We start from the raw sequence: 230,686 nt of genomic DNA, 5'->3' as shown, positions 1-230,686 counted from the left end.
GGGTTTGCCCTGGCAGTCCCCATCGCGTACAAGTCGCGGCATGTCGACGGAGCCCGAGGTGTCCTTGCCTCTCGTATCCACCGAGCCGCACGGGCCGGGACTTCAGGGGCCTGCAGCGCGGGCGAGGCAGCCGGTCGGGGGGCTGATGGAGGACGGGGAGGAGCTGCCGCCCGGGGAGCGGGCGTCGACGCTGTTCCTGGTGGTGGTCGCGGGCCTGTCGTGCGCGGCGGATCTCCTGTCGAAGGGGTGGGCGCAGGCGCGGCTCGCGGGTGGGGTGGATGGCCGGCGCCCGGTGGGCAAGAGCATCACGGTCATCGACGGCTATCTGGACCTCATCTTCGCGCAGAACCCGGGCGGCGCGTGGAGCTTCGCGAGGGAGCTGCCGGAGGGGCTGCGGCGGCCTTTCTTCCTGTTCATCTCGGCGGCGGCGATCGTGTTCATCGTCTCGATCTACCGGCGGGTGCACCGGGATCAGACCTCGATGAAGTGGGGGTTGCCGCTCGCGCTCGGGGGGGCCATCGGCAACCTGGTCGATCGGATCCGGTTCGGGTGGGTGGTCGACTTCATCGATGTGTACTTCCGACGCGGCGCGCAGGAGCATCACTGGCCGACGTTCAACATCGCCGACGTGGCGATCGTGGTTGGGGTGGCGCTGATGGGGGTGAACATGATCACCTCGTCGCGCCGTGCGCGTGCGGGGGAGCCTGCGGCGGAGGGGGAAGCGGAGCAGGCCGGGGAGCCTGCGGCGGGGGTGGTGGAGCCGCATGTGGGGCTGGCGGAGGTGCCCGCGGTGGGGGAGGGCAGTCGGGTCTCCCAGCCGGTCGGGGCGGGCGTCACCGCGGGGCGAGGGGCGCCCGGGGAGCCGCACTCCGCAGCCTGACCCTGCTCCGGGTGCGGGGGCTGCGGGCGTGCCTGGCGCCGCCGTCGAGTTTGTCGTACTGAACGAGCCCCTCATGTCCGACGACGCGCCGCCGCGAGAATCCGAGAAGGTCGACCAGGTCGCGAGCCGCTCTGCACGGCTGCACCCGGGGTATCCGTTCCTGGTCATCGTCTCCGTGCTCACCCTCGCGGCCGATCTTGGCTCGAAGGCGTGGGCCAAGGACCGGCTCGGGCCGCCCAGGCCCTACGCCGAGCGCAAGCTCGAGGTGATCAAGAACCACCTCAACCTGATCTACGCCGAGAATCCGGGCGGTGCTTTCGGGCTCTTCCAGGACGAGAACGAGTCGCTGCGCAGGCCCCTGTTCGTGCTGATCTCGGTCCTGGCGGTGGTGGTCATCGTCTGGCTGTACCGGAAGACGCACCCCTGGCAGTGGACGCTGAAGTGGGGGCTGCCGCTGGTGCTCGGGGGAGCGCTCGGCAACCTGGTGGACCGCATCCGCTACGGGGTGGTGGTCGACTTCATCCAGGTGCACGTCACGAAGTCGTACACGTGGCCGACGTTCAACGTGGCGGACATTGCCATCGTGGTCGGCGTCGGGCTGATGTTCGTCGACATGTTCATCTCGTGGAAGCATGGCGACGCGACGAAGAAGGCCGTGGCCGAGGAGCCCCGCCGCGACGCGCCGGCTGCGGTGACCGAGGCTGCAGGAGAGCGGAAGCCCACGGCGGACGAGGGCTGAGATGCGCCCCGAGCTGTTCCGACTCGACACCATCCAGTGGGGGGAGGTCGGCTTTCCGGCCTACTTCCTGCTGCTCGTCGCGGGCTTCCTGTTTGCCACGGGGATCGGGGCGATGTGGGCGCGCCGGATCGGCAAGGATCCGGACGTGGTGGTTGATCTGGGGCTGGCCTGCATCCTCGCGGGGGTGATCGGGGGGCGGCTCCTCCACGTGATCGCGGATGGTTACTTCTGGGATTACGTGCACCTCTGCACGGACCCGATGCTCGTCGACTGGAGGATCGAGCAGGCGCAGTGCGGGACGGATCGGTTCCCGGGCGTCTGGGATGAGCTGAAGGGGGTGTGTCACCCGAAGAACCGGGACTGCTTCGCGTGGGCGAAGTTCTGGGCGGGCGGGCTGGCGTACTACGGCGGGTTCTTCGGCGCGTCGGCGGCGGCGTGGTGGCTGCTCAAGCGGGACAGGTTCCCGTTCTGGAAAGCGGCGGACATGGCGGGCTTCGCCATCCCGCTCGGCCTGGGTTTCGGGCGGATGGGGTGCTTGCTGGCGGGGTGCTGCTTCGGGCTGCGCACGGACGGGCCGTTTGGCCTGGCGTTCCCGCCGGGGAGTCCGGCGAGCGAGGCGCAGTGGAAGCTACAGGAGCTGGCGGCCGCGCGGATGCCGTCGCATCCGGTGCATCCCACGCAGATCTACGAGTCGGCGGTGTCGTTCGCGATTGCGGCGGTGTGCTTGCTCTGGGTGCACGGGCGGAAGCGGTACGACGGGCAGGTGTTCGTGGCGTTCCTGGCGCTCTACGCGATCGGGCGGTTCGTGCTGGAGTTCCTGCGCGCCGATGATCGGGGTGGGCTCCTGGGGCTGTCGACGTCGCAGCTCATCGGGGTGGTGCTGGTGGGGGTGGCGCTGCTGATCCACCGGCAGCGCGCCGCGAAGGCTGCGAAGGCCGTGCCCGCGGCGGTCTGAGTTTCCCAGGTTCGCCCCAAGTCCTCGGCGCGACGCTCGCAGGAGACTTCCCAGGTTCGTGTCGGGTCCTCCGCTCGACGCTCGCGCGAAGCACCGGGGGTAGCGACCATCGGGAGCGTAGGGGCCGACAGGCCCCTGATTTGCCGTACGCAGTGCACCGGGGGTAGCGACCATCGGGAGCGTAGGGGCCGACAGGCCCCTGATTTGCCGTACGCAGTACCTAGGAGGCGGTGGCTTTGGCTTTGTCGCGCTCGCGGGAGGCGCGGTATTCGGCTTTCTGTTCCTCGGTGGGCTTCTTGCCGAAGAGGTACACGAGGCCGATGGAGAGCAGGTAGAGGAGGCACATCGGGCCGGCCATCACGAGCTGACTGATGACCTCGGGCGGGGTCAGGATTGCGGCGACGATGAAGGCGACGAGCACGAACCAGCGGCCGAAGCGCAGGAGGTGCAGGTAGTTCACCACGCCGGCGATGGAGAGGAAGAGGAGCAGGAGGGGCAGCTCGAAGACGAGGCCGAAGCCGAGCAGGATGAAGCCGATGTACTCCACGTAGTCGCCCATCATCACCGTGGGGGTGATGACGATGCCGCCCTCGCCGACCTGACCGGAGAGGCCGAGGAAGAAGCTGAGGGAGAGGGGGACTGCGGTGTAGTAGGCGAAGGCGGCGCCGCCGACGAAGAGGAATGTCGACGCGGCGACGAAGGGGATGACGAACTTCTTCTCGCGTGCGTACAGCCCGGGCGCGATGAAGGACCAGAGCTGGTAGAAGAGGTAGGGCGAGACGACCAGCGCGCCGCCGATCATCGACAGCTTGAAGTAGACGGAGAAGGGGACTGCGGGGGCGCCGAAGTGCAGCGTGCCCTCGCCAGGGAGACCTTGCTCCTTCCAGGCCACCCGGAAGGGGGTGGAGAGGATGTGCATCAGCTCCTGGTGGTAGTTCCACGTCACCATCGTGGCGACGAAGAAGGCGATGAGGCTGCGTACGAGACGGGAGCGGAGCTCGTCCATGTGCTCCCAGAAGCTCATGGGCTTGTCGGCCTCGGCGTCTTCGCTGTCTTCCTCGTCCTCCTTGCTGGCCGCGGGGGGTGGCTTCTTGGCCGGGGTGGGGACTGTGGCGGCCCTGGGGGCGGTGCCCGGTGCGGGGGTGACCTTCGGGGTGGTGGAGGAAGCGGTGGCGCCGGTGGGCTTGGTCGGGGTCGGCACGGTGCGGTCCTCGCTCACGTCGATGCCCCCTCACCTGTGGCGGGGGCAGGCGTGGTGGTGGTCGCGGCGGTGTCTTTGCCGGTGTCTTTGCCGGTGTCTTTCGCGGTCTCGTTGCCGGGGGTGGATGCGGCCTCGCTGCCGGCGGGCGGGGCGGCGTCGGGGGGAGGGGACCCGGCCGGCGCGAGGGCGGTTGGAGCGGCGCTCGTGACGGGGACGGCGGCGGGCGCGTCTGCGTAGGTCTCGCCTGCGTAGGTCTCGCCTGCGTAGGGCTGCGCGTCGTCGGGGTAGGCCCCGTAGCTGTCGCAGCCGAGGGCCGGGTACTCGCGCTCGCGCAGCGGGGTAGGCCCGTCGTCGTCGTCGTCGTCGTCGTCGGGGATGGGCTGGGCTGCGCGCGCTGGCAGCTTGGGGGCGGCGGAGGCCACGGCGCCGGCGGTGGCGGAGCCGCTCACCGGGGTGACCAGGGTCTCGATCACGTTCACCCGCGAGAGTGACCGCAGCTCGCGGATCTCTCGCTCCAGGCCCTCCTGACGGATGAGGTCATCGATACCGCTCTGGGCGCGGAGGTCGGTGCTCATCCGGCGGAGCTTGGAGACCCAGTGGCCGAGCGTCCGCATCATCTCGGGGAGCTTGCGGGGGCCCACCACGACGACGCCCACGATGACGAGCACCAAGATCTCGCCGAAGCTGAAGCCGAGCACGGGCGCAAGCTAGCGCGGTGAGATGCCGGGATCCACCGTGACCCTCGCCCCCCGGGGCGAGGCCGCCCCCCGCCGGGGCAGGTCGGTGCGGGCGAGCTGCCCGCACGCGGCGCCCACGTCGCCGCCGCCGGAGTAGCGGACGATCGACCCGACGCCGGCTGCGAAGAGCACGTTCCGGAAGGCCTCCATGCGGTCGGAGCGCTGCAGGGCGTCGTCGCCGATGGAGTTGAAGGGGATGAGGCTGATGCGCGGGGGGACCCCGTGGGTCCTGGCGAAGTCGCGGGCCAGGGTGGCGAGGTGACCGGCGTCCTCGTCGGTGTCGTTCTGGCCGAGGAGCAGGGTGTAGGCCCACATGGGCGCGTAGCCGGTGGTGCGGGCGTGCTCGCCGGCGGCAGCGAGCACCTCGGCGAGGGGGTGGGCGCTGTCGATGGGCATCAGCGCGCGGCGGGCGCCGGGCCTCACCGAGCCGAGGGAGACGCCGAGCCGCACGCCGGGGGCCTCTTCTGCGAGGCGGCGGATGCCGGTGGGGAGGCCGGCGGTGCACACGGTGATGTTGCGCCGGTCGATGGCCTGGGCGCTGGGCTCGGAGAGCACCCGGATGGCGCGGAGGACGCGGTCGGCGTTGGCGAGGGGCTCGCCCATGCCCTGGAAGACGATCCCGTGCACGCGGGCGCCGGGGTGCTCCGCCTCGAGGTCGCGGCGGACGAGCCGCACCTGCTCCACGATCTCCCAGGCTTCGAGGTTTCTGGTGAGGCCCATGCGGCCTGTGGCGCAGAAGGCGCAGGCCAGGGCGCAGCCGGCCTGGGAGCTCACGCACACCGCGTAGCGGCCTGCTTTTTCGAGGGGGATGCGGACGCTCTCGATGATGGCGCCGTCGTGCAGGCGGAAGGCGTACTTCACGAACGGGTCGACGGCGCTCGGGCGGCGCTCGACGACCTCGAGGGTGGGCACGTGGCAGCGGGCGCGTGCGGCGTCGAGGGCGGCGCGGCGGATGGTTGCCGGGGCGCGGGTGGGGAGCTCGCCGCGGCGGTGGGCGAGGGACACGATGCGGCGCGCGTCGGCGAGCTCGATGCTGCAGGTGGCTGCGAGTTCGTCGGGCAGCAGGCCTTGCAAGGCGAGGGGCGGGTTCGGTGACGCTTCGATCATGGAGCGCAGAGGGGGATGCCGTGCCAGGACGCCGCTCCCCGCCCCTGATCCAGGGTACGCAGCACGGGGGTAGCGACCATCGGGAGCATAGGGGCCGAAGGCCCCTGAGACAGGGTACGCAGTACCATCGGGAGCGTAGGGGCCGAAGGCCCCTGAGACAGGGTACGCAGTACCAGTACTTGATTCTTGGGGCGCCTCCCAGGACCTTGATGCGGCGTTCGGGACCGGTCTAGGGTCGAGGCAGATGAGGGGAGCGGGGTGAGGGGCACGGCGAGGAGGGGCGGCCTGGTTGCTGCAACGCTCGGAGGGCTGCTGCTCGCGGCTCCGGCGGAGGCGCTGGCGTCGCCGCAGGACGTGCTCGGCTATGGGGCCCGCACCCAGGCCATGGGGGCCACAGGGGCGGCGGTGGCGGAGGGGTACGAGGCTGTTTACGGCAACCCGGCCCTGCTCTCGGCGACCCATGTCCGTCGCCTCACTGTGGGGATGACGGCGGCGACCTTCGACGTGCGCGCCGAGCCTGCGGATGGTGCAGCGGGCGCCACGGGGTTGCCCGACAGTGGCCGCTTGCCTTACGGACCGCTCCGAGGGGGCGTCATTGGTGCCACCTTGCCGGTTCCCTTCGGAGGGTTCCTCACCGACAGGATCACCCTCGGGCTTGGGTTCTTCACGCCGTTCGACGTGGTGGTGCGTGGCCGCATCCTCGACTCCGAGATACCGCAGTACCTGCTTGCGGATCGCGTGCAGTCGGTGGCGGTGCAGGTTGGCGTGGGCGTGGACCTGGGCCGCGGCATCCGGCTTGGTGGCGGGTTCGCGGCGCTCGCGGCGCTGAGCGGCTCGGTGCAGGTGGCGACGGATGCCACGGGGCGCGTGGGGACCGTGGTGGAGAACTCGCTCGTGGCGAGCTACGCGCCCATCGTGGGGGCGAGCTACGACCTCGGCCCGTGGCGGTTCGGCGCGACCTTCCGGGGAGCGCTGGAGGGGCGGTTCAACGTGGTCATCTCCGTCCGCGATCTCGGATCGATCACCGTACCGCCGCTCAGCATCTCGGGGCTCGCGCAGTACGATCCCCTCCAGGTGGCGCTGGAGGTGGCGCGCACGCTCGGCCCCTGGCGGCTGGCGCTGGGCGCGACCTTCAAGCACTGGTCGGCTTACCCGGGGCCGCATGAGGCCACCGTCCGCTGTCCCGTGCTCGACCCCGACACTGGGCTACCGTTCTCCGACCCGTGCGACCCGCTGGTGCCGGAGGATCCCGGCTACAGCGACACCGTGGTTTTGCGCGCGGGGGCGGAGCGCGCCATCCCCCTGCACCCGCGCGTGACGGCCAGGGTGCGCGGGGGCGCGTTCTTCGAGCCGTCACCTGCGCCGGAGCAGACCGGGGAGGCGAACCTCTTCGACAACCACCGGCTGGCGGTGACGCTCGGATACGGCCTCTCGGCGGGGCCGGTGGACCTCGACCTCTTCGGGCAAGCGCACGTGCTCCTCCCGCGCACGCACGACAAGGAAGCGGGGGTGCCCGCCACCAATCCTGGCGCGGCCGGGGTGAGTACGGGTGGGGTGATCGTGGCGGGCGGTCTGACCGCGGGGGTGTCGTTCTGATGCTCCGCGCGGCGCAGCTCGTCTCGATCGCTGCGGCGCTGGCCGCCGCGCTGATCGTGGAGCGCGGGCTGGCGCATGCGCCGGGCGCGTACGGGATTGGCTCGCGCGGGGCGGCCATGGCCAGCGCGGTCGCGGCGGACGCCACGGACTTCTCGGCGGGCTACTACAACCCTGCCGGCCTCGTGGGCGCGACGGGGCTCTCGCTCTCCCTCGGCTACGCGTACACCTCGAACGACCTGCGCATGAATGGCGCTCCGAGCGGCACGCGGGACGTGCATGGACTGGCCGGGGGGCTCGTGGCGCCGGGCGCGGTCGCGGGGATCCCGTTCGCGTTCGGGCTGTCCACCTTCATCCCGGACGAGGGGCTCTCCCGCATCAAGGCGCTCCGGCAGGAGACGCCGCGCTGGGAGCTCTACGACGACCGCCTCTCCATCCTGTTCCTGGCGGCGAACCTGGCGGTCCGTCCGTTCCCGTGGCTCGAGGTGGGCGGCGGCCTCGCGTTCCTCGCCTCCACGCGCGGAGGGTTCCAGGTGACGGGGCGCGCCAGCGTGCTGTCACCCTACGAATCGAAGCTCGAGCACGAGGTCGACGCCGATCTCACCACCATTCGTTACCCGCAGCTCGGGTTGCGTGTGAAGGCGGGGGATCTCGGGTTCGTGGGGCTCACTTACCGCGGCGAGGCGCAGCTCCCCCTGTCGATCGACGCGAACCTCGATGGCGTGATCGACTTCGCCGGGGTGGAGGTACCGCTCGCCTACGCGCTGGAGTCGCGCACCATCGATGGGTTCCTGCCGCAGCAGGTGGTCCTCGGCCTGAGTTTTCAACGCATCGAGCGGCTCAAGATCAACGTGGACCTGACCTGGGTGAACTGGTCGGCTTACGAGAGCCCGGTGGCGCGGACGAGGGCGCACCTCGCGGTGGAGACGCCGCCGGGGCTCGACATCGACCTGCCCGAAGATCCCCGCCCGACCGTGGCGATCCCGCTCGAGTTCCGGGACCGCTTCGTGCCACGGGTGGGCGTCGAGTATGTGTGGCCGGTGGCGGGGCCGATGCGCCAGATCTCCGGCGAGGCGACGCCGCGCCGCGCGCTGGAAGTGCCGCTGCGTGCCGGGTACGTGTACGAGCGCTCGCCGATTCCGCCGCAGACCGGCGCCACCAACTACGTGGACGTCGACCGGCACACGATGTCCCTCGGCGCAGGCCTGTGGTGGAACCGCCCGGGGGCCGTGCTGCAAGGAGCGCTGCGCCTCGACGTGCACGGCCAGCTCTCCGTGCTGCCCGAGCAGGTGACCGAGAAAGCGAACCCCGCCGACTTCATCGGCGATTTCCGGGCGGGGGGCACCATGATCAGCGCGGGTGGGACGCTGACTGCCGCATTTTGAATCCCACGGGCACCTCGCCTGCGAGAGAACACGCGCGGGCGTGCTGGTCGTGTGATTGCAGAGCTCACGACCGCCTTTCCAGGATTCACGTGGAAGCCATCCGTTGCGCCTGGCTGTGGGGCTTCGGCCGATTGCGGCTGGCGTGCCGCCCCTGATGCCCGGAAATGTGCCCCTGTCGGGTTCCTCGCTGCAGGGGCGGTCGCCCTGCAGGCGACCCGGAGCATTCCGTTGTGGTTGCGCGTGGGAGGTCGCGGGGTACGCTTGCCTCGGTGGGTGTGGAACGTCAGAACACCCCGCGAAGTGACCGAGGTGACGCGCGTAAGCAGGGGCCACACAGCCCGCACCTTCTCGGACGACGAGGCGATGGAACGATGGAACGAGCAGGGAACAGGCGGCGGTGAACGATTGCGGTTCGGAGCGATTGAGGAAGAAAGTGATCGTGAGCCTCGGTTTGCCGGTGACAATTTTTCGGACGCATGACTAATCTGCACCATGCCCTCCCCCGCGCACACCTCGAGCCGGTCTCCACGAGTCCGACGCGGGGGCAGCCCAGCCGGGGATACGAGGCAGGGTCGCCACGCCTGGTGTTTCTGAAAGGGATTCGGCGATGAGGCATAGCGCAGCTCAGCACTCGGATCGTCCGGCGCGTGGCACCAGTGGCGCGAGCCGGCCGACGACGTCACGAGGCGCCAATGGGGGTCTGCTGATCCTCACCATCGACGACAGCAAACAGGCAGGGGTGTTCAGCTCTGCGGCCACCGAGGATCGCTCCCAGAGCGTCCGCCGGGTAGGGCCGCGGCGCCCTCTGCCGCGCTGAACGGCACGGGAGGCGGCGAGGCGGCGAGGCGGTGGGCATCGAGCCGCGCATGCCAGGCGCTGCGTAGACCGTCGTAACAGTGCATCTCCAGAGCCAGGTTCCCGGGAGGGAGCCCTGGTCGCAGGTCCAACACCTGTCCTGGCGATGTCCGTCAATTTGCCACTTTGTTCACCCGGTCCGCCCTTTCATGGCACCACCGGGGGCGTGAAACCCCATCGGAACACACGGGGCGCCCTGGTGTGGGCGCTGGTCGTCGTCGGCTGTGGCGGCGCGGCGCTCGGCTGCGATGACCTGAAGAAAGCCTCTCAGGACATCGCCCGCGAGGAGCCCGCGGCGCTGAGCCGGGGCGCCGACAACCGCCCTGGCGAGGGACCTGCGCAGGCTCCCGCCAGGCCCACGGCAGAGGCCAGCGCGCGGCCCGAGGCGCCCAGCGATCCGGCGGCCCCGGAGATCGACGACGGCGCGGCGGCCGAGGGGGAGGCCGCGGATGCGAACCCCTCGGGAAAGCGCCGGGCGGTTGCGAAGACCCCGCAGCGGCGGCGGCGCTCGGCGTCGGCCGAGAAGGGGGACGCTTCGGGCGGAGCCGAGGCTTCCGCGGAGCAGGCGGATGTCGCGGCGGCCTCGTACAAGGTCTCGCGCCTCCAGGTGGCGCGCGGCGTGTCGGGGCGCGAGCCGGTGGGCGTGGCCCGCACCTTCGCGGCGAGCGAGATCGAGCAGCTCCACGTGTTCGTGGAGCTGACCAACGAGGCGCGGGCCGCGGGCGAGATCTTCGTGAGCTTCGTGTCCCCTTCGGGGAGCACGTCGCAGCGCATCAAGCTCAACATCGGCGCGGAGCGGCGGTGGCGGACCTGGGCGACGACCCGGCGGGTGAAGGCGCCTGGCGCCTGGCAAGTGACGATCTCGGATGCTGGCGGCGCCGTGCTGGGGCGTTCATCCTTCACGGTGACGAGGTGAGGTGAGATGGGGAGGACCACGAACGAGCACACGGTGAGGTCAGGCGCCGGCGCGAGGCGGCTACGGCTGTCTCTGGCCGTGCTGGCAGGCATCCTGGCGGCGGGTTGCTCCCGTTCCCTGGAGCCAGGCGTGCGCCAGGCCTCCGCGGCTCCCGTGACCGGCGCCGCAGCGGTGCGGTCCCGGGTGTCGCCGACGCCGGTGCTGCCGCACGTGGCTCCCGTGGGGCCCGCGGCGGCCGCGGCATCGAACGACGATCCCGCGCTGGTCACGGCGTTGCCGTTGCCGTTGCCATCGCCATCCACGCCCTTCGCGCTACCCGCGCCACCGGCGCCATCCGCGGAGCCGGTGAGCCTGCCGGGAGGCGCGCTGCCGGAGGAGGCGCTCTCGATGCGCTTCACCCTGCTGCCAGGGGTGACGCTGCCGCCTGGCGTGAAGGAGAAGGTTACCCGCATCGCGGACGGCTACTTCCGTCGCACCGGGAAGCCCCTGGTCGTCACCAGCGGCGTGCGCGACGCGGTGTCGCAGGCAGACGCGATGTACGACCTGTTCCGGCTCGGGGCCGATGTCGACACGCTGTACCGCAACAAGGGGGCGCTGCGGGAGATCCAGCGCGCGTACAATGCGGGGAGGGCAGCCTCGCGGCCCGAGGGGGTGGTGGTGGCCGCCATGGGCGAGGTGATCCGCCGGCAGGTGGAGAGCGGGGTGTACATCTCGGCGCACCTCCGGTCGGGGGCGGTGGACGTGCGCAACCGGGACATGAGCCTGTCCGAGAAGCGGGCGTTGCTCGACGCGGTGCTGGAGGTGGGGGGAGTGACGGCGCTGGAGGAGACGCGGCCGCCGCACTACCACCTGCAGGTGGACTGACACGCGGAGCACGGGCGAGGGGACGCGCAGGAGGCGTGGTCCGTCCGTCGGTGTGAGCGCTGGGATCAGGGGAGCGCCGGGATCAGGGGAGCGCTGGGATCAGGGGAGCGCCGGGATCAGGGGAGGACTTGCGCGTGCATGATGGCGCCGGTCCCGCGGCTCACCCAGTAGACGCCGGTCGCGTCGACGGCGATGCCGCGCGGTTCTTGCTGGCCCAGCTCGATGATCTGGAGCGCGCTGCCGTCCTTGCACACCCGCGAGACGGTGCCCTCCAGGCTGTCGGTGAAGTACACGGCGTGCTCGTCGAGCGCGATCCCCCGCACGCCCATGGCCGGCGCGAGCTGCGTGGGCGGCTCGTCCGGCGGCGCGCTCTTGAGCTTCCGGTAGAGGCCTTGCGCGGTCGACCAGTACACCGCGCTGTCGTCCACGGCGAGCCAGATCTCCTTCAGGACGCTCGCGTCCAGTGGCGCCGCGCTGAACGTGGTGACCGACTGGTTCGCCTTGTCGTAGACCATGATGGACCCAGCGTTCATGATCTCGTTCACATCGCTCCAGTACACGCTGGCGCCGTCCACCGCGACGCTGAAGGGCTCTGCCGCATCGGTCGGGTCGTCGTGGAAGATCTGGGACGACCCACCGCTCTTGTTGCTGCGCCGTAGCTGGTGCGAGGTCGGGCGGGTCCAGTAGAGCTGCGGATCGTCCAGGGCGAGGTTCTCCGCGCGTCCGCAGCCCGTCCAGATCTGCGCGGCGATCGTGGTGCCGTCCTTGAGGACGCGCATCACCCTGTCGCGCTCCGGGACGGGCGTGCCGCTGCAGGACGGAGTCTGCTCGCTGTCCGCCCAGTAGACGTGCAGATCGTCGAGGACGATGGTGGCAGCCGGCTTCTTCGGAAATGTCTCGGCGAGGGTGCTGACCGCTCCCGTCATCCGATCGAACCTGCGGATCCTCGGCAGTTCGACATCGAACCCCTCGTTCACCCAGTAGACCGCGGCGTCGTCCGTGGCGATGGCGAGAGGCCGCTGCTCGGAGGTGTTCGGCAGCGACGTCACCGCGAAGACCTCCGTGTGGCACGGCGGCACGCTGCCTCCCCCGCCTCCCGCGCCATTCCCGCCGGCGCCCTCTCCGCCCGTCCCCGCGCCGCCCTGACCGCCCCCACCTCCGCCAGCCCCGCCGGGCCCTGCCCCGCCCGTGGCGGTGCCCGTCGGCTCCACGGCGGGTGGCTCCTCCAGGCCGGCGATCAACGCGCATCCCCACGCGCCCATCGCAGGCAGGGCCAGCGTCAGCGCAGCCGGAAGGGCGCGCCTCACCAGAGACCCCCCACGGTGACCTGCGTCCCGCCCGGGCCGATCTCCGGCGTCACCCACAGCCGCCCCTTGCGCGCCGCTGGTGCCGTGGGGCGCGAGAGCAGGAGCAGCGCGAGCCCCGCGCCCAGCCCGGCCACGCCCGCGCCGAAGGCCACGGTCGACACCACCCCCGTGATCTTGCCGCTGTCATAGGCCTCCTGCCGCTCGGCGCCACACGCCACGTCGCCAGGGTTGCAGGCCTTGCTTGCCTCGCTTGCGTGCCCGAACGTCACGAGCCCGAACGCCGCGCCCAGCCCGAGCCCGACCACGCCCACCCCTCCAGCCACGAAGCCCAGCGTGCGCAGCGTACCCGCGCGCTCGTCTCCGCTGCCCTCGGAGCCGCCGGAGCCGCCGGAGCCCTGAGCGCCCCCTCCTTGTCCCGCGCCCCCGCGCCCCCGCGCGTCGCCCTTTCCAGACGCATCGCCGCGCCCCGCCACCCCTGTACCCGCGCCGGATGCGCCGCCCCGAGACGTCGCGCCCCCCGCGCGCCCCGCTTGCCCCTGCGGGCCCGATGCCGTGGGTCCTCGCGCAGTCTCGGAGGGCACTGGCAGCGCTACCGCGGGCTCATCCTCGAGCGCGGGCACGACCACCACCTTCGTGGCGGGTCCTGGCGCGATCATCACCCGCTCCGACCAGGTCTTCTTCCCGGGCGCCACCCCCTCCAGGGTGTGCTCGCCGGGGTCCACGGGCATCCCGGTTCCCACCGCGGCGACGGCGCTCAACGTCGCGCCATCCAGGCGCAGCACCATCCCTGGCAACGTCGCCGTCACCGTGATCTGGAGCCGCGACAGCTCCGCTTCCAGCTCCGCCGCGCGCTTCCGCCCGTAAACCGCGCGGTCGGGCTTGCCGGCAGCCTCGGAGAGCGCAGCGGCCTCCTTGAACTCCACCCAGGCGCTCGCGGTGCGGCCCTCCTTGGCGTGACACACGGCGAGGTTCAGCAGCGTGCCCGCCGACGGATCGAGCCGGTGGCTCTCCGCGAACTTCGGGCACGCCTCGGCGATCTCCCCCGCATCCATCCGCTTGCGACCGTCCAGGAACAGGGCCTCGGCCAGTGCCTTGTCGGCGGGGCTGGGCGCCCTGACCGCGGGTTGCTGCGCCATGGCGCCGGAGGTCGACGCGGTCGCCAGCGAGAGCACGAGGATCGCCACGATCGTCGGACGCCTGCGCGGCAGGCTCACTTGCGCTCCTTCAGGAAGTCCTCCTCGTCCTCCGGCGCGCTGACAGGAGCTTTCCCGGTGGAAGGCCGCGCCGTGGGCGCGCCCTCCGCCTGTCGCGTGGGACCGGGCGTGGTGGGGGCCTGCCCCGAGGTGGCCCTGGGCTTCGACGAGGTGGCCACTGCGGCGCTCGTCGCGCTCGCCGCGCTCGTCGCGCCCGAGAGCGCAGCCGGGGCGCCAGGAGCTGGCTGGGCAGAGGTCACAGGCCTGTTCACCGCACCATCCGCCGTGGGCGAGGCACTTGCTGCGGGCGTACCGCTCCCGGCGGACGCACCGCTCGCTGCGGACGCACCGCTCGCTGCGGGCGCACCGCTCCCGGCGGTCGTGGCCTGCACCGCTGCCGGTACGCCGTCCGGTGCGGCCTGGGTCGCGGCGGGTCGCGCGTGCTCCGTGTACCGCGCGGGCTCGGCTCCCTTCGCCGTGTCCTCGTCGAGGCCAGGGAACGACCTGTGCTCGCTCTCCTCGACGACCTCCAGGCTCCGGGCGTGCCTGCCGCCGAGCCACACCCCGAGCGCAACGGCCGCCGCGAGCGCGCCCGCCGCCCCGAGCACCGCCAGCACCCGTCGACGCGACCGGTGACTCAGCACCGTCCCTGACCACGCCGCGCTCTGGATCGGGTCCGACTCCTCCGCCTTGGCCTCGGCCATGCGGAGCAGCGTCTGCCCCGCGGGGCTCGCCGCCGCGAGCAAGCTCTCGATGCGCTCCACGGACAGGTGGGCGCGCTCCGGGCCGAAGGGCGCGAGGGCGCGCCCGAGCTGCGCCACGCTGGCGTAACGCGCGGCGAGATCACGGGTGAGGCAGCGCTCTATGGCGCGCTCCACGCCCACGGGCACGTCGGTGCGCTTCGCCCGCACCCTGGGCACCGGCTCGTGGAGGATGCTCGCCATCACCGCGCCCACGGTCTCGCCGAGGAACGGCTGCTCCCCGGTGAGCAGCGCGTAGAGCACGACGCCGATCGACCACACGTCGCTGCGACCGTCGACAGAGCGCGGCCGCGTCATCTGCTCGGGCGACATGTACCCCGGAGAGCCCATCACCTGGCGGGTGTGGGTCAAGACCTGCCCGTCGGAGGGCGCGTCGAGCCCCTGACCGCGCGAGATGCCGAAGTCCAGCACCTTGATGTGGCGCGAGCCATCGGGGCGCATGGCGAGGAACAGGTTCGAGGGCTTGAGGTCGCGGTGGATCACTCCGGCGGCGTGCGCCTCGGCCACTGCCTCCAGGATCTGCAAGGCATAGCCCACCACGTCGCGCACCGGCAGCGGCCCCTCGCTCTCCAGGATCTGCTGCAGGTCCTTCCCGGCGAGGTACTCCATCGCCATGAACGGGATGCCCTTGTCGGTGGTCCCGACGTCGAACACCCGGCAGATGTGCTCCCCCGAGAGCCGGGCCGCCGTGCGCGCTTCGCGGAGAAAGCGCGTCACGGCCTCGGTGTTGCTGAGCGATTCCTGCTTGAGGAGCTTGATGGCCACCGGCTGGCCCAGATCTTCGTGGCGGGCTGCGAGTACGACGCCCATGCCTCCCGTCGCGACGAGCCGCTCGACGCGGTATTTGCCGGCGACGAGGTCGCCAGGCTGAGCCAACGAAGTGAGCGGCACCGACACAGGGATGCTCGAGAGACTACCCGAACAGGGGCACTTTTCCAGAGCACGACGCGGTGTACGGGCACCTGAGCATGGAGCCGAGCGCCCCGCGGCCTGCAGGGCGGACCGAGCTGCCTGCTCGCGCAGCGCGCAGCGTCACGCAGCGTCACGTGAACAGGGCGCGGAGAGCGTGGCGGAGACCGCCGGTACGAGCAGTGGGCAAGGTGGCGCCGGTGGTGGGCAGGAGGGGCCCTGGTAGGACTGCGCGCGTCGGCGTGGTCGCGCCCTTCACCGCGCTGCTGGAGTTCGCCCCCGCGTGCTGCTCTCCCCATCTCTGCCATCCGGGTGGCCGTCTGCGCTCCTGCCCGAACCGCTCCCCTTCCGTGGGAACATCCCGTGCCGCCCCTCGGCGCGGAGCGTGTCGAGCGCCGCCTGCATCACGCCCACCACCCGCTCGAAGGCCTCCTCCACCATGCCGGGCGCGTCGGCGGCCTCGGGCGGCAAGTCGAAGCGGATCGGCCGCAGGATGCGGGTATGCACCTTCACGGGAGGCGGCAGGTGCGGGAGCGGCACCCCGAGGATGAGGCCCCACGGGAGCGCGAGGCCGATGGGCGCCACGTTCGAGCGCACCAGATCTGGCAGCCGCAGCCGCTCGGCGATGCGGCGGCCGTCGGTGGCGATGTAGAGCGACTGGTGCGCCCCCACGCTCACCACCGGCACGATGGGCACCTGCTCGCGGAGCGCGAGGCGCAGGAAGCCGCGGCGTCGGCCGAACCGGATGCTGTACTGCTCCCGGGTGGGCTTGCAGGCGTCCACGTCTCCGCCCGGGAACACCAGCACCGCGGCCCCCCTCGCGAGCGCATGGCGCGCGTTCTCCGGGTTCGCCGCGATGGCCCCGCCCGCGTTCAGCCACGCGCCCGCGTACGGGAAGTGGAAGGGCACATCGTGCATCAGCCCGTAGGCGGGCCGCACCGTGCCGTAGCGCCGCCAGAACGCCACCATGTGGCAGAACATGTCGGGCGTGCCGGTCATCGCGTTGTGGTTGGCGACGGCCAGGAACGGGCCCGCCGGGATCTCCGCCTCGATCTCGGTTTCGCAGCGGAAGTAGTCGTCGTAGAGCAGCCCGAGGAGCGGCAGCACGCGCGCGATGAAGCGCGGATCCCGGGCGTCGAGATCGTCGGGCCGAGGGAACTCACCCCGCTTCGCCGCGAGCGCGGCGAGCGCGTCGCGGACCGCGTCGAGGCGCGGGCGGGGCTCTCTCGGGATGGTCAGCACCGTGGTGCCGGGACTACCCCGCGCCCGGGCCGGGGGGAAGCCGTTTACCGCTGCGCTGAGCGACGGGACTCCCTACGACTCCGCCTGGTGCGCGCGCGCGGCAGCCACCCCCCTGGTCTCGCTCACCTTCAGGCTCAGCGCCCACGCCGCGAGGAAGAAGCCACCGCACACCAGGATGGCCCGCTCCAGCCCGAGCGCGTTCTGGAGGAGGCCGAGCGAGAGCAGGCCCACGATCGACGCCAGCTTCCCGCACACGCCCCACAGCCCGAACAGCTCCCCGGCCCGCGCAGCCGGCGCGAACACCGCCACCACCGTGCGCCCCGCCGACTGCGTCGCCCCCAGGCACAGGCCGGCCAGCGTCCCGACGAGGAGGTACACGTCCTCCGCTGCCCACGCCCACCCGAGTGCGCTGCCCAGCGTCGCGGCGAGCGTCTTCGTCTGGTGGATCCCGAGGACGGCGATCCCCCAGATGAGCAGGGTCAGGCGGTAGGTCTTGAGGTTGCCCCAGCGGTCCTGCAAGAGGCCGAACAGCGCCGCGCCTCCGGCTGCGGAGAGGTTGGTGAGCACGAACATCAGGAGCTGCGTGCGCGGCTGCCAGCGCACCACCTGATCGCCGTAGATGAACGCGAAGCTGATCACGATGGACAGGCCGGCCGTCGCGAAGAACAGGCCCGCGAAGAACCAGAGCAGGTCCTTGAAGTCGCCGAGCTCCCGCGCCGTGCGCCGGAGGCGCGCCACCCCGACCTGAGCGAGGCGCTCTCCCGGGGGCAGTGCCTGCGGCGTGCCTCGCTCCTTCAGGAAGGCGAAGGTCGGCAGCGCCGCGAGGAAGAAGAACAGCGCGGTCATCGGACCCACCCAGCGGAGCCGCTCCAGGTTCGAGGCCTCCTGCGGACCCACCGTGAAGACCACCAGCGCCGTGCTCACCAGCCCCCCCACGTAACCGAGCGCCCAGGCGTACCCCGAGATGCGCCCGAGCGCCTCCTTTGGCCCGAGATCGGGCAGGAAGGCGGCGGCGAAGGACTCGCCCACCGCGAAGCCGTAGTTGCTGGCGACGAGCATGGTCATCGCCAGGCCGACCCGCCCCGGCGTGGCCCAGTAGAGCGCCCCCGTGCTGAGCACGGTGAGCACGCAGCTCGCGAAGAGGAACCGCTTCTTCGAGGCGCGGACATCCATGAGCGTCCCGAGCAGCGGCGCGGTGAGGACCACGAGCCCGTAGCTCACGCTGAGCGCCACGCTCCAGAGCAGGTTGCCCTGCCGGTAATCGGGCGCGTCGCCGACGATGATCTTCGGGAAAATCACGCTGAAGACGACGGTGATGATCACCGTCGTGTAGCTGGAGTTGGCGAAGTCGAACATCGCCCAGCCGAAGATCTCGCGCGTCGGCGCGCGGGCGCCTGCGTCTGCGTCTGCGCCCGTGCCTGGGGAAGAGCCGAGGGCGACGCCGGGGTCAGGTGGGCAAGCTGGCGCGGGCGAGGCGGGATCGGGTGGGGGTGAAGCCATCGTTCAGGACCCTCATACATGCGGTCGGGGATACTGTCCGCTTCCCGAGGCGACAGGCGTCAGGCCCGAAGCGGCAGAACGCTCTGGAGACCGCGGGTGGATCGCGGCGTGGGGGGGCCCGACGAGCTTTGCTCGGCGGGGGGCGGGGGCGTGAGCCCCTGCCACGGGAATCAAATCGCGTCCCGGCAGCAGCGGAAGCCCGTCTCGTAGAACCTGAAGGCGCTCGCGTGGGCCGGGTTCGTGGACGCACAGCGCGGCTTCGCGCCCCCGAAGCAGCCCGACCAGTAGCAGCCCTTGAGCACGTGGGGGTAGCTGTTCACGTGGGGCTTGGTACGCACCACCCACTCCTCCACGTTGCCGGTCATGTCGAAGACGCCGTGCGCGCTCACGCAGCCCCCGTGGGCGCCGCTCGGCGTACCCTGGTAGAGCCGCTCGGTCTCGGACTCGGCCTCCGGAGAAGGCCACGTGGCGAGCACCGCCTCGTTCGGCGCGACCCAGGTCTTCGCGTCGTTGCAGGCGTCCACGTCGTGCACCTCCCCGTAGGGGTACACCGTGCCTGCCTGCGTCTCGCTGGAACCGTCGCACGCCTGATCCCACTCGTGCTCCGTGCACAGCCGCTTCCCCCGCTCCTCGCACCAGACCTCGGCGCTGAGGGCGCTCTCCATCACCAGCGGCATCGCGCCCGCCACGTTGGGCGCCTCGTACCTGTCGACGCAGAAGCCCTCCACGTGCGCCATGTCGTCCGGGCAGGGAGGGAAGTCGAAGGGAAAGTGCGTGTTCCACGTGCCGTCCGTGCTGGCGCCACCCGCGCCACCCGCGCCACCCGCGCCACCCGCGGCGCCCTCACCCCCGACGCCGCCCCCACCCCCGCGGCCTCCCGGACCTCCTTCCCCGCCCCCGGACGACGCGGGGCCATGGGCCGTCGAGGCCCCGCTCCCGCCCTCGCCCTGTGGCCCTTCCTCGGACGTGCTCGTGCACGCCATGCAGCCCACCGAGACAGCCATCCAGGCTGCTCCGAGCCCTCGCAGCGCCCTGCTCTGGTTCATGTCATCTGCCCGTGATCGTGTGGGTTTTCTGAGCCAGCGCCGGCCAGTGCGGCGTGGTCGTGGAGGTGTCGATCGCCAGCAGGGCGCGGCGGCGACGTCCTGCGACGCCGATCCCCTCCGCGGCCCTGGGCGAGTTATAAGCCTCGCATGGAACCGGGGAAGGAAAAGCGCGTGGATACCTCCGAGCAGCTCAGGATCGCCGGCGAAGCGGCGGTGCTCATCGAGGAGATGGGGCTCGGGCTCACGGCCGTGGCCCGCCTGAGCGACGGCGTCGTCGTGCTCGAGTGCTGGGGCACCTCGGGGAAGCGGCCCGGCGTCGTCCGACATGTCCTCGACGAGGATGCGGTGTCGGCCCGCGCCCTCGCCGAGATCTGCGCCATGGGTCTGCGCGACGACGTCTCCGGCAAGAATCTGAGCTGAACGAAGGAGAGCGGGGCCCCGGGTTCCCCCGTGGCGACTCAGAAACTCAGCCTGCAGCCCACCTGCGCGCTCGTCTCCACCCGCGGCGCATCGAAGCGGCTCGCGCGCCCCTCCACCCGCACGGCCACGGCCACCGATCCTGCGAGCGCCCGCTGGGCGAGGCGACCTGCCAGCGTCCCCAGGCCCTGACCGAGGTGTGCGGCCACGACGGACGTGGTGAGCTGCGTGCACGGCACCGCGCCCGTGAGGCTCAGGGTCAGCACCGCGTCCGCGACCTCGCCGCGCACGCTGCCCTTGCCCCGGAGCTGCAAGGCGCCCGCGCTCACCTCGACCTCGTGCAGATCTGCGTCGGGGAGCCGCGCGCCGTCGCCCCCCGAGGGGATGCGCACCTGGGCCTTCACGGAGGTGGTCTTCCCGAACAGGATCCCGTCGAGTTCCCGCGGGTGAGGCGGCACGTAGCCGTCGAGCGCGAGATCGACGCCAAGCGCGAACGGACCCCGCGCCACCGTGGGCAGGCGCAGCTCCGCCGTCCCCCCGACCACCACCCCGGGGGCGCCGAGCGTGAGCCCGAGCGCGGTGGCGAGGGCGTCGAGGGAGGTCCTGGAGAGGCGCACCCGCACGTCTGGCTCCGGCGGACGCCGCAGCGCGATCTCCACCGAGGGCTTCGCCCCTGCGCCCGGGAGCGTCGCGAGCAGCGTGGCGATCACCCCCTCGGCGTCGAGCTTCCCCGTCACCTCGGCCGTCGCCACCTCGCGCTGTGCCACGATCACCCGCGCCTGCTTCAGCGCCACCTCGGCGGCTCCCTGGGTGGGCGCGAGGGTCAGGCTCGCTGCGGCGAGGACTGCCTTTTCCGCCGTCTCCGCAGCGCTCTGCTGCTCCCTGAACCCGAGGCGCACCTCGCGCGCGGCGAGCGGTACTGACGCCACGTCGGCGTACCGCGCGGCGGTCCAGGCCTGGAGCGCGGGGAGCGCCTCGTAGCCGGTGACCAGGAACGTCACGCCTTCTGCCTGCATGTCGCGTGGCGCGAGGCCGTCGAGGCGGATCACCACCCGCTGGATCGTGCCCTCGGTCCCCGTCACGTCCACGAGCGAGAAGCGCGCGCCCCGCAGCGTCACCGCCTCGCGTGTGAAGCTCACCTTGCCCGGATCCAGCAGAATGCCGCGGGCCCGCGCTTGCCGCACCACCTCGGCGCGCACCAGGTCCGGCAGGAAGAGCGCCACGAGTCCTGCGCACGCCGCGACGACGACGACGAGCGCGAGCACGACCCACGGCCAGCGCCTGCGCTGGGAACCTGGCGGGCGCGCTGCGGGCGCCTGACGAGGACCAGGCGACGGGGCAGGGGCGGGGGACAGAGGCAACCCGGGCGACGGGGGCGCAAACTCGGGCACGGTCGGCACGGTCACCGCCATCCTGTACCCCTGCGCGCGGCGCCCGGCGAGCGTGCCGGCACGTGGGCGCTGCTGGCGTGGAAGAAAGGCCCGTGGGGGGGTCCCATGATCCGGGGGTGCGTGAGCCTGCGCGCGCCTGCGACGTGACGACGTGCGCGCGGCGTGACCCGCTTGCGGAGGAGCATTCCGCTGCGCTACCCCTCGGAGACCTCTCCGGGACCTCTCCGGCTCCTCCCGCAGCCGACCAGGGCCGCGCTCCTTCGATGAAGATCGTCATCCTCGCCAGCGGAAGCAGCGGCAACGCGACGCTGTTCGTGTCGGGGGAGACGCGCGTCCTCGTGGACGCAGGCGTCGGCCCCGTGGTGGCGCGCCGGCTCCTCGGGGCGGTGGGGATGCCGCATGCCTGGCCCCCGGACGCGGTGATCATCACCCACGCGCACAGCGATCACGTGGGGAGCGCCGCGGGCTACTCCGGCCGCCTGCGCATCCCGGTGTGGGCCACCGAGGCCACCGCGCGCGCTGCGCGGCTCGGCCACCCGGACCGGGCGCGGCGGTACTCGTCGCGCGAGCCGTTCGCCATTGGCGGCCTCACGTTCTTCCCGAAGCCGGTCCCGCACGACGCCGCGCAGGTGGCGCTCGTCGTCTCGGACGGCACCCGGCGCGCCGCGCTGGTGACTGATCTCGGCGAGGTGACCGCGGGCCTCACCGAGCACCTCGCCGGGTGTGACGTCCTGCTGCTCGAATCGAACCACGACGAGGAGCTGCTGGAGCGCGGCCCTTACCCCCCGTTCCTGAAGCGGCGCATCCTCAGCGCGCGTGGGCACCTGTCCAACCTGCAGACCCACGCCCTCCTGCGCGCCCTCGTGCGCCAGCGGGCCATGGCGCCGGTGGTGGCGCTGATGCACCTGTCCGAGACCAACAACCACCCCGATCTCGCGCTCGACGTCGCGCGCGACGCCCTGGGCCCGCGCCACCAGATCCTGGCCGCGCCCCCGCGCGGACCCGTGGTGATCGACGCGGCAGCGTTGCCGCGCCTGGACCCGGGCGTGCGGCGCGCCCCTCAGAGCGGGCAGAACCCTCTGCAGCTCTCCCTGTTCCCCTCGGACTGAAGCCTGCCGTCCGCGGGCTGAGCGGCGGCTGCGTGCCTTGCCGAGGCGTCGACTCCGGGAGGAGAAGCCGCGGAGCCCGCCCCGTGGCGCCCTGCAGCCTCTGGACTGGCAGCGAGCACCCCCGCCGCGGAGGTCCACGAGGTCGCTCCGGCCGTGGAAGGGGGTCTGTCGGAGGCCGACCGGTCTTGTTCCGGCCCGGGAGCGTCTGGGTCGGAGGCCGACCGGTCTCGTTCCGGACCGGGACAGCGCTGGTGGGCGACCGAACGGCGTTGTTCCAGGCTGACGCAGGCCCGGAGAGGCTGGCGAGGGGGGGATGCCGGCCCGGGAAGCGGGGAGAAGGCGAAGGAGGCCGGGGATCGCGAGGCAGACAGGGCACGTGTGGTCGGCCGGAGGACGCTCTCCCGAGGCGGGAGGGAGGACCCAGGGGCCAGCGAGGGGCCGTTCCCCTTCGTCCCGGGTCCTTGCGCTGGCGTCCCTGCAAGGTCACGGGGGTAGCGACCAACGGGAGCGTAGGGACCGAAGGTCCCTGCATCAGATACCTTCGAGGCGGACTTTCTGGCCGGGCTTGACGCCGTGTTTGCGGGTCCAGCCGGCGTTGAGTTCGAGGACGTAGGTGGAGGGGCAGCCGACCTGGAAGGTCCGGTCGGTCATGGTGGTGGTGTTTTCCTCGATGCCCACGATGGTCCCGTCGGCGTCGATGAAGAGCATGTCGAGCTGGATGCACGTGTTGCGCATCCAGAACGTGTGGTTCTCGCGACCCTCGAAGACGAAGATCATCCCCTGGTTCTCGGGCATGCTCTTCCGGTACATCAGGCCCCGCGTACGGTGCGGATCGGTCTCGGCGACCTCCACGGCCACGTCGGGCGCGGACACCTCGGTGAAGATCACCTTGCCGGTGCGGAGATCGAAGTTCCCCTGGGGATCGTCGGGGCAGCGCGGATCGGGGCCGGGCTTGAGGGCTCGCGCCGGCGTCTCGGGGGTGGGCTTGATGCAGGGCCCGCGGATCGGCTTCTTTGGAGGCGTGGCCGTGGTGCCCACCCAGCTCCCTTGCACCGCGGCCTCCTCCACGCGCCGGCTGCACCCGCTCGCGGCGGCGAGCGCGAGGGTGAGCGAGAGCGTGAGGAGCGCACTCGGGGTGGGGAGGAGAGGGCGGCGGCTCGGCGTCACAGCGCGGGGGGAGCGCATGTCCTCTCCTAGCACGGGTGGTGAGGGGAGCTGTGGCCTTCCGGCCAGCAGCGCGGTCAGCCGCCGGAGGCGCCGACGCGGCCGGAGATGCTGGCGCTGGCGCGCACGCTGATCTGGATGCGCAGCGAGGCGGAGGTCGCGGCCTCGGCGGCGGCGCCGGCGCAGGCGAGTGCGTGGGCGCCTGCCTGACCGACCACCCTGGGCAGCTCCGCGCCGACCTGCACCACCACCTGCGCGTCGTTCAGGAGGCGCCGACCGAGGGCGAGTTCTGCGTGGAGGAGGGCGGGCAGGTTGGCTTGCAGGCTCCTCCCGAGGCGCAGCGCGACGTCGGTGTTTGCCGAGCCGCTCACGTTCACCAGGGCGGGCGTGCAGGTCGCGTACACATCGGCGTGGGCCTTGCAGCTCGCCTGGCACTCCGCGTCGACGCTCGGGGGACGCACCGTCCCCTCGCAGCGGGGGGCTTGCCACGTCCCCTGACAGCCGGCGTGGCAGGTCGCGTCGCAGCCGCCGTCGCAGGAGCCGTTGCACTGACCGACGCAGCGGCCTTGCGCATCGGTGGCGGTGCACTGACCGTGGCAGGTCCCCGTGCAGCGGCCCTCGCACTGACCGGTGCAGCGACCCTGGCAGAAGCCCGAGAGCCGTGCGGGCTCGCACTGGGCGACGATCTGGCCTGGGTCCACCTGCACATCGCAGGCGCCGTTGCAGCGGGCCTCGGCCTGCACGTTGGCCTGACAGCTTGGCGGCGTCACCGCGACCTGGATCTGCATGCCCTGGCGCAGGATGCTGTCCACGGCGGCGGCGACGGGCTCGCAGGCTCCTTTGGCAGCGCCTCCGGCGCCGTCCTGAGGCTGCATCTGTGCGGGAGGGATGCCGATGTCGGTGCCGATGCGCCGGCAGGCCTCGGTGACCTGCGCCTCGATCGCCTCCGAGACGGCGGTCATGTCCTTCGCGGCCTGCACGAAGGTCGCGACCTTGGCGCTGGCGCGGATGTCGCTGGAGAAGGGCGTCGAGAGCACCTCGCCGGGGCCGGCGACCTCGGGGCAGACGGCGGCGCCGAGGTTGCCGAGGTTGCCGAGGTTGCCGAGGCCCACCTCGCTGCAGCCCATGGAGGTGGCGGCGGCGACGAGGACGAGGGCGGCAGCGTGGTGAGGCCAGCGAAGGGTGGTGGGCATGGGGATCGGCGGCTGTGGGAGCGGTGGCGTGGGCGTGGGTTGCGGAGGTGCGTCGTGGGGGTGGAGGGAGGCTCTAAGGAAACCCCGGGGCGCGAGGCTTTGCCAAGGGGCACGGCGTGGCGGCTGGCGAGAGCGGTTCGAGGGGAGTGGGGCCCCGTCGGGATTCACTCCCGACGGGGCGAGGGGACGCGAGTCCCCTCGTGGAGACTCAGAGCGCGTCGAGACAGGGGTTGACGGCGCCGGGGCTCGGCGTTGCGGTGACCACGAAGGACGCGGCGAAGTCCTCGCTCGTCTCGTTGTGGCCGGTGATGCCGTTGCCGCCCTTCGTGGTCTCGCCCGACTCGAGCCGGCAGCGCTCCAGGCTCTCGTCGGTGCCGGCGAGGGGCGCGAGCTTCTGGTTCTCGGCGGGCGTGTCGCCGGAGTAGCCGGGGAGGGTGCTCTTGTCGACGATCTCGGAGGACCCGAGGTCCGCGCCCCAGGCCACGTAGTCGACGTCCCTCACGGGCTCGTCCTCGACGCCGCTCCAGGTGAAGAGCACCACCATCTCACCGTCGTTGGTGAGCAGGCCGGGCATGCTGCCGAGGGCGCCGTTCTCGGGCGCGATCATCGGCGGTGTGGGCGTGCCGGTGCTGCAGGAGACCGGGGCCGAGGTGAGGGCGAGATCGGCGCAGCGCCCGTGCTCGGCCTCGAAGTCGGGGTGGGCGGCGAGCGTGAGCGTGGCGCCCGCGGCGATGCGGGTGCCGGGGGGGAACTGCACCAGGAAATCGAGGCCGGGGCTCCCGGCTGGCGTGAAGGGCGTGCCGGTCGCGATGCGGTGGTAGGTGCCGTTGTCGGAGAGGTAGTGGTCCGTCAGGTCGACCTCGGCGTCGGTCGGGTTCCAGATCTCGACGAACTCCGCCGGGTCGACGCTGAGCATCACCTCGCTGATGAGCAGGTGCTCGGGGGCTCCCGAGGCGCCCCCGCCGGCCCCGCCGGCCCCGCCGACCCCCGTGTCTCCGCCGGAACCGGTCGGATTGTTCCCGTCGTCGTCGCCGCCGCAGGCAGAGAAGGCGGCGCTGGCGAGGGCGGTGAGGAAGACGAGCGCAAGGGAGGTCCGGCGGGCCGTCAGCAGCATGGGATCCAATAAACAGGGTCTCACGGCCGACGGGCAAGCGGAGAGCGGAGGGAGGGCCCGCGGGAAGGAGGGGCAGGTCGCGCGTGCGGTTCCACTGGCCGGGTGGGCGGCGTATGGTCCGGGCGCATGAAGCTCGTTCGTGTCGTCGCCCTCGCCGCAGGGCTCACCGCGGGGGCGGTGGTCGGGCCGGTCCTCGGCGAGACCCGGGTGGTCGATCGGGTGGTGGCCGTGATCGATGACGTCCCCATCTTCGCCTCGTCGCTGCGGGAGCGGGCGGCGCCCCGGCAGAAACGGCTGGAAGCCTCGGTGGAGGATCCCGTGCAGCTCGAGACGGCGCGGGCCGGCATGATACGGGATCTGCTCGATCAGATGATCGACGAAGCGCTGATGGAGCGGGCCGCAGCCAAGGAGAACATCGTGGTCGCCTCCGACGAGCTCGACGCGGCGATGAAGCAGGTGGCTGCGCAGAACAAATGGACGGTGGCGCAGCTCCTCACCCAGCTCGAGAGCGATGGGTTCTCGGAGGCGCTCTACCGCGTCGAGCTGCGGGCGACCCTCCTCGAACAGAAGCTCGTCCGGCTCCGGCTCTCGCGCCAGCAGACGCAGCGGACCTCGGAGATGAGCCCGGAAGACTACGCGCGACAGGCGACGCTCGCGCGGGGGGCGATGCTCGCGGAGCTGCGGGAGACGACGTTCGTGGAGGTGAGGCTGTGAAGCGGACCATGGTGATCGCGCTCGGGCTCTGGCTCGCGGGCTGCGGCGGAGCGGCGCCGCAGGCGACGGGACCGGCGAAGGCGGTCCAGGCTCCGACGAAGGAAACGGCGGCCGCGCGGGCCATCGACCGGCGCACGGCGGCGTGCGGCGGGCTCGATGACGCGGAGGAAGGGGAGCCCGCCGGCAACGGCGAGGGGGGGCAGAAGGCGGCGCCGAAGGTGGAGCCGCAGAGCGCGCGGCGACCGCCGGTGCAGGCAGCGCCGAAGCAGGCAGCGCCGAAGAGCGGAACCACGCAGACCCCGGAGGTGCGGCTGGGGATGCTGTCGGGCATCGGCACTGCGGCGCCCGGAGGGGCGGGGGGTGCTGCGGCCCGGGCGACGGGTGGGCTGCCCCTCGACATCCCCGCCGGCAAGCAGGTGGCGCGGGTGGAGATCACGGGCAGCTCGGCCCCTGGCGCGCAGCAGCTCGTGGAGCGGCTGTCGGTGAAGCCGGGGGTGGTGCTCGACGCGGCGCAGGTGCGGGCGGACCTCGGGCGGCTGTGGGCGCTCGGGCTGTTCAAGGACATGTCGGCCCTGGTGGAGACCTTGCCGGATGGAAAGCTCGCGGTGCGGTACGCGGTGACGGAGCGGCCGTGGCTCGGGCAGCGCTTCGTGGAGGGCGCGCAGGTGGTCCCGGCGGCGGAGGTGCTGGCGCTCGCGGGGTTCGACGCGAAGGGCGGCAGGTTCGAGTCGGCGCAGCTCCACCGGGCCCGGTCTGCGGTGGCGGGGCGCTACCGCGAGGAGGGCTACCGGCTCGCGCAGGTCGACACGTTCGCGCGGCGGGTGGGGGAGGTGATGGACGTGTGCCTGCGGGTGGTCGAGGGGCCGCGGGTGACCATCGATCGGGTCACGTTCACCGGGCAGCAGGTCGTCAGCGAGGCCGAGCTGCGGGGCATGATGAACACCGAAGGCGGCAAGATGAACGCCGTCGGCGGCATCTACAGCGAGCTGCGGGCGGAGCACGATCTCCTGGTGATCAACGCCCACTACTACGACCGGGGGATGATCCAGGCGCGCGTGGGGCCGGTCGCCGTCAAGGTCTCGGAGGACCAGCGCCACGTGTCGCTGGAGATCCCGGTGGAAGAGGGGCCGGTGTTCCGGATCGGGCGGATCGCGATCGTGGGGAGCGCGAAGGACAGGGCTTACGAGCGGGTGCTCCAGGCGCGGCGTGGGCACGTGTTCGTGCGCAGCCAGCTCCTCCAGGACATCGGGCGGGTGCAGGAGGCCATGCAGAAGGAAGGCCGCACGGTGGACGTGGAGCCGGAGACGCTGGTGGACCCGAAGAAGCAGACGGTGGATTTCCTGATGCGGATCGTGGACCGGAAGCCCTGAAGCGCGTCCGGCTGCTGCTTGGGCGTGGCGGGGGAGCGCGGAACCGATACGATGCCGGCCATGCGCCCGCGTGCCCTGCTCCTGCTCGTGGCCTTCTGTGCGCCTGCGTCGACCCTGGGTCTCGCGGCGGGATGCGGTGACACCATCGTCATGAACCCGGACGGGGAAGGCGGGGGAGGCGAGGGGGGAACGGGCAAGCCTGACGCGGGCACCGGGGGGAGCCACGTCGACGGAGGCGCGGACGCGCTGCAGGAGTACGTCGATCCGGGGTGCCCGGATCAGCCTCCGCCGCTCGTCGATTTCCAGTGCGATCCCTACAGCCAGAACAACGGTGACTGCGCGCCGGAGGAGGGGTGCTTCATCTACGTGCAGTACCCGGCGGAGCCCTGCGGGCAGGAGATCTACGGGGCGCTGTGTCAGCTCGAAGGACCGTCCGGGCAGGGGGATCCCTGCTTCGGGAGCTTCGAGTGTCAGGGCGGGTTCGTGTGCGTGGTGACCGGCTCGGGGAACCAGTGCGTGCAGCTCTGTCCGCTCACGGGGAACGACGGGTGCCCGGCGGGCCTGGTGTGCGAGCCGATCGACGTCGATGGGTACGGTGGATGCCTGTGAGCCTGCGGGGTGCGAGGTGGCTGCTGGTCCCGGTGGTGATGGGAGGATCGGCGTGGCTCGGCGGGGGGTGCGGCGCGCGATCGGCGGTGCCCGTGCCGCCTCCCGCCCCCGACTGCTACGTGGACGCGGACTGCGAGGGGGCCGAGGATCTGTGCAACCCCGTGGTGTGTGAGCTGCTGCCGCCGGAGACGCTGCCCGATGGTGGGGTGGTGTCGCGCGGCGGGGTGTGCACCACGCGCGAACCCGTGGACTGCGACGACGGGGACCCCTGCACGGCGGACACGTGCGCGCCGGAGACGGGGCGGTGCAGCTACGGGCCGGCGACGTTCGATCAGGACGGGGATGGGTTTCTGGGGCCGAGGCCGGGGACGCAGCCCGGGGACGTGGATGCGTGCGGGGACGACTGCGACGACACCAACGGGACGGCGTTCCCGGGCGGGGAAGAGGTCTGCGACGGGGTCGACAACGACTGCGACGGCACCGTCGACAACGGGGCGGAGTTCGTGCCGCTGGCTGGCGGAGACGCGGTGCGGGTGTCGGGGGACGTGGCGCCCGCAGGGCCCGGGGGGCTCGCCTTCAGCGGGACCTCGTACGCGGCGATCTACTCGGGGACGCAGCAGGGGTTCTCGGTGTACCGGACGATGCTGGATCCCGAGGGGAGCCCGCTCCCGCCCGGAGAGGGCGCGATCACGGCGGGGAACGGCGATGCGTCGGGTGGGCCGGTGGTGTGGGTGGGGGATCGGTACGGCGTGGCGTGGCAGGACCGCCGCACGGGCGACTACGAGGTGTACTTCTCGCTGCTCGACGCGGACGGGAACAAGGTGGAGGGCGGCGATCGGCAGCTCACGAGCTTCCCGGGCTTCTCCATCAACGTGTCGCTGACGTGGAACGGGGCGGAGTTCATCACGGTGTGGCAGGACGAGCGGGAGGGGTTGTTCAACCTCTACGCGCAGCGGCTCGACGTGGGGGCGAACCTCATCGGGACCGACGTGCCGCTCCTCGACCCGTTCTCGGGGTACAGCAACGAGGGGCCATCGGTCGCCGCGGGGGGACCGGGGATGGCGGTGGCGTGGACGGCGAGCGACGGGTTCTCGACGCGAATCCGGGTGCAGCTCTTCGATCCGGAGCTTCTGCCGATCGGGATCCCGGTGGACCTGACGGATGGGACGAGCCAGGCGGTGTACCCGACGGTGGTGTGGAACCAGGATCGCTTCGTGGTGGCCTGGTACGACAAGACGCGGTTCCCGACGGCGATCTACGCGGCGGTGATCGGCGAAGGGGGCGAGGTCCTGGTGGCGCCGCAGCCGATCACGAACCCGGGCTCGGCGAGGTCCCGGTATCCGTTCCTGCGGCCGCTCGGAGATCGGGTGCTGGTGGTGTACGCGGACGATCGGGATCAGAACGCGGGGTACGAGATCTACTCGACGGTGGTCGGGGCCGATCTGTCACCGCGCTCGCCGGAGCAGCGGATCACGTTCGCGCAGGAGAACAGCATCTCGCCGATCGCCTCGTTCGGTCCGGCAGGGGAGCTCGGGATCCTGTTCCGGGACGATCGGCTGGGCGCGAACCACGTGTTCTTCACCCGCCTCGGGTGCGTGGCGGAGACGCCGTCACCGCCGCCGCCGTGAGGGCGACGCGCGTCTCCGCGTGGAGACTCAGGAGGCGCGGGTAGGGGAGCGGCGGAGGCGGAAGGGGCCGGCCTTGTGGACCTTGCCGGGGAGGGCGCGGCCGATGACCTGCTCGGCGACGTTGCCGGCCTCGATGAGCTTGTCGAGGTCGATGCCGGTGGAGATGCCCATGCTCTGGAGCATGAACACCAGGTCCTCGGTGGCGAGGTTGCCGGCGGCCCCGGGGGCGTAGGGGCAGCCGCCGACGCCGCCGACGGAGGCGTCGAAGTCGCGCACGCCCATCTCGAGCGCGGTGAGCACGTTGGCGAGGGCGGTGCCGCGGGTGTCGTGCATGTGGAGCGCGAAGCGCTCGGGGGGCATGACGTCGAGGAAGCGGCGGACGATCTCGCGGGTCTGCCGGGGGTTGCCCACGCCGATCGTGTCGCCGAGGGAGATCTGGTAGCAGCCCAGATCGAGGAGCTTCTCGGCGATCTTCACGACGCGGGCCGGATCGACGGCGCCCTCGTAGGGGCAGCCCCAGACGGTGGAGACATAGGCGCGCACGAGGAGGCCCGCCTCGCGGGCCGGGGGGACGATCTCCGAGAACACCGCCAGGGTGTCGGCGATGGTCTTGTTGATGTTCGCCTTGTTGTGGGCCTCGCTGGCGCTGAGGAAGACGGCGATCTCGCTCAGGCCCGCGGAGAGGGCGCGCTCGAGACCGCGGGCGTTCGGGCAGAGGGCGCTGAAGGTGATGCCCTCGGGCGCTCGCAGGACGCGCGCAAGCTCCTCGGCGTCGGCGAGCTGGGGGACCCACTTCGGAGAGACGAAGCTTGTGACCTCGATGCGGCGCAGCCCGGCGGCGACGAGCGCGTTGATGAGGCGGCGCTTGCCTTCGAGGCTGATGAGGGTGGACTCGTTCTGGAGCCCGTCGCGCGGGCTCACCTCGTAGACGGAGACCTCGGTCGGGACGCGGGCGAAAAGCTCGTCCCCGGGCGGGTCCACCGTGGCGCTTTCCTGCGTCATGCCCCGAAGCTCAGCGCCGCCAGGGGGCCCTGTCAACGGCCGTTCTGCCTCTCATTCACACGGCAGGGGCTCGCGCCCCCGCCCCCCGTCGAGCAAAGCTCGTCGGGCCCCCCACTCCGCGATCCACTCGCGGCTCCCGGAGCGCTCTGCCGCTTCGGGCCTGACGCCCGTCGCCGCGGGAAGCGGACAATGTCCCCGGCCGCATGTATCAGGGAAGCATGCGCAGGTGCCGGGGTCCGCTCGCGGGCGAGAAGGGAACCGGGTAGTTGCCGGAGAAACAGGCGTGGCAGTAAGTGTCGGGGGCCGGAGCATCGGCCGCGCTGGGGTCAGAAGCGGCAGCGGACGTGGTCGCGCGCGCGCGTGCTTCGACGGTGCGCACGGCGTCGACGAGGCCCTCCAGGGAGAGGTAGCCGAGGCTGTCGGCGGTGAGGTAACGGGCGATCTCGGAGACGTCGTGGGTCGAGGCGATCAGCTCGGCGCGCGTCGGGGTGTCGATGCCGTAGTAGCAAGGCCAGCGGGTGGGAGGGCTGGAGATGCGGACGTGGACCTCGCGGGCGCCGGCGTCCCGGACCATCTTGACGATCTTGCGGCTGGTGGTGCCGCGGACGATGGAGTCGTCGACGATGATCACCCGCTTGCCCTCGATGACGGCGCGGTTGGGGTTGAGCTTGAGGCGGACGCCGAAGTGGCGGATCGACTGCTGTGGCTCGATGAAGGTGCGCCCGACGTAGTGGCTGCGGATGAGGCCCATCTCGAAGGGGAGGCGGGCGCGGTCGGCGAGGCCGATGGCGGCGGGGACGCCGGAGTCGGGGACGGGGACGACCACCGTGTCGCCGTCGCCGGGCGGGAGGGGGGCCTCGTCGGCGAGGCGGCGGCCGAGGGCCTTGCGGACCTCGTAGACGCTCGCGCCTTCCAGGATGGAGTCGGGCCGCGCGAAGTAGACGTACTCGAAGAGGCACATCTTCCGGACGGCGGGAGCGAAGGGGAAGCTCGAGCGCAGGCCGCTCTCGTCGATGACGATCAGCTCTCCGGGCGCGACGTCGCGGACCAGGCGGGCGCCGATGAGGTCGAAGGCGTTGGGCTCGCTGGCGACCACGTGGACCGTGCGGCCCTCGTGCTGGAGGACGCCGAGGCAGAGGGGCCGGAGGCCGAGGGGATCGCGCGCGGCGATGAGCCTGCGCTCGTCGAGGAAGAGGATGGAGTAGGCGCCCTCGACCTGGCGGAGGGCGTCGGCGATGCGCGCTTCCTGGTCCGTGCTCTCGCTGAGGGCGATGAGGTGGACGACGGACTCGGTGTCGCTGGCGGTCTGGAAGATGGAGCCGCGCGCTTCGAGGCGCTCGCGCAGGGACTCGAAGTTGGTGAGGTTGCCGTTGTGGGCGACGGCGAGGGAGCCGCGCGCCCAGTCGACGCCGATGGGCTGGGCGTTCTTGAGGTGAGACCCGCCCGCGGTGGAGTAACGCACGTGGCCGATGGCGCGATCGCCACGGAGCGTGCCGAGGGTCGCGGAGTCGAAGGCGGCCTGCACCCGGCCCATGGCGCGGTGGCTGTAGAGCCGCTCCCCCTCCGTGGAGACGATGCCACACGACTCTTGACCGCGATGCTGGAGCGCATGCAACCCGAGGTAGGTCATGTTGGCCGCCTCTGGGTGCCCGAAGATCCCGAACACGCCGCACATGGGCGGAGGTCTAGTACGAAACCGGCACGCTCCCCACTGGGTTTGAATACGATGGGAGGAACTTTCGTCGGATGCTCATCATGCGCGCACGCCAAGCTCTCCTGATCCTCCCGTTGATCTTCGCCCTGGGCTGCGGGGGGGCGTTCGCGGACGCCATGGCGCGGGGGGATCTGCTAGCGCAGCACGGGCGGTGGGACGAGGCGGCGGCCGAGTACGAGCGCGCAGTCCAGCTCGATCCGGAGGACAAGGAAGCGAGGGAGCGGCTGGGGATCGCGCGGCGCAGCCAGGCGGCGGCGCGGGTCGTTCGCGCGGACGCGCTGCTGAAGAAGGGGGACGCTCGGGGCGCGCTCAAGCTCGCCTACGAGGCGGCGTGGCTCGACGCGCACAACACGGAGGCACGGCGGATCGTGGCGGAGGCAGCCGCGCGGGTGCTCGATCAGGCCGAGCACCTGCTCGCCGCGGATCAGGCGCGAGAGGCGCTGGTGCTGACGGGCGAGGTGCTGAGGGCGCTGCCGGCGGATGCGCGGGCGCGCACGCTCGACACGCAGGCCCGGGAGCACATCGCGGCGGCGGCCTACGCGAGGGCGGAGACGTTCGCGCGCGAGGGGCAGCTCGGCAACGCGCTCCTGGATCTCGCGGTGGCGGCGATGGTGGTGCCTGGCTACCGGGACGTGCCGGCGCGGATGGGGGAGGTGAAGCGGAAGCTGCGGGAGCAGATGATCTTCACGGCCATCGTGCAGCCGTTCACGGGAGACCAGAGCGCGTCCGATCTGGCGACGGGGGTGGACGCCGTGCGGCTCCGGCAGGCGCTGGATCCGTCGCTGCCGCTGGAGGTGGTGGAGCGGGAGCCAGAGGGGGGAGCGCCCGCGCTCGGGGTGCGGGTGAGCGGTGGGCTCGGGCAGTACGCCTACCGGCACGACCAGTCGACGGCGCCGCGGTCCTGTCTCTACGTCTGCGGCTACAGCACGGTGGCGAACCCGGAGTACGGGGCGGCAGAGTCGGATCTGGAGGGGGCGCGCTCACGGGTCTCTCCGGCAGAGTCGGAGGTGGATCACGCGCGGTCCGATGTGTCGCGGTACGAGCGCGAGGTGGACGACGCGCGGCGGGCGGCAGACCGGGCGCGGAGCGAGGTGGATCGGGCGCGGGCCGAGCTGGATCGGTGCCGCGCGAAGCCGGAGCCCGGGCCCACGCCAGGGAGCGATCCGTCGCGGTGCCGCCCGGAGGACGAAAGGCTCCAGAGGGCCGAGGAGCGGCTCCGCTCGGAGCAGGATCGCATCGGCGCGCCCGAGGGGAGGCTGACCGATGCGCGAGGGCGGCTCACGCAGGCGGATGGGCGGCTGTCCACGGCGCGGGAGGCGGTGGAGGCCGCGGCGCGGCGCCTCGACAGGACGCCGCGCACGGTGCAGGTCGCGCGGAACTGCAGCCACAGCTACGTGGTGAACCAGCACGCGGTGCGCGCGGTGGTGACGGTCACGGTGTCGGCGGAGAGCCTGCACGACGGGGCGGTGGTCTTCGACAGGGACGCGCGGCTCTACGAGCAGCGCGAGGAGGACGAGACGTTTCCGTCGCAGCCCGGGCGGTGTGACGAGGTGGCGGAGGGGGATCCGCTGGTGCTGCCAGCAGAGCTGGAGCTGAAGCACGCGCTGCTGACGAAGGCGATCGGGGGCGTGCGCGACAGGATCCTGTTCGCCTACGACCGCTACCGGCAACAGCTCAAGACGAGCGCGGATCGGGAGTATGCGTCAGGGGCCAAGGAGGAAGCGGTGGAGCGGTACGCGCGCTACCTGGTGCTGGGCCGGGTGAACCAGGAGGAGCGGGCGCAGCTCCTGCAACTCCTCGCCACCGAGAAGGGCCTCACGCCCGGCGCGGCCAGCGACGCGCTCTAAAGGACGCGGAGGGGCGATCAACCCTCCGGGATCTTCCAGAGCTTCTCGATGATCTGGAGCTCCATGGTGTCGCCGTGGCAGGTGCCACACTCCATGTCGCTCTTGTCGGCGCGTGAGAGCTTCTGCACGTACTCGGCGTCCATGAAGGCTTCGAGGGCCTTGCGGTCGGCGCGGGCGAGGACGTGCTCGTCGCCGCCGTGACAGCTATCGCAGAAGACGGCGCCGCCGGCCTCGGTGCGCAACGGGGCGACGAAGTGCCGCCACATCTCGCGCGCGACCTTCATGTTGCGGGTTTCGGTCTGGAAGTCGCCCTCTTTGTGGCAGCCGAGGCAGCTCTCCATGCCGAGCGATTTCTGGAGGAGAGGCATCACCTTCTTCTTCTGGGCGAGCGGCATCTTCTCAAGAAGGGGAAGCTTCATCGGGTCGAGGCCGATCTTCTTGAGGCCCTCTTCCATCTGCGTGGGCGAGAGCGGGCGGGAGTGGGCCGGCTCTCCGGGGCGAGGAGGTGTGATCGGGGAGGTCGGCGCTGCCGAGGGAGCCTCGCTCGGGGCCGTGCCGTCGTGCGTTGGGAGGGTGGGGACCGGCTCGGGAGCGGGCATGGTGCCCTGCGCGCCAGGGTCCGCGGGGGGCGGCGTGGCCGGGCCGCACGCGCCGACGAGGGCGCTCACCGAGAGCGCGAGGGTGAGCGCTGCATGCTTGAACGTGGGAGCCATGGTCCTCGGTCCTCCTGAAATGAGCGCGCGATGAGCGCGCAACGAACGCGCAAAGAAAGAGCGAGGGGCGTGGTGCTGGCAGGCTGCTGCGCGGCGTGCCGTCCCCCCGAAGTGAAGTTACTCGAACTTGCCGGTGACGGTCAGGAACGTGAGCTTGTCGGTCGTGGCGCGGAGGCGCTGGGTGAGCATCCGGACGACGCTCCAGAGGACCTCGTAGGCGAGGTCCTTGTGGAGGAAGAGCAGGTCCTCGAAGGTGTCCTTGGAGACGGTGAGCAGGCGGCAGCGTTCGTGGACGCGCGCATCGGCAGAGCGCGGGGCCTCGTCGAGGAGCGCCATCTCGCCGAAGACGGCGCCGGGACCGAGGATGGTGATGGCCTCTTCGCCCATGCCCGGGATGTCACGGCTGATGCGGACCTTGCCGTCGACGATGATGTAGAGCTTGTCCCCGGGATCGCCGTGCTCGAAGATCTTCGTGCCGAGGGCGTGGGACTCCTCGCTGGCCACCCTGGAGATGAGCTCAAGAGCCGTCGGGGTGAGGCCCTTGAACAGGGGGACCATCGAGAGTTGGGCAATCCGCTCGTCTATCTCCACGGGAGGGAGGGAGGATAGCCAAGAGGCGCGGGCCCGGGAAATGAATGGTGAGGGCGCGAGCGTGAGCGGGGCTGAACGGTGGGGAGGCACCCACGTCGCCTGCGGGGCTGAGGGGACTGGGGGGACTGAGGGGACTGAGGGGACTGAGGGGACTGAGCGGGCGACGCTTACCGCGGAGCGTCAGCGCGTGAAGGTGATGTTGATGGGGCCCAGGGTGCCCGTGGTGGGCTTTCCTTCCCGGTCGAGCCCGGACTGGTAGCGTCTGCCGAGGGCGCACAGGCGCGCGGCGCGGCCGAAACCGTGGCCGGGATCGCTCACCACCTTCACCGAGAGGGGAGACCCGTCCGGGCGCACGGTGACCATGACCACGGCCCGGGCTCGATCGATCTGCTCGGCGTCGGCTTCAGGCGGGAAGGGGCAATTCCAGGAACTGCTGCCCACGAGGGAAGGGGCCCGGGACCGATCCGGGCCCGGCGGAGGTGCCGCGGGGCGCGGATCGCCGGTGCCCTTGCCGCCCACGGTGCCGCCCACCTTGGCGTTCGGGTTGCGGGTCGGGGTCTTGGCCGTGCCTTCACCGGCGACCATGCCGTAGCCAGGCCCCTGTCCCTCGCCGGTGGCGATGCCGAAGCTCGTCATGTCGACGATCTCGTTGGGGTCAGGCTCCTGGACCAGGACCTTGGGGGCCGCGGCCGCAGCAGGGGGAGGTTCGTAAGGATCGGCTTCAGGAGGCGGGGGGGCATCCGGAGCGGCCTTGGGGACGGGCGCCGGCTCTGGCTCCGGTTCTGGCTCCGGTTCTGGCTCTGGCGGCTGCTCCTTGGGGGGCGCAGGAGGCTGTTCGATCTCGTAGGTCGCCCAGAGGAAATCGTGCACCTCGTACCGCATGTGCTCGGTGGCGAGCCGGATCTCGCGCAGCAAGCCGGAGAGGATCGCCCTGCCCGAGAGCGCGCCATGGGTGGTCAGCGCCAGGGTGAGGCCGATCGCGGCGCCCACCCGGGTGGCACGGTTGCCCATGGCGAAGACCGCGGCGAGCGGATCACGGCGCTCGTCCTCCTCGCGCCCACCGCGCTCGGCAGCGCTCTCGGGCGAGGTGGCGCGGGCGGTCGAAACGCTCACTTCTTCTCCGCAGGAGCGGGAGCAGGAGCGGGCTGGGGGGCGTTGCCTGCAGGCGCCACCGCCCCGCCCTCGGGCGTGGTGGGGGTGACGCCGAAGGCGATCTTGGAGACACCCGCCTGCTTGAGCAGGTCGAGCGCGCGGATGACGCGGCCATGCTGGACCGTGGTGTCGGCGCGGATCACCGCGCGGAGTTCCGGGTTCTTGGCCTGAGCTTCGCGGGCGATGGGCAGGAGACCTTCCTCGCCGGGGAGCTTCTTCCCGTCGACGAAGATGTCGCCGCTCGCGTGGAGATCGACGCCGAAGACCTGCTGGACCTCCTGCCCCTTCGCCGCCTTGGGGAGATCCATGGGGAGCGACTGGGACACGATGATCTTGGCCGTCACCATGAAGATGATGAGCAGCACCAGGGTGACGTCGACGAGCGGGGTGACGTTGATCCCGCTGATGAGGTCGTCGTCGCTGTTGTTGCTGCTGGCGGCCATCAGCTCTCCTCCTCGGAAGCCGACGCGGGAGGTGCGTCGTTCGCGTTCTTCTTTGCGGTGGTGCTCACCGTGGTGCTCGCGGTGGCGCGCGCCTCGGCGATCTTCCCGGCCTTGCGGGGCTTCTCCACGACCGGGGGCGGAGCCACGCCTTCACCGGGGACCTCGAAGGCGAGATCGCTCTTCAGGTGGGAGAGGAGGATGCGGGTGAGCGCCTCGGTGTTGGCGAGGGTCGCCTTGATCATGCGCTGGAAGAAGTTGTTGAAGGCGACGGCCGGGATGGCGACCGCGAGGCCGACGGCAGTGGCGACGAGCGCTTCCGCGATGCTCGACATGACCGCCTGGGGCGCCGCTGTCTGCGCGACCTGGGTGGCCTGGGCGCCCGCCGTGGTGACGGCATCCTTGCCGAGCGCTTCGAAGGCCATGACGACGCCGATGACGGTGCCGAAGAGGCCGATGAACGGGGCGTTGTTGCCGAGGGTACCGAGGTATGCGAGGCGCCGCTCGAGCTTCATGCGCTGCAGGGCGGTGGCGCCACCCATCGCTTCTTCCGCGGCCTCGGGGCCCTTGTGGGCGACTGCCAGGCCTGCCGAGACGACGGCAGCTTCGGCCGACGGTGACGCCTCCATGCGCTTGCGGGCGGCCTCGATGGAGTCATCGAGCGAGGTGCGAAGGTCCCGGGCGAGGACCGAGAGGTCGTCACGCAGCGACCAGAAAAACCAGGCGCGCTCCAGGATGATGGCGACCGAGATCACGCTGAGGCCGATCATCAGCCACATGACCCAGGCGGCGCCGAAGCCGACCATGATGCGCTGAAGCCACTCGACGAGGTTCATCTTCTTCCTTCGGGCTGTGTCCTGCTGAGGTGGAGCGCCGCGCGGACCGGGCGCTCGGGGCATCGGATAAACGAGTATGCAAGCGAGAGCGGGTTCACCACCGTGCGCCCCTCAGGTAGGAGGGGCTTCTGTCTCGACCTCCTCTTCATTCTCCGTGTTTCCGGCCTCTGTATTCCCGGCTTCCGCGTCCCCGGCACCACCGGCAGCGCGAGGCGGCGCGGCGGCGTCGAGGAGGTGGAAGGCACGGGCGAGGAGGGTCGTCGCGTAGCCCCCCTTCGGTAGCACAAATGTCGCTGCGATGGCGCGCTCGTCGTCGGGGAGCACGCTCGCTTCGAGGCCATCGACCATCATGCGGAGCGGCCTCCGGGTACCCTCGCCGGCGTGTGCGAACGCATCGAGCCGGTGCGGGTCGTCGAGGTCTCGGGAGAGCACCGCGCGCTCGAGATCGAGGACGGCGCCCGCGGGCCAGCGCATCTTGCGGCCAAACATGGGGCCCGTGGCGGAGAGGGCGCCCGACGCCGCGCGGGCCTGGGCGTCGTCGAGCTCCGGGCCTTCGAGGGCGACCAGGAAGAGCCCGCCGCTGTCGTGACGCTTGGCGAGATCACCCGGCAGCACGGCAGTCCAGCTCCCGTCTGCCTCGCGCGCTGCGAGCACCTCGTTGAACCAGCGTGACTGCAACGCGGAGAAGAGGAGCCGCTGCTCGCGCCGATCGCGCGGGCCGCGCGACTTGCCGGAGACCCAGGCGAGGGCGCGCTCGGGGTTGTCTCCATCGCGGCCGAAGCGCTGGGCGCCGAAGGCATTGGGGACGCCGGTGCGGCTTGCCTCGGCGAGGCGTTCGAGGGCCACCGCTGCGCCGCTCTCGGTCACGTCGCGCACCACGACGCGGAAGCGGTTGCCCACGAGGTGGCCAGGCTTGAGCTTGTGGTCGTGACGCGCGACCGAGAGGACCTCGATGCCCGGGAACTCCGCGGCCGCGAGGAGCGGCTCGGGGTCGACGCCGAGGGGGAGCTGGAAGGAGGCCGTCTGGGTGGTGATCGCGTGGCGATCCTTCATGCCGGCATATCCCGCGGCGCGAGGATCGGCGCCGAGGGCGCGGGCCAGGATGCGCACGGCGTCCGGGGTGTTGAGCCGCGTCTTGCGGAACGTGACGAACACGTGCTCGCCGCGACCGCTCGGCGCATAGGCGGGGATCTCGTCGACGATGAAATCCTCGGGAGAGCGCCGGATCACGCCGTGGGGCAGGGTGGGGACAGAGGCGCGTGGGTCGGGGGCAGTCGTCACGGCGCGGAGCGTGACGTAAATCGCTGCGGCGTCCAGCGTGGAAATGGGACCGATGACACCTGCTGGGGTAAGGCGTCCCACGGGCAGGTGGCCGGAGGCGCCAGCGCCTGGAGCCATCCTGGAAAGGGCTCTTCATTGCCAGGAGCACCAAGGATGGGGTATCTGGCCAGGGGGACCCCTCCCGCAGTGTCATGAGGATGCCCTCCCTTCCGCGTCGTCCGCTCCCCTTGATCCTGGCTGCCGTGGCTCTCGTGGCATTCGGCGCGTTCGGCTTCCCCAGCCTGCGGCCAGCGTCTGCCAAGGGGAAGGGGTGCCCGAAGGGCATGGTGCAGGTGCAGGGGCGTTACTGCATTGATGCCTACGAAGCGAGCACCGTGGAGGTGCTCCCGCGCGGCAAGACGCGCACGCACTCGCCGTTCAGCCCCGTGGCGGGGAAGAAGGTGAAGGCGGTGAGCAAGAAGGGGGTGAAGCCCCAGGCGTACATCAGCCGCGATCAGGCGGAGGATGCCTGCCAGAGCGCCGGCAAGCGGCTCTGCTCCGACGAGGAGTGGCTGACGGCCTGCAAGGGCAAGCGCCCCACGAGCTTTCCATACGGGGACGAGCGCAAGAACGGCTACTGCAACGATGGTGGGGTCTCGTCGTTCAACCACTACTACGGCGAGGACGGGGCCGAGGCGCCGCTCGCGTCGTACACGTGGGCCAACATGAACGATGGCCGGTTGAACCAGCTCAAGGGAACGCTGGCGAACACGGGCGCGCACAAGCGGTGCAAGAGCAGCTTCGGCGTCTACGACATGGTGGGGAACCTGCACGAGTGGACGGCCGCGAAGGGCGGCACGTTCCGCGGCGGCTACTACCTCGACACCACCCAGAACGGCGATGGCTGCGCGTACAAGACGACCGCGCACGCGCCGAGCTACCACGACTACTCGACCGGGTTTCGCTGCTGCAAGTAGGGCTCAGTCGGGGTTGACGTCGGTGGGCACGCGCGGCACGCGCGGCACGCGCGCCGCGCGCAGGCCGTCGAGCCACCCCGCGAGGTCTGCCGGCAAGGGGCTCTCGAAGGCGAGGGGATCGCCGGTGCGGGGGTGAGGGAAGCCGAGGCAGGTGGCGTGGAGCGCAAGGCGCGGAGGGTCGAAGGGAGACGGCACGCCGTAGCGGGTGTCGCCGAGCACCGGGTGCCCGAGGTGCTGCATGTGGATGCGGATCTGGTGGGTGCGGCCCGTCTCCAGGCGGCACCGCGCGAGGGTCGCGCCCACCGGGAGGCGCTCGACGATGGAGAGGTGGGTGACCGCGCGCCGACCGCCCACGGGGACGTCGATGGTGCGCGCTTCGGTGGGCGGCGCACCCCGGAGGACGGTGAGGTACTGACGATCGACGGCGTGCACGCGCATGCGCTCGCTGAGATCGCGGTTGGCCGCGGGGGTGCGCGCGAAGACGAGCAGGCCGCTCGTGTCGAGGTCGAGCCGGTGCACCACGAAGATCTCACCGCCGAGGGCGCGGCGGAGGATCTCGGCGAGGTTGTTGCGGTCGCTCTCCGGCGTGGGCGCGGTGACGAGGCCGGCGGGCTTGTCCACGATGACGAGGTCGTCGTCCTGGAAGACGATGCGGTGCGGGGGCAGGGAGGCCTCGTCGCGGGCCCGGGCCGCTTCGCCGACGTCCTTGGTGGCGCGGCGCAGCGCTCCTCCGAGGTGGGCGATGATCTCCTGCCCGGCGCGCATGGTGCGGCCCGCGACCTTGACCCGGGCGCCATCGACGAACACGCCGCCGAGGTCGAGGAGCACGCGCGCCTGCCGTCGCGAGAGGCCAGGGACGTTCGCCGCGAGGACCTGGTCGAGACGGAGACCCTGATCCTCCTTGCGGGCAGTGAACCGGAACCGTGTGGAGTGCGCGGGCTGCGCCATTGCCGGGACTATAGCGCTCTTGCCCCGCATGCCCATCGCGCATGCCTCCCGTTCGGGTTCCGCTTGACGCACAACCCTGCCTCCCCTCCCATGCGCGCGCGAAAGGAGCGCATGATGCAAGCAGATCTGGGGATCGAGGATGTCACGGTGGGACAGGGCGCCGAGGCGAAGGCAGGCCACTCGGTGACCGTGCACTACGTCGGCACGTTGACGAACGGCAGCAAGTTCGACAGCTCCCGTGACCGAGGCAAAGGGTTCTCGTTCAAGCTCGGGGGTGGGCAGGTGATCAAGGGCTGGGACCAGGGCGTCGCCGGGATGCGCGTGGGCGGTACGCGCAAGCTGACGATCCCGCCGGATCTCGGGTACGGCGCGCGCGGGTTTCCTCCGGTGATCCCGCCGAACTCCACGCTGCTGTTCGAGGTCGAGCTCCTCGAGGTCAAGTGAGGCCCCGGGCACTCCAGCTTGCGGGGTGCCCGTAGGTGTTCCTCTCGGGTGAGAACGTGACGTGCGGCGCCCCGGAGACGGGTGAGCGCGGGAGCCCCAGAGGCCCACAGAACCGGGAGAACCCGGATCCCGACAGCCTCAGAGCTTGAGGGGCGCGCCGCACTCGACGCAGAAGTTGTTGCCGATGAACAGCTCGTAGCCGCAGTTGGCGCAGCGCGCGACGCGCACCTCGACGTGCTTGCGGCGCCGGGACGAGTCGTCCGGCGGAGGCGACGACGCGGAGCGGGCGGAGACCGCGACGTAGCGACCTGCAGAGGGCGGGGGGCGATCCGATTGTTGAACGACGCTGGAGGGCGGGGAGCCCCAGGGCGTGCGGCGGGTGTCTTCGCGCTCCTGACCTGGCGTCGGCGGAGCAGAGGGGATGTCCTCGGCGTCGCCCCCGTCGTCGCTCGACAAGGCGTCTTGCTCGTGCTGCGCGTCACCGGGCGTGCCGGGGGTGCGCGGCAGCAACATGCCCAGCTCATCGAGCTGGTACGTCTCCGCGCTGCTCGCAGGGCGCACCGAGGGTTCTTCATCGCTGTCGATCCGGACGATCAGCGCCGAGATGTTGTCGGTGCCGCCGGCCTCGTTCGCCATGGCGATGAGCAGCTCGCAAGCCTCCTGCGGCTCGCGGGTGAACTCGAAGACGTCGAGGATCTGCTCGTCGTTGACCATCCCACTGAGGCCGTCGGAGCAGAGCAGGAACAGGTCTCCTGGCTGGACGGGCTCGGTGCGGATGTCGACCTTGACCGCGTCCTTCATGCCGAGGGCGCGGGTGATGATGTTCTTCGGGAGACGCGCCAGCTCCTCGGGCGTCAGGTCGGGCTTGAGCGCGAGGGCATCGTTGATGAGCGAGTGATCCTTCGTGAGCTGCTCGATGGTGCCGTTGCGGATCCGGTAGCAGCGGCTGTCGCCCACGTGGGCGACGTGGATGTGATCCAGCGCCAGGTGCGCCGCGACCACCGTCGACCCCATGCCCTGGTGCTGGCTGTGGGTGCTGGAGATGACGAAGACATCGTGGTTGGCCTTGCGGATCCCGGCGACCACGCGTCGCGCTTCGGGTGGCAGGTCGACCTCGTCGGGCGCCGGCCCCGGGAGCTCCCCGGTCTGCGTGGCCTCGAAGAAGTTGTCGAGCGACGTGGCAGCGAGAGCGCTGGCCACGTTGCCCGCATTGTGCCCGCCCATCCCGTCGGCAACCACGAACAGGCCGAGCTCCGGCCTCACGAGGACATGATCCTCGTTGTGTTTGCGCTGGCGACCGACGTCGGTCACAGCGGCAGCCGCGGGTCTGGTGCCGCCGCTCGTCCTCATCTCGCCCATTCGTCGCGGATTATAGCGGGCTGAACGGGCCCGCCGCCTAGATTCCTGCGAAGGATCGCCTCGACTCCGCCTGGAGGTCCAGGCCGGTGGCTCCTCCGGCAGGGGCGCTCCGCATCCCTGTCGCCTTCTGGGCGCCATTCCCTGTCCGGGTCGGCGCCTCGAGCCGCTGGCGGATGGGGTCGAGCGCGATCTGGAAGCCGGCCGTGAAATTCCCGTACGTGGAGCGGCCCAGGCCTTCGGGCCGGACCACGTAGGTGCCCACGTCCAGGCCCAGGAAGAGGCCGAAGCCCAGCCAGGGGAGGGGATAGAAATCACCCCCGAGCGCGATGCGGGCGGCGTCGATCCCCTGGAAGACGCCACCGTTGAACGCAAGGCGGCTGGTCTGGGCCTGGCCCTCGAAGGAGGAGCGACGGTAACCGACGGCGTAGCTGATCCAGGGGTCGAAGGCGAGCCCCTGGGTCAGGTGGTAGGCAAGCCCCAAGCCGAGGTCGAGGCTCTGCCCCGAGCAGTCGTTGCACCGGGCGGAGCCCGGCAAGAGGGCATAGTTTCCGGTCGCCTGGAGCACCGCGGAGCGCCCAAGCCCTACGCCCGCATTGACGCCGAAGGCCACACCGGCACCGACGACCACGTTGGCCGGCAGATCGACCGCGAGGTCCGCGAAAGGGACCGCGAGGGAGATCCGTGGCTGGAGCAACACGTGCCCTGCGCGCTGGTCCGGGGCGGGCGGTCTCTTGACGCCTGCCTCCGGGCCTTCCTCGTCATCCGCGGGGGCGGCACCCGTCGCGTCGGTGCTGTCGGGCGGGGGCGGGGTCTGAGCGCGCGCGGTGCTCGACGTGAGCTGCGCTGCCGCCATCACGAGGCCGACCACCGGCAGGGACCACCTGGTTACGCGCGATCGCACAGCAGGCCTGTAGAACAGGCGCGTCGCCAACGCAAACGGGACCCGTGGGGAAGGAAGGGGAAAGAAGATGCCGTTACGGAAGTGAGCTGGTCCTCCCGAACAAAATGGTCCGGCCCTGAAGATGCCGCGCAACTGGCCCCGTGTGCCTGCCGATAACCCAGGTAGGCACCATGAACGATTCCCTCCCCTCCCTTTCTCTCTCTTCCTCCTCTCGCCTTCCTCTCCCTGGGCCGTCCCTCCGCGAGCGCGCTGGCGCTGCCGGCATGGTGGAGCGCGGTGCGGAACCCCATCTGCCGCTGGGAGGTCGGACCGTCAGCGGTTCCACCGGGGCGCGCGCTGTGAGCGTGGCGTGGTCGAGCCGCGATCCGACCCTGGATCTCGGGGCCGACGGGGCTCCGCTTGCGGCCATCTGGCTGCGCGTCGAGAGTGGCGAGACCGAAGCGATTCCCGCTGCGCGCACGCCGCTCGCTCCCGGCGAGGAGATCGTCCTTGGTAGCAGCAAGGTCGCGCCGATGCGGGTGATCGATCCGGCGATCAGCGGCCGGCATTGCAGGGTGGTGCACCGCGGTGACTCCATCGAGGTCCTGGATCTCGGTTCCAGGAACGGAGTGCGGGTGGGCGGGGTGCGTGTGCAGCAAGCGCGCCTCCATCCGGGAGGCGCCTTCGAGATCGGGCATACGCTGGTGCGGGTCGACGCGGCGCGCATGAACCCCGTGGGCGACGACGCGCCGCCCCTCAAGCAGCTCGTCGGGCGTTCGCGCGTCATGTGTCAGCTCGCGGCATCGGTCCGCAAGGTCGCGCCGCTCCGGCTGCCGGTGCTGCTGCGGGGGGAGTCGGGGACCGGCAAGGATCTGATCGCCCAGGCCGTCCACGAGGAGAGCGATCGCAGGAGGGGGCCGTTCGTGGCGCTGAACTGCGCGACGATCTCGCGCGAGCTGGCGGAGTCGGAGCTGTTCGGGCACAAGCGCGGCGCTTTCACGGGCGCGCTCCGCGATCGGCGCGGGGCCTTCCAGGCAGCCGACGGAGGAACGCTGTTCCTGGACGAGATCGCCACGATGTCGCCGGAGCTCCAGGCGAAGATGCTGCGCGTCGTCGAGGAGGGGGTGGTGCGCCCGCTGGGCACGGACGTGGCGAGCAAGGTGGATGTCCGCCTGGTCGTCGCCACCTGCGAGCCCCTCGAAGCGCTCGTGAGCGAGCGGCTGTTCCGCGCCGACCTCTACGAGCGACTCGCCGTGTGCCGGTTGCTCGTGCCGCCGCTCAGGGAAAGGGATGACGACATCCCGCTGCTCGCCCGCCACCTGCTCGAGCACTCCGAGATCGGAGCTTGCACGCTCTCGCCAGGCGCCCTCGCGGCACTGCGCGCCCACCGCTGGTCGGGCAACGTCCGCGAGCTGCGCAACGTGCTCGTCCAGGCTGCCCTCCTCGCGGATGGCGGCAGCGTGCTACCGGAGCACATCTCTGCCGTCCTCGTGGAGCGCGCGCCACCTTTCAAGCGGCGGGTCACTCCCGCAGATGCGCTGAAGGTCTTCGAGGAGGTCGGCGGGAACATCAGCGCGGCCGCGCGTCGCGCGGAGATGCCACGCACCACGATGCGTGACCTCCTCCGCGCGGCTGGCGCGCTGTGATGGCGGTGGGTTGCGGCGGTTGTTTGCCGCTCCGTCAGAAGGTGCCAGCGATGCCGAGGCCGGCCTGACCGGGGGCGATCAGCGGAGCGATGGAGGTGACCCGAGGTGCGATCGAGGCCGATTCAGGCACCTTCTTCGGATACCAGTCGAGCATGGCGTACGTCGCCGTCCCGATGGCGCCGATGCCGAACACGACCCAGCCGGTCACCGCCAGCGCGAACTGGGTGTCGTAAGTATCCAGATCATCACGCAACGCATTGCAGGCCGTCTCGTAACCGGGGAGGTCGCGGGAGGGGGCGTCGCGAGGTCCGCAGTAGCCGCTGCCCCTCCCCTGGGTGGACTCGGGGTGGTCCTTCGCAAACTTGTCGATGTCGCTGGCCACATCCGCGGCGCGGCTACTGGAACCCGCCGCGAGGATCGAGAACACGGTCCCGGTGATGAGACCGACACCCGCGACGCCGGTGCCTGCCCAGGCGATGGGCTTGCGCTTGTACCAGCTCAGGATGGGCTCGCGCTTGCCGGTGGGGACATCGCCCGAGGCGAGGTCGCCGGAGGTGGAGAGGGTGAACCCGTTGTCACCGGCGGCAGGTGCAGACGATGTCGCAGGCGCGGTTGCAGGTCCTCCGGAGGGGGCGCCAGTCGCGGGGCCGGAGGGCTGGGGCGCAGGCACGGGGGCTGCCTGGGGTGCGCCGGACACACCGAGCACCAGGTTGGCGGCTGCCGCCGCTGCCGGCCGCGCGTCCACCTGCGTCGAGGTAGATTTCCCGCCGTACGACGCGGCCACCGTGTGCTTGCCGGGCTTGACGAAGAGCGGATCGAGGAGAGGCGCCTTGCCCGTCACCACGCCGTCGACGCTCACCTCGGCGCCCTCCGCGTCGACGATGACGACGATGAAGCCTGCCTTTTTCTTCGCGTCCGCAATGCCCTTCTCGGCGGCAGCCTTCTGCTCGGGCGTCGCAGCCTTGTGCTCCCGCAGGAACTGCTGGAAGTGGTTCCCCGCGTCGGGATGGTAGCCAGCCCGGATCTCGCTCTGGCCGAGGTTGAGCAGGACCGCAGGGTGGCGCTTCAAGGCGTAAGCCTGCAGGAACGCGCTGCGGGCATCTTCGAAACGGCCTGCGTCATAGGCCTTCACCCCGTCGTCGTAGCGCTGTCGCGCCACCTCGGTCACGGCGTCGGCTTGCTGAGCAAAGCTCTCTTTCTCGGCGAAGGGGAGCGACCCCTGCCCCATGCCCGTGAGCGCGGCGGGAAAGACGAAGGAAAACAAGAGTACGGAGACGCCAGCGCGTAGCTTCATGGATCCTCACTCGAAACAGCGGTGGTCGCCCGGAGCGCACACCGAAACGCATGCCCTGTCGCGTTCCCGCCTCGGGGAGCGCAGCCCTTCAGAAAGGAGCGTCGCGGATGATCCCGCTGCCGCTCTTGGTGCTCCCGGCCCCTGGGGACGGCCCCTTCGGAGTCGGGGTGGTCGGCTTCCTCGCCGACACGGGTGTGGATGTCGAGGGTTGCTTGGCCGTCGTGGTCGGCTTCGCGGGAGTCGCCACGGGCGTGGCTTCCTTCGGCTGCGCAGTCGCGCGCGTGGCCGTGGAAGGCGGCTCCGGGGCCTTGGTAGCGGCCTCCGCGGACCCTGTGGGAGGCGCTGGTTCGACAGGGAGGCTCGTCACTGTCTCGGGAGGGGAGGGAGGCGGAGAGGGAGGCGTGACCGTGAGGGCGACCGGCGGCGGTTGTTCTGCCGCTGCTGCCTGCACCGTGGGGGCGATGGTCACTGGCGTGGTGGACGGGGCGACAGGGCCTGGAGCTTCGGTCGTCTCGTTCGCCGCTCCCCCGAGCAGCGCGCGCCCTCCCAGGAACACCCCGGCCAGGGCTGCTGCCACGAGGACGATCTTGAGCACGGTGCCAGCTCCACCACCGGTGACCGGGAGCTCCACGGATTCTTCGTCCGGAGCGCTGGTCGGCGAGAGGGCAGCGACGGGGGCAGGGGACGCCGTCGCCGTCTTGGCCGAGCGTGATGCATGCGCTGCGGTGAGGGGCGAACGTGCACCCTCGTCGGAGAAGGCCGAAGCTGCGGTTTCTTTCCGAGGAGCCTGGGCGGGCGCGGTGAAGGCTTCGTCAGCCTGGGGAGCAGCTTCGGCGGGGGCTGCCTCCGGGGGAGCTGGCGAAGGGCTGACGCTGTCCTCCGTCGGGGAACCTGGTCCGCTTGGATCGCCCGCAGGGTCGCCGGTCCTGAGAGCGCTCTCCGCGTCCAGGGCGACGTCGACACGAGCCTGGTCGTCCTCGCGCTCCTCGCGCTCCTCGCGCTCCTCGCGCTCCTCGCGCTCCTCGCGCTCCTCGGCGGGAGACGCAGGGGCCGCGGCTGCCGCCGGAAGGGCATCCTGAGGCGCACGCGCCGCCGAGGGGACTTCGTCGAGTTCCCAGGACGGCACGATGAGCGCGGCGAACCGCTCTGCATCCTCGACGGACAGGGCGCTCCCTCTCGCAGCAGCTACTCCACTCTGTCCGGCCATTGCCGGGGCGCACCTTACCACCCGGCAGCCTGGCGCTGCAATGCTGCCAGGTCGATGCTCAGCGCTCGAACTCGCGCCGTAGCTCGTCATGCCAGCTATCGGCGACCTGACTTACGGTCACCACGAGGTCCTCGAACTCCTCGTAGTCCAGCGCGGAGAGGCGTCGCAGGCTGCGGACCACCACCTCGTCCCGCGTACGATCGATGGCAAATGCGGCGTCGGAGGTCTGCACGAAGCTCGCCTCCAGGAGCCGGCGGTAAAGGCGCTCCACCCCGACGGGAGGGACGGGGATCACGGGGGCGAAGAGCATCAGCACCCCGCGATCTTCGAGCACGTTGACGCCCACCGTGGTGGTGCCCTGGTGGAGCTGTGCGTACCCGCTCTCGTCGAGCGCCACGGGCTCCTGATGCGTCTGCCGCACATAGCGGGCGAGATACGCGTTGACCATGGTCACGGCGTCGGCGAACTTCTCTCCGGACAACCGGTCGGCATAGATGGGCTCAGATATGGCTGCTGACGTGGGAGCTGACGTGGGTGCTGACGTGGGTGCTGACGTGGGTGCTGACGTGGGGTTGGACACGTGAAGCCTCCGGCGGGTCTTGGCGTCGTAGCGCCGGCGTATCGTAACGCCCTGTGCGCCTCGGCGGTGGTGGTTTTTGCGGCGCTCGGGTGCGGCGGGGGCGAGGCTCCGCCCGGGCCCACGGCGCCGACCGCAGAGGAACGTGCCCGCCTCTTGCTCGCGCCCGAGGCCCCGCTCCCGTCGCGCGCCGAGACCGTTGCGCTTGCGGATGCCGTCGCCATCGCCTCCTCGCACGCCGGAGCCACGGCCCGCGGCGCGGAGCTGGCGGAGCTGGCGGCTGCGCTTCGGGTGCGGCTCTACCGCCTCGATCGTGTCGAGAGCGATGGCCGCGAGGCCCTCGAACTCCACGGCGCCGCAGCCGCCGCGTTCCGTACCAGCGGCGACGCCGAGGCCGCGTGCGAAGCAGAGCGTCAGAGGGCGCTGTTCGCCGGGGACCTCGCCGGCGATGCAGCCGTCACCTACCGGGAGCTCTACCTGGTCTCCCGTCGTCACGCGGCGCATGAAGGACGGCGTGGCGCCTCGCCCTCCGCCTCCGCGGCCGCCGCAGAATCGCCGCGTCCAGCCCGCTCTGCTTGCCTCGACGTCGTCGAGAAGACGCTCGCACGCGCGGTGGCGTACCGTCCCTCGGGTGAGTACCTGCGCGCTCTCGAGCAAGAGGGCCACCGTGCCGAGCAGTCCGTGCTCGGCAGCGCCCCGGCGTCATCCCCGGTGCTGTCCTCCGCGGCCCCATCCGCCTCGGTAGCAGCCAGCGCCGCGAGCCCGGTGTCGATCTCCACGGCCGACCCGGGCGCCGATCTGGTGCTCGCGCCGCGGGTCGCCGACAAGCCGGCGGGTCCCATCAAGATTGCGGCCATCGAGCGGCATGGATCGGAGATGGGAGCGCGCGTCATCATCCAGCTCACCGGGCCGACGACCTTCAAGGTCGGCTCGCTGCCAGCGGACGAAGCCTCGGGCAAGGATGCGCGCGTCTTTCTCGACATCGCGGGCGCGACAGCGCGAGGCATTGCTCGAGAAACGCAGGTCGGCGGCGCGCTCCGTCGCATCCGTGTCGGCGCACAGGCGGAGGGGACCCGCGTGGTGCTGGATCTCGCCGCCTCGCTCTACAGGCGCATCTACTACCTTCCGGATCCGTTTCGCATCGTCGTGGATGTGAGCACCAGGACCCCCACGGGTGAGGGGAAATCCAGCCAGGAGCCTGGCCCGCGCGCGGTGCGCCGCGTCGCCATCGATCCAGGGCACGGAGGCGCAGATGCAGGCGCGGTCGGGCCGACCGGGCTCAAAGAGAAAGACATCACCCTGGACATCGCTCACCGCGTGGCGCCGATCCTCGCGCGTGACCTCAAGATCGAGACGCTCCTCACGCGCGACAACGACGTGTACGTGCCGCTCGACATGAGGGCGGCCCGGGCCAATGCCTTTCACGCCGATCTGTTCGTCTCCATCCACTGCAATGCCAGCGAGGATGGCCTCGCCCGTGGTGTCCAGACCTTCTCCATCGACGCTGCACGCGAGGCCGATCGATCCGCCGCGCGCGTCGCAGCCCGAGAGAATGCGTCAGCCCGCGGCGTCGCGAGCGATCCTGCGCTCGTCGCCGAGGTCTCGGCCATCCTCTCCGGTCTGAACGTGGGCAATCTGGCGGACCGATCGCACCACTTCGCGGGCCTCCTCCAGCGCTCTGCCCTCTCGTCCCTCACGCCTCGCTACCCGGACATCCGGGATCAGGGCGTCAAGTCGGCAGGCTTTTACGTGCTCGTCGGCGCCGACATGCCGGCGGTCCTCTTCGAGACCGCATTCATCTCCAACCCCGAGGACGAGGCGAGGCTCGCGACGGCCGACTTCCGTCAGAAGATGGCGGACGCCGTGGTCAACGCCATCCGCGCCTTCCGCGAGGGCAAGTAAGCCCCTCATTTACGGCCGTTCGAGCCCCATCAGCCGCTCGAGAGAGTCGCGCAGCTCGCCCATCTCGCCTTTCTTGATGAAGTCGTACGCGCCCGCATCGGTCGCGTTCTTCCTCATGTCCTCGGCGTCCGAGTAGACGATGCAGCGGATGTGGGAGGTGGCTTCGAGCGAGCGCATGCGCTCCAGACAGCGGATCCCGTCGAGCCCGGGCATTTTCACGTCGAGGATCATCGCGTCGGGCTGCAACGAGCCGACCGCGACGAGCGCATCGAAGGGGTCCTGGAAGGTGGTCAGATCGAAGCGCTTCGAGAGCACCTTGCGCAGAGACGCGAGCACTGCCGGATCCTCGTCGACCACCACCACCTTGGGCTTGCCCTGGCGGAGCACCTCCGGGATCGGGTAGCCGTACTTCCGCAGGAAATCGAGCACGTCCAGCCTCCGGAAGCGGAGGTGTCGCCCGGGGGTCCGGAAGTGCCGGATCTCTCCCTTGTCGGCCCAGTTGTGGATGGTCTTCAGATCCACCTGGCAGAAGCGAGCCACGTCGCTCGCCGTGAACAGCTCGGGGATCTGCTGTGTCGTCGTCTCTTTCGGGTTCGGCTCCATGGCTTCTCTCCACTCCTCGGGTCAGGGGTTGCCGGGTGGGGGCGGGTCTTCACTGATGAACCGTCCCTCGCGCAGGACGTACCGGGTCGGCCCTGCGCTGCGCCGCTCTCGAATTTCGTGCGACGGATCGCCAGGCAAGGCGAGGTAAGACGGCTCTCCCGCGACGAAACGGGGGCAGATGGGCGCGAGGCATTGCTGCGCGGCGAGCGCGAACGCTCCCCGCAGATCGGAGACCTCCGAGAGGTGCTCCAGCGCCCGCGACGTCGGGGGTGCGAGGAAGATCTCGCCACGGGTGGCGCGCTCGAGCACGTCGGCCGGAGCCGCCCAGAAGCTCATGGTGGTCTCGTGGTCGTCGTGTCGTCCGACCTGCCCAGCCGGCAAGGCAAGCAGGAAGAAGCGGGCATCGAACCTGCGCGCCTCGGCCTCGGGCGTGACCCACCGCGAGAAGGGGACGAGCGCGCTCAGATCGAGGCGCAGCCCGCGCCGCCCGAGGCACGCTTCGAGCGGCGTACCCGCCAGGAACTCGCGCTGGATGCCCACCACCTCGGCATCGGGGAGTGGCCCATCCACAGGCAGGATCGCGCCTTCCTCCAGCGCTTCCCGGCACGCCGCCACCCCGAGCGCCCGCGCCGTGGCCCGCTCGCTGGCAAACTCCTCGATGCGCGCCGGCAACGCGGCCGTCCTCACCGCCCAGTGCTCTCCGCCATCACCGGGGTCCACCTTGCCCCCAGGGAACACCACCGCTCCCCCCAGAAAGGCCGAGCGTGCATGCCTCTGCACGCAGAAAACCTCCAGCCGGCCCCCATCTTCACGGAGGACGATGATGGTGGCGGCATCCTTGGGTTCTGCGCCAATTCGAGTCTGATCAAAATCCAGCAATCTAGGAGAAATATCTTCCATGTGAGCTTTCTTCCGTCAAGTTGTCCCGCCTCTCTGCAGATGGTGGCGAACGGGAAACTGCCCGTGTTCGCGACTGGTTCAGGGAAGGCCCTGTTCGTGTTTGCGCACCGCCCTGACCAGTCCCTGATGTGCACATTCACGCCAGGGGCGCGTGGCGCGCGTGGCGCGCGTGGCGTGCGTGTCCACAAACGGCATTCATCGATTTTCACGCCCTGAACCCGGAGAGGTCTTCTACTCTCCGGACATGCTGCTGAGCCGCGTCGACCCATCCGGGGTGTCTGCGGAGGCCTCCCGGGGCTCACAGTGATCGGGGCCACCCTCCCCAGGCAGAGGCGTCAACGACGCGAGAGGACACATGAACAAGGTCCAGCTCAAGAAGTTCAAGACCCTGCTCGAAACGAAGCGTGACGAGATCCTCAAGAAGGCCCAGCAGACGCTGAACGAGGACATGGCGCTCGATGCGAACGACCTCCCCGACGAGATGGACCTCGCGTCGAGCGAGTACCTCCAGTCGTTCACGTTCCGCCTGCGTGGCCGGGAGAAATCGTTCCTCGACAAGATCGACAAGGCGCTCGCCAAGATCGAGGACGGCACGTTCGGCAACTGCGAGGAGTGCGAGGAGGAGATCACGGTCAAGCGCCTGGAGGCGCGTCCGGAGACCACCCTCTGCATCCGCTGCAAAGAGGACCAGGAACGCGTCGAGAAGGATTACGGCTGACCTGAGCGCGCCCTCGGGCTACTTCGCCTTGGCTGCCGGTCGCCCCTTGGCCCCCGGCGCTGCCGACTTCTTCCTCCTGCCCAGCACTTCGCGCAGGTACTGACCGGTATGAGATGCGTCCGTCTGGGCCACGTCCTCGGGTGTGCCCGTGGCGACGATGGTCCCGCCGCGCTCGCCCCCCTCCGGGCCGAGGTCGATCACCCAGTCGCTGCACGCGATCACGTCGAGGTTGTGCTCGATCACGAGCACCGTGTTTCCGGCGTCGCGCAGGCTCGTCAGGCTGGCCGTGAGGACCTCGATGTCGGAGAAATGAAGGCCGGTGGTGGGCTCGTCCAGCACGTAGAGCGTGCGCCCCGTGGCCTTGCGGGCCAGCTCCCTGGCGAGCTTGACGCGCTGAGCCTCGCCACCCGACAGGGTGGTGGCCGGCTGACCGAGGGTGATGTAGCCGAGCCCCACCCGCGAGAGCGCCACCAGGCGCTCGCGGATGCGGGGGATGGCGTCGAGTTGCTCGATCGCCTGCTCCACGGTGAGCGCGAGGGCATCGGCGATGGACATGCCCCTGTAGAGCACCTCCAGCGTCTCGCGGTTGTACCGTCGCCCCCCGCAGGTCTCGCAGGTCACGAAGATGTCGGGGAGGAAGTGCATCTCGATGCGGAGTACGCCGTCTCCCTGACACGCTTCGCAGCGCCCGCCTTTCACGTTGAACGAGAACCGTCCGGCCTTGTAGCCGCGCGTGCGTGATTCGGGCAGGCCGGCGTAGAGCTCGCGCAGCAGGCTGAAGACCCCCGTGTACGTCGCCGGGTTCGAGCGGGGTGTTCGCCCGATGGGCGCCTGATCGATGGAGATCACCTTGTCGATGTGCGTCAGTCCCTCGATGCCGTCGCAGGCGCCCACCGGCGCCGAGCTCCGGTAAAGCTCGTTCTTCGCGGCTGGCAGCAGGGTGTCGACGATGAGGCTCGACTTGCCGGAACCAGACACGCCGGTCACCGTGCAGAACAGCCCGATCGGGATCTCGGCAGTGACATTGCGCAGGTTGTGGGCGCGCGCGCCGGACACCCGGATGAACCGACCGTCGGGGCGCTGACGCTTCGTCGGGATGGGCAGTTGCTTCTTGCCGGACAGGTAAGGTCCGGTGATCGAGGTCGGATCTGCGGAGATCTCGGCCGGCGTTCCCTGGGAGATCACCGTCCCCCCGTGCACGCCCGCGCCGGGGCCCATGTCGATCACGTGGTCCGCTGCGAGGATCGCGTCGCGGTCGTGCTCCACCACGATGATGGTGTTGCCGAGGTCGCACAGGCGCCGGAGCGCCTCGAGGAGACGCGTGTTGTCGCGCGCGTGGAGCCCCACCGACGGCTCGTCGAGCACGTAGAGCACCCCCACCAGCGCCGCGCCGATCTGGGTCGCCAGCCGGATGCGCTGACCCTCGCCGCCGGAGAGCGTCTGCGCCGATCGATCGAGCGTCAGGTAATCCAGACCCACGTCGATGAGGAAGCCGAGGCGCGCGATCACCGCGCGGAGGAGGGGCTCCGCGATCGCCCGCTCGCGCGGCATCAGCACCGCCTCACCGCCGCTGGCGCTCCCCTCGGGCACGAGGTCTTCCAGGAAGGTGCGCAGGTTGCGGAGCGCCAGCGTCCCGACGTCGGCGATGTTCCTGCTGCCGAGCTGCACGGCCAGCGCCTCCGGCCGGAGCCGGCGCCCTTCGCAGGCGTCGCACACGCGGGTGACCACGAAGCGCCCCAGCTCGTCCCCGAGTGAGCCAGCGTCGTCGTCGAAGCCGTCGTCGTCGTCCTCGGAGCCGCCCACCTGCGCCTCGCCGTTCGCGAGGAGCTTCTCGAGCCGCGAGATGATGCCTTCGTAGGCCCCTCGCTTCTTGCCGCGGCCAGTCTGCGCCTCGGAGCCGTGCAAGATGGCCTCGCGCGTCGCCGCTGGCAGCTTGGACCAGGCCACGTCCGGGTCCGCTCCGAGGGCCGTCACCGCGCGCTCCGTCTCCGTGGAAAGCCTCAGCGAGCCGCGTCGCCCCCACGCCACCACCGCGCCTTCTCGCAACGTCCGGCGCGCGTCGGGCACCACCCGGTCCGGATCGATCCTGGTGCGTGCCCCGATCCCGTCGCAGGCCGGGCATGCGCCGTGCGGCCCGTTGAACGAGAACATCCGTGGCTCGATGGGTGGCAGCGAGATGCCGCAGTCGATGCAGGCGAACCGCTCGCTCATCCACAACGGCTCGACCTTCACCCCCTCGCTGGAGATGTCGACGAGGAGCCGGCCATCCCCAAGCTTGAGCGCGAGCTCCACGGAGTCGGTGAGGCGCCCCTTGATCCCCTCCTTGATCACGATGCGATCGATCACCACATCGAGATCGTGCGGCCGGCTCCGATCGAGGACGAGCTCGTCCCCGAGATCCACGATCTCTCCGTCGATGCGCGCCCGCACGAAACCCTCGCGCCGCAGCCGTTCGATGTCGAGCTTCAGCTCACCTTTCCGGGCGCGGGCGATGGGCGCCAGGATGGTGGCGCGCGCGCCCTCGTCGAGGCCGAGGATGCGGTCGACGATCTGCTGTACCGTCTGCGCCTCGATCCGCTTGCCGCAGGCGGGGCAGTGAGGCGTGCCCACCCGCGCGAACAGGAGGCGCATGTAGTCCGAGATCTCGGTTACCGTCCCCACGGTGGAGCGGGGGCTCTTCGCGAGCGCCCGCTGCTCGATCGCGATGGCCGGCGACAGGCCCTCGATGGAGTCGACGTCCGGCTTGGAGAGCTGCTCCAGGAACTGCCGCGCGTATGCCGACAGCGACTCCACGTACCGGCGCTGGCCCTCGGCGTAGATCGTGTCGAACGCGAGCGAGGACTTGCCAGACCCGCTCGGACCGGTGATCACCACCAGCTTGTCCCGCGGGATGGAGACGCTGACATTCTTCAGGTTGTGCTGCCGGGCACCCCGGACAATCAATCGATCCATGCGTGGCTGGAAGAGCTAGCACACGCGGGCTCGCGCGGGTGCTCGTGGGTGCTCGGGACACTGGCGGGTGTTTCTCCCCGCCCGTCGCCCACCCACCTGGGTTATGAGGCACCCTCGGACGGTGGAGCGCGCGCGGACCAGGAGCATCGTCGTGGCATGCGGCGCAGGTATCGCGCTCGGCGCCGCCACGCTGGTGGCCTACGAAGCCGCGCGCCCCAGCATCGTCCCCGCGCGCGCCCGGGCGATGAACGGCGACACCTCTACCCAGCCCCCTCCCGACGCACCTCGCACCGCTGTCGGGCCTTCCTCCGCAGCTCCTTCCGCGTCTTCCTCGACCGAGCAGCTCCCAGCGCCCGCGCCACATCGCTCCCCGGGCCCTCAGGATCGCTTCTCCAGCGATCCCACCCAGGCTGCCGCGTGCCCTCCCGACATGACCCTGGTCGACGGGGAGTTCTGCCCTGCCCTCCCGTACCGCTGCGCCCGGCCAGGCGAGGAGCATGGCTTCGGTTGCGCCGAGTATGCCCGCGGCCAGCGCTGCCTCGAACCCCCCGACCCGCGCCGCTTCTGCATCGATCGATACGAGTGGCCGAACCGCATCGGCGAGCTGCCTCGCGTCTACGTCGACTGGCACGAGGCGCGCGCGCTCTGCGCGGGCGCCGGCAAGCACCTCTGCAGGCGCTCCGAGTGGATCCTCGCCTGCGAAGGCCCGAAGCGCCTGCCTTACCCGTGGGGCTTCGTCCGATCGCCCAGCCCTTGCAACGTCGATCGCGCCTCGATCCCGGCCGACGCCTCCGCGCTCCTCCGCGACAGCACCCGGGACGAGGAGCTCGCGCGCCTCTGGCAGGCCGACCCCCTCGGCGCGCACCCCGACTGCATCAGCAGCTTCGGCGCCTACGACCTGTCCGGCAACGTCGACGAGTGGACGGACAACCTCGCCGACGACCCGGCGACCCTCCACCCCTCCACGCTCAACGGGGGGTACTGGGGGCCCGTGCGCAACACCTGCCGCCTCACCACCACCTCCCACGGACCCGACTTCCGCTTCTACCAGGTCGGCTTCCGCTGCTGCGCCGACCCTCTCGACGGCAGCCGCGCCCGGGCGGCGGCACCCCCGACGACACGGATCCCGAAGCGCCAGCGCATGGCCGACCCACGGTCGTCGCCATGACGACCTCATGGCCGCGGCGACCCGCCGGGGCGCGCCGGGGGCAGGGGAGTGGCGGATAGCGCGTCCCTCGGGGCGTTGAGGTATAGATGCGGGTGTGACTGACGAGACGCCCGCGAACGCCCCCGTCAAGCCAGGCGACCTCCTCGCCGGCAAGTACCGTGTCGATCGCGTCCTCGGGCAAGGGGGCATGGGCGTGGTCGTCGCCGCGACCCACACCCACCTCGGCCAGCGCGTCGCCCTCAAGTTCCTGCTGCCCGACCTCGCAGCCCGACAGGACATCGTCGCCCGCTTCGATCGCGAGGCGCGCGCCGCCGTGCGCATCCAGAGCGAGCACGTGGCCCGCGTGCTCGACACCGGCGTGCTCGAGAGCGGCGCGCCCTACATGGTGATGGAGTTCCTGGAGGGGCAGGATCTGCAGCAGCTCGTCCGCGCCCGCGGCCGCCTGGAGCCCGCCGAGGCAGCCGGATACATCCTCCAGGCGTGCGAGTGCCTCGCCGAGGCCCACGTCGCTGGCATCGTTCACCGCGACATCAAGCCGGCGAACCTCTTCCTCACCCGCCGCGCCGACGGCTCGCCCCTCGTGAAGGTGCTCGACTTTGGCATCTCCAAGGCAAACCTCCTCAGCGGCGAAGGTCCGGCGTCGGCGCCCCTCACGCAGACCGCCGCGATGATGGGCTCTCCCAAGTACATGTCACCCGAGCAGCTCAAATCGTCCCGTGACGTCGACGCGCGCACGGACATCTGGGCCCTCGGTGTCGTGCTGCACGAGCTGCTCACCGGCGAAGCGGCGTTCCTCGCCTCGACGATGGCCGAGCTCTGCATGGCCATCCTCAGCCACCCGCCGCCCCCGCTGCGCTCCCGCCGACCCGACGCGCCCGCAGGCATCGAGGCAGCCATCCTCCGCTGCCTGGAGAAGGAGCCCGCCCGCCGCTACCCCAGCGTGGCCGAGTTTGCCGTGGACCTCGCGGAGTTTGCCCCTCACGAGCGCGTCTCCGCCGAGCGCGTGCTGCGGGTCCTCCAGTCGAACGGCCAGGCCACCCAGGTCGCGCTTCCGCCGCCCGCTGCTGCCGGCGCGCAAGGTGCGACCGCGACGGCCGCCCGCACCGCGACCACCGCCTCCAGTGTCTCCGCTGCCCACGCACCGCCGGCTCCCCAGGCCCAGCTCGCGCAGACGGCGCCCTCCACCCAGCACCCCGGCACCTCGCCGCAATTCAACCAGGGCATCTCTCACCAGGGCATCTCTCACCAGGGCATCTCTCACCCGCATGCCCAGGCGCCCGGGCCGCCCATGGTGTCTTATCCCCCTCCTCCGATGCACGGAGTCCCCCATCACGGGCCCACGCCTCATGGTTCCCCCCCGCAGGGACCAGGCATGCACCCGGGCGGCAGCTACGGGCCCAGCTACGCCCCCCCGCTCCAGCCCGGCTACGGCCAGCAGCTCACCCATCCTCCGGCCCCACCCCCGTACCCCCAGGGCCCGGTGGCTTACGGCCAGCCGCCTCCCCACGGAAGATCGGGCACCCTTCATCCCTCCACCATCGCGCTCATCGTGCTCGTCAGCCTGCTCGTCCTCGGCATCGGGAGCTGCTCCATGTGCGTCTGTCTCGGCGCCGCTGCGGGGGGATGAGGACCACCGGACGTCCGCCCACCGCAGCGCGGCCCCTGGTTTTCTGTTGAAAACGGCGCTCGAACGACCGCTCCGAGCATGCTGACCCGCCTCGTGCGTGGTTTCCGCGGAGCGACCTGGCGCCAATCCCTTCCAACGGCGGTCCTCATGGACTACGTTGTCACGGTCGTTCCACATCGTGGAGCAACGCGGGACCTCTCGGACAGTCCGGTCGGCCCGTCGCACGGGCCTATAGCTCAATCGGTCAGAGCCCCCGGCTCATAACCGGGCTGTTCCTGGTTCGAGTCCAGGTGGGCCTACCCAGCAACAAGGAGACGAAGGAACACGTGAGTATCCGCGACCAGATCCCGCCCCTGGAGGAGCTGTCCGCGATCGACGTCGACCTCCGTCGCATCGAAGAGCAGCTCGGCAAACACCGAGGCCAGCTTGCGGGGATGCGGTCGGAGGTCAAGTCGCTGGAGGACAGGCTCAAGGTCGACCGAGAGTCCCTGAGCGCCATGGACAAGACCCGCAGCGAGCTGCAGATCGAGCTTCGCCAGATGGCGAACCAGATCGAGCGCTCCCGCGAGAAGCTGAACCGCTCCCGCAACGAACGCGAGTCCATGGCGGCCCAGCGCGAGGTCGAGGAGCTCCGCAAGCTCGTGCGCGACCGCGAGGAGGAGCTGGAGCGGCTGACCGGAGCTGCCGACGGAGCCCGCACCTCCATCTCCGACGCCGATGGCAAGCTGACCGACGTGAGCCGCGCCCTGGAAGGCACGGCCCCTGGCGCCACCGAGTCGCTCGCCACGCTCGAAGCCGAGAAGGCCGTGCGCCTCGAAGAGCGGGCCAAGGTCGCGAGCAAGCTGCCCTCCACGCTCTACCGCCGCTACGAGTCGATCCGCACCCGTCGCCCCGTCGCCATCGCGCGCGTCACCAACGGCACCTGCCAGGGCTGCCACATGTCCATCCCGCCGATGATGTTCCAGCAGATGCGCCACATGGATGAGTTCAAGCAGTGCCCGAGCTGCATCCGCATCATCTACTACCACGTGCCTCTGGAGACGGCGTCCTCGGCAGACCCATCGCGCGCCTGAGCTCAGCTTGAAAGCCTGCCCGTCATGTCAGCGGCTCTTCCCTGATGACGGCAGCTACTGCCCCATCGACGGCGAGCGCCTGCTGTCCGTCGCCGAGGCACCCGTCCCCACCGACGCCGACGACCCCCGGGTCGGCAAGGCCTTCTGCGGAGGCCGCTACCAGATCCGGCGCGTCGTCGCCGATGGCGGCACCGGCCGCGTGTACCAGGCCCTCGATCTCAAAGAGAGCCGGAGCGTCGCCCTCAAGATCCTCCACACCGACGTGGTCAGCGACGAGATCGCCCTGCACCGCTTCCGGCGTGAGTTCGAGGTCAGCTCCGCGCTCCTCCACGACCACATCATCAAGGTCTTCGCCTTCGAGCGCACCGAGGACCAGAGCTTCGCCCTGGTGATGGAGTACCTCGAAGGCGAGGAGCTGCGCTCCCTGCTCAAGCGCGAGAAGACCCTCCCTCCCGAGCGGGTCATCCGCATGGTCTCGCAGCTCGCGCTCGGCCTCGCCGCTGCGCACGCGCGCAAGGTCGTGCACCGCGATCTCAAGCCCGACAACGTCTTCCTCGTCGGCACCCGCGAGGGCGACCAGGTGAAGATCCTCGACTTCGGCAGCGTCCGCGACAACAGCGAGGGCGCGAAGAAGCTCACCGCCATCGGTACCACCATCGGCTCGCCCTTCTACATGTCTCCCGAGCAGGCCCAGGCCCTGCCCACCCTGGATCACCGCGCCGACATCTGGTCGATCGGGGCGATCATCTACGAGTGCCTCGCCGGCACCGTCCCCTTCCGCGGCACCACCGGCCCCGCCATCCTCCTCGCGATCCTCACCGACGAGCTGATGCCCCCGAGCGTGGTCCGCAGTTCGGTGCCGCGGATACTCGACCCGGTGATGGCCAGGAGCATGACGAAGGAGCCCGAGGCGCGCACCGCCACCGCCGCGCAGCTCGCCGACGAGTTCGGGCATGCTTACGGCCTCACCGGCGATCACCAGGAGTGGGCGTACGTCGCGCAGGAAGAGCTTGCCGAGCGGATCGCTGCAGGCCTCCCTGGCGCGCTCACCGCGCACGACGAAGCGACAGCGGCCCGAGGCGAACCCCCTGGCAAGCCCGCCGACGCCTCGGACGAGCTGTTCCGTGCTGGCTCGCTCGGTGGTCCGGTCGCCTTCCAGGACGACCTGGTGATGGGGATGCCGAGGCCCATGGCCCGCTGGCTCGTGCCCACCGTCGCGACCGCCGCCGTCCTGGTCGGGGTGGTCATCGCGTTCCTGATCGCCCGGTGACCGTGGAGCGTGGTATCTACGGAGCGTGATTCACGCGCCATCGCTCAGGGCCTCCCTCCCGTCGTCCCCGTCCCGCGCCTCGCGCGCGGCCCTCACCGCGCTCTCGGCGCTCGCCCTCACGGGCGCGCTCGCCGGATGCACGGCGAGCGAGGCAGCCACCCCGCCGCCGGGCTCCGACGTCCAGGCCGCGCCTGCTGCTGCCAAGGGACCCAAGGTCGACAGCGAGACCTACACCATCGAGATGAAGCCCACCGGCAAGTACAAGGCCGGTCAGGAAGGCTCGGTCGAGGTCACCCTGGTGCCCAAGGCGCCCTATCACATCAACGACAAGTACCCGATCAAGTTCAAGCCCACCGAGCCGGCGCCTGACGGCATCAAGTACCCGAAGGCAGTCCTCAAGAAAGAGGACGGCACTGTCGACGACAAAAAGGCCCTCTTCAAGGTCCCCTTCGTCGTCTCCAAGGCCGGTCCGACGAAGGTCTCCGGCACGCTCTACATGAGCGTGTGCAGCGAAGCCAACTGCATCATGGACAAGCAGGAGCTCGAGGCGAGCGTCGACGTCGAGTGACCTCGCGGTGCAGCGGGGCTACACTCTGCCCCCTGTGACCAGCGAATCCTCCGCCAGCCGGGGCGACAAGGCCGGCCCCTCCACCGCCAGCCACGACCCCGATCGCTCCGTAGGCAACGCTGCGGAGCGCACCCGCATCGCGCTCTCGGATCTGGACGCCATCGCCTCCACCATGGAGCGCCGCTTCAACGAGGAGCGGCGCGTCCTGTCGTTCCAGCAGTACCTGGAGCTGTTCGCGTCCGATCCCATCCGCCAGGGCCGCGACGCCGCCCGGTACGTGCGCGACATGTTCGATCACTACGGCACCCGCAAGGTGAAGCGGCCGTGGGGCGAGCTCACCCGCTTCAACCTCTTCGACCTGCCCTGGGAAGCCGAGACTCCCGGCGCGGCGCCCCCTGGTCCCACCAGCGACGAGGGCGAGCCCCGAGCGCCTGCCGAACCTCGCCACGCCGCCACCTACCACGGCCGCGACGCCGCGCTCATCGGCCAGGAGGACATCCAGGCCGAGACCTACCGCGCCCTCTGCAACTTCGTCCGCGAGGGCCGCGCCAACCGCCTGATCCTCATGCACGGCCCCAACGGCTCCGCGAAGAGCACCGTCGCCGCCTGCATCCTCCGCGCTCTCGAGCACTACACGACCCTCGACGAGGGCGCCCTCTACCGCTTCCACTGGGTCTTCCCCAGCAGGAAGACCATGCGCGGCGCCATCGGTTTCGGCGGCGAGGTCAAGGCCAGCGCCGCCGACACGGTGAGCTACGCCCACCTGAGCGACGACCAGATCGACTCCCGTCTCGTCATCGAGCTGCGCGACCACCCCCTCTTCCTCCTGCCCCTCCGCGAGCGCCGCGCCATGATCCTCAAGCTCTACGAGGACGCGAGCGCCGCCGAGCCCCCGCCCGAGTGGCTGATGAGCGGCAAGCTCTCCCACAAGAACCAGCAGGTCTTCGAGGCCCTCCTCGCCGCGAACAACGGCTCCCTCGTCGAGGTTCTCCGCCACGTCCAGGTGGAGCGCTACTTCATCTCCCGCCGCTACCGCCTCGGCGCGGTCACCGTCGGCCCGGCCCTCTCCGTCGACGCTGGCGAGCGCCAGATCACCGCCGACCGCTCCCTGGCCTCGCTCCCCACCTCGCTCCAGGCCACCACCCTCTTCGAGGCCCACGGCGAGCTGGTCGAGGCAGCCGGCGGCGTCCTCGAGTTCAGCGACCTCCTCAAGCGCCCCATCGACGCCTTCCGCTACCTCCAGCTCACCCTGGAGACCGGCGAGGTGAGCCTCTCCCAGCAGACCGTGCAGACCAACGTGGTGATGATCGGCAGCGCCAACGAGATCCACCTCGCCGCCTTCCGCGAGCACCACGAGTTCCCCAGCTTCCGGGGCCGCTTCGAGCTGATCCGCGCCCCCTACCTCCGCTCCTGGACCGACGAGCAGGCCATCTACGACGCCCAGATCGTCCCCTTCGTCACCCGCCACGTCGCCCCCCACGCGACGCGCGTCGCAGCGCAGTTCGCGGTGCTCACCCGCATGCGCCAGCCCGAGTCCAAGCGCTACCCCGACGCCCTGGCCCCCATCATCTCGGCCCTCACCGCCGAGGAGAAGGTGGATCTCTACGCCACTGGCGCGCCCCCCGAGCGCCTCGATCCCGACGCCCAGAAGCTCCTCCGCGCCAGCGTCGAGGCCCTCTACCACGAGAGCGACGCCTCCGGAGACTACGAGGGCCGCCTCGGCATCTCCCCGCGCGAGGTGCGCACCGTCCTGCTCGACGCCGCCCAGAGCCCGGAGCACGCCTGCCTCTCCCCCTTCGCCGTCCTCGCCGAGCTCGACGAGATCTGCAAGCGCCAGTCGGAGTTCGACTGGCTCAAGGAGAAGCAGCTCGCCGGCGGCTACCACGATCACCGCCTCTTCCGCGACATCGCCCGCCGCCGCCTCCTCGACCTCCTCGAAGAAGAGATGCGCGCCGCCAGCGGCCTCGTCGAGGAAGGCCGTTATGCCGAGCTGTTCGACCGCTACATCCACCACGTCACCGTGTGGGTGAAGGGCGAGAAGATCAGGAACCCCCACACCGGCGACTTCGAGCAACCCGATGAGCGCATGATGCGCGAGGTCGAGGGCCTCCTCGGCACCCAGGGCCGGCACGAAGATCACCGCCGCGGCCTCATCTCCTCCATCGCCGCCTGGGCCATCGACCACCCCGGCGAGAAGGTCGTGAACGAGACCGTCTTCCCCCACCTCCTCCGCAAGCTGCGCGACACCGTCTTCCGCGACCGCAGGCAGGGCGTCGCCCTCGTCGTCCGCGACCTCTGCACCTTCCTGCGCGACGGCAAGGAGCAGCGCCCCCGCGACCCTGCCTGGGGCGAGCTGCGCGAGGAGCAGCGCCGGAACGCCCGCGCCGCCCTCGAACGCCTCCGCCAGATGGGCTACTGCGACAACTGCGCCCTCGACGCCGCCACCGCCCTCCTCCGCGCCCGCTACGCCGAGCTCGTCACCTGAGTACTGCGTACCCTGGCTCAGGGGCCTATCGGCCCCTACGCTCCCGGTACTGCGTACCCTGGCTCAGGGGCCTATCGGCCCCTACGCTCCCGGTACTGCGTACCCTGGCTCAGGGGCCTATCGGCCCCTACGCTCCCGATGGTCGCTACCCCCGTTGCTAGCGCAGCTCGCGGCGCCAAGGGGCCGGAACGACTAGGGTAGGCACTCCATGTTGATCGACTCTCACTGCCACCTCGACCCCGCTTACTTCAAGGAAGGCGCTGACGCCGTCCTCGACCGCGCCCGCGAGGCGGGTGTCTCGGCCTTTGTCGTCATCGGCGTCGGCGAGGACCTCGGGCCGGCCCGCTTCGCCGCCGACCTCGCCACGCGCCGCCCCGACGTCAGCGCGGCCGTCGGCGTCCACCCCCACGACGCCTCCCACGTCACCGACGCCATGCTCACCGAGCTCACCGAGCTCGCCGCCCGCCCCGAGGTCGTCGCCGTCGGCGAGATCGGCCTCGACTACCATTACATGCGCTCGCCCCGCGACGTGCAGCACCGCGTCTTCCGCGACCTCATCCAGATCGCCCGCCGCGTGAAGAAGCCCATCGTCATCCACACCCGCGAGGCTCCCGAGGACACCCTCGCCCTCCTCGAACAGGAGGGCGCCTCCGAGGTCGGCGGCATCATCCACTGCTTCAGCGAGGACCGCCCCTTCGCCGAGCGCGCCCTCGCCCTCGACTTCGACCTCTCCTTCTCCGGCATCGTCACCTTCCGCACCGCGAAGGCCATCCAGGAGGTCGCCGCCTGGGCCCCTCCGGACCGCATCCTCGTCGAGACCGACAGCCCCTACCTCGCCCCCATCCCCTTCCGCGGCAAGCGCTGCGAACCTGCCCACGTCGCCCACACTGCCCGCTTCATCGCCGACCTTCGCGGCGAGTCCTTCGAGGCCGTCGCCGCGCGCACCGCCGAGAACACCCGCCGCCGTCTCCACCTCCCTGGCTGATCGATCACGCGCGCACTTCACGCGCTTGACAGACCCGATTCAGGTCGCCATAGTCCGCCCCCGCTTGTGCCTGGGGGCGCTCCGCGCCCCTGCCGCCGAAGTAGCTCAGTTGGCTAGAGCAGGCGTTTCATACGCGCCGGGTCGGGGGTTCGATTCCCTCCTTCGGCACCACCTGTTGGTGCACTGATCCTCGCGACGAGCGAGTCAGCGTTCAGACCTCCGCACCACCATCACGTCGCCTCTGGCGACATGCCTCCCGGTCGAGCGACGCCGCCACGACCGGGGACCGATCCCTCACGTTCCTCTTCCCGGTTTCGTCTCTGGTCCCTGGTCCCTGGTCCCTGGTCCCTGGTCCCTGGTCCCTGGTCCCTGGTCCCTGGCGCGACGCTCGCGCGAGGAAACAGGGGTAGCGACCATCGGGAGCGCAGGGGCCGCAAGGCCCCTGATCCAGGGTACGCAGTACCGCAGTACTCAGGGCCGCACGTTGACGATTGTGCCTTCGCCCTCGGCGCTGTAGGCGGCGTGCCAGCCCTCGGGCACGGCAGGCTCGGCCCAGCCGAAGATCCGCCGCGCGTCCACGGGCAGGAGCGCCACGTTGTGGAACGTCCGCGGCTCACCCACCCCGTCGCTCCAGTACATCCCCGTCAGCGACACCCCCGGATCGAGCTCCATCACCCACGGCGCGTCGGCCACGTCGAAGCTCTCCTGCACCTCGCGCGTATCCACCCCGCGCGTCACGTGCTTGCTCCGCACCCGGAACACCCCCCGCGGCGTCGACGCCGTGGATGCCGGGTCCTGGAGCTGATCGTGGCCCGTCGACACCAGCGTCGCGTACACCGCCTTCTGCCCCTCGTAGGCCGTCAGCGTCTGGTTCGCCACGCTCACGTCCAGCCACCGCGTCGTCCCCCGCGCGAACTCGGGGAACTTGCTCCGCTTCACCACCACCACCAGATCCTGCGCCCGCACCCAGAAGCCCTCGCGGGCCTCCTCGAAGCGCACCCCGTCCACGGTCCGGAACTTCCCCGTCAGCGGCACCGGCGCGTGACGCTCCAGCTCCTCCTCACCCTCCGTCGCCTTCCCCCGCTCCATCTCCCACGTGTGCACGTCGTACCGGTGCACGAACGCCAGCGGCAGCGCCACCTTCTCCAGGTCCACCCCGTGCCACGTCGACCCTGGCGCGGCCTGCAGCCGGTCTGCGGGCACCAGCCGCCCATCCGGCGTCACCCCGAACCGCCGCCCCTCACCCTCGCCCCCCTCGTTCACCTCGAAGCTCCGCGTCACCGCCACCCCGCTCCCCTTGCGCAGCGCCGCCAGCTTCGCGCCCACCTCGCCGCCCACGACCGGCAGCGGCACCAGCGGAGCCCCTGCCTTCCCCCCGCCGAACCCGAAGAACGACCCCTCCGTCCGCTTCCCCTCCTCGCCGATCCCATCGCCCGTCGGCAGCAGCACGGGTGGCCCCGAGGGCACCCCGCGCCCGTCGAGCGGCACATCGTTCGCGGCTGCCCCGAGCAGCGTCCCTGCGCGCTCTCCCGCCTTTCCCAACCAGCGCCCCAGATCGGGCTCCGCCTCCGCCACCGCCGCCGGATCGGGCAGCCCCACGTAGGCGGGCGTCCCCTGCGTCCGCGCCCGCCCGTACCGGTAGGGCAGGGAACGCGACACCTCTGGCGGCGCAGGCAGGAGCGGCGCGAGATCCACCCGCAGCGTCACCCCATCCCCGTTGCACACGAACCCCCGCGGCCGCACCGCGTACCACCCCCCGGCGCACGTCGCCTTCCCGTACGCCTCCACCGACCGCGTCACGAGCGCCCCGACCGACAGCTCCCCGAGCTTCCGCGCCCCTGCTTCGGGCCGCTCCAGCACCGGCACCCCGGGCCGCACCGCCACGAGCTTCGGCCCCTCGGCGGACAGCTCCGGCACCTCCAAGGGTCCCTGCGCTGTTCCCTTCGACAGCCCCACCCCCGCGTCTGCCCCCGTGCATCCCAGCGCCCCGAGCGCCATCACCTGAAGCGCCGTGCATGCCCACGACAGCGGGGACGAGCCTGGCGGAGAGGACCCCGGCGGAGAGGACCCCGGTGGGGATGAACCCATCGGGAGCGCGCCCGAGCACAGCGAACGCGAGCGCGGCCGTCGTGACAGCGACCGCGAGCAGGAGGGACGAGAGCTTCCCGACGTCATCGACCGACGCATGCCCGACCCCGTTCCTCCGGGCCAACTTTCGAGCCCCCTGGCGCTCTCCCCGCGGAGGCGCCAAGAATCGCCCCGTGCCCCTCTCGCTCCCCCCGAACCTGGCCCTCCCTCCGTCCCTCCGCGCCGCCCTCTTCGTCCCGTACCGCCTCGTCTTTTACCCGATGATCGCCGCCCGCCGCGCGGCTGCCGCCCTCAGGCCCGGCGCTGCCTGGCGCACCTGGACCACCCCCCACATCCTCCTCGGCGGCTTCCTCTTCCCGAGCGACGTCGCCGTCCTCCAGGACCTCGGCATCCGCGCCGTCATCAACGTCTCCCACGAGCTGGTCGACCCCGTCACCGCCCTTCGCGCTGCTGGCATCGCCTACCACCATGTCGAGTGCTGGGACATGCGCGCCCCCACCCTCGAGGACTGCGACGCGGGCGTCCGCTTCCTCGCCGCCTGCATCGGCCGTGGCGAGCGCGTCTATGTGCACTGCGCCAGCGGCGTCGGCCGCAGCGTCGTCCTCACCGCCTGCTACCTCGCCATCCATGACGGCATGCCTGTCGACGAGGTCCTCGGACACCTCCAACGCCTTCGTCCCCGCATCAAGCTCCGCCCCTTCCAGCGCGCCTTCATCCACGAGTACGTCGCCTGGCGCCGTACCCGCGACGCTTCCCCGAGCGCTTCTGGTAGCCTTGCCGATTCCGTGCAGGGAAGGACGCGAGAAGAAGCGAGATGAATGTGAAGACAGGGACGAACGCTGGACCGCTCCTCTGGGCCACGGCCCTCGCCTTCGGCTTGCTGGTCGGGTGCGGCGGTGACGACACCAAGCCCTCCGCCACCGGCGGCCCAGACAACACCGGCGGAGCGGGTGGCGCAGGTGGCACGGACGGGGCGGGTGGCACAGGCGGCTCTGGACTGCCTCCCGAGCCTCCCGTCGACCCGACGCCCTGGAGTGGTGCCTACGGCGACCTCGCCGAGAACGACTTCAGCCGCCGGCTGAAGCTCGACGTCGATCCCACCGGCAACGTCGCCCTCATCGGCATGGCCACGGGCATCCTCGACTTCGGCGGTGGACCCTTCGGCAGCGCCACGGCGTCGTCGGGCTTTCTGGCGCGCTTCGACGTCCGGGGGAACCACGTCTGGAGCCGGAGGCTCTCCACCGCGCTTCCCTTCGGCGTCGCCTTCGACCGCGAGGGCAACATGGTCGTGACCGGCAAGCTCACGGGCGAGGAGGATTTCGGGGGAGGACCGCTCGTACCGGCCGACGGCACCGATCTCTTCATCGTCAAGCTCGACCCGGAAGGCGGCCACCTCTGGAGCAAGGCCTTCGGTGCTGGAGGCTCGCAGCAGGGCACGAGCGTGGCGGTCAAGGACACCGGCGACATCGTCATCACCGGCACTGTTGCGGGGACCATCGACCTCGGTGGCGGACCGCTGGAGAGTGGCACCGGCGGCACGCTCATCGCGCAGCTCGATGCCGACGGCAACCACGCCTGGAGCAGGGTGCTTGCCGACACCCCGTATCCCGACGGCATCGCCGTCGACCGCACGGGCGGCATCGTGGTGGCCATCGGGGGCGCCTTCCCTTACCGGATCGTGAAGCTTGACCCTGGCGGTGCCGACGTCTGGAGCCGCGACATCGCGGGCGCCTTCGGCGACACCCTCTCGAACCGCGTCTCGTGCGACGACGACGGCAACGTCCTCGTCACGGGCCACTTCGGGAGCACGCTCCAGATCGGGAGCCTGACCCTGGAGGCGCTCTCGAGCGCGCCTCTCGAACCCGGCACCACCGACTACGACGGCTTCGTGGCGAAGCTCGACGCCTCGGGCACCCCCCTCTGGGCCCGGCGCTTCGGCGACGGTGCTGCTGCGCGCGGCATTGGCGTCGCGGCGGTGGGTGACGAGATCGCCCTCGCGGGCATCTTCGACGTGAGCATGGACCTCGGCGGCGCCGCGATCGTCGGGCGGGACTGCAGCACCGGCTTTGCCTCCCGGCTCGACGCTGCCGGCAACGCCCTCTGGAGCCGGCCCTTCGCCAACGAGGGCGTCTCGTCTTGCTTGAACGTGCAGGACATGGCCATGTCGGGCACCAGCAACCTGGTGATGACCGGCTTCTTCGCCGGGACCGCCGACTTCGGCACCGGCCCCACCTCGCGCGGTGACGCGTGGCCCGGCTGGACCGCCTTCGTGGCGAAGCTACCCCAGTAGCCCTGGTCCTCTCGTCCCTGGTTCGTGGTTCTTCCCTGGTTCCTCGGCCCCGCGTTCGCGCCTCAAAAGGGGGGTAGCGACCAACGGGAGCGTAGGGACCGCAGGTCCCTGCTCCAGGGTACGCAGTACCTAGCGGCGGCGGAGGAGGGAGCGCACGTTGAGCAGGCCCAGCGCGGGGGCGGCCACCACGAACGCGCCTCCGAATGCGCCCAGTACCAGCAGCGCGCCCAGGGGCTTCCCCGTGAGCCCTTCCGGCAGTGCGGCGCGGGCTCCGAGCCCGGCTCCGAGGGACACGGCCGTCAGTGCCAGCACCCGCCCGAGCCGCACGGCCCTGAGACCCAGACCTCCGACCTCGGCCCGCACCCGCCGCCCCAGCAGGATCGCCTCCACCCACCCTGCGATCACGGCCCCGAGCACCACCCCCAGCACCGACAGCCGCTGCATCAGGGCCACCGACAGCACCGTGCTCACCACCACCCGCACCACGGCCAGACGCGCGGGCGTCCGCGTATCTCCCAGCGCGAAGCATGTCGCTCCCAGCACCCGCCCTGAGGCGTTGCCGAGCAGCGCGATCCCGTAGGCGGCCACCAGGGGCGCCACCCGCGCGGTCGCTTCCCGGTCGAAGCTTCCGGTCTGGAACAGCAGCGTGATCAGCTCTGGCCCGAGACCCACCAGTGCCGCCGTGGCTGGCAGCGACAGCACCGTCAGCCGCCCCAGGGACGCCCCGAGCCGCGCCTGGATGGCCGCGTTCCGCCGCGCCCTGTCTGCCTCGGCCGTGTCTGCGGCCATCTCTGGCAATGACGCTGCCGCCTCGCCGGTCCCCAGCAGACTCATCGGAAGCAGGTACACCGTCTGCGCGTACCCGAAGGCCGCGTTCGCGCCGGTCCCCAGGAAGCTCACCAGCAGCGTATCCAGCAGACCCGAGATCTGGATCGCCCCGCGCCCGAGCAGCGCCCCTGGCAACCGCCGCACCGCCTCCCGCACGTTCGGATCACCGAGCCCCAGGCCCCCGGCGCGTGCGTCTGCACCGACAGCATCGGCGCCCGCTTCCACGCTGCTGCCTGCCCCCACCCCTGTCCCTGACCCCGCCCCCACCTCGGCCAGCAAGCGCCGCGCTGCGGGGAGCAGCAGCCCGAGTTGCAGCGCTGCACCCACCAGTGCGCTCCACGCCAGCGCCTCGGCCAGCGCCTCACCGCGCCACCCGAGCCTCCCCCCGAGTGCCCACAGTGCTGCGATCTGGGCTGCGCTCCACACCACGGGTGCTGCGTAGGGCAGGAAGAACCGCCGGTGTGCGTTGAGCACCCCGAGCCCCCATGCCGACAGCACGAGCAGCCCCGTCATCGGAAAGACGACCCGCACGATCTGCGTCGTCCGCGCCAGCCGATCGGCGTCGAACCCTGCGGCCAGCAGTGCCGACAGCCAGGGCGCGAACAGCACCCCGAGCACCGACACCGCGCCCACCCCGAGCGCCAGCAGCCACAGCGAGGACCACGCGAACCGCGCCGCTTCTCGCCCGCGCCCGCCGCCCCGCAGCTTCGCGTAGACCGGGATGAACGACGCGGACAGCGTCCCTTCGCCCAGCAGGTTCTGGGTGATGTTCCCGATCCGGAACGCCGCCGCGATCACGTCTGCGAGCGCCCCCGCGCCGAAGTAATGCGCCATCACCCGCTGGCGCAGCAGCCCTGCGAGCCGCGACAGCAGGATCCCCGCCGTCACCAGCGCGGCCGAGCGCCCACCCGAAGGCGCCTTGACTGCCGGTGCCTCGACTTTTGGTGCCTTCTCCGCAGGCTCCCTCACCACACGGGCTCCCTCACCACCGCACGCGCGGAAGCGGCACGTACAGAAGCCAGGCCCTTGCCGCTCACGCGGCGGCTTTTACCAGATACCGTCCATGTCGGGCGAGCTTTGCGCTCTCACGGCAGCCGCGGTTGGCCCGGAAAGGCTGGCACGTAACTCATCCGTGACACGCCTGCCCCCGGACCTGCGGATCCCTTGCTTCTCCACCCTCCCGAGGGGTGGTATGAAGTCTTTACGGGGGGCTTTTGCCGCATTCATGATGCACACTTGATACAGCCCTGACACCGCGAACGATGACGCAGCACTCCCAACACCTCGGCCCGAGCGCGCCCACCTCCACGAACGACATCCGGCCGCTGCGCCTGTGCATCGTGGACATGAACAACGGCCACGTGAACCAGGCGATGCGCTGCCTGCGCGGCATGGTGGCGACGTTCTTCGAGCGCGTGCGCCTTTACAACCCGCAGCTCGACTGCCAGCTCGTCGAGGTCTCCCCGCGCGACACGAACAACCCCATCCCGCGCGACTGCGACCTCTACATCGGCACCGGCGGCCCCGGCTCTCCCTTCGACGGCGCGGGTGACCCCTGGACCTTCGACCTCGCCCGCTTCTTCGACGAGACCGTCGAGTCCACGATCAAGGGCGGCGTGGACCAGCGCGCCATGTTCGCCATCTGCCACTCGTTCGAGATGGCCGTGCAGCACTTCGCCTTCGCGAAGATGGCCCCGCGTGTCGATCGCAAGTTCGGGATCATGCCCGTGTACATGACCCCCGCCGGACAGACGCACCCCTTGCTCGCACCCTTTGGCGACCGCCTCTTCGCCTTCGAGCACCGCAACTGGGAGGCGGTCGACCTCGATGAGCGCAAGCTTGCCTCCCTCGGCGGATCCCTCCTTGCTCTTGAGAGCCGCGACGGCATCTCCAAGGGCCGCGCCATCCTCGGCGTCGACATCGCCCCCGGCATCGAAGCCGTGCAGTTCCACCCCGAAGCCGATCGCGCCGGCGTGGTGAACTGGATCTCCCGCCCCGAGCAGGCCGCCGCCTTCAAGGCCACCTACGGCGAGGTCACCTACCAGGCCATGCTCCGCACCCTGGACGATCCCCGCCGCGTCGCCCGCACCTACACCCTGCTCATCCCGGGCTGGCTCACGCGCCGCTTCAACCTCCTCGCCCCTCACCGCGACTACGTCGGCCTCCCCCCTGTCCCCGACGTCATCCCCGAGCGCTTCGCCCCCGGCGGCACCGCCATGAGCGCCACCCCGCCCCGCCCGAGCACCCCTCCCTCCGCCAACCTCGCCGCCCCCTCGGGCGCCTAAGCGCACGTCGCATCGTCACCGCCAGCGCGCGTCTTGCATCCTATCCCGTTGCACGCTGCCTTCTCCTTGAGCGTCACACCCTCGACGTGAGCCTCGATCGCCCGGGCCGACCCATCGCGTGCGTCCCTGCGCGTTGACGCACGGCTGCGTCTTTCGACGCGATGCCTCGTCCTCGGCCTGCATCGAAAGAAGGATCCAGGGGCGGGTAGATCCGGAGGACGTCTCACCTCGGCCGCGCCGCTCCTGACGGGGAGAGTCATCGTGAAGGCAGTTCAGGACCAGGTGCGTGAACTGGTGCGCAGCGTCTGGTCAGGCCATCTCGGCCTGAGTGACGACGCCCCGCTCCTCGAAGGTGGCGTCAACGCCGTCGACCTCCGCACCCTCGCCAACCTCGTCGAGGAACAGTTCATCATCGACGTGCACGAGGACGAGATCGACGACACCCACTTCGGGTCCATCGCCCGCCTCGCCGCCTACGTGAACGCCAAGCTCGCCGCGCTGCAGACCTGCCGCATCGGCTCTGCCATGGTCTGGCACCGTGACATCCCGCGCGACATCCCACCGCTGAGCAGCGAGCTCCTGGTCCCCTCGTCGCGGGACCACGATCCCGACTCGACGGGCACCGAGTCCGCCGCCTGACCGCATCGCACCCGGCCAGACGGCGTCCTTCGACCGGCGCCGCGTCAGGTTGACGTCGCCGGCACCGACGAGGAGGTCTCGACCTCCTCCTCGTCCTCCTCTTCATCCTCGCTGGGCACTGTGCTGTCGCGTGCCAGGTCCGGGAAGATGACGTCCTGCTTCGCCTTGTCGCGCGGGAACTCCGCCCGCACGAGGCCCATCAGCCGGTCCACCTGGCGCGCGTGCTCCGCCCGCTGCGCGACCTCCTCGGTGTAGGCATCCACGTACGCCTTCCTCGCCGCCTCGTACGTCGCTGCCGCCTGCTGCAGGCGCGCAAGCTCCGTCTCGATGCGCGGCACCCACTCCGCCCGGAGCGGCACCATCGCGGGCAGCTTGCTCTTCGCGAACCGGTCGAGCAGCTCCTCGGTCGGCGCGATCTGGGCAGCCCCTTTCGGCGCAACGACCTCCGTCAGCCCCTCCGGAAACAGCGCGATCGTCAGCGGTCCCCGCCGCCCCCCATCCGCGTTCTGCGCCGCGTTGTGGGTCATGCGGATGGCCTGATCCACGTGGTAGTTGCCGAAGCGCACCCGCGCGCGCGCCTGCACCATCGGCTTCCGCCGCGCCTGCCGCTCGAGATGCGCCGTCTCCAGCCCGTCGTTGAGCACCTCGAACGCCGTCGCGAGGGGAGTCGTCTCCGGAAAAGCTCGGAGCCCTGTCTGCAGCCCGATGCCGTAATCGGTGCGGACGGGAGAACCAGCGTTGTTTCTGTACCTTCTCATGATCGTGTCCCTCTCCAGGCACCCGGGACTTACCGCGTGCCCTCAGAGGAAATACGCCTGGCGCCCGCACCCTCATCCCGGCCCTCCCGAACTTTTCTTCTCCGTGAGGATGCTTCCCTGATCGAGGTCAGCACCCAGTTCCGTCGAGAGGAGATCTGGCGCCACCGGAGCCAGCATCCCGTTTCCGTCGAGATGAAATCCGGCAATCTCCGGGCGTCCCAGCGTGGTCTTTGTGCCGACGACCGCTCGTCGTGGGTCAGGTCACGGTGGTCTTTGTGCCGACGACCGCTCGTCGCGGGTCAGGTCACGGTGGTCTTTGTGCCGACGGCCGCTCGTCGCGGGTGGGACACGCCTGAACCGAGACCGTAAGTGCACCGAGCTTCGCGGGTGCTGCGCGATGTTCGCAGGCCATGGACGCCCGGTTCACGCCATCTGCACCGGCACGCAGCGTTCGCACCTCGCAGCGCCTCGCAGCGCTTCGTAAATGAATGTCGAGGTACGCTTCTCAAGGGATGCGCGAGGGGGCCCGACCGCGGTAATGTCCGCTGCTTGTATCGAGCTTGTACTCGGCCGCATGGCCCCGCACACCGTGCGAAGGTCATGTGCCGGCTGAAGGAGCGAGGTTCACGATGACGAAGCTGTACATCACGTTGTTGAGGTCTTCTGTCCTGGCAGCCGCGTTGCTCGCCGGTCTCACCGGCTGTGGCAACACGGTCCTCCAGACCGACCCCGTGGATGGCGACGAGAAGGCAGAACCGGATCCTCCCCCCGAGCCCGACGTGGAGCCCGATCCCCCCCCCGAGCCTGACACGCCCCCCCCCTCGGGCGAGACGTCCCCGAGGAGCGCACCCTCCGACGGCGACGAGCCTCCCGCGGCGAGCGCGCCCGGCGTGAACGCGATGGACTGCAGCAAGCAGGCTGACCTGAACCTGCCCGAAGGTGCCCTGGCCTGCTACGGCGTCTGGGATTACGGCGACGCCTTCGGCAACGACATCGACATGTGCGGCGACTACCTCGCGCCCGAGACGGGCTGCGCCGTGGCCACGCCGGCCTGCGCGAGCGGCCTCGCCAAGTCGAGCCGCGTGGTGTCGATCAGCTCCGCGAGCAGCGAAGAGATCGCGACCATCGCCCAGAACCTCGACGTCACCCCCGCCGTGGTGCGCGAGGAGATGGTGGAAGTCTACGTGTACAACTGCACCAGCTTCTGAGCCCGCGCGACGAGAGCCCACCTCACTCCTGGCTGGCGACCACGCGTGCCGGATACACTGCGTGGTCATGACGACCGAGGTCCACGCGACCCGCGCGCCCGCCTCACGCCTCGTGATTGCTGCCCTCGCCGTGGCCGCCTTGCTCGTCGGCACGACGGCTTGCGGCAGCCGGGTGGAGCTCCCGCTCCCCGACGAGGGTGACGGCAGCGGCACCACGGAGCCGTTCCCCGGCGAGACCCCTCCCTCCGACGAGCCGCCGTCTGACGAGCCTGACGAGCCGCCTCCCGACGAGCCTGACGAGCCGCCCTCGACCACCCCTCCGCACACGAACGCGATGCGCTGCAGCACCCGTCCGTCGCTGAACCTGCCTCCCGGGGAGCTTGCCTGTTACGGCGTGTGGGACTTCGGCGACGCCTTCGGCGACGACGAGGACATGTGCGAGACCGGGGGCATGCCGAAGACGGGCTGCACGGTGAGCACGTCGGCGTGTGCGTCTGGCCTGGCGAGGACCCACGAGGTGGTGACCATCGGCGGCGCGACGGAGGAGAGCCTCGCGACCATCGCGGCGAACCTCGACGTGACCGTGGAGGTGCTGCGCGAGGAGATGGTCTACGTCTGGGTGTACGACTGCATGTGAGATGGGTAGCCGCGACGTCAGCCGCTCAGGGGGCGGGACGTCGATTCTGCGCAACTGGGAGTGCGCTGCACCCGATGGAAGGATCGAGGAGCACTTCCCCCACGCGCGGCGCGTGCAGGGCTGGGCCGCGATCTGCGCGGTCTCCGGCGGGGGGGCTCGTTCGCCATGCCCTCGCTCGAGCACAACGCCCTGGTGCAGCTCTTTCGTGACAGGCCGACGCTCGTCCCGCGGCTGCTGGCGGAGCTGCTGGGGATGGAGATTCCGGAGGGGGCGGCGGTGAGCGTGGTGGAGGCGGGGCTGGATCAGCTCCTTCCCATCGAGTATCGGGCCGATCTGGTGGTCGAGGTGCGGGCGCCGGATGGGGCGCTGGTGCTGGCGGTGGTGGTGGAGGTGCAACTCGCGGAGGATGCCGGGAAGAAGTACTCCTGGCCGGTGTACGCGACGGTGCTGCGCGCACGGAAACGCTGTCCGGCGATCGTGCTGGTGGTGACGCCTTACGAGAACGTGGCTTCGTGGGCGGCAATGCCCATTGCACTGGGCGTGACGCATGGGGACGGTATCGTGCGTCCTCGGGTGCTGGGGCCCGCGCAGCTTCCGCGTATTACGGACAGCGCTGTCGCAGCGTGTGCTCCGGAGCTAGGGGTGCTCTCTGCGCTCGCGCATGGCAATGGGCCGGAGGGGCTCGATGTGATCATGGCGGCGCTGATGGGGCTGGAACGACTCGACGAGGAGAGGGCAGGGGTTTACTTTCATGTGGTGTATGGGGCGCTCCGCGGACCGGTGCGCCGTGCGCTGGAGGCGCTGCTCATGAACAGGGTCGATCTATCCCAGATACCGACGCCGCCGTTCCTGCAAGGACTCGTCGAACGCAGACGCGTGGAGTGGCTGCGGGAAGGCAAGACCGAGGGGCTGCGGGAAGGCAAGGCCGAGGGGCTGCGGGAAGGCAAGGCTGAGGGGCTGCGGGAAGGCAAGGCCGAGGGGCTGCGGGAAGGCAGGGCTGAAGGGCTGCGCGAAGCGCTGATGGAGTTCTGCGCGCGGACAGGGGTGACGCTGACGGCTCCGGCACGGGAGCGCATCGCGGCGTGCAGTGATGCGGACATGCTGAAGCGGTGGATCGACAATGCACTGACGGCCCGCACGGCGGAGGATCTGCTGGCGTAGCGGAAGGGGTGAGCGCGGAAGAGGTGAGCGCGGAAGGGGTGAGCGCGGAGGGGGCGAGCGCGGAGGGGGCGAGCGCGGAGGGGGCGAGCGCGGAGGGGGCGAGCGCGTAGAGGGAGACGGAGAAGGGGCGGGAAGGGGCGAGGGGGGAGGGAAGGAAGGGATTTCTTCCTGGTACGGGTGGCGTCTGGCCCGGACATCGCCTACGCCACGTCGGCGCGCGGGCTGACAGGTCTGGCGCAGCCCAGGAGGACCCCTTCCATGAACCAGCAGGCGCACGATTCCCCGGAGCTCGTCAAGAAGGCCATCCACACCATCCAGATGCTCGCGGTCGATGGGGTGGAGAAGGCGAAGTCGGGGCACCCAGGGACGCCGATGGCGCTCGCGGGGATCGCGTTCGAGATCTTCACGAAGCACCTGCGCTACGACCCGCAGGATCCGTCGTGGCCGGGGCGGGACAGGTTCATCCTGTCGTGCGGGCACGCGAGCATGCTGCTCTACGGGATGCTGCACCTCGCGGGGTACGACCTGCCGATGGAGCAGCTCAAGCAGTTCCGTCAGTTCGGGAGCAAGACGCCGGGACACCCGGAGTCGCACCTGACGGCAGGGGTGGAGACGACGACGGGGCCGCTCGGGCAGGGGATCGCCAGCGCGGTCGGGACCGCGGCGAGCATCAAGATGCTCGGGGCGCGCTTCGACGACGTGGCGTCGATCGCTACGGGGCGGGTGTTCGGGATCGCGTCGGACGGGGACATGATGGAGGGGGTGAGCGGGGAGGCGGGGAGCCTCGCGGCGCACCTCGGGCTCGACAACCTGATCTTCTTCTACGACGACAACAAGATCACCATCGATGGGAAGACGGAGCTCGCGTTCTCGGAGGACGTGGGGCGTCGGTACGAGGCGTACGGCTGGCACGTGCAGCACATCGATGGGCATGATCAGGAGCAGATCCGGAAGGCGCTCGATACGGCCGTGTCGGTGACGGGGAAGCCGAAGCTCATCGTGGCGCGGACGCACATCGGCATCGGGTCGCCGAAGCAGGACAGCGAGAAGGCGCACGGGGAGCCGCTCGGCGAGAAGGACGTGGAGGCGACGAAGAAGGCGATCGGCTGGCCGCTGGAGCCGACGTTCTTCGTGCCGGACGAGGTGCGGGAGATCTTCACGCGGCGCGCGGAGGAGGGGAAGGCGGCGCACGCGGCGTGGAAGAAGGAGCTGGAGAAGCTGCAGAAGGCCGGGGGAGAGAAGGCGGAGCTCTACCGGAAGCTCATGGCGCACGAGGTGCCGGAGAACCTGCTGGAGGAGCTGGTGAAGGTGGTGCCCACCAAGGAGGGCGCGACGCGGGCGCACTCGGGGGCGATCGAGCAGCGGGTGGCGGCGCTGGTGCCTTCGCTGGTCGGGGGATCGGCGGACCTGAACCCGTCGACGAAGACGCTGATCGAGGGGTCGCCGGCGATCGGGAAGGGGAAGTTCGAGGGGCGGAACATCCACTTCGGGATCCGCGAGCACGCGATGGGGGCGTTCGTGAACGGCCTCGCGTCGTCGGATGGGTTCATCCCGTTCGGGTCGACGTTCCTGATCTTCAGCGACTACATGCGGCCGGCGATCCGGATCGCGGCGCTGACGCACCTGCGCTCGCTGTTCATCTTCACGCACGACAGCATCTACCTCGGGGAGGATGGGCCGACGCACCAGCCGGTGGAGCACCTGTGGGCGCTGCGGTTGATCCCCAACGTGGACGTGGTGCGGCCGTGCGATGCGCTGGAGTGCGCGGGGGCGTGGGCGTACGCGATGCAGCGGAAGGATGGGCCGACGGTGCTCGCGCTGACGCGGCAGAAGGTGGCGAACATCGCGCGGGCCGAGGGGTTCGACCCCAAGGTGATGCTGCGGGGGGCGTACACCATCGCGGACGCGAGCGATCCGACGCTGGTGATCGTCGCCACGGGGAGCGAGATCGAGGTGGCGGTGGCGGTGAAGAAGATCCTCGACGGCGAGGGGCAGCGGGTGCGGGTGGTGTCGGCGCTGTGCTGGCAGCAGTTCGAGCGCGAGGACGCGAGCTACCGGGACGCGGTGCTGCCGCCGGGGGTGCGGCGGGTGGTCATCGAGGCCGGGGTGACGTACCCGTGGCACGCGGTGGTGGGGGAGAAGGGGCTCGTCGTGGGGCGCGACGATTTCGGGGCGTCGGCGCCGGACAAGGTGCTCCAGAAGGAGTTCGGGTTCTTGCCGGAGACGGTGGCGGCGCGCATCCGGGGATGAGCCGAGCATGACGGTGGACGGCGGAAGCGCCTCGAGATCTGCGGCGCTCCCGGCGTTTTGTCGTTTTCGCTGCCGGGGTGACCGGCGGGCTCCTCGCCGGCCGCCCGGGCCACATCTGACAGGAAATGTGGGTCCGTGAGGGGTCGGCACCCGGTGGCCTTGCGCCGGGGTGGGCAGGCGGCATATCGTCGCGACAGGGCAGGAAAGATCTGGCGGATGCGTGCTTCCGGTCGTGGAGCGCGGACCGCTCGTAGGATGTGCCATTCAAGCGGGGGAGCGACGCGCGGGGAGTTCGAGCCGGATGAGGGGACACCGATGAGTCAAGCGCGCTCGACCGGCCAGGGCAGTCCGCCTCTCGGCGAAGGCGAGGACGCTGGCGGGGTGCAGCCGCATTCCGAGCAGGATGCCGAGGCACGTCGGGCCGCCGTGGCGCCAACGGAGCCTCCTCCTGCGCCGCTGCACATCGATCCGCCGCCGCTGACAGGCGCCGCGACAGAGACCGATCCGATCGCGGTGGCGCAGGTGCGGGAGGCGGTGCTGAGCGCGCGGTCGCCGCATGCGCACGTGATGCTGGTGGTGTACCACCGGCAAGGCACGGAGACCGTGCGGCTGCAGGAAGGGTCCGGGGTCGTGGTGGGGCGTGATCCGTCGGCGGATCTGGTGATCCCGGAGCGGAGCCTGTCACGCCGGCATGCGCGCTTCACCCTGGAGCGGAGCGACGTGCTCGTGGAGGATCTGGGGTCGACGAACGGGACGTTCCTCGCGGGTCAGCAGATCAAGCGCGGGGTGCTGCGGGCCGGCGAGGAGGTGATGCTCGGGGAGATCACCGCGTCGCTGCGGGTGCTGGCGACGACGGAGACGCCGGTGCTGAACCTGGGGGCGATCGACGCGCTCCGCGGCGTGGTGGATGGGTCCCGGCAGGACGAAGGGGATGGGCGTCCGACAGGGCCGACGCCGCTCGCGGTGCCGCCGCCCGACGATGCGGGGATCGTGATGCGGAGCGCAGTGATGCGGCCGATCATGGAGACCGCGATGCGGCTCGCGCGGTCGAGCGCGCCGGTGCTGATCCAGGGGGAGACGGGCTCCGGGAAGGACATGCTGGCGCGGCTGATCCACGAGGCCGGGCCGCGGCACAAGAAGCCGCTGGTGTGCGTGACGTGCAGCGGGGTGCCGGCGCAACTCCTGGAGAGCATCCTGTTCGGGCACGACGCGGACGGGGCGGCGAGCGGGTCCCTCGGCGCGTCGCAGGTGCAGGAGGGGGTGTTCGAGTCCGCGAACGGTGGGACGGTGCTGCTCGACGAGGTGTCGGACCTGCCGCTGACGGCGCAGGCGGGGCTTCTGCACTTCCTGGAGACGCGGCGGGTGGCGCGGCAGGGATCGAGCCACGAGATGGAGGTGGACGTGCGGGTGCTCGCGACGACCCACCGGGATCTCGAGGCGATGTGCGACGCCGGGACATTCCGGGCCGACCTGTACTACCGGCTGAACGTGGTGCCGCTGCGGGTGCCGCCACTGTGCGAGCGGCGGGAGGACATCGGGCCGCTGGCGATGCGGTTCCTGCAGCACGCGGCGGGGGTGAACCACCGGAGCGTGAAGTCGATCGAGCCGGACGCGATGGAGCTTCTGGAAGCGTACCCGTGGCCGGGGAACGTGCGGGAGCTGCGGAACGTGATCGAGCGGGCGGTGCTGATCACGCAAGGGGACGTGATCACGACGATGGATCTGCCGGACCCGGTGCGGACGGGGACGACGATCCGGAGGACGCCGCGGCCAGGGCCCGACAGGTCGGCGACGGAGCCGCTCCTGCCGACGCCGCCGCCGATGATCGGGCTGAAGGCGCAGATGGACCGGCTGGAAGCAGAGCTGATCCTGGATGCGCTGCGGGCGACGAACGGGAACCTGGCGATGGCCGCGCGGCGACTCCGGATGCCCCTGCGAACGCTGCAGGAAAAGATGACGGTGCACGGGCTACGGCGAGCGGATTACCGCAGCGGCGAGTCCCCGCCTTCCCGCTCCGGCTCCGGCAAATAGGTACTGGTACTGCGTACCCTGGAGCAGGGGCCGCGCGGCCCCTGCTTCAAAGATCGTGGAGGGCGGCGAGGGCGGCGTTGCGGCCGCAGGCGCCGTGGACGCCGGCGCCGGGGTGGGCGTAGGAGGAGCCCAGGTAGAGGCCGCGCACGGGGGTGCGGTGGCGGAACCAGGGGAAGACGGGGCGGAAGAAGAGCTGATGGCGGATGTCAGCAGACCCGCCGCCGAGATCGCCGCCGATAAGGTTGGCGTTGATGGCCTGGAGGTCGGGAGGGGACCAGAGCGCGCGCGCGAGGATGTGGCTGCGGAACCCGGGGGCGAGCTGCTCGATGCGCTGCTCGATGCGGTCGGCGAAGGCCTCGCGGGAGGCTTGCCAGCCGCCGGCGAGGGAGGAGGGCACGCGGGAGTAGGCCCAGAGCGTGTGACGACCGGGAGGGGCGCGGGTCGGGTCGGGGACGGATTGCTGGCCGATGACCAGGTAGGGGTTGTCGGGGAGCGCGCCCGAGCGGACCTGGCGCGTGAAGGTGGACAGATCGTCGAGGCTGTCGCCGGCGTGGATGACGGCGGCGCGGGCGGCGTCTTCGTGGCGCCAGGGCACGGCGGCGTCGAGCGCCCAGTCGATCTTGAAGGTGCCGAAGCCGTGGGGAAAGCGACGCATGGCGCGGCGGATGCGGTCGGGGACGTGGGGCTCGGGCAGCAGATCGAGGAACAGGGTGGGGGCGGCGAGATCGGCGATGATGGCGCGGCCGGCGGGGATTTCCTCGCCGGTGGCGAGGCGGACGGCGACGGCGCGGTTCTGGCGGACCAGGATCTCGGTCACCCGGGCGTTGCAGCGGAGGGTGCCGCCTTTCTCTTCGAGGCGGTGGATGAGGGCGCGGGTGATGGAGCCCGCGCCGCCTTCGGGGACGGGGAAGCCGGCGCTGGAGGCGAGGACGGCGAGCATGAAGCCGACGATGGCGCCGCAGGGATCGTCGGGGCCCACGTCAGTGTGGAGGGCGAGGCCGGGGAGCATGCGGCGGGCGGCTTCGGTGCGGAAGGTGCGCGTGGCGAAGCCGCGGCCGCTGGAGAGGGCCACCTGGGCGAGGCGGAGGAGGTTCAGAGGGCCGAAGCGGAGCATGGGGCCGAGGGCCGGCAGGGTGGAGAGCAGGGCGTCGAGCATCCGGTCGCGCGTGCGGGCGTGCCAGGTGGCGATGCGCTGCCAGGGGGCGGCGTCGGGGCCGAGGGAGGCTGCGGTGAGGGCTGCGTCGCGGGAGATGCTGGCGCAGGTGCCGTCGGGGGCGGGGTGGGCGCTGTCGATGGGGGAGTGGCGCCAGACGAGGCCGGCGCCGGGCAGGTCGAGCGGGACGAAGGCTGGGCTGACCTGCCCGAACGGGAAGAAGGCCGCGCCGAGGTCGTGGTGGAAGCCGGGGAGGGTGGTCTCGCGGGTGCGGACGGCGCCGCCAGGGGTGGGCTCGGCTTCGAGGACGAGCACGGAGAGGCCGGCGCGGGCGAGGTTCACGGCGGCGACGAGGCCGTTGGGGCCGGCGCCGAGGACCAGGGCGTCAGGGGTGCGGGTCACGGCAGGCTCGGGGGGAGGGAGCACGGTGCTGGGTTACCACGGGGGCGAGGACGCGACCGGTGAAGGTTGCACGCGCGTGACGGAGGGGCGGCGCTCGACAGGGGGCGGGGGGACTGATAGGTCCGGCGTGGAGAAGGCAAGGAGAGAGCTGTGGCGAAGAACGAAGCCGCGAAGGGGACTGCGAAGACCGCGATCACACCCACCCGCGCGGAGGATTACCCGGAGTGGTACCAGCAGGTCGTGCGTGCGGCAGACATGGCGGAGAACTCGCCGGTGCGCGGATGCATGGTGATCAAGCCGTGGGGCTACGCCATCTGGGAGAACATCCAGCGCGAGCTCGATACGATGTTCAAGGAGACGGGGCACAAGAACGCCTACTTCCCGCTGTTCATCCCGAAGAGCTTCATGGAGAAGGAGGCGGAGCACGTGGAGGGCTTCGCCAAGGAGTGCGCGGTGGTGACGCACCACCGGCTCGTGGCGGGGCCGAACGGGGGGCTCGTGCCCGACCCGGAGGCGAAGCTCGAGGAGCCACTGATCGTGCGGCCGACGTCGGAGACGATCATCGGGGCGGCGTTCGCGCAGTGGGTGCAGAGCTACCGGGACCTGCCGCTGCTCATCAACCAGTGGGCGAACGTGGTGCGGTGGGAGATGCGGACGCGCCTGTTCCTGCGGACGACGGAGTTCCTGTGGCAGGAGGGGCACACGGCGCACGCCACGGAGGCCGAGGCGCGCGAGGAGACGATGAAGATGCTGGGGGTCTACGCGACGTTCGCGCGGGACTTCATGGCCGTGCCGGTCTTCGAGGGGAAGAAGACGGAGAGCGAGCGGTTCCCGGGAGCGGTGGACACGTTCTGCATCGAGGCGATGATGCAGGACCGGAAGGCGCTGCAGGCGGGGACCTCGCATTTCCTCGGGCAGAACTTCGCGAAGGCGAGCGGGATCCGGTTCCAGACGAAGACGGAGACGGAGGAGTTCGCGTGGACGACGTCGTGGGGGGTGTCGACGCGGCTCGTGGGGGCGATGGTCATGAGCCACGCGGACGATGATGGGCTGGTGCTGCCGCCGCGGCTCGCGCCGACGCACGTGATCCTGCTGCCGGTGTACCGGGGAGACGAGACGCGGGCGCAGGTGGATGCGTACATCGATGCGCTGGCCGCGGAGCTGCGGGGGCAGCGGCTGGGGGAGCGGCGGGTCGAGGTGGAGGTGGATCGGCGGGACATCCGCGGTGGGGACAAGCAGTGGGAGTGGGTGAAAAAGGGGGCGCCGCTGCGGGTGGAGATCGGGCCGCGGGACGTGGAAGGGGGGATGGTGATGGTGGCGCGGCGGGATCGGCCGGTGAAGGAGAAGACGAGCCTGCCGCGGGGGGAGTTCGTGGCGAAGGTGGTGGAGATCCTCGAGGAGATGCAGGCAGGGCTGCTGGCGCGGGCGAGCGCGTTCCGGGACGAGCACACGCACGTCGTGGAGGACAAGGCGGCGTTCGAGGCCTTCTTCAAGGCGAAGGGGGACAAGGAGATCCACGGTGGGTTCGCGCTGGCGCACTGGGCCGGGGATGCGCGGGTCGAGGCGGAGCTGAAGGACCGCTACAAGGTGACGGTGCGGTGCATTCCGAGCGGTGGGTTCGCGGGGGCGCCGTGGGCCGATGCGCTGGTCGGGGAAGGGCGCTGCATCTTCACGGGGCAGCCGAGTCCGCAGCGGGTGGTGTTCGCGAAGTCGTACTGAGCGAGGTCTCGGGGGAGCGAGGTGGCCCGGGGGGGAGGGCCAGGTTCGCAGGTTGCGAGGGGGGGAGGTTCCGAGGCGCTCAGGTGCCCTGCTCGAAGGCGGGCAGGACGTGCTCGGTGAGGATGCTGGGGAGGAGGCGGAGCTGCGCGCAGTGGTCCTCGCGCGTGGCGCCAGCGTAGCCGCGCATGTAGAGGCTGCCGCCGTCGTACATGCGGACGAGACGGAGGGGGTCGCCGTCGTTGGGGGTGACGAGGACGGCGCTCGCGCCGAGCTGGCGGAGGAGGAAGGTGGCGGTCTCCTCGGTGGAGGCGTAGCCGACGGTGGGAACGGTGGTGTGGGTAAGGAAGAGGAGGGGGCCGCCGCGGGTGGCGGCCTGGGCGAGCGAGAGGTAGGGGGCGAGCTGGCCGGGGACGAGCGCGTGCTGGCCAGGGGCGTAGCCGGCATAGAGGGAGTCGAGGAGGACGAGGGCGTCGGGGGAGCGGTCTGCGGTGAGGATGGTGGGGATGGCGCCGGAGCCGGCGCTCCACGAGGAGACGGCGATGCGGCGGGGATGGAGGTCGGGGATGCCGGTGCTCTCGGCGACGGCGTGGTCGATGGTGCCGAGGAGGGTCTTCCAGGAGGTTGCGCGGAGGGCGCGGGCGTAGTCGCTGGAGCGGATGCCTGCGTCGACGACGGCGATGACGAGGCCGAGGTCCAGGGGGGCGACCTCGCGGCGGACGGGTTCGGCGCCGTGGAAGTGGACGAGGAGGTTGTAGCCGGTGCCAGGGGGGATGGCTCCGGGAGGGGGGACGAGGACCTTGCCGAGGGGGAGGGGCTGGTAGGTGCCGTAAGCGCCGAAGCCGCGGTCGGCGAAGCTGCAGCTCGGGTCCATCTCGGGATCGGGGGTGGGGATCCGGTCCGGGGTGGCGCCGCTCGGGAGGGGGGAGGGGGCCCCCACGGGGAGGGCTGCGGTGGGGAGCGCAGGGGTGGGAGGGCGCTCGGAGGCGCGGGGGGTGCTGCGACCCGCGAGGGCCATGAGGACCACGGCGCCGCTGGCGAGGAGCACCAGGGTGTCGCGCGCCTGGCGTTTGCGGGCGCTCAGAACCCGGGGTTGGTCACGCTTGGGACCCACTTCGTCGACGGCTTGGTGGCCGTGGTGCTGCTGGGGGTGGCGGATGGCTTGGTGCTGGTAGGCGGCGCGGAGCGGGGGTCCGGGCGGGCGGAGCGCGCGTCGGCGGGAGCGTCGGGGGTGGGCGAGGGGAGCGCGCTGACGTCGAGCGCGGCAGGCTCCACGCTGGCCGAGGTGGTTGGAGCGGCTGCCGTCTGGGCGAGTGCGGGAGGTGCGGGGTCGAGGGTCGGGGCAGCGGGAGGCGCGGCGGGGGCGGTGGCGGTGTTCTTGGTGCTAAGCACGAAGCCGGCGCCGAGCAATCCCGTCAGGGCGATGGCTGCAGCGGCGACGACCACCACGCCGGAGCGGCGGCGCTTGGCGTTGGGGACCTCGACGGGGAGGTGCGTGGGAGAGGTGAGGACGGCAGAGTCGGCGAGCATCTCCAGGCCGGAGCCGCTGGGGCGGGGCGGGGGGAAGTCTCTGCCAACGCCGGAGCGCATCTGCGTGAGCACGAGTTCGCTCACGTTCTCGTGGACGAGGGGGCCTTCGGAGAGCGTCGGGGTGGTCGCGCGCTCGTCGAGGAGGCGAACGGCGTCGCGGAGCTGGGCGCGGCGCTTCTGGCCGCGGTCGCCCATCAGGGTGCGGACGAAGGTGGCGACGTCCTCGTCGGTGGTGGCGCCTTCGCCGATGAGGACCTCCTGCACTGCGCGCTCCATCTCGAGCATGGTGCTGTAGCGCTTGTCAGGGTCTTTCTGGAGGCACTTCAGCAGCACCTGCTCGAGGTTGGCAGGGTAGCGGGGGTTGCGCGCACGGGGGGGGAGCACCGGCTGGGAGATGATCTTCGTCATGGTGGCGAGGTCGGTATCGCCAGCGAAGGGGTGAATGCCGGTGGTGAGCTTGTAGAGGACGATCCCCATCGCGAAGATGTCGGTGCGCCGATCGACGTTGCCCCCCTTGGCCTGTTCGGGAGACATGTACGGGATCTTCCCTTTGAGCTGTCCCGCGGAGGTCTCGCCGCCAGCGCGGTTCGTGGCCTTGGCGACGCCGAAATCCACGAGCTTCACGCGGCCGTCGTAGGTGACGAGGATGTTCTGGGGCGAGACGTCGCGGTGGACGATGCCGAGCGGCTGGTCGTTTTCGTCGGCGAGCTCGTGGGCGGCGTGGAGGCCCATGCAAGCTTGCGCGGCGATGCGGAGGCAGATGCGCGGGGGGATGAGGATGTCGCTCTTTTTGGAGGCGCGGGCGAGGACGGAGAGGGCTTCGCCGTCGATCCACTCCATGACGATGTAGAGGATGTCGTCCTGCTCGCCGAGGTCGAGGATCTCGGCGACGTTGGGGTGGTGGATGCGCGCCGCGAGCGCCGCTTCGTCGAGGAACATCCGCTCGAACATCGCGTCGTCCGAGAGGGCGGGGAGCATCGTCTTGATGGCGACCGTCTTCTGGAAGCCGCGTGAACCTTTCTGCCTGGCTGCCCAGACAGTGGCCATTCCACCCTGCGCAACGGGCAGGAGGAGCTCGTAGCGTCCCAGCTCCTTCCCTGGCGCTAGACTCTGGCTGGTGCTCATCGGGGCTTCGAGGGGGAGGACCCGGCTCGGCGAGAGGTACGCCGTGGCGTCAGGCCTCGCGCAGCAGGATACATCATGCGTCGGGATGACGGCATGAAGAGCTTACATGGGCTGGCCAGATCGACCAACGTTTGAAGGGAGGCGCGAAGGAGGGAGTTGCGGCCGAGCTCGGGCCCGATCAGGCGTCGGGCGGCACGGCACCGAAGAGCTGCTGGTAGATGGTGAGCAGCTTCTGCTTCGTCTCTCCCGTGAAGCCGTTCGTGGGGTATGGCCACCGGAAGCCGTCACCGACCGCCTGGTTGCAGGAGAGGGAGATGAGCAGCTCGACGGGGACCGGGCTGGTCGGCCTCTGCATGGAGATGGCGAGACCCGGAGAGAAGCAGTTCCCCTTGTCGGCCGAGAAGCTGTCCTCGTCGCCGAAGATGTCGAGAATCTGCTCGCGGAGCTCCTCGTCGGCCGCGTCGGTCGTGAGCTGCCGCGAGGTGGCAATGACGTAGGTGTTCTTGAACAGGGGAGGAGGGGTGACGGCAGTCGGGGTGGTCGTCTGCGGCTGGCCAGGGATGAGGCCAGGCGGGATCAGGCCGGGGAGCGCTTGCTGCAAGCCCTGCATGGCCTGCTGGCCCATCTGCTGGAGCTCGGGGGGGATGGTGAGGCCAGGGATGAGCTGGGGAAGGCCCGTGGCCGCGGTCGTGGTCGCGACAGCGGTCGGGGTGTACTGGCCCTGGAGCCGGAGGACCGTGATCGACGCCTCATCCATTTCGTTGAACGGCGCAGTGCGCGACGCGCAGCCGAAGAGGGTGGGGGCGAGCAAAGCGAGCGCTGCAGACTTCCAGAAGTTGGGCTTCATGTTTCTATAGACGAAGCCCTAGCACGCCTATGCACTGGCTGGGAGCGTCTACATCGTGCTGGCGCCGAACTCGTAGAGGCTGCGGATCTGGTCGACCCGCTGCGCGACGTCTTCGCGGGTGATGGTGGCAATGCGCTGGGTGCCCACGGCTTCGACGCAGAAAGAGGCGGTCGCGGTGGCGTGGAGCATGGCGCGGCGAAGAGAGAGGGCCGAGATCTGTTGCTGGTTGGACAGATATCCGAGGAGGCCGCCGGCGAAAGAATCACCCGCTCCGGTCGGATCGATCACGTCTTCGAGGGGGAAGCCCGGAGCAGCAAAGATGCCGTCCTCGTCGAAGAGGAGCGCTCCGTGCTCCCCGCGCTTGATGATGACTCGACGGGGGCCACGGGTGAGGATGTCCCGGGCTGCGCGGCGGATGTTGTAGATGCCGGAGAGCTGGCGGGCTTCCTCGTCGTTCACCACGAGCGTGTCGATCCTGCGCAGCATGGACGCAAGGATCTGGGGTTCGCCGGAGATCCAGAAGTTCATCGTGTCCGCCACGACGAACAGGGGGGCGCGGGTCTGCTCGAGGACATCGAGCTGGAGCGCGGGGTGGTTGTTCCCGAGGAGGACGAAGGGGGTGTCGCGGTACAGCTCGGGAAGCTTGGGGTTGAACGAGGCGAAGACGTTGAGCTGGGTGTCCAGGGTGGTGCGGTGGATCAGGTCGGTGTCGTAGCGCCCTGCCCAGCGGAAGGTCTTGCCAGAGGCCCGCTCCACGCCGTCGACATCGATGCCACGGCCGCGCATCGTTCCCAGCATCTCCTCCGGGAAGTCGTCACCCACGACGGCAACCACCCGCACGGGGGCGAAGACCGAGGCGGCGAAGGCCGAGTACGTGGCAGAGCCTCCGACGACGTTGTGTGCGCTGCCGGTCGGGAGCTCGAGGTCGTCGAAGGCCATCGAGCCGATGATCAGGATGGGAGATGCGCTGGTCACGATGAGACTCCTGCAGGGGTTTTCACAGAGCGGCTGCCAGTCATGCGCGGCGGCCGAGTAGCCACTCGAGGCGGGCGCGCGCGTCGGGTCCGGTCGCGGGGGCCGTGGTGATGATGGCGCGCTTCAAGGCGTGCTGGGCGGGGCTCGTGGACACGTCAGGCAAGGTGTGGGCGAGTGCCCGGGCGATCTCGCGGGCATGGCCGACGGTGCGGTTCAGGACCTCGACGACGGCCTCCATGCTCACCGCTTCCTTGTCGGCGCTCCAGCAATCGTAGTCGGTGACCAGCGCCAGGGTGACGTAGGGCAGCTCGGCTTCGCGCGCGAGCTTCGCTTCGGGCATGTTGGTCATCCCGATGACGTGGGCTCCCCAGCCGCGGTAAATCTGACTCTCGGCGCGGCTGGAAAACTGGGGGCCCTCGATGCACACGTACGTGCCACCCTTGTGCACCTGCACCGAGCTGCTCTGGGCAGCTTGCTGGACGGCATCCGCAAGGATCGGGCACGTGGGATCGGCGAAAGCGACGTGCGCCACGATGCCTTCATCGAAGAAGGTGGAGGTGCGGCGCTTCGTGAGATCGACGAACTGGTCGACGATGACGAGGCTTCCGGGGGCGATCTCCTCGCGCAGCGAGCCCACGGCGCTCACGCTGAGTACGTGCGTAGCCCCCAGCATTTTCAAGGCGCAGATGTTCGCCCGGTAGTTGATGGTCGAGGGGGAGAAGCGGTGGCCACGGCCGTGCCTCGGGATGAACAGGACCGTCGCTTCGCCATCGCGCACCCGACCACGGAGGATGGCGTCGCTCGGGAGACCGTAGGGGGTGGCGACCGAGACTTCCTCGATGTCTTCCAGCCAGCCCATCTCGTAGAGGCCGCTGCCGCCGATGATCGCGAGCGTCTGGGCCTTCATCGCTCCCCCCGTCGTTCGGCGAGCAGGCGCTCGCAGAGACCCGAGCGTCTGGGCCGTCGGCAGCGCTCCGCGAAGACAATGGCGCGGAGCTGTTCGTAGGCCTGGTCGACGTCGTCGTTCACGATCACGTAATCGAAGAAGCCGTAGTGCTCGATCTCGCCGCGGGCGTTCTGGAGGCGGCGGAGAGTCGCCTGTTCATCTTCGGTCCCGCGTCCCCGCAAGCGTCTTTCGAGTTCCGCCATGGAAGGGGGAAGGATGAACACGCACACAGCCTCCGAGAGGGCCGCGCGGATTTGCCGGGCACCCTGGTGATCGATGTCGAACAGGATGCCGCGCGCGCTCCCGCGGGCGATCTCGATCTCGTTCAGGCTCGTCCCGTAGAGGTGGCCGTGGACTCGGGCCCACTCCGCGAAGGCATTGTCGCGGACCATGTGCTCGAAGTGCTGCGTATCCACGAAGTGGTACTCGCGACCATCGACCTCGGTGGGCCTCGGCTTGCGGGTGGTGTGTGACACCGAGAACCGCAACTCCGGGAACTCTTTCCTGAGGCGGGTGCACAAGGTCGTCTTCCCGGCGCCGGAGGGGGACGAGACGATCAAAAGGAGAAAACCGTCGTCTGCACCTTCGCTCGACATGCTGTCCCTCGTCACGCGATCCTGTGCTGAGCCGCAGAGTGGACGGAGTTCACCGGGCTCACTCCACGTTCTGCGCCTGCTCGCGCAGGCGTTCCAGCTCGACCTTCATGGCCACCACCTGCTGGGAGATGACGGCATCCTGGGCCTTTGCGCCCAGAGTATTCGCCTCGCGTACCATCTCCTGCAGGAGGAAGTCGAGCTTCCTCCCGCATGGCTCACCTGGTTCCGCCGTGAGCGCTTGCTCGAACTGGTCGAGGTGGCTCCCGAGCCGGATGACCTCCTCGGTGATGTCGCTCCGCTCGGCAAGCAGGGCCACCTCTGCTTCGAGGCGCTGGGCATCCATGCCGGACGCTCGCTCTTCGAGGAGATGAGTGAGGCGCTCCTGCACGCGCCGCTGAAACTCCTGCTGCGCCCCTTCCCTCCTGGCGACGATGCGCTCCGTCGCAGTGCGCAGGAGGGCCACCCGCTGACGCATGTCGTCTCCGATCTTCTCCCCTTCGCGGCGGCACATGGCGTCCATCTCCCTGATGGCGCCTTCGATGGCATTTCGCGCAGACTCGCGGGCGACCTCGAGGTCGGGCGTGTGCGAGGGCGCGAACAGGTCGGGGACTGCGGCGAGAAGAGAGAGAGGAACCTCAGCTCCAGGAGCGAGCTCATCGCGCAGCTCGCAAAGGGCGCTGTAGGCTGAGCGGGCTCGCTCTCGGTTGAGAATGCCTGTGTCGGCCGCAAGTCCTTCCAGGCGTAGCTGGATCTCCACGCGACCACGACGAAGGCGCTCTCGGGTTACCTGCTCGGCGAACATGGTGAGGTCCGAGATTTCCCGGGGCAGCTTTGCCCGTACGTCGAGGAAGCGCTGGTTCACGGTACGGATCTCGGCGACCATCCTTCCGCTACCGAAAGGCGCGTCTGCCAGCCCGAAGCCGGTCATGCTGCGCACGACCGTCGACCCCGCCGCTCTAGGTTGCCGCCGACGTCGGCGTTTTCGGTAGCTCCACGCGGGCGGAAGTGAGCTGCGTGGAAGCCGCGGCCGGCCCTTGCGTGCGCAGCGTCGATAGATAGGCAACCGTTGGCTGGATCCCGTCTTCCCATCGAACGCGCGGTTCGTACCCGAGGAGTTCCTTGGCGCGAGAGATGTCCGCGAGTGAATGCCGGATGTCACCCGGTCGCTGGGCAAGGTGGTCCACCGCGAGCTCGCGGTGGACCACCCGCGAGATTTCACGCACGAGAGCGTTCAGAGCAATACGCCTGCCGCCAGCGACGTTGATGATCTCGCCCGCAAAGCGACGTGGTGCGGTGGCAGCAAGCAGGTTGGCGAGTACCGCGTTGTCGACGTAGCAGAAGTCACGTGTCTGTTCCCCGTCGCCATAGATGGGGATGGCACGCTCGGAGAGGGCTGCTTCCACGAAGCGCGGGATCGCCGCAGCGTATGCTCCGTCGGGGGTCTGGTTTGGCCCGAACACGTTGAAGTAGCGAAGATTGACGGTCTCCAGACCGTAAATTCCAGCGAACACCTTGAGGTAGTGTTCGCAGGCCAGCTTGGTCACGGCGTAGGGAGACAGCGGCATCGGCGTCATCCCCTCGTGCTTGGGCAGCTCGGGCGTTTCGCCGTAGGCGCTTGAGGAGGCTGCGAAGACCACCCGGCGGACGCCTTGATGGCGTGCGACGTCGAGCACGGTGACCGTGCCGTTGGTGTTGACGGAGTCAGATTCGATGGGCCGTTCGACGCTCCGCGGGACCGAGCCGAGAGCTGCCTCATGGAAAACGACCTCCACGCCTCGCGAAGCTCTCGCGACAGCATCGGCGTCGCGAATGTCACCTTCGATGCGTTCGATGTGAGACTGCTGCGGAATGCCGTCCAGGTGCTCCCAGCGCCCCGTGGAGAGGTTGTCGAGAACGCGGACGCGCTCACCGGCTGCGGTGAGCGCAGCAACGATGTTGCTCCCGATGAAGCCGGCACCGCCGGTGACCAAGTAGCGGGGCTGTGTCGACATGATGAGCTTGAGCCTCCGAGAACTTGACTACTTCTTCTTGAAGAGGGCGTCGAGCTTCGAGCGCGCTGTGTTGATGCGGGCCGAAGCATCCTCTGGCACGCCGTCTTTGAAGGTGAAGAACGTGCAGTAGTTCGCTCGTTCCCGGTCAGGGATGTATTCGGCGATGTGCTCTCGACACTGGTTATGAGCGGACGGATCCCAGTGCTGACAGTTCTTGCAGCAGTGGAGGTCAACGCCGCAGTGCGGACATGTATCTGCCCGCTGGAGCTTCACCTCGAAAACCAGCTCGTTTCGGCACTTGTGGCAGAAGTGCCGCTTCTCCTCGACCTTGGGAATCCAGCTCATCCTCTATACCCTCAACCCGGCGCCGCGCTCCCTGCAGGGACAGACCCAGAAGGCTTCAAGGCGCTCCCGGGCTGCGGCTTCCGGTCTTCATAGCGCCTACCGTGCAGAGATGGGGCGCAACTTCGTAAGCATCGCGCACTCCATCCAGAGCGGCTCAAGGGAGGTCCTTCGACGAGGACGCAAAGCTTGCTGCTCCCGATAGCGCCGGTGACTCTTCAGACTAGCCCTTTTCGACGCTGAATGTCATCCATGACGCGGCGGTACTCGACCTCCCAGGTCCGCGTGCCCTCCTGCACGTGGCGGAGCTTGCTCCGCACTTCGGCGTCGAGGGTGTCATCTATCTCCAGGTACTTGCGGAGGATCGGGCGCATGCGACGGCGAAGATCGTGATCTTCACCAAATACCTCCTCGATGTTGCTGGAGTGCAGGAGCATCTCGATGAGCTGGTCCAGGAGGTGGTCCAGCATGTCCTCGCCGACCTTGATCCCCTTTTGCTCGGCGAGCATGCGCCGGATCCGGCTGAACTCGCCCTGGGGAAGGCCGCGAGACTGGAGAACCTCCTTGGCCTTCTCCGTTGCTTCTCGTTCAGACTGCAGGAAGCTGTTGAAGACTGCCTGGAGATCGAGGGTCGCCTCCTCTCTGGAGTCGCACTCGATGTCCTTGTTGTCCATGAGTGCTTTGATCAGTTCTTCCGAAAGGGGGACTACTTTACCGCTAAAGAGGCGCATCCAACGTCCGTAACTTTTGAAGAGCGGTCGAACCGGCCTGCCTCGGAAGGAACCTTCCTTTCGAGTGCAGCCCGGCTCGTTCGAAAGGTACGAGCCGCGCTCCGGGGATGTCAAATGCAGTTTATGCAAGATCGATGCACGCTGGTGGGCGAAGTAGACCCCTCAAGGGGCTGAGCTAGGCCATCCGTTTGCATCCTTGCCATGGCTATCCGAGGTCCAAGGAACTCCAGAGACGTTCAGGCATTCGGACACAAGAGCCCCGGAGCGATCCCCAAAGTGACCGTTGTCGTGACACCGCAAGCAGGAGCAGCACGTGATGATGATCGGTAAGGACGCGATGGCACGGAGTGTCCGGGTGCAGCCAGGTGCGCTAGCAGCAGATGGAAGTCTCGATCTCGATGCGCGCAAACGCCGGATCATCCGGCGGGGAGCGCTCGGGAATGCAGCCTCGCCAGCATCACAGAATGTACTGGCCGAGGCGGGGACCATCCAGCGCGTTGCCAAGGGGAGGCCGCTGGTCAGCCAGGGAGAAGCCACGACCTCAATTGCCATGATCAGCCTTGGGCGGGTGAGGCTGACGCGTGGGCTGAGCGATGGAAAAACGCTTTCACTGGGCTACCGAGGCGCTGGTGACGTCCTTGGTGAGGCAGCGCTGGGTGGAGTGGCGAACCACCGGGAGAGTGCGATTGCCACGGAGGATGTGGAGTCACTCCTCGTGCCCTTGCAGGTCTTCAAGAACCTCATGGCAAGCGATGCCAATTTTGCCGCGGTGCTGGTGAGCTCGCTCATCGAGCGTCATACCGACACCGAAGAGCGGCTGGCTTCGATGCTCTTCCGCAACGTCGAAGCGCGTCTGTGCGAGTTCCTCCTCAAGGCAGCCATCCGCTGGGGGATCCCCGACCCGCGCGGCGTGCTGATCTCCGCACCGTTCACCCATCAAGAGATGGCGAGCATGATCGGCTCGACGCGGGAGACCGTGACGCTCACGCTTGGCGAGCTGCGCCGCAAGGGCGTCATCGAGATCGATCGGCGCCGGATCGTGGTACTCGACCGAGACGCGCTGAAGAGTCGCGTATAAAGGGGGCCGCTGCGGACTGAACAGGCCGGAGTTCCTCCGGCCGCCCGCGGCCAACCTCTCTTAACTCCCAAGGCTTTTTTGTCGTCGCCGCCCGGCGCGCGCTAACGCTTGGGCTCACGGAGTGGCCGGATTCCGATCTTCAGCCGTCGTTTCACGGCCTGTTTTTGCCGATCCTTGTAGCGAGCATGGCTCGCATCCCCGACCTCGTTCGCGGTCTCGGTGGCTCGGTCGAGAAGCTGGAACTCACAAAGTACGAAGATGAGGGGCCCGAGCGACCATGCCGTCGGAGGGGCCATTTCCAGGATCTCCTGAGGGAGGCGGATGGGCAGATCCACGACGAAGTGGATCACGCGATACTCTTGGTCGCTGAAGCTGTTGTCACCCACTTTGAGGTCGTCGTCGACCTCCGTCTGGAGATGCCCCAGCATGGCTTGAAGCGCTGGCTTGCTCCCGCAGTAGCTCCGAAACTGGAGGATCGTATTGATGCTCTGGTGGGGAACGACGTAGTTGAATGGCAGCAGCCGCTCCGTCAGATAGAGGAGTATTGGCAGCAAGTCGTCGGTAGAACGGGTCACTATCCGGAAACGCAGCTTGTCGTAGATCGCAGAGGCGGTGGTATCCGCCTTCGACAGCAGCTTCGTATACAGAGAGTCTTTGTTCTTCCGGCCCCCGATGAACTCCGTAATCGGAAACCCTGCCGCGAGCATGCCGCCGATGATCCGGTAGACCTTCTCCTCGACCAGGTGAAAGACATCCTGATCGGACATCGGTATCGAGAAGAGCAGCTCACGCCCAGCGACGTGATGGATGATGTGCATCGCCTTTAGGATGGTGCACGCACACAGCTGACGATGACCCTTGCCTGAAGCCAGGAGGAGCAGCTCCTCGACCGACGCTCGGGCAACCGGACTGGGTATGGGGAAGTCGAAATGGCGACGAAGGTACGCTATCGCCTCACCCTTCAGGTTCTCGAGATGTGCCCGATCAGACGGCTCATCCGGCCGGAATTCCTGGGCCAGCAGGAGGGCGCGTGCCTCGGCCTCATTCTGCAAGTCGAGCCGATGCCAGTCGACGATGGAATCCCCGCGCAGCACGAGGTTCACGGCCTCGAGGTCCATCATTGTGAACTCTTCGAGGCGTTTTAGTCGGCCTACGTGCGCGTCCTGCGTCATGGCTTCGCGACAGCCAGTGATGTGGGAAGCAGAAGAAACAACTCGAGCCTATCGAACCACAAGAGCGTCGCTCGCGATCATCACTTCAGGAGGCGGATGGATTCGGAGGAGAAGCGGGGGGCGGGGGAGTGCGGCCGAGGGAGAGTGTTCCCAGAAAGATACCAACCGTCAGTGCCACGACGGCAGCGTGTCCGAGATAAGCGCCGCTGCAGCCAATCGCTGCAAACGGGGTAAGCGCAACCAGATACCAGGGGGTGATCCTCATCTGTCCTCCGTTGTCGCTAGTGACGGCCTTCAAAGGCCGTGTGTCGCTCCCTCAGGATCAGCTTCAAGGCTGTCTCAACGAGGGCGGGTGAGTTCGTGTAGGATAAGATGCCACTCCCCAACGCTTCGGGCCAAGAAGTAGCGGGTCCTGCTGTGCTGCAGCAAGCGAATTCGTTCGCATCCTGCGTTCCAGAGCCGCGACGGTCATGCATCGCCCTCAGGAACCCTGCGATTCCGTACTGTTAGAAGCCGATTCAGAGCGCCAAACGTTGAGGGATGCGTGGCATGGCAGCCTCGATCTGTCTCCTTGACGACACAGAGACCCCTGTCAGGCATCGTCCTCTGAGCCTGAGCCCTCTACAGCTTGCTGAAGTACCTACTGGAGTGTGCAGAGGAGGTGAATCGCCCCCAAACCCGGCGCGGTTCGGAGCAGCAGCGTCAGCGCGTGGGGACCGTGATCCGCTCTGCGTCACCGAGAACGATGGAGCGTCGCGCGCTATCTCGCCCGGATGTCCGGTCGACGATGATCTCCAAGCTGTACGAGCCGTCGGGGAGTCGAACCGGCGTGGAGAGCGATCGCGGCGCTTGCCCTTGCGTGAATCGCCACGAGCCGCCCGCGAGTGGCTCCTGTGAACCTGACTCATCCCCTTCGAACCACGTGAGTTCGACGCCCACGATCGTATCGGGTGTCGCAAGGCGTAGCTCGACTTCATGTTCCCGGGGGGTTTGCCGCAGCAACGGACCCACGATGATGAAGAGACCGAGCACCAGGAGGAGCGGCGCGAGGCGGCGCATCCAGGCACGCAGGGGGCCACTGGACATGGGAGCGACGACCCTGGCTGGCGAAGAGGCGGAAGTCAACGAGCCCGGTCAGCGGGCGCGCGAAGCCCGGACACGCTGAACCAGACCACTCACCACCTGATCCGGCAGGTCGAATGCCGGCATCTGGTTGCGTCCCTTGCGGATGGTCTCGGCGATGTAGGAATCCGTGACGCGATCCTGCCATGCAGGATCAGTCAGATCCGGCGCGCGAACCATCGGCCCCTGCGGGCCGTCACCGCGCCCCTTCGAGCCGTGGCACGTGAAGCAGTTGCGCTGCCATGCGAGGTCTACAAGACCTTGATCCGCTCCGTCACCTGCGGGCCGTGCCGACACCTGCGCGCCTGGCTGTCCAGGCTGATCGTGGTCGGCTGGTGTCCACTCCCGGACGTCACCAGGAGTCCTGTCGCACCCGGCCAAGGCGAACGCGATGGCTGCTCTCCAGAGCAAGGCGAGACGCTTGCCTCTTTTCATATCGATGGCGGGGGAAGGTAGGTGATACGTGAAGCAGCCACGAGATGTGACACGGCACAGAGCTGACCGCCACAAGGGCGCTGCGGGACCGTGAAGCTGGAGCGAGGCCGAGCAGGTTCCCCCCCGCGTCGCCGCCTACTTGCAGGGATCGCCTGCGGACTTGCCGCCGCCATCGACGGGCTTGTTCTCGACCGCCTTGCCGTCGATCGCCGCGATGTGGAACTCGGTCCGGCGATTCAGGGCCTTGCCCTCCTCGGTCTTGTTGTCACCTACCGGCTTGGTCTCACCAAAGCCGACGGGCAACAGGCGCTTGCAATCGTCACCCTTCGCGACGAGCCACTGAGCAACTGCGAGTGCACGCTGCTCCGAGAGGGTCTGGTTCTTGGCATCATCACCGACGTCGTCGGTGTGGCCCTCGACGCGGAGAACACTGACGTCCTTGCGGGACACCAGGAACTCATGGACGATGTTGAGGACTTCCTCGCTCTCCGGCTTGATCTTCGCGGTGCCCGTCTCGAAGTTGATGGGACCCGGCAAGTCGAGCTGGAAGCCCTTCATCTTGAAGGCCATCCGCATCCGACGCCGCGGCTTCTTCTCCTCGGCGGGGGGCGGAGTCGGAGCCGGGGTCGCCGGTGCCGGCTGAGCCTCGGGCTCCTTGGCTCCCGCGTTGAAGGAGGCTTTCGCCGTGCAGCCAGTGCCCGCGGCGACCATCATCACAGCGCACAAAACGGGAGCGACGAGACTACGCATAAAAGTTGTTCTCCTCTGAAGAAGCCAGGGCATGGGCCCCAGTTGAGCATCACTCGCTCAACGTGACTTGGACGTGCCCTCTCGACTGATCTTCACTCCGGGGCTCGCCGTCCTCGAAAACTATTCATCTGACGAGGCATGCGCGCTCCCCCTCGACGTGAAGTTGCCTTGTAGCAATTCCCCGAACAAGCGGAACCAGTAAAAAGCGCGGCCGCACATCGTGGCGTCGGCCTGCCGATCACAAAGCGGTCAGGTCTCGATGCGCGGATCATGAAGCGCCTGTTCGTAGTGACGCTCGACGGGCGCCAGATGGCTCACCCCTTTCGGAGAAGAAGGACCTCCGAATCGGAACATACTTTTGTTGGGGAATGTAAAGATGAGGGACCGCGAGCTTCGCGAGCACTGCACCCCTGCAGTGCTCGACCGTGCCGCCGGGGAAGGAAGCGCGTCTCAGCCGTCCGAGGGAGCTTCCTCGCAGGGATTCTCTGCGGGAGCCGCCGGTTCGGCCACGGGCCCGAGCTTGATGTGCTTGGCGCTGAACCCGATGCCGATCGAAATGCCGTCGCAGGTCTTGCTCGGATCCTGCGTACCGTCCTGGAGGACGTCGGAAGCCTGCCGGATCTGGTTGAAGATCGTCTCTGCAGCCGTGCCCGAGCAGAGGCTCTCCTGAATGGCGCCGATGACCTTCTTCAGCTCGGTGATGAGCTGCTCCGTCGGCAGGACGCCGGCGATGGTTCCATTGGTCGCGCCCGTGTGATCCGCGGAGAGATCCATCGCGATGACGGCGTTCTGGATGGGCAGGTTGATGTTGAAGCCTGCAACCGCGATGCTGAGGTTCAGGGTCGCGTTCTTTCCAGAGACCCAGGTGTTGTCGGCGACGTAGCTGTCCGAGAACACCACCTTGGAGCTCGTGGGATCGGTCGGATCGTTGAGGAACTCCCGGACGAGCGGCCACTCGTCATTGCCGTCCCACGCCGGGGCCGCGCCCAGAGAGGCACCGACAAACAGCCTCGCAGTCAGCGGATTGTACGAGGCGTCAGCGCCCAAACCGTCGAGCTGGAGAATGATGGTGAAGTCGCCTTCGCTGATGGAGTTGGAGACCTCGAGCGAGGCGTTCGGCTCTGCAGCGGTGATGATGTTGAGGACGTTCTTGCCGAACGAGTTGTCGATGCCCTCGTTCCCATCGGTGTAGACCAGGCTGGGTGTGGCAGTCCCGAACGGCTGGCAGAGGTCCGTGGAGCCTGCGTCGGAGATCTTGCCATCCAGGTTGAAGCCATACTCCTTCCAGGCGTCATCCTTCTTGGCCCCGGTGCGGTCCGACTCGCCGAGGAACAGCTTGTCGACGGCGTAGACCTTACCCTCGCCGTCGCCTGCCTTCTCGGGGGGAGCAGCGGGGGGTTGCCGCCCGGTCTCGTCGACCACCGGCGTTTCGACGTCCGTGGAGCCACAACCAGCGAGGGCGAACAGCGCGAGCGAGACGGACCCGGCCAGGGCGAAACGGGAGAGGGACATACGAAACCTCACTTTCACGAGCGCAGGGAGCGTCTGTGCGCTCCGAAGCTGACAAGCCTTTGTGAATCGGCGCGAATGCTAGCGCCTGGGGATGATGCTCTTCAAGGGCGATCCCTGTGGCGCAATGCGCTATGCCCTCTCCACAAGCCCTGTGGAGTGGCCACGCAGCACGCTTCCGGCGCCTCGATGCGTCAGATCTCTCGAACGCACTCCGGTGGAGAGGTTGACGGCGGGTCCTCGGGGCGAGCACCTTCGGACCCCTCCTGTGGCTTCTCCCGAGCAAGAAGGACGACCCAGCCGCCGTGACCGCTGAATTTACCCACTTGCACGTCCACTCTCAGTATTCGCTCCTCGATGGAGCGCTGAAGGTAAAAGACCTCGCCGCTCAGGCCAAGAAGCTGGGGATGCGTGCGGTTGCCTTGACTGATCACGGCAACATGTTCGGCGCCATCCAGCATTACAAGTCCTGCCAGGACAAGGGACTCCTCGCCATCCTCGGCTGCGAGGTGAATGTTGCCCGCGCCTGGTCGGGCCCCCAGGTGGCTCGCAATGGAGCGGACGAGACCCCCATGGACCACCTGGTCCTCCTTGCCGCTTCTGAGGAGGGCTACCGGAACCTGGTCCACATCGTCTCCATGGGCCACGTCGAACCGGCGAGCGGCCTTGGGCCGAGCGTGCGGCTAGAGACCATCGAAAAGCACAAGGCCGGCATCATCGGCCTCAGCGGCTGCATGGGCGGCGTCGTTGCTCAGCGCATCCTCGAACGGGGAGAAGACGAAGGCCGCACCGAGCTCGAACACCTGCAAGCCTGCTTCGAGCCCGGCAGCCTTTACGTGGAGCTTCAGGACCACGGCCTCGTCGAGCAGGGAGTCCTCAACGGCATCCTCGCGCGCGCCGCGGCGGATCTGGGGCTTCCCCTCGTGGCCACCAACGACGTCCATTTCTCCGAGCGCGACGACGGAGAGGGGCACCTCTACCTCTCCTGCATCGCCGCGAACCGCACCTACGCCGAGGCCGTCGAGGCGCATCACGGCAGCTTCGAGATGTTCCTCAAGCCAGCCGAGGAGATGTCGCACCGCTTCCGCGACTATCCCGAGGCCGTGCGCGCCACCCTGGAGATCACCGAGCGCTGCTCTGGCCTCAAGCTGAAGCTCGGCAAGCCCATGCTCCCCCAGTTCCCGCTGCCTGCCGGGTACGACACCGACTCGTACTTCCGTCACGTCGCCAAGGAGGGGCTCGCCAAGCGCATCGTGGAGATCCGCAGGACCGGCAGGTCGATCGACGAGAGCGCCTACCACACCCGCCTCCAGATCGAGCTGGACGTCATCGTGAAGATGGGGTTCCCGGGTTACTTCCTCATCGTCTGGGACTTCATCCGCTACGGCAAGGAGCACAAGATCCCGGTCGGCCCTGGCCGCGGCTCGGGCGCCGGCTCGCTCGTGGCGTACGCCATGGGGATCACCGACCTCGACCCCCTCCCGTACAACCTCCTCTTCGAGCGCTTCCTCAACCCGGAGCGCGTCAGCATGCCCGACTTCGACGTCGACTTCTGCATGGACCGGCGCGACCAGGTCATCAACTACGTCGCCGAGCGGTACGGCAAGACCTCCGTCGGGCAGATCGCCACCTTCCACGAGCTCAAGGCCCGCAGCGTCATCAAGGACGTCGGGCGCGCCATGGGCTTCCCCGCCAACGAAGCCCAGAAGATCGCCAGCCTCGTGCCGCAGAAGGGCCCCGGGGTGATGTACACCATCCCCGAAGCCCTCGAGATCGAGCCCAAGCTCAAGGCGCTCCAGGAGAGCGACCCCACCGTCGCCGAGCTGATCAAGCAAGCCCAGAAGCTCGAAGGTCTCACCCGGCACGCCGGCATGCACGCCGCGGGCGTGGTGATCAGCGAAGGGCCCCTCTGGGACCACGTCCCGTGCTTCAAGAACGGCGAGACGCTGGTCACCCAGTACTACAAGGACGACGTCGAGCTGGCGGGCCTGGTCAAGTTCGACTTCCTCGGCCTGAAGACGCTCACCGTCATCGACATCGCCGTGAACCTCATCCAGACCCGGCCCGAGCAGCAGGCGAAGCCCCCGTCGGAGCGGTTCGACATCAACACCATCTCCCTTGAGGACGGTCCGACGTTCGAGCTGCTCCAATCCGGAGAGACCACCGGCGTCTTCCAGCTCGAATCGAGCGGCATGCAGCAGCTCTTCAAGGACCTGCGGCCCACCCTCTTCGAGGACATCGTGGCCGCAGTCGCCCTCTACCGCCCCGGCCCCCTCGGCACCGGCATGGTCAAGGACTTCGTCGACTGCAAGCACGGCCGCAAGCCCATCGAGAAGATGCACCCCCTCGTCGACGACCTGCTCGTCCCCACCTACGGTGTCATCGTCTACCAGGAGCAGGTCATGCAGATCGCCCAGCAACTCGCCGGCTACACCCTCGGCGGCGCCGATCTGCTCCGGCGCGCCATGGGCAAGAAGAAGCCCGAGGAGATGGCCAAGCAGAAGGCCGTCTTCGTCGAAGGTGCGCTCACGAAGGAGGTCAAGCAAGAGGACGCCGAGCGCATCTTCGGCCTGCTCGAGTACTTCGCCGGATACGGCTTCAACAAGAGCCACTCCGCCGCATACGCCCTGCTCACCTACCAGACGGCGTACATGAAGGCGCACTACCCCGTGGAGTTCCTCTGTGCGCTGATGACCGCCGACCGCGACAAGATCGAGAAGGTCGTGCGGATCATCGCCGAAGGCCGCGCCTGGGGCGTCGAGATCCTCCCCCCGGAGATCAACGAATCGAAGCGAGACTTCACCGTGGTCTACAGCGCCCCCGGAGCCGGCGGTAACGGCAAGGTTCGCAACGCCCGCGGGCGTCCGACGCGCCTCAAGGACCCGCTCCAGCCGAAGATCCGCTTCGGTCTGGGTGCCATCCGCGGCATCGGCGAGTCCGCCATCGAGGCCATCCTTGAAGCGCGCGAGAAAGAGGGAGGCTTCCAGGACCTGTTCGACTTCGCCGAGCGGGTCGACCCCCGGCGCATGAACAAGGGCGTCATGGAGTCCCTTGTCCAGTCGGGGGCCTTCGACACCAGCCTCCAGGCCAAGGGCATCAACCGAGCACGCGCCTTCGCGGCGATCGACCTCGCCCTCGAAAGGGGCAAGACCGCCCTCAGGCAGCGCCACCAGATCGGACTCTTCGACAACATCCAGTCCTACAGGCAGTCGCTCGATGAATTCCCCAAGGTCGAGCCCTGGGACATCGGCGACACCCTGAACCGCGAGAAACAATCGCTGGGCTTCTACGTCTCCGGTCACCCCCTCGACCGCTATGGCATGGCGCTGCCCCGCTTCGACGTCGTCCCCGTCAGCTCCCTCGCCGGACTCGATCCCTGGTCGAAGGTACGCGTCGGTGGCGTCGTCGATGGCTACCGCGAACGCATCTTCAAGGGTGGTGGCGGCAAGCTCGCCTTCTTCACCCTGGAGGACACGGAAGGCCGGGTGGAGGTGAAGGTCCGCGAGAAGCAGATCGAGGCCTTCGCCGACCTCCTGAACAAGGGAGAGCCCGTGCTCATCTCCGGCAAGGTCAGCTTCCCGATGGTCGAGGAGGGCTCCGAAGATGCGGAGGCCGCGCCCCGCGAGCCGACCCTGATGCTCGACGAAGCGCAGCTCCTTTCCGAGGCCATCCTCGCCCAGACCCGCAGCGTCGCCATCACCCTCAAGTCACGCAGCGCCCGGCGCGAGCACATCGACCGCCTTGGCTCCCTGCTCCGCGCGAGCCCCGGCGCGTGCCCCGTACAGCTCGTCATCCAGCTCGACGATGGCGCCGAGGCCACCCTCTCGCTCGGCCGGGACCTCCGCGTCGAGCCCAACGACGTGATGCTGGGCCGCATCGAGAAGCTCTTCGGCGAGCGCGTCGTCGAACTCAGATAACCTGCAGCGCGTCCCCGCCCTCAGCCCCCGGCTTGCTCCGCGGCCCGCACCAGTTGCCCGAGCTTCCCCTCGGCGGCCTCCCGGTCGGCCTGGTGCTTCAGCAGCACCCCCAGCGTGTCCCGCGCGATCTCCGCGTCGATCTCCTGCCGCCCCAGCAGCAAGAGCGCGCGCGCCCAGTCGATGGTCTCACTGATCGCGGGCGCCTTGCGCAGATCCATGGCCCTCAGCGCTGCCGCGAACGCCGCCACCTGGCCCGCCAGGCGCGCTTCGATGCCCGGCAACGCGAGCCGCAGGATCCCGATCTCCCGCGGCGGCGCCGGGTAGTCGAGGAACGCGTGCAGGCACCGCCTCCGCAGTGCCTCCGTCATCTCCCGCGTCGCGTTCGTGGTCAGCAGGATCAGCGGCGGGTGCACCGCGCGGAGCGTCCCGAGTTCCGGGATGCTGACCGACAGCTCGCTGAGCACCTCCAGCAGGAACGCCTCGAACTCCGGGTCAGCGCGATCGACCTCGTCGATCAGGAGCACCACCGGCTCGGGGCTCCGCAGTGCCGCGAGCAAGGGTCGCGGCACGAGAAACCGCTCGCTGAAGAACGTTGCCTCGCTCCCGGCGAGCCGCTCCGCCGCCTCGGCGATCCCGGCCGTCCCCGCGAGTTCCCGGGCGACCGCGTCGCGAAGGAGCTGCGTGTAGAGCATCTGCTTCGCGTAATCCCACTCGTAGAGCGCCCTCGACTCGTCGAGCCCCTCGTAGCACTGGAGCCGGATCAGCCGCCGACCCAGCGCCTCGGCCGCTGCCCGGGCCAGGTCCGTCTTGCCCACGCCAGCAGGCCCCTCCAGCAGGATCGGCCGGTCCATCTTCAAGGCCAGCCACAGGGCGAGCGCGAGCGGAGGGTCTGCCAGGTAGCGCACCTGACGAAGCATCGCTCCCAGCGCCTCGGCCGAGGCCGGCACTGCCCGGAGCCCCGCCTCCTGAGCGCCCTCGGTGCCGCCATCGCCTGGCGAAGGCCCCCTGGACGCGCCCGCACCTCCGGACACAGCGCTCCCGGACGCAGCGCTCCCGGACGCAGCGCCCGCCGCATCCGGCGAGGAATCCCCAGGGATCGAGGCAGCCACGCCGGCACGCTAGCACGAGGCCCGACGTGCGCGCGCGGATGCTGCTATAGCAAGTACCTAGCGATGAGCGCCGAGCTCCAGGACCTGGTACGCATCGACGCGACCGGGACCGCACACCCGGTCGGCAAGAACGCAAGCCGATGGCTCCGTGCCAGGCGAGGTGCCTTCCGGCTGCTGCCAGCCCCCCAGCACGTCGTCTTCATGCGCTTCGTGGGCGAGGACGGCCAGCGCGACGCCGAGGACGGGGCCGTCGTCCGTCTGGCCGGCGAGATCACCAAGCCCGGCGCACTCTGCGACATCATCTCGCTCGTCGGGCAAGCCGGCTGGGAAGGCGAGCTCGTTGCGCTCGACCTCACGAGCAGCCGCTCCCTCTTCTTCAAGGCCGGCACGGTCGTTGGCGCGCGCTCCAGCGTGGAGACCGACCGCATCGGCGAGGTGCTCTACCGCTACGGCGCCCTCGGCCGCGAGCAGATCGACGCCACGCTCGCGGCGCTCGGACCCGACCAGCGCTTCGGCGAGGTCGCCGTCCGCCTCGGATTCCTCGATCGCGCGCGCCTCTACCAGCTCCTCGCCCGGCAGGCCGAGGAGATCGCCCACCATGTCATGCTCGCCGGAGACGGCGTCTTCTACTTCCTGGAACGCTTCGACGAGGAGCAGATCGCCAGCCGCCAGAACCTCACCGTCAGCGGCCTGCTCATGGAAGCGGTGCGGCGCATGGACGAGGCCCGCTACTTCCGCGAGCGCATCCCCTCCAGCATGCATGTCCCCGAGCGGCTCCCCGGGCGCGCTCCACCCACCAACGAACTGCGCAAGATGTGGGACGCCATTGACGGCCACCTCCCCATCGCCGAGCTGGCCCGCGCCACCGGCCAGGGCGAGTTCGACGCGACGCGCGCCGTCTTCCAGCTCATTCAAGCCGGGCTCGTGGCGGTGCACGCCCCCCGCCCGACCGGACCCACCGCCATCGTCACCCTCTTCAACGACGCCGTTCGCGCCATTCTCGCCGAGGTCGACGAGGCCGGGCACGGCGACGAGGTGCGCTGGCAGCTCGCCGCGTTCTCCAGCGGTGCCGGCGTCTACGACGCCCTCTTCCGCAGGGCCGGCCCCTCCGAGGAGGGCACCGTCCTTCCCGAGCCCACCATCGCCAACGCCATCGTCCTCGCCGGCCCCGAGCAGGCCGAGACCATGCTCGCCCAGTGGCTCTACGAGTACGCCTCGTTCGCCATGTTCGTCGCCGAGCCACTCCTCCGCCTCGGCGCCGACGGCCTCACCCAGCGCCGCAGCGAGCTACCCCCCGTGGAGCACAGCGGCGTCCCCAGCATCGGCCGCGACGCGCCCCTCTCCCGCCGCGTCGGCCCCCTCATCGGGCAGCTCGCGCCCAAGTAGCGAGGATCGCCTCGGCCACGCTGTCGATCCGCGGCCCTGCAATCTCCGGCCGCGCGCGCGCTCCCATCCCTCCAGGCCCCTCCCGCAGCGGACACAGCTCGCAGCGGCGCGGATCGAAGACCATCGCCCCCCGCATCCCTGCTGCCCGTGCCGCTTCCACGTCGCTCGGCGTGTCGCCGATCACCCACGTCGCGGCCACCTCCAGATCCAGCGCTTCGGCCAGCTTCGTCAGCATCCCCGGCGCCGGCTTCCGGCATCCGCACACCTGGACCAGGGCCGGATCCCCGCCAGGCCCTCCCTCCGGATGATGCGGGCACACCTCGATCGCCGCGACAGGCACCCCGGCCTCCTGGAGCCGCCTGAGCAGCGCCGCGTGGGTCCTCTCGAGCGCGCTCCACGGGATCTGACCCTTCGCAACGCCGGGCTGATTCGTGGCGATCGCCAGTGTGAACCCTGCCTCTGCGAGGTGCCGCATCCCCTCCACCGCGCCTGGCAGGAACCGGATCTGGTCCGGGTGGAACGCCGTCGTCACCACCCCCAGCTCCGCGTCGCGTACCACGTCGATGATCGTCCCGTCCCGATCGAGGATCACCCCCGGCCGCCCCGACATGTGCCGGCGGCTCAGGACTCGGCCACGAGCTGCCGCAGCCGCTCGCAGATCAGGTGGTGGTATACCTCGTGGAACCCCTCCACGTGCGGCGTCGACGTCGTGCCCTGCGTCGTCCGCGGCACGATCACGCTCGCGTCCGCCATCGTCCGCAGCGCCCCACCGTCGTAGCCCACGAGTGCCACCACCTTCCCACCCGCTCGCTTCGCGCAGTCCGCGGCGGCCACCAGGTTCTGCGACCACGGCCCTGCCTTGGCCGCGCCGGATCCCCCGTGCACGCTCAGGCAGACCAGCACGTCTCCCGCCACCATCCGCCCGTCGAGTTGCTCCAGGAAGATCCGGTTGAACCCCACGTCGTTCGTGAGCGCGCTGATCAGCGCCGCGTTGTCGCACAGCGACGTGCACTTGAAGCGCCGCTTCCCCTCCACCCACGTGAACTTCGAGATGTCGCAGGCCAGGTGGCTCGCGTTGGCCGCCGACCCCCCGTTGCCACACGTGTAGATGGTCCGGTCCTGCCGGTATGCCTCGAAGAGCACCTCGATCACCGCCGCGAGATCCTCGCGGCGCGTGGCCAGCGCGATCTCTGCCGTCTCCCGCAGGTACTGATCGACGAACGCTTCGTTGCGCGACATCGCCGATCTATAGCCGGCCCGAGCGCCCCTTGCCCAGATCCGCGGGCCCTCCTGCCGCGGTCGCTCAGGAGCGGTGCAGGTTCGCCACGATGCGGGCCCCATCGACGTCGAAGCGGAACCGCAGGATCCGCAGCCCCCGGCCCAGCATTGTCTCCACGACCCGGCGCCGGTCGGCCGGCCGCACGTAGAACATGAAGAACCCGCCGCCCCCGGCCCCCATCAGCTTCCCCCCGAGCGCCCCTGCCGTGCGCGCGGCTTCGTAGTGCTCGTCGATCACCGCGTCCGTCATCTTCGACGCCAGCCGCCGCTTCTGCGTCCAGTGGTGGTGCAGGAGCGACCCGTACTCGTCGATGGATCCGCGCACCAGCAGCCGGTAAACCTCGTGGCCGAGCTCCTTGATGCGGTGCATCCGCTCGAGCACCTCCGGCTCAAGCTGGGTGATCCGCTCCCGCTGCTCCCCCAGCACCACCCGCGCTGGCCGCTCGATTCCGCTCCACACGATGAGCAGGTTCGACTCCAGCTCCTCCATCACCTCGTCCCGGATCGGCACCGGCTCCACGTGTACCGACCCGTCCTCCGCGAACGTGAACGCGGTGATGTTCCCGTAGGCCGCGATGTACTGATCCTGCTTGCCCACGGGCTCTCCGAGCCGCCCCATCTCGATCTCGTATGCCTCCCGCGCGAGCTGCTCCGACGACACGAAGTCCCGCTTGTACGTGTGGAGCGCGTTCAGGAGCGCCACTGTGAACGAACTCGACGACCCCAGCCCCGAGTTCGCCGGCAGATCCGCGACGCTGGTCAGCTCGATGGAGTGCTCGATCCCGAGCATCCGCAGCGCCTCCCGGAAGATGGGGTGCTCGATCCGCTCGACGGCGGGCACGATCTCCGTGTTCGAGTACGCGAGCCGGATGTCGCGGTGGAACCGCTTGTTCGCGGTGACGTAGATATACTTGTCGATGGCTGCCGAGACCAGGTAACCGCCGAAGCGGTCCGAGTACGACGGCAGATCCGTGCCGCCACCTCCCAGCGAGAAGCGCACCGGTGCGCGCGAGACGATCATGACGGTTCTCCAGCGCTCCCCGACAGGAGCGCCTCCAGATCGCGCAAGCCTGCCTCCGATCCCACCTCGTGGAACCTCTCCATCACCGGCAGTGCGCGCAGACACCCGCGGGCCGCGAGGTCTGCCTGCACCACCTCCAGCCCCACCACGGCTCCCTCTGGAAGTGCGGCGATCACCTCCCTCCGCAGCGCCATCGCCCCGTAGTCGATGTGGTCCAGTCCGGGATCCACGGGGTCACCCAGCTTCCGCTTCCGGTAACGCGCCACCAGCGCTCCCTGGATCGCGGTGTTCGAGGCATCCAGCCGATCCTGGTTCCGGTACACGGCCATGGTGCCGAGCGCCTCCGGGTGCGCCTCCAGATCCCGCAGTGGCGCCAGGTAGTCGAAGGGCAGGTACGAGTCGCCGTACGTCACCAGGAAGGTGGGGGAAAGGTGGGGAAGGGCCCGGCGCAGCGCGCCCGCAGTCCCCAGGAGGGATGGCCCCTCGTCGGCGTACCTCAGCCGCAGCGACCCCCACCGATCGCCCATGGCCTCCTGGACGGCACTTCCCAGGTGACCGATGCAGATCAGCGCCTCCCCGAACCCTGCCGCCGCGAGCCTGTCGAGGAGCCAGGCGCCGAACGGCCGCCCCGCCACCCCGAGCAGAAATTTTGGGATCGACGCGGTGCGGGGGTGCATCCGGGTGCCGAGCCCCCCGGCGAGGATCGCGGCCTGAGGGGGCAGGGCAGTGGAGGGCACGGGCCGTCCCCTACCATGGGAGAAGCAGCCCGGAAAAATCGTCGCCACAAACTGTACGGCCGTTCAGACGGCCAGTAGGCTCGCAACCATGGAAACCAAGGCGCTCGCTCCTCACGTGCTTCGCGCGCTGTTCGACCTCCAGTCGGAAGGTGCGCTCGTGAACCTGCAGACCCTGACCGACACCCTCCAGGTGCGGCGGGTCGACATCCGTCGCGTCATCACCGCGCTTCACCGTGAGGGCTACGTGGACGCCCTCCACATGAGGCTCACCCTGCGGGGCTACGCCCTGGGCGCCTCCTTCGCGAAGAGCGAACTCCTGCCTCTCCGACGCGCGTCGGGGGCGGCCTCGACAGTCGCGGCATGAGCAAACCCGTCGCGGCAGGAGTAAAGAAAAAGGCGCGTGACCTCGACGCGTGGAAGACGTGCCAGTAACCTGACCGCCTCGCTGCTCCCTGATGACCCCCGCATACGACCAGATCAGGAAGGTGCTGCTCGGCTACCTTTCTACGATGAACGCGGAGGGGCTGCTCACCCGGGCCCTGCGCGAGGCCGAGATCGACCCCGGTCGCTTCACGCTCGACGACCTCGGGGCGATCCTCCCGAGCATCGAGCGACGGGCTCGCCTCTACGTGGAGCCCTCGCGGCTCCCGCGCCTCAAGGCCGATCTCACCGCGCTCGGCGGTGATCGGCTCTCCTTCCACTCGAAGGTGCTGCCCATCCGGCACGAGGCGGACATCAGCACCGCCCGGGTCACGGCCAAGGACGTGTGCGACGGCGCGGGCGCGCGAAGCTTCGTGTCCCACAAGGTCGCGACGGCCATCAGCGAGCTCGCGCGCAACATCGTCCACTACACGCCTGGTGGGAGCATCGAGATGATCCTGCGCCGGGATCCCCCGGAGCGCTTCATCGTGATCGCCACCGACCAGGGCGCGGGCATCTCGAACCTCGCCGAGGTGCTGGCGGGGCGCTACCGGAGCAAGACCGGCCTCGGCCGCGGCTTGCTCGGGGTCAAGCGCCTCGCCGATCGCTTCCACATCGACTCCGGTCCTCAGGGCACCCGCATCGAGATCGAGGTGCACCTGTGAAAGTCTCGGAGTCCCATGTCATCGTCCCCAAGGACGGGGAGCAGCTCTCGGGCGACGCGGTGTTCGTCCGTCACCTCGACAGATCGAGCCTGTTCGCCGTGATTGACGCGCTCGGGCACGGCGATCGCGCGGCCGAGACCTCGGCCGTAGCGCTCGACGCGCTGAAGGAGACCTCGGGCAACCCCGGCGTCGGCGAGCTCATCGATCTTCTTCACACCAGGCTGCGCGGTACTCGGGGCGCCGCGGCCATGGTCTGTGTGTGCAGGGATGGACAGCTCGAAGGCTGCAGCGTCGGCAACGTGGAGCTGCTCAGCCTCGGCACCCGCATCCCCTGGGTCCCCAGCCCCGGCATCCTTGGGGCCTCGCTCCGACGCACCCGCATCTTCGAGGTCAAGCTGGTCCCCGGCGACCGGCTGATCCTCCTCTCCGACGGCGTCTCGCCGCGCATCGAGCCCTCGCTCCTTCGCGGTCAGAACGCACACGACGCATGCCGCACGCTGATGAGCAAGTACCGCCGCCCGCACGACGACGCGACCGTCATGGTCGCCGACATCGAACTGTAGAGACGCCATGGAGCTGAAGCGCCTGCCGATCATCAACCTGTGGGACCGCATCCTGGTCCCGCTCCAGGGGGACGTGACCGACGACCTCGCCGAGCAGCTCAACACCGATGTGCTGCGCGCGATACACGAGAGCGGCGCCAAGGGGCTGGTGATCGATCTCACCGGGGTCTGGATCATGGACAGCCACCTCTGCGCCGTGCTCACCAACCTCGCGGCTGCCGCGAGATTGATGGGCACCCCCACCATCCTCTCCGGCCTGAGCCCCGAGATCGCCATGACCCTCCAGGCCATGGGCGTGGAGCTCGCTGCGGTCCGCACCGCGCTCACCCTGGAGCAGGCACTCACCATGCTTGGCCTCGAGGTGTGGCGCGCCGAGGACAGCGAGGTGGAGGACGAAGGCCACGACGAGCCGCAGGAGGAGGCCCAGGGGGCACGTCCCCGCGCGGCTGCTCCCGCGGGCTTCCCGGGCAGGGCCCTCGGCGGTCAGGGCCGCCAGAGCACCTCTCCGCCGCGCCTCCCGCCGACCTCGGTGCCTGCACGCACGCGCGGCCGCGGCTCCTGATCCCACCCCGCACGTCCCCCCTTCTCGCATGAGCGCGACGGTGAACCCCGACAACCTGTTCGCCCCGCCGCCGCGTGCGCGCGGGATCTACTGCAACCGCACCCTGAACCTCCGCTCGATCAAGGCGATCGGGTACGACATGGACTACACCCTGATCCACTACAGGGTGGAGACCTGGGAGCGGCGGGCCTTCGAGTACCTGCAGCAGCACCTGCTCCGTCAGGGGTGGCCCGTCGGCGAGCTCGCCTTCGATGCGGAGCTGGTCATCCGCGGCCTCATCCTCGACACCCAGCTCGGCAACCTGCTCAAGGTCAACCGCTTCGGCTACGTCAAGCGCGCGTTCCACGGCACCCGCCCCCTCGACTTCGAGGAGCAGCGGCAGATCTACAACCGGATCATCGTCGATCTCGCCGAGCCGCGCTGGGTCTTCCTCAACACCCTGTTCTCGCTCTCCGAGGGCTGCATGTACGCGCACCTCGTGGAGCTGCTCGACGGCAAGAAGCTCCCCGGCGCGCTCCGCTACGCGGACCTCTACCGTCTGATGAAGCTCCAGCTCGACGCTGCGCACATGGAAGGCGCGCTCAAGGACGAGATCGTCTCCGACCCGGACCGCTTCGTCGAGCCCGACCCGGAGACCCCGCTCGCGCTGCTTGACCAGAAGCACGCCGGCAAGCGGCTCCTGCTCATCACCAACTCCGAGTGGAGCTACACCCGCGCAATGATGCGCTACGCCTTCGACCGTTTCCTGCCCGAGGGGGTCACCTGGCGCGATCTCTTCGACGTGGTCATCGTCGCCGCGCGCAAGCCGGACTTCTTCTCCGTGCGCAGCCCCCTCTTCGAGGTGGTCACCGAGGAGGGGCTGCTCCGACCCTCGCAGTCGGGCATCCGGCCCGGGGGCTTCTACTTCGGCGGCTACGCCGGGCTCGTCGAGCACCACCTCGGCCTGAGCGGCGACGAGATCCTCTACGTCGGCGATCACATCTACGGCGACGTGCACGTCTCGAAGAGCCTGCTGCGGTGGCGCACCGCCCTCATCCTGCGCGAGCTGGAGGAGGAGATCCGCGCCATCGACGGCGCACGCCACGACGAGGCCCGCCTCGGCGCGCTGATGGCCGAGAAAGAGCGGCTCGAGCGCGGCTACGCGCGGCTCAAGCTCGACGTGCAGCGGCGGCGCGCGGGCTACGGCACGGTCACCCTCCCCGACGAGGAGCTCACCGCCCGCATGGCCGAGCTGAGGGCCGAGCTGTCCACCCTCGACGCCCGCATCGCCCCCCTCGCGAGGGCCTCCGGGGAGTTCCCGAACCCCCGCTGGGGCCTGCTCATGCGCGCAGGCAACGACAAGAGCCACCTCGCGCGGCAGATCGAGCGCTCCGCCGACATCTACACCTCGCGCGTCTCGAACTTCCTGCTGACCACCCCGAACCTCCTCATCCGCTCGCACCGGGGGACCCTCCCCCACGATCCTGTCACCGAGGACAACGCCCCCGGCCGCCCCGACGAGGCTTCTGGACCCGTGGGAGACGACGCCGCGAGCCCTGCGCGAGAAGCCTGACCGGCGCCGCTACGCCGCCGCGCCAAAGGGCTAGCGCCGGTACGGGTGTACGGACGTTGCTGTCGCGCCGCGCCGAGGGGCCGGAACTTGGACAGAGGGTGCGGCAAGCCTTTTTTGGTCATCCTCCATGTGGATAGAGCGCACCGAAGGCTTGCGGGTAAGTCTGTCCACCTGGACAGAAGGAGCCGATTCAGAGTCGTCCAACTGGACAGAGCGCACCGAAGGCTTGCGGATAGGTCTGGTCCAACTGGACAGAGCGCACCGAAGGCTTGCAGGTACGCCTGTCCACGTGGACGCGCCCTGGTCAGGCCGCCAGCCGCTGGCCCGCGGCGTCCAGGATGGCGAGGCAGCCCTCGAAGGAGTCGCAGAACAGAAGCTCCCGCCGCAGCGCCGACGCCCCCGGCAGCCCGCGCAGGTAGCCGCTCAGATGCCGTCGCGTCACCCGCACGCCCGCGTATTCCCCGCGCGCCTCCACGTTCGCCGTGAGGTGCTGGCGGCACAGGTCGAGCCGCTCCTCGGCCGTGGGCAGCACCGGCAGCTCGCCGCGGGCGATGATCCCCTCGGCCTCGCGGAAGATCCAGGGGTGGTCGATCGCCATCCGGCCCACCATCACGGCCGCGCAGCCCGTTTCTTGCAAGGCACGTGCCGCGTCCTCGCCGGACTTGATGTCACCATTCACGATGACCGGGATGCGCACCACCTCCTGCGCGCGCGCAGCCCAGCTCCAGTCGGCGGCGCCGCTGTGGCCCATCTTCGCCGTCCGGCAGTGGATGGTCAGCGCGGCGACGCCCGCGTCCTCCAGGCGCCGAGCCAGGTCGATGATCGGCATCTCCGATTCGGGGCCGAGTCCGATGCGGGTCTTCACCGTCACGGGCATCGACACCCGCTCGACCACCATCCGGGTCATCGCCACCATCGCCGCTGGATCGCGGAGCCACCCGGCACCGGCGCCCCTGCCGGCGATCTTCGGCACCCAGCAGCCGCAGTTGATGTCGATGAACGAGGGCTGCGCTGCCTCGGCCACCACGGCCGCCTCTGCGAGGCGCTCCGGGTCCGAGCCGTAGATCTGGATGGCCGTGGGCGTGTCGTCGGCCGGCAGCACCATCTTCCGCCGCGCCGTCTTGCACCCGCGCAAGAGGCCCTCGACGTTCACGAACTCCGTGTAACAGAGCTTCGCCCCGAGCGAGCGGCAGAGCCGCCGGAAGACGACGTCGCTCACGTCCTCCATGGGCGCGAGCAGGACGGGGTGAGCGGCGAAGAGGGCGTGAATCTCGGCTGTCGTCAGGGGCACGGCGGACCTAGGGGAAGGAGCGACGCTTCCTACCACAGCGTCGCCCGGGGGCGTCGCAGGTCTTTGGGGCCGCCCCTCTGTGAGGAACCAGCGCCCGGCAAAGAACCAGGCGCTCGGGTCCGCAGAGCTGGCCAGAGGATCGTCAGGTGGTCATCTCGGAGCCCCACTGCTCGCCGTATCCCACCGCCATCTCCGGGTCGTGGTGGAACTCCCGCCGCGCCTCCAGCGCGTAGTCGCCCTCCTGCACGTGGTCGCCTTCGGCCAGGGCCCGCAGCACGTCCATGGGCGTGAGCATCCCGACCAGCGCGCCTTCCTCTGTGATCACCACGGCCCTGTGAATCTTCTCCGCCACCATCAGGCGGACGGCCGACATCACAGGATCTCCGGGCCGCACAGCGTAGACGACCCGGCTCATCACCGTGTCCACGCGCGGCTTGTGATCGACCTCCTCGACGCCGTCGGCGCCGGCCAGGTCGCTCCGCGACACGACGCCCACGATGCGGCCCCGGTCGAGCACCGGCGCGCCGCTGATCCCGCAGTCGCCCAGGGTCTGCACCGCGTCTATGACGGAGGCGTTCGCCGGCAGGGTGTGGACGTCGGTGGTCATGATGTCTCGCACGCGCAGCGTCTTCATGGCGTCCTCCAGGGGCGTGGTGAGGCGTTAAGGGCAGAACCCTAAGGATGACGCGGAGCAAGAAGTGCTCCCACACCTGGAAGGCCCTGCTTTGCCGGTGTGTTTGCCTGCGCGTCGCGCCGGCGCAGGAACGACCGTGCGCGTTGCGCTCAGTCTGCCGTCACATCCATGCTCACTTTGCATGCCGTCAGGCTGGTCCGCCTGCATTCAGCTCGGTTACATAGAGCGCTGTGCTTCGCTGGCTTCGCTCGATCTTTTCCGCCGAGACTGCGCCAGCCGACCGGGGCGCGGCACCTCCTCGACCTGCGGGGAAAAGCGCCGAGGATGGGGCTGTTGGAGAGGAGGGAGAGCCCGATGAAGCGGAGGAACCCCTCCCTTCACCCGATGAGATCACCGTCCTCCCCATCGAGGACTCCATCGACCTGCACACCTTCGCGCCGCGCGACATCCCCTCCGTGGTCGAGGAGTACCTCCATGAAGCGTGGCAGCGCGGCTTCGAGGAAGTCCGCATCATTCACGGCCGGGGCAAGGGCGTGCAGCGGCAGGTCGTGCGCCGCGTCCTTGCCAGACACCCGGCAGTGATCGAGTTTCGCGACGCGCCCTCGACCCGCGGCGGCTGGGGCGCGACGCTGGCCTGGCTCAAACCACGTCCTGCTGGAGACCACCGAGACCACCGTGCTTGATCCCCTCCTGCTTCTCTCCGCCACCCGCCTCGCAGCCCTCGTTCGCGCCGGCGATACCTCGTCCGAGCACATCGTCGACGTACACATCCGTCACATCGAGCGCGTCAACCCGGTGATCAACGCCATGGTCGCGGAGCGCTTCGACACTGCCCGCGCCGAGGCTCGCGCCGCCGATGTCCGCCGCCGCCAGGAGCCGCCCGAGTCGCTCCCGCCGTTCCACGGGGTGCCGTGCTCCATCAAGGAGAGCTTCGCGGTCACCGGCATGCCCAACACGGCAGGCCTCCTCGCCAGGAAGGCGCTGCGGGCGCGCGAGGACGCGATCACCGTCACCCGCCTGCGCAACGCCGGCTTCATCCCCCTCGGGGTCACCAACACGCCCGAGCTGTGCATGTGGATGGAGTCGAACAACCGCGTCTACGGCTGCTCCAACAACCCGTACGATCCGCGCCGCACCGTCGGCGGCAGCTCGGGTGGCGAGGGCGCCATCGTCGGCGCCGGGGGGGCGCCGGTCGGGCTCGGATCCGACATCGCCGGTTCGATCCGCATGCCGGCCTTCTTCAACGGCGTCTTCGGCCACAAACCCACCGGCGGCCTCGTCCCGAGTTCCGGCCAGTTCCCGAGGCCCACCGGGGGCACGCTGCGGTACATCACCACCGGGCCCATCACCCGCCGCGCCGAGGACCTCATGCCTCTGCTCGCGCTCCTGGCGGGTCCGCACCCGGATGATCCCGCCTGCATCTCCTTCCCGCTCGGCGATCCGGGGGCCATCGATCTGCGCGCGCTCACCGTGCACACCGTCGAGAGCGATGGCCTCCACGCGGTGCACCCCGAGCTGCTCGCAGCCCAGCGCCGCGCCGCAGAGGTCCTCGGGAGCCTCGGTGCGACCGTGCGCCCCGCGAACCTCACCCACCTCTCCCGCACCCTGGAGATCTGGAGCGCCATGGTCGCGGCGGGCAACGTGGTGTCCGGGACGCGGGGGCCTTCATTTGCCGAGCTGCTCGGCGAAGGGCGCCGCATCTCCGTGGGGCGCGAGATGGTCCGCCTCGCTCTGGGCCGCTCCCCGCACACGCTCCCCGCGGTCGCCCTCGCCTTCCTCGAAGACGCGAGCAAGCTCTTGCCGGGGAGGATGACCCAGGCCGCGAAGCTCGGTGAGGAGCTGCGCGCCGAGATCGCGGGCCTGCTCGGCGACAGCGGCGTGCTCCTCTACCCGTCGCACCCGGTGCCCGCGCCGCGCCACGGACACTCGCTCTACGCGCCGCTCCGCTGGGCCTACACGGCCATCTTCAACGTGATGGAGCTGCCGGTCACGCAGGTGCCGCTCGGTCTCGGCACCGAGGGGCTGCCGCTCGGCGTGCAGGTCGTCGCGCCTCACGCCCACGATCACCTGTCCATCGCGGTCGCGGGACACCTGGAAGCGGCGCTCGGTGGCTGGATCCCCCCCTCGCTCTCGGGCCCGTGGTATCAGCATCGCCCATGACCCGTGCCCGCACCTACGATCTCGTCGTCTTCGGCGCCACCGGCTTCACCGGCCGCCTCGTGGCCGAGTACCTCGCCCGCCGCGTGAGCACAGAGCCGTTCCACTGGGCCATCGCCGGTCGCAGCGAGGAGAAGCTCGCCCGCGTCCACGCCGAGCTGGGTCTCCCCGCAGACGTGGGCACCCTCGAAGCCGACGTGTCGAGGCCGGAGTCTCTGTCCCGCATGGCGCGCGAGGCCCAGGTGGTGATCACCACTGTCGGTCCCTACGCGCAGTACGGCGAGCCCCTGGTCGCAGCCTGCGTCGCGGAGGGGACGGACTACGTGGACCTCACCGGCGAGCCTGACTTCGTGAGCCTCTGCGTCGAGCGCTACCACGAGGCAGCCCGCGACAAGGGCGTGCGCATCGTCAACTGCTGCGGCTTCGACAGCATCCCCCACGATCTGGGCGCGCTGTTCACGGTCGAGCGGCTCCCCTCCAGCGAGCCCATCCAGCTCGAAGCCTTCGTCCGTGCGAAGGGGATGTTCTCGGGCGGCACCTGGCAGTCCGCTCTCGGCGCCCTGGGCGATCTGCGCGCGCAGCGCTCCCGCAGCAAGCCCCCGAAGGCCGCCTCCGAGCCCGGCGCCCGGAAGGTGAAGGGCATCAAGGCGAAGGTCCGCTACGACCGCGAGCAGCACGCCTGGATCGTGCCGCTGCCCACCGTCGATCCGCTCATCGTGCTGCGCAGCGCACGCGCGCTGCCGGTGTACGGACCCGACTTCAGCTACGGCCACTACGCGCCGGTCCGCTCCACGCTGACGCTGGTAGCGGGGACTGTGGGCCTCGGCGTGCTCACCGCGGCGGCGCAGATCCCCCCTGCGCGCGCGCTCCTGTCGAAGGTGCGCCCCTCCGGCGAGGGGCCCAGCGCGGAGGTGCGCGCTCGGGCGTGGTTCCAGGTGACGTTCCGCGGCAAGGCGGCGACGCGGCAGGTGACGACGCGCGTGAGCGGCGGAGATCCTGGCTACACCGAGACGGCGAAGATGATCTCGGAGGCTGCGCTCTGCCTCGCGCACGACCGTGACCGCCTCCCCGAGGCCACCGGTGTCCTCACCCCCGCCGTCGCCATGGGCAACCTGCTCACCCACCGGCTGCAGGAGGCCGGCATCCGGTTCGAGCACCTCGAAGGCTGATGCACCGGGGCGCCAGGGGCTGGGGCGCCGGGGAGCTGGAGCGCCAGAGCGGCGGGGGCGCGTGCCTTCGCCGCAGGCCTACGTCAATGCGGGTGTGGGGTGGCGGCTGGGCAGGAAGCGCCGGAGCTTGAGGCTGAGGTTCGATGGATCCTGCGTCTTGCGGATGTACCCGGCGGCACCGCACTCCTCGACGAGGCGCGCCAGCTCCGTGTCCGGGCGGTCCGAGAAGAGGACGATGGGGCAGCGGTGAAGCCCGCTCCGCAGGGTGATCTCCACCAGCTTGTCGCCGGTGAGCGCGGGCATGTTCACGTCCATGAGCACCACGTCGGGCTTCTCCTGGACCAGCGTGCGCGTGAACGCGATCGGGCTGTCGATGCCCACGACGTCGTAGTCCTCCTCCTGCAGGATGAACTGCACCACCTCCCGGATGATCTGGCTGTCGTCGACGATGAGGACCTTGGTGCGTCGGCGGTCGCGGTTCATGGTGGTTCTCTCTTCGTACCACACTGACGGCGGCGGTGCTTGTCCTGGGCGGGAAGTGCTCGCTCGTTTCTTCTCCGACGTTTTCGAGTTGGTCGTTCGGTTCCACCGCGTACTGGCATGGCTTCTGCCAGCCCTAGACGCACGTCCCATCCGGCTTCCGTCCAACTCCGTCCACCGGATCGGCAAGGTGCAGCGTGAACACGCACGACGATGCTCACGGAGCTGCAGCCTCTCCTGCAGCACCGCCGCCTTCAGGGCTGCGGGCATTCGCGTCATACACGGGCTACGGAGTGAAGCTCCTGGTGCTCTCGCTCTGCCTGCTGGAGGGTTTGTACCTGATCCTGGGCAATCTCTTCCTGGCCTTCGGGTTGAAGCGGGTGGTGAGCTGGGATCCTGAGACTTTCACCATGGATTACGAGGCCGCGTGGTCGTACTGGCCAGGCCACGCGAAGGTCCGGAAGTTCAAGATCACCGGGCAGGACTCCGTGCTCCAGTGGTCGATGGATATCGAGAAGGCGACCCTTGGCGTGGAGCTCCTCGAGCTGTTCGAGCAGCGCTACCACGCCACGCACGTGGAGGCCGAGGGGACGGTCTTCAGGATGCGGTTCCGGGTGAGCGACGAGACTGCGAATAGCCCCTACGCGCGCGCCCTACCCCCCATTGCGGGCTTCGCCGATCCGCCGCTCGCGTTCGTGGGTCCCGTGCTGGTGCCCACGGATCAGGACTACAACCTGTGGACGGCACATCTGGAGAACATCGACGCGGGGATCGACGAGATCTGGATCGAGACGTTCCGGCTCACGGGCGATCTGCGCGCAAAGAGCGCCTTCTACTTCAAGCCACTGCGGACCTTCAGCCTGCCGCCTTCGCAGGTGGAGATCGTGTTCGGGGAGCTGCAGACCGCCGATCACCAGGTGCTGCACGGGATGGAGGGGTCGCTGTTCGCATCGATCGAGCCCTTCAACGTGGAGACGGGGGGCCTGCCCGAGATGCTTCACGCCATGACGTCGCACGTCACGCTGAACGCACAGGTGCCCGGCATGCGCTTCGTGCAGGACGTGCTGGGGCTCGATACGCCGCAGTTTCGTGACGGCAGTGGCGCCCTGGAGGTGGACACGGGCATCGAGCGTGGGGTGCTGACCCAGGGAAGCCGGGCGCGCTACGCGACGCGGCGCCTCGACGTGGACACGATCGATGCCGGGCTGACGGCGGCGGTGGAGACCACGCTCCGGGTAGATGGAGGCCGCAGTACGATCTCCGCATTCCTCGACGAGGCCTCGCTGCACTGGGCCAAGCCCGCAGGCGTCCCCGTGGCCATGGTGGACGATGCGCGGGTGACCGTGGAGATGCCCGCAGACGTGCTGGCTCCCTGGAAGGTGGAGGTCTACGACGTGGAGCTTCCGTCGGCGCGGGTGTCAGACCTGCGGCGGCTCCTCCCCGAGGCCCCGAAGACCATGAGGCTCACGGGCGGTTCTGCGCTGCTGCGGGGCCACCTCGCGGGCCGCGCAGGTCAGCAGGGTCAAGGCTCCCTCCAGCTCGACGTGTGGAAGGCTTCGGCGGGCATCGCGTCGGTGGCGCTGCAAGCGAGCATCGGGGCCAAGGTGGACGTGACGGCGATCGATCTGGCGTCACAGTCGGCGGTGCTGCGCGGGACCGTGGGGATGGGAAAGGTGTTCGTGCAGCAGGGCGAGGACTCGTTCCGCGACTGGTGGGCACGGGTGCGCTTCGACGGGGTGCGGATGCATGTCGGCCGGAGCGTGGACGTGAGGGGCGATGCGCGGGTGACGATGCAGAGCCTGGATCCGCTGGTGGGCTCGCTGGTGGGTCTGGACGCGATCCCCGGGTGGTCGGAGCCGCTGATCTCGTCGAAGCAGGTGGCGATCGACATGAACGTGAACAAGCAAGGGACGCGGCTCGCGGTGGGGTTCGATGCGGTGGCGGGCTCGCAGCAGGTGACGGGTATGCTGGAGCGGCGGAGGGAGCACACGCGGGGGGCTTTCCTGGTGAGGAGCGGGCCGGTGTCGGCGGGGATTCACCTGGACTCCGATGGGGCGAGCGTGAAGCTCTTGGCAGGGCGGGGGTGGTTGAAGGAGCAGCTCGCGGCGCTGCGGGAGTGGGCGGTGCGAGAGGCGCAGGTTCCGGAGCGCGATGGGAAGGCTGCGCCGGCTGCGGGGAAGGTGGGGCGCGTGGTGAAGGAGACGGAGCAGGCCGGGGAGAAGGCTGCGCGGCTGGTGAAGAAGGCGGAGGCGAAGGTGCACGAGAAGCCGAAGGCGAGGAGGCCGCCTGCGGAGCGTTGAGGGGCTCGGGGGGTGATCCTGCGGGGGGGGCGGAGCGGGAGGGAGGGTGTGCGCGGGAGGGAGGCGGGGCTTGGGTCCTCCCGCCGAAATCGCCCCTCGTAGGAGGCTCGATGCCACGGGGGGAGGGGGAGGCAAGACTGGGAGGGGGTGGATGGCTGAGGGCCGGTGCTCGGTCGGCGGGGCCCCCCCAAGACCCGCTCCCTCCCGCGCACACCCTCCCTCCCGCTCCGCCTCTATGCAGGGGGCTCACCACCTCGCTGGAGGGGGGGGCAGAAGGGTGGGGGAGGGGGAGGACTGCCCGGTGGATGGAGAGGCTGAGGTGGGGGAGGGAAGCGGGGAAAGCGCTCGGGGACGGGGAGTGAGGGGTGGGGAGCAGGACGTCGGCGCAAGGAGCACTTCAAGCTGAATGCGTACGGCGTGAACCCTGCTCACCCTTCATGTGAGATCTCAGGAAGCGTCACCCTTGAAGCTGAACCTCAACGTTCACTCTGCAAGACCTTGAAGTACCACTCCCTCAAGGCGAGGCCTCCTGCCGGCGGCCAAGGCGGTGGTGCGGGGGGTGCGTCAGCGCGAGCGGGCGCCTGGGGGGGCCCCGTGCGCTGGAGCGCCGGCCCCCCGGTCACCATCCGCTCAGGGTCTTGCCTCTCCCTTCCAGTTTACATCGAGATTTCTAACAGGCGCGACTTCGCACGGAAGGACCCAGGCGCCCGCTCGCGCTGACGCACCCCCCGCACCACCGCCCGCGACGCCGTCCCGGGAGGCCGACATGCCGCTCGTGGGCGCGTCGGGACCCCCCGCAGCGCTGTTCTAGCTAGCTAGGAGACTGAAACGCCGCCCCAGGAGGGGCCGGTCAGGCCTCGGGGATCGGGTCGCTTGCGTGACCGTTCGACCCAAGGTGTTCGTCGCCGCCCTCGCCGCCTTCGGCCGGCTCCGATTCGGCAGCAAAGGCCTCGATGGCCACCACCCGCTCGCCTTCGTCCACGTTCATCAGGCGCACGCCCTGTGCGTTCCGGCTCGTCTCGCGGATCTCGCTCACCTTGGTGCGGATCATCTGACCGCGGTCGGTCACGAGGAGCACCTCGTCGGTCGTGCGCACCATGGCCACGCCGACCACGGGGCCGTTGCGCTCGCTGGCGTCGATGAGGATCACGCCCTTGCCGCCGCGGCTCTGCTTGCGGAACTCGTCGATGGCGGTCTGCTTGCCGTAGCCGCGCTCGCACACCGCGAGGACGCGGTCGCGTCCGTCGCCGCTCACGCCCATGCCGATGACCACGTCGCCCTCGTCGAGCTCGATGGCCTTCACGCCCATCGTGGCGCGGCCGGTGGCGCGCACCTGGTCCTCGGAGAACCGGATGCTCATGCCGCTCCTCGTCGCGACCACCAGCTCCTGCGCGCCGTCGGTCAGCGCTGCCACGAGGAGCTGATCGCCTTCCTCGATGCGCACGCCGATGATGCCCTTCTCGCGGTAGTTCTCGTACTCGTTCAGCGCGGTCTTCTTGATCTGACCCTTCACGGTCACGGTGACCACGTAGCGGTCCTCCTCGAAGCGGGGGACGGGGGTCACCGCGGCGACCTTCTCGCCGGGATCCATGCCGACGAAGTTGACGATGGCCCGACCCTTCGCGTTCCTCGCGGCCTGCGGGATCTCGTAGACCTTCTTGACGAAGACCTTGCCGGCGTCGCTGAAGAAGAACACGTGGGAGTGGGTGGAGGCGACGAAGACCTGGCTCACCCAGTCCTCCTCGCGGGCCTCCATGCCCACAGAGCCCTTGCCTCCGCGCTTCTGCGCCCGGTAGACGGACGCCGCGGTCCGCTTCACGTAGCCGGCGCGGGAAACCGTGACGACCATGTCCTCTTCCTGGATCAGGTCTTCCACGTTGATCTCGGCCTCGGCGGCGACGATCTCGGTGCGGCGCTTGTCGTTGAAGCGGGTCTTGATGTCCTCGAGCTCCGTCACGATGACGTTCATCAGCAGGTGCTCGTCGCCGAGGATGGCCCTGAGGCGCTCGATGGTCTGGGCGAGCTCGCCGTACTCCTTGGCGAGCTTTTCGCGCTCCAGGCCGGTGAGGCGGGACAGGCGCATCTCCAGGATGGCCTTGGACTGGCGCTCGGAGAGGAAGTAGTCGCCCGCGGCGTCGGCCTCGGTGCACTCCGGCTCGGGGCGGCCGGCGCGACGCAGGAACTCGCCGAGGCCGCGCAGGGGCAGCTTGCAGAGGCGGGCGCGCGCCTCCTCGGGGTCGGCGGAGGCCCGGATGGTCGCCACCACCCGGTCGATGTCGGTGGTGGCCATCCCGAGGCCCTCCACCAGCTCGCGCTGGGCCTCGGCTTGCCGCAGCTCGTAGCGGCTCCTCCGGGTCACCACCTCGCGCCGGTGCTCGATGAAGTGCTCCAGGGTCTCCTTCAGCGAGAGCACGGCCGGCCTGCCCTGCACGATGGACAGGTTGTTCACGCCGAAGGTCGCCTGGAGGTCCGTGAGCCGGAAGAGCTGGTTCATCACCACCTGCGGGAACACGTCCTTCTTCAGCTCGATGACGATGCGCATCCCCTCGCGGTCGCTCTCGTCGCGCACCTCGCTGATGCCCTCGACGCGCTTCTCCTTCATGCACTCGGCGATCTTGGCGACGAGGCGGGCCTTGTTCACCTGGTAGGGGATCTCGGAGACGATGATCGCCTCCCGGTCGCCCTTCAGCGTCTTCTCGACGGTGTGCCGCGCCCGCATGGTGATGGAGCCGCGGCCGGTGGTGTAGGCTTGGAGGATCCCGCTCTTGCCGTAGATCAGGCCCCCGGTGGGGAAGTCGGGGCCCGGGACGAGGGACATCAGCTCCGCCAGGGTGATCTCGGAGTTCTTGATGATGGCGATGGTGGCGTCGATGATCTCGCCGAGGTTGTGCGGCGGGATGTTCGTGGCCATGCCAACGGCGATGCCGCCCGAGCCGTTCACGAGGAGCTGGGGGAACTTCGCCGGCAGGACCGTCGGCTCGAGCTCGGAGTCGTCGTAGTTCGGCGAGAAGTCGACGGTCTCCTTGTCGATGTCGGCGATCAGCTCGACGGCCATGCGCGCGAGCCGCGACTCGGTGTAGCGCATGGCCGCCGGCGAGTCGCCGTCGATGGAGCCGAAGTTGCCCTGCCCGTCGATGAGCGGGTAGCGCAGGCTGAACGGCTGCGCCATGCGGGCCAGCGCGTCGTACACGGCCATGTCGCCGTGCGGGTGGTACTTGCCGAGCACGTCTCCGACCACGCGGGCGCACTTCTTGTGCGCGCCGCCGGGGCCGATGCGCTGCTCGTGCATCGAGAACAGGATGCGCCGGTGCACCGGCTTCAGGCCGTCGCGCACGTCGGGGATGGCGCGGCCGATGATCACGCTCATCGCGTAATCGAGGTAGCTGGTGCGCAGCTCGTCCTGGATGCTGACCGGGACTCTCTGCTGGATGTTGGAGGTCTCTTCCATAGAACGGCGAATGCTTCGTGCGGGTGACGTCGACTGGGACGGGATTCAGGGGGCTGCCGTGCAGGTCGCGATCGTGGTCGCGCCAGGGATGACCTCGCCCTGGCAGACTGCGATCGCCTCGGCGCTGGAGGCGCCCGGCCTGTACACGGCGCCCTCGTAGGGGCCGGGGGGCAGGGGCGCGAACCGGGCGCTCTCACGGCACGGGACGGCGTTGGAGTCGAATGGATCGACCGTGGGGGTCGTCGCGAGCGAGGTGAGACCCACGATGTAGCTCAAGAAGCCGTCGGCCCCGCAGGTGAGGCCCGAGACCGCGAGGATCTCGTCCGCGGGGAAGCTGAGCGCGCCCCCGGCGCTGAGGGGCGCGCAGGTGGCGAACACCGTGCGTTGGGCCGCGGCGATGGCCTGGCAGCTCGCGCCGTACACGCCCGAGGGGCCCCTGGCCTCGATGCGGAACGGGTAGACCGCGCCCGGGGTGATGTCGTCCTCGAAGCGCACTGGCGTGGCGGTCGCGCAGGCGATGCCGACCACTCCCGGAAGCCCTGGTGCCTCCGGCAGCACGTCGAAGGTGTCGATGTCGCCTGTCCCATCCGCGTCCGTGCAGCGCAGCTCGCCGCGCGTGGCTGCGACATCCAGCTCGATCGCCGTGATGGCCGTGGTGCCCTGATCCGCGAGGAGCTGGCAGCCGCTCATGGTCAGCGACGCCCCATCCTGGGCAGTCCGCTCGTTGCAGGCGAGGCTCCACCGGGCAGAGGCGTCCTCCAGGGTCGGCCACCGCAGGTTGTCCTCTTCGCGGTCGCCCGTGGCGAGCTTCATCCGCCGGTTGCCGGAGCCGTGACCGCCTCTCGGAACCAGGGCGCTGGCGGGCTGCTCGTAGCCGTCGATTTCCGCGGTGTAGAGATGTCCGGGCACGACGAACCGGAACTGCGCTTGCTGCGAGCAGGGCAGGGGGTTCGACGAGGCGAGGACGAAGGGAAGGCTCGGGTCGGTGTGGTCGATCAGCGTCGCCACGTAGCTCTGCATCGCGCCGGGGACCCCGCTGCACGGTATCGCGCCCAGGAAGGCCTGCGGCGACACCACGATGGCAGTCGCCGTCTCGCCGACGCCGAGCTGTTCACTGGTCGTGTCACATCCTCCGAGCACCACCGGCAGGGCGACCAGCCCAGCGGCTCGGGCCAGGGAGGTCAGAGCTCTCGCGCAGACCATTGCGCTCGGGAAGTAGTCGAAGGGCAGTGCCGATGCCACCGGAAACGCCGGCTCCGACGCCCTAAATCGCGCTGGCAAAGTCAGCGGCCGCGCGGCTCAGGAACCAGCGCCAGAACCGCCCGCGCCACCCGCGCCACCCGCATTGCTGGCGCCGCCCGCGCCACCTGCCCCTCCTGCGCCGCCCGCGCTGGTCGTGGTGGCACCGCCACCCGCGCCACCTCCCGAACCGCCAGCGCCACCTGCGCTGCCTCCCGAGCCGTCGGTGCCGCCCGCGCCGCCTCCGCCACCGGCGCCGCTCCCTGGCGTCGCGACGAAGGTGCAGGCCTGGAGGAGCTGCACGGCCTCGGTGATGGCGATGCAGGGAGGTGTCCCGGGATCCGCGCCTTCTGCGAGCGCCACGTCGGCGCACTCACCGAGTGTCGCTGCGCCTCCTTCGGCACACGCGCGCACGGCCCCCACCGCAGCCACGCATGCCTCGACGGCGCTCTCCTGGGGCTCGCCTCCTTCGGCATTCTGGATGCCGCGGAGACACTGGTCCCGGTAAAACTCCTGGCACGTGGCGACCTGCGCTTCGCTGTAGCCACAGGCCGCGGCTGCCTGACAGCGCGCCTCCTCGATCTGGCGGCACGCATCGACCCCCACCGCATCCGTACCGCACCCCGGCACGAGGCTGGCCGCGAGCGCCGGAAAGGCGCCCAGGACCGCGAGGACAGCGAGATCACGACAGCGCCAGCGCACGGCCGGGAGGTACCACGCACCCCTGAGGCCGTCGAATTTTCAGTGGTTTGTCCGTCCGCGCCTCCTGGCGCTACGGTAGGGCTCGATGAGGGGCGTGCACGCAGGCGCGAGTTCGGGCGGGGTTGCGACGGCCACCTCGAGCGCCGCGCCGGGCGGGATCTCGGGCGCGATGATCCTCGCCGCGGGCTTCGGGACGAGGCTCAGGCCCCTCACGGACGAGCGCCCGAAGCCGCTGGTGTGGATCGGCGACCGGCCGCTCCTCGCCCACCTCGTGGAGCGGCTCGCGCGCGCCGGCGTGCAGCGGGTCGTGATGAACACCTTCCACCGGGCCGAGGACTTCGGGGGGGCAGCGCTCTCGGCCCTGGCGCTGCCGGTGACGGTCCTGCGCGAGGTGGAAATCCTCGGCACGGCGGGCGGGGTCGCCAACGCGGCGGAGGCGCTGGGCGCGGGGAACGTGCTGGTGTGGAACGGCGACATCCTCGTCGATCTGGACGTGGCGACGCTCGGCGCGACCCACGCGGCTGCGGTGCGCGACAAGAAGGTCGGGGCCACGCTCGGTGTGGCGCCGCGGGCGCGGGGGACAGGCACGGTGGGCGTGGGCGCGGGTGGGGAGGTGGTGCGGCTCCGCGGAGAACGGTTCGGCGAGGAGGTGGCCGGAGGCGATTTCGTGGGGGTGCAGGTGATCGCGCCGGAGCTGCGGCGGCGCCTGCCCGCGCAGGGATGCCTGGTGGGCGATGGCTACCTGCCGTGGCTGCGCGAGGGCAGGGCGCTCTCGACGTTCGCGGCACCCGCTGCGTGGGACGACGTGGGGACCCTCGGGACCTACCTGCACGCGAACGCGCGGTGGCTGGGCGGGCGGGGGGAGGACGCCTTCGTGGGCGAGGGCGCCGTGGTTGAGGCAGGCGTGTCGGTGATCGGGAGCGTGGTGGGGGCCGGCGCGCGGGTGCGGGGGAGCGGCGTGCTGCGGGGGTGCGTGGTGTGGCCCGGGGCCGAGGTGGTGGTGGAGGGGGAGCTCTCAGGGGCCGTGGTGACTGCCGGAGGGGTGACGGCCCCTGCCGGGGGGCTCAAGGCAACGGAGGGGGCTCCGGCGTGGTGGAGGGGCGCGTCGGGGTGATCGAGCCGAGTTCGGTCAGGGTGCGGGTCACGATGCGGTCGACGGCAGTGGCGAGGGCGTCGCTGATGGCGCCCACGATGGCCTCGGGCTCGTCTTCCTTGTCTTCAGGGATCGGGTGCTCCACGGTGACCGTTTCCCGGAACCGCACCAGGTTGCCGTCGTGGACGAGGAACATGATCTGCACCCGGCCCGCGTGCCTCGGCTTGCGGACCTCCTCCAGGGCGATCATCTCCACCTCGAGGGTGGCGGCGGCGCCCGCGATGACCTGCTGGATCTTGCGGTTCTCGAAGAGGGCCGCCGAGAGGATCCGGCGCAGGGAGTCCTCGGGGAGTTCGGCCCAGCGCAGCTCATCGTGGAAGCCGAGTTCAGCCGGGGAGTCGCGGAAGACGATGCGCTCCTTGAGGTGCTCGGCGGCGCGCACCGCGCGGAGGCGGAGCTTGTAAGCCGGGTCCGCGTCCGGCTTCGGCGCCGCGAGTTCGGCGGGGGTCTCGGGGGGAGCGAGGCGCTCGGGGGTGTAGTAGCGGAACGTGGTGGGGTCGCTCTTCGTGAGCAAGGCGCACGCGGAGGCGTTCAGCGACAGGGCTGCCGCGAAGAGGGCGCCCAGGGCTCTCGGGATCTGCATCACTCTACACCTTTCGACCGGCCCTTGAGGAGCATGTCGGAGTCGCGCTCCAGGGCGTCCATGAACTGACGCAGCGAGTTCGCCGCGTCCTGCACGGCGCGGAGGGTCTGGTTCAGCTCCTCGACCGGCAGGGTCGCGCTGTCGGCGACGGTGCTGATGTTCTCCGTGGTGCGCTTGACGCTCCCCACGATGTCGTCCTTCTCCACGCGGGCGAGGAGGCGGTCGAGGCGCGCGGTCGCGGCGGAGACGTTGGCGATGGTCCTGCCAGCGCCCTCGCCGAGCTTGCCGGTGTTCATGTCCTTGAGGCTCTGGTTCGCAGCGACGAGCAGGGTGTCGACCTTCTCCAGGGTATTGCCGACGCGCTGGGGGACGTGGGTGTCGTCGACCTCGGCCACGATGCCGTTCACCCGCTCCATGAGGGTGACGAGCTGCGAGGTGAGCTGGGGCAGGGTGTTCATCGTCTTGATGAACGAGTCCTCGATGTTCTTCAGGGCGGAGGGGGCCGCGGGGATGTAGTTGGGCGGCGTCCGGAAGGGCAGCGGCGCCTCGGGGTACTGCTCGATCGGGAAGAAGTCGATCTGCAGGAATTTGACCCCGGTGACGCCCGCCGAGGCGAGCTGGACGCGCCGGGCCACCGAGGGATCAGCAGGCGCGTCGGGGGCTGTGTTCTTGCGCAGGCCGAGCTGCTCCAGGAAGTCACGGCCGAGCTCGTACTCGACCGCCACGTGGCGCTGGTCGGAGGCGACGTCGATGTCCGACACGGTGCCGATGGTGACGCCGCGGAACTTGACGGGGGAGCTGATCTCCAGCCCCTGCACCGACTCGTCGAAGTACGTGATGTAGGTGCTCGTCGACGTCTTCATCGACTTCGCCCCCAGGAACACCAGCGTCGCCATGGCGATGGCCACGCCGAGCAGGACGAAGAGACCGATCTTCCAGTGGTTGGTGGACGCGCTCATACCTGGTCCTCATTCGTGCGGTTGAAGAACCGATACACACGGGGGTCGCGGCTCTCGTCGCGCAGCTTCCTCGGGTCGCCCCGGGCGATGATGCTCTTGCTCTCCTTGTCGAGCATGATGCAGGTCTTCACGACCTTGAAGATGCTCTCCAGCTCGTGGGTCACGATGACCACCGTGAGCCCGAGCGCGCCGCTCAGGGTGAGGATCAGCTCGTCGAGTTCGAAGGAGCTGACCGGATCGAGGCCGGCGGAGGGCTCGTCGAGGAAGATGAGGTCCGGCTCGAGGGCCATGGCGCGGGCGATGGCGGCGCGCTTCTTCATGCCCCCGGAGATCTCCGAGGGCATGTGGTTCTTCACGCCGCCGAGGCCGACCAGGCGGAGTTTGGCGCGTACGATGGCGTCGATGGCTTCCGGCGGCAGGTCGGTCCACTTCTGGAGCTGGAGGGCGACGTTCTCGCCGACGGTCATCGACCCGAACAGGGCGCCGGACTGGAACATCACCCCGAAGGGCGGCTTGCCGATGTCGAGGCGCGGCGCGCCGATGCCGTCGATGTGAATGTGGCCGCCCATCGGGGTCTCCAGGCCGATGAGGTAGCGGAGCATGGTCGATTTGCCGCAGCCGCTGCCGCCGAGGATGGCGAAGACGTCGCCGCGCATCACTTTGAAGGAGGCGTCCTTCTGGAGGATGGTGTCCCCCCAGCCCATGGTCAGTCCTTCGACGGTGATGTGCGGTTCGCTCATAGGCCGAGGGCGAAGAAGACGACGGTGAAGGCCGCGTCGATGAGGATCAGGGAGAAGAGGATCGCGACCACCGACGAGGTGGTGCGGCGGCCGACGCCCTCGGCGCCGCCCGAGGTGGCGAGGCCCTGCTGGCAGGCGACGAGGGCGATGGCGCTGGCGAAGAACACGCTCTTCAGCACGCCGGAGAGCACGTCCCACGCGGTCACCGCCTTCTGGGTCTCGATGAGGTAGCCGACCACGGTGAGGTCCAGGCTGAAGACGCCGACGAGGAGGCCGCCGAAGATGGCGATGCCGTCGGCGATGAGGGTGAGCAAGGGCATCACCATCATCAGGCCGAGGATGCGCGGCAGCACCAGGTAGCGCACGGGGCTGAAGCCCATGGTGCGCAGGGCGTCGATCTCCTCGGAGACCTTCATGGTGCCGATCTCGGCGGCGAAGGCCGCGCCGGAGCGGCCACAGACGATGATCGCCGCCATGAGGGGGCCGAACTCGCGCGCCACGGCGAGGCCCACGAGGTCGGCGACGAAGATGTTGGCGCCGAACTGCTTGAGCTGGACGGCGCCCTGGAAGCCCATGACGAAGCCCACGAGGAAATTGATGAGCAGGACGATGGGCAGCGCGTCGGCGCCGGAGCGCTCCATGATCGGCGCGACACCGCCCCAGTTCATGGAGCTCGGGTTCCGGATCACGCCGAGGACCGAGACCACGAGTTCGCCGACGAAGGCGAGCACCTCCTTCACCTCGCCAAAGAAGCCCACCGTCGCCCGCCCGATCTGTTCGAGCAGCCCCTCCCGCTTGCGCTTGGAGCGCATGTCGGTCTTGTCGGGCAGGGCATAGAGGCCGAGGACGTCGGCCACCGGGCCGGTCGCGCCCCGGAACTCTCCCTCCACGCCCCGCGCGCGCAGCTCGCCGATGGCGTGGACGAGGAGGGCTGTGGCGCCGCCTTCCATGGTGCGCACCCGGGAGAGATCGACGTCGAGCGAGGTCGCGGAGGCTGCCTTGGCGAGCTGCTCCCGCAGCGCGCTCCAGAAGGGCGCCGCGTCGCGGAGCCGGATGTCGCCCGAGAGCACGAGCTCTGCCCGCGCCCCGCGCCCCTCCGCGAGGTCGACGCTGAAACCTGCCCCCTCGTCGCGCGGGCGCTCTGGATCCGTGTCAGTGGCAGCAGGAGCCGTGGGCATAGAAAGTCAACGAGGAGCGCACCGCGAAGCCGTGCGATCTCAGCCAAGCAACGTAAGCAACGTAAGGGGACGGGCCGTGGCGGCGCAACCCGAGGTTGCGTGTTGTGAGGCTCCTGCGTTCAGTTCGTGCTGGAGGTCAGACCTTGACTCATCCGGGGTTGGGGCCATAAAAGCAGCGCGTTCAGGGCTGTCCAGTCAGGGGCATCCCTCCGATGCTGCGGCGCTGTTTTCCGTTCTCGGTCCTCGCGCAGACCATGACGCGAATGTCATCCTCGTCGCAGCGCTTCGGGGTGCGCGGGACCGGCCCTCACGGATGATCGTCGGTCCTCCATGACGCTTCAGGGCTTTTCTGTGCGCCTTGAAGCGGTGCTCTCGTGCTTGGTGCGGGTCGTGGCGCCTCGCAGGTGAGAGCGGCGGCGGGTGACGAGGCTCAGCCAGGCACAACCATTGCTTCGAGGCGCGCATGCGCTTCTGGCTCGTCCCTCTCTTTCTTCCAGCCCTCGCTGCGTGCGCCGAGGGCTCCAGCGGGGCTCTCGACCAGACCCAGGCGAGCCCCCAGTGCTCGCCCAGCGATCTGGTCTGCGCCGTCGGCGGCATCGACGCCCCCATCGCCACAGGCGCGTCCTTGCCGATCGACGTGAACGTCACCTCGCAGGGCAGCGCCGCGCCGCCGCTCACCTACGTCTCCGCCGACAGCAGCGTGCTCACCGTGAGGGGGGTGCACGTCGACGGGATCGCGCCCGGGGTGGCGTCGCTCCTGGTGATGACCGGCGGGATGGTGATCGACTTCTTCCACGTCTGGGTGCGGACGCCGGATGCGGTGCACCTGCACCACCGCAGCGACGAAGGGGTGGAGGTCGGTGACCTGCCGGGTCGGGTGCAGCTCCTCGTGGGAGACGAGCTGCGGCTCTCCGCGGAGCTCTATGCGGGGCCCCAGCGCCTCCTCGGTGAGGCCGAGTCCACGTGGACGTCTGACGCCGAGGTCGCGCAGATTCTTGAGGAGGGCGCGCGCCACCGCCGACGCCTCGTGGGCCGTGCGCCCGGCCTGACCACCGTCGAGGTGGAGGCGCTCGGGCTGTCGACGACCCTGGACGTGGAGGTGCTGCCGTGAGCCGCTCGGGTGCTGTGGTGCTGTCCGCCTCCGGGGTGAGGGTCTCCAGGGCGCGGGTGAGCTGCCCTCTTCTCCTCATCGTGTTGACCGTGACCGCGGCCGGGATGCTCGGCTGTTCGCCGGACCTCCTCCCGGTCACGGTGCCTCCTCCCGGAGCCGTTGCCGAGCTGGACAAGGCCGAGGAGACGATCACGCTCACCCGCGGGATCGCCCTGGGCCTCCAGTGCACGTACCAGGGACCTTGCGTCGACGCGTCGGCCGAGGTCGCGGACACCACGGTGGCTTCGGTGTACCCGGCCTACGTGGACCTGATGGCAACCGAGGGATACACGCCCAGCAGCAGGGCCCGCACGGTGTTCGTGCTCGTCGGCAACCAGGCGGGGAGCACCACGTTGAACGTGACGACCGAGGACGGCGATGTGAGCTACGTGGTGGACATCGTCGTGCCCTGAGCAGGTTCGCCGGTCCCGGGCGCAGCGGAGGCGCTATCCTGGGCGCTTCGATGAGGCGCGTCCGTCCTGCCGATCTCCCGCAAGCATCGCGACACGTAGGCCCTTGCTCCTCGGTGAACGAGCGGCATGGGCGACGCACCTTCCTCCGCGGCGCCGTGGCGGCCGCAGCGGCCGTGCCCTTCTCGACGCTGTTCACGCGACATGCGGTGGCCTCGCCCTTCGGGCCCCTGCGGCCCGATCCGAAGAAGATCTTCGACCTGCCCGAAGGCTTCTCGTACCGCATCCTGGAGCGCTCCATGGACCCCATGGACGACGGCTACCGGGTGCCGGCGCGGCCTGACGGGATGGGGTGCTTCCCGGGGCCGGGCGGGACGGTGGTGCTGATGCGCAACCACGAGAACGTCCCTGGCAAGGAGAAGTACGGTCCCTGGAAGCCCGGCCAGAAGCCGCCACCGGAGGCCTTCGATCCGAGAGGGATGGGCGGCGTCACCCGCGTGGTGCTGCGGGGCGACAGCTTCACGCGGGTGTCGAGCAACCTGGTGCTCGCGGGGACGAACGTGAACTGTGCGGGCGGCGTGAGCCCCTGGGGGTGGCTGTCGTGTGAGGAGAACGTGGAGCCGGGGCACGGCTACGTCTTCGTGTGCCCCACGGACGCGGATCGCGTGCAGCCCCCGCGGCGGGTGCCGGGCTACGGACGCTTCCTCCACGAGGCGGCGGCGGTCGATCCGGACACCCTCATCGCGTACCTGACCGAGGACCGACCGGATGGGTCGTTCTACCGCTTCGTCCCCGACCGCAAGGAAGAGCCCTTCGTGGGGAAGCTCCAGGCATTGCGCGTGGTGGGGCGGGAGCGGCTGGACACCTCGGCGGCGCTTCGGCCCGGGATGGTGGTCGCCGTGGACTGGGTGGACATCCCGGATCCGGATCCGAAGGACGACTCGGTGCGCGCCCAGGCGCAGGCGCGGGGAGCGGCGATCTTCCGGCGGAGCGAGGGGATCACCCGCCACGGCGGCGCGGTGTACGTGTGCGCGACGAAGGGGGGACCGCTGGAAGCGGGGCAGATCTTCCGGTATGTGCCCGCGGCGAAGGGCGGCGGCGGGACGCTGGAGGTGGTGGGGGAATCGACGGATCGGCGCGCGCTCGACATGCCGGACAACATCACCTTCTCGCCCTCGGGTGAGCTGTTCATGGCCGAGGATGGCCCTGGCGAGAAGCGCATCGTGGTGATGAATGCGCGGGGCGAGACGTACCTCTTCGGCCACAACGCGATGAGTCTGAGCGAGCTCGCTGGCGTGTGCTTCTCGCCGGATGGGCGAGCCCTGTTCTTCAACATGCAGGAGGATGGGATGACCCTGGTGGTGACGGGACCTTTCCCAGGGGCCACGGCAGCACCCACGCTGGAGACGACGGCGCCTGGCGCTGCCGGCACGAAGGGCCCGCCCGCTGCCGGTACTCCCGTGTCAGGTGGCGCGGCATTGCCTTCCGGTGAAACACCCTCGGTTCTCCCCGAAGGCGTGCTGGAGGACGCCGTCGCGTCCCATTCCGCAGAGAACCGGAATTTTGCCGGGTGCAGCGGCTGCGCGACCGCAGACAATGCAGAAAGTAGCGGCGTGACGATTGCGGGGGCCGGAGCGCTTGCATTGCTGCTCCGGCGAGTATGCTCACGCGGGTGAGCCGGCAGCGACGCACCGCGATCCAGCAGCTCTCTCTCTTCGAACAGCCACCTGAAGCCCTGGTGGAAGCTGCGACCGCGCCGGACGACAGCCCAGCGCTTGCGCAGTCCCTGGTGCAGGTGCACGCGGAGGCAGCAACCATCGCCGCGCGGTTGCCACCGGGGCTGCGCCTCGGCACCAGCTCGTGGAGCTTCCCGGGGTGGGCGGGCATCGTCTATGCGCGACGGCAGAGCGTGAAGGATCTCGCGTACTCGGGGCTCGCGGAGTACGCGCAGCATCCGCTGCTCACCACGGTGGGCATCGATCGGAGCTTCTACGCGCCGGTGCCGGACGGCGATTACCTCCGCTATGCGCGGCAGCTCCCGCCTGGGTTCCTGTGCGTGACCAAGGCGCCGCACGCGGTGATGGCGCAGGTGTTCATGGCCCCGGGGCTGCCCGAGGACGCCTCGGGGCCGACGGTGACACCCAACCCGGACTTCCTGTCGGTCGCGGCGTTCGAGGCGATGCACGCCCGGCCGCTGCTGACCTCGTTCCAGGAGCACGCGGGGCCGGTGTTGCTGGAGATGCCGCCTGTCGGTCCAGCGCACAGGATGCCGCTGCCCGCGTTCCTCGATCGGCTCGACAGCTTCCTCGCCGCCGCGCCGCGGGGCCTCCGGTACGCCGTGGAGCTGCGGGAGCGGTCGTACCTCACCCCGGCGTATGCGGAAGTCCTGAGGGCGCACGGCGCGGCGCATGCGTACACGTACTGGCGGTCGATGCCGCTGCCCGGGGCGCAGGCGGCGGTGGTCCCGGTGACGCAGGCGCCTTTCGCGCTGGTGCGGCTGTCGCTCAAGCCAGGGCGCGCCTACGAGGCGGACAAGGCGCGGTTCGCGCCGTTCGACAAGATCGTCGAGCCGGACCCGCAGATGCGGGCGCAGGTGGTGGAGATCACGTGCGCCGCGGCTGCGGCTGGCATTCCGGCGTTCGTGCTCGTGAACAACAAGGCAGAGGGGTCGTCGCCACGGACGGTGCAGGAGCTTGCGGCGCTCTGCGCCGTGGCGTGGGAGCGGCGCACGGCTCCGCATGCGCGGTGAGGCCCCTCCGCGCAGCCGGCGGGATGCGCGTGGGGCGAGCGCCCCTGCCGTGTGAATCAGAGGTCGGCGAACAGACCGAGGGGGTAGGCGGCGCGTGCGGCCCAGGCGGCCTCGCTGTGCTGCGCTCCCTGGTCCCACACGAAGAAGAAGCTCTGGTCGTCGACGTACACCCCGCTGCCGAGGAGGAGAGCGCGCATCTGCACGTTCTCGCAGTAGTTGTCCTCCGAGTTCGCCGTGTCGTCATCCACGCCGTCGCCGTCGCTGTCCGTGCAGCCGCTGCCCGGGCCCCCGCCAGCGTCGAGGTACACGACCGACGCGACGGATGCGGTGTGCGCCGCGTAGCGCTCGATCATCGTCTCGTTGTGGATGCCGTCGCCGATGCTCCCCCAGCCCACGGTGCCCGAGAAGCTGCCCACGAAGTCATACGCGCCGGGGTAGCGGTCTCCGATGTGCAGGCTGATCAGGCCGCCCAGCGACGAGCCCATCACCCCGACGGGGCCCGGCTCGCCGTAGCAGGACTGGACCAGGGGCCGCACCGTCTCCTGCAGGAAGTCGGCGTAGGCGTCGCCTTCGGCGACGATGTCCATGTTGAGCACGTGGTCGGGGACATGGGTGTACTCCGCGAGGCGGTTGTCGGTGTTGTCGATGCCGACGATGAGCATGCCCGAGGGCGCCGCCTCTTCGAGGTGCCAGGAGCCGAAGGCGCCGCCCTCGAAGAAGAGGTTCTGGCCGTCGTGTGCATAGAGCACGTGGGTGACGGGTGCCTCGGGGACCCACACCCGCAGCTCGCGGCCGGGCATCGCCGCATCACCCACGCTGCGGTAGCGATCGAGGTGCGGGGCCGTGGGGACGATGAGGCTGATCTCCCCGTTGTTGTCGACGGTGTAAGAGCGCGCCCAGGGATCGGCGAACCAGCGGTCGTCGAGGTTCGTGAACTTGTACCGGTCACCAGGCGTCGAGCCCTCGATGATCGCCCACGAGAAGCCCTGGTCGGCGGTCAGCGGCAGGTTGCCCATCCAGTTGTCGTGATCGCCGGCGGCGTGGGTGAGCGAGGGATCGGTGTTGATGACGAGGTAGCCCTCGGGGACCTGAACAGGGAACCCTGCTTCCCGGGACAGCGTCAGCAGCGTGCCGTCGCGATCGGCGCGGAGGGCCGCGAGGATGCTGTCCAGGGTGAGCGCCACTGTGCCCCCGCCCTGGCAGGCCTGACCGCCCTGACCGCCCTGACCGCCGGCCCCATCACCCCCCTGGCCATTGCCGCCGGCCCCATCGCCTCCCTGACCAGCGCCCCCGCTCCCGGGACCCGTGCTGGACGAGGTGGTGCTGGCAGCGCCGCTACCCCCGCTGCCGCCGGCCTCCTCGCCTCCGCATGCGGCCAGGGCGAGGCCCACGAGCAGTGGGAAAAGCGGGAGGGCGATCCGGCCGAACGACGACAGCGTGCAGGAAAAAGCCATCCCTCCACGAACCACGCCCGCTCCCCCGTGGCAAGCGTAGATCACCCCTCGCCGAGCCGCGCGCGCGCCGCACGGAGGGTGTTTTCCAGCAGTGTCGCGATGGTCATCGGGCCGACGCCGCCGGGCACAGGCGTGATCCAGGAAGCGCGCGCCTTGGCTGCCTCGAAGTCGACGTCCCCGGCGAGCTTGCCGTCCTCCGTGCGGTTCATCCCCACGTCGATCACCACCGCGCCTTCCTTGATCCAGTCGCCCTTGATGAGCCTCGCGCGCCCGACGGCCGCCACGAGGATGTCTGCCTCGCGGCACACGGTGGCGAGGTCCCGGGTGCGGGAGTGCGCGATCGTCACCGTGGCGTGCGCTGCAAGGAGGAGCTGCGCCATCGGCTTGCCGACGATGTTGCTGCGGCCCACCACCACGGCCCGGGCGCCTTCGAGGCGCGCGCCGGCCTCGGCGAGGAGGCGCATCGATCCCTTCGGGGTGCAGGGGACGAGGCCGGGGCGGCCGGTGGCGAGGAGGCCGGCGTTCACCGGATGGAAGCCGTCCACGTCCTTCCCCGGATCGATGGCGTCGAGCACGCGCGCCTCGCGGATCTGGGAGGGCAGGGGGAGCTGCACCAGGATCCCGTCGACCGAGGCGTCGGCGTTCAGCTCGGCGATCCTGCGGAGCAGCTCGTCTTCGCCCGTGTCTGCCGGGAGGCGGTGGAGGCGCCCGCGCATGCCGACCTCGTGGGACGCCTTCTCCTTGTTGCGCGTGTAGATGACGCTCGCCGGATCTTCGCCGACGAGCAGGACATCGAGCCCGGGTGGTCTGCCGTACGCGCTCACGAAGCGGGCCACGCCCTCGCGGACCTCTTCGCGGACCTTCTGCGCGATGGCCTTGCCATCCAGGATCTGGGCAGTCATGACGCGGAGCTTATGCGCGCCGCATGTCGTCGCCAAGAATCAGGGATGAAGGCGGGAAAGCGCCGACGGGTTGCTGTTGACCTGACGCCTGCGGCTCTCTACCTCCATGGGTGTGGACGCGCTCAAGACCGACCTCTACCAGCTCACGATGGCCGCCGGATACTTCCACCGGGGCCTCGGGTCTCGCACGGCCACCTGCGAAATGTTCGTGCGGCGCTTGCCCGAGGAGCGGCGCTACCTGCTCTGCATGGGGATCGAGCGGGTGCTCCAGTACCTGGAGGAGCTTCGCTTCACCGAGGAGCAGATCGCGTACCTGAAGACCGTACCGTCGCTCGCCGACGCGATGACCCCGCCATTCGCCGACTACCTGCGCGCGTTCCGCTTCCGCGGGGACATGTGGGCCATGCCGGAGGGGACGGTGTTCTTCGCGCAGGAGCCCGTCCTGCGGATCTCCGCCCCGCTCATCGAGGCGCAGCTCGTGGAGACCTTCGTCCTCTCGGCGGTGAACCACGCCTCCATGGTCGCCTCCAAGGCGGCGCGGGTGGTCCTCAGCGCGGGCACGGCGCAGGTCGTGGAGTTCGGATCGCGGCGCACCCACTTCGACGCCGCGGTCGACGCGGCGCGCGCGGCGTATGCTGCTGGCTTCGCGGCCACCTCCAACGTCGAGGCGGGTATGCGCTACGGCATCCCGGTGACGGGCACCGCGGCGCACATGTGGACCATGGCGCACCCCAGCGAGGAGGCCGCGTTCGAGGCCTACGTGGCGGTGTTCCCGAACGCCTCCATCCTGCTCATCGACACCTACGACACCCTGGAAGGCGCGCGGCGGGCGGCGGCCATCGCCCGTGACAAGCTCAAGGGCGTGCGCATCGACTCCGGCGATCTCGCCGCGCTCAGCAAGGGCGTGCGCGCCGTCCTCGACGAGGCCGGGTGCCAGCACGCGAAGATCGTGGCCTCGGGTGACGTGAACGAGCACAAGATCGCCGCCCTCAGGCGCGCCGGGGCGCCCATCGACATCTACGGGGTGGGCACCGATCTCGTCGTCTCGCGCGACGCCCCCGCCCTCGGTGGTGTCTACAAGCTCGTCGAGGTCGGCGAGGGAGAAGCGCGTTCGCCCATCGCCAAGTTCTCCGAGGGCAAGGCGACGCTCCCCGGCGCGCACCAGGTGTTCCGGTGGCGTGGGCCGGCAGGGGAGACGGTGCGGGACGTCATCGCGCTCGCGGGGGAGGATGCGCCCGCCGGGGCCGAGCCGCTCCTCACCGCGGTGATGCGCGGGGGCAAGCGCCTCGCCTCGCCAGAAACGCTCTCCGCGGTCAGGGCCCGCGCGAAGCGGGAACTCGCCGCGCTCCCGGCGCCATTGCGGGAGGTGGGCGACGAGGACTGGGCACCGCTCACCGCCGAGGTCTCACCCGGGCTCGAGCAGCTCATCGAAGAGGTCAGGGCGCGCGTGGCTCCGACGAGCCACGTGGCGCGGGAGGACTGAGCGAACATGACCATCAGCAAGGTATTCATCGACGTCGACGTGCAGCGGGACTTCTGTGAAGAGGAGGGCTCGCTCTGCTTGAAGGACTCACCGAACGACCTGTTTCGCCGCCTCACGGCCCACGCGGTTGCGCAGCGCATCCCCATCGTCGGCTCCGTGGACTCCCACGCCTGGGACGCCTGGGAGTTCACCACGAACGAGGTGCCTGCCCCCGCGGGCGCGGTGAAGCCGCACTTCCCGGATCACTGCGTGAAGGGGACGCCGGGCTGGCTCAAGGTGGAGGGGACCTTGCCGCCCCGGTTCCGCTTCCTACCCAACGTGCCCGAGGCGTCCACGCAGCAGGCGCTCGACGAGCTGATCCGCGGACAGATCCAGGCCGTCTACTTCGAGAAGGAGGTCTACAGCCTCTTCGTGAACCCCCTGGCCGAGGGCTTCGTGCGCGGGCTGGTGGAGGCCGCGGGCACCGCGCCGGAGTTCTTCGTTTACGGCGTCGCGACCGACTACTGCGTGCGCGCGGCGGCGCTCGGCCTCGTCGAGCGTGGCTACCGGACCGCGCTGATCGAAGACGCCGTGGCAGGCATCACCCCGGATGGAGTGAAGGCCGCCCTCGACGAGCTGCGTCGGGCCGGCGTGCGCATCGCGCAGTCGTCGGAGCTGCTCGGCGCGCCCTCCGTCTGACCGTCAGGTCCCTTCGCGCAGCTCGTTGCAGATGTCGAGGAGGGGCCGGGGCTTGGCGAAGTGCCAGCCCTGCGCGTAGTGGATGCCCATGTCGCGCAGCATGTTGGAGATCAGCTCGTTCTCCACCTGCTCGGCCACGGTCTTGATGCCCAGCGTCGCCCCGATGCGCTGCACGGACTCCACGATGGCCCGGTGGAGCGAGTTGTCGGCGAGATCCCGGATGAACATCCCGTCGATCTTGACGTAGTCGACCGGCAGGCTCTCCAGGTAGCCGTACGACGCGTGCCCGCTGCCGAAGTCGTCGATCGCGAAGCGGCAGCCCATCGCCCCGATCTCCTGCATGAACCACAGCACCTCGCCCAGGTTGGCGAGCGCCGCGGTCTCGGTGATCTCGAAGCAGATCTTGCTCGGCGGCACCTGCGCCCGGTGGAGCTGCTCCACCAGGAAGTCGAGCAGGCCCTCGCGCAGGAGCGACACCCCCGACAGGTTGATCGAGCAGGTGTCCAGCCGCCTCAGCGCGGCGGGGGGCATCGCCCCGATCATCCGCAGCGCTTGCCGCACCACGTACCTGTCGATGACGTGCATCAGGCCGCTCTGCTCCGCGGCGTGGATGATCCCCACCGGAGATACCGCGCGGCCCTCGTCGTCCACCTGCCGGACCAGCACCTCGAAGTGCGCCCCGGGTTTGCGCACGCTCCGCCCCTCCACGCTGTGGGGAGAGTCGTCGGTCATCGACAGCCGGTAGATCCCCTGCGCGTAGAGGCGCAGCCGCCCCTCGGACAGGTGCCGCTGCAGGCTCGCCACCCACTGCATCGACCGGCGGCTCGACGCCATCTTGTCGTCGTCGAGGTAGACCTGGAGGCGACCGCGCCCGTTCTCCTTGGCCACCCGGCACGCGTAGTCGGCCGCGCCCAGCACGTCCGCGGCGCGCTCGAACTGCGGACCGATCATCACGAGACCGATGCTCGCCCCGATGGAGAACGTCTTCTCGGCCCAGCCGAAGCGGAACTCCAGCAGCGCGAGCTGCAGCTCCTTCGCGATCCGCTCCGCGTCGCGCTCGCCGCGCCCGGCGAGGAGGAGCGCGAACTCGTCGCCCCCGATCCTCCCGGCCGCGTCGTTCGGGCCGACCACCTCGTTCACCCGGGTCGCCACCCACTGCAGCAGATCGTCGCCCGCCTCGTGGCCGCACGTCGCGTTCACCAGCCGGAAGCTGTCGAGATCGATGTAGCAGAGCGCGTAGCTCGCCCCCGTGCTCCGCACCTCCCGCAGCGCCACGTCGATGCGCTCGATGATGCTCGGCCTGTCGAGCAAGTGCGTCAGCGGGTCCGAGCGCTCGGTCCGCCCATTCTCCTCCGCGGCGGTGATCTCCCGGAAGAGGAGCACCCGCGTCGGGCTCGGTGCGCTGTCGCCGCCTCCGCGCGTCGGCATCACCCCGAGGGTGTGACGGATGCGGATCAGCTCCCCATCGCGCCGCGCGATGAGCGCGGTCTGCGGCTCCGGGCCCACGTCTGGACCCACGCCCGCCAGGGAGAACAGCTCGGGCAGCAGAGAGGACCCGCTGAGTTCCTCCCGCTCACCTGTCGCCTCGTCCTCGCTGCTGCGGTCGGGGGTCACGACGCGCACCACCTCGTCGATCGGCGCGCCGCGCCCCTCGGCCATCGTGCACGCGGTGAGCCGCTCTGCAGCGGTATTCATCCGGATGACGCGACCGTCACCGTCGACTTCGATCACTGCCACATCGATCTGCGACAGCCACGACGCGAGCCCCTCCGCGGTCGGCCGCTGGTGTGATTCCGGCCGCGTTGGCAGGATGCTCGGCCGGGCTTCCGCGACCGTCTCGAGCTTTGCCGTCACGGGTCCATCGTAGGCGTATTTGATCGCATCACCATACTTAAGTGCTCGGAAGGTGCGTTGTCGGTGGGGTAGGCTCGATACGCATGAGCGCCCACGCCGAGAGCCAATCTTATCCCAAACCCTCGCTCACGGCGGACGTGGTCGTGATCGCGCCTGAAGTAGGGGTAGGTGGGTCGGGCCAGGGGCTCCAGGTCCTCCTCATCCGGCGGGGAAAGGACCCCTACCAGGGGAGCTGGGCCTTGCCGGGCGGCTTCTGCGACCCGGGCGAGTCCGTGGAGCAAGCTGCCGCCCGCGAGCTTGAAGAGGAGACTGGCCTTCGGGGCGTCCGTCTCGAGCAGGTTTACACCTTCTCTGAGCCGGGCCGGGATCCCCGAGGCTGGGTCGTCTCGGTCGCCCATCTCGCCCTCATCCCGCCCCGCCGCCTCAACGAGGCCCGGGCAGGGGATGACGCCCACGAGGCCCGCTGGTGGCCGATCCGCCCCCTCGCGGACCTCGGCTACCGGCTGGAGTCGGAGACCGAACTCGCCGGCCGCCTCGCCTTTGACCACGACGAGGTGCTCCGGAAGGCCCTCGCCCGGCTCGCCCGCGACGTGGACCTCTTCGCGTCGGATCTGCTTGACGAGCGCTTCACCGAAGCGGATCTCGCCCGCATGCGCGACCTCATCGAGGCGCTCGGCGGGGGCGCGCCCTGAGGTGGGCTTCGTCCTCTTCGGCCTCACCGGAGGGCTCGCCTCGGGCAAGAGCACCGTCGCCGCGCGCCTCCGGACCCACGGCGTCCCTGTCATCGACGCCGACGCGCTGGCCCGCGAGGTCGTGCTGCCGGGCACCGACGGCCTCGCCGAGATCGTCGCCGTGTTCGGCCCGGAGGTGCAGCTCCCCGACGGGACCCTCGACAGGCCGCGGCTCGCGGCGATCGTCTTCAAGGACGACGACAAGCGCCGCCGCCTGAACTCCATCCTCCACCCGCGCATCGGCGCCCTCAGCATGGCGCGCGTCGCGGAGCACCGGACGCGCGGCGAGGAGGTCGTGTGCTACGAGGCGCCGCTCCTCGTCGAGAACGGCCTCGCCGACATGTTCCGCCCTCTCGTGGTGGTGGCCGTCCCGGAGGACGTGCAGGTCGCGCGCGCCATGCTGCGGGACGATGCCACCGAGGACCAGGCCCGCGCCCGCATCGCCGCGCAGCTCCCTCTCGCCGACAAGGTGCGCGCCGCGGACTTCGTGATCGACAACGGCCGCTCGCGCGAGGACACCGAGCGGCAGACCGACGAGGTGCTGGCGAAGATCCGGGAGCGGGCGCGCACTTAGTCCTGCGTACCCAAGCTCAGGGGCCGACAGGCCCCTACGCTCCCGGTGGTCGCTACCCTGCGCTCGCCCTTGCCCCGATCAGAAGATGATCGGGTTGCAGTTGGTGAAGGCGAGCGACGACTGCACCTTGAAGTTCGACTCGGTCGTGTGCCGCTCGGCGTGGAAGAAGTCGAGCGGGTACTCCACCCCCTCCACGAGCCCCAGCTCCTCCGCCTTCTGGGGCGTGAGCGTCAGCGTGTCGCTCTGCGCGCTGTGCAGCCCGCCCAGATCGATCGCGAGCCGGTTGTTCACGAACACCCACAGATCATCGTCACCCGTGAAGCTGAACACCTCGCCTCCCTGATACTTGAAGGTCATGTGCAGCTCGAACGTGAAGTGGAAGTTGTGCTCGCGCCCCTCGTTGCCGAACCCCTGGCCATCGATGGGGAAGAACGCGCTGTTGTCGTACGTGAACAGCCCGTTCTGATCGACCGTGCCCTGGATGGCGAACTCGACGCGCTGGTTCACGCCGTTCGTGTCGCGGTACCACTGGTCGTACGCCTCGGGCCCTGTGGTGTGCGCCGTGGCGCCGTCGTGCGCGTACACCGGCTTGTGATCGCTGCCGAGCTCCGCCTCCACGATGCCCTGCAGCCCCTGGCCGCCGAAGGTCTCGAAGTCGGGGTGACCCTCGCCGCCGTTGTAGGCGCGGAAATCGCGCACGATGCCGGTCAGGGTCGGGTTGCAGTCCCCGCTTCCGTTGCCGCCGGCGCCGTTGCCCCCGCTGCCCGGCCCGCTCGGGAAGAGCTGCCCGCCCTCGCCGCTCCCGTTGCCGGAGCCACCGGTCCCGGACGGGTTCCCGGCGCCGCTGCCTCCGGTCCCGGACGAGTCACCACCACAACCGACGACGGCGCCGAACATGGCCAGCGCGGCCGCCACCCCGAGGATCCCTGTACGAACAGGCAGCATAGTCAATCTCCTTTCAAGGCCGTCTCCCAGCTCTGATGACGCGCTCTGGTGACGCGACGCCGCCGCGGCCGGGGAGTGATGCGCGCAGTCTAGCCTCTCAGCGCCGCCGTGGCAGGCACCGAAAGCACGCGCGGATGGGCAGCGCCTCCATGGGCGCCGCGTGCCGCTCCACCACCCGAAAATGCCGTTCCAGCAGGTCCTCGAAGGTGCGCGGCGTCCAGGCATGCAGACGTGGATCCTCGCTCCCGCCCCACATCCGACGGCCGAGGATCCACCCCAGCGGCGTGAACCTCACCACGCGCCACAGGCGCAGCATCAGCGGATCATTCGGCACCGTGAACACCGCCGCGCCTCCTGGCGCGAGCAGCCTGGCCACCGCCGCGAGCGTCGCCTCCGGGTCCGCCACGTGCTCCAGCACCTCGGTGCAGATGATGCGATCGAACCGCTCCCCCGCGAGCGCCTCGACCTCTCCCGTCACGAAGCGCGCATCGAAGCCCGTGAGCTTCTGCCGCGCCACCTCCCTGCGCGCGTTGGAGACGTTGAGGGAGACGTCGAGCGCCGTCAGCCGCGCGTCGGGGAACATCCGCAGCACCTCGCCCTCGCCCGAGCCCACCTCGAGCACCGACAGCCCCGCCGTGGGCCGGGTCATCTCCCGGATGATCGACAGCCGCCGCCGCTCGGTGACCCGCACCAGGAAGGGCGCCCCCTCGTAACCATCTTCCTCCCGAGGCTCCGCGGCGAGCCTGTCGTTCCGCGCCTCGGCCTCCAGGTCGATCATCGGGTGCTCGCCATCCTGCCAGCTTGCCACGACCACCGGGGCGAGGAACGTCGCCGCCTGGAGCGGGAGGCGCGCCGCCCATCCCGAGCCCGGGGCGTGGCGCCTCCCCGTACAGTACCGCCCCAAATTTGGCTGTGTCGCACCTTGTGGGTTACAGCCGACGACACCGATGGGCATCGAGGAGCAGGTCCGGAGTCTCGTGAGCACCGCGCTCGCCGAGCTGGCGACGGCGGGGGAGCTCCCCGCGGCCGTCACGACCGCCGCGTTCTCCGTCGAGCGCCCCAAGCGCGCCGAGCATGGCGACCTCGCCACCAACGCGCCGCTCGCCATCCAGAAGCTCGCCGGCCGCCCCCCGCGCGACCTCGCCGAGCTGCTCGCCGACCGCCTCCGCCAGCTCCCCGCGATCCGCGCCGTCGACATCGCCGGCCCTGGCTTCCTCAACTTCCGCCTCGACCCCTCCCTGTTCCACCGCGTCCTCGGCGAGATCCTCGACGCCGGCCCTGGCTATGGCCGCGCCCCCGCCGCGACCGGCGAGCGCGTGCTCCTCGAGTTCGTCAGCGCCAACCCCACCGGCCCCCTGCTCATCTCCCACGGCCGTGGCGCCATCCTCGGCGACGCCGTGGGCGCGCTCCTCGAAGCCACGGGCCACCGGGTCACCCGCGAGTACTACATCAACGACTTCGGCAACCAGATCCGCCTCCTCGGCGCGTCGGTGCGCGCCGCCCTCGCAGGCAGCGCCCCGCCCGAGGGAGGCTACGCCGCCGACTACGTGCGCGAGCTAGGCACCTGGATCCGCGACAACGACCCCGCCGCGCTCACCGACCCCGACCCTGCGACCCTCTCCCGCGTCGCCGTCGCCCGCATGCTCGACGGCATCCCCGGCTCCCGCACCTTGCCTGGCATCCGCCGCACCCTCGCCGAGCTGCGCATCCGCCACGACGTCTGGTTCTCCGAGGAGAGCCTCCACCGCTGGGGCCGCGTCCGCGCCGCCCTCGGACAGCTCGCGCAGGGCGGCCACCTCGAAGAGCGCGACGGCGCCCTCTTCTTCAAGAGCGAGGCCGCCGGCGACGACAAGGACCGCGTCGTCCGCAAGCAGGACGGCGCCACCACCTACTTCGCGAGCGACATCGCCTACCACGCCGACAAGCTGGCCCGCGGCTACGACCGACTCCTCGTCGTCCTCGGCGCCGACCACCACGGCTACACCGCCCGCGTGCGTGGCGCCCTGCGCGCCCTCGGACTCCCCAGCGAGCGCTTCGAGGTCCTGCTCTACCAGCTCGTCAACCTCCTGCGCGACGGCAAGCCCTACAAGCTCGGCAAGCGCCTCGGCAACCTGATCACCATCGAGGAGGTCGTCGAGGAGATCGACCAGGCCGCAGGCCGCCCCGGCGCCGGCGCCGACGCCCTGCGCTACTTCTACCTCTCGCGCCGCAGCGACAACACCATCGACCTCGACCTCGAAGTCGCCAAGAAGGCCTCGCTCGACAACCCCGTGTTCTACCTCCAGTACGGCTATGTGCGCGTCTGCTCCGTGCTCCGGCGCGCCAGCGCGCGGATGGATCTCACCCCGCCCCGCTGGACCGACGCGCTCGCTGCCAAGCTCACCCACCCCGACGAGCTTGCCATCGTCGCGCGGCTCGGGCGCTTCCCTGCCGTGCTCGCAGAGGCCGCCGCGCTGCGCGAGCCTCACCGCATCCTTTTCTACCTCCAGGAGCTCTCCCAGGCCTTCCAGAGCTACTGGACCCGCCTCAGGGGCGAGGGCGACGCCATCCTCCCCACCTGGACCGTGACGGCTGAAGCAGGATGGGAAGCCCGCTGGGACCGCGACAAGACCCTCGCGCGCCTCGCCTGGGTCGAAGCCATCCGCACGGTGTACGCCGCAGGCCTCCGCCTCGCCGGCATCACCGCGCTCGAACGCATGGACAGGCGCGACCCCGCCGAGCAGGGCAGGGGAGCGCTCCCGCCCGACACGCCTGACACGCCCGCGGGCACCGACCCGGCCGCGCGTGACGACGGGCACAACGACGAGACTGACGACGAGGACCTGACCGAGACCACGAGGAATCAATGAGCCGCAGAGCAGACATCGTGGACCCTGGCGCAATCCGCAACCTCGACCAGATCCAGGAGACCGAAGCCGAGCCCAGACCTTCCCGCGCCGGCGCCCTGGTGCTCGCCTCCCTGGGCGGCGCCTGCATCGTCTTCGCCGCGGTCGCGCTCCTGCGCGCCCCCTCGAGCGCGCGCCCCGTCCCTGCCGACCCCCTCGGCGATCTCGTCGCCCGCACCCACCCTGCCGGGCAGAAGATCGACCGCAAGCCGGGCATCGGACAGGACGTCACCTTCCCGAGCACCCTCTCCGACGCCCAGAACCCCACCACGGCCCTCGAAGCCGTGCGCGAGAAGCCCAAGGCGGCCCCGGATCTCCCGTTCCCGCTCCCCCCTGGCGCACCCACCGAGCCCCCGCCGGCCACCGACAAGCTCCCCGTCGTGGCCCTGCCCGCGCAGGTCATGCTCGAGCCGGTCACCTCCTCCAAGGACGCCCTGACCACCATGGCGCGCCACGTCTCCCGCGAGGAGGGCCAGGAGGTCGCCGTCGGCGCCGCCGGCAGCTACCAGCTCCAGGTCAGCTCCTTCAAGGACCAGCCCGACGCCGAGAAGTTCGCCGCCGCCCTCCGCCGCCGCGGCCACCACGCCTACGTCGAGCCCGCCTACGTCAAGGGCCGCGGCCTCTGGCACCGCGTCCGCATCGGCCCCTTCAAGCACAAGCACTCCGCCGTGATCTACCGCCAGGAATTCGAGGCCAAGGAGCGCATCGTCACCTTCATCATCGACCCCCCCAAGACCACCGTGAAGGTCCGCGAGACCCAGGACGACGACGTATGAAGAAGCCATGAGCATCGCAGGCAAGGTCGTCGCGATCACCGGCGCGAGCAGCGGCATCGGCGAGGCCACGGCGCGCCTCCTCGCCGAGCGCGGCGCCAAGGTCGTCCTCGGCGCGCGCGGACTGGAGCGCCTCCAGGCCGTCGCCGCCCGCATCGCGGAGGCTTCCGGCGACGTCGCCTGCGCGAGCATCGACGTGAGCCGGCGCGCCGACCTCGCCGCCCTCGTCAAGCTAGCCTGCGACCGGTACGGCAGGCTCGACGTTCTCGTCAGCAACGCCGGGATCATGCCCGTCTCCCGCCTCGACGAGCTGCGCGTCGAGGACTGGGAGGCGATGGTCGACATCAACCTCAAGGGCGTCCTCTACGGCATCGCGGCAGCGCTCCCTGTCTTTCGCGCGCAGGGCTCCGGACACTTCGTCAACGTCGCCTCCACGGCAGCCCACCGCATCGTGCCGACCATGGCGGTCTACTGCGGCACGAAGTTCGCCGTGCGCGCCATCTCCGAGGGGCTGCGCCAAGAGGCGGGCGACAAGCTGCGCGTGACCGTCATTTCACCCGGCTTCACCCGGACCAATTTCGCCGATGGCGTGACCAGCCCCGAGGTGAAAGCCCAGCTCTCCGCCTCCGCGGACAAGCTCGGGATGCCACCCGAGGCCGTCGCCCGCGCCATCGCGTTCGCGGTCGAGCAGCCCGCCGACGTGGATGTGGGCGAGATCATCGTCCGTCCCACCGCGCAGGGATGACTCGCGCTCGTCCCGTTGGGTCACCCGCTCCGCCCGATGGCGCGGGTGCCCTGGCCTCCTTGGACCCCTCCGCTCATCTCTGCGCCCGCAGCCTCGCCCCCACCGCCTGCTGATCGCGGAGAAACGTTCCCCGCGCCGCGAGCGGCAGCATCCGCTGACCACCCACAGCCTCGTGAACGAACCGTGCTTGCCAGAGCGTCACAGAAGGGCATGCCCTCCGACCACCTGTTGATGAGAGCGAGCCGCGGCATGGTTTCCTGTGGCAGGATAGCCCGAATGTCTGAAGCCTCTGGGGAATGCCTCCCATGAAGTTCACCCGTCTTGTCCTGGAGAACTGGCGCAACTTCAAGCGGGTGGACGTCCCGCTCCACAACCGCGCTTTCCTCGTGGGCCCAAATGCTTCCGGCAAGTCGAACTTTCTCGATGTCTTCCGGTTCCTTCGCGTTGTTGCAGAGAAGCAAGGTGGCGGCTTCCAGCAGGCCGTCCGTGCGCGTGGTGGCGTGTCGCAACTTCGATCGCTGTTCGCCCGCAAGAACCCAGAAGTCGTGATCGAAGTGACCATGGATCTCGGTGACGAAGAGCCATGGATGTACAGGCTGGAGTTCACGCAAGACAATCAGCGACGGCCGCTCATCAAGCGTGAACGGGTGACTCATGGGAGGAAGCTGCTCGTGGATCGGCCTGACGCGGACGATGAGGATGACCAGAACCGCCTCACGCAGACCTTCCTGGAGCAGGTGAATGCCAACAAGTCTTTCCGGAGCGTCGTCGATTTCCTCTCCGAGGTCAGATACCTCCACATCGTTCCCCAGCTTATTCGCGAACCCGAACGGTCTGTGGGCAGGAGCGGGGACCCGTTCGGGGGCGACTTCCTGGAGCAACTTGCCAGGACTCCCAAGAAGACGCTGGAGGCGCGTCTGCGGAAAATCGAAAGCGCGCTGAAAGTAGCGGTCCCACAGCTCGACAAGCTCAAACTGGAGCGGGATGTGCGTGGCGTGCCCCACCTGCATGGGCTGCATCAGCACTGGCGGCCCAAGGCTGGCTGGCAGCAAGAGGACCAGCTCTCCGACGGGACGCTCCGCTTGCTCGGGCTGCTCTGGGTGCTGCTCGACGGAGACGCTCCCCTCTTGCTCGAGGAGCCAGAACTGTCCTTGCATACTGCCGTGGTGCGCAACATCCCGAGCATGATGGCTCGTGTGAGTCGGAAAGGCGGCCGACAGGTACTGGTGAGCACCCACTCCGTCGACATGCTCTCCGATGAAGGGATCCCATCCAGTGAGGTGCTCCTCCTGGAGCCCTCGACCGAAGGGACCAAGGTGACCGTCGCTGCTGATGTCGCATCGATTCGTGCCCTGCTCGAGAAAGGCATATCGCTCGCGGATGCAGTACTCCCGCTGACAGCGCCGAATAACGCTGTTGAGCTCTCCATGTTTCCCTCATGACGATGGACTCCGTAGCGGTGAACATCGCGGTCGAGGGCCAATCTGATGTTCCCATTGCCATGCGGCTCCTGGAACTCGTTGGCCTCCTGGCGGGCCCCCCTTACGTGAGCCGGGGCAAGGATAAGCTCGACGAGAAGCTCAATGCCTACAACCATGCCGCAAAGCACAGCAGGTGGCTGGTGCTCCGCGATCTGGACCGCGATGCACCTTGTGCGCCGGAACTCTGTCGCCAGCTCTTGCCCGCCCCGTCAGCCCATATGCACCTCCGCATCGCCGTTCGTGCTTCGGAGGCATGGCTGCTCGGTGACCAGGAAAATCTCAGTCGTTTCCTCAAAGTGGGGACCCAGCACATCCCGTCCGAACCAGATGCACTCGACAATCCCAAGCGCGCCCTGATCGACGTGGCGCGACTTTCTCGGGACCGCGCCATCAAGGAGGACATGGTTCCGCAAGAAGGCACCGGCACGTCGGTCGGCCCGGGGTATACAGCCCGGATCATCGAGTTCTCTTCCCACCACTGGGAGCCTCTCGTTGCAGCGCAGCAAAGCCCGAGTCTTCGACGCTGCATTCTCGCTCTGCAACATTGGAGCGGGGCTCGCGTCATCCGCTCAGCGGATTCCGTAGCTTCTGCCGTCAGAGGCGCCAGTAAGTCGAAGCGTCAGCCACCCGCGACTTCGGACGAGAAAAGCAGGGCGCCGAGAACACCCAAGCGGTGAAGCGCTTTCCGAGCGTGCCGTTCTCGTACCATTTTCTTCTCTCACCTCCGCGCCCGCAGCCCGGCCTCCATCGCCCGCTGATCCTCCGGGAACGTCCCCCGGGCCGCGAGCAGCAGCCCCCCGCACACCACCCACAGCCCCGCCGCCACGTTGAACGCCCCCGTGCGTCCCAGCGCCACCACCAGCGGTCCGATCAGGAACGGCCCCAGCCCCTTGCCCAGATCGTCGGCGAGGTTGAACAGCCCGAACACCGCCCCCCGCGCCTCTGGCGGGTTCACGTTCACCAGCATCGCCCGGATGTTCGCGCTCGGCAGGCTGATCACCAGACCCATCGCCGCCCCGATCACCGTCAGCATCCCCATCGGTGGCGCCCCACCCCCCGTGTGCACCGGCGCGTTGATCAGCAGCACCGTCGGCACCACCCCCGCGATCGCCGCGACCCCGCACATCAGCGGCACGAGGCGCGGATCTCGCCGGTACAGGTGATTCCCCCACAGCCCTCCCAGCAGGCTCCCCGCGATCACCGCCCCGCCCACCACCATCACCAGCCACGTCGCCGGCCCCACCCCGAGCCCCTTGTCCTGCGCGAAATAATCGTTCCAGAACGTGAACAGCATCCCCCACGGCACGCACCCCGGCAGCCCTTGCAGGAGCAGCAGCGCGTTCGTGCGCACCTTGAGCACCGCTTTCCATGACCCCACCAATGTCACGTGCCCCGGGATCGTCTCGCGCACCGCTCCAGCCTCCCCCAGCACCTCCTCCGCCTGCCCCCGCCGCGGCTCCCGCATCAGCAGCGCCACCAGCACCACCAGCAGGAAGTTCGGCGCCGCCACCAGCACGAACGGCAGCCGCCACCCGTGCACTGGCCCCACCGCCCCTGCCAGGATCTGCCCCCCCGCGATGCCTGCCCCCATCGCGAACGTCGTCACGGCCGACGCCGCCGCCCGCGCCCGTGCCGAGAAGTAGTCCCCCAGCAGCGAGTAGAGCAGCGGCAGCGCCGCCCCGAGCCCGATGCCCGTGAGCATCCGCGCCACGAACAGCTCCCCGTAGCTCCGCACGAACCCCGTCATCACGCACGGGATCTCCCCCACCAGCACCACCCCCACGAACAGCCACTTCCGCGACCACCGATCCGTCAACCACCCCGCCCCGAGCGACACCACCCCGCCCACCAGGAAGAACGCCGCCGAGAGCAGGCTCCCGAGCTTCGTGTCCCGCTCCACCGCATCGAACCCGAACTCCGCCGCGATCTGCGTCAGGTTCGGCGCCATCAGGTTCTGGTCCGCGAACAGCAGCGCCGTCACCAGCGCCAGCAGCGCCAGCACCACCCGGTCCCGTGCCGACAGCACCCTCGACGCACCACCTTGCGCGTGCAGCATCGCCGGTCAGGCTACGCCCCGAGCGCCCCGCCCGGCCACCGCTCTCGCGGTCCCTCCTGCGGCGCTTGACGCCCCTCGGGCCGCCTCACCATCCTCCTTCGATGCATGACGCGCACGACGCGCACGACGCACACGACGCGCAGCCCCCCGAGCCCTCGCGCCTCCCCTGGTGGCGGCGCGCGACCGTGTACCACGTCTACCCCCGCTCCTTCGCCGACGGGAACGGCGACGGCATCGGCGACCTCCCGGGCCTCATCGACCGCCTCGACTACCTCCGCGACCTCGGCGTCGACGCCCTCTGGCTCTCCCCCTGCTTCGCCAGCCCCCAGCGCGACTTCGGCTACGACATCGCCGACCACGACGCCATCGCCCCCGAGTTCGGCACCCTCGCCGACCTCACCCGCCTCTTCCGCGAAGCCCACGCCCGCGGCCTCAAGGTCATCCTCGACCTCGTCCTCAACCACACCTCCGACGAGCACCCCTGGTTCCGCGCCTCCCGCGACCCCGCCGATCCGCGCCGCGCCTGGTATCTCTGGCGCCCCGGCGCCCGCCCTGGCGCTCCCCCGCGCGGCGCCCCGCCCAGCAACTGGAAGGCCATGATCGGCGGCTCCGGATGGCACCACGACCCCGCAACCGACACCTGGTACTGGGCCTCGTTCCTCCCGTTCCAGCCCGACCTCAACTACCGCACCCCCGAGGTCCGCCGCGCCATGCTCGACGTCGCCGCGCGCTGGCTCGAACGCGGCGCCGACGGCTTCCGCCTCGACATCTTCAACGCCCTCTACAAGGACGCCACCTTCCGCGACAACCCCTTCTCCCCGCGGCCGCTCCCCTCCGAGCGCACCCCCGACGGCTTCTTCCAGCGCCGCCTCCACACCTCCGACCTCCCCGAGACCCTCACCTTCGCCGCCGACCTGCGCGCCGTCTGCGACAGCTTCCCTGGCCACCGCTTCCTCGTCGGCGAGGTCTTCGGCGCGCCCTCCCGCCTCCGCAGCTACCTCGGCGGCGGCAGCGCCCCTCCTGGCCTCCACACCGTCTTCAACTTCCAGACCCTGCGCACCCCCGCGAACGCGAGCGCCCTGCGCCGCCTCCTTGTCGAACTGGAGCGCGACCTCCCGTCGCCCTACCTGCCCACCTGGGTCCTCGGCAACCACGACCAGATCCGGATCATGGACCGCCTCCACGGCGACGCCGACCGCATGCGCCTCCTCGCCACCGTCCAGCTCACCGCCCGCGCCCTCCCGTTCATCTACTACGGCGAAGAGCTCGGCCTCCGCGGCCCCCCCATCCCCCTCGCCGAGGCCCTCGACCCTCTCGCTGCCCGCTACCGCTTCCTCCCCGACGCCGCGGCGCACCTCCTCACCCGCCTCGGCATCACCTTGAACCGCGACCCGAGCCGCGCCCCCATGCCCTGGACTGCCGCCCCTGGCGCCGGCTTCTCCCCCCCTGGCGTGACTCCCTGGCGTCCCCTCCACCCCGACCACCCGCGCGTCAACGTCGCGACCCAGCACGACGACCCCACCTCCCTCCTCTGGCACTACCGCCGCCTCCTTCACCTCCGCCGCGCGCACCCCGCCCTTTCCCTCGGCGCCCTCGTCCTGCGCGAAGGCCACCCCCACCCCCGTGATCTCCTCGCGTACCGCCGCCAGCACGGCACCGACGTCGTCGAGGTCTGGCTGAACGCCAGCGACACCTCGCACGGCGTCCCCCTCGGCGGCCCTCGCCGCGCCCTCCTCACCACGCATGGCGCAGGCGACGACGTGCAGCTCCTCGGCGATCACACCCTCTTCCTGCGTCCCTGGGAGGGTGTCCTCCTCGACGCTGCCGGCTGAAGCGCGAGGCGCTGCGGGTCTCGCCGAGCCCCGCGCGTGTCAGAGCGCCTCGCCGGTTGACCGAGCGCCTCGCCGGTTGACCGAGCGCCTCGCCGGTTGACGGGCGTACCCCCGCACCGTACGAGCCCGCTTCATGGGCGCCTCGAAGGCTTCTCCCCGCGCGACGAGCCCGCGCTCTACTTCCACGAAGCCTGCGCCGCGAAAGCGCGCGCCGGACACCTCGTCGACCCGGAAGAAGGCGTCCGTGAAGTCTACGCCCGCGAAGCCCGTACCCGCGAAGCCCGTACCCGCGAAGCCCGTACCCGCGAAGCCCGTACCCGCGAAGTCTACGCCCGCGAAGCCCGTACCCGCGAAGCCCGCGCTCGCGACGTCCGCGCCCGCCAGTGCCCCTGCCGGCGTCACCATCTTCCCCCCTGCGGACGTGCTCACCACCCTGCGCGCGCAGCGCGAGCGCGTGACCGTCACCATGCTCGACCCCTGGTACAACAAGGGCATCGGTGGCGAGCGCCCCGACTACCACGACTGGCTCGCCGAGGTCATCGCCGCTGCCGCGCGCATCTCGGACCACGTCTTCGTCTGGGGCTTCCCCGAGATCGTCGCCCGCCAGCTCGACCGCCTCCCCCCGACGCACCCGCTCCAGGCCTGGCTCACCTGGTATTTCAAGAACTGCCCCTCCGTCATCCGCGGCTGGCGCAGCGCCCAGAACGCCTGCCTCCACCTCGCGCGCCCCGACGCCAGGCTCTACCCCGAGCATTTCCTCAACGACGCCCAGCGCGAGAAGCAGCGCCAGGGCAAGCTCCGCTACCTCCCCGGCCCCCCGAGCGTCATCGAGGCGGCCCTCATCATCGGCTTCATCGGCCGCCGCGAGCAGCAGGGCCACCCCTCGCAGAAGCCCGAGAAGGCCATCGAGCCCCTCCTCGAGATGACCACCGTCCCTGACGACACCGTGCTCGACCCCATGTGCGGCTCCGGCACCACCGGCGCCGTCTGCCAGCGCCTCGGCCGCCGCGCCCTGCTCTGCGACATGGACGAGAAGTACGTGCAGATGACCGAGCGCCGCCTCGGCGTCACGCGCACGGGCCGGTGAGGCTCGTCGAGCTGCTTGGAACGTTCATGCTGCGTGCATCCGGAAGTGCGGAATCGCACGTGAGCATCATTCACGTGAGATAGGTGGGGGCTGCTGAGGAATGCTGAGAGTTGCCGAGGGCCACGCCCTGCGCACGTCTCGTTCGAAGCTCCGGAGCGGCTCGACCTCGTCGCTGCCGACCAGCGGGCTGGATGTATCAGCCTGCTCCAAGAGGTATCCGACATAAGCACCAGCTACGCCGCGTTCGAGCTGCCACGCTTCGATTTCCCTGCCAGGCTTCAGCACATCCAGGAATGCCTGCCACCGTCGGAGAAGATCTCGGTAAGCACTGTCTGTGACGATGGGGTCCACCTCGGCCATGAGGCGGACGTAGGTCGGTTCTCGTAGGGCCCAGTCGAGGTGCAGCTTCCCTCGTGGAGTGATCTTGAGGCGCGCGTCGGGGTCCTTGAACGCTTGGTCGGCGGGGTTGAAGGGCTCGACGATGCGCATCGTTGAAAGATAGTGCAGCGTCTCAAGGGTGGCTGCGCGTCGGACAGCAGTGGCCCGCTCGAAGAGTTCGAGAAGCTCAAAGACGGCAATGAAACCAGGGAACGGCTCGCGGTGGTTGCGATCTTCATCCTCTCGCGCGCGCAGTAGGGCGAGGATGCGTGCGGGCAAGAGAGGCGCGAAATCTGGACCGATCCAGTGGCCGAAGACATTGATCACCCGACCTGTGGGCATCGGCATGAACTGCTCGCTCTTGGGCGCGATGAGGGTGCGTAGCACCCGGCCGCGCGACAGTTTCTGCACCGTCTGCATGGTGAGCAGGCCCTCCGCGCGCACGTGTGGCGACAGTACGATCTGCTGGCACACATCGAGCACCTCACGGAGATCGTAGTTGCAGAGCTGGCCGATCCACTGCGCGATATCCTCCTGTTCCAGGAGCACAGTGCTCACCACCCGGACGAGGTCCTCGGCGCTCACCGACCAGCGCCATTGCCCACGACGACCCAGGGTCGTCTTCGTGCGTGCGGTGCCCGGCGGCGCTCCTTCGAGCAGTTTTCTGAGGTACTCACAACGATTCTTGACGACTTCCCGGACCTCTGGCCGCGGAAGCCAGAACTGCTCCGGCTGATGGTCACCGAGCTGATCACTGCCACGGCGGCGTAGCCGCCACAGAGTGGCATCCTCCATGGCTACGGTGGTCATGGCGAACATGGATAGGTGCCTCGCAACCGCCCACTCCACCACGTGTTCGGGATGCTCCAGGTGGTCGATGTTGTCCACGACAAGGCACAGCAGGCGCCCACAGGTTCGCGTGGAGAACTCGGCGTAACGGCGGAGCGCATCCTCGGGATCGCGCGCCTCTGTCTCTTGCTGGAGACGCACGAAGCCCTGACGCATCTCGGGGGAGACCTCCTGGTCGGTGAGCCCCACAAGTCTCACCTGCTGCTTCCACTCGCGATGATAGACCTCTCGAAACTGCTCCCACGACGGCCCCTCGTCCCCGAAGAGTTCCTTTCTGATCTGTTCAAGCATCCTGCGGCTGGCCAGCGCCGGGTCGAAGGGCGCGAGGTGCTCGGCATCGAGCCAGAGGAGCACCACGCGATCCCGCCTGGACATGAGCTGCAAATCGAAGAGCCGTCTGAGAAAAACGGTCTTGCCCGAGGACTTCTCGCCGAGCAGCCGTGCGATGTAGCCATCACCCGATCGGAACTCATCGATGTCTACATTCGGCGCCGTCACGGCGTCGACCTCACCCTCGACTGCGGGCTGGTAGTGATCAACTGCGCTGCGGAGCGCCGCTCCGAGCTCGTTTGCCATGCGCTCCAAACGCGAACTCGCATCGCGGCTCTCTCGTGACTCGACGAAACACGCCGCAAGAGCATTGCGATCCGTCCGAATCGGTCCGAACGCAGCGTCCATGGCCTGGCGCAGGTCATTGTGGAAATCCTTCGCCCCCTGATAATCCACCGGGCGTTCGGCTCCGGGAGGCACCACGCGTCGGGCCTGGGGAGCACGGACGAGCCCACGCACAACCACGGGCGACAGCCGGTGAAGCAGCGACCGCTGTTGAGCGCCCTCGATTCCGAAGGTCTCATAGAACAGCTCGAAGTCTTTCTCGATGTCGTCGAGACTGCGAAAGACGATGGCACTCGTGCTGTCCAGGAGCACGTTGGCCGGCCGTAGCGTGCCCAGGAAGCCGACCCACTGCTCGCCGGTCGTGACTGCCCCGAAGCATGGCATGTACTTCCCGAGGTAGGATGTCATCTGCACGTCGATGATCGGCCAACACTCTTTGAGCACCGGTCCCGTGAGTTTCAACACCTGGAAACCCGGCGTCGTGTGGAGTGGGCTCAAGAGGGGCTTGCTGCGCTTCTTGGCCTCGATCACGAACCAGCACGCACCGTCGTGATCCCGCACCACATAGTCGACCCGTCCTTCCCGCTGCCTATGCGTCGGCGCATCGTGGCTGGCTTCACCCCCAGCAGCCTCCACCGCCATGCGCTCGAGTGGCCAGCCGAGCACCCGTGTCAAAATCGGATCGATGAGATGGACCCGCGTACACGCCTCGTTGTCCGTGATGGGAAGATCATCCTCGGGCGGCAGGGTTTGCCGGATTGCCTTGAACTCTTCGTAGGCTTGGTCGACACCCATCGCTCTTCTTTGCCTTAGATGGCACTCCTCGGCTAGGGCTAGCCTGGCCTCGATGTGCCGGAGGCGCTCATGGCTCACCCGGTGGCACGGCTCGAGCTCCACGCCTCCGTGCATGATGGAGACACGGTCCGCGCTCCTGCGATGGGAGAAAGGCTCAATGCACCATGCAGTCAGCGCTGCACGAGGTCTTCAGGCACCCCTCGAACCGTACGACCGCCTCCGGGGCGGTGTGAACCTGGCCGCACAGGGCGGTGCACTCCGCGATGACCGCTTCCCGGACATCGGTCGAGGGACCAGGTGGCGCTTTCGCCATGCGACTCCGGCAGCCGAGCCGGCAACCCAGCGCCATCGCGGCGCGTGCATTGAACGCCAGCGGAGGGGAGCAGCACGACCTCAGCGCGCACGCCCCGCAAGCCTCCGGCAGCGCCCGGCTCATGGTGCAGGCTTCCCGCTCCTCCGGAGATGCCTCGGGCGCCGCGGGCACCGCGGGCACCGCGCCCTGGCCTGCCTCGCGCAGCAACGCGAGCAGCTCCTCATCAGACATCGCCCCGAGCGCGCCGTCACCTGATCCTGCGCCCGGCGGCCCTCCGGTGGGCTTCGCGGAGATGTCGACGACCGCAGGTGCCGCCGCGCCCTTGTCCTGCGCAGGATCACTGCTGCACGCCACAGCGGCGAGGCTGCACGTCACGGCGAGGTAACCGGCGACGAGGGCTCCGTTCCGGGATGGAGCGACGCGCCTCTCGCTGCCGAGCCTTCGCATTGCTCCCATGGTCGCGGAGGGGCGTCCCCGGCGCAACCGGAGGCGCGCGCCCGCGTCTCTCCCGCAGGGCGCGAGGCCTTCCGCACCGAGGCCGTTCGCTCCCGCGCGCCACCGCGTTACGCTCGCGCGCATGCCTGCCCCCCGCGCCCTCCCGCGCCGCCCCGCGCCCCTCTTCCTCGCGCCCCCGGCCCTCGCCGCAGCCCTCGCCCTCTCCGCCGGCGACGCCCTCGCGGCGGACATCGACGCCGACCCGAGCACCTACCAGGCCCTGGTGCCCACCCTCCAGCCCGGGGACACCCTGCACCTCGCGCCGGGCGAGTACCTCCAGAACCTCGTCGTCCAGGCCCTCAACGGCACCCCGGAAGCGCCCATCTCCATCACCGGACCCGAGGACAAGGGCGCCGTCCTCGTGGGCAACGGCAACGCCAACACCGTGGAGATCACGGACGCGAGCCACGTGGTCCTCAAGGACCTCACCATCGACGGCAAGAACCTCCCCAACGTCTTCGGCGTCAGCGCCAAGAACGGCAACGCCAACACCGTCCACCACATCACCATCGAGGGCTGCGTCTTCCGCGGCCACGGCGGCTCCCAGCAGACCGTCGCCATCTCCACCAAGGCGCCCACCTGGGGCTGGATCATCCGCAGGAACCTCATCGACGGCGCCGGGACCGGCATGTACCTCGGCAACTCCGACGGGCAGAGCCCCTTCGTCGAGGGCCTCATCGAGAACAACCTGATCCGGAACACCATCGGCTACGGCGCGCAGATCAAGCACCAGACCGCGTGGCCCATCAACACCGGCCTCCCCGCGACCCCCACCCGCACCATCATCCGCCACAACGTCTTCCTCAAGAACGACGCGCCGAGCCCCGACGGAGACCGCCCGAACCTCCTCGTCGGCGGCCTCCCGCCCTCTGGCCTCGGCGCCGACAACGGCTACGACATCTACGGGAACTTCTTCTTCCACAACCCCCGCGAGGCGCTCCTCCAGGCCTCGGGCAGGGTGAGCATCCACGACAACATCTTCGTCGACGCCGTGGACGCAGCCATCGTCCTCACCAACCACGAGATGCGCCCCCTCCTCCGCGCCCACGTCTACAACAACACCATCTACGGCGCCGAGCGCGGGATCCGCTTCGCCAACGCCGCAGCCGACGGCGACCTCGTGCTCGGCAACCTCATCTTCGCCGCACAGGGCCTCACCGGCCCCGTGGCGTCCGACGTCGGAAACGAGATCCACGCCCTCGCAGACGCGCCCACCGTGGTCGTCACGCCCTCGCTCACCCTCGGCCAGATGGACTTCTACCCCCTCCCCGGCAAGGCCCAGGGCGACCCGCTCGACCTGTCCCTGGTCGCCGCCGAGACCGACGCCGATCGCGACTTCAACGGCGTCTCCAAGGCCGATCACCGCTTCCGCGGCGCCTACGCGGGCGCGGGCGTGAACCGCGGCTGGCCCCTCTCCGACGACTTCAAGGAGGAGGGCGTCACCGGCGAGGGCGGCAGCTCCGGCGAGGGCGGCGGCGGCGCCACCGGCGGCTCCGGCCCAGGCACCGGAGGTGCAGGCGCCAACGCCGCCGGCAGCGAGAGCGACGAGGGCTGCGGCTGCACCGTGGCCGGCAACCGCGCAGCAAGCGATGCCTCCCTCCTCGCCTTGCTCTTCACGGGAGCCCTCCTGGCAAGGCGCCGGTACTGCGTACCCTGGATCAGGGGCCTTCGGCCCCTACGCTCCCGATGGTCGCTACCCCGGTGACTTTGCGCGAACGGCGAGCCGAGGGCCCGGGCGGCGCTAGGGATTTCGCGCCGAGGCGACTGCGCGCTCCACCTGCTCCCGCGTCCCAGGGTCCATCATCAAGCGATCCATCCAGACGCGCTCGATGCGCAAGACTGCGCCCCTGGGGAGCCTCAGCGCCTCCAGCACGGTGGCCGTCGTTCCGCGCTCGGCGGCGACAGTCAACCTGGCGTAGTCCTCCACCCCGATCACCCCCCGCTCTCTCTCGATCTGCGCCACGTAGGCCGCATCGAACCGGAGGAGGAGGGCCTCATGCCCCCTCTTCATGTCGTCCCGGATCCTGCCCTCCCAGTGAGCCTCGATGACGCCCCATCGCTCCGACGAGAGGTCATGTTCCTGGAGGAGCCGAGCCTTGTCCGCTTTGTGCTGGGCGATGCGTGCCACGAGCACGGCGCATTGCTCCACCGAGATACCCCAGGGGGCCGCGCCTGAGGGAGCCGCCAAGGCAGGCGTCACCCCCGCGTCCTGACCGCCGGACGTTGACGGCGTCCGCCGCGCCGTCTCGGGCTCCTCGTCCGGCGAAGACGCGGCGCGCACCGCCGACGCGGCTTCTCGGGCCGACCCAGGGCCCGGGACCTCCGCGGGCCGCTCGGCGGGACCAGCGGCTTCTCGGGCCGACCCAGGGCCGGGGACCTCCGCGGGCCGCTCGGCGGGACCAGCGGCCACCTTCGCTGGCCATCTCGTGAGCGGCGCGAAGGGCAGCGGCGCGAAGGGCAGCGGCGCGCTGTCTCGTGGCGTCAGCATCCCCGCGAGCGTCCCCGTCCCGATCTCCTCGCTGCGCGCGCCTGTGACCCGTCGACCCGATGGCCAGGGATCCGGAGCGCATGCAGGCAGCGGAAGGGCTGGTCTCGCGAACGGAAGGACCGGCCTTCGGTCGGCCTCGTACCTTGGCACCACCGTGATGACGCTGTCGTCTGGCGCGGCGCTCTCCTCCGCCCACGCTCCCCTCACGACCGCGCCAGGTCTCGGCATGGCCCCCGCGGGTGTCGTGAGGGGATGGCCGTCGATCCAGAACGTGACGCGCCCCGCCTCGCCCGGGTGACGCAGCCCGATCTGCCCCCGCCATACCGTGGTGCAGAGGCCTCGCACGGTGTCGATCCACAGGGTATCGGCGACGAGCGCGACCTCCTCCCGCTCGCCGGTGGCCCGATCCGCCACCGCCCTTGGCCGGATTCCCGGCAACCGCGTCACCAGCCGCGCGTGCTGCGGGTGCAGGTTCTCCAGCACGAGGCGCTCGTTCGCGCGCAGCTCGGCGAGCCGCTGATCTGGAGGCGCCACGTTGAAGTAGCCGTAGTCGAAGTGATCCGGGATGGGCCGCCCCTCCCAGCCCCCTCCTGCGAAGCTCGCCGCATGCCGAGGCAACCTCCGGGCGCGCCCGGGCCAGTGCGGCGCGATGGGCCCGTACCCCACGGGCGCGAACGTCTCCCCGCGCTGGCCGAGGTGCATCCCCGGTGGTTGCAGGTTCGGAACCCTCCGCCGTCCATGAACGTCCGGCGCCGCATCGCGCTGCATCCCCACCGGATTGCTCGTGTCCGGTCCCCCCGCGGCACGCTCCCAGGTGAGCCACATCTTCGTCTGCCACGGACCCTCGACGAGCTGGCTCGGGTACCCACGGAAGCTCCGGTCGCACCAGACCTCGATGGTTTTGTCCACCCCGCCCACCTCGCCCACCTCGCCCACCTCGCCCACCTCGCCCACCTCGCCCACCTCGCCCACCACGAGCCGGGCCCTGATGGAGCGCGCCGGCTCTCGCTGCGGCGCATAGGCGTAGCCCACCAGCACCACATCGGCGCCGGGCTTGTACGGCGCACGATCGCTCGGGATGATCACGCTGCGGCAGGGATCATCGTCCCAGTGGACGTCGGCGTGGCATGGCTCCTGCTGCTCGGTCGCGAGCACGCACACCTCGGGGCGCAGCTCGAACGTCGCCTTGCAGAGCACCGTCATCGCATACGAACGGGCTTTCGGTTGCCACTCGAACCCTGATGCCGGGAGCGCACAGATCGAAAGGACGTCCATGATGCCTCCGGGTATCGTCCGTCATTGCGGCGCATGTGCGGGCAGCTTCACGGCGAGCGGCCCCGCGCGCAGGACGACCTGATCCCGCGCGTCGACGGGCCCGATGGAGAGTGCCACGCCCTCCGTCGTTTGCACCTCTTTCGCGAGCCTCAGGCCCTCCGGGGGCACCAGGAGCAGGCCAAGCTCGAACCACGAGTCACGCGGCGAAACCACCTCCTGCGGTCGCTCTCTCCCGAACGTCGGGTAGGGCTGGTGAGGTCGCAACGGGAGCGGTATCGACAGCGTCTCCTCGAAGCCTTCTCCTGGCTTCACGGCGGTGACGAGTGGAACGACCGGGCGCTCCACGTCGATGTCTGGCGGGACCGGGACCAGCTTCTTCGAAAGGATGGCGGACGTCTCGTCCACCTCGACGTAGACCGTGTTCTTGCTGGTCTGAAAGACCAGCGTCGCGTCGATGGTGCTGAACAGACGATTGAACAGCAGTGCCGTCCGGGAAGATTCATTGCTGAAGCGATAGCGGAGGGTGAGGTGATCGCTGCGCACCTCGACGAGGCTTGCTTCGAGCTTGCAGGATGCCTGTTGCGTATCGACGGAGGCGGGCAGGGTGGTCATCATCCCTCCTGGGGTGCTGTCTGCAGTGCATGTACATCCGACGAGCACGAAGCCGAGTGCGATCGAGAGCAATCGATGGACATGGCGCACCACGCGCGCTGGTACTCCGTCTCCCAGGTTCGTCACGGGTCCTCGGCTCGGCGTTCGCGCGAAGTCACGGGTGGAGCGACCATCGGGAGCGTAGGGACCGAAGGTGGCCCTAGTACCAGTCGCGGGAGGGTTGGGGTGGGTGCCATTCTGACCGCAATCTGTTCTCGTTGAATGGACGGGTGTCGTGGGGAGGAATGCCTGTGGCATCGAGCTCCCTGACGTTGGTCTGGACGGTGGAATTCGGCCTGAGCGGGTTTGGCTTGCTGTCGTTGCTGGCGGTCCCCGGGAGCATCGTCCCGTGAACGGCCTGGTCGGCGTGGACCAGCTCGTGGCCCAGGCCGAGGGCTGGAGGACGTGTCTCCCAGGGCTCTGTCCCGATGGTGGTCGTGTTCGGGTTGTAGCCCACGATGGCGTTCGTGCCTGAACCTGGGGAGCCGTCCGGGTTCTGGAACCTGTCTTCGGGGCTCGTGTAGCCCGTCACGTTGCCGCCGCTCGTGGGCTCGATGGTCACCGTCCTCCCGCTCCCGTCGATGGACTGGAGCAGGTCACGCCCGGTCGGTGTCAGGGCGATCTCGTGCAGCCCGGCCAGTGTCTGGGCCTGAAAGGCGGGATCCCCTTGGATGATCAGGCCATGGCCGACCTTGAGCGCGCCCCCGGGGAGCACCTCGACGGCGCATGGAAGCGATGGCCCTCCGACGAGCACCGTCGAGGAGCCGTTCAGGATCATCCCCCCTACGGGGTCCCCGAGGCGCGCCGACGGCATCCCGGGAGCGTTGATCTTGACGAGCGGACCGCCCTGGATGTCCACGTCGCCTGCGGAAGCGGCGATGGTGACCTTCTTCCCGCGGATCGTGACCTCGTCCGCTTCGAGCGAGATCTTCGTGTCGTCGAGGATGATCCTGGCGCCGCCTTGCGTCTCCAGGTGCACCTTGTTCGGGAACATGAGCCACCGCGTCACGTTCTCGGACCACCCCTCGCCCGGTGGTGAGACCACGACGGAGTGCATCTCTCCCACGGTCGTGGTGTCGCTCATCCCCACCTGTGTTGCCCGGTTGATGCCCACCGAGGTGGTCTTGTTTTGCGCGACCTTCTCCTGCTCGTTCTTCCGCACCATCTTGGTGCGGTTCCCCAGCACGGTCAGCGCGTCGTTGCCTTTGACCGTCTTGGTCCGATTCGCGCCGATGGTCACCTCCTCGCTGTCCTTGACCAGCTTCTTGAGGTCCTTCTCCGCCTGGATGTAGACCTGCTCTCTTCCCTTCGCGTCCTCGAACCTGAACTCGTTGGAGCCGCCCCCGCCCGGATACGACTCGCTCTTCCACCCGCTCTGCGTCTTGTTCTCGGGCAGCTTGTAGGGGACCTTCTGCAGGTTCGTGTACACCCTGCCCACGATTACGGGCCGATCGGGGTCGCCCCCCAGGAAATCGACGAGCACCTCCTGCCCGACGCGCGGCAGGTTCATCCCGCCGTACCCCGCGCCTCCCCAGGGCTGGCTCACGTGGATCCAGCAGGAGCTCTTCTCGTTCATCTGGCTCTCGCGGTCCCAGTGGAAGTGGACCCGCACCCTGCCGAATTCATCGCAGTGCAGCCCTTCCCCAGGCGGCCCCACCACCGTGGCGCTCTCCACCCCGCTCACCCGGGGCCTGGGCGTGCTCAGCTCTGGCCGGTAGACCACCTCGGCGCTCACCACCTCGCAGTGGTGGGCCCACTCCCCGTCCGTCGTGCCCTGGAGCGTCGACTCCCGCACCAGGAGCCTCTTGCCGGTGCCCAGGTCCGACTTCGGGTGATCCCGCATGCCCATCACCATGCCTGGCGAAAGATCGTGGGCATTCGTCTCGAAGGAGCACACCTTCGCGGTCACCCGCTTCGCGGCCAGCCGCTTGCTCACCAGCGCTTCGCCTTCTTTTTCGTCGCTGCGGGTCCTGCCTCGGTCGTCGGCGACCGGGGTGTCCTCGCCCTTCTCGGCGCGGAGCAGGAACGCGCCTGGCGTGTAGTGATACCGCTCCAGCCTCGCTTCCAGCCCCTCGTCCTCGACCCTCGCGCTCTTCATCAGCGGGTAGCTGGGAGGTAAGCGGTAATCGTGATCCCGCATCGTGTATTTGCCGGGGCGCACCCGCTGGCCGACGCGGACGTGGGTCACGTGTTCCTCGTCGGACGTGGCCATCGGCTTGTCGCGGTACGCAATCGCCGGCTCTCGCAGCGGATTCGCGTGCGGTGCGTCGGCCAGCACGAGCCTCGTCTCACCCTGCTCGTTGCCGAAGTAGAACGTCACGCCCACGTCCTCCAGCATCCGGCAGAAGAACGCGTAGTCCGTCTCGGCGTACTGCACGCGGTATTTCCGCGCCTTGAAGGGCTCCGTGAGCTTCTCCTCGAACGGGACCTCCCACTCCCCGAGGAGCTTTCTCGCGATGTCGATCTCGGACTCCTGCTGGAACATCCTGTAGTTCCGCCGCTGGGTCAGGAGCCACAGCGTGGGGACGAGGGCGAATTCGTACGTCGCGACGCCGGGGGTGCTGCCGGTGCTGTCCTCCACGCCGATCTGCTGGAGGTGATTGCAGAGCCCGGACCAGGTGCGCACGTGCGGGCCTGAATTCAGGGTGAAGGTCGCAGGCTGACCGACCACATCCTCGAAGCAGAGGTCGATGTTGGTGCTGAGGGCGACGAGGTGGACGGCGTAGAGCGACGAGAGCCGCTCGTGCACCGAGAAGTGCCGTACGTCCAGCGGGTCGCCAGAAGCGATCTCGAGATGGAGGTTGTCCGTCACGGTCCTTGCCCCCTTCTGAATCCCCCGGAAGGTTGCCGCGATCACCTCGATGTAAAGCGCTGCTCGGTTCTCCGTCAAGGACCACAGAACGCTGCAACCTCGGCCGAGGATGGCATTGCACCCTCGGCCGGTGGTCGTTCCTGGCCGGCGCGATCCGTCAGGATCCGTCAGAGCTGGTCGGACATCAGGTGGCCTTCTCGGTGCGTCCGTCCGGGTGCCGCGCGAAGCGGCCGTCCTCGCGGGCGTGCACGGGCCCGTCGCTCCCCCAGGGCCAGCCCCCGAAGCGGGTCCGCTGGTAGTCCTGGAACGCCTGCCGGATCTCGGCCTGCGTGTTCATCACGAAGGGCCCGTACTGCGCCACGGTCTCGCCGATCGGCTTGCCCTGCAGGATCAGGATCTCCGCCTCGTCGGGCCCGTTCTCCAGCAGCGTCGCCGCGTCCGTGCGCACCTCCACCAGCCTGCGCCCGGGCACCACGCGCGGCCCGATGCGGAGCTGGCTGCCGCGGAAGAAGTACAGCGTCCGGTTCACGTTCCCCGTGCTCGCTGCCGGCAGCGTGAAGCGCGCCCCGGGCGCCATCTTCAGCGTCCAGATGGCCACGTCGGCCTCGGGTCGCGACGCCCACGAGCGCGGCGGCGGCGACGGCGGCTGGTACTCCCCGTAGCGCCCTGCGACCACGGTGATCTCCGTCTCGCGCCCTGCCGCGTCGCGCACGATCCCCTTCGGCACCGTGTCGCCCCACATCATCACGAACTGCGGCTCGGCCATCTTGTCGGCGCGCGGCAGGTTCAGCCAGAGCTGGAACAGCTCGAGCGGGTTCGGCCCCTCCTGGTTCAGGAGCGGCATCATCTCCGCGTGCACGATGCCCTTGCCGGCGGTCAGCCACTGCACGTCACCGCCGCCGTAGCGCGCCGTCGCCCCGAGCGAGTCCGAGTGATCGACGAGCCCGCGCCGCACCACCGTCACCGTCTCGAACCCCCGGTGCGGGTGCGCCGGGAAGCCGGGCACCACGTCGCCGTGGTACATGCGCCAGCCGTCCTTCCCCGCGAAGTCCTGCCCGATGTCGCGCCCTTCGAGCGAGGCGCTGGGCCCGAGCTGCGGGTTGCCGGCCGGGTAGGCGTCGTCGTGGTGCACGCAGAACAGGAACGGATCGGGCGTCTTCCAGGGCGGCGCCCCCAGGGTCTCGATGGTGCGGATCACGTCCTTCTCGGCCAGTGCCTTGTCCTCGGCCACGGCGGCAGGTGAAGTTTCGGCAACGGCGCAGGCTGCCAGCACGGGCGCCGTCGCGAGGGTCCCCAGAGCAGTTCGTCGGTCCATGCCAGCCATTGTAAGGGCGCCCCTGGCGGGCACCACGGCCTCCCCGTGGAACGTGCCGTTCGACAGGCAGCAACCATCCCTGACCCTGCGCCGCCCAGCGCCCAGCGCCCAGCGCCCAGCGCCCAGCGCCCAGCGCCCAGCGCCCAGCGCCCAGCGCCCAGCACCGGCCGTGCGCGGGCGTGCGGGCGTGCGGGCGTGCGGGCGTGCGGGCGTGCGGGCGTGCGGGCGTGCGGGCGTGCGGGTGTCAGGTCGTCGAGGGGGCCAGGCGCGGCAGGGACTTCGGCCTGAAGCCGATCTCTGCGCAGAGCGCCTCCAGGGTCTGCTGGACGGCGGCGATCTCGTCCCTGGTCAGCTTCAGGAAGGTGAACGCATCGGCGAGCTTGTCGGGCGAGAAGGAGCGGGTCTGCGGGTTGACCAGCGCGAGCGCGGTGATCACCCCGCGGAGCAGGGGATTGTGCGAGACCACCGCGCCCCGCGGGTGGCGCCCGGCGAGGATCTCGTTGATCTCCGCGCGCTGCTTCGAGCTGGGCGCCCCGCCGTCGGTGAACACGATGCTCGCGGTCTTCAGGAGATCGCGTTCGCGGATCAAGCCGATGTACCGGGCCCACTCCTCCTCGCGGGGTGGTGCTTCCCCGTGGAGGACCACGACCACGTTTCCCACCACCGTCGACACCATGGTCTTCATCGAGGCTTGCGGCAATTTACCAGAGTAGCCTCGCGCGTTACCCGAGCTGCAGCTCGGGCGGCGCGCATTTCAGCCGGACACCCAGCTCCGCGTAGAGACCCTTGAGCGCCTGGTGAATGGCGGCGATCTCGTCGGTCGTGAGCTTCAGATGGGCGTAGGCATCGGCGAGCTTGTCCGGCGGATACGAGCGGACCAGGGGGTTGAACATGTTGAGGGCGGTGATGGCCCCCCGGATCAGGGGATTGTGCGAGATCGCGACGGCTCGTCCGGGGCGCCCGGCGAGGATGGCGTTGACCTGCTGGCGCTGCTTCGTGCTCGGCGCCCCGCCGTCCGTGAACACCAGGCTGCGGGCATTCGAGTACTCCGAGATCGAGCTGAGCAAGCGGATGTACTTGGCCCACTCCTCTTCGCGTGGCAGCGCGTCCGTGTGGAGGACCAGGATGATGTTCCCCACCAGCGTTGAGACCATGGTCTTCATCGTGACCCCCTCCGCGACGAGCAGCTCCAGGGCGCCGAGGCGTCGCCCGGGGGCCCCCCCCCTTCACCCGCGCTCTCCGGCTCGGCCGAGGCGCAGATCGTGTGTCGAACCATACCGAGCCAGGCTATCAGAGGACCCCCGCGCCTCGGAACCGGCCCGGTGATGGCGGCTTCTCCGTGAGCGGCGCGTCCGAGCCGTAGTGATGCGTCCGAGCCCCGGTGTGCTCAAGGTCGGCATGCCCGAGCCTCGGTGTGCTCAAGGTCGGCATGCCCGAGCCTCCGCGTGCGCGAGGGTCGGCATGCCCGGGGCGGGGCTCAGGCTTCGGCGTCGAGCGCTTCCGTCAGTGCGGCGTGCTGCTTCGCCATGGCCTGCATGACCCGCTCCAGCTCCGTGAGCTGAGCGAGCTTCGCCGCGCGCGCTTCGGCCGCCTTCTTCGCCGCCTCGGCGTCCTCCTCCAGCTCCTTGAGCCGCAGCTCGGACGCGGCAAGCTCCTCGCGCTGCCGGGCGATGGTGACCTGCATCGACGCCACGGTCTCTTCTTCTTCCGTCACCTCGCGCTTCTGCTCCTTGAGGAAGAACTGGTCGGCGAAGTCCGGAGGCAGCCCGAGCTGCTGGTGGGGGAGCTGCGCCAGCGTGCCGTGGAGGACCTTCCGCGCGGCGTTCACCCGGTCCACCCACTGGGCCCGCGCGCCCGTGTAGCGGAAGATCCGGTTGGTCGCCTGGGCGTGCTCCCGGGCCTGCACCGCCGCGTCGGCGGCCTGCACGAGCGCCGTCAGCTCCGGGGCGAGCGCGTGCAGCGTGGGCAGGTTGCTTTCCTCCAGCGACCGCACCCAGCCCCGCATGCTCACGAGCTTCGCCCCCAGCACGGGCCGCTTGAACTCCTTGAGGGTCTTGTTCCTGAAGTAGTGGACGTAGAACGAGTGCTCCCGGTCGTCGTTGACGAGCGTGAGCACCGCCTTCGCCAGCCGCCCCGCGAAGGCGTCCAGGTTGCTGTTCGCCATGTCCACGCGGGCCTGCGCCTCGGTCTGGGCGTCGATGATCTCCAGCTCGCGGGTGAGCACGTCGAGCCCCTCGGCGCGGAGCCCCTCGAAGATCGCCACGTGCGGCGTCCCCACCGGGTGGGCCTTGAGCCGCTGCAGGGTGTAGCCGACCTGGGGGAAGAGGGTGAGCAGGGCATTGCGTGGATCTAACGTTCTGGCAGCCATGGGATGAACCTCCGGCATGAATGGTGCAATGCACGACCGCCGACGGCTCATGGCCTGCGGCGCGGTCCTCGCCGCGGAGAGGGCATTGCCTCCCGTGCGTCCTGGTGCACTGCAATGGGCGCGGAGGCAGGAATAATCATTCCCGTTTCCGCGGCAACTCGAAAATCGAACCTGCCGTTCACTTCCCGTGCAGGTGGAACCGCGGCGACTGCCTCCCGCTGGCATCGAGGTTGCCTTTCCGGCGCCTCCGCACCCGTCGCTGCTGCCCGCCGCTCCCGGTTCGCGGGCCCGGAGCGCTCCTGCGGGCGGCGTACGCGGGGATCCTCCGCGCGGCAGCCCGTTCCCGGTCGCCGGTGACGACCCTTCCTGGCTGCGGAGCACCTCCCTCCCCGAGGGACGGGGTCATTCGGAGCTTCAGGATCCTGCCCGGCCCAGGGACGGGGTCATTCGGACCGCGCCGAACCTCCCCAGCCCCGGGGCCGGGCGCATTCCGGGCGAGAACATGGCCGTCGTCCGGGGACGGTGGCGTTCGGAGCGCGTGAATGACCCCCGCCGCGCCCCGGGGCCGGTGTCCTTCGGAGCCCTCCGAACGCCCTCCGCCACCCGGGCCGGTGTCCTTCGGAGCCCTCCGACCCGCCCCGGCCTCTGGGCCGGTGTCCTTCGGAGCTTCAGGATCCTGCCCGGCCCGGGGCCGGAGTCATTCTCGGCGCCGGAGTGGGAGGGTCTGCCACGGCCGGGTGGCGTCTCCGCGCTGCGAGGCTGCCCGGGTCCAGTGGGGCAGGGGGGATTCCGGGAGGTCCGAACGCGACCCTCCCCGGCGGAGGATCGCGTTCGCGCGGGAGGAGCGTCCTCTGCCGGTTCGCCGTTGGACCCCGGCGTTCCGCTGCTGTACCTGGGCCGGGAGGAGCGGGGGCGACCCCCGAAGTGGAAACCACGTTGACCCGCTGGATGCTGCGACTGACCCCGGTGCTGGTGCTGCTCGGCGTCGGGGCCCCGGCGCACGCCTTCACGGGGGCAGGTCACCGGGTCATCGAGGCCCAGGCTTACCTGCAGATGATGAAGAAGGTGGACGGGGAGGGGCACCGCGTCCTCGCGTCCTTGCTGGAGGAGCGGGTCCTCGAACGGCCCAGGTGCTTCGATCGGGCCCGCGGCGAGGGCTGCGCCGAGGACGTCCGCGACGAGCCCCTCCTGATGTGGCCGAAGCTGATGTCGGACAAGCCCGACCTGGTGATCACCCGGCAGGTCGGCTCGCTCGGGCAGTGCTTCCACTTCATGGCCAAGCTCGACGACGAGTCGGGGAAGACGAACCCGGACGAGGACGCCTATCCCCTCACCCTCGGCTGGGAGGCGTACCGACGGTGCATCATCACCATGACCAAGCTCCGCAACCGGATCGTCTACGGCGATCCGGCCGCGGCGCGGGACGAGCACGTGGGCGTGTACGAGCTGATGCACATCGTCGCCGACGCCTTCTCCTGGGCCCACGTGGAGCGCGACGACGCCGGCAGGATCGTCTACCTGCGGGTGTGGAACCCGCTGACCTGGCTCGCGACCTCCACCGGCTACGAGCACTCCCCGACGCGGCACGACGCGCCCGACGAGCGCGATGAGGCCTACGTCAAGCGCGAGCTGACGGTCCAGGGTCGGTCCTGCGGGTCGTTCACGGACCACCCCTACACGGTGCCCCCGGAGTGCCTCTCCCGGGAGGCGCAGCAGGCGGTGGCGGCGACGGTGGCCCTGCTGCAGACGCTGCACGAACAGCGGCGCCACGCGCAGGCGTGTGGCGGCGGCAAGACGCGGGAGGCGTGCGCCGAGGCGCAGGCGGTGGTGGCGCGCAACGATCAGCTCTGGCGGGCATTCCTGGGGAAGCACCTGGCGTTCCGGGGGCGCGGGCAGGTCGAGCGCATGGGCTTCGCCGAGGCGCTCGGCGAGATCACCAACCTGGAGCGCGATCTCGCCCCGAGGGCCGTCTTCGGCGGCTACTCCCGCCTCGACCCGATCCCGCGCTTCGGCAGCTCCGAGTTCCAGGTGGGGGCGTTCGGGGAGCGCATCCTCCAGACGCAGATCCCGAGCCCGATCACCCCGATGCTCTCCGCGCAGCTCGGCCTGGTGCGCGCGAACGCGGATGACGCTGTGACGCAGGGCGTGAAGCGCTACGGCGTGGTCGTGGGCAGCGCCATCTCGTTCACCTTGCCCCTTTCCTACAGCCTCTCGGTGGGCACCTCGCTGTTCTCGTGGCAGGTCCTCGTGCACGGATCGGCCAGCGACGCCGCGCGCCCCGACGTCGCGCTGCGGATCTCCACCCGCCTCGGCCTCCTTGACTGGACCCCGGAGCTCGGGGGCGGGAAGCTCAGGGTCCGCTTCGAGGGACCCGGGGAGGTCTCGTGGCGGGACGGAGAGTGGCGCTGGTCGCTCGGCCTCGGCGTGGGGTACGTGCTCCAGGCGCCGACCACCAGTGTGCAGGACGAGAACCTCCTGCCCTTCCTCACCGAGGCGCAGCGCAGGCGGGCGCGCCGCCGGAGGGAGGGCGAGGCGCCGGAGGATGCGCCGTCAGGGTCCGCAGGGGAGGCCGGCAAGGCCGGCAAGGTCGGCAAGGCCGGCGAGGTCGGCAAGGTCGGCGAGGCCGGCGAGGCCGGCGAGGCTGACGCGGTGGGCGAGGCTGACGACGCCGAGGAGGGCGGCCGGATCGGGTGGCGGCCACGGCCGCTGTGGTCCGGTCGGCCGCAGAAGCGCTACAGCTCCGACCGGGTGCTGCTCGGCGCCACCCTCTTCGTCCGGGGCGAGGAGGATCAGCCCCTCGCTTCGGCCTCGCTCAGCCACGAGCGCAGGTACGACGAGGACCTCTGGTACCGCAGGTTCACCACCTCCCTCGGCTTCGCCACCAGCGCCGTGATCTCCTTCGACGGAGAGCGGAAGAACCTCGGCTTCGGCGAGGCGCTGAGCCTCTGGATCTACCCCTTCCAGCCCCTGGGGATCGTGCTGCGCCCGCTCGCGGTGCAGGGGACGATCCTGAACCTGCAGGACCCCGACGACTTCACCTTCCACGCCGGCGCCCGCCTCGGCGCCGCGGTCTCCCTGAGCGACTTCGACCTGATCCTGGAGTCCCCCGAGTTCGTCTGGGCCCAGTGGCGAGGGACGGAGGCGCCGAGCTACCTGTTCCTGTTCCCGAACGAGATCCTCGGCCTGAAGGTGGGCTGGAAGCACTCGTTCCGGTGAAGGGGCGCGTGAACGGGCACGGGCGCGGGCGCGTCCAGAGGTCTGGACCCCTTTGGAGATCGAGCGGCTCTGCGCGGCGGACGGGATCGTGTTCGTCATCGAATCGCAGCGCGCCATGTGACCGGGTCGTATTGCGCCTGGCAGGAAGAGCCGGGATGGCCCGCTGGCAGACGCGCTGTCGCGGAGCTATCGCCTGGTGCTGACCCTGAGGAGCCGCTCCCGCAGCGCGCCCCCGCAGGGATCACCACGCCCACCGCCCGGAGGAACCGACATGAAGCAGCGCTCTGTTCTCATCACCGGCGCCAGCATCGCGGGCCCGGCCCTCGCGTTCTGGTTGCGTCGCCACGGCGGAGAGATCGTGGTGGTCGAGCGGGCCCCGGAGCTGCGGGACGGGGGACAGACCGTCGACATCCGCGGCGCGGGGAGGAAGGTGGTGCAGCGGATGGGGATCGAGCAGGCGATCCGCGAGAACACCACCCACGAGGACGGCATCGCCTTCGTCGACGCGGAGAACCGGACCCAGGCGGGCATCGGCGCGGAGGCGTTCGGGGGCGAGGGGCCCGTCGCGGAGCTGGAGATCCTGCGGGGCGAGCTGGCCAAGGTGCTCATCGCGCGCGCGCAGGAGGGCGTGACGTACGTCTTCGGCGATCAGGTGACGGGCCTCGTCGACGACGGCGAGAAGGTGGAGGCGCGCTTCCTCCACGGGGCAACGAGGACCTTCGATCTCGTGGTCATCGCCGAGGGGATCAACTCCCGGACCCGCAAGCTCGTCTTCGGCGACGAGGTGACAATGCGGCCCTTCAACCTCTACACGGCCTACTTCACCATCCCCCGCGCGGACACCGACGGGCGCTGGGCGCGGTGGTTCAGCGCGCCGGGGAGCCGGAGCGTCCTGCTGCGCCCCGACAACCTGGGCACGACCCGGGCGGCGATGATGTTCCTGACCTCCGAGCGCGGCTACGAGAAGCTCGATCGGGCGGAGCAGCAGGCGCTGCTCGCGCGCGTCTTCGCCGACGCGGGCTGGGAGGTGCCGCGGGTGCTCGCCGAGTGCTTCAAGGCGAAGGACTTCTACTTCGAGGACGTGGGGCAGGTGAGGATGCCCCGCTGGTCGAAGGGCCGGGTGGCGCTCCTCGGAGACGCCGCCTACTGCGCCTCGCCCGTGAGCGGCATGGGCACCAGCCTGGCGCTGGTCGGGGCCTACGTCCTCGCCGGCGAGCTGGGGCGCCACGACGACCACCGGGAGGCGTTCGCGTCCTACGAGAAGATCCTGCGGCCCTACGTGAAGGAGGCCCAGTCCGTGCCGAGGTTCGCGCCCCGCCTGGCGTCGCCGCGGACGCGGCCCGCGATCGCACTGAGGAACACCGTGCTGCGCTTCGCCACCGTGCCGGTGGTGCAGAACCTCTTCGGCAAGCTGCTGTCGCCGCCAACCAACGCGATCACGCTCCCGGACTACGGCACCTGGACGGGGTGACCGGGGGGCCGCGCTGTTCGTTCCCTCGACCTGTTCGTTCCGAGCGCAGCGAGTCTCCCTGGCTTCAGGTGTCGAAGCGGTAGGTGGTCGCCTCGGCCGAGGGGCGGGCGGCGAACTGCGCGCAGAACGCGTTCAGCGCCGGGTAGGGGGCCAGGGGGAGGACGTCCCGGAACTCCAGGTGGGTGACCAGGCAGAAGAGGGTGACCTCCAGGTAGCTGAGGTCGCGGTCTCTGCGGAGGGCGTCGAGCGCGTCGAGCGCGGGCCGCGCGTTGTCCTCCAGCCACGCCATCATGTTGAGCAGGCTCCTGCGCAGCTTGACCTGGTGCGCGTTGTCGTCGCTGCCGCCGGCGACCTTGGCCATGACCAGGCTGACCTCCGTGGCCATGGCCTGGGTGACGAATTCCTGGGCATTGGCGAGGACCGGGGCGTCGAGGTCCTCGGGCCACACCGTCTGCGGTGTGCGCGGGGAGAGCCGGGACAGCGCGCGGGAGATGTTGAGGGCGCCGAACCAGACGCCGCGCGCGGTGTGGAGCGTGGGCAGCCGGAGGGCCGGGTTGCCGCCGTAGTCGGCCGGGTTGGCGGACATGAGGTCGCGCACGACCTGGAAGGTGTAGTCGACGCGCATCTCGGCGGCGAAGAGCCGGGTGATGCGCGTGAAGTGGGAGCTGGAACGGCCAAAGAGCACGGGCCTGGTGAGATCGGTGGGGGCGGGTTGCATGTTCGTTCCTCCGGCTCCGGGAGCACCTGCGGGACGCAAGGGTGCCCCATCGACCAGGGGAGGAACAAGCCGGTCGCGCAGGGCGCTTCGCGCTACAGTCGCGGGGCCTCGCCGGGAAGTCCCGGCCGAGGTGAGAAAGGTGAGGGCGTTCGAAGGTGAAAGCCGCGCTGTACGAGATTCCGGTCCGTCGCATCGATCACGCGGAGACCACGCTCGGGGAGTTCGAGGGGAAGGTGCTGCTCATCGTCAACGTGGCCTCGCAGTGCGGGCTCACGCCGCAGTACGAGGGGCTCGAAAAGCTCCACGAGCGCTACCGGGATCGAGGGCTCGCGGTGCTCGGGTTCCCGGCGAACGAGTTCGGAGCGCAGGAGCCGGGGACCGACGAGGAGATCCAGCAGTTCTGCAGCACGAGCTACGGGGTGGAGTTCCCGATGTTCGAGAAGATCGTGGTCAAGGGCGAGGGGCAGCACCCGCTCTACGCGCACCTGACGCACGCGATCCCGAAGGCGGAGGCCGACGCGGAGAGCGGGCTGCGCAAGACGCTCGAAGGGTACGGGCTGCTCTCGGGGGAAGCGCACGACATCCTCTGGAACTTCGAGAAGTTCCTGGTCGACCGGGAGGGCAAGGTGGTGGCGCGGTTTGCGCCCGATGTGACGCCGGGAGATCCGCGGGTGACGCGGGCGATCGAGGCCGCGCTCGGGTGAGGAGCGCGGGGTGAGGAGCGCGGGGTGAGGTGCGGGGGGTGAGGTGCGGGGGGGCTCCTTCGAGGCGCGCTCCGTTCAGCGGCGCCGTGACCCGATGGACGTGCACTTCAAGGGGACGCTCAGCTCGGCGTGGAGACCGTCGAGCGCCGCGCGGATGGACGAACCTGGCCCAGTCGTCGTCGCGCGGCGGCGCTTCCGTGTTGAGGACCAGGACGATGTCTCCAGCCAGCGTGGACGCCATGGGCGCGTTGGCAGGGCGCGCTGGCAGGGCGCGCTGGCAGGGCGCGCTGGCGGGCGAACCTGGCCGTCGGGTATCCACGAGGGGACGCGCGTCCCCCCTGCCTTTCTTCCGGGAAAGTTCGCGGGAACGCGGGCGGGAGGGTGGGTGTCCGGGAACGACGTGGTCTCGGGGACGTTGCCTGGCCGCGCACTGGTCGCGGACTGGCCTCGGCAGCGCGGGTCGTAGGATGATGGTGAGATGACGGAGCGCGCTCGGATCGCGGTGATAGGCGCAGGGATCGCGGGGCTTGCCTGCGCGACGGAGCTGTCGGCCCTGGGCGTGGCCGTGACGCTGTTCGACAAGGGGCGCGGGGTGGGCGGTCGGGTGGCGACGCGGCGCGAGGGGTCGATGCACTTCAACCACGGGGCGCAGTACGTGACGGCGCGGGGGGCGTCGTTCCGGGCCCTGCTGGACTTCCTCGTGGCGGACGGGGCGGCGGCGCCCTGGCCCGCGGCAGGGGCAGGGAGGTGGACGGGCGTGCCGGGGATGTCGGCGATCGCGCGGCACATGGCCGCCGAGTGCGGGGCCGAGGTGCGGCTCGGGCAGCAGGTGCTGTTCCTGCGCGACGACGAGGTGGGGTGGCTGGTGCGGGTGGTGCCGGCGAAAAGTGCGTTCCCGGGGGAGGTGCTCGACGAGGGCGGAGAGGTGGAGCGGTTCGACGCGGTGCTCCTGGCGATCCCGGCGGCGCAGGCGGCGCCGCTGCTCCAGGCGGCGAACCACCCGTTCGGGGAGGTGGTGTCGGCGGTGGAGATGGCGCCATGCTGGACGATGATGGCAGCGTTCGCAGGGCGGGTGGATGCGCCCGACGTGCAGCGCTACGAGGAGGGGCCGCTGTCGTGGGTGGCCCGCGAGAGTTCGCGCCCCGGGGCGACAGAGGAGCCGGATCGGTGGGTGGTGCAGGCGTCGCCCGGGTGGTCGCGGCGGATGCTGGAGCGGGACGCGGCCGAGGTGGGGACGATGCTGCTCGGCGCGTTCGTGGCCGCGACGGGGGCGCAGGAGGCGCCGCTCCACACGGCGACGCACCGCTGGCGGCACGCGCGGACCGAGCAGCCCCTCGGGGAGGCGGCGCTCTGGGACGGGGAGCGGCGGATCGGGGTGTGCGGGGACTGGTGCCTCGGGGCGCGGGTGGAGGCGGCGTGGACGTCGGGTCGGGCGCTCGCCGCGCTGGTCGCGGACAGGCCGGTGGAGCTGGAGCTGGAGGACGCAGCCCCGGGCTAACGGGGGGCGAAATTATTTTTGTCACCAGGTCGGGGTGCCGCCCGTTGGTCGCTCGAAGACCACGAAGGAGAGAGAGAGACCATGATGCCTGCACCCGCACCCGCCGCTGTTTCTTCCGTACGTGACGCGCGCTCCGGCGCTGCCCCTTCGAACGGGGCCCGCCTGGTGGCCGTGGGGGGGCGTTCACTTCCCCTCCTGGGGACGTCCGTGGCCGTCGATGCCCGGGGAGGGGTGGCGCGGGTGGTGCTGGAGCAGCGGTTCCAGAACCCGCACGCGGAGCCGCTCGCGGTCACCTACAGCCTGCCCTTGCCGGCGGACAGCGCGGTGAGCGGGTTCGCGTTCCGGGTGGGCGGGCGGCACATCGTGGGGGAGATCGATGGGCGGTCGAAGGCGCGGGCGCGGTACGAGGAGGCGCTCGTGGAGGGGCGGAGCGCGGCGCTGCTGGAGCAGGATCGGTCGAGCCTGTTCACGCAGGAGATCGGGAACATTCCGCCGGGCGCTGAGCTGGTGGCGGAGGTGGTGCTCGACCAGCGGCTCGCGTGGCTGGAAGGCGGGGTGGACGCGGGCGCGCACGCAGGCGCGGGCGCAAACGCAGGCGGGGCTGCCCGAGGAGGGGGCACGGGAGGGGCGTGGGCGTGGCGGTTTCCCACGGTCGTTGCGCCGCGGTACCTGGGTGAGCCGGGGAGGGTGGAGGACGCGGCGCGGGTCACGCAGGAGGTGGCCGACGGGCCGATCGGGGCGCGGGCGTCGCTGCGGTGTGTGGTGCGGGATGCGATCCCCGGAGGGGCGTCGCCGGTGTCGCCGACGCATGCGATCGAGGTGGGCGCGCTGGGGCTCGCGGGCGCGGTGGTGACGCTGCGGGAAGGGGCGCGGCTCGACAGGGATCTGGTGGTGCAGTGGGCGGCGGCAGCGCCGGAGGTGGGGCTGTCGCTCGACGTGGGGCGGCCGCGCGCGGGGAGGACCGCGGGAGACGCCGCGGCGTACGGGCTGCTGACGCTGGTGCCGCCGGCGCGCGAGGCGGAGATGGCGGCGGTGGCGCGGGACATGATCCTCTTGCTCGATACGAGCGGGTCGATGGGCGGGGAGCCGCTCGCGCAGGCGGTGGGGGTGGCGTCGGCGCTGGTGGGGTCGCTGCGGGAGGCAGACCGGATCGAGATCATCGAGTTTTCGAGCCAGGCGCGGCGGTTCAAGGCGGAGGCGGCCTACGCGAGCGAGGCGGTGCGGCGGGAGGCGATCGGGTGGCTCGGAGCGCTGCGGGCGAGCGGGGGGACGGAGATGCGCTCGGGGATCCTGGAGGCGCTGTCGGGGCTGCGCGCAGAGGCGCAGCGGCAGGTGGTGCTGGTGACCGACGGGCAGATCGGGTTCGAGGCGCAGGTGGTGGAGGCGATCCTGGCGCGGCTGCCGGTCGGGTCGCGGCTGCACACGGTGGGGGTGGGGTCGGCCGTGAACCGCTCGCTGACGGCGCCCGCGGCGCGGGCGGGACGCGGGGTGGAGGTGGTGATCGGGCTCGGGGAAGATCCGGGGGCGGCGGCGCAGCGGGTGCTGTCGCGGACGCGGGCGCCGCTGGTGGTGGAGGTGTCGGTCGGGGGGTCGGCGGTGCTCGGGCACGCGCCGGCGCGGCTGCCGGATCTGTTCGCGGGGGCGCCGGCGCTGGTGGGGGTGTCGCTGCGGCCCGAAGGCGGGGAGATCGTGGTGCAGGGGCGGACGGCGCGCGGGGGGTGGGAGCAGCGGGTGACGGTGCCCGCGGTGGGCCGCGGGGAGGGGAACCAGGCGGCAGCGGCGCTGTTCGGGCGAGAGGCCGTGGAGGACCTGGAGATGCAGCGCGCGGCGCTGGCGTCGGGGGAAGGGAGGACGGCGCTCGATCCGGCGATCGAGGGGCTGGGGATCGCGTTCCAGATCGCGACGCGGTTGACGTCGTGGGTGGCGGTGTCGGCGGAGGTGATGGTGGACCCGGGGGCGCCGACGCGGCAGGAGCGGATGCCGCACGAGCTGCCACACGGGATGAGCGCGGAGGGGGTGGGGCTGCGGGCCGCGGCGCCAGGGACGCCGGGGCAGGCGCCGCTGGCGCAGGCGATGCGGGGGGGTCGGGGAGGGCGGGCGCAGGTGCAGAGGGAGATGGCCGCGGGGCAGGCGGCGAAGGGCGAGGCGGCGAAGGCCAAGAAAGAGGCCGTGGTGGAGGGCAGGCGCATCGGAGGCCGCGCGATGAGCGTGGATGACGAGGAGGCCGAGGTGCTCATGGAGTCGCGGTCGCGCTCCGTGTTGCCGGTGGAGGCGCCGGCGATGATGCCGCCGCAGCCTCCGGAGGGCGCGGGACCCATGGAGCAGATCAGGGGGGGGAGGTCGTTCGTAAGCCGTGAGGTAGCGTCGCCGCCAGGGAAGCAGAGGATGCCCTCGCCCGCGTCGCCTACCCCGCCTCCGATGCCCCCCAGGGTGGTGCCGAGCGTGCCGCCCGCGTCGCCTGGGTTTGGTCCGCCGCCGCCGCCTCCTGGGTCTGGTGCGCCGTCTAGGTTTGGTGCGCCGCCAGGGTCTGGTGCGCCGCCAGGGGCTGGTGCGCCGCCAGGGGCTGGTGCGCCGCCGCCTGCGATGGGGGCACGGTCTCCCCGGCGATCGTTCGTCGGGCGCATCGGGCTCCAGAAGGACGATGTGGTGATCGTCTACGTCACGGTGGACGGGGCGCCGCTCGACTGGTCTCCCGCCGGGGAGGTGGAGCTGCACCTGGAGGATGGGTCGGTGGTGCGGACCAGCGTTGTGCCCGCGCCGTCGACGGCCGCAGGGCAGGTGGGCGGAGGGCAGGTGCTGCGCTTGGCGGCGCTGCTGCAGGGCGCGCTGGCCGCACCCATCCAGGTCGTCGTGCTGCACCGCGGAGGTGTGGAGATCCGGATCACGCTCTGAGTCTCCGGGAAGCAGCAGGCCGGAGAGCGGGAGGCTCGTCGTCGGGCGGCCGTGGGGGGGCCGCGATCTGCTCGGCGACGCAGAGGGGGCAGTGAAGGTGCGGCTCCCAGGCGTTGTCGAGCGCAGCGTCGGCGTCGAAGATGCCACGCACCACACCCAGCAACCCTGTGGAGACGTGTCCGGAGCGGCGACGGCGGGTGCCGCGCCAGGTGGCGCGGGCCCTCACCTCGCGGAGGTTCAAGGGTCTGCGCACGACGAGCCCGCGCCGGATGGCGATCATCAGCGAGAGGGACTCGGCGTGGCGCGCGTCGGCCGCCTTTGCCTGCGACCTGCGTTCGTCCCGCATCAGCTCGAGCTGGGCGATGAGCACGGCGAGGAAGAAGGCGACGAACATCCAGGGAGCTTCGCGGAAGAGCTGGTCGATCGTGGAGCTGAGCATCTGGGCCTCGGTGACATCCAGGGTGAGCACGGGTCGGCAAAGGGACGCCGTCGAGGAGGACCTGGGCGTCGGCCGGGTTGACGCTGATGAACAGCACGGCGATCTCGCCGCTCGCCTCCTTCTCGGCCTGCTTGAAGTGGCGCCGCTGCTCGGGCTTCAGGGCTGCTTCGTCCTTGAGGCTCTCGTAGAGGCTCTCGTAGAGGTGCTCGGCAGCGTCGCGGTACCTGCGGAGAGCCAGCTCGCAGACACCGAGATCGCCAAGGACGGGGGCGCGCTGCTCTCGCGGGAGCCCTACGCAGCCTGCGAGCGCGCATCTGCCCTTGTCGAGGCCATACCCGCGCCCCGGCTACCATGTCGGGCGGCTCGATGGCAGCCAGAGGCGAGCGCCGTCGTCATGAGCCCATCTCGACGGAGGGCATTCCGGCCGCTACGCTCGCCCGAGGACGGTGCGGTACACGCGATGGAGTGCGGAGTACGCGAGGTACGGACTCACGTTTCTGCTCTCGTTCGACGTCCCGCCTTGAGCGTTCACGCTCTCGGCGTTGCATGATGGAGGTCGACGCGATGCTGGATCTGGACGTTCACCTGCAGGCGATCGCGGAAGGCGACGCGGCGGCTTTCGGGCGCTGGCTCGCGGGGGCGGAGCCTTCGCTGCGGGAGTCGATGCGGTCGTTCGCGGTGCGGGTGGACGTGGAGGCCGTGCTGCAGGAGGCGCTCCTGCGGGTCTGGCAGGTGGCGCCGCGGCATGCGGCGGACGGTCGCCCGAACAGCCTGTTCCGGGTGGGGGTGCGGATCGCGCGGAACCTGTGCGTGGACGAGCTGCGGAGGGCACGGGTCGCGCCGGTGGACGAGGAGGCGCTGGAGCGCGCCCTGGCCGCGGAGGAGGCGGGGGTGATGCCGGCCGGGCCGGATCCGCTGCTGCGGCGGGTGATCGAGGCGTGCCGCGAGAAGCTGCGCGGCAAGCCCGCCGAGGTGCTGGAGGCGCGGCTCGCGGCGGGCGGGGCAGAGCCGGACGAGGTGCTGGCGGAGCGGCTGGGGATGCGGGCGAACACCTTCCTGCAGAACTTCACGCGGGCGCGGAAGCTGCTGGCGGAGTGCCTGGAGCGGCACAACGTGGACCTCGGGGCGGAGCTGTCATGAGCGGGCCGCACGAGGACGACGAGGTCACGGGGCAGGAGCCGCCGGAAGTGCCGGGTGGGGCGGAGGGGGCAGGCGCGCCGCCGGGTGGGGCAGGTGGGGGAGGCGCGCCGCCGGAGGGCGACGGGGACCGGGAGCGGCTGATCGAGGCGGCGGCAGGGGCGTTCCGGGGGCGGGATCCGGACGGGAACATCCAGGCGCATCCAGCCTGGTACGACCTCGACGAGGCAGGGCGGGCCGAGGCGTACGAGAGGGCGCGGGCGCTGCGCGCGGTGGAGGCGGCGCTGGATCCGGAGGGGCTCTCGACGACGGCGCGGGCCGTGCTGGCGCGCATCCTCGGCGCAGGCCGCCGTTAGGAACGCCTCCGTTCGCACGGGGGAGGGCTCTGCGGCGCTTCCCTCTTCGGCCTCAGTTCCTCGCGGTGCGCTCCATGCTGGCCACGGGGGTAGCGACCATCGGGAGCGTAGGGGCCTCGGCCCCTGATCCAGGGTACGCAGTACTCAGCGGCCGAGGCCCCAGACTTCGCCGGTGGTCCAGGTGGCGTCGAGGAGGGCGAGGGCGGCGTGGACGACTTCTGCGGGGGTGCCGAAGCGGCCCAGGGTGGCGCGCGCGGCGAGGCGGGGGAAGCGGGCGGGGTCGCGGCTGGCTTCGGGGTCGGTGACGACGCCGAGGGAGAGCAGGTTCACGCGCACGTGGGGGGCGAGCTCCAGGGCGAGGGTGCGCAGGCCGGCGTCGAGGGCGCCCTTCGCGGTGATGTACGCGAGGTGGTTCGGGTAGGGGCGGGCCACGCCGGCGTCGCCGAGGGCCACGATGGCGCCGTGGCGCCGGGCGAGGGCCGGGGAGAGTGCGCTGGCGAGGAGGAGTGGGGCGACGGCGTGCACGGTCAGTGCGTCGAGGAGCGCGTCGCGATCGAGATCGGCGAGGGGGGTGCGCGGGAATGGGCCGGAGGCGAGGAGCAGGTGGTCGATGTCGCCGGTCGCGAGGGCCGCGGTGGCGATGCGCGCGGGGGCGTCGGGGGCGCGGAGATCGGCGGGGATGACCTGGGGAGGTGGGGCGCTGGGGGAGGGGTGGGTGCTGGAGGAGGGCGCGGTGAGATCCGCGGCGAGGGACTGGAGGCGCGCGGGATCGCGGGCTGTGAGGACGAGGTGATCGCCGCGGGCGGCGAGGGCGAAGGCGAGGGCGCGGCCGAGGTGGCCGGTGGCGCCGACGAGGAGGACGCGGCGGGCGTCGCTCACCCTGCCTCAGGCAGGGGGGCCGCGACGGACAGCTCGCAGGAGAGCACGCCCTTGATGCCGGCGATCTGGCCGGCCATGGCGGCGAGGTCCGAGGCGCGGCCGCGGAGGGCGGTGACTTGCATGGTGCGCTCCCGGTCGAGGGGGACCACGAGGCTCGCCACGATCAAGGGGGCGCGGTCGCGCTCGATCTCGGAGAGGCGGCCGCTGGACTCGCGCGCGGCGGGGGTGCAGACGACGGTGAGGGTGGCGGCGACGCGCGCGCCGCCCTCGAAGGCTGCGCGGGTGAGATCGGCGCGGATGAGATCGCGCAGGGCCTCGGAGCGGTTCTCGTAGCCGCGGGCGGCGATGCGCTGGTCGAACTCGCCGAGCAAGGCCCGGTCCATCGCCACGCCGAAGCGGACCAGATCGCTCATGGGCGGGAGGCTAGCGGTGGGCGGGGGAACGGGGAAGAGGGCACGGGCTGCGTGGCGGGGAGAGTGACGGGGGGAGTGACGGGGGGAGTGACGGGGGGAGTGACGGGGGACGTGGCGCGGGAGCGATCACTTGCGGCGGTCGAGGTGGCGGCGCGCGGCGTCTTTCACGGGGGAGGTGACGTTCTTGCTCTTGGAGATGGACTTGAGGTCGCTCTCGCGCAGGAGGGGGACGAGCTTGGTGGCCACCATGACGGGGGTGCGCGGGTTCTCCACGAGGCTCTTCTTGATGGTGTAGCTGTGCATCCACTCGGCGGTGGAGGCGATGACGCGGAGCACCTCGTCGGAGATGTTGCGGTTCCTGCTGATGAGGGCGATGTCGTCCTCCTGCATCTGGGGGCTGCGGACGGCGGCGCTGGCGACGAGGCGGTTGTTGTCGCGCACGAGCAGCATGCGCTCCTCGCGGGTGCCGAGCATGGCCCGGCGGATGCGCTGGGAGATGGTCATGTCGGCGAGGCGTTTGTAGAGGGGGAGGAACTTCTCCAGGACCTTCTCCTGGCCCTCATCATCTTCGAGGTGGGTGTCGGTGGTCGCGGCGTCGGTGAGCTCCTCGGCGATCGCGTCGGTCTCCTGGAAGAGCATGTCGTCGGGGGTGGGCTCGGGAGAGGGCTCGGGGATGAGTTCGTCCTTGATGGCGGTGCTCGCCTCGCGCCAGGCGGGGATGCCGGTGAGCTCGACGCTGTTCCTGGTCGCGAGGTCGATGAGGCGGTCGGCCGTCGACATGCGGGTGTGCTTGTTGAGGTAGAGCTTCTCGATGACGCGGGGGTTCTTGAGGAGGCGCTCCTCGTTGACGGCGATGAGCTCGGTCGTGGCCTCGTCGCCGGTCGTGGCGAGGTGGAGGAGGGTCTCCACGTCGATGCGGGGCATCGCGAGGAGCTTCTCCAGCACGGGGGGACGGGCGGTGTAGGCGCGGGCGAGGTGGTCGACGACGGCGGGGGGGAGGTCGCTGCCGAGGGCGCCGGTGAGGATCGGGTCGGGCAGGGCGGCGAGGGTCTTCGTCGCCGTCTCGCGGACCGAGTCGCGCTCGCTCGCGGCGAGGAGCACGAGGACAGTGGTGAGTTCACCCGGCTTGAGGCCAGGGGCGACCCCCCGGGCCGCCATGTCCTGGAGCTTCGGGGGCGCGGAGGGCTGGGCGATCTTCTGGGCGGGCGGAGAGAGCGTGCCCATGTCGATCGGCGGGATCATCGGATCTTGGTCCTTCCAGGTTCGTCGGGGCATTGCTGACCCGACCTCGGCGGATTATCTTGAGGCGGCCGTACGCTCGCAAGGCCGCGCGTGGCGGCGCATCGAGAAAGCGCGGAGTGGCGACGGCAGCGAGAAGCGCCGCAAAAGCGTCGAGAAGAAGCGTCGAACAAAGCGTCGAACAAAGCGTCGAACAAAGCGTCGTCGAACAAAGCGTCGTCGAACAAAGCGTCGTCGAACAAAGCGTCAGAGAGCGTCAGAGTTCGTGGAAGCGCGCCGGAACGAGGCGCACGGGCAGAATCGAAAGGGAGCGCGACATGGGGATTATGGATTTCGTGAAGAGCGGCGTCCGCGAGATGATGATCGCGCGCCCGGATGCGCTGAAGCACCTCATCGTCTACAAGCACCCCGACCAGAACATCCCCTTCTGGTCGCAGCTCACGGTCGACAGTGACGAGTGTGCCCTGTTCTTCAAGGATGGGCGCTACGTCGGCCACCTGCCTGCCGGGCGGCACACGCTCCAGAGCCAGAACATCCCGTTCCTGAACAATCTGGTGAACAAGTTCACGGGTGGGGACGTGTTCATCGCGGAGGTCTTCTTCGTGAAGACCCAGCCGGTGCGCAGCTTGCCGTTCGGCGGGCCGCTGGAGTCGATGGAGGATCCGATCCTCTACGAGTTCGTGACGCCGCGCATCTTCGGCGAGTTCTCGCTGGTGGTGGTGGATCCGGTGCGCTTCGTCATCGGCTACCACGGGCAGGCGGCCGGCGCGAATGACAACGACGCCATCCTCGGCTGGATCAAGGGCAAGTTCTTCATGTCGGTGAAGACGGTGATCGCCCAGACCTGCGCGCAGCAGCAGAAGAGCCTGCTGAACCTCGGCGGCATGAGCATGGAGCTCGCGGGCCGGATCGTGCAGCTAGCGCCGAATCTCGAGGAGATCGGGGTCCGGGTGCTCGAGATCGGCAACTTCAACATCAACTTCGCGCCGGAGGATCAGAAGCTCCTGCGCGAGGCGAACAAGTCGCGCGGCGAGGCGCGGCGCAACGTGAGCATCGCCGCCGATCAGGCGCGGGCGAAGCAGTTCGAGCTGGACCAGAAGTTCGGGCAGGACGCGCGCTACACGCAGATGGCGGGCGGCTGGAACCAGTACGCGGCAGGGCAGGCGATGCTCGGCGCGGGCGAGGGGATGGCCAAGGGTGGCGGGGACGCCGGTGTCGCGGGTCTCGGGGCGCAGATGGCGGTGGGCGTGGGGATGGCGAACATGATGAACCCGGCGCACCAGCAGGGGTACGGTCACCCCGGCTACCCGCCGCCTGGCTATCCTGGCGCGCCGCAGGGTTACCCGGGAGCACCGCAGGGCGCACAGCCCGGCTATCCCGGCGGGCCGCAAGGCTACCCCGCGGCGCCGCAGGGCTATGCGGGAGCGCCACAAGGAGCGCCGCCGGGGGCTCCCCAGGGAGCGGCCGGTGGAGGGGCGCAGAGCGTGGAGCAGCGGCTGCAGCGCCTCGCCGAGCTGAAGGGGAAGGGGCTGATCTCCGAGGAAGACTTCCAGGCCCGCAAGGCGAAGATCCTGGAAGAGATCTGAGCACGCCGTCGGCGACTCGGCGCGTTCATCCCACGCGTTCCCTCCGCGCGTTCCCTCTGCGCGTTCATTCCGCACGTTTCTAGAGTCGCCGATATCTCCCGTGCCACCGCTCCGTGCGGGCACGTCACCTGACCGACGTGGCCGGGGACTCCGCCCACTTCCAACCACGACGAGCACCAGGCCCGGAGCGGCATCACGCCCCGAAATTTTCGGGTGGATCGTGCGGCGATGGGGCCCTGGCAGGCCTTGCTCGGCGGGGCTGCGGGGGCGTGTGCCCTCGCGGTGCCGACATGACGCGAGGAGCCCATACAAAAGGGCCGGAGTACGGCCCAGGTGTATTAAGCTCGCCGCGTGCCTTCAACGCTGCGCATGCACCCAGGCACTCTCCCGAGCGGTGGCGAGGCCGCGACGGGGAGCCCGGGGGAGGGGCCGCAGTCAGCGCCGCTCCAGGTAGACCGCCCCTCGCCTCGGGCCCGACGTTGCCCGCAGTGCAAACAGACCTTCTCGTCGACGAATGCGCGTTTCTGCCCGTTCGACGGCACCAACCTGGTCGACGCGAGCGACTGGAGCCCGAGCGCGGATCCCCTGATCGGCGCGGTGCTCGGCGGCCGGTACGAGGTGCTGTCCCTGCTCGGTGAGGGCGGGATGGGCACCGTGTACGAGGTGCGGCACGCGACGCTCGGGCGCACGCTGGCGATGAAGGTGCTGCGCCGGGACATCGCGAAGGATCCGGACCTCGTGGCGCGCTTCACCCAGGAGGCGAAGGCCGCGGCCGGGATCGGGCACCCCAACATCGTGACGGTGATGGACTTCGGCTCCATCGAGGGAGGGCCGCGAGAGTCGAGCCAGCCGTTCTTCGTGATGGAGCTGCTCGAAGGGGTGTCCCTGGGGACGCTGCTCCGCACCGAGAAGCAGGTGACGCCCGCGCGGATCGCGCCGCTGTTCATCCAGTGTGCGCGGGCGCTGGAAGCCGCGCACGCGGCCGGCGTGGTGCACCGCGATCTCAAGCCGGACAACGTGTTCGTCGTCCGCAAGGGGGACGCGGAGCAGGTGAAGCTCCTGGATTTCGGGGTGGCCAAGGTGGCGGGGAACCGGCGGCTCACCCGGGTGGGGATGGTGTTCGGGACGCCGCATTACATGAGCCCCGAGCAGGCCGAAGGGAAGCAGGTGGATGGGCGCACGGATGTGTATGCGCTCGGCGTGATCATGTACGAGTGCTTCTCGGGGCGGGTGCCCTTCGAGGCCGATACGTACATGGGGGTCCTCACCAAGCACATGTTCGCGGTGCCCGAGCCCATCGAGCGGGTGGCGCCGGATGCGTCCGCGCTGGGGTCGTTCGGGCCCATCGTGATGCGCTGCCTGGCCAAGCGCGCCGAGGAGCGGTTCGCGACGATGACGGAGCTGGCAGAGGCGCTGGAGCAGGCGCTCGCCAACCCGAAAGAGGCAGCCGTGGGGAGCGAGCGCCCACGGCGGCCCGCGATGCGGCTGCGGGACTCGAACCCGATGCTGGGGCCGGTGCAGCTCCCCGAGGTGGTGGCAGCGCCGTCGATGTCACAGCGCACGAAGGCGGCCATCGCGGTGACTGCGGTGGTGGTGCCTCTGGTGGCGGCGCTCGGTTTGCGGAGCTGGATCGGGGACAGCGGGACCACGGAGGCCACCTCGCCGGAAGGGACGTCGGCGCAGGAGCCTTCGCCGGTCGCGGCCAGGCCGCCGGCACAGGTCAGCGCGAGCGCGGCAGCCACCCAGGAAGCCGCGGCGCCAACGACGTCACTGGTGCCGCCGACGTCGCCGACGTCGCCGACGTCGCCGACGTCAGTGGAGACGACGGCGGTGGTGGAGCCGGACGCGCCCGAGGCGCCGAGCGCAGCGCCGAGCGCGACGGCGCTGACGAGCGCACGCCCGGCGGGGACGCCCACCGGAGGCTCCGGCGGGCAGCGCGGGAGCACGACGCCGAAGACGCCCGTGGGCGAGGGCGACATCGTGGATCCCTGGAGCAAGAAGAAGAAGAAGTAGCCGCCGCGCGGCGACGGACGAAGCATCCAAGGTGGCGAAGCAACAGTTGCTCCTGGTCGACGCGGATCCGCGCAGCCTGCGGGTCCTGGAGGTGAGCCTTCGCAAGGCCGGCTACAGCGTCACCACCGCGAAGGACGGGCTCGATGCGCTGGTGAAGCTCGAACTCTCGACGCCGGATCTGGTGCTCGCCGACAGCCGGCTGCCGAACCTCGATGGCTACGGGCTGGTCAGCCGGATGAAGGAGCACGCCGAGTGGGCGTCGATCCCGGTGGTGTTCCTGACCAGCCAGAAGTCGGTGGAGGACAAGATCCGGGGGCTGGAGCTCGGGATCGAGGACTACCTGACGAAGCCGATCTTCGTGCGCGAGCTGATCGCGCGGGTGAAGCTGCTCCTGGCGCGGCGGGAGCGCGAGGGCTTCACGACGCGCTCGGGGCCGAGCGGGAGGATGCGGTTCTCGGGGGCGATCGCGGACATGAACGTGGTCGACCTCCTGCAGACCTTCGAGGTGAGCCGCAAGAGCGGGGTCGTGCACCTCGCGAGCGGCGAGGACGAGGCGCACATCTACTTCCGCGACGGCAAGGTGGTGGACGCGACCCTGGGCCGCCTCGCGGGCGAGGAGGCCGTCTACCGCGCGCTGCTCTGGAGCGAGGGGACCTTCGAGGTCGAGTTCTGCAAGGTGGAGAGCCCCGACGTGATCGACGCGTCGACGCAGGGCCTCCTGATGGAGGGGATGCGTCGGGTGGACGAGTGGGGGCGGCTCCTCGAAGCGCTGCCGCCGCTCTCCACGGTGTTCGACGTGGACCACGAGGAGCTGCTCGAGCGGCTGAACGAGATCCCCGACGAGCTGAACGGCATCCTGCGGCTCTTCGACGGGCGGCGGACGCTGATGCAGGTGGTGGACACCTCGCCGTTCGAGGATCTGTCGACCCTGTCGACCATCTCGAAGCTGTACTTCGAGGGGCTCCTGGTCCCGGCGGCGACGCCGACGGCAGGCGCGGAAGACGTGGTGCCGAGCGTGGAGCCGGAGGGCACCGGGGACGATCTGCAGGGGCCGGCATCGCTCGGGACCCGGTTCCGGCGCATGCACCAGGGGCTGGGGCACGAGGGGGAGCCTTTGCCCCTGTCGGTGAGCAGCGAGGAGCTTGCCGAGGACGGCGGGGTCGTCCCTGCTCCGCTGTCGGTGCAGCCGCAGACGCTGCGGGTGCTGCTGCGCGGGGCGGTCGATGCCGTGTCGCCGGTGGTGGTGGCGGAGGTCGGGTCAAGAGCCGCGCCGAGGGCAGGTGACACCGCGCTCGGGGGGGCGAGGACGGCGGTTGCGCAGAGGGAGGCCGCCGAAGGGACTGGCCGAGGGGCGGGAGGCGCGGCCGGGGTGGCGGCTGGAGGCGTGTTCGGTCCGGCGGGCGGCGGTGCAAGGTTGGTGGCCGCCAGGGCAGGGGCTGGTGGGGGCGGCGATGAGGCGACGCTCGCGTCGGCGCGCGACGAAGAAGCGACGCGGGGTGCAGAGGCGGGCGCGGGCAGGGGCGGCGATGAGGCGACGCTCGCGTCGGCGCACGCCGAAGAAGCGACGCGGGGTGCAGAGGCGGGCGCGGGCAGGGGCGGCGATGAGGCGACGCTCGCGTCGGCGCACGCCGAAGAAGCGACGGCTGCAGGGGTGGTGCGGGCTGCGGGCGAGAGAGGGCCTGCAGAGGCGGCGAGGGCTGCGGAGGAGAGGGCGCCTGCGGAGGTCGCAGAGGCGGCGCGCGCTGCGGACGCTGCGGAAGGGATGTCGCCTGCAGAGACGGTGCGGACTGCGGCACTGGCGCCGGTGAGGGAAGCGGTGGGGGACGGGGGTCGAGCGACACCGGCCGAGGCTGCGCCCCAGGCTGAGCCGCAGCGGGGAGCGGACGGCGGGCAGGGGCCACCTCCAGCACGCGGGCCTGCCGATGGGCGCGCGTCTCCTGCGGCGTCGGACGGCAGCGCTGACAACGTGACGGCAGACGCTGCAGCCGCGCTGGGACAGCTCGCGGAAGAGAAGACGCCGGAAGCCGGGACCCTGCGTACGGAAGAGTCATGGGAGCATCGCGCTCCGGCACCAGGAGGGGCCGGCGCGCTGGAGCGTGCAGCGACGGCGCTGGTGCCCAGAGAGCCGGGAGCGCTGGAGACCGTGCCCGCGAAGGAAGCGGAGGCCTCGCCAGCCCGGGCGCCGCGACGCGACGCCGAGGAGGATGAGGGCGAAGGGACGGCGCGCGAGTCGATGCTGGGCCATCCGGAGCGGGAGGCGCGGCGGGCGCGGCTCCTGCGGGTGGTGGTCGGGCTGGTGGTGGGGCTCGCGCTGACCGTCGGGGGAATCTGGATGGTGAACCGGACGCGCCAGTCGCGGAGGGTGGAGGTGCCCGAGGTGAAAGCGCCGTCCCCGCCGTCGGCGGAGGTAGGGTCCACGCACGACGCTGCAGCGCGCGCATCGACCGTGAGCGCGTCGGAACAGCCTCCGGTGGGATCGGCGTCGAGTGCGGCGCCGACCGCGGTGCCGAGCGCCGAGGCCCTCGTCGAACCGGTCACTCCGGACGGGGCGGCCTCGGCGTCCGCGAGCGCTGCGTCCTCGGCACCGCCTCCGGCCTCGGCACCTGCCAGCGCGGGCGGGGAAGCGTCGGCCGCTGCGAAGGGGTCGGCGTCGCCGTCGCCGTCGACGCCAGCGCCGGTGGACGACGAGAAGGCGCCGCTGTCGACGCGGGTCATGCGCGCCATGGAGGCGGGCCAAGGCGCGCGGGCCGTGCAGCTCGCCCAGCAGCTCACGGCAGGGTCGCCGGGGAGCGCGAGCGCGTGGCATCTGCGGGGGGCGGCAGAGCAGTCCGCGGGCCGGGGAGGGACCGCCTCGTTCCGCAAGTGCGCCGAGCTTTCACCGCCGGACTCCGAGCTGGGCGCGGAGTGCCGCGCGCTCGCCGGGATGCCCTGAAGCGCGCCGTCTGATCCGCTCCGGGAAGCAGGTGATGGCCTCGGCCGTGAGCACCAGGAGCTATCCGGGGAGACGCGCCTGAATCAGCGGTCCGCGCGGCGCCTGCGCAGGCGGGGGTCGAGGACCAGGCAGACGAGATCCAGGGCGAGGGTCATCGCCACCACGACCGCGGCCGCGAACAGGACGGTGCCGACGAGGAGCGGCGCATCGCGGTTCTGGAGCGCCTCCACGGTCATCTGGCCGAGGCCAGGCCAGCGGAAGAGCTTCTCCACGACGACGGCGCCCGACAGGAGCGCGCCGAGATCCAGGGCGGCCAGCGTGGCCAGGGGCACGAGCGCGTTGCGGAAGGCGTGGACGAGGAGGGCGCGAAGGCGTGAGGCCCCTCTGGCGCGCGCCGTGCGCACGAAGTCTTTGTCCAGCAGCCCGGAGACCTCCTCGCGCGCGACCCGCGCGTAGAGCGCGCACCCGTGCACGCCGAGGGTCAGCGCGGGCAGCACGAGCGCGGTGAGCTGCTCGGCGGTGGTCTTGCCGTAGCCATCGTAGGGCAGGAGCCGCAGCCGGTACGCGAGCACGTACTGGAGCACGAGGCCGATGACGAAGGCGGGGACACTGACCGCGAGGAGGGTGGCGCCCACGGTGGCGTCGTCCCAGAGAGAGCCGCGGCGGGCGGCGGCGGTGAGGCCGAGCGCGAGGCCGAGGGTGAGCTGGACGAGGAGGGCCGCCAGGGCGAGTTCGGCGGAGCGGGGCGCCTTGGCCTCGATGAGCGCGGCGACAGGGCGTCGGTAGTGGAAGCTGTAGCCGAGATCGAGGTGAAGTCCGAGAGGGAGCGGGGTGCAGCTCCGGTGCGCGGCAGGGGAGGCAGGGGCGTCCGGGGACGCCGGCGCGGGCGCCGCGTGCACGAGCCGCGCGACGTAGGACGCGAGCTGGGCAGGGAGAGGCTGGTCGAGGCCATGGACGCGGCGGGCGTGCGCCACGTCGGCGGCAGAGGCCTGGGGGCCGACGAGCATCCGCGCAGGGTCGCCGGGCAGCACGTAGGTGATGACGAAGGACAGGGCGGTCACGCCCACGACGACGAGCGCGGCCCAGCCGAGGCGGCGCAGCAGGTAGAGGAGGGGAGCGATCACCGCGGGGGGCTTCCTGAGGAAGGCGCGGCGGAGGGGGCAGGGGTCGGGGCGAGCCAGACCTCGTCGAGGCGCGGAGGCGCGACGGGGCTGCGCGCGTAGCCGCGGAGGTACGGGGGCCACAGCTCGAAGATCCGCGACGTGTAGAGCGGCACCCAGGGGGCCTCGTCCCGCACGATCTCCTCGGCGCGGAGGTAGGCGGCCATCCGGCGGGCCGGATCCTGCTCGACGCGCGCTGCGGCGAGCACGTGATCGAAGCCCGCGTGGCGGAAGAAGGCGTAGTTCTGGGAGCCCTCGTCGTGGATGGCCTCGGAAGAGAGGGTCGGCTCGAAGAAGCTCGAAGGGTCGGGGAAATCGGCCTGCCATCCCGCGAAGCCCATGGTCACGGCGCCGCGACGCGACACCTCGGCGAGGTAGGTCGCGAAGCTGACCAGCCGCAGCCGGAGGCGGATCCCGGCGCGCGCGAGCTGCTGCTGGAGGACCTCGCCCACGGTCTGCTCGAACGAGTCGGGCACGGCGAGGTAGTCGATGGGGTGGGGGTAGCCGCCGCGGCCGGTGTGCGGATCGAAGGGGTAGCCTGCCTCGGCCATGTCCGCGAGGGCCCGGGCGAGATCGTGCTGCCGCATGGGGACGTCGCGCGGGGGGCCCGGGAGGGCAGGGGGGAGGACGCGGTCGGCCGCGACGATGTTCGGGCGCAGGCGCTCCAGGACCGCCGGGTCGACGGCGTGGGCGACGGCGCGGCGCATGGCCGGGCGATCGAAGGGAGGCAGCTCGGTGTTGAGGAAGACTGCGTTGATGCGCGGGCTGATCACCCAGCGGCCCCGGCCTGCCCAGGCGGGGTCGTTCTGGTAGCGCGCCGTGTCCGCAGGGGTCAGCTCGCGGAGCAGGTCGATCTTTCCCTCCTCGAAGAGGTAGCGCTGCGTCGTGGCGCGGATGCCCGTGTACCAGGTGACGGCATCGAGGTGGGGGAGGCCCGGGCGGAAGTAGCCCTCGTGGCGGTTGAAGTGCACGGCCGTGTCGCGATCCCAGCGGACGAGCTTGAAGGGACCCGCGCCGCAGGGGAGCACGGGGTTCGCGGCCTCGGCCACGTCGCCCATGGAAGGGCACACAGGCGCCATGAAGGCGAGCGTCATGCGGGGAAGAAACGTCGCGTCGGGCGCGTCGAGGTTGATGGCCACCGTGTGCGCGTCGTCCGCGCGCACTCCGGCGAGGTGCGGTGCGCGGCCCGCGTGGAACTCGGCGAAGCCCTGGATCATCGCATAATGGCTCGCGGCGGGGCTCGCGGTCCGCGGGTGGAGGGTGCGCTCGATGGAGCGCTGGACGTCGACCGCGCGCAGCTCGGCGCCGTCGTGGAAGCGCACGCCGTGGCGCAGGTGGAAGAGGTAGCGGCGCCCGCCCTCCTGCACCTCGACCCTGGTGGCGAGGTCGGGGGTGAGCCTTCCTTCGTCGTCCCAGGTGAGCAGGCGCGCGAAGAGGAGCTCGTCCATCATCAGCGCGGCTTCGTCGTAGGCGAGCGCCGGATCCAGGGTGCGCACCTGGACCGAGGTGGCCAGCCGCAGCTCTCCGCCCTGAGCCACGGGCTCCGCTGGGAGCGACGAAGGCGCGGCACCGGGCGGAGGCGTGGGAGGGACCTCGCTCGGCAGCGTGCCCGGGTGCGGTGCGCCGTCCAGGGGAGGCCTCACGGAGAGTTCGGGCGTCGCGGTCACGGTGAAGAGCAGCGCTGCGCCCGCGAGGAGGAGATCGACGGGGAGGCGCCGCGAGGGCAGGGCAGCGGGGCGAGCCGGGTCGAGGGCGCGCTGGAGCCCCGCGCCGATCCGGTTCCAGGCGAGCACGTTGAGGAGGATGGCGAGCGCGGGTGCTGCGCCGAGGAATGGCCGGACGGCGAGGGAGGGCTCCGCTTCGAAGAGCATGCGCCCCCAGGTGGGCGTGGGGGGGGAAACGCCGACGCCCAGGTAGCCGAGCGCCGCCTCCGCGAGGATCATCTGCCCCACGCCGAAGCTCCCCAGGGTGGCGAGCGTGCCGGCGACGTTCGGCAGGACGTGCCGCCGCACCACGTGCAGCGGCCCTGCGCCGAGCGCGCGCGCCGCTTCCACGAAGTCCTGCCGCGTGACCTCCATCGTCCTCGCGCGCACCAGGCGGGCGGTGAGCGTCCAGCTCGTCAAGCCGAGCACGAGCGTGAGGGTGCCCATCTCCGCGCGTCCCACCGCGATCCCGATGGCGGTGACCACGAGCAGGTACGGCAGCGCCAGCACCACGTCGACGAGTCCCAGCAGGGCACCGTCCAGCGCTTCGAGGCGCGTCCCGGCCGACATGCCGGCAACGATCCCGGCCACGGCCCCCATCGCGGTCGAGAGCGCTGTCGCGGCGAAGGCCACCGTCAGCGAGACCCGCCCCCCGCTCGCGAGGCGGGCGAGGAGATCGCGGAAGATCGCATCGGTACCCAGCCAGTGCGCAGCGCTCGGACCGGGGGGGGCGCCGGCCACATCGCGGGCGAGCGTGAAGTCACTGGTGAGGGGGGAGTGCGGGGTGACGAGTGGCCCGAGCGCTGCGAACAGGATCGCCGCCACGGCGAGCGCGATGCCGAGGCGCGCCGCGCGGTCCTGCCGGAAACGGCGGGCTCCCTCCTCGCCGAGCAGCGCCCGGAGGGGGGACGTTGCCGCCGCGGCCGTCGCGATCCTGTGGGACAGGGGAGGGCTTCGCCGGGCGGGCTGGCCTTGCTCCCCCTGGCCCCCGGACATCAGCGTCGGCCCTCCAGGAACTGGGTCACCAGCGCCACGAACTCCCGCGGCCGCTCCTCGTGCGGCGAGTGCCCCGCGTCCATGATCTCCAGCCGGGCTCCCGGGATCTCTCGCGCCAGCCGCTGCGCGCTCACCACCGGGAAGAGCTGGTCGTCCCGGCCCCAGACCACCAGTGTCGGGCAGGCGATGCGGGTGAGGCGCGCGACCACCGGGCGGGCGTCGAGCCCGGCCCTGAGCACGGCGTGGGCGCTTTCGCGGGCAGAGGGGCCGTTGAACAGATCGTAGTGACGCTCGACCCGGCCGGTGGGGAACTTCGCCTCGGGACCGAAGATCGTGTCCCGGAAGTACGCGCGGAACATGGAGCGAGACCAGAGCTGCTTGAAGAAGATGCCCCCGATGACGGGGACGAGCGGGAGCTTCCTGCGCATCCCCATGGGGAACGGGTAACAGAGGGGATCCTCGACCACGAGGCGCTGCACGAGTTCCCGGTGCCCGGCTGCCAGGGTGATGGCCACGGCCCCGCCCATGGAGTGGCCGACCACGTGCACCCTGCCCACCCCGAAGGCCGCGATGAGATCGGCGATGGCCTCGGCGAACGCTTCGATGCCGTAGGCGTAGCGAGCCGCGCTGGGCTTCTCGCTCTCGCCGAAGCCTGGCAGATCCGGCGCCAGCACGTGGAAGCGTGCGGAGAGCGGACCGATGATGTCCTCGAAGGCCAGCCGGCTCGTCAGGAAGTCATGGATGAGCACCACGGTCGGGCGTGTCGTCGCGCCTGCCTCCAGCACCCGCATCCGTACCCCGCTGGCGGTGACGTCGCGGACGACGTACTCGACGGCCCTCCCTGCGGCCCCGTCCCGCGCGCCTCGGTCCACGTGCGGAGGGCTCTCCTTTACAGCAGCCATGTCCGGCAGAGCCTACCAGCCCTTTTGTCCAGCGAGATTGATGTGTGACAAGGTGCGTGTGCGGGTTTCGCCGCGCGCTGCGTCACTGCCGTCCGTCCAGCGGTCGATGGCCTCTCAAGACACGTGAGAATACTTACTTAACCATCCCGACCAGACGCCTCCAGGTGGGGTTCCATGCTGGGACATTTCGTGTCCCATGCAGTCGCAGAAACCCTTTGACAGGCCGCGTCGCGCGACGTGGATACATTCTTTTTGCGTGCGTAATTGACTGTATTCCATTCAGTGGAATACAGTCGCGCGCATCGGTTGGGGAGTGGCGATGCCGCCGCCCCCGACGGCTCCGGGAGGCCGGTGTGCAGAGGATTCCCGACGACGTGCTGGATCGCATCGAGCAGGAGCACGCCCAGGGGATCACGTCGAGCGAAATTCTCGATCTGTTCGCCGCCCACGGGCTCAAGTTCAGCGAAGCGACACTACGGAAATACGTGCAGCTCGGCCTGCTCCCGCGGAGTGTGCGGGTAGGCCGCAAAGGAAAGCATCAGGGCTCCCAGGGGATGTACCCGGTCACCGTCGTCCGACAGATCCAGCGGATCAAGGACATGATGGCGCAGGACTACACGATCGAGGAGATCCAGAGGGAGTTTCTGTTCGTTCGGGGTGAGATCGAGGAGCTGGAGCGGACAATGGCCAAGGTCTTCGATGCACTCAAGGAAGCCGCGAAGGAGCGGCGAAGTGAGACGAGCGGGAGGGCAATCGCCCAGGACCTCAGCACGGCCGAGGGACTGGCGAAGGAGCTCCTCGCGAAGCTCACCATGCTCGAGGAGCGCCTGATGGCACAGGCGCGGCTCTCGAGAGGATTGATGTCTTCCAAGCAGGCCGCTTCCTCCTAGGAAGCAGCCAGCGGTCATAACAACTGGCGCTTCGGGACGGGTCGGCCCTGTCCTGATGCGCTCGATGGCGTTCGACGTTCCGGCGAGATCCGCCGGAGAAATCTGGACGGCCTTTCGGTGCGCGAGCTCGGCCTCGCGCGCTCGGGGGACGTGCGTGCGCAGAGCGGAAAACGGAGACAGGCGCATGGCGATGGCGACTGATATCGAGCTTGAGGTGTTCGAGGGTGCAGGGGCAGAGGTCGGTGATGCCGAACTCGACGGGCTCGGAGGCCCGATCGTGGAGGGCGCGCTGGCACGCAAGGCCGAGCTGGCCACGTCTGCCAGCGCCGTCACCCGCGAGCAGCGGCGCTCGCGGCGCAAGCGTGAGGTCCGCGCGCGGACCATCAGCGTCAAGCGGATGACGAAGCGCGAGCTCGAAATCGGGCGGATGCTCTATCCCGAGACGGACTACTACAAGCCCCGCACGCGTGCGGAGTGCGTGGACGGTCCGCGTCCCTGTCCGTACGTGTCGTGCAAGCACCACCTGTACCTCGACGTCTCTCCGCGCACCGGGGCGATCAAGCTCAACTTCCCCGATCTCGAGGCCTCGGACATGAACGAGTCCTGCGCGCTCGACATCGCGGACCGGGGCGGCACGACCCTGGAGGACGTGGGCGCGATCATGAACCTCACCCGGGAGCGGATCCGGCAGGTGGAGGTCAAGGCGCTGGCGAAGCTCGAAGCGCTGCGCGACATGAACGCGCTGCGCGACTACGTCGATGAGGGCCCCGTCGGCAAGCGCCGCCTCCCGGTGCTGAACCGGCCCGAGGTCGACGAGGATGACGACCTCGACGAGGACGAGGACGAGGACGAGGACGACGATCTCGACAAGGCTGACGACCGCGCCGCGCTGCCGGCGGCGGACAGCGCCGCTTTCGACGGCGGCGAGTGAGTTCGCCGTCCGCGCGTCGGCGCTGACCAGCGCTCCTTGACTCGGGCTACTCAGGTCGCGCGTCGACGCTGACCAGCGCGCCTTCGGCGAGCGTTGCGGCGAGCCAGGCGCGCCACGTGGCGAGGCTCGTCCGCGCCGTCGCTCCGCCCGCCGGGGCACGGCCGCGCCACAGATCGACGAGCCGACGCCGGGGCTCTGCGCGCGCCTCGCGTTCGCGCTTCGCCACGCTGGCCTCCGCACGCGCCAGATCGTTCTCGGTGACCCGGGTGGCGAGCCCGGCGAGCAGCGCGTGGACCCGCGTCGCGACCTCGTCGAGCTGCGCGGCCCTCGCCCGGACGTCGACGACCAGCGCTGCGGCCCGCGGGCCCCCCACGATCCGCGTCGCGACGTGCACCTGGGACGCCCCGCCGCCGACCCCAGGACCGGAGCCAGGGGGAGGGGAGAGCGCCGCCGCGAGCAGGCCGCCCTCTCCGTCGAGCGCCGCGGCCGTCAACCGCGCCATGTCCCGCGCCGCCGGGCCCGCGGGCAGCGGCGCGCCGACCAGCGACTGGCCGAGATCCGCCTCTCTGGGCAGCACCGCCGTGTAGCGACCCTGGCGCGGCGCACCGAGCGCTGGCGTGGCGCAGGCGCGCTGCGTGAGCCTGGGCGCCAGCCACCGGTCGATGGCCGCCCCTGCCGTCGCGGCCTGCGCGGCGTCGGCGTTCACCACGATCGCCACCCGCAGCGGCCCCGCGGCGAGCGCTTGCCAGCGGTGCCGCGCCGCGCTCGAAGCACTGCCGACCACCCGGTCCCAGAGCCCGAAGGGCTCGACCCATGACGGGTGGTCCGGCGCGATGGCTGCCGCGAAGACCCCGAGCGCCGCCGCCTCCGGCCCTGCCGTGCGCTCCAGGTGCCCGAGCGCCGCCGCCCGCGCGACCGACAGCGACACCGGCTCCGGTGCCGTGCCCGTGAGCACCCGCGCCGCCGCCTCCGCCACCCGACGCGCGAGATCCACCGGCGTCTCTGCGCCTTCGCCGAGCGGTGCGTGGGCGATGACGCCCACCCCCTCCGGCGCGATCCAGGGCTCCAGCGTGACGTCGACGTCGCGCCGCTGCTGCACGGCCGAGAGCGCTGCCAGCGCCGTCGCTCCCGCGTCGTTGACCCCTTCCTCGGCCACACCGCACGGGCTCGCGAGCAGGACCCACACCTCGCCCTGACCACGCTCGACCGCGACGCGCCGCTCGACTGCGGCCTGCGATGCGGGAGCGAGCGCCTTCCCCAGCTCTGCCTCGAAGCGCGCGCCCACGGAAGCCTCGCCCTTCGCCGGCAGCTCGCGCCGCGGCGGGAGCGCGAGCACCGTGGCCCAACGCTCCTGCCCCTCGACGCCCGCGCTGGAGAGCGCCCACCAGGCGGCGCGTGAGGCCGCGTCGCGCGCGTCCGCTGCGGTGAGGATCTGCCGAGACACCACGCCCGGGCTCGGCGGCAGCGCGAGTTCCGTGCGGACCTCCTGGCGCACCAGCGCCGCCACCAGCGCCGCCACCGTCTCCGGCGGTTGCCCCGGCGGCATCTCCGGCGCGTCCACGGTGACGCTCACGCACCCACCTCGCGGCCGCGCCACCCCCAGCACCTCCACGGGCGTCCATGGCGTCCCGAGCGCCGCGAGCCGCGCCCGCAGCGGTGCGTTTTTGGCCCCCAGCCTCTCGGCTGCCGACGCCGCGGCGAGCGCGCTCGGCACCCGCACCGCGAGCGCCACCCTGGCGCTGCGGCCATCGAGCTGCATCGACGGGTACGCCGCGACCGTATCTCCCTGCGGCCAGGCGTCGACCGCCGCTTCCCCGTGCGGCCATGACCCCACGTGCTCCAGCGCTGCTTCCGCCTCCTTGCAGAATGCCGAGGGCCCCACCGCCGAGAGCGAGGTTCTTCCGGCGTGCAGCGCCGCCTTCCGCCACGCCTCCAGCTCGCGCACCCCGGCGGGCGTCGCCAGATCCGGCACGGGCTCGTTGCCCGCGAGCCCGAGGCGCCCTGTGCACGCCGCCACGGCCCCCAGCTCCGGCGCATCGAGCGGCGCCTCCCGCAACCCGAGCACCCGCCGCCGCGCCAGATCCACCTCGGGGCTCCCTGCCACCACCGGCTGCGTGAACGCTACCACCAGCGCGCTGAGCAGCGCCTCCACCTGTCCCCGCCCCGTCATCCACGCCCGCACCCGGAACGCGCTCCGGTCGGCCCCCACCTCGACCTCGAACCCTGCTGCCCGGAGCCGCGCCTCCACCACACTCGCGAGGGCCACCGTCGCGGCCGGCCCGAGATCCGTGGCCACCGCCGCCACGAACGCCGGCGCCGGATCCCCCTCGCGCGAGACCAGCGCCAGCCGCGGCCGCTCCTCGAGCTGGCGCACCGCGATCTGCCCCACGCTCCCCTCGGGCGTTGACAGCAGCGCCTGCGCTGGCGCCTGGGCCCTCGGCACCTGCCGCTCGCACCCCGCACTGAGCGCCGCGAGCGCCGTGAGCGCTGCAAGCGCCGCGAACCCCGCAAATGCGCCGGCCTGCCTCACCGCCGTTGCGGAGCCCCTCCTCTTCCTCGCCCGGCCAGGGGCGCGACGCTCGCGACGCTCGTAACGCTCGTAACGCTCGCGACGCTCGTAACGCTCGCGACGCTCGTAACGCTCGCGACGCTCGTAACGCTCGCGACGCTCAGGGGAGGTCATCCGCCGCGCAGGCTCAGAGTTCGAAGTCCGCGGGTGAACGCGGCGCGATCCTGAAGCCATAGAAGTAGGTGAGCACCCCCGAGACCGCCTTGAAGGTCGACCCTTCCAGCACCGGTCCCAGGGACTTCAGGTCGTACAGCTCGTTCGAGATGCGCACGATGTCGCTCGACTCCACGCCGGCGCCCATGTTGATGCGCGCCGTGTAACGCCCGCTGCTGTCCGAGGGCGCCCCCGCGATCTGCACGTTCTCCACGCGCACCAGCATCCCGATGTAGGGGCGCGCGTTGTCGTACCCGAGCAGCGCCGAGAGCGGCAGCGTCGTCGGCTGCACCTCGCCCCCCTCGAAGCGGAACGACATGGTGCCGCCGATCTCCGGGAGCGTGCGGCAGAAGGGGAACCGACCGACGACCGGCCCGGCGAACTCCATGATCACCCCGGAGACGTCGGTGACGTCCCCCGGGGCGAGCCGGAGGTCGGGCGGCGAGAACGAGGGATTGAAGATGGTCATCCCGAACGCCGGCGTTGGCACGCCCTCCTCGGGCACGTACGCCGACTGCGCCAGCGTATCCTGCACGTAGTAGTTGCCCGTCGCGCCTTGGCTTGTCTCGTCGTAGCGATCGATGGCCACGACCGTGATCCCGGTGACGCGCACCGAGCGGTCTGCGGGGTAGGAGCAGCCCCCGCTCGCCTCATCGTCCGGGTCGAGCCAGGTCGGGTGCCCGATCACGTCAGAGAGGCGCGCGCCGTCGCCGAAGGCGCTGGCGAGGGGCTCGGAGTGCGCGTCCCCGTTCCCGCCGCCGCATCCGGCGACGGCAGAGAGGGCAACGAGCGCAAGGGCGATGCAGGTACGGTCCAGCACGAGGCCTCCGCGGGCCTCTTACCACAGGGCCGGCGACGGCAGGCGCGCTTTATCGGGCGTCCGCGCGACCGCAGGCGTCCGCGCGACCGCAGGCGACCGCGCGCTCGCGCGACCGCGCCCCCACCACCGTCGCGGCCGCACGTCGGGGCAGCGCCTCGCACCGCCGACCACGCCGGACACGCCGGACACGCCGGACACCAGCGCGCCGGACAGGGCCTCGAAGGTGCTATACCCCGCCTGTGCTCACCGGACGTGCTCTCGCCCTGGTGCTTCTGGCCTGGTCCCTGGTGAAGGTGCTCCTCGCGCGCCTCACCGGCAGGAAGAACGGCCTCGCACTCTTCCACGAAAACTACGACGCCGACCGCCTCCCGCCGCTCTCGCCGAGCGAGCGCCTGGCGCTCCCCTCGTTCTCCGGCTGCATCGCCTGCGGCCGCTGCGACGTCGGCGAGGCCGAGCGCATGGCCGCCTCGAACGGCGCCTACCCCGGCCTCATGGCCGTCGTCCTCGCCTCCGCGCGGAGCATGCCCGACTTCGACGCCGCCGCGCTCGCCATCCGGCACGTCCCCGAGGACGTCCTCGCGCAGAAAGAGACCATCTGCCCGACCGGCGTCCCTTTCCGGGCCATCGCCCGGTTCATCCGCGACAAGGCCGACTTCATCGCCGCGGGCGCCGCCGAGGCCCCCGCCCCACGCCGTCTCCCCCTCGCGCCCGCCGCCGGCCACGCGGGCCACGCGGACCCCACGGGCCACGCGGACCCCACGGGTCACGTCGACCACGCTGGAGGCGCCGCATGAAGGCCTCGCTCGCCCTCTCCGTCGCGCTCCTTGGCATCCTCCTGACCGCCTGCGGAGGCTCCTCCGCGCAGGCCCGCCCCGCCACCGGACCGACCGACCTCCACCCGCCCTCGGACGCCGGAGACGCAGGCGCGGGCGAGCAGCAGCAGGGGCGCGCCAGCTACTACAGCGATCGCCTCACCGGCCGCGCCACCGCCAGCGGCGAGCCCTACGACCCCAAGCTCCTCACGGCCGCCCACCGCAAGCTCCCGTTCGGCACCATCGTCGACGTCATCCGCCCCGACGGCCGCCGCGTCCAGGTGCGCATCAACGACCGCGGCCCCTTCACCAAGGGCCGCATCATCGACCTCTCCCGCAAGGCCGCGGAGACCATCGGCCTCGTCCGCGAGGGCGTCGCCGAGGTCACGGTGGTGGTGGTGTCGAAGCCTCCCCCCCGCCGACGCTGACCTGGTTCACACGGCCGGAGACTTGGCCCCTGCCGTGTGGATCAGGACACCAGGCTGAGCCGCGGCCCCGCCGTGAACGCCGCGATGTGACCGCTCTCCTCGGCCACGTACACGTCGCAGCGCTCGTCGACCCGCAGCAGGTCCGGGATCAGATCCGTCGGCACCTTCCCGAGCGGCGCCCCGTCCCGCGACCTCACCACGTGCACCTCGCTCTGCGGCACGAACAGCGCCCCCGACCGCAGCACCGGCTCCAGCCGGCGCGGCCGGTCTCCCTCCGCGCCCCCACCGAACACGTGCCGGTAGCGGATCTGCCCGTCCTGCGCGCTCACCCCGAGCAGCTCCCCGCCCTCGCTGTTCACCACGATCACGTCGTCCACCACCATGCACGACGCCGCGCCCGCGCACGCCGACACGTCGAAGCGGATCGCCCCGGTCTGCCGGTCGAACCCCACGATCCCCGTCCCGCGCCGCCCGTGCGTCACCACGCACACCGTCTCCGCCGACAGGAGCGGTGCCCCCACGGGCGCCCCGTGTGCCGGCAGATCCACGCTCCACCGCGCCGCGCCCGACCAGGGATCCAGGTGGTGCAGCCGCGCCCCACCGCGCCCCAGCGTCGCCCCGTCACCGGCGAGCGCGAACAGCGCGTCGTGGTCCACGGCCACCGGCGCGTTGAACCGCAGCCTGTCGCAGAACCTCCACACCACCTCCCCGGTCAGCACGTCCAGCGCTGACAGCGAGGGCTCCCCGCTCACCACCACCACCAGCTTGCCAGCGCGCCGCAGCCGGAAGCTCTCGCCGCGCCGCGCCGCGTACCGCCAGCGCACCTCGCCCCCGTGCAGATCCACCGCCGCCAGGTGCCGCGCGCCCTCGCTCACGATCAGCGTCCGCGGCAGCCCCGGCGCGCTCACCACGGCCCCTGCCGCGCTCCCGCCCGCCCGCGGCGACAGCCGCGTCGACCAGGCCACCTCGCCGCTCGCCAGATCGTGCAGGCAAAGTGTCCCGTCCGGCAACAGCCTCCCCAGCCCCACCGGCGTCATCACGCTCACCGCCCGCGGTGCAGGCTGCTGCCACACCAGCTCCCCGGTACGCCGGTCGAGGCACCAGATCTCCCGCGCCGTCCCCGCGAGCAGCACGTCCCCACACAGGAACGTCGCGCGCAGATCCAGCGACGGGATCGCCGTCACCCACCGCGCCGAGAACCGGAGCCGCGTGCGCGAGAACGTGTCCGCCGTCGCCTGCGCCGCCGCCGCGCGCGTCGCCTCCGCGAACGCCCGGTAGCTCTCCGGCGCCTCGTTGATCTTCGCGTCGTTGCGGGTCACCTCCCGCAGCCGCTCGGACAGCTCCCGCACCCGTGCCCGGAACGCATGCAGCCGCAGGTTCGACGCCTGCGACCTGTCCCGCCGCGACAGCGTGCGGCAGAGCGCGCGCCCGAAGGCCACCACCCCCTGCGCCAGTGCCGCCACGTCGATCGCCGGGAAGGTCCAGGGCTGCGCCCGTCCCTCGCCCCGATCCACCGTGCGCGCCCCGCCCCCGTCCCTCGGCCGCGACACCCCCAGCGTCAGCGACAGCCCGCCCTCGCTGTGCACCCGGATCCCGAGCAGCGCCCCGCCTGCGGTGACCCGCCGGTGGTAGGGCCGGCTCCGCGTCCATGCCTCCAGCGCCTCCAGCGACAGCGCCGTGAGCTGCTCGGCCACCACGAACACCAGCACCTCGGGCAGCTCGCGCGCGTGCTCTCCCACCGCGACCCGCACCCGACCCCGGAACAGCAGCGAGAACAGGTCCGCCCGCTGCACTGGCGGTGGCGCCGACTTCACCACCCCGCCGCGCGGCTCCGCACCCTCGTTCCCCTCGGGTGCCGGCCCCGTGCGCAGGAGCGCCTCGGCCGACACCATGACCGGGATCTCCCCGTTGGGATCCATCGCCACTGACGACAGATCCACGGCGGGCTCCTCGTCGGGGAAAGGAAGCGCCCCCTCCAGGCGACGGCGCGCCGCTGCCAGGCGCGGCACGAAGACCGCCGGTGCCTCCCTGCCAGCCCGATCGAGCGCTGCCAGCACGTAGCTGCAGAGCGCCTGACCTCCCATGCGCCGCTCGTGCAGCGCCACCGCCGGCACCTCGCCGCCCTGGAACGTCGTCGCGTACACGTCGCGGCCCACCCGTTCCAGCCCCAGCTCCCACGGCTCGGGGTCCACGCACAGGCGCACCACCGCGCGCGCCCGGCGCCCGGAGGCCAGGTCGGCGACGGCATCGGCGAGGTCGCACAGGAGCGCGACGGGCTCCGCCTCCGCGTGGAGCGGCAGCGCCGTGGGATCCTCGATCCAGGCCGGCGCTCCCCGCTCGCGCGGCGTGCTCTCCAGCAGCTCGAGGAGCGCGTGCAAGATCGACGGCTCGGTCGAAGAAGTTCGGGTGTTGTCGGCGACGAGAGAGAGTCCGTGCATCCGACGCGAGATGCTAGGGACCACGCCCCTCATTCCTAACTTTTGTGCTCGCATTGCCGCGGATTGGACAAGCCCGCGGGCTGCGGCTAGTGGCCCGTCACCCCGGCATTTCGCGGCGTTTCGCGGCTATTCCCGCGTCCCCGCCTCGTCGAGGTGCTCCCACAGCGCCGCGAGCGAGAGCGTGAGCCGCTCACCGAGCCGGACGAACGGCTCCCACGTCCGGTGGACAGCGCGCGCGCTCCTCCGCCATCATCCCAGGCCAGCCGATGGTCCAGGTGTTCAACCACGAGGCCCTCTTGCGGGCGCGCATCGAGCTGAACCTCACCCAGGAACAGCTCGCCGCCGCCGTCGGCGTCGACGTACGCACTTACCGCCGTTACGAGACGGGTGCCGTCAACGATCCGACCGAGGGCTTCTCGGTCCGCCACCCCACCCGACGCCGCATGATCGAGCGCCTCAGCGCCGAGCTCGGCCTCCCCGGCGACGAGCTGCTGATCCCCCGGCCCACGCCCGGTCCAGCCCCGCCCGCCGCCCCTCCCCAGATCGAGCCTCCCCGGGCACTTGCCCCGGAGCCCACCTCCCCGGACGCTCCTCCCGCGCCACTGCCACCGTCTCCTCCCTCCCTGCGACCCCTCCATGTGCACGCCCTCCAGCGCGCGCGTCACTTCGTGGGCCGCGACGCCATCCTCGCCGAGCTGCGCCTCTGGGTGGACGCCCCCCGCCCCGAGCCGCGGGTCCTCACGCTCCTCGGCGTTGGCGGTGCGGGCAAGACATCCATCCTCGAACACCTCCTCGCCGAGCTCGGCGACGCACCCCGCGAGGGAGGCGTCTTCGTGTGGAGCTTCTACGAAGACCAGCGCATCGAGGCCTTCCTCTCCGAGGCCCTCCGTTACTTCGCCGCCGGCGCGGCCTTCCCTCCCGGTGAACGCCTCCTGCGCCTCGAAGAGACCCTCCGCGCCGGCCCTCCGCACCTGCTCGCCCTCGATGGCCTCGAGGTCGTCCAGGCCGAAGGAGGCGCCGGCCGCGCCCACGGCGAGATCGTCGACCCCCTCCTCCGCCGGCTCTTCTGCGCCCTCGCCCGCGGCCTCGGCGTGGCCCGCGCCCTCGTCACGTCCCGCTTTGCCCTCGCCGATCTCGACCCCTGGACAGGGCAGGGGTCCCGCGGCCTGCCCCTCTCCACCCTCACCACCTCCGAGGCCGCCCTCCTCCTGCGCCGCTGGGGCGTGCACGGCGACGAGCGCACCCTCCGCGACCTCTCCGCCACCTCCGGCGGCCACGCCCTCTCCGTCGCCGTCCTCGGCTCCTACGTCGGCGGCCTCCTCGGCGGCGACCCTGCCGCGGTTCGCGCCGCCACCCTCGCCGACGCCGCCCTCGACGACCCGCTCGCGCGCCGCCTCGCCAGGGTTCTCTCCGCCTACGCCAGCGCGCTCCCCCCGGCCGAGCGTGACCTCCTCGCGCGCCTCTCCCTCCTCCCCGCGGCCGCGGCGCCCGACGCGCTCCTCGCCATGATCCACGGCGGCGGCGACCTCGCTGGCGCCATGCTCGGCTGGGGCCCTGCCGAGCTGCGCCGCGGCCTCGGCCGCCTCGAACGCCTCGGCCTCGTCTTCACCTCACCTGCGCCCGACCCGCGCTACTCCACCCACCCCTTCATCCGGGAGCATTTCCGCGCCCTCGCCCCCCCGGACGCCGCCTCTACCCTCCTCCAGCGCGGACCCCTCGCGCCCGGATCGATCTCCACGCTCCCGCCCCCGCCCCCTGACCCCCTCGCCAGCGCCCCGCGCCGCGCCCCCCGTGACCCGGCGAGCCTCGACCTCCACGAAGCGCTCCTCCATCAGCTCCTCGACGCGGGCCGCGCCCGCGACGCGTGGGACGTCTACACCCGCAGCCTCGGCGGCTTCACCCACCTCGGCCTCGTCCTCGGCGAGATGAGCCGCGGCGCCCGCGTCCTCCGCGCCTTCTCCACCATCGAGCCGCCCACCATCGCGCCGCCCACCATCGAGCCGCCCACCATCGCGCCGCCCACCATCGCGCCGCCCACCATCGCGCCGCCCGGCAGCGACGACCCCCAGAACCTCCCCGACGATCTCCCGCCCCTCGTCCGCGCCGAGCTTGCCTACGAGCGCGGCCTCTACGCCGCAGCGCTCGGCGATCTCGCCTTCGCCCGCCGCTGCTACGAGGCCCACAACACCCTCGGCGAGTCCCTCGGCGCCTCGATCCACCTCACCACCGGCCTGCGCACGCTCGCCTACACCGAGCGGCTCGCGGGCGCCTTTTCCCGCGCCCTCCACCTCATCGACGCATCCATCGCCCTCGCCGAGCGCGAAGGCTACACCTCGCATCTCACCCGGGGCCTCGCCCTGCGGGCCATCCTCCTCCACGACCTCGGCGAAGGTGCTGCCGCTGCCCAGGGCTTCGCTGCCGCGCGCGCCCACGGCGACCGCCTCGCTGCCCGCCGCGGCCTCTGGGAGGTGGAGCGCATGCTCGCCCTCGGCGCCTGGCAGGAAGCCGAGGAGGCTACCCGCAGCGTCCTCCACCAGAGCGCGCGCCTCGGCTGGCAGGGCCACACCTCGCACGCCCACGCGCTGCTCGGACGCGCCACGCTCGAACGGGGAGACCTCGGCGCCGCCGCCGAGCACCTCACCCTCGCCAGGCAGTGGGTCGCCACCTCCGGCGAGGTGGAGGCCGCCCTCCGCTGCCACGAGCTCGCCGCCCGCCTCGCCCTCGCGGTCGCAGGGGAGACGCCCCTCGACGGCGCGGCCGCAGGGTCGACGCTGGCCAGAGCCACGCAGGAAGCGGAGGCCGGCCTGCACCTGGCCACCCTGTGCGGCTTCGCCCCGGCGAGGACGCGCCTCGCCATTCTTGCTGCGCGCGCGGCACTTCCCCGCGGTGCAGCGATCGCCGCCACCGCTGCCCGCGCGGCTCTGGCCAGCGCCGACCCGGGGGACGCCTGGGGGCGCCTCGACGCGCTCTCCTGGGCCGGCGCGCTCGCGCAGCGCGCGGGCGACCCCGCGGCGGCTCAGCTCCTCCAGCAAGCTGCCACCCTGCGTGCGCAGCTCCAGTGACCACCCCCCGCCTGTCGGGTCCCGGCAGGCCTGGACCGCGCAGGGGATGCACACCCCGGGGCCCTGGTGCGCGCCCCGGCGTTGACGGAAGACCTTCGCTCCGTCCGGGCATGTGGCATGCTTCCCGTCACTCCATGTCCACTGCGTCCGAGCGCCCGCGCCGCTTCTCGATGCTCCGCTCCTTCGTCCTGGCGGACCTGATCACGCTGGGCAACGCCGCGAGCGGCACGCTCTCGCTGTTCTTCTGCCTCAACTACCTGGACACCCACGAGCGGACCTACATCTGGTTCGCGCTGGTGCTCCTGCCGGTGGCGCTGTTCTGCGACGTGATGGATGGGACGGTGGCCCGCTGGCGCCGCAAGCACTCGCCGCTCGGCGCAGATCTCGACTCCCTGGCCGACGTGATCTCGTTCGGCGTCGCCCCCGCGGTGCTCGGCTACACCCTCGGCCTGCGCGGTGCCCTGGACATGGTGGCGCTGGTCTTCTTCGTGTGCTGCGGGATAAGCAGGCTCGCGCGGTACAACGTGACGGCGTCGCAGCTCAGCGACGAGTCCGGCAAGGTGAAGTACTACCAGGGCACCCCCATCCCTTCGAGCCTGATCCTGGTGCTGATCCTCGGCGTCCTGTTCTCCACGGGGCGGGTCCACGAGAACCTCTGGCTCGGCGCCTGGCAGCTCGGGCCCGCCGTGCTGCACCCTCTGAGCCTGCTCTTCGTGCTGAGCGGCAACGCCATGATCAGTGCCACCCTGCGCATCCCCAAGCCCTGAGGCCTGTGTACCCTGCGTGTCCTGCGGGGTGTGGCGCAGGGGAGGGCAGGCTCCTGGCCTGGGGGAGGCCGGACAGGCATGGACCCGGACCGGTGCGGGGCTGTCACGCCGCGTACGCTGGGTGAGCCTCGGGGTGCGAATGGCGCAGTGCCTTCGTGCGAACGACGCTGCACGATCGTAAGACACGGGATGCGTCATGAGTCTCGACCAGCACCTCTCGGCCCTCGAGCTGTCCATCCTCCCGACCTGGGTCTACGACCACGCGCGGATGCGGTTTCCCTGGGTCAACACGAGGGCCGTCGCGCTGTGGCGCGCCTCGGATCGCGCCGAGCTGCTGTCGCGGGACATGTCCGGGCTCTCGCTGGCGGTGCGCACCCGGCTTGACAACTACCAGCGCGCAGTGCTCGACGGAGAGACCGTCCTGGAAGACTGGACGCTGTACCCGCGCGGGGTGCCGGAGGCGGTGACCCTGCACGGCCAGGCGGTGCAGCTCGACGACGGCCGCACCGGAATCCTGTTCCAGGCCTTGCCGAGGCAGGCAGCGCCCGACGACGCAGCGACGCGCGGCGTGGAGGCCGTGCGGCACACCTCGGCGCTGATCAGCCTCGTGGACGGCGAAGGGCACGTCCTCTTCCACAACCCGGCGGTGATGCGCGCGATGGGAACCGCGGCGACCCTCGACGTCCTGTTCCCGGATCGCGACGTCGCCGCGTCGATCCTGCAGGTGCTCGCCGCGGACGCGCCGCCCTTCACGGCGGAGGTGGCCGTCGGCACCCCCCAGGGAGAGCGCCTGCACCTCGTGGAGGCGCGGGCGACCACCGACCCCGTGACGGGCGCCCGCGCCATCCTCGTGCAGCAGCTCGACCTCACCGCGCAGCGCCGGGCGGAGGTGGAGGTCGAGGCGCAGCGCCAGTTGATCGAGGAGCTGAACCGCTCGCTCGTGGTGGTGGCGGAGCAGCGGCAGCAGATCCTCGCGCTGTCCGCGCCGATCCTGGAGGTGGGGCGAGGAACGCTGGCGGTTCCTCTCATCGGCCAGCTCGATGCCGCGCGTGGCGACGAGCTCGGGGCGCGGCTCCTCCCGGCGATCACCAGCCGCGGTGCCCGCCACGTGATCCTGGACCTGACCGGCGCCGATGCCCTCGATCGGCAAGGGGCGACGGCGCTCGAACGGCTCTCGCGCGCGCTGTCGCTGCTCGGAGCGCGGGCCATCCTTACGGGAGTGCAGCCCGAGGTGGCGCGGGCGCTCGTCGAGGCAGGGATCCACGCGGAGGGGTTCACGATCCTGCGCACCCTCGGTGAGGGCCTGGAGGCGTGCCGCGCGAAGGGACCCGCCCCGCTCTGAAGCCACGCCGGCTCCGCCACGCCGGCTCCGCCTCGCCGGCTCCGCCTCGCGCCGGCTCCGCCTCGGCAGAGGACGAGCAGGAAATGCGCTTCCCGTCCAGCGGAGTCGGCACCTCCGGGGGCCAGGCGGCAAAGGCAGGTCGGCATCGGCACGGAGACAGCCTGCACACGACGTGCTTTCGCGGCGTGTCGGGGCCGACGTACACTCGACGCGATGCGGTGGTGCACGTCCTGCGGTGCAGCGTTGGAGGGGAGCCCCACGACGAACGTCCTGTGCCCCCGGTGTGGCGCCGACAACCCGGCGATCCAGCCTGCCCCTGCGGTGTCACCGACGGTGCGGCTCCTGGCGATGGGCGGCATGGCCATCGTGGGCCTCGGCTTCGGCGTGCTCTTCTTCGTGCAGGCCGAGCCCCCGCCTGACGCAGGCCAGCCCCCGCCGCGCACCAGCCGCAGCGCCCGGGCGACTCCGAAGGGCCCCTGGCTCGAGGTGTACCGGGACGACCTCTGCTTCGTCGACGCGAACGGCGACGACGTGCGCGACCCGGTGGTGTGGATGTCCGAGGGCAAGGACCGCAGCCGGGTGGCGGTGATCGACGGGCGCACGGGTCAGGGCTTGTGGGCTGCCACCGCGGTCAAAGGGCGCCCACCGCTCTCGTGCGTCGGCAAGGACGTGATCGTCGCCGGCACGGGCGAGGCCGCGCTGCGAGGGCTCGACGCGCGCTCCGGCGCGGAGACGTGGCGCGTGGACCTCTCGGGGACGCCGGAGGTGATCACCGTCGGCGAGGGGTGCGTCTCGGTCCTCGCCCGGGGCGGCGCGATCGCCGGCGTGCAGGGCGCGACGGGCGCCATGGATCGGTGTGCCTCGGCGCCCACGCCCGACCCGTTCGCGGGCCCGCGCTGGGAGCGCACCCGGAACCCGCGGCTCATCCCCGCGGGCGAGGTGGAGCTGCGGCTCTCGGCGGCAGCCTCCACGGAGCCCGAGCCGAAGCTGACCCTCGAAGGCCTGCGGGGCGGGGCACCAGCGTGGACGCGCCCCCTCGACGCGCAGGCACCGGGGGTGAAGCCGGAGCTGATGATGGTGGTGAGCGGAGGGCTCGTCGTCGTCGCGGGCGCCGAGCGCGGAGGCGGCGGGCGGATGCGGTTCATCGGCGTCGACGTCGGCACCGGCGCCGTGCTGTACGAGCGCCCTGCCGGCTGGGCCGGCCCGAACATCCCGGCGATGGAGCTCGAAGGAGGCCGCGTCGTGGTGATCGCCGGCGGCTCGCTGCGCGCGATCGAGGCCATGACCGGCGAGGAAGCCTGGCAGGCCGTCGCCCCCTCCACGCTGCTTTAGAGCCTCCACGAGGGGACTCGCGTCCCCTCGCCCCGCCGGGAGTGAATCCCGTCAGGGGCCGCGTGTCTCAGCAGCGGCAGCCGAGATAGGTGCCGGTGAACAGGGGGCGCTCCTGCACCTCGGCGCCGCAGCGCGGGCAGATCTCGCCGGCGGCGAGGGCGCGGGGGGGCGCGGAGGAGCGCGAGGGGCTGGCGGGGGGGAGCAGGGTGCTCGCGGTCAGCATGGCTGCGGGGGCGGCAGGGAGCGCGGCGGCAGGGGCCGCGGCAGCGGCGGCGAGGGGGGCCGCGGGAACGAGGGGCACGAACTCCACGATGGAGACGCGGTGGTGGCTCTGCCGCGGCGTCGCGCTGCGCTGGGGGGACGCGAGGAGATCCTGCTTCGTGTGGATGTTGGCGATGGGCGCGTGCATGTCCACGTAGGCGAGCTCCGACGTGTAGAGCGTGGGGTCCACCATGCGCGGGTCCTCGGGCTGCAGCACGCCGAGCTTGAAGGCCTCGGCCAGCACCTCCACGTCGGTCCGCGAGCTCCGGTTGCGGGAGGCATCGACGAGGAAGAGGCCGTCGCCGTAGTAGGCGGCGCTCAGCCAGAAGCCCCCGCCCTTGGTGTGGTAGCCGCCGGCTGCCCAGCGGTAGCTGCGGAGGGACCTCACGTGGGCGGTGAGCGCGGCGGCGAGCGCGTTGCCGGTCATCCCGAGCGGCAGCAGGGTCGCGAGCGCCCCGGGGTGGAAGGTGAGACAGTCGGTGCAGGCGACCGAGACCACGGGCTCGAGGGGCCGCGTCGGGTCGATGCAGGCGAGAACCTCCGAGTCGCTGCGGTAGCAGCCGGAGAAGCAGCCGTGTCGCTCGACCGCGGACAGCAAGGCGGCGGGGAGAGTCATGGCCGGGAGTATACCGTCGTCGCCCCCGCCCCGCCCGCCCTTCGCGTGGGTCGCGCGGATCGTCACGGATGGCCCACCGGGGTGGTGAGCGTGGCGCGCGGCGCGCGTAGCATGCCGGCGCGTGCAGCGTTCACCAGGGATCCGGGGCGTCGCGGCAGGCGCGGCAGGCGTGGCAGGCGCGGCAGGCGTGGCAGGCGTGCTCGCCGCGCTCGGGCCCGTGCTCGCCCTGCGGGGCTTCACGGTGGACGACGCGCTCATCTCGGCGCGCTACGCGGTCCACCTCGCCGTCGGAGAGGGCTACCGCCTCAACGCCGGGGGCCCTGTCACCGACGGCGTGACGCCGCTCGGGTGGGCGTACCTGCTGGCGCCCTTCGCGGGAGGTGGCGCGCTCGCCGCGCTTGCCGCGGCGAAGCTCGTGGGGGCCGTGGCGTGGCTCGGCGGCGCGGCGGCGCTCGGCGTCGCGGTGGCGCGCAGCTCGGAGCGCAGCGCGCGCTTCGCCTCGCTCCTCCTCCTCGCCGCCTCCGCGCCGCTCGGTGCCTGGAGCGTGGCGGGCATGGAGACAGGGCTCGTGGCGGCCCTCGGCGCGCTCGCCGCCGCGCTGCCTCAGCTCGGCGCGCCGCGGGCGGGAGCGGCCTGCGCGGGCCTCCTGGCCGCGTGGCGGCCCGAAGCGCTGCCGTTCGCGGTGGTGATCGCGACGGCGGGGCGCTGGGCAGCGGAGGACCGAGCACCGGGAGCGAGCGGCAGCGCGCCGCAGACGCCGGAAGCGCCGACGAGCGCAATGCAGACGCCGCAGACGCCGCAGACGCCGCAGACGCCGCAAGCCCGAGCAAGCGCGCTCCAGACCCTGAAGACGTGGGCGTGGCCCCTCGGCCTCTCCCTCGGCCCCTTCCTGGCCGTGGCGGCGACGCGGCTCGTGGTGTTCGGCAGGGCGGCGCCGCTCTCGGCGTTCGCCAAGGCCCCCGACGCCGCGCTGGGAGCCCGTTACGCGCTCGCGTGCTTCCTGCTGACAGGACCCGTCGCGCTCCTCGCGCCCCTGTCCCTGCGCCGCCTCGGCGCATGGCCCCGCGGGCTCGTGGCGGCCGTCGCGGTGCACTTCGTGGCCATCGCGCTGGCCGGAGGAGACTGGATGCCCCTCTCCCGCCTGGCGGTGCCCGCGCTGCCCGCCACGGTGCTCGCCGCCGCGCACCTCGCCGCCGTCGCCGACCTGCGCGCCACGGCGCTCCGGCTGGCGCTCGCGCTCGCGGGGGAGCTGTTCGCGCTGCTGAAGGTGGGGCCCACCGCGGCCCGGGTCGGCGACGATCGCGCTGCGCTCGTGGCCACCCTGCGCGGCCCGCTCGCGGAGGCGAAGGTCGTCGCGGCGCTGGACATCGGCTGGCTCGGAGCCGCGGCGCCCGGCGCGACCCTCGTGGATCTCGCCGGCGTGACCGATCCCGCCATCGCGGCGCTCCCCGGCGGACACACCACGAAGCGCATCCCCCCGACGCTCCTCGACGCGCGGGGCGTGGACACCCTGGTGCTCCTCCTCCGCGAAGGTGGCGCGCTCGACGAGCCCTGGACGCGATCGGGCTTCGCGCGCGGCGTCGAGCTTCACCTGGCGCGCCAGCCAGGGCTCGACGAAACCTTCGTGCCGGTGGCGCAGAGCGCCGTGCCCAACCTGCGGTACGTGGTGCTGCGCCGGCGGCAGGGCGTAGGCGGCGCAGGCGGGCCGTAGGGCGTGTCCTCCTGGCGACGGCGCCACGGCCCGGCTAGGGTGGGTGACGCATGATCGCGACCTGGAATCTCCGGTGTGCCCCTGCATCGCCCCTCGCGTGCGTCCGCGCCCTCGCGTGCGTCCTACTGAGCGTCGCTGGCCTGATCCTCGGAGGCTGCGGCGATGACGGCAGCGAGGATGGCAACACCGCGACGGAGACCCCGACCGGCGCCGAGGTGGTCACGCTCCACCCCGACGCCGAACCGCTACCGGGAGAGACTGCGTGCACCGTCACCATCGTCAAGGGGATCCCCCCTGAGCCTGCCGTGCACGAGCCGGTGTGCACCGCGCTCGCCTTCGCGACGAACCCCCCGAGCAGCGGCAACCACTGGCCCAACTGGGCGGCGTTCAAGCGGTACACGGTCCCCGTCGAGCGCGCGCTGTACGTCCACGACCAGGAGCACGGCGGCGTGGTCCTCTCGTACCGGTGCCCCGAAGGCTGTCCCGACGTCGTCGCGGCCCTGGAGCAGGCGATGGATGCCCGGCCCGAAGACACCCTCTGCAGCACCAACATCCCCCGCGTCCCGAACCGCCTCCTGCTCACGCCGGATCCCCTCCTTCCCACCCCGATCGCCGCTTCGGCCTGGGGCGCCACGTACACCGCGACGTGCATCGACGCGGCCTCGCTCGGAGAGTTCCTCGAAGAGTTCTACGGCAAGGGCCCCGAGACGACCTGCGCCGCCGGCATTGACGTCGCCGAGACGAACGGGACGCTCTCCGCCTGTCAGCCGTAGCCGCGGCGCGGTCGGTTGACGCATCCCCGAAGCGTGCGATGACGTCGTCGTATCGAGGCCCCGTGCGCCGACGCGGCGGGGGAAAAAGGAGACGGCGTGGAATCCGAGCTGCAGGCCTTGCGTGCCGAGAACCAGAGGCTCCTCCAGCGGGTCGCGGAGCTCGAACGGGAGTCGGCCTTCTACCGGGAGGCCTTCGAGCAGTCGCCCGTGCCCATCTCGGTGTTCCGCGCCGACGGCCTGCTCGCCGCGATGAACCGCGTGACCTGCGAGATCCTCGGCGTCCCCTCGCGGGAGGCGGTGGTCGGGCACTACAACGCCTACGAGGACCCCGGGGCCGTGAGCCAGGGCTACGCCGAGCACTACCGCAAAGCCCTCGACGAACAGCGCGGAGAGATCGTGATCATGCCGCCGACCTCCTACACCTCCGGCGAGGAAGGCATGCCGTGCCGCGACGACCATACCTTCTGGTCGCAGACCTGCATGCGGAGCATGGAGGTGGATGGCGCCCGCTACGTGGTCGCGGTGAACCTCGACATCACCGAGCGCGTGCGCGCCGAGCGCGCCATGGAGGAGAACCAGGCCTTCCTCGGGGGGATCATCGACAACGCCCCGATCCCGATCTACGTGAAGGATCGCGAGGGCCGCTACCTCCTCGGGAACCAGGTGTTCGATGAGGCGCTCGCGGCCGAACGCGGCGGGGGCCTCGGCAAGACGGATCGCGACCTGTTCCCGCCGGAGCAGGCCGAAGTCTTCGCGACGCTCGACCGCCAGGCACTCCTCGCGCAGACGCCGATCGTGAGCGAGAACCAGCTCATGCTCGGCGGCGAGCTCCACACGCTGGTCACCACCAAGTACCCCCTCCTCGGCGCCGACGGACAGCCCCACGCGGTCTGCTCGATCTCGGTCGACGTCTCGGCCCTCAGGGCGGCCGAGGCCGAGGCCCGGCGGCTGCAGGAGGAGATGTTCCGGATCCAGGAAGCGACGCTGCGCGCCCTGTCGACGCCGCTCCTGCCCATCGCGGAGGGCGTGGTGGTCATGCCGCTCATCGGCATGCTCGACGAGAAGCGCGTGCAGCAGGCCATGGACGTGCTCCTCTCGGGCATCGCCGCGCACCACGCCTCGCAGGTGATCCTCGACGTCACCGGCGTACCGCAGGTGAACGCCCAGGTGGCGAGCGCGTTCGTTCAGGCGGCGCAGGCGGTGCGCCTCCTCGGCGCCCAGGTGGTCGTGACCGGCATCCAGCCCGCCATCGCCCGCACCCTGATCGAACTCGGCGTGGACCTCGGCGGGATCACCACGCGCGGCACCCTGCAGAGCGGCATCGCCCACGCCCTCGCCGCGCGCGCCTAGGTGACGGTTTCGGGGAACACCCGCGCGCGACATTTTGACCCATGAGCCCGGCGCGGCGTCGGTGATCTGGATCTCCATGTCGACGCGTGGAGCGCCACACGGTGCGAACGCTCACCCAGAGAGCCCGTTGACGCGGCTGTACAGAGTGCGATCAACTCTACGCATCGGCCCTGGTCCGTCCATGACAGGTGCGCTGAAGGAGACCGCGTGGAAGCCGAGCTGCAGACCTTGCGCGACGAGAACCAGAGACTCCACGAGCAGGTCGCGAAGCTCGAACGGGAGGCGGCCCTTTACCGGGAAGTCTTCGAGGGGTTGCCCGTACCCGTCACCTTGACCCGCGGCGACGGCGTGCTCGTCGACATCAACCGCCGGAACCGCGAACTCCTCGGCGTCCCCTCGCGGGAGGCGGTGGTCGGTCACTACAACTCGTACGAGGATCCCGCGGCCGTGAGCCAGGGCTACGCGGCCGGGAACCGCGCCGCCGTGGAGGCGCGCTTCGGGGAGCTCGTGGTCATGGAGCCCTCGTTCTACGCGACCGGCGAGGCCAGCTTCGAGGGCCAAGACGACCGCACCGTGTGGACCCAGACCATGATCCAGGGCGTGGAGGCGAGCGGCGTTCGCTACGCGGTCGGGGTGAACCTCGACATCACCGCCCGCGTGCGCGCCGAGCGCGCCACGGAGGAGAGCCGGGCCTTCCTCGGCGGGATCATCGACAACGCGCCGGTCCTCATTTACGCGAAGGATCTTGAGGGCCGTTACCTCCTGATGAACCGCGAGTGCGAGCGCACCCTCGGGCTCCCCCAGGGCGCGATGCTCGGCAAGACGGACCGCGATTTCTACCCTGACCAGGCCGACTTCTACGCCGCACGCGATCGCGAGGCGCTCTTCGCGCCGGCGCCGCTCGTGAACGAGGACCTCGTCCCGGTGGGCGGCCAGATCCGCCACTTCGTCACCACCAAGTTCCCGCTCCACGACGAGGCGGGGAAGCCCTATGCGCTCTGCTCGATCTCGCTCGACATCACTGGCCGCAGGGAGGCCGAGGCCGAGACGAAGCGGCTGCAGGAGGAGATGTTCCGGGTACAGGAGGCGACGCTGCGCGCCCTGTCGACGCCGCTCCTGCCCATCGCGGAGGGCGTGGTGGTCATGCCGCTCATCGGCATGCTCGACGAGAAGCGCGTGCAGCAGGCCATGGACGTGCTCCTCTCGGGCATCGCCGCGCACCACGCCTCGCAGGTGATCCTCGACGTCACCGGCGTGCCGCAGGTGAACGCGCAGGTCGCGAACGCGCTGGTCCAGGCGGCGCAGGCGGTGCGCCTCCTCGGCGCGCAGGTGGCGGTGACCGGCATCCAGCCCGCCATCGCCCGCATCCTCATCGAGCTCGGCGTGGACCTCGGCGCCCTGCAGACCCGCGGCACCTTGCAGAGCGGCATCGCCCACGCCCTCGCCGCGCGGGCAAAAAAATCGCGGTCGTGACCACGGGGGACGTAGGGACGCGAGGTCCCCTGGTCTAGGGTGCGCGGCACGCCCCGCCATGAACAGCAGGATGCCCTTCGACGCCTCGAGGCTGCGCGCCGTGACCTCCTCCCTCCACGCCTGGGCGCGGCGCCGCGTCGAGCGCCACCTCGGCGGCTACCGGCGGCAGGTCAACGCCCCTGACCCCGCCCTGCCGCGTTCACCCGCCGAGCCCCGCCGCGTCGCCGTCATCGGCGGCGGCCTCGCCGGCATGACCGCGGCCGTGACCCTCGCCGAGCGCGGCTTCCACGTCACCCTGCTGGAGCGCCACACTTTCCTCGGCGGCAAGGTGGGCTCGTGGCCGGTGCAGCTCCCGGACGGCACCACGCTCCAGGTGGAGCACGGCTTCCACGCCTTCTTTCGCCACTACTACAACCTGAACCGCCTCCTCGAGAAGACCGGCACCACCCGCCACTTCAAGGACATCGGCGACTACGTCATCCTCACCTGCGACGGCGGGCGCCGCTCGTACCGTGACGTCGAGCGCACCCCCCTCCTCAACATCTTCTCGCTCGCGAAGCACGGCCACTACCGCCTGCGCGACATGCCCCTGGGGCCGAGATCCAGGAAGCTCGTCGATCTCCTGAGCTACGACGAGGACCGGACCTTCGCCGCCTACGACGACGTCTCCTTCGAGGACTTCGCGAAGGCCGCGGCGCTGCCGCCCGACCTCCAGCTCGCCTTCCGGACCTTCGCCCGCGCCTTCTTCGCCGAGGAGGACCGGGTGTCCATGGCCGAGCTGATCAAGAGCTTCCACTTCTACTACCTCAGCCACGACTTCGGCCTCATCTACGACTACCTCGACGACGACGCCGAGCGCACCTTGAACCAGCCCCTCCGCCGCCTCCTCGACGAGCACGGCGCGCGCATCCTCCTCGGTGCGGAGGTCCCGGCCATCGGGCGGCGCGGCGAGGGCTTCGAGGTGCTGGGCGAGCCTTACGACGCCGTGGTCCTCGCGGCCGACGTGGTGGGCACCCGCCGCATCGCCGCGGCCTCGGCGTTCCTCCGCGACGAGGACCCGGTCCTCCACGAGCGCCTCGATCGCCTGCGCCCGGGCCAGCCCTACGTCGTCCTCCGCCTCTGGACCGACCGCCCCTTCGATCCCGACCTGCCCATGTTCATCCTCACCGAGCGCATCAAGCTGCTCGACTCCATCACCACCTACCACCGCGCGCAGGCCGAGTCCGCCGCGTGGGCCGCCGCGCACGGAGGCTCCGTCCTCGAGCTTCACTGCTACGCCGTCCCCGACGACGTGGACGCCAGCGACGGGCCCGCGATCCGACGGCAGCTCCTCGCCGAGATGGAGACCTACTTCCCCGAGCTGCGCGGCTGCACCATCCACCACGAGCACCTCCAGATTCGCCACGACTTCTCTGCCTTCCACCTCGGCATGCGCCGCGATCGCCCCCCCCACCTGACCGGCATCCCCGGCCTGTACCTCGCGGGCGACTGGGTGCGCTTGCCCCACCCGGCCATGCTCATGGAGGCCGCCTGCATGTCGGGCCTCCTCTGCGCGAACGCCATCTTCCAGCGCGAGGGCCTGCAGGAGGAGCCGATCTTCGCCGTCCCCGAGAAGGGCATCCTGGCGACGCCGTTCACCCTGCGCCGCGCCGGAGCACCCGCTGCCGGGTAGCGGCGCTCCCTGCGCCGCCCTGGAGTACACTCGCCGGGAGCGACCCCCGGCAGCGCATGGTCGCGCGGCCGCGCGGCACAGGGCCTGGACGCAGCACGAGGCGCACATGGGGCTGTACGCAGGGCACTTCGATTTCCGGCATCCCCTCCTCTGGACGGTGCCCGCGCTGTTCTCTGCCGCCGAGTGCGCGGAGATGCTCGCCGGGGTCGACGCGCACGAGTGGCTCCCGAGCACGGTGAACAGTGCCACGGGGCGCGTCGTCGACACCCGGATCCGCGACAACACCCTGGCCGTGCTCCGCGACCCCGCGCTCGCGGAGGAGCTGTACCGCCGGGTGCTCCCGCACGTGCCCCGCGCGATGCTGGCCGAGGTGGAGGGGCGCTCGCATGTCGCCATGGAGGTGACCGGCGTGCACGTGCCGGTGCGCATCTACCGCTACGAGGTGGGTCAGCACTTCGGCCTCCACCAGGACCAGGCCTACTTCCGCGGGGATGGCGCGAAGAGCCTGCTGACGCTGATGGTGTACCTGAACGAGGACTTCGAGGGCGGCGAGACCGACTTCCCCGAGCAGGAGAGGACCATCGTCCCGAGCACCGGGACCGCGCTGCTCTTCCAGCACATGGTCCTCCACGCCGGCAACCGCGTACGCCGCGGGACGAAGCTCGTGCTCCGCTCGGACGTCCTGTACCGCCCCGCCTCCTGAACACCCCGTCGACGCGGGAGAACGTTCAGAGTGGAACGTGTCCTGTGTTGGCACATACAAAATCTGGGTCGACGGGACCAAAATTCGTGTCCGAACCTACAGAATTCGTGTCGACGTGAAGGGTGGTTCGTGTCGACGTGAAGGACCTTGGTGTCGACGTGAAGGGTGGTTCGCGTCGACGTGAAGGACCTTGGTGTCGACGCGGGAGACCTTCATGTGGACAGGAAATTCCGAGCGTCCACGTGAAGGACCTTGGTGTTGACATGAAGGATCTTGGTGTCGACGTGAACTTCTGGGTGTCGACGTGAAGGACCTTGGTGTCGACGTGAACTTCTGGGTGTCGACGTGAAGGCTCTTCGTGTCGACGTGAAGGACCGTCGTGCCCACACGAAGCCGCTTCACGTGCGCGGTGCAAACTTCATGTCCACACGAAGCTCGTTCTCGTCGACACGGACGATCTTCCGGTGGTCCGGGGCAGCGAAGCGCTCGGGGCGAACAGGATCCGTCAGCGAGGGAATGACCCGTCGCAATCGGTGTTGCTCGTGCGTCCGCCACCTTGAAGGTGCGCTGGGCGGCCCTCATACCCTCCCGGGGGGGGATGACCATGGAGACGAGAGCGGGCCACACGGAGCCGGGCGTGAGGGAGCGGGAGCGCGCGGAGAGCGCGTGTCCCCATGGCGTTCAGGGCAGCGAGCCGGTGCCGGTGCTGGACGTGGGCAACCCGAAGTTCCTGGGGCAGGCCTACGCGACGTACGCGGAGCTGCGCGAGAAGGGCGGCGTGGTGCGGGTGTTCGTCCCGGAGACCGGGCAGGACATCACCCAGGAGGAGCGCGACAACCGCACGGCGTTCCAGGAGATCTTCGGCAGGGAGGTGTTCTTCCTGGGGCGCTACGCCGAGGTGTCCGAGGTGCTGCGCGACGAGCGGTTCTCGTCCTGCCCTCACGCGGCGAAGACGCCGGCGGAGATCGCGCAGATGCCGAAGATGGCCGAGGAGCTGCGGCCGGTGCTGACCAGCCTGCTCACCACGGACGCGCCAGACCACACCCGCCTCCGCAAGCTCGTGCAGCCGTGCTTCTCGGCGCAGGCGATGGAGGCGCTCCGGCCGCGCATCGCCCGCATCGCGGAGGAGCTGCTGGACGAGGCGCTCGCGGCGGCGGAAGCGCGGGGGGAGGTGGCTCCCGAGCGGCGCCTGGATCTCGTTGAAGCGTTCGCGTTCCCGCTGCCGGTGACGGTGATCAGCGACCTGCTGGGCATCCCCGTCGCAGATCGCGGGAAGGTGCGGGGCTGGACGGAGGAGCTGTTCACCAACCGGGGGAGCCGGGGGATCGGCGGAGAGCTGCGGGGGAAGCTCGGGGAGTTCTCGGCCTACCTGCGGGCGCTGTTCGTCGAGAAGCGGGCACGGACCAGCGACGATCTGATCAGCCGGCTGGTGCACGCGCAGGAGGACGGCGACGTGCTCAGCGAGGACGAGCTCCTCTCGATGGTCTTCATCATCTACCTCGCGGGGCACGTGACGACGGTGAACCTGATCGGCAACGGGGTCTTCGCGCTGCTGACCCACCCGGAGCAGCTCGCGCGGTTCAAGGCGGCCCCCGAGCTGTCGAAGCAGGTGGTGGAGGAGACGCTGCGGTTCTACCCGCCGGTGGACGCGGTGACCGGGAGGGTGGCGACGGAGGACGTGGAGGTCTCCGGGACGCAGATCCCGAGGGGGAGCCACGTGTTCGTCGGGCTCGCGTCGGCGAGCCATGATCCGAAGCGGTTCGCCTGTCCGGAGGCGTTCGATCTGGAGCGCGCAGACGCGAACCGGCACCTTTCGTTCGGCAAGGGGATCCACCTCTGCCTCGGGGCGCCGCTGGCGAGGGTCGAGGGTCAGGTGGCCTTCGAGACGCTGTTCCGGCGCTGCCCGGAGCTGCGGCTCGCAGTGCCGGCGGAGGAGATGCGGTGGGGGCGCCAGGTGCTGCGGGGTTTCGACGCGCTGCCGGTGCTGGTCTGACGCCCTTCTCACGACGTCGCTTCGAGGGCGCGGCGCGCGGCGCGCGGCGCTCGGCGCTCGGCTCCACGAGGCGATCGCCCTGGTCATGGTGGGATTGACAGAAACCGCTCTGTTCGGTGATTTGGCTCGCGGGGATTCGTTCAGTTCCTGACCCCAACATCCCCGAGGAGAAGCCCTGTGAGCGATGACGTTACCCACCTCCGTGCCCGGGTCCGGGCGCTGATGCCCCAGGCCAAGGCCGATCTCGCCGACATGGTGGCCTACCGCTCGGTGCACGCCCCGCAGGACAACCCGCCTGCGGACTGCGACCTCATGGTCACGTGGCTGCAGCAGGCATTCACCAAGGCCGGCTTCGCCGAGGTCGACACCCATGTCACCTCCGACGGCTCCAAGACGGTCACCGGGATCAAGCGGGGGCCCGAGGGCGCCCCCACGGTGCTGCTGTACTTCCACCACGACGTGCAGCCGGTGCCGGACGCGTCGCAGTGGAGCACGCCCCCGTGGACGCTGACCGAGGGGGGAGACAAGCGCTGGTACGCCCGCGGCGCGGCCGACTGCAAGGGCAACATCGCGGTGCACCTCACGGCCATCCGCGCGCTCGGCGACGATCTCCCGGTCACGCTCAAGATCGTGGGGGAGGGCTCCGAGGAGCAAGGCACCGGCGGCCTGGAGGATTTCGTCCCCAAGAACGCCGATCTGCTCGCGGCCGACGCCATCCTCGTGGCGGACGCGGGCAACTTCCAGGACGGGATCCCGACCCTGACCACGTCGCTGCGAGGGCTGGCGAACGTGATCGTCACCGTCGATACCCTCGAGGGCCCCATGCATTCGGGTCAGTTCGGCGGAGCGGCCCCCGATGCCCTCGCCGCGCTCATCGCCATGCTGGCCACCCTGCGCGATGCCAAGGGCAACACCACCATCCGAGGTCTCGCCAACGGCGAGGTATGGTCGGGCCAGCAGTACAATGCGGATCAGTTTCGCACCGACGCTCGCGTCCTCCCCGGCGTGGATCTCCTCGGCGATGGAGCCGTGGCAGACATGCTGTGGGCACGGCTCGCGGCGACCGTCGTCGGTATCGATTGCCCCTCCGTGGACGGCGCCACCCCCGCCGTGCAGGGCCGGGCGCGGGCGCTCATCAACCTGCGGGTCCCGCCCGGCATCGACGCCCGCGCGGCGCAGGAGGCCTTGATCGGTCACCTGACGTCGGTCGCGCCCTGGCACGTGAAGGTCACCGTCGAACCGACCTCCTTCGGTCAGCCATTCACCGCGGCGACCCAGGGGACAGCCCACGACGCCCTGGTCGCCTCCATGAGCGCCGCTTATGGCAAAGACGTGGTTGCCGTGGGCCAGGGCGGCTCGATCCCGCTGTGCAACATCTTCCAGAGCACGTTCCCCAAGGCGGAGATCATGCTGTTCGGCGTGGAGGAGCCCAAGGCGCTGATCCACGCACCGAACGAGAGCGTGGATCCCTCCGAGATCGAGCACATGTCCATCTCCCTCGCGCTCTTCCTGAAGAAGTTTGCCGCAGCCCCGCGCTCCTGAGCGGGCCGCAGCGACACCTCGGCCCGGGAGCGCCACGCGCACGTTTCCCCCGGGCCGGTGACGATCCTCATTGATCCGCTGGGGGGGGCGGGGCTTCCATCCTGGCCATGGCCAGGCTTGTGGAGGCGCTCTCCAGGTTCTTCGGGCGGGTGGAGATCCTCGCGCTCGGGCTCGAAGAGGAGCGAGCGGCGGCGGAGGCGGCGCTGGCGAAGGGCGACCCCCTGGAGGCGCGGGAGCGCGCGCGGACGATCCTCTCCAGCTTGCCAGGGTCGGCGGTGGGGTTCGCGCTGTGGGCCGAGGCGGCGGAGGATGCCTGGCTCGATCACGAGGCGGTGACGGCGCTCGTGGAGCTGTCGAAGAAGGTGCCCTGGCGGGCGGATGTGTGGCTGCGCCTGGGGAGGGCGGGGCTCCGGATCGAGTGGCAAGGGGCGCGCGAGGCGCTGGAGCGGGCGGCGTCGGCGCCGGAGGAGCGGGACGCGGGGCGTGAGGCGTTGCTGGAGCTGTGCGACCTGGATCTGGCCGTGGGAGATCCGGAGCGGGCGCAGCGGTGGCTGGAGCGGATCCCCCTGTCGCTCACGGCGCCGGATCGGCAGGTGGCGCTGCGGCGGGCAGAGTGCGCGCTGGGGCTCGGGGACATGGAGGTGGCGCGGGAGGCGGTGGGGCAGCTCGGGGAGGATGGGCCGCTCGATGGACGGGCGGCGCTGGTGAGGGCGCACCTCGCGCTGTCGTCGGGGGCGCCGGAGGAGGCGCTCGACGCCGGGCTGCGGGCGCTGGTGCTGGACGCGCGGGGGGCGGCGCCGCTCTGCGCGGCGATCGTGTCGGCGTTGCGGGACGTGGTGCTGGTGGACCGGGCGCGGGACGTGGTGCGCGTGCTCGAAGCGCTGGACGAGCCGGTGTGGGCCGCGGCGTTCGCATCGGCGGAGGGGCGGCGGGAGGACGCGCGGAAGGCGCTGGCGCGGGGGCTCTCGCGTGGCGATCGGGTGGCGGCGGCGGCGCTCTTGCGGCTGTCGGTGGAGACGCGGGACCTGGAGGCGCTGAAGCTGCTCGCGGCGCGGGACGAGGGGCTCTTGCCCGAGGAGCTGCGGCGCCTCGTGGAGGCGTCACGGCTGTCGGCGGCAGGGCAGGGGGCGCGGGCGCTCGACGCGCTCGATGCGGTGACCGGCGAGAGCGCGGCGTGGGCCGAGGAGATGCGCCAGCAGGTGATCGGGGGGTGGCTCCCGGCGATGGAAGGGGAAGGGGTCGCAGAGGCCGCGGGTAGCACGGGTGGCGCGGGGGCTGCGGGAGCGCTGGGCGCGGTGCGGGTCGCGGCGTGGCCGGAGGTGCTGAGCGAGCTGCGTCGCTCGGCGAAGCTGCTCGACCGGCTGGATCTGATGGGGGCGATCGAGGCGCTGGCGGTGGAGCGGGAGAGGCCGCTGCGGGTGGCGGTGGTGGGGGAGTTCAACGCGGGGAAGAGCACCTTCATCAACGCGCTGCTCGGGGAGGACGTGGCGCCGACAGGGGTCTTGCCGACGACGGCGACGCTGCACTGGGTGGCGTGGGCGCCGGACCCGTTCGCGCGGGTGGTGACGCGGGGAGGACCCGATCGGCTGGTGCCGCACGAGCAGCTCAAGGGGACGCTGCGCGCCCTGGAGAAGGAGGGGGCGCAGCCCGATCGGGTGTTCATCTACGCGCCGATCGAGCGGCTGAAGCGGGTGGAGATCCTGGACACGCCAGGGTTCAACGCGCCGGATCCGGATCACGCGGCGCGGGCGCGGCTGGCGTTCGCGGAGGCGCACGTGGCGGTGTGGCTGCTCGACGCGACGTCGCCGATGAAAGAGTCGGAGCGCAAGGTGCTGGCGCAGCTCCAGGCGCTCGGGGTGCCGGCGCAGATCCTGGTGAACAAGGCCGACAGGCTGCAGCCCGTGGCGCTGGAGGAGGTGCTCGGGCACGTGCGCGCGAGCCTTCTGGAGACGCGGCTCGGATCGCTGTCGGCGCCGATCGCGTTCTCGGCGAAGCTGTCGCTGAAGGGGAGGATGGGCGACGAGGCGGCGCTCGCGGCGAGCGGGTGGGGCGCCGTGGAGGCGCTGTTCAGCGAGCAGATCGTCGACCAGAGCGAGGCGCTGCGGGAGCGGGGGCTGCGGCGAAAGGCGGGGCAGATCGCGGGGGAGCTGCTCGCCCTGGCGACGGCGCGGGCCGGCGACGATCGGGAGGTCTCACGGCGGGCGCGGGCGCGGGTGGAGGGGCTGCGGCTCGCGGGGGCTGCGCTGAGGCGGGAGCGGCGGACGCTGGCGGCGAGCATCGAGCAGGCCATCGCGCCGTCGCGGAAGGCGCTGGCGGCCGATCTGCGGCCCATCGCGGAGCTGCCCGAGGAGCGGAAGCACCGGGACCCGGGGCTGCGGGCCTATGCGCAGGAGCGGTTCCTGGCGCGGCTGACGGGGCCGCTGTCGACGGAGATCGCCGCGGTCGCGGGGCAGTGGATGCCGGAGGGATCGGTGACGGAGGGGGCAGCGTGGCCGCGGGCGCAGGCGCAGGTGCGGGCGGTGCTGATGGGGACGGTGGCGGTGCACGCGGCGCCGGCGGAGCTGGTGGACTCGGCGCTGGAGGGCGTGGTGGAGGCGGCGATCGATGCCTTCGCGATGGCGCTGCTCTCGGAGGCCGAGGAGCCGGTGCCGCCGCCGCCGAGTGCAGCGCTGGAGCTGCGGGCGCAGGCGGTGCGCGCGGCGCTGCCGGCGCCGCAGGAGGCCGGGGAGGCCGGGGAGGCCGGGGAGGCCGGGGAAGTCGGGGCGAGCGCGGCGTGAGGCGGGGGCGCTGCGGCGGGGGCGCTGCGGCCCTTCAGCGGGTCATGAGGAGGAAGGCGACGAGGCCGAGGGCGATGCCGATCACCAGCGCGAGGGGGACGACGAGGCGCGCGGCGAGGGTGCGCGCAGGGGGCACGGGCGGAGGGGGACGCTCGGTGAGGGCGCGGTAGCTGGAGCCCACGAGGGGCGTGGGGGGATCGATCTCGGGGTGGCCGGGGAGCAGCGTGTCCGGGGAGAACGATGGCGGCGCGGCGGCGGGAGAGGGCTCGGCGTCCGGGGAAGGCGCGTCGCTGAGGAGGGAAGCGGCGCGCGGGGAGGAGGAGCGCGGGGAGGAGGAGCGCGGGGGAGGGAGCGGCGCGACGTGGGCGCGATCGGCGAGGGCGCGATCGGCGAGGGCTCTAGGGATGAGGCGCGTCTTGAGGGAGGGGGCGCCGTCGTCGATGTCGAGCGTGGGATCGGTGTCGCCGGTGGGAAGGAGGAGGCGGACCTTGTCGCTCGGTGTCCTTCGGGGGGCCGCGTCGGTGACGAGCCGCGGGGACGAGAGGGTGATGGCGGAGCGGGGGCCCGAGCCGTCGCGCGCCGGTTCTCGAACGTCACGCGCGTCGCGCCCGTCGCGCCCGTCGCGCATGCCGAGCGCGGAGCGCGCCGCGATGCGCTGTCGGTTGCGGATGGAGAGGGGGAGGGTGTCGGTGTCGAGCGGCGCCATCGCGGGATCGCCGAAGAGGAGGGTGCCCGAGAGCTCCGGGAGGAGCCGGGTGAGTGCGTCGCGAAGCTCGCGGGCGCTCTGCTGGCGATCTTCGGGGGAGGTGGCGAGCGCCTTGAGGATCACGGCTTCGAGGCCGGGGTGGAGGCGGGGGACGAAGGTGCTCGGTGCAGGGGGGGGCCGGCGGAGACGCTCCATGGCCACATCCCAGGGTGAGCCCACGGCGGGGAAGGGGAGGCGGCCCGTGACGAGCAGGAAGAGGAGGATGCCGCAGGTGTAGAGATCGCTGCGGCCATCGACGGGCTCGCCACGGCATTGCTCGGGCGACATGTACGCCGGGGTGCCGACGGTCACGCCGACACGGCTGATGGCCGTGGAGGTGATGCTGGAAGGAGGGGACTCCGCGAAGGAGCGAGGGGGATCGGCGGAGGAAGGCGCAGGCAGAGGATCGGCGGACGCGGGACTGACGGACGATGGATCGAGAGCGGGGGAGGCATCGAGCGGGAGCGGGAGGGTAGGGGAGGTCTCCACGATCTTGGCGATGCCGAAGTCGAGGACCTTGACGAGATCGCTGGCGGAGGACGGGCTCCGCACGAGCATGATGTTCTCGGGCTTGAGGTCGCGGTGGACGATGCCGTGCTGGTGGGCGGCTTCGAGGGCCTCGCACACGCCGACCAGGACCTCGGCGGCGCGGCGCTCGGTGAGGCGGTGCTCGCGGACGAGGATGTCGAAGAGGTCGCGGCCGTGCAGGCGCTCCATGGCGATGTACGGCAAGTTGCCGTCGACGCCGTAATCGATGATGTGCACGGTGTTGGGATGATCGAGGGCGGAGGCGGCCCTGGCTTCGCGGCGGAAGCGGCCGACGAAGGTCGCGTCCCCCAGCATCTGGGGGTGCATGATCTTGATCGCCACCTCGTGGGGGTCGCGCTCTTGCTCGCCGAGGTACACGGCTGCCATCGCGCCCTCACCGATGAAGCCGGTGATCTTGAAGCGCCCAGCAACCGTCTGGCCGATGAGGTGAGAGGCGGCGGTCATGGTCGAGACGAGCGCAGAGACGAGCTATTCCACGGACGTAGGGCTGCGTTGCACCTGGGTCGTCTCCTCGGGAGGCGCGGGCTTGTCCACCCGCGAGACGCTATCCGTGGCGACCCCGGAGGCTTTGATGAAGTTCCGGGCCTCCTCGTTGTCGCCATGGGCGAGTTCGTCGGGGGTGCCGTGGGCGATGACGCGGCCCTGGACGACGAGGAAGGCCTGGTGGGCGATGCGGAACGTGCTCGCCATGTCATGGGAGATGACGACGCTGGTGATGCCGAAGCGGTCGCGGGTCTCCTCGATGAGGTCGTCGACCATGCGGCTGGTGAGGGGATCGAGGCCGCTGGTCGGCTCGTCGTAGATGAGGATCTGGGGTTCGAGCATGAGGGCGCGGGCGAGGCCGACGCGCTTGCGCTGGCCGCCGGAGAGCTCGGAGGGCATGCGCTCCTCCTTGTTCTCGAGACCCAGGAGGTTGAGCATGCCCACGACTTTGTCGCGCTGCTCGGCGCGGCTCATCTTCTTGCGGTGCTCGCGGAGGGGGAAGGCGACGTTGTCGAAGACGGTGAGCGAGTCGAGCAGCGCGGCGTACTGGAAGACCATGCCGAACTGCTGCCGCATCCGGTTCATCTCGTAGTCGCTGAGGGCGCTCATGTCCTCGCCGTCGACCCAGACGTGGCCGGTGGTGGGCCGCTCGAGCCCGATGAGGATGCGCAGGAGGGTGGTCTTGCCGGCGCCGGAGCCGCCGATGATCACCGCGGTCTCCTTGCGGCGGAGGTGCATGGTGACGCCGTGGAGGACCTTGGTGGGGCCGAAGTTCTTCTTGAGGTCGTCGACGAAGAGGTGGTCGCGGGGCTCCCAGCCAGGGGGCATGGGGCGGGAGCCAGCCGGGACGCCATCGGGGTGGTGGTCCGTCTGGGGGCGCGCGGCCTTGGGATTCGAGGACATGCGCGCGAAGGTTACCACGCCGCTTGACAGGGGAGCCGGTGAGGCGGAAACCGCTCCCATGATCGACGAGATCCTGAAGGTTGCCCTCGATGCGGCCGAGGCGAAACACGAGTCCGATGGCTGGGCAGTGCTGCCCGAGGGCAGGACGCTGTCGCTCCACGCAGGGCACGAGGGGGTGGGGCTGAATGTGACCAAGGTGGAAGCCATCCAGGTGACCTCCGGGCTGGTGCGGGCACGGACCATCAAGGGCGATACGTTCCTGATCCCCGCCAAGGCGGTGTTTGCGGTGGCGCTGGAGGGCGGCACCAAGGCGGGCGGCGGCGGCCGGCGGGCCGGCTTCCTGGGGTAGCTCTGCATCCTCCCGGATCCGTGGCATTCTGCTCCTGCGCCCTGACGCGAACTGCCCACACAGGTCGACGGCGCACCCGTTCGCACGGAGGAGGCCCACCATGAGCACAGCGGAACAGATCTACCAGGCCATCCTGGTGCTGCCGGTGCAGGAGCGGCTCAAGCTGGTCGAGCGTGTGGTTCATGACCTCGCCGAGAGGGCACGCGAGCCAGAGCCGCCAGGCGGCGGAGCGGCAGGACCTGGAGATGCGTCTCAAGGGACCGTCGCCCCGGCAGCGGGGCTGCTCATCGGCGCCTGGGCACAGGACGCGGAGCTCGTCGACGCGGTGACCGAGGAAATCCTACAGCGGCGAGAGCAGCACAGCCGGAGGGTGGTCGGTGACGACGAGGATCCTTGATACCGACACCCTCTCGGAGATCCTCAAGGGGAGAAATGCCCAGGTCGTCGCGCGGGCGCGCGATTACGGGGCGCAAGCCGGCCGCTTCACCATCACAGCGGTGACGGTCCTTGAGGTGGTGAGTGGTTGGCAACGGGTAGGTCGCGCGGAGAAGGTGCAGCAGTTTCTTGAATTGCTGAGCAATTTTGAGATCTTGCCGCTCGATACACAAGTCTCGGAAGTCGCTGGACGCATCGAGGGCGACCTCGTCCGCACCGGCCAGCCCATCGGGCGGGGAGATGTGATGATCGCCGGGATTGCCGTGTTTCATGGCTTCCCGCTTGTCACAGGGAACACCGCACATTACGAACGCGTTCAGTCACTCGGTTATCCCCTCCAGCTCGACAACTGGAAGCGCGTATGACCCGATGAAGGTAATGAAGTCTGTCAGCGCGATGGCAGCATGGTGGTGCCGTTGTGCTGGGTTTATTGAGTAGGCATATCGCGCCAGAGAGTGGCTTTATGAAACTTTCCGTTAGCTCTCTCGACTGGGCGCTTGCGCACCTCCGCAAGTATGGTGATACCGATAAATTCCCCCAGCCCTTCGAAATCGAAGTGATTGAGCGTGCCTGGCATGCATCACTTCGCGCGGAACTCGCCAACATCGATCTCACGCAACATCGATGGACGGCTGAGCGCAAAATGCTTGTTCCTAAAGATGCCGCCGCATTTCGCAATGCAGCGCAGCTGGATCCCATCGACTCACTTTTGCTCGCTGCGCTCGTCTATGAGATCGGCGCGCTTATCGAGCGTAGGCGCAGTCCGGTCGCTGAGCAGCGCGTATTTAGCTACCGTTTTGATCCCAGTGCCGATGGGACTCTCTACAGTCCTGATCGCTGGGATGCGTTCTGGGAAACGTCGATCCGGCGCGCAGCCGTATCCTCGGTTGTCCTAACAGTTGACATTACCGATTTCTACAATCAAATCTACCATCACTCAATTGAGAATCAGCTACAAGCCTGCGGTTTGACGGCACCGGCGACAAAGATAATTATGAACTTGCTCAAGAGTTCGACGGTATCGGTGTCGCGAGGGATCCCTATAGGTCCTCACCCAACCCATCTCTTGGCTGAAGCGTCGCTAATCCCCATCGATCAGCTCATGGCTCAGCGCGGCCTTGAGTACTGTCGATACGTCGATGATATCCACGTTTTCTGTGACAGCGAAGAAAAGGCGCAGGTGGCATTGTTTGCCATTGTGAATGTTCTGGATCAATATCACAAGCTGACGCCAAACCGCTCGAAGACGGGCTTCATGAAGTCCGCCCAATTTATTGCTTTCGCTCGTGAGAAGGCGGATGACCAACCGATCAACTCCACCGAAGCGTCGGTGTTGAAGGTCATCAAAAAATATTCTGCTGGCCCATACGATGCCATCCCGGTTTCGCAACTCACCTCGGCGGATCTTGCGCAGCTTTCTCAGAAGGCGCTGGAGGAAATTCTTGACGCGTACCTGGCTGCTCCAGAGCGTGACTACATTCGTCTTCGCTTCTTTCTTCGCCGACTAGCCTCGACTTGGGCACTTTTGCGCCCAG

Annotated in this window: 190 protein-coding genes and 2 tRNA genes; 99 read left to right on the top strand and 93 right to left on the bottom strand. The window is 70.3% G+C overall.

Annotation, left to right across the window (positions count from 1 at the left end; translation table 11 throughout):
- The first annotated feature begins 40 nt into the window (after positions 1-40).
- The 3 genes from lspA (CAP_RS05465) to CAP_RS05455 all read left to right on the top strand — a co-directional run bounded on the left by lspA (CAP_RS05465) (position 41) and on the right by CAP_RS05455 (position 2,574).
- Entirely contained in the window at positions 41-880 is an 840-nt protein-coding gene (gene lspA / locus CAP_RS05465; RefSeq protein ID WP_081864582.1) for a signal peptidase II, read from the top strand.
- Positions 881-953: 73 nt separating this feature from the next.
- Complete coding sequence (gene lspA / locus CAP_RS05460) at positions 954-1,619, top strand: signal peptidase II (protein ID WP_063748640.1); 666 nt, start codon at positions 954-956, stop codon at positions 1,617-1,619.
- 1 nt (position 1,620) lies between these two features.
- Positions 1,621-2,574: a prolipoprotein diacylglyceryl transferase gene (locus CAP_RS05455; protein ID WP_044236768.1), complete on the top strand. Its 954-nt coding sequence runs from the start codon at positions 1,621-1,623 to the stop codon at positions 2,572-2,574.
- 220 nt (positions 2,575-2,794) lie between these two features.
- Here the strand turns inward: CAP_RS05455 and tatC are convergent, their stop codons facing one another.
- From tatC to rlmN, 3 genes are read right to left on the bottom strand one after another with little or no spacing between them, the layout of a single operon-like run.
- Positions 2,795-3,793: a twin-arginine translocase subunit TatC gene (gene tatC / locus CAP_RS05450; RefSeq protein ID WP_231511131.1), complete on the bottom strand. Its 999-nt coding sequence runs from the start codon at positions 3,791-3,793 to the stop codon at positions 2,795-2,797.
- The gene (gene tatB / locus CAP_RS43785) at positions 3,790-4,473 is read right to left on the bottom strand and encodes a Sec-independent protein translocase protein TatB (RefSeq protein WP_052374226.1); all 684 of its coding nucleotides are present in this window, start codon (positions 4,471-4,473) and stop codon (positions 3,790-3,792) included. Before tatB ends, tatC begins: the two co-directional genes overlap by 4 nt.
- A 9-nt stretch (positions 4,474-4,482) precedes the next feature.
- Entirely contained in the window at positions 4,483-5,619 is a 1,137-nt protein-coding gene (gene rlmN / locus CAP_RS05440; protein ID WP_269324132.1) for a 23S rRNA (adenine(2503)-C(2))-methyltransferase RlmN, read from the bottom strand.
- Between the two features lie 258 nt (positions 5,620-5,877).
- On the opposite strand from rlmN, the gene CAP_RS05435 reads away from it, so the two are divergent.
- The 4 genes from CAP_RS05435 to CAP_RS05420 all read left to right on the top strand — a co-directional run bounded on the left by CAP_RS05435 (position 5,878) and on the right by CAP_RS05420 (position 11,232).
- On the top strand, positions 5,878-7,215 hold the full coding sequence (locus CAP_RS05435) for an OmpP1/FadL family transporter (protein WP_044236766.1): 1,338 nt from the start codon (positions 5,878-5,880) through the stop codon (positions 7,213-7,215).
- Positions 7,215-8,597 (top strand): OmpP1/FadL family transporter, encoded by a 1,383-nt coding sequence (locus CAP_RS05430; RefSeq protein ID WP_044236764.1) that lies wholly within the window; start codon positions 7,215-7,217, stop codon positions 8,595-8,597. Before CAP_RS05435 ends, CAP_RS05430 begins: the two co-directional genes overlap by 1 nt.
- Before the next feature lie 1,021 nt (positions 8,598-9,618).
- A complete protein-coding gene (locus CAP_RS05425; RefSeq protein ID WP_156040507.1) occupies positions 9,619-10,368 on the top strand; it encodes a DUF2914 domain-containing protein in 750 nt (249 codons plus the stop codon).
- A gap of 6 nt (positions 10,369-10,374) precedes the next feature.
- Positions 10,375-11,232 carry a hypothetical protein gene (locus CAP_RS05420; RefSeq protein ID WP_052374221.1) on the top strand — a complete coding sequence of 286 codons (858 nt, stop codon included), beginning with the start codon at positions 10,375-10,377 and terminating at the stop codon, positions 11,230-11,232.
- Between the two features lie 116 nt (positions 11,233-11,348).
- Here CAP_RS05420 and CAP_RS49910 read toward each other — a convergent pair whose 3' ends face one another.
- The 6 genes from CAP_RS49910 to CAP_RS47595 all read right to left on the bottom strand — a co-directional run bounded on the left by CAP_RS49910 (position 11,349) and on the right by CAP_RS47595 (position 19,190).
- The gene (locus CAP_RS49910; protein ID WP_044236762.1) at positions 11,349-12,539 is read right to left on the bottom strand and encodes an NHL repeat-containing protein; all 1,191 of its coding nucleotides are present in this window, start codon (positions 12,537-12,539) and stop codon (positions 11,349-11,351) included.
- Positions 12,536-13,753 carry a tetratricopeptide repeat protein gene (locus CAP_RS43780; RefSeq protein WP_052374220.1) on the bottom strand — a complete coding sequence of 406 codons (1,218 nt, stop codon included), beginning with the start codon at positions 13,751-13,753 and terminating at the stop codon, positions 12,536-12,538. The genes CAP_RS49910 and CAP_RS43780 overlap by 4 nt, the downstream gene beginning before the upstream one ends.
- A complete protein-coding gene (locus CAP_RS05405) occupies positions 13,750-15,384 on the bottom strand; it encodes a serine/threonine-protein kinase (protein ID WP_231511124.1) in 1,635 nt (544 codons plus the stop codon). The genes CAP_RS43780 and CAP_RS05405 overlap by 4 nt, the downstream gene beginning before the upstream one ends.
- A 273-nt stretch (positions 15,385-15,657) precedes the next feature.
- Positions 15,658-16,644, bottom strand: a complete 987-nt coding sequence (locus CAP_RS05400) for a 1-acyl-sn-glycerol-3-phosphate acyltransferase (RefSeq protein WP_081864581.1) — start codon at positions 16,642-16,644, stop codon at positions 15,658-15,660.
- Positions 16,645-16,716: 72 nt separating this feature from the next.
- On the bottom strand, positions 16,717-18,000 hold the full coding sequence (locus CAP_RS05395; protein ID WP_370865968.1) for an MFS transporter: 1,284 nt from the start codon (positions 17,998-18,000) through the stop codon (positions 16,717-16,719).
- 314 nt (positions 18,001-18,314) lie between these two features.
- Positions 18,315-19,190 (bottom strand): SUMF1/EgtB/PvdO family nonheme iron enzyme, encoded by an 876-nt coding sequence (locus CAP_RS47595; RefSeq protein WP_052374219.1) that lies wholly within the window; start codon positions 19,188-19,190, stop codon positions 18,315-18,317.
- A gap of 147 nt (positions 19,191-19,337) precedes the next feature.
- On the opposite strand from CAP_RS47595, the gene CAP_RS05385 reads away from it, so the two are divergent.
- Positions 19,338-19,610: a hypothetical protein gene (locus CAP_RS05385; protein ID WP_197041015.1), complete on the top strand. Its 273-nt coding sequence runs from the start codon at positions 19,338-19,340 to the stop codon at positions 19,608-19,610.
- A gap of 38 nt (positions 19,611-19,648) precedes the next feature.
- On the opposite strand, the gene CAP_RS05380 is transcribed toward CAP_RS05385, so the two are convergent.
- Positions 19,649-20,872 carry a hypothetical protein gene (locus tag CAP_RS05380; protein WP_044236758.1) on the bottom strand — a complete coding sequence of 408 codons (1,224 nt, stop codon included), beginning with the start codon at positions 20,870-20,872 and terminating at the stop codon, positions 19,649-19,651.
- 389 nt (positions 20,873-21,261) lie between these two features.
- On the opposite strand from CAP_RS05380, the gene CAP_RS05375 reads away from it, so the two are divergent.
- Entirely contained in the window at positions 21,262-22,107 is an 846-nt protein-coding gene (locus CAP_RS05375; protein ID WP_044236756.1) for an MBL fold metallo-hydrolase, read from the top strand.
- A 531-nt stretch (positions 22,108-22,638) separates the two neighbouring features.
- Here CAP_RS05375 and CAP_RS05370 read toward each other — a convergent pair.
- From CAP_RS05370 to CAP_RS05360, 3 genes are all read right to left on the bottom strand, one after another.
- The gene (locus CAP_RS05370; RefSeq protein WP_044236754.1) at positions 22,639-23,292 is read right to left on the bottom strand and encodes a DUF192 domain-containing protein; all 654 of its coding nucleotides are present in this window, start codon (positions 23,290-23,292) and stop codon (positions 22,639-22,641) included.
- Positions 23,293-23,348: 56 nt separating this feature from the next.
- Positions 23,349-24,464 (bottom strand): hypothetical protein, encoded by a 1,116-nt coding sequence (locus tag CAP_RS49905; RefSeq protein WP_044236752.1) that lies wholly within the window; start codon positions 24,462-24,464, stop codon positions 23,349-23,351.
- A gap of 208 nt (positions 24,465-24,672) precedes the next feature.
- Positions 24,673-25,578 (bottom strand): lamin tail domain-containing protein, encoded by a 906-nt coding sequence (locus tag CAP_RS05360; RefSeq protein WP_052374218.1) that lies wholly within the window; start codon positions 25,576-25,578, stop codon positions 24,673-24,675.
- 126 nt (positions 25,579-25,704) lie between these two features.
- On the opposite strand from CAP_RS05360, the gene CAP_RS05355 reads away from it, so the two are divergent.
- Genes CAP_RS05355 through CAP_RS05335 form a run of 4 tightly spaced genes read left to right on the top strand, consistent with a single transcriptional unit; the run spans position 25,705 to position 29,899 of the window.
- Positions 25,705-26,292 (top strand): SurA N-terminal domain-containing protein, encoded by a 588-nt coding sequence (locus CAP_RS05355; protein WP_044236750.1) that lies wholly within the window; start codon positions 25,705-25,707, stop codon positions 26,290-26,292.
- Positions 26,289-27,662, top strand: coding sequence for a POTRA domain-containing protein (locus CAP_RS05345; protein ID WP_052374216.1), 1,374 nt, complete (start codon positions 26,289-26,291; stop codon positions 27,660-27,662). Before CAP_RS05355 ends, CAP_RS05345 begins: the two co-directional genes overlap by 4 nt.
- A 60-nt stretch (positions 27,663-27,722) precedes the next feature.
- Positions 27,723-28,271 carry a hypothetical protein gene (locus tag CAP_RS05340; RefSeq protein ID WP_044236920.1) on the top strand — a complete coding sequence of 183 codons (549 nt, stop codon included), beginning with the start codon at positions 27,723-27,725 and terminating at the stop codon, positions 28,269-28,271.
- Positions 28,268-29,899: a putative metal-binding motif-containing protein gene (locus CAP_RS05335; protein WP_231511122.1), complete on the top strand. Its 1,632-nt coding sequence runs from the start codon at positions 28,268-28,270 to the stop codon at positions 29,897-29,899. Before CAP_RS05340 ends, CAP_RS05335 begins: the two co-directional genes overlap by 4 nt.
- Positions 29,900-29,926: 27 nt before the next feature.
- On the opposite strand, the gene CAP_RS05330 is transcribed toward CAP_RS05335, so the two are convergent.
- Positions 29,927-30,901 (bottom strand): hydroxymethylglutaryl-CoA lyase, encoded by a 975-nt coding sequence (locus tag CAP_RS05330; RefSeq protein WP_044236741.1) that lies wholly within the window; start codon positions 30,899-30,901, stop codon positions 29,927-29,929.
- 208 nt (positions 30,902-31,109) lie between these two features.
- On the bottom strand, positions 31,110-32,576 hold the full coding sequence (gene purF / locus CAP_RS05325; protein ID WP_044236739.1) for an amidophosphoribosyltransferase: 1,467 nt from the start codon (positions 32,574-32,576) through the stop codon (positions 31,110-31,112).
- A gap of 80 nt (positions 32,577-32,656) precedes the next feature.
- On the opposite strand from purF, the gene CAP_RS05320 reads away from it, so the two are divergent.
- Entirely contained in the window at positions 32,657-34,462 is a 1,806-nt protein-coding gene (locus CAP_RS05320) for a tetratricopeptide repeat protein (RefSeq protein WP_197041014.1), read from the top strand.
- Positions 34,463-34,479: 17 nt separating this feature from the next.
- On the opposite strand, the gene CAP_RS05315 is transcribed toward CAP_RS05320, so the two are convergent.
- The 6 genes from CAP_RS05315 to truD form a co-directional block, all read right to left on the bottom strand.
- Positions 34,480-35,175, bottom strand: a complete 696-nt coding sequence (locus CAP_RS05315; protein WP_044236735.1) for a hypothetical protein — start codon at positions 35,173-35,175, stop codon at positions 34,480-34,482.
- 117 nt (positions 35,176-35,292) lie between these two features.
- A complete protein-coding gene (locus tag CAP_RS05310; RefSeq protein WP_231511120.1) occupies positions 35,293-35,733 on the bottom strand; it encodes a cyclic nucleotide-binding domain-containing protein in 441 nt (146 codons plus the stop codon).
- Positions 35,734-35,946: 213 nt separating this feature from the next.
- Complete coding sequence (locus tag CAP_RS05305; RefSeq protein WP_231511119.1) at positions 35,947-36,879, bottom strand: energy transducer TonB; 933 nt, start codon at positions 36,877-36,879, stop codon at positions 35,947-35,949.
- Positions 36,876-37,361, bottom strand: a complete 486-nt coding sequence (locus tag CAP_RS05300) for an ExbD/TolR family protein (RefSeq protein WP_044236733.1) — start codon at positions 37,359-37,361, stop codon at positions 36,876-36,878. The genes CAP_RS05305 and CAP_RS05300 overlap by 4 nt, the downstream gene beginning before the upstream one ends.
- Positions 37,361-38,194 carry a MotA/TolQ/ExbB proton channel family protein gene (locus CAP_RS05295; RefSeq protein ID WP_081864573.1) on the bottom strand — a complete coding sequence of 278 codons (834 nt, stop codon included), beginning with the start codon at positions 38,192-38,194 and terminating at the stop codon, positions 37,361-37,363. The genes CAP_RS05300 and CAP_RS05295 overlap by 1 nt, the downstream gene beginning before the upstream one ends.
- Positions 38,195-38,305: 111 nt before the next feature.
- Entirely contained in the window at positions 38,306-39,475 is a 1,170-nt protein-coding gene (gene truD, locus CAP_RS05290) for a tRNA pseudouridine(13) synthase TruD (protein WP_044236916.1), read from the bottom strand.
- A 242-nt stretch (positions 39,476-39,717) separates the two neighbouring features.
- Between truD and CAP_RS05285 the strand changes: the two genes are divergently transcribed.
- A complete protein-coding gene (locus tag CAP_RS05285) occupies positions 39,718-40,431 on the top strand; it encodes a formylglycine-generating enzyme family protein (RefSeq protein WP_197041013.1) in 714 nt (237 codons plus the stop codon).
- Between the two features lie 3 nt (positions 40,432-40,434).
- Here the strand turns inward: CAP_RS05285 and CAP_RS05280 are convergent, their stop codons facing one another.
- A complete protein-coding gene (locus tag CAP_RS05280) occupies positions 40,435-41,379 on the bottom strand; it encodes an RluA family pseudouridine synthase (RefSeq protein WP_052374209.1) in 945 nt (314 codons plus the stop codon).
- Positions 41,380-41,493: 114 nt separating this feature from the next.
- On the opposite strand from CAP_RS05280, the gene CAP_RS05275 reads away from it, so the two are divergent.
- Entirely contained in the window at positions 41,494-41,823 is a 330-nt protein-coding gene (locus CAP_RS05275) for an FKBP-type peptidyl-prolyl cis-trans isomerase (protein WP_044236913.1), read from the top strand.
- A 138-nt stretch (positions 41,824-41,961) separates the two neighbouring features.
- On the opposite strand, the gene CAP_RS05270 is transcribed toward CAP_RS05275, so the two are convergent.
- Together CAP_RS05270 and CAP_RS05265 are read right to left on the bottom strand one after the other, a co-directional pair.
- Positions 41,962-43,182 (bottom strand): Stp1/IreP family PP2C-type Ser/Thr phosphatase, encoded by a 1,221-nt coding sequence (locus tag CAP_RS05270; protein ID WP_052374205.1) that lies wholly within the window; start codon positions 43,180-43,182, stop codon positions 41,962-41,964.
- Between the two features lie 37 nt (positions 43,183-43,219).
- Positions 43,220-44,083: a hypothetical protein gene (locus CAP_RS05265; protein ID WP_156040504.1), complete on the bottom strand. Its 864-nt coding sequence runs from the start codon at positions 44,081-44,083 to the stop codon at positions 43,220-43,222.
- A gap of 344 nt (positions 44,084-44,427) precedes the next feature.
- On the opposite strand from CAP_RS05265, the gene CAP_RS05260 reads away from it, so the two are divergent.
- A complete protein-coding gene (locus CAP_RS05260) occupies positions 44,428-45,708 on the top strand; it encodes an FHA and sigma-54 interaction domain-containing protein (protein WP_231511118.1) in 1,281 nt (426 codons plus the stop codon).
- 34 nt (positions 45,709-45,742) lie between these two features.
- On the opposite strand, the gene CAP_RS05255 is transcribed toward CAP_RS05260, so the two are convergent.
- The 3 genes from CAP_RS05255 to CAP_RS05245 form a co-directional block, all read right to left on the bottom strand.
- The gene (locus CAP_RS05255; protein WP_156040503.1) at positions 45,743-47,002 is read right to left on the bottom strand and encodes a hypothetical protein; all 1,260 of its coding nucleotides are present in this window, start codon (positions 47,000-47,002) and stop codon (positions 45,743-45,745) included.
- An 88-nt stretch (positions 47,003-47,090) separates the two neighbouring features.
- Positions 47,091-48,209, bottom strand: coding sequence for a hypothetical protein (locus CAP_RS05250; protein ID WP_044236728.1), 1,119 nt, complete (start codon positions 48,207-48,209; stop codon positions 47,091-47,093).
- A 58-nt stretch (positions 48,210-48,267) separates the two neighbouring features.
- On the bottom strand, positions 48,268-48,690 hold the full coding sequence (locus CAP_RS05245) for a CesT family type III secretion system chaperone (protein WP_231511116.1): 423 nt from the start codon (positions 48,688-48,690) through the stop codon (positions 48,268-48,270).
- A gap of 168 nt (positions 48,691-48,858) precedes the next feature.
- Between CAP_RS05245 and CAP_RS05240 the strand changes: the two genes are divergently transcribed.
- Positions 48,859-50,688 carry an N-acetylmuramoyl-L-alanine amidase gene (locus CAP_RS05240; RefSeq protein WP_044236906.1) on the top strand — a complete coding sequence of 610 codons (1,830 nt, stop codon included), beginning with the start codon at positions 48,859-48,861 and terminating at the stop codon, positions 50,686-50,688.
- A gap of 9 nt (positions 50,689-50,697) precedes the next feature.
- Here CAP_RS05240 and CAP_RS49900 read toward each other — a convergent pair whose 3' ends face one another.
- Both CAP_RS49900 and CAP_RS05230 read right to left on the bottom strand, forming a co-directional pair.
- A complete protein-coding gene (locus tag CAP_RS49900; protein WP_044236727.1) occupies positions 50,698-51,291 on the bottom strand; it encodes a response regulator in 594 nt (197 codons plus the stop codon).
- Between the two features lie 21 nt (positions 51,292-51,312).
- Entirely contained in the window at positions 51,313-52,191 is an 879-nt protein-coding gene (locus tag CAP_RS05230; protein ID WP_503129123.1) for an NUDIX hydrolase, read from the bottom strand.
- Between the two features lie 355 nt (positions 52,192-52,546).
- Here CAP_RS05230 and CAP_RS05225 point away from each other — a divergent pair, with 355 nt between their 5' ends.
- Positions 52,547-52,909: a TraR/DksA family transcriptional regulator gene (locus CAP_RS05225; RefSeq protein WP_044236726.1), complete on the top strand. Its 363-nt coding sequence runs from the start codon at positions 52,547-52,549 to the stop codon at positions 52,907-52,909.
- A gap of 18 nt (positions 52,910-52,927) precedes the next feature.
- On the opposite strand, the gene uvrA is transcribed toward CAP_RS05225, so the two are convergent.
- Complete coding sequence (gene uvrA, locus CAP_RS05220; protein WP_044236725.1) at positions 52,928-55,861, bottom strand: excinuclease ABC subunit UvrA; 2,934 nt, start codon at positions 55,859-55,861, stop codon at positions 52,928-52,930.
- Positions 55,862-56,012: 151 nt separating this feature from the next.
- Between uvrA and CAP_RS43770 the strand changes: the two genes are divergently transcribed.
- The 9 genes from CAP_RS43770 (at position 56,013) to CAP_RS05175 (ending at position 65,208) form a co-directional block, all read left to right on the top strand.
- Positions 56,013-57,029, top strand: a complete 1,017-nt coding sequence (locus CAP_RS43770; RefSeq protein WP_197041012.1) for a formylglycine-generating enzyme family protein — start codon at positions 56,013-56,015, stop codon at positions 57,027-57,029.
- Positions 57,030-57,123: 94 nt separating this feature from the next.
- Entirely contained in the window at positions 57,124-58,656 is a 1,533-nt protein-coding gene (locus tag CAP_RS43765; RefSeq protein ID WP_052374195.1) for a protein kinase domain-containing protein, read from the top strand.
- A 225-nt stretch (positions 58,657-58,881) separates the two neighbouring features.
- Positions 58,882-58,955, top strand: a tRNA-Ile gene (locus CAP_RS05205).
- Positions 58,956-58,982: 27 nt separating this feature from the next.
- Positions 58,983-59,729, top strand: coding sequence for a zinc ribbon domain-containing protein (locus tag CAP_RS05200; protein ID WP_044236898.1), 747 nt, complete (start codon positions 58,983-58,985; stop codon positions 59,727-59,729).
- Positions 59,730-59,736: 7 nt separating this feature from the next.
- Positions 59,737-60,999, top strand: a complete 1,263-nt coding sequence (locus CAP_RS05195; RefSeq protein ID WP_044236723.1) for a serine/threonine-protein kinase — start codon at positions 59,737-59,739, stop codon at positions 60,997-60,999.
- Positions 61,000-61,024: 25 nt separating this feature from the next.
- Positions 61,025-61,567 carry a hypothetical protein gene (locus CAP_RS05190; protein ID WP_197041011.1) on the top strand — a complete coding sequence of 181 codons (543 nt, stop codon included), beginning with the start codon at positions 61,025-61,027 and terminating at the stop codon, positions 61,565-61,567.
- A gap of 34 nt (positions 61,568-61,601) precedes the next feature.
- Positions 61,602-64,052 carry a PrkA family serine protein kinase gene (locus CAP_RS05185; protein ID WP_231511115.1) on the top strand — a complete coding sequence of 817 codons (2,451 nt, stop codon included), beginning with the start codon at positions 61,602-61,604 and terminating at the stop codon, positions 64,050-64,052.
- A gap of 208 nt (positions 64,053-64,260) precedes the next feature.
- Positions 64,261-65,037, top strand: a complete 777-nt coding sequence (locus CAP_RS05180) for a TatD family hydrolase (protein ID WP_044236722.1) — start codon at positions 64,261-64,263, stop codon at positions 65,035-65,037.
- Between the two features lie 94 nt (positions 65,038-65,131).
- Positions 65,132-65,208, top strand: a tRNA-Met gene (locus tag CAP_RS05175).
- 300 nt (positions 65,209-65,508) lie between these two features.
- Here the strand turns inward: CAP_RS05175 and CAP_RS05170 are convergent.
- A complete protein-coding gene (locus tag CAP_RS05170) occupies positions 65,509-67,035 on the bottom strand; it encodes a L,D-transpeptidase (RefSeq protein ID WP_044236720.1) in 1,527 nt (508 codons plus the stop codon).
- 263 nt (positions 67,036-67,298) lie between these two features.
- Here CAP_RS05170 and CAP_RS05165 point away from each other — a divergent pair, with 263 nt between their 5' ends.
- Positions 67,299-67,943, top strand: coding sequence for a protein-tyrosine phosphatase family protein (locus CAP_RS05165; RefSeq protein WP_231511100.1), 645 nt, complete (start codon positions 67,299-67,301; stop codon positions 67,941-67,943).
- Positions 67,940-69,415, top strand: a complete 1,476-nt coding sequence (locus CAP_RS05160) for an NHL repeat-containing protein (protein ID WP_156040500.1) — start codon at positions 67,940-67,942, stop codon at positions 69,413-69,415. The genes CAP_RS05165 and CAP_RS05160 overlap by 4 nt, the downstream gene beginning before the upstream one ends.
- Before the next feature lie 129 nt (positions 69,416-69,544).
- On the opposite strand, the gene murJ is transcribed toward CAP_RS05160, so the two are convergent.
- Positions 69,545-71,212 carry a murein biosynthesis integral membrane protein MurJ gene (gene murJ / locus CAP_RS05155; protein WP_231511099.1) on the bottom strand — a complete coding sequence of 556 codons (1,668 nt, stop codon included), beginning with the start codon at positions 71,210-71,212 and terminating at the stop codon, positions 69,545-69,547.
- A 293-nt stretch (positions 71,213-71,505) separates the two neighbouring features.
- Between murJ and CAP_RS05150 the strand changes: the two genes are divergently transcribed.
- On the top strand, positions 71,506-72,528 hold the full coding sequence (locus tag CAP_RS05150) for a type 1 glutamine amidotransferase family protein (RefSeq protein WP_231511098.1): 1,023 nt from the start codon (positions 71,506-71,508) through the stop codon (positions 72,526-72,528).
- Positions 72,529-72,789: 261 nt separating this feature from the next.
- Positions 72,790-73,167 (top strand): hypothetical protein, encoded by a 378-nt coding sequence (locus CAP_RS05145; protein WP_044236717.1) that lies wholly within the window; start codon positions 72,790-72,792, stop codon positions 73,165-73,167.
- A 44-nt stretch (positions 73,168-73,211) separates the two neighbouring features.
- On the opposite strand, the gene CAP_RS05140 is transcribed toward CAP_RS05145, so the two are convergent.
- On the bottom strand, positions 73,212-73,925 hold the full coding sequence (locus CAP_RS05140) for a hypothetical protein (protein ID WP_044236714.1): 714 nt from the start codon (positions 73,923-73,925) through the stop codon (positions 73,212-73,214).
- Positions 73,926-74,554: 629 nt separating this feature from the next.
- Between CAP_RS05140 and CAP_RS05135 the strand changes: the two genes are divergently transcribed.
- The 5 genes from CAP_RS05135 (at position 74,555) to CAP_RS05115 (ending at position 81,212) form a co-directional block, all read left to right on the top strand.
- Positions 74,555-75,133, top strand: a complete 579-nt coding sequence (locus CAP_RS05135) for a hypothetical protein (protein WP_044236713.1) — start codon at positions 74,555-74,557, stop codon at positions 75,131-75,133.
- 67 nt (positions 75,134-75,200) lie between these two features.
- On the top strand, positions 75,201-75,770 hold the full coding sequence (locus CAP_RS51900) for a hypothetical protein (RefSeq protein ID WP_044236712.1): 570 nt from the start codon (positions 75,201-75,203) through the stop codon (positions 75,768-75,770).
- 165 nt (positions 75,771-75,935) lie between these two features.
- Positions 75,936-76,931: a FliH/SctL family protein gene (locus CAP_RS05125; RefSeq protein WP_044236709.1), complete on the top strand. Its 996-nt coding sequence runs from the start codon at positions 75,936-75,938 to the stop codon at positions 76,929-76,931.
- 258 nt (positions 76,932-77,189) lie between these two features.
- On the top strand, positions 77,190-79,181 hold the full coding sequence (tkt, locus tag CAP_RS05120) for a transketolase (RefSeq protein WP_044236706.1): 1,992 nt from the start codon (positions 77,190-77,192) through the stop codon (positions 79,179-79,181).
- 315 nt (positions 79,182-79,496) lie between these two features.
- Positions 79,497-81,212 (top strand): sigma 54-interacting transcriptional regulator, encoded by a 1,716-nt coding sequence (locus tag CAP_RS05115; protein WP_052374194.1) that lies wholly within the window; start codon positions 79,497-79,499, stop codon positions 81,210-81,212.
- Positions 81,213-81,258: 46 nt separating this feature from the next.
- Here CAP_RS05115 and CAP_RS54860 read toward each other — a convergent pair whose 3' ends face one another.
- Positions 81,259-82,791 (bottom strand): phytoene desaturase family protein, encoded by a 1,533-nt coding sequence (locus CAP_RS54860; protein ID WP_269324131.1) that lies wholly within the window; start codon positions 82,789-82,791, stop codon positions 81,259-81,261.
- 126 nt (positions 82,792-82,917) lie between these two features.
- On the opposite strand from CAP_RS54860, the gene proS reads away from it, so the two are divergent.
- On the top strand, positions 82,918-84,486 hold the full coding sequence (gene proS / locus CAP_RS05105) for a proline--tRNA ligase (protein ID WP_044236705.1): 1,569 nt from the start codon (positions 82,918-82,920) through the stop codon (positions 84,484-84,486).
- 79 nt (positions 84,487-84,565) lie between these two features.
- Here the strand turns inward: proS and CAP_RS05100 are convergent, their stop codons facing one another.
- From CAP_RS05100 to CAP_RS05055, 10 genes are all read right to left on the bottom strand, one after another.
- Positions 84,566-85,597, bottom strand: coding sequence for a hypothetical protein (locus CAP_RS05100; protein ID WP_044236703.1), 1,032 nt, complete (start codon positions 85,595-85,597; stop codon positions 84,566-84,568).
- Positions 85,564-87,138: a serine/threonine protein kinase gene (locus CAP_RS43760; RefSeq protein ID WP_052374192.1), complete on the bottom strand. Its 1,575-nt coding sequence runs from the start codon at positions 87,136-87,138 to the stop codon at positions 85,564-85,566. The genes CAP_RS05100 and CAP_RS43760 overlap by 34 nt, the downstream gene beginning before the upstream one ends.
- 178 nt (positions 87,139-87,316) lie before the next feature.
- Positions 87,317-87,985 (bottom strand): hypothetical protein, encoded by a 669-nt coding sequence (locus tag CAP_RS05090; RefSeq protein ID WP_044236701.1) that lies wholly within the window; start codon positions 87,983-87,985, stop codon positions 87,317-87,319.
- A gap of 48 nt (positions 87,986-88,033) precedes the next feature.
- The gene (locus CAP_RS05085; RefSeq protein ID WP_044236700.1) at positions 88,034-88,960 is read right to left on the bottom strand and encodes a PfkB family carbohydrate kinase; all 927 of its coding nucleotides are present in this window, start codon (positions 88,958-88,960) and stop codon (positions 88,034-88,036) included.
- A 40-nt stretch (positions 88,961-89,000) separates the two neighbouring features.
- Positions 89,001-89,867 carry an S-methyl-5'-thioadenosine phosphorylase gene (gene mtnP / locus CAP_RS05080; protein ID WP_044236699.1) on the bottom strand — a complete coding sequence of 289 codons (867 nt, stop codon included), beginning with the start codon at positions 89,865-89,867 and terminating at the stop codon, positions 89,001-89,003.
- Positions 89,864-90,502 (bottom strand): guanylate kinase, encoded by a 639-nt coding sequence (gene gmk / locus CAP_RS05075; protein ID WP_044236878.1) that lies wholly within the window; start codon positions 90,500-90,502, stop codon positions 89,864-89,866. The genes mtnP and gmk overlap by 4 nt, the downstream gene beginning before the upstream one ends.
- Positions 90,503-90,560: 58 nt before the next feature.
- Positions 90,561-91,430: a YicC/YloC family endoribonuclease gene (locus CAP_RS05070; RefSeq protein WP_269324134.1), complete on the bottom strand. Its 870-nt coding sequence runs from the start codon at positions 91,428-91,430 to the stop codon at positions 90,561-90,563.
- Positions 91,431-91,458: 28 nt separating this feature from the next.
- A complete protein-coding gene (locus CAP_RS05065) occupies positions 91,459-92,493 on the bottom strand; it encodes an SDR family oxidoreductase (protein ID WP_044236697.1) in 1,035 nt (344 codons plus the stop codon).
- A gap of 27 nt (positions 92,494-92,520) precedes the next feature.
- The gene (locus CAP_RS05060; RefSeq protein ID WP_052374190.1) at positions 92,521-92,838 is read right to left on the bottom strand and encodes a hypothetical protein; all 318 of its coding nucleotides are present in this window, start codon (positions 92,836-92,838) and stop codon (positions 92,521-92,523) included.
- Positions 92,839-93,053: 215 nt separating this feature from the next.
- Complete coding sequence (locus CAP_RS05055; protein ID WP_044236696.1) at positions 93,054-93,566, bottom strand: DUF507 family protein; 513 nt, start codon at positions 93,564-93,566, stop codon at positions 93,054-93,056.
- A gap of 316 nt (positions 93,567-93,882) precedes the next feature.
- Between CAP_RS05055 and CAP_RS05050 the strand changes: the two genes are divergently transcribed.
- Positions 93,883-94,644: a Crp/Fnr family transcriptional regulator gene (locus tag CAP_RS05050; protein ID WP_044236694.1), complete on the top strand. Its 762-nt coding sequence runs from the start codon at positions 93,883-93,885 to the stop codon at positions 94,642-94,644.
- A gap of 101 nt (positions 94,645-94,745) precedes the next feature.
- Here CAP_RS05050 and CAP_RS05045 read toward each other — a convergent pair whose 3' ends face one another.
- The 4 genes from CAP_RS05045 to CAP_RS05025 all read right to left on the bottom strand — a co-directional run bounded on the left by CAP_RS05045 (position 94,746) and on the right by CAP_RS05025 (position 99,635).
- A complete protein-coding gene (locus CAP_RS05045; RefSeq protein ID WP_231511096.1) occupies positions 94,746-95,765 on the bottom strand; it encodes a TIGR04552 family protein in 1,020 nt (339 codons plus the stop codon).
- Positions 95,766-96,950: 1,185 nt separating this feature from the next.
- On the bottom strand, positions 96,951-97,373 hold the full coding sequence (locus tag CAP_RS05035) for a c-type cytochrome (protein ID WP_044236686.1): 423 nt from the start codon (positions 97,371-97,373) through the stop codon (positions 96,951-96,953).
- Between the two features lie 135 nt (positions 97,374-97,508).
- A complete protein-coding gene (locus CAP_RS05030) occupies positions 97,509-98,087 on the bottom strand; it encodes an OmpA family protein (RefSeq protein WP_231511094.1) in 579 nt (192 codons plus the stop codon).
- Positions 98,088-98,573: 486 nt separating this feature from the next.
- Complete coding sequence (locus CAP_RS05025; protein WP_044236681.1) at positions 98,574-99,635, bottom strand: hypothetical protein; 1,062 nt, start codon at positions 99,633-99,635, stop codon at positions 98,574-98,576.
- Between the two features lie 302 nt (positions 99,636-99,937).
- On the opposite strand from CAP_RS05025, the gene dnaE reads away from it, so the two are divergent.
- The gene (gene dnaE / locus CAP_RS05020) at positions 99,938-103,549 is read left to right on the top strand and encodes a DNA polymerase III subunit alpha (protein WP_044236678.1); all 3,612 of its coding nucleotides are present in this window, start codon (positions 99,938-99,940) and stop codon (positions 103,547-103,549) included.
- Positions 103,550-103,569: 20 nt separating this feature from the next.
- Here the strand turns inward: dnaE and CAP_RS05015 are convergent, their stop codons facing one another.
- A complete protein-coding gene (locus CAP_RS05015) occupies positions 103,570-104,466 on the bottom strand; it encodes an AAA family ATPase (RefSeq protein WP_081864596.1) in 897 nt (298 codons plus the stop codon).
- Between the two features lie 255 nt (positions 104,467-104,721).
- Between CAP_RS05015 and CAP_RS05010 the strand changes: the two genes are divergently transcribed.
- On the top strand, positions 104,722-106,044 hold the full coding sequence (locus CAP_RS05010) for a DUF4388 domain-containing protein (protein WP_044236670.1): 1,323 nt from the start codon (positions 104,722-104,724) through the stop codon (positions 106,042-106,044).
- Here the strand turns inward: CAP_RS05010 and CAP_RS05005 are convergent.
- The 4 genes from CAP_RS05005 to CAP_RS04990 all read right to left on the bottom strand — a co-directional run bounded on the left by CAP_RS05005 (position 106,019) and on the right by CAP_RS04990 (position 109,080).
- Entirely contained in the window at positions 106,019-106,654 is a 636-nt protein-coding gene (locus CAP_RS05005) for a D-glycero-alpha-D-manno-heptose-1,7-bisphosphate 7-phosphatase (RefSeq protein ID WP_044236667.1), read from the bottom strand. The genes CAP_RS05010 and CAP_RS05005 overlap by 26 nt on opposite strands.
- Positions 106,655-106,665: 11 nt before the next feature.
- Positions 106,666-107,283, bottom strand: a complete 618-nt coding sequence (locus tag CAP_RS05000; protein WP_044236664.1) for a D-sedoheptulose-7-phosphate isomerase — start codon at positions 107,281-107,283, stop codon at positions 106,666-106,668.
- Positions 107,284-107,347: 64 nt separating this feature from the next.
- Positions 107,348-108,343, bottom strand: a complete 996-nt coding sequence (locus CAP_RS04995) for a GHMP family kinase ATP-binding protein (RefSeq protein WP_044236661.1) — start codon at positions 108,341-108,343, stop codon at positions 107,348-107,350.
- Entirely contained in the window at positions 108,340-109,080 is a 741-nt protein-coding gene (locus tag CAP_RS04990) for an NTP transferase domain-containing protein (RefSeq protein ID WP_044236658.1), read from the bottom strand. The genes CAP_RS04995 and CAP_RS04990 overlap by 4 nt, the downstream gene beginning before the upstream one ends.
- Positions 109,081-109,168: 88 nt before the next feature.
- Between CAP_RS04990 and CAP_RS04985 the strand changes: the two genes are divergently transcribed.
- The 5 genes from CAP_RS04985 (at position 109,169) to CAP_RS04965 (ending at position 112,842) form a co-directional block, all read left to right on the top strand.
- On the top strand, positions 109,169-109,444 hold the full coding sequence (locus tag CAP_RS04985; RefSeq protein ID WP_044236656.1) for a hypothetical protein: 276 nt from the start codon (positions 109,169-109,171) through the stop codon (positions 109,442-109,444).
- Positions 109,445-109,535: 91 nt separating this feature from the next.
- Complete coding sequence (locus tag CAP_RS04980; protein WP_044236654.1) at positions 109,536-110,165, top strand: ATP-binding protein; 630 nt, start codon at positions 109,536-109,538, stop codon at positions 110,163-110,165.
- Positions 110,162-110,728 carry a SpoIIE family protein phosphatase gene (locus tag CAP_RS04975; RefSeq protein WP_044236651.1) on the top strand — a complete coding sequence of 189 codons (567 nt, stop codon included), beginning with the start codon at positions 110,162-110,164 and terminating at the stop codon, positions 110,726-110,728. The genes CAP_RS04980 and CAP_RS04975 overlap by 4 nt, the downstream gene beginning before the upstream one ends.
- Positions 110,729-110,735: 7 nt before the next feature.
- Positions 110,736-111,290, top strand: a complete 555-nt coding sequence (locus tag CAP_RS04970; protein WP_231511091.1) for an STAS domain-containing protein — start codon at positions 110,736-110,738, stop codon at positions 111,288-111,290.
- 28 nt (positions 111,291-111,318) lie between these two features.
- On the top strand, positions 111,319-112,842 hold the full coding sequence (locus tag CAP_RS04965; RefSeq protein WP_044236648.1) for an HAD-IG family 5'-nucleotidase: 1,524 nt from the start codon (positions 111,319-111,321) through the stop codon (positions 112,840-112,842).
- A gap of 304 nt (positions 112,843-113,146) precedes the next feature.
- Here the strand turns inward: CAP_RS04965 and dusB are convergent, their stop codons facing one another.
- Both dusB and CAP_RS04955 read right to left on the bottom strand, forming a co-directional pair.
- Complete coding sequence (gene dusB, locus CAP_RS04960) at positions 113,147-114,133, bottom strand: tRNA dihydrouridine synthase DusB (RefSeq protein WP_044236645.1); 987 nt, start codon at positions 114,131-114,133, stop codon at positions 113,147-113,149.
- Positions 114,134-114,275: 142 nt separating this feature from the next.
- Complete coding sequence (locus CAP_RS04955) at positions 114,276-114,767, bottom strand: CBS domain-containing protein (RefSeq protein WP_044236643.1); 492 nt, start codon at positions 114,765-114,767, stop codon at positions 114,276-114,278.
- Between the two features lie 230 nt (positions 114,768-114,997).
- On the opposite strand from CAP_RS04955, the gene CAP_RS47560 reads away from it, so the two are divergent.
- From CAP_RS47560 to CAP_RS04940, 3 genes are read left to right on the top strand one after another with little or no spacing between them, the layout of a single operon-like run.
- Positions 114,998-115,450, top strand: a complete 453-nt coding sequence (locus CAP_RS47560) for a Smr/MutS family protein (RefSeq protein WP_197041010.1) — start codon at positions 114,998-115,000, stop codon at positions 115,448-115,450.
- Positions 115,443-116,927 carry an amidase gene (locus tag CAP_RS04945; RefSeq protein ID WP_044236636.1) on the top strand — a complete coding sequence of 495 codons (1,485 nt, stop codon included), beginning with the start codon at positions 115,443-115,445 and terminating at the stop codon, positions 116,925-116,927. Before CAP_RS47560 ends, CAP_RS04945 begins: the two co-directional genes overlap by 8 nt.
- Complete coding sequence (locus tag CAP_RS04940; RefSeq protein ID WP_044236634.1) at positions 116,924-118,093, top strand: saccharopine dehydrogenase family protein; 1,170 nt, start codon at positions 116,924-116,926, stop codon at positions 118,091-118,093. Before CAP_RS04945 ends, CAP_RS04940 begins: the two co-directional genes overlap by 4 nt.
- A gap of 78 nt (positions 118,094-118,171) precedes the next feature.
- Here the strand turns inward: CAP_RS04940 and CAP_RS51895 are convergent, their stop codons facing one another.
- Positions 118,172-118,576, bottom strand: coding sequence for a response regulator (locus CAP_RS51895; protein ID WP_052374189.1), 405 nt, complete (start codon positions 118,574-118,576; stop codon positions 118,172-118,174).
- Positions 118,577-118,770: 194 nt separating this feature from the next.
- Between CAP_RS51895 and CAP_RS04930 the strand changes: the two genes are divergently transcribed.
- Entirely contained in the window at positions 118,771-120,873 is a 2,103-nt protein-coding gene (locus CAP_RS04930) for a hypothetical protein (RefSeq protein ID WP_197041009.1), read from the top strand.
- An 850-nt stretch (positions 120,874-121,723) separates the two neighbouring features.
- On the opposite strand, the gene gyrA is transcribed toward CAP_RS04930, so the two are convergent.
- From gyrA to CAP_RS49890, 3 genes are read right to left on the bottom strand one after another with little or no spacing between them, the layout of a single operon-like run.
- Positions 121,724-124,321, bottom strand: coding sequence for a DNA gyrase subunit A (gene gyrA / locus CAP_RS04925; RefSeq protein WP_044236628.1), 2,598 nt, complete (start codon positions 124,319-124,321; stop codon positions 121,724-121,726).
- 45 nt (positions 124,322-124,366) lie between these two features.
- Positions 124,367-125,563, bottom strand: coding sequence for a hypothetical protein (locus CAP_RS04920; RefSeq protein ID WP_156040499.1), 1,197 nt, complete (start codon positions 125,561-125,563; stop codon positions 124,367-124,369).
- 57 nt (positions 125,564-125,620) lie between these two features.
- On the bottom strand, positions 125,621-126,262 hold the full coding sequence (locus tag CAP_RS49890) for a hypothetical protein (RefSeq protein WP_156040498.1): 642 nt from the start codon (positions 126,260-126,262) through the stop codon (positions 125,621-125,623).
- A gap of 85 nt (positions 126,263-126,347) precedes the next feature.
- On the opposite strand from CAP_RS49890, the gene CAP_RS04910 reads away from it, so the two are divergent.
- The gene (locus CAP_RS04910; protein WP_231511089.1) at positions 126,348-127,376 is read left to right on the top strand and encodes a nucleotidyltransferase family protein; all 1,029 of its coding nucleotides are present in this window, start codon (positions 126,348-126,350) and stop codon (positions 127,374-127,376) included.
- Here the strand turns inward: CAP_RS04910 and CAP_RS04905 are convergent.
- From CAP_RS04905 to CAP_RS04890, 4 genes are read right to left on the bottom strand one after another with little or no spacing between them, the layout of a single operon-like run.
- The gene (locus CAP_RS04905) at positions 127,327-127,998 is read right to left on the bottom strand and encodes an ABC-type transport auxiliary lipoprotein family protein (protein WP_044236624.1); all 672 of its coding nucleotides are present in this window, start codon (positions 127,996-127,998) and stop codon (positions 127,327-127,329) included. The genes CAP_RS04910 and CAP_RS04905 overlap by 50 nt on opposite strands.
- Positions 127,998-128,957, bottom strand: a complete 960-nt coding sequence (locus tag CAP_RS04900) for an MlaD family protein (RefSeq protein WP_044236622.1) — start codon at positions 128,955-128,957, stop codon at positions 127,998-128,000. The genes CAP_RS04905 and CAP_RS04900 overlap by 1 nt, the downstream gene beginning before the upstream one ends.
- Positions 128,954-129,697 (bottom strand): ABC transporter ATP-binding protein, encoded by a 744-nt coding sequence (locus CAP_RS04895; RefSeq protein WP_044236620.1) that lies wholly within the window; start codon positions 129,695-129,697, stop codon positions 128,954-128,956. Before CAP_RS04895 ends, CAP_RS04900 begins: the two co-directional genes overlap by 4 nt.
- Entirely contained in the window at positions 129,694-130,875 is a 1,182-nt protein-coding gene (locus CAP_RS04890; protein WP_052374187.1) for an ABC transporter permease, read from the bottom strand. The genes CAP_RS04895 and CAP_RS04890 overlap by 4 nt, the downstream gene beginning before the upstream one ends.
- A gap of 463 nt (positions 130,876-131,338) precedes the next feature.
- On the opposite strand from CAP_RS04890, the gene CAP_RS04885 reads away from it, so the two are divergent.
- The 4 genes from CAP_RS04885 (at position 131,339) to CAP_RS04870 (ending at position 135,184) form a co-directional block, all read left to right on the top strand.
- Complete coding sequence (locus CAP_RS04885) at positions 131,339-131,986, top strand: hypothetical protein (protein WP_044236618.1); 648 nt, start codon at positions 131,339-131,341, stop codon at positions 131,984-131,986.
- The gene (locus CAP_RS04880; protein WP_156040497.1) at positions 131,983-132,438 is read left to right on the top strand and encodes a hypothetical protein; all 456 of its coding nucleotides are present in this window, start codon (positions 131,983-131,985) and stop codon (positions 132,436-132,438) included. Before CAP_RS04885 ends, CAP_RS04880 begins: the two co-directional genes overlap by 4 nt.
- Before the next feature lie 113 nt (positions 132,439-132,551).
- Positions 132,552-134,111: an alkaline phosphatase PhoX gene (locus CAP_RS04875; RefSeq protein ID WP_052374185.1), complete on the top strand. Its 1,560-nt coding sequence runs from the start codon at positions 132,552-132,554 to the stop codon at positions 134,109-134,111.
- On the top strand, positions 134,108-135,184 hold the full coding sequence (locus tag CAP_RS04870) for a DUF72 domain-containing protein (RefSeq protein ID WP_044236862.1): 1,077 nt from the start codon (positions 134,108-134,110) through the stop codon (positions 135,182-135,184). Before CAP_RS04875 ends, CAP_RS04870 begins: the two co-directional genes overlap by 4 nt.
- A 56-nt stretch (positions 135,185-135,240) precedes the next feature.
- Here CAP_RS04870 and CAP_RS43755 read toward each other — a convergent pair whose 3' ends face one another.
- Both CAP_RS43755 and folD read right to left on the bottom strand, forming a co-directional pair.
- On the bottom strand, positions 135,241-136,638 hold the full coding sequence (locus CAP_RS43755; RefSeq protein WP_052374182.1) for an alpha/beta hydrolase: 1,398 nt from the start codon (positions 136,636-136,638) through the stop codon (positions 135,241-135,243).
- 41 nt (positions 136,639-136,679) lie between these two features.
- Complete coding sequence (gene folD, locus CAP_RS04860) at positions 136,680-137,540, bottom strand: bifunctional methylenetetrahydrofolate dehydrogenase/methenyltetrahydrofolate cyclohydrolase FolD (protein WP_044236613.1); 861 nt, start codon at positions 137,538-137,540, stop codon at positions 136,680-136,682.
- 106 nt (positions 137,541-137,646) lie between these two features.
- Between folD and CAP_RS04855 the strand changes: the two genes are divergently transcribed.
- A complete protein-coding gene (locus tag CAP_RS04855; RefSeq protein ID WP_044236608.1) occupies positions 137,647-139,023 on the top strand; it encodes a nicotinate phosphoribosyltransferase in 1,377 nt (458 codons plus the stop codon).
- Positions 139,024-139,029: 6 nt separating this feature from the next.
- Positions 139,030-139,701 (top strand): cysteine hydrolase family protein, encoded by a 672-nt coding sequence (locus tag CAP_RS04850; protein ID WP_044236605.1) that lies wholly within the window; start codon positions 139,030-139,032, stop codon positions 139,699-139,701.
- 3 nt (positions 139,702-139,704) lie between these two features.
- On the opposite strand, the gene CAP_RS04845 is transcribed toward CAP_RS04850, so the two are convergent.
- Entirely contained in the window at positions 139,705-141,555 is a 1,851-nt protein-coding gene (locus CAP_RS04845) for a putative bifunctional diguanylate cyclase/phosphodiesterase (protein WP_044236600.1), read from the bottom strand.
- A gap of 83 nt (positions 141,556-141,638) precedes the next feature.
- Between CAP_RS04845 and CAP_RS04840 the strand changes: the two genes are divergently transcribed.
- Together CAP_RS04840 and coaE are read left to right on the top strand one after the other, a co-directional pair.
- Positions 141,639-142,247: an NUDIX domain-containing protein gene (locus CAP_RS04840; RefSeq protein ID WP_044236597.1), complete on the top strand. Its 609-nt coding sequence runs from the start codon at positions 141,639-141,641 to the stop codon at positions 142,245-142,247.
- 1 nt (position 142,248) lies between these two features.
- Positions 142,249-142,860, top strand: coding sequence for a dephospho-CoA kinase (coaE, locus tag CAP_RS04835; protein ID WP_044236594.1), 612 nt, complete (start codon positions 142,249-142,251; stop codon positions 142,858-142,860).
- 78 nt (positions 142,861-142,938) lie between these two features.
- Here the strand turns inward: coaE and CAP_RS04830 are convergent, their stop codons facing one another.
- Entirely contained in the window at positions 142,939-143,805 is an 867-nt protein-coding gene (locus tag CAP_RS04830; protein WP_044236593.1) for a fibro-slime domain-containing protein, read from the bottom strand.
- Positions 143,806-143,902: 97 nt separating this feature from the next.
- On the bottom strand, positions 143,903-144,613 hold the full coding sequence (locus CAP_RS04825) for a class I SAM-dependent methyltransferase (protein WP_231511087.1): 711 nt from the start codon (positions 144,611-144,613) through the stop codon (positions 143,903-143,905).
- Positions 144,614-144,752: 139 nt separating this feature from the next.
- On the opposite strand from CAP_RS04825, the gene argS reads away from it, so the two are divergent.
- The 5 genes from argS (at position 144,753) to CAP_RS49885 (ending at position 150,366) form a co-directional block, all read left to right on the top strand.
- A complete protein-coding gene (gene argS / locus CAP_RS04820) occupies positions 144,753-146,654 on the top strand; it encodes an arginine--tRNA ligase (protein WP_052374181.1) in 1,902 nt (633 codons plus the stop codon).
- Entirely contained in the window at positions 146,651-147,466 is an 816-nt protein-coding gene (locus CAP_RS04815; protein ID WP_044236588.1) for an SPOR domain-containing protein, read from the top strand. Before argS ends, CAP_RS04815 begins: the two co-directional genes overlap by 4 nt.
- Positions 147,467-147,473: 7 nt before the next feature.
- Positions 147,474-148,208 carry an SDR family oxidoreductase gene (locus CAP_RS04810; protein WP_044236586.1) on the top strand — a complete coding sequence of 245 codons (735 nt, stop codon included), beginning with the start codon at positions 147,474-147,476 and terminating at the stop codon, positions 148,206-148,208.
- 305 nt (positions 148,209-148,513) lie between these two features.
- Positions 148,514-149,650, top strand: a complete 1,137-nt coding sequence (locus CAP_RS04805) for an AAA family ATPase (RefSeq protein ID WP_044236856.1) — start codon at positions 148,514-148,516, stop codon at positions 149,648-149,650.
- The gene (locus tag CAP_RS49885; protein WP_156040496.1) at positions 149,647-150,366 is read left to right on the top strand and encodes a hypothetical protein; all 720 of its coding nucleotides are present in this window, start codon (positions 149,647-149,649) and stop codon (positions 150,364-150,366) included. The genes CAP_RS04805 and CAP_RS49885 overlap by 4 nt, the downstream gene beginning before the upstream one ends.
- A 41-nt stretch (positions 150,367-150,407) precedes the next feature.
- On the opposite strand, the gene CAP_RS04800 is transcribed toward CAP_RS49885, so the two are convergent.
- Positions 150,408-151,745 (bottom strand): MFS transporter, encoded by a 1,338-nt coding sequence (locus tag CAP_RS04800; RefSeq protein ID WP_081864562.1) that lies wholly within the window; start codon positions 151,743-151,745, stop codon positions 150,408-150,410.
- Between the two features lie 101 nt (positions 151,746-151,846).
- Between CAP_RS04800 and CAP_RS04795 the strand changes: the two genes are divergently transcribed.
- Positions 151,847-153,577: an alpha-amylase family glycosyl hydrolase gene (locus tag CAP_RS04795; protein ID WP_052374177.1), complete on the top strand. Its 1,731-nt coding sequence runs from the start codon at positions 151,847-151,849 to the stop codon at positions 153,575-153,577.
- 39 nt (positions 153,578-153,616) lie between these two features.
- Here CAP_RS04795 and CAP_RS43750 read toward each other — a convergent pair whose 3' ends face one another.
- Positions 153,617-154,006: a pentapeptide repeat-containing protein gene (locus CAP_RS43750; protein ID WP_156040495.1), complete on the bottom strand. Its 390-nt coding sequence runs from the start codon at positions 154,004-154,006 to the stop codon at positions 153,617-153,619.
- Between CAP_RS43750 and CAP_RS43745 the strand changes: the two genes are divergently transcribed.
- Positions 153,999-154,664, top strand: a complete 666-nt coding sequence (locus CAP_RS43745) for a DNA-methyltransferase (RefSeq protein ID WP_052374174.1) — start codon at positions 153,999-154,001, stop codon at positions 154,662-154,664. The genes CAP_RS43750 and CAP_RS43745 overlap by 8 nt on opposite strands.
- A 66-nt stretch (positions 154,665-154,730) precedes the next feature.
- On the opposite strand, the gene CAP_RS04785 is transcribed toward CAP_RS43745, so the two are convergent.
- Positions 154,731-157,301: a hypothetical protein gene (locus CAP_RS04785; RefSeq protein ID WP_156040494.1), complete on the bottom strand. Its 2,571-nt coding sequence runs from the start codon at positions 157,299-157,301 to the stop codon at positions 154,731-154,733.
- A gap of 154 nt (positions 157,302-157,455) precedes the next feature.
- Positions 157,456-158,061 carry a hypothetical protein gene (locus CAP_RS04780; RefSeq protein ID WP_044236582.1) on the bottom strand — a complete coding sequence of 202 codons (606 nt, stop codon included), beginning with the start codon at positions 158,059-158,061 and terminating at the stop codon, positions 157,456-157,458.
- A gap of 130 nt (positions 158,062-158,191) precedes the next feature.
- On the opposite strand from CAP_RS04780, the gene CAP_RS04775 reads away from it, so the two are divergent.
- On the top strand, positions 158,192-159,814 hold the full coding sequence (locus CAP_RS04775; protein ID WP_052374172.1) for a right-handed parallel beta-helix repeat-containing protein: 1,623 nt from the start codon (positions 158,192-158,194) through the stop codon (positions 159,812-159,814).
- 36 nt (positions 159,815-159,850) lie between these two features.
- Here the strand turns inward: CAP_RS04775 and CAP_RS04770 are convergent, their stop codons facing one another.
- From CAP_RS04770 to CAP_RS04740, 7 genes are all read right to left on the bottom strand, one after another.
- Positions 159,851-161,872, bottom strand: a complete 2,022-nt coding sequence (locus CAP_RS04770) for a DUF2169 family type VI secretion system accessory protein (RefSeq protein ID WP_081864561.1) — start codon at positions 161,870-161,872, stop codon at positions 159,851-159,853.
- A gap of 21 nt (positions 161,873-161,893) precedes the next feature.
- Positions 161,894-162,484, bottom strand: a complete 591-nt coding sequence (locus CAP_RS43740) for a hypothetical protein (RefSeq protein ID WP_197041007.1) — start codon at positions 162,482-162,484, stop codon at positions 161,894-161,896.
- 199 nt (positions 162,485-162,683) lie between these two features.
- On the bottom strand, positions 162,684-165,335 hold the full coding sequence (tssI, locus tag CAP_RS43735; RefSeq protein WP_231511086.1) for a type VI secretion system tip protein TssI/VgrG: 2,652 nt from the start codon (positions 165,333-165,335) through the stop codon (positions 162,684-162,686).
- A gap of 184 nt (positions 165,336-165,519) precedes the next feature.
- Positions 165,520-166,659, bottom strand: coding sequence for a pirin family protein (locus tag CAP_RS04755; RefSeq protein WP_081864560.1), 1,140 nt, complete (start codon positions 166,657-166,659; stop codon positions 165,520-165,522).
- 235 nt (positions 166,660-166,894) lie between these two features.
- Positions 166,895-167,335 (bottom strand): hypothetical protein, encoded by a 441-nt coding sequence (locus CAP_RS04750; RefSeq protein WP_044236577.1) that lies wholly within the window; start codon positions 167,333-167,335, stop codon positions 166,895-166,897.
- Positions 167,336-167,372: 37 nt separating this feature from the next.
- On the bottom strand, positions 167,373-167,813 hold the full coding sequence (locus CAP_RS04745; RefSeq protein WP_044236574.1) for a hypothetical protein: 441 nt from the start codon (positions 167,811-167,813) through the stop codon (positions 167,373-167,375).
- Between the two features lie 314 nt (positions 167,814-168,127).
- Positions 168,128-169,018, bottom strand: coding sequence for a hypothetical protein (locus tag CAP_RS04740; protein ID WP_044236572.1), 891 nt, complete (start codon positions 169,016-169,018; stop codon positions 168,128-168,130).
- Between the two features lie 948 nt (positions 169,019-169,966).
- On the opposite strand from CAP_RS04740, the gene CAP_RS04735 reads away from it, so the two are divergent.
- Together CAP_RS04735 and CAP_RS04730 are read left to right on the top strand one after the other, a co-directional pair.
- Complete coding sequence (locus CAP_RS04735; RefSeq protein ID WP_044236569.1) at positions 169,967-172,234, top strand: collagen-like protein; 2,268 nt, start codon at positions 169,967-169,969, stop codon at positions 172,232-172,234.
- A gap of 271 nt (positions 172,235-172,505) precedes the next feature.
- On the top strand, positions 172,506-173,705 hold the full coding sequence (locus tag CAP_RS04730; RefSeq protein ID WP_044236566.1) for an FAD-dependent monooxygenase: 1,200 nt from the start codon (positions 172,506-172,508) through the stop codon (positions 173,703-173,705).
- Between the two features lie 64 nt (positions 173,706-173,769).
- Here CAP_RS04730 and CAP_RS04725 read toward each other — a convergent pair whose 3' ends face one another.
- Complete coding sequence (locus CAP_RS04725; RefSeq protein WP_044236563.1) at positions 173,770-174,423, bottom strand: glutathione S-transferase family protein; 654 nt, start codon at positions 174,421-174,423, stop codon at positions 173,770-173,772.
- Between the two features lie 155 nt (positions 174,424-174,578).
- Here CAP_RS04725 and CAP_RS04720 point away from each other — a divergent pair, with 155 nt between their 5' ends.
- From CAP_RS04720 to CAP_RS04710, 3 genes are all read left to right on the top strand, one after another.
- Entirely contained in the window at positions 174,579-175,127 is a 549-nt protein-coding gene (locus CAP_RS04720; protein WP_044236561.1) for a glutathione peroxidase, read from the top strand.
- A gap of 478 nt (positions 175,128-175,605) precedes the next feature.
- Positions 175,606-176,625, top strand: coding sequence for an NAD(P)/FAD-dependent oxidoreductase (locus CAP_RS04715; protein WP_044236558.1), 1,020 nt, complete (start codon positions 175,606-175,608; stop codon positions 176,623-176,625).
- Positions 176,626-176,706: 81 nt separating this feature from the next.
- A complete protein-coding gene (locus CAP_RS04710) occupies positions 176,707-179,517 on the top strand; it encodes a VIT domain-containing protein (RefSeq protein WP_081864559.1) in 2,811 nt (936 codons plus the stop codon).
- Here CAP_RS04710 and CAP_RS04705 read toward each other — a convergent pair.
- Positions 179,507-179,956: a hypothetical protein gene (locus tag CAP_RS04705; protein ID WP_156040493.1), complete on the bottom strand. Its 450-nt coding sequence runs from the start codon at positions 179,954-179,956 to the stop codon at positions 179,507-179,509. The genes CAP_RS04710 and CAP_RS04705 overlap by 11 nt on opposite strands.
- Here CAP_RS04705 and CAP_RS49880 point away from each other — a divergent pair.
- From CAP_RS49880 to CAP_RS04690, 3 genes are read left to right on the top strand one after another with little or no spacing between them, the layout of a single operon-like run.
- A complete protein-coding gene (locus CAP_RS49880; protein WP_156040492.1) occupies positions 179,943-180,506 on the top strand; it encodes a hypothetical protein in 564 nt (187 codons plus the stop codon). The two genes, CAP_RS04705 and CAP_RS49880, sit on opposite strands and share 14 nt — an antisense overlap.
- Complete coding sequence (locus CAP_RS49875) at positions 180,503-181,096, top strand: RNA polymerase sigma factor (protein ID WP_156040491.1); 594 nt, start codon at positions 180,503-180,505, stop codon at positions 181,094-181,096. The genes CAP_RS49880 and CAP_RS49875 overlap by 4 nt, the downstream gene beginning before the upstream one ends.
- Entirely contained in the window at positions 181,093-181,449 is a 357-nt protein-coding gene (locus CAP_RS04690) for a hypothetical protein (protein WP_044236549.1), read from the top strand. The genes CAP_RS49875 and CAP_RS04690 overlap by 4 nt, the downstream gene beginning before the upstream one ends.
- Before the next feature lie 144 nt (positions 181,450-181,593).
- Here the strand turns inward: CAP_RS04690 and CAP_RS04685 are convergent, their stop codons facing one another.
- From CAP_RS04685 to CAP_RS04675, 3 genes are all read right to left on the bottom strand, one after another.
- On the bottom strand, positions 181,594-182,328 hold the full coding sequence (locus tag CAP_RS04685; protein ID WP_044236548.1) for an SDR family oxidoreductase: 735 nt from the start codon (positions 182,326-182,328) through the stop codon (positions 181,594-181,596).
- Complete coding sequence (locus CAP_RS04680; protein ID WP_044236546.1) at positions 182,325-182,741, bottom strand: CopG family ribbon-helix-helix protein; 417 nt, start codon at positions 182,739-182,741, stop codon at positions 182,325-182,327. The genes CAP_RS04685 and CAP_RS04680 overlap by 4 nt, the downstream gene beginning before the upstream one ends.
- A gap of 126 nt (positions 182,742-182,867) precedes the next feature.
- Complete coding sequence (locus tag CAP_RS04675) at positions 182,868-183,983, bottom strand: hypothetical protein (protein ID WP_044236544.1); 1,116 nt, start codon at positions 183,981-183,983, stop codon at positions 182,868-182,870.
- A gap of 314 nt (positions 183,984-184,297) precedes the next feature.
- Here CAP_RS04675 and CAP_RS04670 point away from each other — a divergent pair, with 314 nt between their 5' ends.
- The 3 genes from CAP_RS04670 to CAP_RS43725 all read left to right on the top strand — a co-directional run bounded on the left by CAP_RS04670 (position 184,298) and on the right by CAP_RS43725 (position 190,511).
- The gene (locus CAP_RS04670) at positions 184,298-185,566 is read left to right on the top strand and encodes an SPFH domain-containing protein (RefSeq protein WP_044236542.1); all 1,269 of its coding nucleotides are present in this window, start codon (positions 184,298-184,300) and stop codon (positions 185,564-185,566) included.
- Positions 185,567-185,935: 369 nt separating this feature from the next.
- Positions 185,936-187,579 (top strand): serine/threonine protein kinase, encoded by a 1,644-nt coding sequence (locus CAP_RS04665; protein ID WP_052374166.1) that lies wholly within the window; start codon positions 185,936-185,938, stop codon positions 187,577-187,579.
- A 31-nt stretch (positions 187,580-187,610) separates the two neighbouring features.
- Positions 187,611-190,511 carry a DUF4388 domain-containing protein gene (locus CAP_RS43725; protein WP_081864556.1) on the top strand — a complete coding sequence of 967 codons (2,901 nt, stop codon included), beginning with the start codon at positions 187,611-187,613 and terminating at the stop codon, positions 190,509-190,511.
- Positions 190,512-190,594: 83 nt separating this feature from the next.
- Here the strand turns inward: CAP_RS43725 and CAP_RS04655 are convergent, their stop codons facing one another.
- Genes CAP_RS04655 through CAP_RS04645 form a run of 3 tightly spaced genes read right to left on the bottom strand, consistent with a single transcriptional unit; the run spans position 190,595 to position 195,272 of the window.
- On the bottom strand, positions 190,595-191,635 hold the full coding sequence (locus CAP_RS04655) for an ABC transporter permease (RefSeq protein WP_063748638.1): 1,041 nt from the start codon (positions 191,633-191,635) through the stop codon (positions 190,595-190,597).
- Positions 191,632-194,370: an ABC transporter substrate-binding protein gene (locus CAP_RS04650; RefSeq protein WP_052374163.1), complete on the bottom strand. Its 2,739-nt coding sequence runs from the start codon at positions 194,368-194,370 to the stop codon at positions 191,632-191,634. The genes CAP_RS04655 and CAP_RS04650 overlap by 4 nt, the downstream gene beginning before the upstream one ends.
- Positions 194,370-195,272 carry an alpha/beta fold hydrolase gene (locus CAP_RS04645; RefSeq protein ID WP_081864554.1) on the bottom strand — a complete coding sequence of 301 codons (903 nt, stop codon included), beginning with the start codon at positions 195,270-195,272 and terminating at the stop codon, positions 194,370-194,372. The genes CAP_RS04650 and CAP_RS04645 overlap by 1 nt, the downstream gene beginning before the upstream one ends.
- 353 nt (positions 195,273-195,625) lie before the next feature.
- Here CAP_RS04645 and CAP_RS04640 point away from each other — a divergent pair, with 353 nt between their 5' ends.
- Together CAP_RS04640 and CAP_RS43720 are read left to right on the top strand one after the other, a co-directional pair.
- Positions 195,626-196,162, top strand: coding sequence for a MerR family transcriptional regulator (locus CAP_RS04640; RefSeq protein ID WP_044236540.1), 537 nt, complete (start codon positions 195,626-195,628; stop codon positions 196,160-196,162).
- A 190-nt stretch (positions 196,163-196,352) separates the two neighbouring features.
- Positions 196,353-197,093, top strand: coding sequence for a sigma factor-like helix-turn-helix DNA-binding protein (locus CAP_RS43720; RefSeq protein ID WP_231511083.1), 741 nt, complete (start codon positions 196,353-196,355; stop codon positions 197,091-197,093).
- 46 nt (positions 197,094-197,139) lie between these two features.
- Here CAP_RS43720 and CAP_RS54855 read toward each other — a convergent pair whose 3' ends face one another.
- Together CAP_RS54855 and CAP_RS04625 are read right to left on the bottom strand one after the other, a co-directional pair.
- Positions 197,140-199,776, bottom strand: a complete 2,637-nt coding sequence (locus CAP_RS54855; RefSeq protein ID WP_156040490.1) for a hypothetical protein — start codon at positions 199,774-199,776, stop codon at positions 197,140-197,142.
- Positions 199,777-199,789: 13 nt separating this feature from the next.
- Positions 199,790-200,635, bottom strand: coding sequence for a hypothetical protein (locus CAP_RS04625; protein WP_044236536.1), 846 nt, complete (start codon positions 200,633-200,635; stop codon positions 199,790-199,792).
- 239 nt (positions 200,636-200,874) lie between these two features.
- Here CAP_RS04625 and CAP_RS04620 point away from each other — a divergent pair, with 239 nt between their 5' ends.
- Together CAP_RS04620 and CAP_RS04615 are read left to right on the top strand one after the other, a co-directional pair.
- Positions 200,875-201,429: a hypothetical protein gene (locus tag CAP_RS04620; RefSeq protein WP_231511081.1), complete on the top strand. Its 555-nt coding sequence runs from the start codon at positions 200,875-200,877 to the stop codon at positions 201,427-201,429.
- On the top strand, positions 201,426-201,875 hold the full coding sequence (locus CAP_RS04615; protein WP_044236534.1) for a septal ring lytic transglycosylase RlpA family protein: 450 nt from the start codon (positions 201,426-201,428) through the stop codon (positions 201,873-201,875). The genes CAP_RS04620 and CAP_RS04615 overlap by 4 nt, the downstream gene beginning before the upstream one ends.
- Before the next feature lie 41 nt (positions 201,876-201,916).
- Here CAP_RS04615 and CAP_RS04610 read toward each other — a convergent pair whose 3' ends face one another.
- Complete coding sequence (locus tag CAP_RS04610; protein ID WP_044236532.1) at positions 201,917-204,313, bottom strand: PQQ-binding-like beta-propeller repeat protein; 2,397 nt, start codon at positions 204,311-204,313, stop codon at positions 201,917-201,919.
- A gap of 266 nt (positions 204,314-204,579) precedes the next feature.
- Here CAP_RS04610 and CAP_RS04605 point away from each other — a divergent pair, with 266 nt between their 5' ends.
- The 4 genes from CAP_RS04605 to CAP_RS04590 all read left to right on the top strand — a co-directional run bounded on the left by CAP_RS04605 (position 204,580) and on the right by CAP_RS04590 (position 210,816).
- A complete protein-coding gene (locus CAP_RS04605; protein WP_044236531.1) occupies positions 204,580-207,375 on the top strand; it encodes a helix-turn-helix domain-containing protein in 2,796 nt (931 codons plus the stop codon).
- 134 nt (positions 207,376-207,509) lie between these two features.
- Entirely contained in the window at positions 207,510-208,142 is a 633-nt protein-coding gene (locus tag CAP_RS04600; RefSeq protein WP_044236528.1) for a CDP-alcohol phosphatidyltransferase family protein, read from the top strand.
- Positions 208,143-208,338: 196 nt separating this feature from the next.
- Positions 208,339-209,484 carry an STAS domain-containing protein gene (locus tag CAP_RS04595; protein WP_044236526.1) on the top strand — a complete coding sequence of 382 codons (1,146 nt, stop codon included), beginning with the start codon at positions 208,339-208,341 and terminating at the stop codon, positions 209,482-209,484.
- Between the two features lie 213 nt (positions 209,485-209,697).
- On the top strand, positions 209,698-210,816 hold the full coding sequence (locus CAP_RS04590) for an outer membrane protein assembly factor BamB family protein (RefSeq protein ID WP_156040489.1): 1,119 nt from the start codon (positions 209,698-209,700) through the stop codon (positions 210,814-210,816).
- A gap of 67 nt (positions 210,817-210,883) precedes the next feature.
- Here CAP_RS04590 and CAP_RS04585 read toward each other — a convergent pair whose 3' ends face one another.
- The gene (locus CAP_RS04585; RefSeq protein WP_044236525.1) at positions 210,884-211,693 is read right to left on the bottom strand and encodes a hypothetical protein; all 810 of its coding nucleotides are present in this window, start codon (positions 211,691-211,693) and stop codon (positions 210,884-210,886) included.
- 121 nt (positions 211,694-211,814) lie between these two features.
- On the opposite strand from CAP_RS04585, the gene CAP_RS04580 reads away from it, so the two are divergent.
- The 9 genes from CAP_RS04580 (at position 211,815) to CAP_RS54850 (ending at position 225,687) form a co-directional block, all read left to right on the top strand.
- Positions 211,815-213,404: a hypothetical protein gene (locus tag CAP_RS04580; protein WP_044236521.1), complete on the top strand. Its 1,590-nt coding sequence runs from the start codon at positions 211,815-211,817 to the stop codon at positions 213,402-213,404.
- Between the two features lie 50 nt (positions 213,405-213,454).
- The gene (locus CAP_RS04575; protein WP_052374159.1) at positions 213,455-214,177 is read left to right on the top strand and encodes a DUF3105 domain-containing protein; all 723 of its coding nucleotides are present in this window, start codon (positions 213,455-213,457) and stop codon (positions 214,175-214,177) included.
- Between the two features lie 96 nt (positions 214,178-214,273).
- Positions 214,274-215,527, top strand: coding sequence for a PAS domain-containing protein (locus CAP_RS04570; RefSeq protein WP_044236519.1), 1,254 nt, complete (start codon positions 214,274-214,276; stop codon positions 215,525-215,527).
- A 207-nt stretch (positions 215,528-215,734) separates the two neighbouring features.
- Positions 215,735-217,000 carry a PAS domain-containing protein gene (locus CAP_RS04565; protein WP_044236516.1) on the top strand — a complete coding sequence of 422 codons (1,266 nt, stop codon included), beginning with the start codon at positions 215,735-215,737 and terminating at the stop codon, positions 216,998-217,000.
- 58 nt (positions 217,001-217,058) lie between these two features.
- Positions 217,059-218,672 (top strand): FAD-dependent oxidoreductase, encoded by a 1,614-nt coding sequence (locus CAP_RS04560; RefSeq protein WP_052374155.1) that lies wholly within the window; start codon positions 217,059-217,061, stop codon positions 218,670-218,672.
- 106 nt (positions 218,673-218,778) lie between these two features.
- Positions 218,779-219,375 (top strand): 2OG-Fe(II) oxygenase, encoded by a 597-nt coding sequence (locus CAP_RS04555; protein ID WP_052374154.1) that lies wholly within the window; start codon positions 218,779-218,781, stop codon positions 219,373-219,375.
- 604 nt (positions 219,376-219,979) lie between these two features.
- Entirely contained in the window at positions 219,980-221,368 is a 1,389-nt protein-coding gene (locus CAP_RS04550) for a cytochrome P450 family protein (RefSeq protein ID WP_081864593.1), read from the top strand.
- Between the two features lie 177 nt (positions 221,369-221,545).
- The gene (locus CAP_RS04545) at positions 221,546-222,910 is read left to right on the top strand and encodes a dipeptidase (RefSeq protein WP_044236514.1); all 1,365 of its coding nucleotides are present in this window, start codon (positions 221,546-221,548) and stop codon (positions 222,908-222,910) included.
- Between the two features lie 107 nt (positions 222,911-223,017).
- Complete coding sequence (locus CAP_RS54850; RefSeq protein WP_081864553.1) at positions 223,018-225,687, top strand: dynamin family protein; 2,670 nt, start codon at positions 223,018-223,020, stop codon at positions 225,685-225,687.
- 34 nt (positions 225,688-225,721) lie between these two features.
- Here the strand turns inward: CAP_RS54850 and CAP_RS04535 are convergent, their stop codons facing one another.
- Together CAP_RS04535 and CAP_RS04530 are read right to left on the bottom strand one after the other, a co-directional pair.
- The gene (locus CAP_RS04535; protein ID WP_044236512.1) at positions 225,722-227,425 is read right to left on the bottom strand and encodes a protein kinase domain-containing protein; all 1,704 of its coding nucleotides are present in this window, start codon (positions 227,423-227,425) and stop codon (positions 225,722-225,724) included.
- A 24-nt stretch (positions 227,426-227,449) separates the two neighbouring features.
- Positions 227,450-228,367, bottom strand: a complete 918-nt coding sequence (locus tag CAP_RS04530) for an ABC transporter ATP-binding protein (protein WP_231511078.1) — start codon at positions 228,365-228,367, stop codon at positions 227,450-227,452.
- Between the two features lie 58 nt (positions 228,368-228,425).
- Here CAP_RS04530 and CAP_RS04525 point away from each other — a divergent pair, with 58 nt between their 5' ends.
- The 4 genes from CAP_RS04525 to CAP_RS49870 form a co-directional block, all read left to right on the top strand.
- Positions 228,426-228,716, top strand: a complete 291-nt coding sequence (locus tag CAP_RS04525; protein ID WP_044236510.1) for a hypothetical protein — start codon at positions 228,426-228,428, stop codon at positions 228,714-228,716.
- Positions 228,717-228,816: 100 nt separating this feature from the next.
- Positions 228,817-229,113, top strand: coding sequence for a hypothetical protein (locus tag CAP_RS04520; protein ID WP_044236508.1), 297 nt, complete (start codon positions 228,817-228,819; stop codon positions 229,111-229,113).
- Positions 229,094-229,516, top strand: a complete 423-nt coding sequence (locus tag CAP_RS04515) for a type II toxin-antitoxin system VapC family toxin (RefSeq protein ID WP_044236507.1) — start codon at positions 229,094-229,096, stop codon at positions 229,514-229,516. The genes CAP_RS04520 and CAP_RS04515 overlap by 20 nt, the downstream gene beginning before the upstream one ends.
- A 98-nt stretch (positions 229,517-229,614) precedes the next feature.
- On the top strand, positions 229,615-230,686 hold a 1,072-nt coding region (locus CAP_RS49870), incomplete at its 3' end, for an RNA-directed DNA polymerase (RefSeq protein WP_156040488.1).

Source organism: Chondromyces apiculatus DSM 436, assembly GCF_000601485.1.
Lineage (GTDB): Bacteria > Myxococcota_A > Polyangia > Polyangiales > Polyangiaceae > Chondromyces > Chondromyces apiculatus.
Note: the sequence above shows the minus strand (reverse complement) of the source record. Positions and strands in the feature narration are given on the sequence as shown.

Coding starts and splice junctions, on each gene's coding strand:
- lspA (WP_081864582.1), top strand. CDS start 41: ATGTCGACGGAGCCCGAGGTGTCCTTGCCTCTCGTATCCACCGAGCCG.
- lspA (WP_063748640.1), top strand. CDS start 954: ATGTCCGACGACGCGCCGCCGCGAGAATCCGAGAAGGTCGACCAGGTC.
- CAP_RS05455 (WP_044236768.1), top strand. CDS start 1,621: ATGCGCCCCGAGCTGTTCCGACTCGACACCATCCAGTGGGGGGAGGTC.
- rlmN (WP_269324132.1), bottom strand. CDS start 5,619: ATGATCGAAGCGTCACCGAACCCGCCCCTCGCCTTGCAAGGCCTGCTG.
- CAP_RS05430 (WP_044236764.1), top strand. CDS start 7,215: ATGCTCCGCGCGGCGCAGCTCGTCTCGATCGCTGCGGCGCTGGCCGCC.
- CAP_RS05420 (WP_052374221.1), top strand. CDS start 10,375: ATGGGGAGGACCACGAACGAGCACACGGTGAGGTCAGGCGCCGGCGCG.
- CAP_RS05395 (WP_370865968.1), bottom strand. CDS start 18,000: ATGTTCGACTTCGCCAACTCCAGCTACACGACGGTGATCATCACCGTC.
- CAP_RS47595 (WP_052374219.1), bottom strand. CDS start 19,190: ATGAACCAGAGCAGGGCGCTGCGAGGGCTCGGAGCAGCCTGGATGGCT.
- CAP_RS05385 (WP_197041015.1), top strand. CDS start 19,338: ATGGAACCGGGGAAGGAAAAGCGCGTGGATACCTCCGAGCAGCTCAGG.
- CAP_RS05375 (WP_044236756.1), top strand. CDS start 21,262: ATGAAGATCGTCATCCTCGCCAGCGGAAGCAGCGGCAACGCGACGCTG.
- CAP_RS05370 (WP_044236754.1), bottom strand. CDS start 23,292: ATGCGCTCCCCCCGCGCTGTGACGCCGAGCCGCCGCCCTCTCCTCCCC.
- CAP_RS49905 (WP_044236752.1), bottom strand. CDS start 24,464: ATGCCCACCACCCTTCGCTGGCCTCACCACGCTGCCGCCCTCGTCCTC.
- CAP_RS05360 (WP_052374218.1), bottom strand. CDS start 25,578: ATGCTGCTGACGGCCCGCCGGACCTCCCTTGCGCTCGTCTTCCTCACC.
- CAP_RS05355 (WP_044236750.1), top strand. CDS start 25,705: ATGAAGCTCGTTCGTGTCGTCGCCCTCGCCGCAGGGCTCACCGCGGGG.
- CAP_RS05340 (WP_044236920.1), top strand. CDS start 27,723: ATGCGCCCGCGTGCCCTGCTCCTGCTCGTGGCCTTCTGTGCGCCTGCG.
- CAP_RS05330 (WP_044236741.1), bottom strand. CDS start 30,901: ATGACGCAGGAAAGCGCCACGGTGGACCCGCCCGGGGACGAGCTTTTC.
- purF (WP_044236739.1), bottom strand. CDS start 32,576: ATGTGCGGCGTGTTCGGGATCTTCGGGCACCCAGAGGCGGCCAACATG.
- CAP_RS05320 (WP_197041014.1), top strand. CDS start 32,657: ATGCGCGCACGCCAAGCTCTCCTGATCCTCCCGTTGATCTTCGCCCTG.
- CAP_RS05315 (WP_044236735.1), bottom strand. CDS start 35,175: ATGGCTCCCACGTTCAAGCATGCAGCGCTCACCCTCGCGCTCTCGGTG.
- CAP_RS05310 (WP_231511120.1), bottom strand. CDS start 35,733: ATGGTCCCCCTGTTCAAGGGCCTCACCCCGACGGCTCTTGAGCTCATC.
- CAP_RS05300 (WP_044236733.1), bottom strand. CDS start 37,361: ATGGCCGCCAGCAGCAACAACAGCGACGACGACCTCATCAGCGGGATC.
- CAP_RS05295 (WP_081864573.1), bottom strand. CDS start 38,194: ATGAACCTCGTCGAGTGGCTTCAGCGCATCATGGTCGGCTTCGGCGCC.
- CAP_RS05280 (WP_052374209.1), bottom strand. CDS start 41,379: ATGGCGCAGCCCGCGCACTCCACACGGTTCCGGTTCACTGCCCGCAAG.
- CAP_RS05275 (WP_044236913.1), top strand. CDS start 41,494: ATGCAAGCAGATCTGGGGATCGAGGATGTCACGGTGGGACAGGGCGCC.
- CAP_RS05270 (WP_052374205.1), bottom strand. CDS start 43,182: ATGGGCGAGATGAGGACGAGCGGCGGCACCAGACCCGCGGCTGCCGCT.
- CAP_RS05255 (WP_156040503.1), bottom strand. CDS start 47,002: ATGAAGCTACGCGCTGGCGTCTCCGTACTCTTGTTTTCCTTCGTCTTT.
- CAP_RS05250 (WP_044236728.1), bottom strand. CDS start 48,209: ATGGCCGGACAGAGTGGAGTAGCTGCTGCGAGAGGGAGCGCCCTGTCC.
- CAP_RS49900 (WP_044236727.1), bottom strand. CDS start 51,291: ATGGAGCCGAACCCGAAAGAGACGACGACACAGCAGATCCCCGAGCTG.
- CAP_RS05230 (WP_503129123.1), bottom strand. CDS start 52,191: ATGGAAGATATTTCTCCTAGATTGCTGGATTTTGATCAGACTCGAATT.
- CAP_RS05225 (WP_044236726.1), top strand. CDS start 52,547: ATGAACAAGGTCCAGCTCAAGAAGTTCAAGACCCTGCTCGAAACGAAG.
- uvrA (WP_044236725.1), bottom strand. CDS start 55,861: ATGGATCGATTGATTGTCCGGGGTGCCCGGCAGCACAACCTGAAGAAT.
- CAP_RS05180 (WP_044236722.1), top strand. CDS start 64,261: ATGTTGATCGACTCTCACTGCCACCTCGACCCCGCTTACTTCAAGGAA.
- CAP_RS05170 (WP_044236720.1), bottom strand. CDS start 67,035: ATGGCGCTCGGGGCGCTGGGATGCACGGGGGCAGACGCGGGGGTGGGG.
- CAP_RS05160 (WP_156040500.1), top strand. CDS start 67,940: ATGAATGTGAAGACAGGGACGAACGCTGGACCGCTCCTCTGGGCCACG.
- CAP_RS05150 (WP_231511098.1), top strand. CDS start 71,506: ATGACGCAGCACTCCCAACACCTCGGCCCGAGCGCGCCCACCTCCACG.
- CAP_RS05140 (WP_044236714.1), bottom strand. CDS start 73,925: ATGAGAAGGTACAGAAACAACGCTGGTTCTCCCGTCCGCACCGATTAC.
- CAP_RS05135 (WP_044236713.1), top strand. CDS start 74,555: ATGACGAAGCTGTACATCACGTTGTTGAGGTCTTCTGTCCTGGCAGCC.
- CAP_RS51900 (WP_044236712.1), top strand. CDS start 75,201: ATGACGACCGAGGTCCACGCGACCCGCGCGCCCGCCTCACGCCTCGTG.
- CAP_RS05125 (WP_044236709.1), top strand. CDS start 75,936: ATGCCCTCGCTCGAGCACAACGCCCTGGTGCAGCTCTTTCGTGACAGG.
- tkt (WP_044236706.1), top strand. CDS start 77,190: ATGAACCAGCAGGCGCACGATTCCCCGGAGCTCGTCAAGAAGGCCATC.
- CAP_RS05115 (WP_052374194.1), top strand. CDS start 79,497: ATGAGTCAAGCGCGCTCGACCGGCCAGGGCAGTCCGCCTCTCGGCGAA.
- CAP_RS43760 (WP_052374192.1), bottom strand. CDS start 87,138: ATGAGCACCAGCCAGAGTCTAGCGCCAGGGAAGGAGCTGGGACGCTAC.
- CAP_RS05090 (WP_044236701.1), bottom strand. CDS start 87,985: ATGAAGCCCAACTTCTGGAAGTCTGCAGCGCTCGCTTTGCTCGCCCCC.
- mtnP (WP_044236699.1), bottom strand. CDS start 89,867: ATGAAGGCCCAGACGCTCGCGATCATCGGCGGCAGCGGCCTCTACGAG.
- gmk (WP_044236878.1), bottom strand. CDS start 90,502: ATGTCGAGCGAAGGTGCAGACGACGGTTTTCTCCTTTTGATCGTCTCG.
- CAP_RS05070 (WP_269324134.1), bottom strand. CDS start 91,430: ATGACCGGCTTCGGGCTGGCAGACGCGCCTTTCGGTAGCGGAAGGATG.
- CAP_RS05065 (WP_044236697.1), bottom strand. CDS start 92,493: ATGTCGACACAGCCCCGCTACTTGGTCACCGGCGGTGCCGGCTTCATC.
- CAP_RS05060 (WP_052374190.1), bottom strand. CDS start 92,838: ATGAGCTGGATTCCCAAGGTCGAGGAGAAGCGGCACTTCTGCCACAAG.
- CAP_RS05055 (WP_044236696.1), bottom strand. CDS start 93,566: ATGCGCCTCTTTAGCGGTAAAGTAGTCCCCCTTTCGGAAGAACTGATC.
- CAP_RS05050 (WP_044236694.1), top strand. CDS start 93,883: ATGATGATCGGTAAGGACGCGATGGCACGGAGTGTCCGGGTGCAGCCA.
- CAP_RS05045 (WP_231511096.1), bottom strand. CDS start 95,765: ATGATGGACCTCGAGGCCGTGAACCTCGTGCTGCGCGGGGATTCCATC.
- CAP_RS05035 (WP_044236686.1), bottom strand. CDS start 97,373: ATGAAAAGAGGCAAGCGTCTCGCCTTGCTCTGGAGAGCAGCCATCGCG.
- CAP_RS05030 (WP_231511094.1), bottom strand. CDS start 98,087: ATGATGGTCGCCGCGGGCACTGGCTGCACGGCGAAAGCCTCCTTCAAC.
- CAP_RS05025 (WP_044236681.1), bottom strand. CDS start 99,635: ATGTCCCTCTCCCGTTTCGCCCTGGCCGGGTCCGTCTCGCTCGCGCTG.
- CAP_RS05015 (WP_081864596.1), bottom strand. CDS start 104,466: ATGCTTCGTCAGGTGCGCTACCTGGCAGACCCTCCGCTCGCGCTCGCC.
- CAP_RS05010 (WP_044236670.1), top strand. CDS start 104,722: ATGAGCGCCGAGCTCCAGGACCTGGTACGCATCGACGCGACCGGGACC.
- CAP_RS05005 (WP_044236667.1), bottom strand. CDS start 106,654: ATGTCGGGGCGGCCGGGGGTGATCCTCGATCGGGACGGGACGATCATC.
- CAP_RS05000 (WP_044236664.1), bottom strand. CDS start 107,283: ATGTCGCGCAACGAAGCGTTCGTCGATCAGTACCTGCGGGAGACGGCA.
- CAP_RS04995 (WP_044236661.1), bottom strand. CDS start 108,343: ATGATCGTCTCGCGCGCACCGGTGCGCTTCTCGCTGGGAGGTGGCGGC.
- CAP_RS04985 (WP_044236656.1), top strand. CDS start 109,169: ATGGAAACCAAGGCGCTCGCTCCTCACGTGCTTCGCGCGCTGTTCGAC.
- CAP_RS04980 (WP_044236654.1), top strand. CDS start 109,536: ATGACCCCCGCATACGACCAGATCAGGAAGGTGCTGCTCGGCTACCTT.
- CAP_RS04970 (WP_231511091.1), top strand. CDS start 110,736: ATGGAGCTGAAGCGCCTGCCGATCATCAACCTGTGGGACCGCATCCTG.
- CAP_RS04965 (WP_044236648.1), top strand. CDS start 111,319: ATGAGCGCGACGGTGAACCCCGACAACCTGTTCGCCCCGCCGCCGCGT.
- CAP_RS04955 (WP_044236643.1), bottom strand. CDS start 114,767: ATGAAGACGCTGCGCGTGCGAGACATCATGACCACCGACGTCCACACC.
- CAP_RS04940 (WP_044236634.1), top strand. CDS start 116,924: ATGACCCGTGCCCGCACCTACGATCTCGTCGTCTTCGGCGCCACCGGC.
- CAP_RS51895 (WP_052374189.1), bottom strand. CDS start 118,576: ATGAACCGCGACCGCCGACGCACCAAGGTCCTCATCGTCGACGACAGC.
- gyrA (WP_044236628.1), bottom strand. CDS start 124,321: ATGGAAGAGACCTCCAACATCCAGCAGAGAGTCCCGGTCAGCATCCAG.
- CAP_RS04910 (WP_231511089.1), top strand. CDS start 126,348: ATGAGGGGCGTGCACGCAGGCGCGAGTTCGGGCGGGGTTGCGACGGCC.
- CAP_RS04905 (WP_044236624.1), bottom strand. CDS start 127,998: ATGCAGATCCCGAGAGCCCTGGGCGCCCTCTTCGCGGCAGCCCTGTCG.
- CAP_RS04900 (WP_044236622.1), bottom strand. CDS start 128,957: ATGAGCGCGTCCACCAACCACTGGAAGATCGGTCTCTTCGTCCTGCTC.
- CAP_RS04895 (WP_044236620.1), bottom strand. CDS start 129,697: ATGAGCGAACCGCACATCACCGTCGAAGGACTGACCATGGGCTGGGGG.
- CAP_RS04890 (WP_052374187.1), bottom strand. CDS start 130,875: ATGCCCACGGCTCCTGCTGCCACTGACACGGATCCAGAGCGCCCGCGC.
- CAP_RS04885 (WP_044236618.1), top strand. CDS start 131,339: ATGCGCTTCTGGCTCGTCCCTCTCTTTCTTCCAGCCCTCGCTGCGTGC.
- CAP_RS43755 (WP_052374182.1), bottom strand. CDS start 136,638: ATGGCTTTTTCCTGCACGCTGTCGTCGTTCGGCCGGATCGCCCTCCCG.
- folD (WP_044236613.1), bottom strand. CDS start 137,540: ATGACTGCCCAGATCCTGGATGGCAAGGCCATCGCGCAGAAGGTCCGC.
- CAP_RS04855 (WP_044236608.1), top strand. CDS start 137,647: ATGGGTGTGGACGCGCTCAAGACCGACCTCTACCAGCTCACGATGGCC.
- CAP_RS04850 (WP_044236605.1), top strand. CDS start 139,030: ATGACCATCAGCAAGGTATTCATCGACGTCGACGTGCAGCGGGACTTC.
- CAP_RS04840 (WP_044236597.1), top strand. CDS start 141,639: ATGAGCGCCCACGCCGAGAGCCAATCTTATCCCAAACCCTCGCTCACG.
- CAP_RS04830 (WP_044236593.1), bottom strand. CDS start 143,805: ATGCTGCCTGTTCGTACAGGGATCCTCGGGGTGGCGGCCGCGCTGGCC.
- argS (WP_052374181.1), top strand. CDS start 144,753: ATGGGCATCGAGGAGCAGGTCCGGAGTCTCGTGAGCACCGCGCTCGCC.
- CAP_RS04815 (WP_044236588.1), top strand. CDS start 146,651: ATGAGCCGCAGAGCAGACATCGTGGACCCTGGCGCAATCCGCAACCTC.
- CAP_RS04810 (WP_044236586.1), top strand. CDS start 147,474: ATGAGCATCGCAGGCAAGGTCGTCGCGATCACCGGCGCGAGCAGCGGC.
- CAP_RS04805 (WP_044236856.1), top strand. CDS start 148,514: ATGAAGTTCACCCGTCTTGTCCTGGAGAACTGGCGCAACTTCAAGCGG.
- CAP_RS49885 (WP_156040496.1), top strand. CDS start 149,647: ATGACGATGGACTCCGTAGCGGTGAACATCGCGGTCGAGGGCCAATCT.
- CAP_RS04800 (WP_081864562.1), bottom strand. CDS start 151,745: ATGCTGCACGCGCAAGGTGGTGCGTCGAGGGTGCTGTCGGCACGGGAC.
- CAP_RS04795 (WP_052374177.1), top strand. CDS start 151,847: ATGCATGACGCGCACGACGCGCACGACGCACACGACGCGCAGCCCCCC.
- CAP_RS04785 (WP_156040494.1), bottom strand. CDS start 157,301: ATGGGTGTCGACCAAGCCTACGAAGAGTTCAAGGCAATCCGGCAAACC.
- CAP_RS04780 (WP_044236582.1), bottom strand. CDS start 158,061: ATGCGAAGGCTCGGCAGCGAGAGGCGCGTCGCTCCATCCCGGAACGGA.
- CAP_RS04775 (WP_052374172.1), top strand. CDS start 158,192: ATGCCTGCCCCCCGCGCCCTCCCGCGCCGCCCCGCGCCCCTCTTCCTC.
- CAP_RS04770 (WP_081864561.1), bottom strand. CDS start 161,872: ATGGACGTCCTTTCGATCTGTGCGCTCCCGGCATCAGGGTTCGAGTGG.
- CAP_RS43740 (WP_197041007.1), bottom strand. CDS start 162,484: ATGACCACCCTGCCCGCCTCCGTCGATACGCAACAGGCATCCTGCAAG.
- CAP_RS04755 (WP_081864560.1), bottom strand. CDS start 166,659: ATGGCTGGCATGGACCGACGAACTGCTCTGGGGACCCTCGCGACGGCG.
- CAP_RS04750 (WP_044236577.1), bottom strand. CDS start 167,335: ATGAAGACCATGGTGTCGACGGTGGTGGGAAACGTGGTCGTGGTCCTC.
- CAP_RS04745 (WP_044236574.1), bottom strand. CDS start 167,813: ATGAAGACCATGGTCTCAACGCTGGTGGGGAACATCATCCTGGTCCTC.
- CAP_RS04740 (WP_044236572.1), bottom strand. CDS start 169,018: ATGGCTGCCAGAACGTTAGATCCACGCAATGCCCTGCTCACCCTCTTC.
- CAP_RS04735 (WP_044236569.1), top strand. CDS start 169,967: ATGCTGCGACTGACCCCGGTGCTGGTGCTGCTCGGCGTCGGGGCCCCG.
- CAP_RS04730 (WP_044236566.1), top strand. CDS start 172,506: ATGAAGCAGCGCTCTGTTCTCATCACCGGCGCCAGCATCGCGGGCCCG.
- CAP_RS04725 (WP_044236563.1), bottom strand. CDS start 174,423: ATGCAACCCGCCCCCACCGATCTCACCAGGCCCGTGCTCTTTGGCCGT.
- CAP_RS04715 (WP_044236558.1), top strand. CDS start 175,606: ATGACGGAGCGCGCTCGGATCGCGGTGATAGGCGCAGGGATCGCGGGG.
- CAP_RS04710 (WP_081864559.1), top strand. CDS start 176,707: ATGATGCCTGCACCCGCACCCGCCGCTGTTTCTTCCGTACGTGACGCG.
- CAP_RS04705 (WP_156040493.1), bottom strand. CDS start 179,956: ATGCTCAGCTCCACGATCGACCAGCTCTTCCGCGAAGCTCCCTGGATG.
- CAP_RS49875 (WP_156040491.1), top strand. CDS start 180,503: ATGATGGAGGTCGACGCGATGCTGGATCTGGACGTTCACCTGCAGGCG.
- CAP_RS04690 (WP_044236549.1), top strand. CDS start 181,093: ATGAGCGGGCCGCACGAGGACGACGAGGTCACGGGGCAGGAGCCGCCG.
- CAP_RS04680 (WP_044236546.1), bottom strand. CDS start 182,741: ATGAGCGATCTGGTCCGCTTCGGCGTGGCGATGGACCGGGCCTTGCTC.
- CAP_RS04675 (WP_044236544.1), bottom strand. CDS start 183,983: ATGATCCCGCCGATCGACATGGGCACGCTCTCTCCGCCCGCCCAGAAG.
- CAP_RS04670 (WP_044236542.1), top strand. CDS start 184,298: ATGGGGATTATGGATTTCGTGAAGAGCGGCGTCCGCGAGATGATGATC.
- CAP_RS04665 (WP_052374166.1), top strand. CDS start 185,936: ATGCACCCAGGCACTCTCCCGAGCGGTGGCGAGGCCGCGACGGGGAGC.
- CAP_RS04650 (WP_052374163.1), bottom strand. CDS start 194,370: ATGTCCGGGGGCCAGGGGGAGCAAGGCCAGCCCGCCCGGCGAAGCCCT.
- CAP_RS04645 (WP_081864554.1), bottom strand. CDS start 195,272: ATGGCTGCTGTAAAGGAGAGCCCTCCGCACGTGGACCGAGGCGCGCGG.
- CAP_RS43720 (WP_231511083.1), top strand. CDS start 196,353: ATGGCGACTGATATCGAGCTTGAGGTGTTCGAGGGTGCAGGGGCAGAG.
- CAP_RS54855 (WP_156040490.1), bottom strand. CDS start 199,776: ATGACCTCCCCTGAGCGTCGCGAGCGTTACGAGCGTCGCGAGCGTTAC.
- CAP_RS04615 (WP_044236534.1), top strand. CDS start 201,426: ATGAAGGCCTCGCTCGCCCTCTCCGTCGCGCTCCTTGGCATCCTCCTG.
- CAP_RS04610 (WP_044236532.1), bottom strand. CDS start 204,313: ATGCACGGACTCTCTCTCGTCGCCGACAACACCCGAACTTCTTCGACC.
- CAP_RS04605 (WP_044236531.1), top strand. CDS start 204,580: ATGGTCCAGGTGTTCAACCACGAGGCCCTCTTGCGGGCGCGCATCGAG.
- CAP_RS04600 (WP_044236528.1), top strand. CDS start 207,510: ATGTCCACTGCGTCCGAGCGCCCGCGCCGCTTCTCGATGCTCCGCTCC.
- CAP_RS04595 (WP_044236526.1), top strand. CDS start 208,339: ATGAGTCTCGACCAGCACCTCTCGGCCCTCGAGCTGTCCATCCTCCCG.
- CAP_RS04590 (WP_156040489.1), top strand. CDS start 209,698: ATGCGGTGGTGCACGTCCTGCGGTGCAGCGTTGGAGGGGAGCCCCACG.
- CAP_RS04585 (WP_044236525.1), bottom strand. CDS start 211,693: ATGACTCTCCCCGCCGCCTTGCTGTCCGCGGTCGAGCGACACGGCTGC.
- CAP_RS04575 (WP_052374159.1), top strand. CDS start 213,455: ATGATCGCGACCTGGAATCTCCGGTGTGCCCCTGCATCGCCCCTCGCG.
- CAP_RS04560 (WP_052374155.1), top strand. CDS start 217,059: ATGAACAGCAGGATGCCCTTCGACGCCTCGAGGCTGCGCGCCGTGACC.
- CAP_RS04555 (WP_052374154.1), top strand. CDS start 218,779: ATGGGGCTGTACGCAGGGCACTTCGATTTCCGGCATCCCCTCCTCTGG.
- CAP_RS04550 (WP_081864593.1), top strand. CDS start 219,980: ATGGAGACGAGAGCGGGCCACACGGAGCCGGGCGTGAGGGAGCGGGAG.
- CAP_RS54850 (WP_081864553.1), top strand. CDS start 223,018: ATGGCCAGGCTTGTGGAGGCGCTCTCCAGGTTCTTCGGGCGGGTGGAG.
- CAP_RS04535 (WP_044236512.1), bottom strand. CDS start 227,425: ATGACCGCCGCCTCTCACCTCATCGGCCAGACGGTTGCTGGGCGCTTC.
- CAP_RS04530 (WP_231511078.1), bottom strand. CDS start 228,367: ATGTCCTCGAATCCCAAGGCCGCGCGCCCCCAGACGGACCACCACCCC.
- CAP_RS04525 (WP_044236510.1), top strand. CDS start 228,426: ATGATCGACGAGATCCTGAAGGTTGCCCTCGATGCGGCCGAGGCGAAA.
- CAP_RS04520 (WP_044236508.1), top strand. CDS start 228,817: ATGAGCACAGCGGAACAGATCTACCAGGCCATCCTGGTGCTGCCGGTG.